Consider the following 182,349-nt stretch of genomic DNA (forward strand, 5'->3'; position numbering starts at 1 on the left):
TCCATCGCCGACGATCCGGCGGGCAACTATATCCATTACGGGGTGCGCGAGTTCGGCATGACCGCCATCGCCAATGGTATTGCCCATCATGGCGGATTTGTGCCTTATACCGCCACCTTCCTGATGTTCGTGGAATACGCCCGCAACGCCGTGCGCATGGCGGCGTTGATGAAAGCCCGGCAAATCATGGTTTATACCCATGATTCCATCGGCCTGGGAGAGGACGGACCGACCCACCAGCCGGTGGAACAGTTGGCCAGTTTGCGCCTGACGCCGAATATGGGCGTGTGGCGGCCTTGCGATCAGGTGGAAACCGCAGTGGCCTGGCGTCAGGCCCTGGAGCGTCACGATGGCCCAACGGCGCTCATCCTTTCCCGCCAGAATCTGGCGCAGCAAGAGCGCACGCCGCAGCAATTGGCGGATATTGCCCGCGGCGGTTATATCCTCAAAGACGCCGACGGCCAGCCGGAGCTGATAATTATCGCCACCGGCTCGGAGGTAGAGCTGGCGGTGGCCGCCTGGGAAAAACTCGGCGCGCGGGGACGGCGGGTCCGGGTGGTGTCGCTGCCCTCCACCGACATATTCGACCAACAGGATGAGGCCTACCGTGAGGCAGTGCTGCCGAAGTCGGTGACCGCGCGCTTGGCTATCGAAGCCGGGATAGCCGATTACTGGTACAAATATGTGGGACTGGACGGCGCGGTGGTCGGTATGACCACTTTCGGCGAATCGGCGCCGGCCGAAACGCTGTTCAAAGAATTTGGCTTTACCGTCGAAAACGTACTGGACAAGGCTCTGGCGCAGTTGTCCTGACGTCCCTGGACTAATGGCGGACGCAGACTGAGGCGGTCCGCCGTTGGCCTTAAGCCACCTCTCCCTTTGGGGCGCGGGTCAGATGTTCCGCCCACAGTTCGGCAACCCATTTCACCCCCTTGGCCGTAAAGCGTGCCTGGGCGAAAGCATGGCGGTTTTGGCTGGTGCCGGTGTGCATTTCGAAACGGCCGGCCTCCAAATGTTGTCTATGGGGAGTCAATGTGCCGGACAGCCGGTACATAATTTGTCGCTCAAGCAAGAACTGCCGAAAATCGGCTTCCTTGACCTTAAGCAGTTTGCAAACCTGGCGGAATCCCAGCGCCTGCTCAACCACCACATACCGATCGAAGAAATCCGCTTTGGGCGTAATGGCCGCCACGCGTTGCTCCAATTGCCGACGCCGTTCATATTCCCCCGCCCAGGCGCGGGCGGCCTCGGCCGGATTGGTGAAATCGGGCAGGTTAAGCCGCCGCTCACGCTCATGCCAACGATCGAGCACCAAGGCGGTGAAAGAAGGGGAAAGGCGCGCCGTGACCAACAGAGAATCCCGTTTGTTCAATGGATATTCCCGGCGGATTTCACCGCCGTGCGGACACTCCACCGGGCGCAGCGGTTGCGACAGGCTGCGGCTGGTTTCCAGACTTTTAATCAGTCGCGCCACCTCGCTGTGGGACACGCCGACCAGCGTGGCCAGCTCACGACTGCTCATCGAAACGGACGGATGAAGGGGTTCAAATTTCTCAGCGGATATCATCATCGCATTCACCTTGCCTGCAAAAAACCGGCGACTTCCGGCACTGGTTAAATATACATCAATACTGTGTTTTTATCCAGCTATTTTGCACAACTTGTCACCGCTGCCCAACCCCGCGACATCCGCTTAAGGCTTCAGCCATCCCCGCAGTTGAGCGTGCTGTAATAGCATGATGGTTTTGCCGTCCTGGATACGGCCGTCGCCTACCATGGCCATGGCCTGTGGAAACGGTAATTCCAGTACGGCGATATCCTCGTCGTCCACGCCGCCGCCGGCGCTTTTGCGAGCGCTGTCATCATAGGCGGCGGCGAAAAAATGGACTTTCTCCGTGACCCCGCCCGGTGACATATAAGCGGAAAACAGCCTTTCCACCTCACCCACCTGATAGCCGGTTTCCTCTGCGGCCTCCCGGCGGATGCACGCTTCCGGCGAATCGTCGTCAAGCAACCCGGCGCAAGTTTCCAGCAGCATGCCGTCAGGATTGCCATTGATATAGGAGGGCATACGGAATTGGCGAATCAAGACCAGGGTATTTTTTTCAGAGTGATAGAGCAAAATCGTCGCGCCATCGCCCCGATCATACACCTCCCGCATCTGACGTACCGTTGAGCCGTCTTTGCGCGTCAGATCAAAAACCACTTTGCGCAGGACGAACCAATGATCGGACAATAACTTATTTTCAATGATCTTGACATTTAATGGCATAGCGCCCTCTATAATCCGACTGAGATAAGGGACCTGTCCCATTAGTGTTGTTTTCCTGCGCCAATTCTGTACCGGATACAGACCGGCCGCAGGAAAATAGCTGTCGGGACAGGCCCCAAAATGTGATCCTGATCATAACGCAAACAGCGCGGAAAACGGGAGGGATCGGCGGCGAAAAAGTGTATATACCCTAAACATGGCATGTTGCAGCGCGCCGGCCAGTGCGCGAAGCGCCTGCGATCAGGTCAACGTGAATATGAAGGGGAGGAACGCTTGCCCACTTAGAGGCAACGCGCGGCATGGCAAGTCTCACGGGGCGTAATTAGGGTTCGGGGAAAGGGAGCGCGGCGTCGAAAGTGATGAAGAATAACTCCATCGGATCACTTTTTTTACACTATCTCCTTTTTTTCTCCACGTTTTCAATCATTCGAACGCGTAAAGTACTACGGCGATGACGCCTCGCTTCTCATCGCTTCACAATAACAGGCCTGCCGCCTTGAGGTTTCGATTGAATGGCTAATTTTTTTATTGATCGCCCCATATTCGCTTGGGTTTTGGCAATCATCGTCTGTTTAACCGGTACGTTATCCATTTTTACGCTGCCAATCGAGCAATACCCCAAATTAACGCCGCCCACTATCCGTATTACGTCTAAATACCCCGGCGCTTCGGCCCAGACGGTGGAAAATACCGTCACGCAGATTATCGAACAGAACATGACCGGTCTGGACGGCTTGCTGTATATGTCCTCACAAAGCCAGAATACCGGTCAGGCCACCACCACCCTGACTTTCGTCGCGGGAACCAATCCCAATGAAGCGATGCAGGAAGTACAGAACCAGCTTCAGGTGGCGATGCATCGTCTACCGCAGGAGGTGCAGACCCAGGGCGTCACCGTGACCAAAACCGGGGATAGCAATTTGATGATGGTGGCGTTTGTCTCCACTGACGGTTCCATGGACCGGGGCGATATCGCCGACTATATGGTCAGCCATTTACAAGAGCCCCTAAGCCGTGTGGACGGCGTCGGTGAGGTGGATGCTTACGGCGCCCAGTATTCGATGCGCATATGGCTCGATCCGAACAAACTAAACAGCTATCAGATGACCACCGAAGACGTCGTGTCGGCTATTGAGGCGCAAAACAGCCAGGTGGCGGTGGGACAGTTGGGCGGGACGCCGGCGGTCGCCGGCCAGGCCCTCAACGCCACTATCAATGCCCAATCGCAACTTAAGACGCCGGCCCAGTTTCGCGCCATTACCCTGCGCGTCAACAGCGACGGATCCGTGGTCACCCTTGGCCAGGTGGCCCGGGTTGAGCTGGGGTCGGAAAACTACGATTATCTTAGCACCTACAACGGCATGAACGCCGCCGGGATGGGGATTAAACTGGCTTCTGGCGCCAACGAACTGCAAACCAACGAAAACGTGAAGAAACGGCTGGCCGAGTTGGCGCCCTATTTCCCCCATGGTTTGGAGGCAAAGGTCGCTTATGAAACAGCGCCGTTCGTCACCGCGTCCATTGAGGATGTGGTGAAAACGCTACTGGAAGCCATCGTCCTGGTCTTTCTGGTTATGTATCTTTTTTTACAGAATTTCCGCGCTACCCTTATTCCCACCATAGCCGTACCGGTCGTATTGATGGGAACGTTCGCCATCCTGGCCGCTTGCGGCTTTACCATCAACACCCTGAGCATGTTCGCCATGGTATTGGCCATTGGGCTTTTGGTGGACGACGCCATCGTGGTGGTGGAAAACGTAGAGCGGGTGATGAGCGAAGAACGGCTATCGCCCCGCGAAGCCACCCGAAAGTCCATGGGACAAATCCAGGGCGCCCTGGTGGGCATCGCGCTGGTGCTGTCGGCGGTTTTCGTGCCCATGGCCTTTTTCGGCGGCACCACCGGCGCCATCTATCGCCAGTTTTCCATCACCATCGTTTCAGCCATGGTGCTTTCGGTGCTGGTGGCGCTGATATTCACGCCGGCCTTGTGCGCCACCATTCTCAAACCGGTCAACGGAAACCACCATGAGAAAAAAGGCTTTTTCGGCTGGTTCAACCGCGGATTCGATCGCGGCGCCAAATGCTACCAGCAGGGAGTGACCCGCGTTTTGCACCGCAGCGCCCGCTGGCTGGCCCTGTATGGCCTGTTGCTCGGCGGCATGGTCTTTCTCTTTATGCATCTGCCCACGTCTTTCTTGCCCAACGAGGACCGCGGGGTGCTAATGGCCCAGGTACAATTGCCGCCCACCTCCACCCAGCAGCAAACAGCGGCGATGGTCGCCCGGGTTGAACACTATTTCCTGACTAAGGAAAAAGACAATGTCGTGTCGGTGTTTTCCACCATTGGCGCCGGCCCGGGAGGTAATGGGCAAAATGTCGCGCGCATGTTTATCCGGTTGCAGCCCTGGGATGAACGTACTGGCGCGGGTCGGTCGGCGAACGCCATTATCGAGCGCGCCACCAAAGTTTTTAATGGCAACCAGTTCAACGGCGCGCGCGTGCTGGCCAATAACCCGCCGCCCATATCCGGTCTGGGCAACGCCGCCGGTTTCGATATGGAGTTGGAAGACCACGCCGGGCTGGGACATGACAAACTGATGCAGGCACGAGACGAGCTACTGGCCAAAGCGGACGCGTCGCCGCTATTGACGCGGGTCCGACACAATGGTCTGGACGATAGCCCGCAGTTGCAGATTGATATCGACCAGCGCAAGGCCCAGACCTTGGGCGTGTCCGTCGCTGATATCAACGATACGCTGCAAACCGCCTGGGGCTCTACTTACGTTAACGATTTCATCGATCGGGGCCGTATCAAGCGGGTCTACGTGCAGGCCGACGCCCAATATCGCATGCTGCCGGACGATGTGTACCGCTGGTATGTCCGCAACAGCAGCGGCACTATGGTGCCCTTCTCGGCGTTCGCCACGTCCCATTGGCAATACGGCTCGCCCCGACTGGAGCGATATAACGGTATTTCTTCGGTGGAAATTCTTGGCGAAGCGGCGCCCGGCGTCAGTAACGGCACCGCCATGGATTTGATGGAAAAACTGGTTGGCGAACTTCCCACCGGTTTTGGGCTGGAATGGACGGCGATGTCGTATCAGGAACGGTTATCCGGTTCGCAGGCGCCGGCCTTGTATGCCATCTCGCTGCTGGTGGTGTTCCTGAGCCTGGCGGCGCTGTATGAAAGCTGGTCGATACCTTTCTCGGTGATGCTGGTGGTGCCGCTGGGGGTCATCGGCGCGCTATTGTCCACCTGGCTGCGCGGGCTGGAAAACGATGTGTATTTTCAGGTGGGTCTACTCACTGTTATCGGTCTGTCGGCGAAAAACGCCATATTGATTGTGGAATTCGCCAATGAGCTGAATCTGCGCGGCCAAGGTCTGATAGAGGCGACATTGCATGCCGCGCGTATGCGGCTGAGGCCCATTCTGATGACCTCGCTGGCATTCATCTTCGGCGTGTTGCCCATGGCGCTCAGCACCGGCGCCGGTTCTGCAAGCCAGCATGCGGTGGGCACCGGCGTGATCGGCGGCATGCTGTCGGCCACAATACTCGCTATTCTGTTTATTCCGCTGTTTTTCGTGCTGGTCCGCCGCCGCTTCCCATCGCAGCGCCATCCCGATTCGAACATCAGCATCCTGCCGGAGGGGAATGATCGGCCGCCGCAGGTCTGAGCCCCCGCGCTGGCTTGCCCCGGCAAACACGCCGGTTGCACGCCTGATGACGGCCCCACGGCCCTGGCCAACCTCCGTCGATGCCTAAAAACAAAGGCCGCCCATTTAAGGGCGGCCTCATCATTATTAAGAGATGTTTGCAAGACGAATATAATCCGTCATGATTCACGTTGTCTCTTTATCGGCGGCGCGCGCAATCACCTCGTCCACGATGGGCATAGAACACACTCGGTTTTCGGGACCAACCCACTTACCGCCGCGATGCAACTTAAATTATCCAAGTCAAGAATATAATCGAAACCCTGCTATCGACGAATGCTTACTTGCGCAACATTGCTTCAATAAAATCTTTCCAGTGACCCACTTCTGTATCTATCATACCTGCCTCTCTGTCATTGCGCGCATATTATACAAATGTCCTCAGAAAATAACAGAGGCGACCAAGAAATTTTTTGGCTAATTTTTAGCTGACTCAGGGGAACTAGAAACTTCTAATCGATTGGCAAATGGGCCTTTATTTATATCAGCCGGATTATAAGGCTCAAATAACCATGTATAAATTATGGTTATAATTCCGCACAGGGAGGTTTTTTGCCGAATCACTTCTATTATCGGCTGGCCGCGTTCAGTTCGGCAGTGGTTCGCTAATCCGGCCCGGTCTGGATTCACAACGGATTTTCACGCATTATGGGGCGACACGGACTGCGCTAAGAAACCGGGGCATTCAGCGCGCGGGAATGACGAGGACCGCCCAGGTTCAACATAGCCAGTGATATTATCCTAACGGGATAGGCTCGGCTTTTCGTATTGAGGTAGCGTTAGATGCATGACCAGGAAGCTTCATTAACACTCTATGGCATTAAGAATTGCGATACCATAAAAAAAGCCCGTCGCTGGCTTGATGATCGCCAGTTGGCCTATCGTTTCCATGATTACCGCGTCGACGGCGTCGACGCGGGCCTGTTGCGCCGGTTTATGGCGCAAGCCGGCTGGCAGACGCTGCTTAATACCCGGGGCGTTACCTGGCGCCGGCTTGATGAGCAGCGGCGGGCGCAAGTCAATGATGTCGAGAGCGCGTTGCAATTGATGCTCGAACAGCCGGCCGTCATCAAGCGTCCGGTATTGCTGCGCGATGACGGCGAACTCCGGGTAGGCTTCGATCCGGAGCAATACCGGTCATTCACCGTGCAGGAGGTTTGATATGTCCTGTCCCGTGCTGGAGTTGACCCAACAATTGATAAAACGCCCCTCGCTCAGCCCGGACGATGCGGGCTGTCAAGCGTTGCTCACCGCCCGACTGGAGGCCGCCGGCTTTACCGTCGAACCCATGCCCTTCGGAGATACCCTGAATTTTTGGGCCTGGCGCGGCCGTGGCCGCACCTTGGCCTTCGCCGGCCATACCGATGTCGTTCCCGGCGGCGACGCCGAACATTGGCGAAACCCGCCGTTCGAACCGACGCTGCGCGATGGCATGCTATACGGCCGCGGCGCGGCCGATATGAAAGGTTCGCTGGCCGCCATGGTGGTGGCGGCCGAACGGTTCGTCGCCCGTTATCCCAATCATGGGGGACGGTTGGCCTTTCTCATTACTTCCGACGAAGAGAGCGCCGCCGTCAATGGTACGGTGAAGGTGGTCGATGCGTTGCTGGCGCGCCGCGAACGTCTGGATTATTGTCTGGTGGGGGAACCCTCCAGCCAAACCCATGTGGGCGATATCGTTAAGAACGGCCGGCGCGGGTCCCTGACCGCCACGCTCACCGTTCAGGGCACCCAGGGGCATGTGGCCTATCCGCATCTGGCGGATAATCCGGTACACCACGCCTTGCCGGCGCTGGCGGAGCTGGCGTCCCGTGTCTGGGATAACGGCAATGCTTTTTTCCCCCCCACCACAATGCAAATTGCCAATATACAAGCCGGTACCGGCAGCAATAATGTCATCCCCGGTGAATTGACCGTACAGTTCAATTTCCGTTTCAGCACCGAGCTCACCGAACAGGCCATTCGCGATGAAGTGGAAGCCCTGCTGCAACGCCACGGCTTGCGCTATCACATCGACTGGTGGCTTTCCGGCCAGCCTTTTCTTACCGCGCGCGGCGAACTGGTGGAGGCGGTGATTGACGCGGTGGAACATTACCAGGAATTCATTCCTTCGCTGGAAACCAGCGGCGGCACCTCGGATGGCCGTTTCATCGCCAAACTGGGCGCGCAGGTCGTTGAACTGGGCCCGGTGAACGCCACCATTCACAAAATCGACGAATGCGTCAGCGCCGCCGACCTGCAATTACTCAGCCGGATGTATCAGCGTGTTATGGAGCACTTGATCGCATGATGGATTCGGCTGTTTTAACCGGGCGCACCGATCGGCATCTGATCGCGCTGGCCGACGGACACCGCTTGCAACCACAGGCCGCCGCCGCTTTCGACGGTCTGCGGCAAGCCGCCGGCCAGCAAGGGTTTAATCTTCGCCCCGCCAGCAGCTTTCGTGACTTCGATCGGCAATTGGCCATCTGGAATGGCAAATTTCACGGCCAGCGGCCATTATTGGATAAGCGCAGTCGACCGCTGGATGTGCGGGAAATGACGACGGCGGCGCGCTGCGAGGCCATACTGTACTGGTCGGCGCTGCCCGGCGCCAGCCGCCATCACTGGGGCTGCGATCTGGATGTTTATGATCCGGATCGGCTGCCCGCCGGCGTCGCGCTGCGTTTAGAGCCACAGGAGTATCTGGACGGAGGGTATTTTGCCGAGCTCACTCAGTGGCTGACCGCGCATATGGGCGAATATGGCTTTTACCGACCCTACGCCCATGATCGCGGCGGTGTCGCCATTGAGCCTTGGCATCTAAGCTATCGCCCGCTGGCCGTTTTGGCGGAGGAGCAACTGACGCCGGGTAAAGTATTGGCATCATGGCGCGATCGCGATGTGGCCGGTTCGGACTGGCTGGCGCCCCGGTTGCCGGCGATTTTCCGCCGTTATGTGGTCAATGTGGATAAGGAGTAACATCATGGCATGGCTTGCCCATTACTGGTGGCTGATACTGCTCGTGCTGGCTGGCATGATTATTTCCGGCATCAAAGAGTTACGCCGGGTGGATGTTAAGCGTTATCTCAACGATCGGCCGGAGCTGCCGCCGCATCGGGACAATAACGCCAAATGGGACGAAGAGGACGACTGGCCGAAGAAAAAATAGCCTTAACGGGGTCTGAGGTGAGTAGACCCCTCAACCGTTGTTTCCCGCCGCTTCCCCCGGGGGATAACCGGGAAATTCCGCCGGACCGATTGCCTTTTCATCCAGGGGACCGCACCCGTCCCGCCAGATGCGCGCGGCGTGGCTATCCAGCGCCGCCAGGGCGCCGGCGGTTTCATCGCGTAACCGCCGTATCAGCGTTTTCCTGCCGCTCATCCCAAAGCGCGCCGCCGTGCCGGCCATATCGTTTTTGTTCGCCTGCCAGTAACGCAATACCGGCAAAGCGGCATCGCTCCAACGCGTCAAACGTTCCAATGCCGTCCGGCAGGCTTCCGGCGGACGATGGGCAAAAGCGAAACCCGCCAGGGTGCGCCAATCATCTTTATTCAGTGTTTGATCCCGCGCGCCGCCGCGCCAGGCCGCGTCACGGCCGAAACACGCCGCCGCATGCCGAACCAGTTCCCGGCCGGCCCCGGTAAGCGGCAGCAACGCCATGGCGCTATAACACCCGCTGCTGGCTTCCAGATGCGATCCGATATGCACTAAGGTAAATCCGGTTGCCCGCCAGAATTGCAGCAAGTCATCGGTCAACCCAAAACTGACCGAGAGATAATCCCGTCCGTCCGCCGCCGCCTGCCGCTCGGCCTGGCGCAATAACCGACATCCAACGCCGCCTCGACGCCACTCGGCCGCAACCGCAATACGACTGACGCGCCGGGACAATAACCGCGGCGCGGACCACAACCCGCCATGCGCCGCCAGCGATTGCGCGGCCAGACTGCCCGGCGGGCGCCGCCGTCCCGCCCATACGTCATGAGCCAACGGCGCCGGCAGGCCGCCTTCGTCCACCGTCCATAACGCGCCGATCAAGGTTTCCGCTACACGCACCGCCATGAAATGCTGCCCCGGCGCATCCAGCAGCCGACGTAAATCCAGCGGCGATGTCCGGTAGTGCGCGCTGCAAAGCAGGAAGTAAAACTCGGCAAGCGCTGACGAGCACGCCCGCCAGCTGTCACGGTCAAGGACGGCCGCAACCAGCGCGGGCGCCGCCTTCGCCGCAGCGACTGTCCGGCAGTTATCGTTTCCCCCGCGCGACGCCAAACCCGGCGCGACCGGATAGGGCGCCTCATCGGCCAAGACGCCGGTCATCTGCGCCGGCTCCAGCAGCAACGCCCGGTCCAGCCAGCGCTCCAACGGATCGGTTTCCGCCCAGCGTAAGGGGGCGGACAACCGCAGGTCATGCCAATGGGGCAGACCGGCGCAAAACTTCAACAAAAAACCGCGACCGGTCCCTTCATACCCTTGCACGGTAGTGGTCAGCAGCACCCGCGGAAAATAGCTGATCATTTCCCGCAACAACGGCATGGGGATGGCGGCCGCCTCATCCACCAGCAGCCAGCCGTCCACCGGCTGATGCCGGCAATAGTCCAGCATGGCGTCCGGGGAAAAAAACGTCGCCCGACCCGCGGCAAAGCGCTCGAATACGTCAGCAACGCTTTTAGCCGGCGCCACCACCCGGCAAGGCCCCTTGGCATGGGCGGCCAACATGCCGGCCACGGCGGACTTGCCGCGACCGCGCGGCGCCGTTAACGCGAAAACGCCCGGCCCGGCAGTCAGCAAATGCGTCAACACCGCCCGTTGCCCGGCTGTGGGTTCACCGCCCGGCGCTCGCCAATCCGGCCGCGCCGCCTGCGCCGGCAGCGACGGGACGCTGAACGGGTTTATCACCACCGCCTCGGGATCGTCTTGCAGGCTTTGCCGGAAATGACGCGCGAAATTCGGCGTAGCGATGGGCGTGGGTTGCCCGCTCCAGCGCAGGGAATCCCGGTCGGTCTGCCACGGCCAGGATTCCCAGTCCGGCGCCAGGATGACCAGCCAACTGCCCGGTTTTAGCGTGCCGGCCAACGCGGCCAATCCGTCTGCCGCCAACCCCCGGCGGGCGTCGAACACCCCGTGATGGAATTCACGTCCTAAAAGGGTGCGGGCAGCGGAAGGCGGGATATGGCCGGCGACACCGTCGTCGGCCATATGGACCCAATCACCGGGCAGCAACGCTTTAAGGCCATCGGCCTGCGCCGCGCTCCAGTCGGGATCGCCGCTAAACACCAGCGGGCGTCTGATACCGGCCCGCCGCATGTGTTCGACGGCCCTCAGAACGTCTTCGGCCAGTACGGGCGCCAGGCCGGTCAAACTAGCCTTTCCCGATAAACAGCGACAGCAGGCCGGCGGCGATAAGCGGCCCCACCGGCACGCCCCGCAACAGCGCCACGCCCAAAACGGTACCCACCAGCAAGCCCGCCACCACCGAAGGCTGGTGTGTCATCAGGGAGACCCCGCGCCCCCCCAGCCAGGAAACCAGCAGGCCGATAATGATGGCGAGCAGCGATTTCCAGTGCAGGAAAGACTGCATCACGGCGCCGGCGGACAGCGTACCGCTGGCAATGGGCGCCAGCACGCCAATGGTCAGCACCACGATGCCCAGCGTCAGTCCCTGTTTTTCCACCCAGGGGAAAAACTGGCTCAGCGGGGTAATGCGAATGATCAGCAAAACCAGTATCGCCACGGTCACTGTGGTGTTATGGCTGATAATGCCCAGCGCCGCCAGCGCCAGCAAGATCAACAAGGTCGGATCTGTAAAACTTATCACTGTTTCCCGACTGCTCCTGAGCGGAAACGATTGCGCGTCAATCCAAATTCACACCGAGTCGGTGCGCGACTTCCTCATACGCTTCGATGACGCCGCCGAGGCTTTGACGGAACCGGTCCTTGTCCATTTTATTGAGGGTCGCTTTATCCCACAAACGGCTGCCGTCCGGCGAAAACTCGTCGCCCAGCACGATGTCGCCGTGGAACAGCCCGAACTCCAGCTTGAAATCCACCAGGATAAGACCCGCATCATCGAAAATACGACACAAAACATCGTTGGCCCGATAGGTCAATTCCTTCATTCTCGCCAATTGCGGCCCGGTCGCCCAACCGAATGTGGCGCAATAGGATTCCGTGATCATCGGATCATGCATCGCGTCGTTTTTTAGAAAGGTATCAAACAGCGGCGGATTAAGGAGTTCCCCTTCCTTGATTCCAAGACGTTTGACCAACGACCCGGCGGCACGGTTGCGCACCACGCACTCCACCGGGATCATGGTTAATTTCTTCACCAGCACTTCAGTGTCCGACAACAGGCGCACCATCTGGGTGGGTATGCCGGCTTCAGCGAGCTTGGTCATGATAAAATAATTGAATTTATTATTGATCATGCCCTTGCGGTCGAACTGCTCTATACGCTGGCCGTCCAATGCTGACGTATCGTTGCGGAATTCCAAAATCAGCAAATCCGGGTCATCGGTGGCATAGACCGTTTTCGCCTTTCCGCGATACAACTCAGCTAGCTTTTGCATCTTGATTTACTCCAGTAGCAGAACATGGACATCGTTAAAAAAAGGGGCATCAGCCCCTTTTTGGATCAGTGGGTGTTGGATTTGCCAAGAGCCGCCTGGAATACCGGCACCAGCGCATCGTTTTGCGATTGCGTAAGCGTATGCCCCTTCGGATTGGTAAACTGCAAAGTGCTTCGATTACCCAAATCGCCGACCTGCAATTTGTAATCACCGTTGGCCAGGCCGGGATCTTTGGCGCCCAATGCATCCCAGGTACTGCCGCTCGGCGAATGATAGGTGACGGAAAGCGTGCCCAACGGCCGGCTGGTATCGGTCACTTTCATGCCGATACTTTCCAGGGCGGAGGGCAAATGCTGCCACACCACCGCGTAGGGCGAACGCACCACCAACAGCGGCAAGCCGGAATCGTCGGCGCCGCTTTCCACGCTGAGATTCGGGGTCTGGCCGGCGGCGCGCTTGTTGGCCTGCGCGTCGTCAAGCTGCGAAATACCCTGCGCCAGCGTGTTGAGCATTGCGACCGCGTAACGCTGGACGAGGGCCGGCGCGGCCACCGGGTTATTTTGCTGTTCAAGGGCCAGGGACTTGACCATGAGCGACGTCTGGTATCCCTGGGTATGCAGACTTATCTGGTAACGTCCGCGATATTGCTGATCCTCGTCGGCACGCGACCACTGCACCCAATCGGTATTCAGCGTGCGTTCGGCGTCCTGGCGCGTGGCGATGGTATAGCCCTTACTCTGCACCACCGCCACGACCTTGGACCACAGATCGCGATTTTGACTGTTGTTTTCCAACTGGATAACGGCGGTGTCGCCGCTGGATTGCGAGCGTGAACCTTCCAGCAAAGCCAGCGGCTGCGCCGGCGGCCGAATGTCAAGCTGTTTGCCGACCTGGCCTTGCAAGGTTGCGGCGGGTATGCCGTAATCGCCATTCTCTACCGGCAACGTCATGCCGGAGGGAACGTTAAGCCTATGCAGTTCCGGCGCCTTCAGGTAATCCTCATTGCCATTTACCTGACGTTTATAACGTTGGTCGCTGGAACAGGCCGCCAGCAGCATGCACAACGACACGCCGGCGACCTTCGCCACCATGGACTTTTGCAATGAATAAGCCATTAATTCTCCCTAACAGTTACAGCAATCCGGCATCCGCCAACGCTTGCTCAACAACACGGCTATCATTCTCGGTCAGCGGCGTCATCGGCAAACGCAAGGTATCGGTTGCCATCAATCCCAACGCTTTACAAGCCCACTTAACGGGAATCGGGTTGGATTCAATAAACAGTTTCTGATGTAACGGCATTAACCGCCGGTTCAAACGGCGCGCCTGGACAAAATCGCCCCGCTCCGCCAGGGCGCAAAGCTGCGCCATCTCGCGGGCGGCGATATTGGCCGTAACGGAAATAACACCTTTACCGCCCAGTTGCATGAAATCCAGCCCCGTCGCATCGTCGCCGCTCAGCAGGGTGAAATCTTCATCAACCAGCTCTTGGATCTGGCTGACACGGCTTAAGTTCCCCGTCGCCTCCTTCACCGCCACGATATTTTTTATTTTCGACAGGCGGGCGACCGTCGGCGGCAGCATATCGCAACCGGTACGCGACGGCACATTATACAGGATTTGCGGTAAATCGGTGTGTTCCGCTATCGCTTTGAAATGCTGGAACAAGCCTTCTTGCGTCGGTTTGTTGTAATAGGGCGTCACAGTCAGGCATCCCACCACGCCGCTGTTATTGAAACGCTGCGTCAGGCTGATGGCTTCCGCGGTGGAATTGGCGCCGGTGCCGGCAATCACCGGGATGCGTCCGTCGCTCAGTTCCACGGTGCGCATGACCACTTCGCCGTGTTCGTCATGGCTCAGCGTGGCGGACTCGCCGGTGGTGCCGACGGAGACGATCGCCGAAGTGCCGCTGGCGACGTGATAATCGATTAATTTTTTCAGACTCACCCAATCGACGGCGCCTTTGTCATCCATGGGTGTAACCAAAGCAACTATGCTTCCCGTAAACATTGACCTTCCCCTCCACAAACAGGTTATTAATGGTACTTTTGACCTCTATCCAAAAGCAAGCGAACATCGGTCATGCAAGCCCTTGGCAGCAGGTTTTTTTTAGGGTTACCATGTAAATCACATCTCGCCGGACAGGAAGCTCAATTTTGCCACAGCCACCACAACATTATCTGGTCATCACCGCTCTGGGTACGGACCGCCCCGGCATCGTCAATACCATCACCCGCCATGTCAGCGGCTGCGGCTGCAATATTGAGGATAGCCGGCTTGCCATGCTGGGGGAGGAATTCACGCTGATCATGTTGTTGTCCGGCAGTTGGAACGCGATCACCCTTATCGAATCCACTTTGCCGCTAAAAGGCGCCGATCTGGATTTGCTGATCGTCATGAAGCGGACCACCGCCAGTGAGCAGAAAGAAACGCCGACCACGGTGTGGGTCAAGGTGGAAGTGGAGGATTCCCCCCATCTGATCGAGCGGTTCACCGATTTGTTCGACAGCCACCGCATGAATATCGCCGAGCTGGTCTCCAAGACGCAACCGGCCCAGGGCGAACAGCCTCCCCGGCTTTACATACAAATCACGGCGCACGGTCCCGCGGATCCCCTGGTGGAACGCCTCGAAGATAGGTTTCATCAACTCTGTACAGAACTCGACGCGCAAGGCAGTATTAGTATTGTGAATCATCCACAGAATCAATGAGAGAGATGGAGTATTGCAATGACGCCACTGAAAGCCGGTGATACCGCACCGAAATTTAGTTTGCCCGATCAGGACGGCGAACAGGTTAGTCTGACCGACTTCCAGGGACAAAAAGTGTTGGTTTACTTTTATCCCAAGGCCATGACCCCGGGTTGTACCGTACAGGCATGCGGGCTGCGCGACAACATGGACGAACTGCAGAAAGCGGGCGTTGAAGTGTTGGGCATCAGTACCGATAAACCGGAAAAGTTGTCCAAGTTTGCCGAAAAGGAGCTTTTGAACTTCACCCTATTGTCCGACGCCGATCACAGTGTGGCCGAGCAGTTCGGCGTCTGGGGCGAGAAATCCTTCATGGGTAAAACCTATGACGGCATTCATCGCATCAGTTTCCTGATAGGGCTTGACGGCAAAATCGAAAAGGTGTTTGACGATTTCAAAACCAGCAATCATCACGAGATCGTGCTGGCTTATCTTAAGAGCGCCTGATCCGATCCGCCGGCAATATCACCCGGCCCACGAGCGGGAAGGGTTGTTCGCCGGCGCAAAAAAAGCGAGAACAGCCGACTGCCGTCGCTGTCAAACAGCGATATCGCTCCGATCCGGAACTGAGGTTGACTGCGTATGTACCCAAGGATGAAAAAAAATATTTTCGCCGGTCTGTTGATCGCCGCGACAGGACTCTATTGTCCCCTCTCTCATGCCGACGACCAATCGGATCAGTTGCCGGATATGGGCACCACCGCCGGCAGTACCCTGAGCATCGCGCAGGAGGTGCAGATGGGGGACTATTATGTCCGGCAACTGCGCGCCGGTTCGCCGATGATCAACGATCCCCTGCTTGAGTACTACATCAACCATTTGGGCAATATCCTGGTGGCCCATGCCCATTCAGTGCATTTCCCGTTTCACTTTTTCCTGATCCGCAATGACGAGCTGAACGCGTTCGCTTTTTTCGGCGGCAATGTGGTCATCCATTCGGGCCTGTTTCGCTACACCGATAATGAAAGTCAACTGGCCTCGGTGTTGGCGCACGAAATCTCCCATGTTACCCAGCGTCACCTGGCCCGCGCCATGGAAGAAAAAAAGCGCGAAGCGCCCCTGACCTGGGCCGGCGTACTGGGCTCGATTCTGCTCACGCTGGCCAATCCGCAAGCCGGCATGGCGGGATTAAGCAGTACGATTGCCGGCACGCAGCAAGGCGTGCTGAGTTTTACCCAGGACAATGAACGGGAGGCGGATCGCATCGGCCTGCAAGTCTTGCAGCGTTCGGGGTTCGATCCTCAGGCCATGCCTGATTTTCTGCAAAAGCTGGCGGATGAATCCCGTTATTCCTCCACGCCGCCGGAAATTCTGCTGACGCACCCGCTACCGCTAAGCCGTCTGGCGGATAGCCGTAACCGGGCCAACCAGATGAAGCACCTGGTGATCGATTCCTCACAGGACTACTATCTCGCCAAAGCGCGTATCATGGGGATGTACAGCGGCAATAGCGACGATGTCAGCGATTCAAGCAAAGCGCGGACCAACCTGGTTCTCGCCAACTGGAAAAAAGGCAATAACCGCCAGCGAATCGCCGCCGAATACGGCGAGGCGGTTTTGCTTTTCGAAGCGAAAAACTACGACGGCGCCCGACAGGCCTTGCAACCCTTGCTCGGCAAACAGCCCGCCAATATCTGGTTTGTCGACCTGATGACTGATATTGATTTGGCCCAAAATCGGGCGCCTCAAGCCATCAGCCGGCTGGAAAGCCTGGTGAAGATACGGGATAACAACGCCAATCCGGTATTGTTGCTCAATTTGGCCAATGCCTATGTGCAAGGCCAGCGCAACCAGGACGCGGTACACCTGCTCAACCGCTATACATTCAATCATCCGGACGACACCAACGGCTGGGATTTACTGGCCCAGGCCTGCGCCGCCCTGGGCTGGCGCGATCAGGAACTGGCGGCCCGCGCGGAAAGTCTGGCCCTTAACGGACAACTCGATCAAGCTATTCGCGCGCTGAGCGATGCCAGTTCCCTGGTCAGACTGGGCAGCCTGCAACAGGCCCGTTACGACGCCCGCATCGATCAATTGCGGGATATGCAAAAACGCTTCAAGCCTTATGCCAAATCCTGATTTAACGCAACCGCCCCCCTACAGTCCGAGTATTTCCTTGACGAAGGGGATGGTTAGCTTGCGTTGCGCGCGTATTGAGGCGTGATCAAGCTGGTCGAGGGTGCGAAAAAGCGTGCGGGTGTCGCGCTCAAGGCGTTTAAGCAGGAAACGGCTGACATCCTCAGGCAATTCAAACCCTCGCAATCGGGCGCGCAATTGCAAGGCGGCGCCCTTTTCCTCATCAGACAGAGGTTGTAACCGGTAGATTTGCCCCCAATCCAGGCGAGAGGCCAAATCAGGCAACTTGAGTTGCAACTGGCGGGGCGGGCAATTACCGCTGATAAGCAGCCGGGACCTGCCCGTCTCCTGGATGCGGTTATAGAGATTGAACACGGCCATTTCCCAGGGTTCATCGCCGGCGATGCATTCAATATTGTCGATAGACACCAACGCCAGTTGCTCCATCCCCTCGAGGACTTCCGGAACGAACCAGGTCCGTTTATCCAGGGGAACATAGCCCACCGCCTGGCCACGCTGCGACAATTCGGCGCAGGCGGCATGCAGAAGGTGGCTGCGCCCGCCCCCCTTCCGCGACCAGAAATACAGGTAACTGCCATGCTCCTGGGACAGCATATTGTGCAGTGTCGCCAGCAATGAGCGATTCTCGCCGGGATAAAAGCTGGCGAACGTCTCGTCATCCGGCAGATGAAGCGGTAAAGAAAGTTGTACCGGCGTAATCAGAAGCACCTCGAACCCTACAGGCGGTAAGACGGTACAAGTTTAACATAAAATCCCTTGCGGCAAAAAAGAAAGGCCAGTTTACAACGGATTATTCCCAATCATGGTGCCGTTTTGTAGCGGGCCGCTGACTTTAGCTATATTATCATTGCATTTTATCGAGATAATAGGCTATATCAGTAATGTCATCCAACGTATCGCATCCAGGGAATGCAGGAAATCGGGGGGAAGGGAGCACGCGGACGATTAATTATATTGGGGTTCATCGCCAGGAGCGAAATATGAAATCTCAACCATTAAAAACCACGGACGCATTAACAAAAATCACCCGGCAAGCATCATCCGCTGGCGCCCCGCCTATATTAACCTCATTAATTATCAGGATTTCCTATGTCAGCGGTCTCAGTAAAGAAGATGTGGCCGGCATTCTGCTCAAACCCTATGCGCAGGGATTTATCACCGCCGGTGATGCGAAAAGGATAACACAGCAATTTCCTTTCCTTGAAAAGGTTGGCCGTAAACTGGATTTGATAAATTATACCATTACCTTAATTGCTGCTTACATGGAAATTGAAGTTTCTTATACTAAAGGGATCATTCTGCCAAGAAATATTATTGAACATATTATGGAAAGTTATCATTGAACTTCGCTGGCCAGCGCACGAGGCGACATCGAAAAGCGTCATAAGCGGCTCGCGGGGCACGTCGCCCGCCCGCCTTTAGAAAATCGCTCGGCATGATGACAATACCGCCGCGATGCGGCCCGAAGTATCTAGAGTATAAATCATTTTTTTGGTCATTCTCCCCCCAACTATTCACTGACGGATGCGCATTGACGCCAAACCGATATGCCCTCCTGTTCAGGACAATCAAAGCTTGGTAACCGCCGAGATATTAGCGGTATTCATTTAACCAAACTCGAGGATGGCTAATCGTTAGGAAATTTAACGTTATTTGTAAGCTATAGGGGATGGATGATGAGAGACATCTTGTCTCTCACCGGCGGCCCGCCGTTGGCGGTTCAACTTTGTTTCCGACGAATTATCGCTGACTTGCCGCCACGATGTGGTGTGAATTATATAGCTTATAGGTCACCGGGCCAAAGCACGAATCGTCGCATGGCTGACGGCATTCACTTCCCGCCGTCAGCGCGTGACGACTTAAAACACAGAGAACACGTCAATATATTTATCCGTAAGATAACATTTTGGTAACAGGAGGCCGGTATAATGCAAATTAAATACTTTCGATACGTCAAGTTGCATCGCAACGGCAAGTACGCAAACTCCAGCGACAAAGAGGAAATTTGAAGTATGACGGGTAAATAATGTCATTTGCTGTCCGGCATAAACAATACTTCGGCCAATATAAGCGACTGTTAAGCATATGCCGGTTATAGTTAACTATCGATTACCTATATTAATAATTGAATTTTATTTAGCCGACAAACGACAATCACCGCCATCCCCGGAGCTGGATAATGCCAGCCGGCGTTATCCCCGTGGTAGTGTGCAAGGGGGGCCATCGGGGTAACGGCGGGCGTCCGGGCCGGTCCTATGGATGCCGCCGGCGAAGAAACGACGTATGATGCGGCGGGTAAACCCGCTTATCCTAGCGGGTTCGCAGGGCCGAGAGGATGCCGCAATCCGCCACCCGGGTTTTCTCACCGCAACAGCGCCGCAGTTCCAACAATTTCAGTTCCAATTCTTTAAGGGCGGCCAATCGTTCCCGCACCGCCGCAATATGCCGCTCCAGCAACCGATCGACGTCGGAACAGGCGAGTTCCGGCTGCGCCTGCAAGCGTTGCAATTGTCTGATTTCATCCAGACTGAGCCCCAATGAGCGGCAGCGCAAGACAAAGCCCAGACCGACGGCGTGATCCTCGCCATAGCGACGATAACCGGAACGGGTGCGGCCCGGTTCGGGAAGTATCCGTTCGCGTTCGTAGTACCGAATAGTGGCCGTATCGCACCCGACCCGTTTCGCCAGCTCGCCAATGCGCATGTTTTTCACCTAAAACCCTGGACCTTAAAGTCCCTTCAAGGTTTAGCATAACATGATGCTCAACGCCATACCGGCGACAACAGCGGAAGGGAGAAAACCATGGCTAATTGCTGTGAGGATAAGCAATGCGAACTCACCGCCCTGCGCGCATCGCACCATAAGGTGTTATGGATAGTATTGGCGATTAACGCCGGTATGTTCCTGGCGGAAAGCGCCGCGGGCATTCTGGCGCATTCCACGTCATTGCTGGCCGACGCGTTGGATATGCTGGGAGATGCGCTGGTTTACGGATTCAGCCTGGCGGTGGTGACGCGTCCCCCCCGCTGGCAAGCGATCGCGGCCATGGGAAAAGGCGTGTTCATGTTGATTTTCGGCCTTGGCGTGCTGGTTGAAGCCGCCGATAAAATACTGTCGCCCGTACAGCCGGATGAACGTTTGATGGCGTTGACAGCCGGCGTCGCGCTGGCGGCCAATTTGTTTTGCTTCGGTTTGCTGCTGCGCTATCGCAACGACAACTTGAATATGCGCTCCACCTGGCTATGTTCGCGTAATGACCTGTTGGCCAATATCGGGGTATTGCTGGCGGCGGCGGCCAGCGCCTTGCTGTCTTCCCGCTGGCCGGATATCCTGGTTGGCGCGGCGATGGCCTGTCTGTTCCTACACTCGGCCATCGCCATCTTGCGTCAATCCGTCACGGCGTTGCGCAGCGCGGCCAGCCCCTTAAGCGCGCTATCGCCGATCATCTCGGACAATCTCCGGCATAACGCGCCGGGATTCGCCGCGCTGAAATCGGTACCGCTGGAGACCGGGCGGCGGGCCCGACACTCCGCTTCCCGCCAGGATCACGGGTAGCCGGCCATCCCGCGTATCTTGCACAGGGAGAAACAATTCCCCCATGATGGCGTTACCGGCCGCTCCGGTCCGGTGCGGATTCCGTCATGACCGGCGTCGTATCGGCATCGATAATCACTTCTTCGCCGCGGATAAGCGAGATAATTTTGAACAATACACTCAAACAAATCCCCACCACGGTGGCCAGGGCCATGCCCTTGAGCTCCGCGGCGCCGATATGGATCTTGGCGCCGCTAACCCCGATTATCAGGATAACCGCCGTCAAAATCAGATTTTGCGGCCGATTATAATCCACCTTGGATTCAAGCAGCACGCGTATTCCCGATGCGGCGATGACACCGTAAAGCAACAGCGAGACGCCGCCCATCACCGGTACCGGTACCGCCTGGATTGCCGCGGCGAGTTTGCCGATACAAGACAGCAAGATGGCCAGAATGGCCGCGCCGCCGATAACCCAGGTGCTGTAGACCTTGGTAATGGCCATCACACCGATATTCTCGCCGTAAGTGGTATTGGGGGTAGAGCCGAAAAATCCGGACAAAATGGTCGACAGCCCGTTGGCCAGCATGGAACGGTGCAGGCCGGGATTACGCAGCAAATCGCGTTTGACGATATTGGCCGTTACCACCAAATGGCCGACATGCTCGGCGATAACCACCAGCGCCGCCGGCAGGATGGTCAGAATGGCCATCCATTCGAAACGGGGCTTATAGAACGTAGGCAGCGCGAACCAATGGGCGGCCGCAACCTGGGTAAAATCCACCGCGCCCATCAGCCAAGCCAGGGCATACCCCGCCAGGACGCCGATCAGAATGGGAATAATGGCCAAAAACCCCCGGAACAACACCGAACCCAGCACGGTCACCGCCAAGGTCGTCATGGAAATGATAACGGTGGAATGATCGACGCTTGCCCCCTCGGCCGGCAGCAATCCGGCCATATTGGCCGCCACGCCCGCCAATTCCAGACCGATAACCGCGACAATGGCCCCCATGGCCGCCGGCGGAAACACCACATTGATCCACCCCGTCCCGGCGACCCTGACAATCAGCGCCACCACGCAAAACAGTACGCCGCAGGCGATAAATCCACCCAGCGCCGCTTCATACCCCATCGGCAATATCAGCAGCACCGGCGAAATGAATGCAAAACTCGAACCCAGGTAGGCCGGGATCTTGCCTTTACAAATCAGCAGATAAAGCAACGTGCCGATACCGTTGAACAGCAGTACCGTCGCCGGGTTGACCTTGAAAAGAATCGGAACCAGAACGGTCGCGCCGAACATGGCGAACAAATGCTGAAAACTTAACGGGATGGTCTGCATTAACGGCGGGCGTTCTTCAACGGCAATGGCACGACGTGTCATTCTTCATTCCTCGATTGATAATCAAAAAAAACCGACCCTTCCGGCCGGTTTGATTGTTACTTGGTACCAAATATTTTATCGCCCGCATCGCCAAGGCCTGGCATGATATAACCGTGCTCGTTAAGCCCCTCGTCAATGGCCGCGGTATACAGCTCAATGTCGGGGTGGGTCTTCTCCAGCGCCGCGATTCCCTCGGGAGCCGCCACCAGCACCAGAACCTTGATGCTTTTGCAGCCGGCTTTCTTGAGCAAATCAATAGTGGCTATCATCGAACCGCCGGTGGCCAGCATGGGATCGACAACCAGGGCCATACGCTCATCAATGTTGGAGACCAGTTTTTGAAAATAAGGCACCGGTTTTAACGTGGTCTCGTCGCGGTAAATGCCGACCACGCTGATGCGCGCGCTGGGGATGTTTTCCAGCACCCCATCCATCATGCCGATCCCGGCGCGTAAAATCGGCACGACGGTGATCTTCTTGCCTTTGATCTGTTCGATTTCAACCGGACCGCACCACCCTTCTATGGTCACCTTCTCCGTTTCCAAATCGGCGGTCGCCACATAGGTCAGTAAACTACCCACTTCCGAAGCCAGCTCGCGAAAACGCTTGGTACTGATATCGCTCTCACGCATCAGACCCAACTTATGCTTTACCAGCGGGTGTTTTACCTCAACGATCTTCATCATTCTTCTCCCCAAGATGCATTGAACGGTCAAAAAAATCGCGAGATTATAACCTCTTTTTTTTTCCGCGCCCTATGAAATTAGCTGATCATGATCAATAGATTAGCGAAATTCGCCGCGCACTCGCCATCTTTTTGCCACTGCCCCTTCAATAGGGCCGGCTCTAAGCCCGCTGATGACGACTTCGCTCGCAAACGTTTGCTTACACTGTTAGAATTGCGGCGCCTTTTTTATTCGCAACCATCCATCTCCATGGGAGATCTCGCAGTGACCGAAAAAACCTCTCTCAGCTACAAAGACGCCGGCGTGGACATTGACGCCGGTAATGCACTGGTCGATCGCATTAAAGGTGTGGTGAAACAAACCACCCGCCCGGAGGTCATGGGAGGACTGGGGGGATTCGGCGCCCTTTGCGCATTGCCGCAGAAATACCGTGAGCCGGTGCTGGTTTCGGGCACCGACGGGGTGGGCACCAAACTGCGTCTGGCCATGGACCTGCAAAGCCACGATACCATTGGTATCGACTTGGTGGCGATGTGCGTCAATGATCTGGTGGTGCAAGGAGCGGAACCGTTGTTTTTCCTGGATTATTTCGCCACCGGCAAGTTGGATGTGGATACCGCCGCCCAGGTCATCACCGGTATCGCCGAGGGCTGCAAAATCGCCGGCTGCGCGCTGGTCGGCGGCGAAACCGCGGAGATGCCCGGCATGTACCACGGCGAGGATTACGATGTGGCGGGTTTCTGCGTCGGCGTGGTGGAAAAAACCGAAATCATCGACGGCAGCCGTGTTGGCGCCGGCGATACCTTGCTGGCGCTGGCTTCCAGCGGCCCGCATTCCAACGGTTATTCACTGATTCGTAAAATCCTCGACGTCAGCCGGACCGATGCGCGACGCACTTTACTGGCAGGCAAGCCCCTGGCGGAGCATCTGTTGATGCCGACCCGGATTTATGTCAAGCCGCTATTGCAATTGATTGCTCAAACGGAAGTCCACGCCGTGGCGCATCTCACCGGCGGGGGGTTCTGGGAAAATATTCCGCGGGTTTTGCCGGCCGGCACCAAGGCGGTCATCGACGAGAACAGCTGGCGCTGGCCGGCGGTATTCGACTGGTTGCGGCAGGCCGGTAATGTCAGCCGCCACGAAATGTACCGTACCTTCAATTGCGGTGTTGGCATGGTGGTGGTGGTTCCGAGCGCCACTGCCGACCAAGCGTTGTCTTTGCTTGGGCAATGGGGGGAAACCGCCTGGAAACTGGGCGAAATCGAGGCCGCGGCGCCGCAGGACGATCGCGTCGTCATCCGCTGATGAAAACAATTGTCGTCTTGATTTCCGGCGATGGCAGCAATTTGCAGGCCATGATCGACGCTTGCCGACAGGGCCGGATCGCGGCCCGGATTGCCGCCGTCTACAGCAACCGCGCCGATGCTTACGGTTTGCAGCGCGCCGCCACAGCCGGTTTACCGTGCAAAACGGTCAATCCCGCTGATTACGCCGACCGCGCCGAGTTTGACCGGGCGTTGATGGCCCTTATTGATGGCCACTGTCCGGATGCGGTGATTTTGGCCGGCTATATGCGTATTCTGTCGGCGGAGTTCGTCGGCCATTATGCCGGCCGGCTCCTCAATATCCACCCATCGCTGCTGCCCCTTTATCCGGGATTGCATACCCATCGCCGGGCGTTGGCCAACGGCGACAGGGTTCACGGCGCCTCGGTGCATTTTGTTACCGAACAACTTGACGGTGGCCCGGTGATACTGCAAGCGAAAGTGCCGGTGTTCCCGGGCGACGGCGAGGAAGATCTGGCCGCGCGGGTCAAAAGCCAGGAACATGCCATTTATCCTTTGGCCGTCAGTTGGCTGCTGACCGGACGCCTGTTTTTACGGGACAATGTTGCCTGGCTGGACGGTCAACCTTTGCCGCCGGCCGGCCATGCCGCCGATTGATGCCTTCATCCCGCCGCCAAGGCCGGTTTACCCCTTTAGTTCAGGCTACAGGGCTATCCCAGCGACGCCAAATACCCGCCCGGCGGCAACGCCAAGAATTTAACCGGCTTTTCGCGGTGCGAAAAGCCGTTTTACTGTCATATAATCCTGTTATATAGGAATAACTTCCCGTAACGGGTTGATGAAGGCAGACGATGTTGCCTGTAAGATGTAACCTGGTCATATGGCCGCATAGTCCACTAGGTGACTGGGGTGAATAAGCGCCGCCGACAAAGAGGCGGCGCGAAGGCTGACGGGCATGCCCTAAATCCTTCGCGTTGCGTCGCGAAGGCAAGCGAGAGAATCCCAGGAGCATAGCCGACTATGTGACTGGGGTGAGCGAGCGCCGCCGACAAAGAGGCGGCGCGAAGGCTGACGGGCATGTGGACTTTAACTAAGCGGAGGCGATAATACTTACAGCACGGAATCTCCTTCCTGAACAATTTAACGGAGTGCAGATGGGTCAGGAAATACTGTATCAAGAAAAAGAGCTGAGCTGGTTATGCTTTAATGAGCGGGTATTGCAGGAGGCGGCGGATAAAACCAATCCTTTAATTGAGCGCATGCGTTTCCTGGGCATTTATTCGAGCAATCTTGATGAATTTTACAAGGTGAGGTTTGCCGATTTGAAACGGCGGATTCTTATCAGTGAAGCGCAGGGGTCGGCGCTGGCATTACGCCAGTTGCTTAACAAAATACAATCCAAAGTGCTGGATACTGAACAAGAATTCGATAACCTTTACAACGATTTGCTTTTGGAAATGGCCCGCAACCAGATATTTCTGGTTAACGAGCGGCAGCTTTCCCCTAATCAGCAGGAATGGCTGCGCTATCATTTCAAGCAACATCTTCGTCAGCATATCACGCCTATTCTGATACAACATGATACTGATCTGGTGGAGTTCTTGAAGGACGATTACACCTATTTGGCGGTGGAAATCATTCACGGACAGCAAACCGATTATGCGTTGCTTGAAATACCCGCCGACAAGGTTCCACGTTTTATCAATCTGCCGGCTGAACCGCCGCGTCGCCGTAAGCCCATGATCATCTTGGATAATATTTTACGGTATTGCCTGGACGATATCTTTACCGGCTTTTTTGATTATGATTCTCTGAATGCCTATTCGATGAAGATGACCCGGGACGCCGAGTATGACCTGGTGATGGAAATGGAATCCAGTCTGCTGGAGTTGATGTCGTCCAGTCTGAAACAGCGCCTTACCGCCGAACCGGTGCGTTTCGTTTATCAGCGCGATATGCCCAACAGCATGGTGGCGATGCTCAAAGACAAGCTTGGCATATCTTCCTATGATTCAATCATTCCCGGCGGCCGTTATCACAATTTTAAAGACTTCATCAACTTTCCCAATGTGGGCAAAGCGAATCTGGTCAACAAACCGTTGCCCCGCTTGCGGCATACCGGGTTTGAGTGTTTTCGCAACGGCTTCGACGCCATACGCGAACGCGATATCCTGCTTTATTATCCTTATCACACCTTTGAGCACGTGCTGGAAATCCTGCGTCAGTCCTCCTTCGATCCCAGCGTTATCTCCATAAAAATCAATATATACCGGGTTGCCAAGGATTCCCGGATTATCGATTCGATGATCCATGCCGCCAATAACGGTAAGAAAGTTACGGTTGTCGTGGAATTGCAGGCGCGTTTTGATGAAGAAGCCAATATTCACTGGGCCAAGCGATTGACAGAGGCGGGCGTGCATGTGATTTTCTCGGTGCCCGGTTTGAAAATTCATGCCAAACTGTTTTTGATTTCCCGTCATGAAGGTGACGAAATCGTGCGCTACGCCCATGTCGGCACGGGTAATTTCAATGAAAAAACCGCCCGGCTTTATACCGATTATTCATTACTGACCGCCGATCCGCGCATCACCAATGAAGTGCGCAAGGTTTTTAATTTTATCGAGAATCCTTATCGTCCGGTCAACTTCGATTATTTGCTGGTCTCGCCGCAAAACTCACGGTACAAGCTGTATGAAATGATCGATCAGGAAATCGCCCATGCGCAGGCCGGCCAAACCGCGGGTATTACATTGAAGGTCAATAACCTGGTGGATCAGGGACTGATCGATCGCTTGTATACCGCATCCGGCGTCGGCGTCCCCATCCGTCTGCTGGTGCGCGGCATGTGTTCATTGATTCCCGATATACCCGGCATCAGCGATAATATTAAAGCTATCAGTATCGTCGATCGCTTTCTAGAGCACGATCGGGTTTATGTTTTCGAAAACGGCGGTGATAAAAAGGTCTTCTTGTCTTCCGCCGACTGGATGACGCGTAACATCGATTACCGTATCGAAGTGGCGGTGGCGCTGCTGGATTCCCGGCTAAAACAGCGGGTGCTGGATATTCTCGAGATCCTGTTTAGCGATACGGTGAAAGCGCGCCATATCGACAGCGACCTGAGCAACCGTTATGTGGCCCGCGGCAACAAGCGCAAGGTGCGTGCGCAAACCGCCATCTACGATTATATTGAACGAATGGAACAAGCCGGAGATCAAGCCTGACGTATGCCTCTCAATTCTGCTACTTCCTCCAGGCCCGAAGAATTCGCGGCCATTGATTTAGGGTCCAACAGCTTCCATATGGTGATAGCCAGGGTGGTCAATGGCGCGCTTCAGATTCTCGGCCGCTTGAAACAGCGCGTTCATCTGGCCGACGGTCTGGATGCCAATCATATCCTGAGCGAAGAAGCCATCAATCGCGGGCTGAGCTGTCTGGCGCTGTTCGCCGAACGTCTCCAGGGATTTCCGCAGCAACGGGTTACCATCGTCGGCACTCACGCCTTGAGGGAGGCGGTGAACGCCGAAGCGTTTCTAAGCCGGGCGGCCAAAGTCATTCCCTATCCTATTGAGATCATCTCCGGCCATGAAGAAGCCCGACTGATCTTTATGGGTGTGGAGCATACCCAATCGGAAAAGGGCCGCAAACTGGTTATCGATATCGGCGGCGGCTCCACCGAGTTGGTCATCGGCGAGAATTTCGAACCCGTGCTGGTGGAAAGCCGCCGCATGGGTTGCGTAAGCTTCGCCAACCAGTTTTTTCCGGGGGGCGTAATCAGCCCGGTCCACTTCCGTCGGGCCAGACTGGCCGCGGCGCAAAAACTGGAAACCCTCGCCTGGCAGTATCGCCTGTTGGGCTGGCGGGTGGCATTGGGCGCCTCGGGCTCCATCAAGGCCGCCTGCGAGGTGCTGGTGGGCCTGGGTGAAAAAGACGGCGCCATTACGCCGGAACGGTTGCAGTTGATTTACGATAAGGTCATGAAATTTAAGAATTTCAGTACGTTGTCCCTGCCCAATCTGTCCGAGGAACGTAAAAGCGTGTTCGTGCCGGGGCTGGCGATTTTATGCGGCATCATGGATACGCTGGCCATCAGCGAGCTGCAATATTCCGACTGCGCGTTGCGCGAAGGCGTCTTGTACGAGATGGAAGGCCGTTTCCGTCATCAGGACATCCGCAGCAGGACGGCGCGTAGCCTGGCCGAACACTACAATATTGATACGGATCAGGCCAGGCGCGTTAGCGACACCACCAATGACCTCTACCGGCAATGGGCCGCCCAGAACGACGATCTGCGCGATGAACAGGTGGAGGCCCTGCTGAAATGGGCGGCACTGCTGCACGAAGTCGGTCTGGGGATTAATCACAGCGGATTACAGCGCCATTCCGCCTATATACTGCAACAAACCAACATGCCCGGCTTCAACCAGGAACAGCAACTGTTGGTGGCCACATTGGTGCGTTTCCATCGCAAAGCCATCAGGCTTGATGAAATGCCGCGGCTCAACCTGTTTCGGAAAAAGAATTATTTGCCTTGTCTGCAATTGCTCCGCCTGGCGGTTTTGCTTAATAATCAACGCCAGGCGACCACGCCAACCGCAATGCGCCTGACGACCGATCAGAATCATTGGACGTTGACCTTCCCCGGCGGTTTTTTTGCGCAGAATAATCTGGTACAACTTGATCTGGAAAAAGAACAGAGTTATTGGTCGGATGTCCCCGGCTGGCGGCTCGATATCGCTGAAGACACCGCAATGGCGGAGGTAGAAACACCCTAATGAGATTGGCGTATGCTATGCGTAGACGACGAACCTCGTTCCGAATAACCCGTTGGATACTGTTTATCAGTTTCATCATTTTATTCGGACGTTTTATTTATGCCACCATCGGCGCCTGGCAACACCAGCAACACAAATCCGCCGAACCGGCCGGACAAATGCTCAACAGCGACAATCGGCCTGAACTTTAAATTTACCCACGCATTTCGCCGGCCCCCTCGTCCTGTCGTTACGCGGCGACTCTCCAGGCTTTCGATCACCCGGGACGCCAAATTTCGTTTGGTCAGCGGGCGCCCTTTCCGCCGTGGTCAGGATGCGTGTCCGCCGAGCTCCCTTACCGTCGTCATATTCATTTCATAAGGAAATAACAGGCTATGCCCGTCGTGACACACGATGCGCCGCAATTGGCGCAATTACGACATCAGGTTCTTGCGCTGTTGCTGAACAATCGTCCGCTGGTGGACAGCATACTTTCCCTGCCCGGGCGCGACGCCGCCGAACCCGACGCGGTTTTGCTTGACCAAACCGCTAGGCTTGCGGGGATACAACGGCAGTTGCATGCGGCGGACCTGGCTGATCTGCTGGAGAGCCTGCCGCCAGAGGCGCGTTTGGCGCTATGGCGGCTCATAGATAACGATAAACGCGGTAAAACCCTGGTGGAAGCCTCGGAAAATGTCTGGGACAGTTTGCTGGCCGAGATGGCCCCCGGCGAAATTCTTCGGGCGATGCGACCGCTGGATGTGGATGAACAGGCTTATCTGGCCCGCTATCTGCCGCGGGATATCGTCGGCCGGATGCTAACCGCCATGGAGCCGCCGCGCCGGGCGCAAGTGCGCGCAATGATGAACTTTGCGCCGGATTGCGTCGGTCGGTATATGGATTTCGAGCTGGCCACCCTGCGTCCCGATGTCAGTCTGGCGACGGCGCAGCGCTACCTGCGCTGGCGGAAAACATTGCCGCCCAATAGCGACAAGCTGTTTGTCGTGGACAGGCGCGGTAAATTGGTAGGGGAATTGCCGCTGTCCGCCCTGCTGCTTAATCCGCTGGATAAACAGGTCGCCGAGGTCATGGAAACCGATCCGCAACGTTTCCTGCCGGAAGATTCGGCGCGGGCCGCCGCCGGCGCATTCGAGCGTTATGATCTGATCAGCGCGGCGGTGGTGGACGTCAAGGGTAAACTGATGGGCCGGCTGTGCATTGAGCATGTCGTCGATGTGTTTTTCACTGAAAGCGACTCGACGCTACGTCGTTTGGGGGGGATCAGTCCGGCGGAAGATATCTTCGCGCCGGTGCGTAAAGCGGTGCGCGCCCGTTGGACCTGGTTGGCGGTCAACCTCTGTACCGCCTTCGCCGCCTCAAGGGTGATAGGGCTATTTGAAGGCACCATTTCCGCCCTGGTCTCCCTGGCGGCGCTGATGCCCATCGTCGCCGGCATTGGCGGCAATACCGGTAATCAGACCATCACCATGATTGTACGGGCGCAGGCATTGCGCCAACTTGAAACAGGCAACACCTTATTTTTGCTGCTGCGGGAGATGGGGGTGGCCATCATCAACGGCCTTATTTGGGGCGGGATCATGGGCCTGGTGACCTGGCTGCTCTACCATAACGCCGGATTGGGAGCCGTCATGATGCTGGCCATGCTGCTCAATCTGATGCTGGCGGCGTTGATGGGAGTGGCGATTCCACTCACCATGGCCCGGGCGGGGCGTGATCCGGCGGTAGGCTCGAGCGTGATCATTACCGCCATTACCGATACCGGCGGCTTTTTTATTTTCCTGGGTCTGGCAACATTATTCCTGTTGCGCTAGCGCCGGCCGTTAGACTTTCCCTTTCAGCATAATCAGCTATGATTTATTGAAAAACATCAGGAAATACCCATGAACGCCGACAAAGACACTTCAACGGATGACAGCTGGCTGCTCGTCGCGGCGATGACGTTTCTGATGTTTATTCTGGCCGTGGCATGCCTTGCTTTCGCCGGCCGCAGCGAACCTTACGCGGCGCTCTGGTTTTGCGCCGCGGCGATGTTGACCTGCCTGTTCAATCTGTCGCCGAGTTATTGGCTCGCCCAGGTAATGGGCGGCTTCTTGGCCCTGATGGCCGCCCATTACCTCTCGGCGCGCGACCTGGTGGACAGCCTGCCGCTCACCTGCGCCGTTCTGGCCGAAGCCGTCTTGATCGCCTGGCTGATGAAATGCCTGCTGAACACCGACGATCCGCTGGACGGTATTCCCGCCTGGCTGTATTTCTGCCTGCTCGGCGTATTGCTGTTTCCGTTGCTCGGTGCCCTGACCGCCGCGTACTGGCTGCCAATGGCGCCAAATTCCTCACCCGTTTTCATCCTGCACTGGTATTCAGCCCAGGGCGTGGCCGTTATGGCGCTGATGCCGGCGGGCATAGTCTGGAAACGCCCGGTCCGGGACCAAAAGGCCGGCCGCAAAACCCGGATGGAAATGACGTTGCTGATCATCGCCACCTTGCTGATAGGCTACCTGGCGATGCGTTATTCCGCTTTTCCATTCGCTTTTATTCTCTTGCCGCTATTGGCGGCCGCCCTGCGTCTGCCCCGGTTGGAGTCGTTCGGCGTCTATATGATAGTTACGCCGTTGCTGTTTTTTTTGTTCGCCTCCGGCGTGGTCCAACTCCATTTGGCGCAGATGACTTCGCCGCTTTTGCTCCCCCTTACGCGGCTGATGATCGTGCTGATTCCCGCCCACGCCATGACGGTCATGATGTACGCCATCCGCGTGGAACGAAACAACATCCGGCAAAGCGAAACCCGTTTTCGCAACGCCATGGAATATTCCGCCATCGGCATGGCCCTGGTCTCTCTGGAAGGCGCCTGGCTGCAAGTCAACCAGTCCCTATGCCGTTTTCTGCAATACAGCCCCGACCAACTGGCGCGGCTCAGTTTCCAGGAAATTACCCATCCGGATGATTTGACCACCGATCTCAGGCAATTGAACGATCTGGTCAAGGGCGTTATCGACAGCTATACCCTGGAGAAACGCTATATCCGCGGCGATGGCGATACCGTCTGGGCGCTGCTGGCGGTTTCACTGGTCAGGGATCAGGGCGGTAAGCCGCTGTATTTCATTTCCCAGATAGAGGACATCGACGAGTTTAAACAAAGCGAATTACTCAACCGGCGGCTAATGGAACGGATCACGCTGGCCAACGAAGCCCTTCACGAAGAAAAAGAACGTTTGCATATCACCCTGGCTTCCATCGGCGACGCCGTTATCTCGGTGGATAATGAAATGTGCGTGACGTTCATGAATCCCGTGGCGGAGAAGATGACCGGCTGGCGACGAGAAGACGCCCAAGGATACCCTATCGACGCCATAACCCGACTGACGCTGGGTTACGACGGTCCCATCCTGCCCACGTTACTGCAAACGACCATCCCGGCCCTGTATAAAAACGCCGCATTACAGCCTTCGCTGGTATTACATAGCCAGAGCGGACAATTTTTCGATATTCAACACTGTTGCACGCCGTTGAACAATCGCCTGGGCGCTATCATCGGCGCGGTGGTGGTTATCAAGGATGTCAGCGAATCCCGGCATTTATTGCAACAACTTAGTTATAACGCTCTGCACGACGACCTGACCGGCCTGCCCAATCGCGCCAATTTCGCCCAGCAGCTCAATCAGGCGCTACAAACGGCCCTTAGCCAGAAACGTTGCCATGCCCTGGTTTTTCTGGATCTCGACCGCTTCAAGGAGATTAACGACCGCGCCGGTCACGCCGCCGGCGATGCGCTATTGCTGGAACTGGGATTGCTGATGCAAAACAATATCCGTCGCCAAGACTGTCTGGCACGGCTCGGCGGCGATGAATTCGGCCTACTGTTGCCCGACTGCCCGCTGGAGGATGCCCGAAAACAGGTTCAACGGGTTATCGACGCCATTGACCATTATGCATTCCAATGGGAAGAAAAGCGTTATTCCATCGGCGGCAGCGCCGGCATTACCCTGATAAGCCAAGACAACGCCCATGACAAAGAGGTCATGGCCCAGGCCGATATTGCCTGTTATACCGCTAAAAACAGCGGTCGGGGCCAGGTGGTCGTGTATGATCCGCAACTCAGGCATCCGGAGCGGTTTTCTTCATCGGGCAGTCGCGCCGTCCACCACGGCCGTATCCTGAAAATGCTGGAAAATGACCAATTGGCGATTATGGCCTATCCTGTCTCGCCGCCGCTCACGCCGCTGGTCGCCGAGTTTTACCAAATTTCCCTCGCCGCCAGCCATGGCGATATCCGCCAGCTCGGGGAGGAAACACTTTTCCCCGCCGAGCGGCAATACGAACTGCCGCTCTCACTGGATTACTGGCTTATCAATCAGGTGTTGGGCAATTATGGCGCCGCACTGGCGCAAAGGGGCATAACCCTGGCCGTTCCGCTGTCGCTGACGGCACTCGACGATACGACACTGATCTCTGAGTTGCTGACGTTACTGGCATTGCCCGGCCATTTGTCCGCGCATTCGGTTATCATTACCCTTAATGGCACGACCTTCATGGATCATTATCCCGCCGTCGCCGCCCCGCTTGCCAGGCTTCGTCAGGAAGGTTGCCGAATACTGCTCGATCAGTTCAGCGACAATTTCAGCGCCTTCAACACACTGCCGGTGGGGATCGCCGATTATATCCGCTTGCCCAATCGCTTTGTCCATAAACTGCAGGGCAGCCAAATGGATGAAATGATGGTGTCGGTGATCAACGGCCATATTCATCGCCTCAATGCCCGATCCATCGCCGGGCCGGTCAATCAGCCGGCGCTGTTGGACACACTCCGTCATCTCAGGATTGATTTGACGGACGGCGATCCCCTAAGCCGAGCCACGCCGCTTGCCGCGATACTCAACGATGGCGACTCCGCTTGCGGTTAACGGCCGCGGGGACATCGACGGCAAAGCGTCGCTGATACGGCGTCAACCATTGCCTGCCCTTGGACATTACGGTAAAGTTTCGGGCCTCATTGGCATGGGGAGAGAATAATGTTTATCGGTTTCGACTATGGCACCGCCAACTGTTCGGTGGCGATCATGGAAGGCGAACGGCCGCGACTGCTGCCGCTGGAAGGGACTTCCCCCTATATGGCTTCAATGCTGTGCGCGCCGACACGGGAGGCCATCAGCGAATATTTGCATCGTTTCTGGCAGATACCGCCCGGCAGTAACGAGAATCAGCAACTGTTGCGCCGGGCCATCCGCGCCAACCACGACGATGACATCATTGTTACCGAACAAAGCCTGCAATTCGGTCAATCGGCCCTGGCTAACTATATTGCCGATCCGGAGGATGTCTACTTCGTTAAATCGCCTAAATCATTTCTGGGCGCCAACGGGCTTAAGCCGCAGCAAATCGCCCTGTTCGAGGATCTGGTTTGCGCCATGATGAGCCATATCAAGCGGCGGGCGGAAGCCGAGCTTAACACGCCAATCACGCACGCCATGGTCGGTCGGCCGATCAACTTCCAGGGCACCGGCGGCGAAGAATCCAACCGACAGGCGCAGGGCATCTTGCAACGCGCCGCGACGCGCGCCGGTTTCGCCGATGTTGCCTTTCAGTTCGAACCGGTGGCGGCGGGTCTGGATTTCGAGGCCACCCTTAGCGAGGAAAAAATTGTGCTGGTGGTGGATATCGGCGGCGGCACCACCGATTGCTCATTGTTGCTGATGGGACCGCGTTGGCTCGAACAACGGGATCGCAGCCACAGCCTATTAGGCCACAGCGGCGTGCGGGTCGGCGGCAACGATCTGGATATTATGCTGGCGTTCAAGCATCTGACGCCAAGTCTGGGCATGGGCGGTATCTCCGCCAAGGGGTTGGCGCTGCCCGCGCTACCTTTCTGGCAGGCGGTGGCCATTAACGATATCCCGGCGCAAAGCGATTTTTATGCCGCCGCCAACGCGCGGTTTCTCCAGCAACTGGTTAATGACGCCGCCTCGCCCGACCAGGTGAGATGCCTGCTGCAAGTGTACCAGCAACGGTTGAGCCACCGTCTGGTCCGCTGCGCCGAAGAATGCAAAATCACCTTGTCGGAGGCGGCGAACGCGGTGGCTTCCCTGAATTTCATTCATCAAGGCATGGCGGTCGCCATCAGCCAAACGGAACTGGAGGAGGCCATTGCGCAGCCGCTGACACGCATCCGCCAGCAGGTGGACGACGTACTGGCGCAAAGCGGCGCGGTACGCCCCGATGTGGTGTATCTGACAGGCGGCAGCGCCCGTTCCCCCCTTCTGCGCGCGGCCATCAGACAGAGCCTGCCCGGCATTCCACTTACCGGCGGCGACGATTTCGGCTCGGTCACCGCCGGACTGGCCCGCTGGGCCCGCCGGCAATTTTCCTGACCACACTGAATGCGTCAGACAGGGCTGTCGGCGCGTCAGACGGTGACTGACGGCGCCTCCATAAGCAGACCCTGTTTCAGTATATGATCAATCAACCGTTCCAGTCCCTGGCCGGTTTTCAGATTAGTGAATGCCCATGGCCTTTGCGGCCGCATCCTCTCCGTGTCCGCGGCCATGACCTCAAGGGATGCGCCGACATAAGGCGCCAGATCGATTTTGTTTATGACCAAGAAATCCGATTTGGTGATGCCCGGCCCCCCCTTGCGGGGAATTTTCTCCCCTTCGGCCACGTCGATGACATAGACCGTCAAATCGGCCAGCTCCGGGCTAAAGGTGGCGCTAAGATTATCACCGCCGCTTTCCACAAAAATGATGTCCAGATTACCGAATTTTTGCGCCAGGGCGTCCACCGCGGCCAGATTCATGGAGGCATCCTCGCGAATGGCGGTATGGGGACACCCCCCCGTTTCCACGCCGACGATACGATCCGCCTCTAACGCGCCGGCCTCCGTTAGAATCCGCTGATCCTCACGGGTGTAAATATCATTGGTGACCACCGCCAGTTGAAACCGGTCGCGCAGGGATTTACACAGCGCTTCCAGCAACGCGGTTTTACCGGAACCCACCGGACCGCCGACACCGACACGTAACGGTTGTTTGTACTGTTGCATAATATCTTTCCTGTGGTACCTCGAATTGATCGCCCCACGCCGCCAATTGCCGGGGACGGGCCCGAACGACGCTATGACCGGAACAACCGCGAATATTGATGCTCATGCAAAGACGAGGCGATACTTTGCAACGGGAAACCGCCGCCCAACTCGTCATCACCCAACCTGGCGGCCACGTCAAACGCGCTTGGCAGCAGCGCCGCCAGTTCGCGCAAAATATCCTGAGCCCGCTGCTGACCAAAAGGCACCAGTTTCAGCCCTGCCATCACACTGCTTTCCAGCCAGGAATAGCCATACCCCAACGCCAGTGACTGCGCGGGTATGCCCCAACGGTAACCCAGCCAGGCCATGGACGCCAATTGGCATCGCGCCAGCGACGGCTGCCAATCCGGCGGCGGCGCCACATCCGGCCATGGAGCCATCAATCGCAACAACGCCTGGCCCCGCTGCTTTTCCTCCAGACGCGATTCCCGCGTTTCACGGTTCGCCAGCAGAAAATCACTCCACCGCCGGAATGCGGCGTCATTGTCGTCGCCGCAAGCGCAATACAGGCGCAGCAGAACCGGCCAGTCCAGCCGGGTCAGTTGATCGTCGATAATCTGTCGCTGCCAATGAACGAAATCGCCCTCATGACCGACCCAACCCGCGTCCACCGCATATTCCAGTCCTTGTGAATAGCTATAGCCGCCCACCGGCAGACTGGGACTAACCAGTTGCATCAGGCGCAGCAGCGCCAAATCCGCGGGCATATCAGTGGTGATGGCCGTGGCTGTGCGGCGCGCTCTGATAGGCGCCGGACTCAGGCTCGAACGGCGCCTGCTCCACCGCCACCGTTGCCCCCAGCCCCCGCACCATCTCGTCAAGGACATGATCATGTTGGTAGCGCACCCACCCCTGGTCTATCTGCAACGGCACATGCCGGTTGCCCAGGTGGTAACAGATGCGCGCCAGTAGCAACGGCGCCGAGGCATAAACCGTGGAGACGGTTTCAACCGCGGCCACAACCAGCACCACTTCCCCGCCGTCATCGGTGGACAAGAGTTCGCCGCCGCGCAGGATATGTCCGCGCGGCAACATCAGACCCGCCTCGCGCCCATCGTCAAGTATGACCTTGGCCCGACTTTTAAGACGGGTATCCAGGTCGATGGTCAGGGTCGCCGTGTTGTCATGGGCATGATCCAGGCGTTTGGTTAACACTATCATTCTGGTTCCCCGACCTGTTAAAAAAGGAAATAACGCTGCGCCATTGGCAAGACGGCGGCAGGCTCGCAGACCAGCAATTGTCCATCGGCGCGGACCTGGTAGGTTTGCGCATCCACATCGATAACCGGCTGCCAGTGATTATGAATCATATCGGCTTTTTTGACGCGGCGGCAATGGCGCGCCTCGCCAATCAAACTCTCCAGGCCCAGGCGCTGAGCCAATCCCCCGGCACAGGCCGCCCCGGAAAGAAACGTCATACGGGTGGCATGGCGGGCATGCCCCAGCACGCCGAACATCGGGCGATAATGTACCGGTTGCGGCGTGGGGATAGACGCATTGGCATCACCCATGGGGGCCATGGCGATCATGCCGCCCTTGATAACCAGCGCCGGCTTGACGCCGAAAAACGCCGGCGACCAGAGCACCAGGTCCGCCAGCTTACCCGGCTCCACCGAACCGACCTCATGGGCAATGCCATGGGTGATGGCTGGATTGATGGTGTACTTGGCGATATAGCGCTTGACGCGAAAGTTATCGTTGCGATCGGTATCCGGCGCCAGGGGGCCGCGCTGCGTTTTCATTTTGTGGGCCGTCTGCCAGGTGCGCAGGATAACCTCCCCCACCCGGCCCATGGCCTGGGAATCGGAGGACAGCATCGAGAAAGCGCCCAAATCATGCAGGATATCCTCGGCGGCGATGGTCTCGCGCCGAATGCGCGATTCGGCGAACGCCACGTCCTCGGCGATCCCGGCATCCAGGTGATGGCAGACCATCAGCATATCCAGATGCTCATCGATGGTATTGACCGTATAAGGCATGGTGGGATTGGTGGATGACGGCAGGATATTGCCGTATCCGCAGACCTTGATGATATCGGGGGCATGGCCGCCGCCGGCGCCTTCGGTATGATAGGTATGAATGGTCCGATCATCAATAGCGGCCAGCGTATCCTCCACAAAACCCGCTTCATTGAGGGTATCGGTGTGAATGGCCACCTGGACATCATATTGATCGGCCACGCCGAGACACGTTCGAATGGCCGCCGGCGTGGATCCCCAGTCCTCATGCAGTTTCAGCCCGATGGCGCCGGCTTCCACCTGTTCAGCCAACGCGTCCGGTCGGGATGCGTTGCCCTTACCGGTAAAACCGATATTCACGGGCAAGCTGTCGGCCGCTTGCAGCATCCGCGCCAGATACCAGGGACCCGGCGTACAGGTAGTGGCATTGGTCCCGGCGGCCGGACCGGTGCCCCCGCCTATCATGGTGGTCACCCCCGAGCAAATGGCCTCTTCCACCTGTTGTGGGCAAATAAAGTGAATATGGCTATCGATGCCGCCGGCGGTCGCAATCTTGCCTTCCGCCGCCACGATTTCGGTGCCGGGACCGATGGGGATGGTTACGCCAGGCTGGACGTCGGGATTGCCGGCTTTACCCACCGCCATGATCCGCCCATCCTTTACGCCGATATCCGCTTTCACTATCCCCCAATGATCAATTAGCACCGCATTGGTCAACACCAGATCGGCGCAATCCGCCGACACCATTTGCCCTTGCCCCATACCGTCGCGGATCACTTTGCCGCCGCCGAATTTCACCTCTTCGCCATAAATCGTGAAATCCCGCTCAATCTCGATCCACAGTTCGGTATCGGCCAGCCTGACCCGATCCCCTTGCGTGGGGCCGAACATTTCCGCATACGCCTGCCGCGATATTTTGCTCATGAGGATGGCTCCAGTTTACCCATCACCTCGCCCCGGAAACCGTACACCTCCCGCCCGCCGGCATAGGCGACCAGGGTGACGTCCCGGCGTTGCCCCGGCTCAAAACGCACCGCGGTGCCCGCGGGAATATCCAGCCGGAACCCCCTGGTCGCGGCGCGATCGAAGTTCAGCGCCGGATTGACTTCATAAAAATGATAGTGCGAACCCACCTGTACCGGCCGATCGCCCTGATTGGCGACCGTCACCGAGATTCGTTCGCGGCCGGCATTGAGCTCGATTTCGCCGGCGACAATACGCATTTCTCCTGGGATCATGGCGGTTATCCTGTCAGATTATCGGGTCATGTACGGTCACCAATTTGGTGCCGTCGGGAAACGTGGCTTCAACCTGCACGTCGGCAATCATTTCCGGTACCCCTTCCATCACATCGTCGCGGGTCAGCACCTCGCGGCCGGCGCTCATGAGCTCGGCCACCGTTTTGCCGTCGCGGGCGCCTTCAAGAATGGCCGCGCTGATAAGCGCCACCGCCTCGGGGTAGTTCAGTTTCAGGCCGCGCGCGCGACGGCGTTCCGCCAGCAGCGCCGCGGTAAACAGCAGCAATTTGTCTTTTTCTCTCGGGGACAATTCCATATATGCTCCTTGGTCGCCCAGGCGCCCTGATAAAAAACCGCAACGCACCCGGCGCGGTGATCACGGGCCGTTGCCGGATCGACGGAACCGCCGCTTAAGGTCGGCAGCTTTAGTTTGCAATTATCACGCCAGCGGCTAGCCCGCCCTGGCACCCATCCACCGGCATGCCCGCACCCTGATAGAACGCTTGGCGCACCTTTATCAGCCAACCCTGCCCGGCCGCACCATCTTGTAGCAACGCCATGCCGGCGGCGCGCCCATGTATTGCCTGATTTTACCTGTCCAGACGGGAACGGGGAATGCGGAATCCACCGGGTTGGTTCCGGCTCAGGTGGACCAGATCCGCGGCGCGATAGCCGGCCGCCCCAGCAGCGCCGGACGCAATTCCGCCCATAACCCCTGTAAAAGGGATGTCAGCCGCTGGTTGTCATGGTCCAGCGCCCGGACCACCAACAGCGAATCCACCAGCGTCGCGCCAGCCATGGGCGCGGTGCATTCCTGCACCAACGCGCGCGCGCAGTCCAGCATTGCCTCCGTGCAGGGCGCCGCAAAAAAAGTACCGCACAACGGGTTGTCGGCCACCTTGCTCAGCCGGCCGCCCTCTATGCGCAACCGCTCAAACAGGCCGGGGGAGTCGGGCATCTTTATGGATAACACCGAATCAAGCCGGCCTTGGTGAAAATCCAAACCGGACGCCGGCCGACCCAGGCAAAAGGTTTCATACCCTAATACGCGCGCGCCGGGTTGCAAGCAAAACTCATTATGAAGGGAAACATCGGCCGCCGGAAACAGAATATTCCCCTGCGGCAACCATTCGAGCACACTGTCTTGCGCCAGCGAGAACCGTTGCAAGACCTGCGCCCGAGCGCCGCCGCTGCGGTAAAATTTAGTGGCGCCGGGCATGGTCAGCAAGGCATGACTGGCTGGCCCCATCCGCACCGCTAACTCCAGACGATCGCCCCCCACCACCCCGCCCGGCGGATGCAACAAGTAAAGGTGGGGAAAATCGGCTTCTGGATAAAAAGCGCGCTGCACGGTAAAAGGCCCGATGTGACGCCGGTGGGACAGTTCGGTGCGGGTGGCGCGACGAACAAACTCCAGCTCAAGGCGGCCAAGCCAGCCATCGGGATGATAATCATCGGTAGCGAATGGCATCACGTTGATCCTCCGGCCGCTGCGGTAAACCTATCGTTGCGCACTACCATCCATGATATTGTGGACAATTGCAAGGGCGGCGAATGACCGATAACCTTAAACGGGAAATCAAAATTTCGCGGAAAATTGCTGTGTCCATTCGTCCTATCCTTGGTTTATGGTCTCTTTTACGCTAATGTAAGACAAGACCTGATAATTCATGAAAACATCCGATTCCCTGCAAAAACCCTTTTATACTCTAAATACGTCGAGTCCCATCGCGGCGGCAAGGGAGCGACAAATTCGTCGGGAACGCAAATTCCCCGCCTCCATAAAATACAAGCGCTAAACCACAAATATAATTATTCTTTCGAATAATATTCGTCAAACAATTTGAGTTGTATCACAACCATGAGCGGAAACACATCCGGCAGAATTCCCTTTCACCGCTAACGGTGGCTTGCACAAGAAATAACATGTCCTTCATGCAGTCATTCCCGCCCCTTAACCGAATCCGTATATGAAGAGGACCAGGGCGGGCAAATTAACACAGACACCGGTTTCCCATCTCACCCGGCCGTATGGCCGAAATGACCCCGCAACCAGAAAAAATGCAGTTTATGGATGGCGGATTTACCGAGGACCTATTCCATGCCCATGCCCATAAATCAAACACCTTCCATGGCCGGGACAACGGTTGTCGCCGCGCCTGATAATTGTCCGGCGCAGCTTGCGCTGGTTGTTGCCAAACTCAGCAAAGCGTCGCCGTGGCAGGCATTCACCCCAACCAGGTACACTCAACCAGACGGACATCGTTCACCGGCTTCACGCCGGCCCAAGCGCTCTCTTTGCGGCCAGGAACGACGCCTTTTTCGAGCGGTGACGGAATACCGGAGGAATCCGCAATGGCGTCCAACGGCAAGCGGGCGGGAATACCGCCCGATTGAAACAGGTGGCCGCCGCTATCTGATCGCGGTTCAACGGGTTGTTTTACCCAGCAAAACGGAAATCCATGTGGGATACCTTGAAGATCGGCAAGTGATTTTCCTGGGCCCGTTATATCATATGGAATTGACGCCCCATCCCCGCAAACTGTCACCGCTGTTCTCCACGCTGCTGTTATTTATTTTCGCCGGTATTTTGCCTGTCGGACAATCCCCCGCGGCCATGCTCCCAGCCCTTCGTCAAACCAGCGGCTCGACTTATAGCCTATGGCATGGCGCCGAAACGGTATACTCCCTCACCGGTATCTATGACCGGATAAAAATTTTTTCGAGAAAAAGCTTCTCTTCTCTGGTTACGTTGATAAAAGGTCTGAGCCCCCCCCATGGACTACCCGTCGCCCACGCGCAAAATATGATTCCGTCCTCCGCGAAGGGATTCCCGTATACCGCCGTACCAGGTTCTCCCTTATCATGGGAGACATTGTCACAAAGCGCCAAGATGATACCAGGTAACCTCCATTCATCCATCCCCTCCCGCAGACTGCGTCAGACCGAAACCTCGTCGGGTGATAGGCTTGTGACCGTGATGGAAATTTATTTTACGGAATGGGATTATAGCGAGCATTTTGATCTACCCCATGAAGACGCGCGTTTGCTCATTCAAACTTTCATGCAAGAATGTATAGGTATCAAGAATGAAAATAATTACGCCTTGCAGGATTTACTCGAGCTGGATATTTATCTTGGTGAGAAAGTAGAACTCATTGTGGATAGAGGTCTCTTTTATAAAAATGAAACAGAATATTTCCATACATTAATGATCAAAGAAAAAGCCGAGCAACTAATAGCCCGTTTTTATCTTTCTGAGCAAAAGGATCCGTCGATAAAGACCCCATTACGAAATCATTTAGAAAGTGAAATAAAAGTCGAGGATCTTCTGGGACAGTGGCGTGAAAGTACAACATTATCCGCCGGAGATTTTAACAACGTTTTATTGAAGAATGTGCTTGAGATCTTAAAAAATAATGACTTTAAACATGCGATCCAGCAAATCAGAGAACAGCGGAAAAATGACCTTGGCGACAATGAACACTACTTTCAAAGTGTATTAACCCTCTTAAAAGCCATGGAAAACGCTTATCAGACCTATTGCCGGGAGCTTTACGTGGATAACTATACACCATTGGAGAGAACGCTTTACAAAAACAATTTAGCATTGTTGGAGGCTTTTACTGAGAATGATCATGAAAAATATAATGAATTAGCCATTCAGAAAGTGTTTTTTCAGATATTTGAGTATACCCGAAGCAACGGCATAAGCATATACAGTACCCATTACCTTTTGCCACCACAATATGATGATAATATCGAAATCTTTTCAGAAGACGAAGAAATAATCAGTACATCTTTTGTTGAAAAGATATTTACCGATGAACTTTATTATTTTATCGAGGATAAGGTAAACTATTATCCCCATATTTTAAGATTAAATAACCTTATCGAATTGTTTCGTAGCCGGGGGGGTAAAGATGACCAGAACCTGCCGTGGCATGAGGTTAATCTGTTGCCGCATAATAACATCAAAGCCATTTACAACAAGATTATAGTGCAATACCTACGAGAAAATATAAATACCCACAAGGACGAAAGCTGGATCCATGAAATTAGAAATATCATCCATAATGATAGCATCACCTTTTCTATTTTGAATTACTTAATAAAATTGCAAGAATGGGGAAACACTATCACTAACCAGATATTTTCTTCACTCAGACGCCGCGCAATCAAGAATGAAGCACAACGTGTTGCGTTTGCTAAAATCGCCGCAATCAAAGATACTCTGTTGCCTGACACCTTGATGGGAAAAGAAGATGAGATTCTTATCTACGAAAAAAACAGACGTGACGGTAATATAGAGATTTTGCTAAAGGCATCGTTGTTTTGGTATTTTTCTCATGAAAACCACAGAAGTATCAATACGTTGGAAAATCTCAACATTCTTGATATAATAAAAAAATTTCGACAGCAAGAGCACATTGATCTCCTTGAATTCAGCTTACGGTCAAGTATGCTGTATACCAGTCTATACGAATTAAAACCCTCCACGAAGATGGAAACATTGGATGACTATTATAATCAATTTAGTGAATATCTTCTGCATGATTGTTATCATCAAGCCAGGAACATGACGCTACAAGTCATTCGTACCAGTTCTCTGACTTTCCTTGACTTGGTTTCCCCCCCACGAGAGATATTTACCTTTAAAGTTTTTTCACGAAGTTATCTACAGAACACCATGGCATCCCAGGTATGGGTGCTTTCGCCGCGCATCAATCCGGGTTATCTTTCTCTGCTAAAAACTGAGAGCGGGAAATATATGTTTATTTCATCCTTGGCAGGAGTACCTTTAATCAAGCCATTTTCACAGCGTCGTTGTTGGGATTTTTATCAAGATTTAAAAAAAGCCTGGATTAACGAAACAACGGCGCTGAATATTCATCGCCGCCCCAAAATTCCGGTTTCAATGCATGAGATAAGGAATTTATTTATTAATAAATTGTATCGAGATAATGATATTGAGGATCTTATAAACTTTATTTTTATCAAACCCATGGATTACATGTCGCAACAACCCGCCGCTGAATTTATGTTCGTTCCGATAAAACAGACTGATATCCAGCATGATCTCCTACGATCTTTTTACCTAAATGAAAACAATTTCACTGCTCTCAATAATAAAACCTCCCTTACATATAACTTCGATTACCTGAATCAATTAGCGTTAACTGATATTGCCCTACAGCTTAAGGAAAGCTTGCGAGAATATACTTTCATTGAGCAAGTGCTTTCATTTATCCCTTTTTTTACTATTTTATACCGTAATTGGCATGATCAGGAATATCAAATTCGTTTCGATGATGTCTTTTTTGACATGATTGATGTAACGGTTTCACTTTTTTCGTTAGGGATAAAATTTAACCACATCGTCATTGGCACTTTGCTAAATACATTGCGAAAAGCGTTTGTCAATAAGATACCCCGCCGAATTTTGTTCAATTATGTGTTCGGCGAACTCATCTCTTCGCTCCCCGAACTGACGCTAAAAACGGTGAGGGCCACTTTCGGTGAGTTGCTTTCCCTGGTCGTACCCGTACCGATGAACGAACACATTTTTCAAAAAATGAAAGAGACATTTTCCACCCCTATCCTTGAAAATGTCCAAAACTTGAATAATGTCATCATTAAAATGAAGGAAGAAAAAAGAAAAATGCGAGCCTCATGGCGTTCTAAGGTGGATGAGAAAACATTAATCGTCGATAAAAACGGGATTTATTCATACAAGGACGAGATAAATACCGACAATTACATTATGATTCATGATGAGTTTTATAAAGTGAAATGGAATGAAAAAGAACGCCATTGGATTATCGTTCCGCCAGATGGAAGCCCGCTGGGCGCGCCCACTGTGGCCATAATCAAAAACAGTCGGGGAAAATGGGTTGCCGACAAAAAACAGCTTCCCGATTATCCCTTTGGTTCAATGGACATTATGCATGATAATCATGCCTATCCCAAGCTCGGCGCGATTCATTTCGAACCCGTCAGGGATTTTGACGAGGCGTTTAAAGGTTATACGTCAGAAAATACACAATTGAAAAAATCCTTGCGTTCCTTTACGGAAAAATACCTGTCCGAGGGGGAAATGACTCTCTTGCCCAATTCCAACGAGAAATTCCTGCGTCAATTAGCCGGCGCCCTGCTTAGTGAACAGCCCTTACCCAAGTTCATGAGACCTCATTCCCCCTTCCCTGCCGACAAAATGTACTTTGATACGCTACATTTCCTTAAATCGCAGAACATTATAGCGATACGGTACCGGGCCTTGGCGTTATGGGATACGCTGGAAGAACAAAATTTAACGAAACATATTGTCTTAATGATATTGATAAATGACGATAGTTTTGTCTTTGATATCGAAAAATACCGTCCCGATAAAGAGCTTAATAGCCGTGAACAGATTTTCATTGAACACGAATGGCTCAGGCTATACCGCTTATATACTCCAGAACACTTCGGTCTTATCAAATATAAAGATTTTAACGAATTCGATGATGCTCGTTTTTTTTACAATCGTGAAGCCTTCTATGCCGACGAATATGTTAAACACGGTCTGTTACTGCGCGAACCACCAGGATATAAAGCCGCGGTGATAAAACGGATGCAGCAGCAGGCCAATAAGATCTATCCACTATCAAGAAATAAACCGGTAAAAATGACTTTATTGGTCAGGCATGTCAGGAATCACGCACCCAACCGCTCAGATCGCAATTTCTTCCCTATTAGGATACTCAAAAAATCCGGATTACTTGACCAATCAGGGAAAAAACACCTGTTGCGGATTATCGGCAATGCCAGACACAATGAGCTTCTCGCCTTGTCATTTTTGGCAAATCACAAAGATGTAAAATCATTGGAAGAACTGATCAAAATCAACGAAGGCAAATTGGTCGCTTTTTTTCATCCCAAAGGCCATCTGGAATATCTGATTATCGCCTTGGGCAAAGGGTGTTTTGCCGGCGCCGCCAATCAGTTTTTCGATCCCAACATACCGTCGCGGGTATCACTGGTCATCGCCGAGCAGATTGGCGTGTTTGACAATGGCGTATTTCGCTTACGCCACAGTCAACACATTCTGCGAGTAGTGGCGGGGGAGGCCTACGGGTCATTAAGTAACACGCCGTTATTCGCCGATTCGTTGCCCTCCGTGAAAATTCCCCACCATGACAGTCAGGGCCAAGTGGCCTATTATATCACCGAACAACAAGGCCGCGAACGGGTGCTGCTTGGCGAGGACAGCACCGTCGAATTCATTAACGGCGTGAACACGCGATTACGCATTAAAATGCACGGTTTACCCTTTAATATCAATCATATGGATGCGCTTGATCTCGCCGATATCATCCGTGGCCTGCCCTATGTCAGCAAAGAACCCTTTTCTCTTGCCCAGTTGCAAAGCATTGAACTCTTTTCATGCTATAGCGGCTTCGGCCAACGATTCTCTACCGGACAAATTCTGGCCGATGCATTAAATATCCCGGTCAAGGCTTATCCGCATCGCATTAGCGAGGAAATACGCGCGCGGCGACCGGAATGGTTTCGGGTTTATCAGCCGCGTTCCCCGGCGATGGCGGACCCCGCCGCCACCGAAATAACTTGGCCGGCAAAGACCCACCAGCGCTTGCACGATCTGATGGCTTATCTTCATGATACCCGGCGACCCAGTCGGAAAAAGCGGCTTGAGGCCCCACCACGCTTTTATCCGCCAATTTATGTCGAACTCGATTTGGTCATTATGCGGCAACTGACTATCGATGAGTTTATCCGCCGGCATGACTTGAACCAGGACACCCGGGCCCATCTGCAAAGGATCATGATTTCCTACAGCATCGGGGGTGACGAAACGGACGACATCATTGACCAGGCTTATCTGGATATCCTGTTTTCCACGCCGGAGCTTAATTACCTGGCAAGCTGGATATTCCCCCTGCCAGGTTAGCGCCGCATGGGCAAGCCAGGCCGCGTCAATCGCTGGACTGCTCCAGCAACAAGTAATCATCCTGTTGCAAATCGAGCGCCATGGCCACGGAAAACTCCTGCAATTGCGCGATGGATGTCGCGCTGACGATAGGGGCGGTAATACTTGGCCGTTTCATCTGCCAGGCCAGGGCGATCTGCGTCGGGGTCGCGTGATAGCGTTCGCTCACCTCATCCAAAGCATGCAGGATACGCAGGCCACGCGTATTTAAGTACTGGCTTACCACGGTTTCGCCCCGTTGACTTTTCACGGCGTCCTCTTTGGCGCGGTATTTACCCGACAGGAAACCGCTGGCCAATGCATAATAATTGATAACGCCCAGGCCATGAGCGGTCACGACCGGTTCCAAATCCTGTTCATACGACCGCCTGTCGTAAAGATTATACTCCGGCTGCAATGTTTCATAGCGGGCCAAACCATTCCGCTCGCTGACGCGCAGCGCTTCAGCCAGACGGGCGCCGCTGTAATTGGACGCGCCGATAACCCGAACCTTGCCCTCTTTAATCAATGCATCAAAAGCGCCCAGGGTTTCTTCCAGCGCAACGGAAGTATCATCTTCATGGGACTGATATAAATCAATATAATCCGTTTGCAGACGCCGTAGAGAACTTTCCACCGCCCGGCGGATATAGTCGGCGGATAATCCCTTTTTATCGCCCCCCATGGGTTTGCCCACTTTGGTGGCAAGAATGACGTGATCGCGTTTGCCGCTTTTCTTCAACCAGTTGCCAAGGATAGTCTCGGATTCGCCCCCGCTATTGCCCGGCACCCAAGCCGAGTAGACGTCGGCGGTATCGATAAAATTCAGCTTTCTCTCCAGCAGCGCGTCAAGAATGCTAAATGAGGTTCGCTCATCCACAGTCCAACCGAAAACGTTGCCGCCGAAACACAATTTAGGTACGGCGATGCCGGACCGGCCGAGAATTCGGGTTTCCATATTGCCTCCTTAGTCAGTAAACCATCAGCGCGCCGCCGCGATTCTTCGCCATTTGAACAACAGGCGCTGTCGCCCGCGCCGCGCTTTTTGACATCCCCCGGCAACGCCCGCGAACAGGAATGCCGGCTTGAAAAACCGGGAGCCTGATTTTACTCAGCATACCATTTCACAGGCAAGGACACCCATCATTTCTGAACCCGTCGCCTGGCCAAGACAGTGCCAGCATGTCCCCCCAGACCGCGCCATTGCATCTTTCTACGGCTAAGCGCCTATCCCATTGGGCTATTTCACTTGCCATTTTGGCCCTGGGCAGGGCTCAACATCCTCACACACTCCGTGTACGCTCCGATTTCCGCCCGCGCCCATGTTGAAACCGGCTGCGCCAACGGCGCCCACTGGGATAGGCGCTAACCTCCACTTTGATTAAACATTCCACTGAAAAGGCTTGTCCAACACCGGAAAAGCATTTATATAACCTAAATAAGTCGTGACGACGCGAGCAAGCGCAGCCAACAAAGAGGCAGCTTGAAGTATGACGAGTGTCGACTCTAAATAATTCAAGTTGCGTCGCGGCGGCAAGCGAGTAAGTCCCCAGGAGCATAGATCACTATGTGACTGGGGCGAGCAAGCGCAGCCAACAAAGAGGCAGCTTGAAGTATGACGAGTAGAGGTCATTCCCTCGACTTCATTCTTAATACATGCACCATCGCCAATTACCTAAAGGCCGGAACCCATGTCTCCCTAATGGTCGTACTCTGCGGTTATCGCCAATATTTAATTCAAAAAGCCTAGATACCAACTTCATTATATCCTCTGAATAATTCAAGTTATATCGTGGCGGCAGACAAGCGGCGACATCGTCAGGCAATCGTGGCTAATAAAAGGCAACGTGAGGTATGGCGGGGGGATAGGCAATATAAGCCGTAGCAGCATATTCTCAGAAATTTCTCTATCACAAGCGAAATATTAATCCAGCAATCAACTTTATAATGTTCTTTCCCAGAAAGGAATAATCCGCCATGGATTCGATATCATCTTTAGCGTCAGGGAAAATGACGCTACCCGTGGGTATTGCGCAACGGCGCGATACCCGCGACAGGTTACCGCTTTCCGGCACAAGCCGCCGGCCCATATCGGAACATCCCCCCGCGCCGGCCAATGACACCGTCCATTACCATCAGCGCATTATTGTCAATGAAAAGGAAAAAGCGGACAAATTATTTGCTTGCCTGGACGAATACCAGCGACACCCGCAAAGCTCGGCCACCGCTTGTGGCCAACGCTACCTTGAGATCTACCTTGATGATCACGCTTACTGGGTTTCCAGCAGCAAAATCACCCTCCCCAGCGGTGAAACGTTTTGGCGGGGCCATTGCCAAGGCCGGCAAGTCGCGGCCTATGAGGATGTCATTTATATCAGCGATACGCTTCCCGTCACTGGATTATCCGCCAAGGCCGGTTTGTGGCTGCTCATGGCGCATTTAACGGCCACCGGTAACCTCCCTGCCGCGCGGCGACCGGCTGGTCATCAATCAGCATCCTGTTTTATAGCCGCGAAATCGGCGGCGCCACTGTATGGCCTCGCCGTCAATACCCCCTATCCAGTCGGGCTAGTCCACCGCCCCCACCCATCCGACACGCTATCCCGTTCGCTCGGTGAATTTCGCCCCGGCCCGCAAAGGGACCCGGCGGTGAGTCTATTGACGCGCCGGGTTACCGCAATGTTCAGTCAGGTTCACCACTGGATAGGCCGGTTGACCACGCCGTTAATGAAGTTACTGGATGCGTTAACACTTCCCGCAGTTCATGCCGCAAGCGCTAGCGAAACGGAGCACCAGCATGAATTGCCGTTGTTACAACCACGTTGGCCCGATACGTTGGACAACAGGTTTGTTGCAAGTTGGAACATTAATCTTACCGCTTTGTTCTCACTGCCAAAGCACAGAACGGACGCCATGGCCCAATCTCTCGGATTGCATACATTGGCCAATTTCGGCATCTGCACGCATGCGTTCGACTTGCATAACCGGAAGGCTAGACAACTTTTTTTTAAACTTTATGTTGATTTTAAAAATCAGTATTCGTCAAGCGATGGGATGATGAACTTGATTCTCTTTGATCAATACATAGGCGAATGGATAACAAAAATATTCAATAACGGATTATTCTTAAAAAAAGAAGATGAATCCCTTAATATTATAGTTATAAAAGCTAAACTGGAAAATATTATTCATTTTCATTTGAACTGTAAGCATTACTCAGACGAAACCCTTCATCTACTACATGCTTATCTTAATCACCAAATACGATTACAAAATTATCTTTCCAGGATAAATATTCAGATAAACGATGCGTTAGCCTGGATAAATACCACTGACATTGCCACCGTCATTGAAATGACAAACGGCATGGATTACGATGATGGCTTTGCTTATTTTTCGGCTCATATCAATGCACAAAATGAAACAAAAACATATGAAAACTACATGATCATACTTGCCAAGATGCGCGAAGTTAACTTAGAGCTTCTCGATGCTTCGGAATATAAAGAAAATGAATCCGTTTATGAAAGGATCATATTCAACAGCGAAAAGGAATTATTAAAAGCGTTGATTTACGAAAATCAGGACGCGATCATAGCAACGCTTTATCGAAAAATATTCTATTATATTTTTGATTATAACAGGATAAACGGCTTTAGTTTGCAGGGAAAAACCTTTTACATGCCAGGGGAGCTTTCCCCGGTGAGATTTATTTTTGATCAGGAAGAAGAGTCTTTCGATGTAAAAGATGTAGAAAAGATCATTACCGATGACATCAATAATTTCATATCTAACACAGGGAAAGCCACCTATTATATAAACCGTGCCATGAAAATACTGGAATTGGCCGCAAGAATGGAGCACGAAGACCCCCTCGATATTATGGAAGACACCAGTGATATGCTTATAAAACATGAGTCCATCCATAAAAAAGCACAGAATATTGTTAAAGGATTTATTGATAGAAACACTGACGAACGTAAAAAAATGTACATGAACCATAATTGGATACAAGATATATCTCTGCAGATAAGGGAAGATAAAACTATGCTTTTCCTTCTCGAGTATCTAGAAGAAATGCAAAATAGCTTTTATGAAAGATACTTTCTGTGTAAACGAAATCTTCTTCAACTTGAAAATTATGATATAAAACAACAACTGACCATGGCAAAAATTCTTAGTATCAAGAAAGAGTATAGTAATCTGACATTAAGTGAGGATGATGAGATATATTTGCAAGAATTCAATTCGGTTATACACGAAGACAGATCCGATTTATTGATTGAGGTCGCGGCGAATTGGCGCTGTTTAGCCAATAAAAATGATCATATTGGAGATCATACCGCCATAATGGGACTGCTGGCTTTACGAAAATTCCAACAAGAAGAAAATATGATAAGCCAGGCCTTTGCCGCACGCTCATATGCTGTTTATAGCAGCATATTGGAATTAAGGCCATCCGAAGAAATTGACAACCTCGAAGCATATTATAATCAATTTATCGAATACAAATACCATGACGCCATTCATGAAGCAAAACACATCACGTTTAGGGCCGTGTCAAAAGCATCTTTCGGGTATATTGATCTCATTTTTCCACCACAGAGAATACTTATATTCAAATTATTCTCACGTCATTATGTCAAGAATCCCGCCATGCCGAATGTATGGGTATCGTCACCCAAAAAAAACCTGGGGTTTCTGGCTATCGTTGTCCTACCTACCGGAAAAACAGTGATATTATCAACACTGGGTTTGATTTGTGTCTTGCGGGAAAGACAAGATTTGGCCGGCTCCAATATATTACGGTCTTTGAGACATTTTTGGGAGACGGCGAGCGAGGAGCTGACGCTCAGCGCAAGGAAAAAACATGTTCTAACATCAGAAGAACTTTCATTGCTTTTACATGGGCCGGGTCCCGTTGTTGCCCCTGGAGTACAGGACCGTGTCGACTTAGAGAAAATGTCCATCATACCGGCGGAAAAAGAGCAGGTGGATTATCCCGCGGCGGTCTATTCCTTAGCGGCGGTGAAAGAGTTGCCGGTGACTCGACCCTTACTCGACTTGATTGATGAATTAAATGAAAAAACCTTAATTGAAACCTCCGAGGAACTGAAGAATTCACTTAGGCGCATTGGATGGGGTGAATTTATAGCTTATTTTATCCCTTTTTCTGAGATGCTATGGCGGCATTGGCATGACCAGGCGCATGAGATTGCCTTTCATGAAATTTACTTTGATCTCGTTGATAGCTTCGTCACTGTTGGGTTGGCCGCCAAGGGCGTAGGCAAGATCGCTTCCTCAACCATCAAAACCATACTCAACGACGCCATCGTTAAAAAAATCCCCAAAGAAATGATTAAAAATTATGTAATACATAGGTTAATTGAACATGCTCCTGGTCTGGGTTACCAGGCAGCACAACTTACCGCATCAACACTTTTTTCCTTAATAAATCCTCTGCCATTACCCTATCCTTTCATTTTAAAAATGAGTGAAAAGTACTGGCTTCGATTAAGCAATAGCATATCAGATGTTAATTTATCAATTCTCAAATCGAGCGGCCAGAAAAAGAAAAATCGGCAATTTTGGAAATCGGTAATTGATAAGAATCAGCTTATCAGACTGCAAGATGATATCTACACCAACAACGAGAATACCCTTGAGAAAAAATATTATATTCATCTCTTCGATGAGTTTTATAGGGTGCATCGAGATCATAATTTTGCCAGTTGGCGCGTCATATCCCCACATTATCTTAATGATATCAACTTTGCCGTACCCATTATAAAATCCAAAGAAAATAAATGGGTGTCTTATTATCCATTGCAAGCGGATTTCATGTTGCCGAGTCCTGACACAACAATGTTTTCAATGGAGAAATCAACGGATGATCACATCCGCTTTGAGCCAACTTATTCGCCACGTGTTTCGCTGTCATCAGGGACCCATGAAGTATCTAAACATCTCAGAGCACTCTATATAGCCCTCAATAGAAAGATTCTGAACCATAACCTGTCGATACACTCCAGCAACTCCGGAAGAAAATTCCTTTTTAATCTGGCCAAGGAATTCCATAGTGATAGTTTTTACCGTGATCTGCTTGCTGAAAAAAATTCGCTTTCCGGCAGTGAAAAACTCATTGAGAGCTTACGGTCTTCACTGAGTGGCCGCGCGGATAGCGTGAGTATTCGGACACTACTGGCGTGGCGTACTGAGCATGATTTACGGCCCAGAATACATAACGTCATAAAAATAGATCTACCACCGGGTGTTTTTATCATTGACCCGTCCGCCCTTGTTCCGGAATGGCTAACCCATGTGGTTACACGGGAAGTTTTATTGGAGCAAGAGTGGCTAGCACAGTATGCCCGATATTTTCCTAAAAAGTATCCGTTGGTAAAATATGCGGACATCAGCGATATTGACAAGGCGCGTGAACTGCAAGGCCGCACTCCGCCACACCCGGGTGAGTTCCTGGCTGGCGCGGTATTGCTACGGGAACCGGTCTGGTTTAAAACGATGGTTACCCGCCTGCAATTACCCCTGCGGCTCCCCCTGCCTAATAAACGGAGTCATGAACACACGTTAAGAAAAATAGTGCGATCGGATGCTTCCTGGTCGTTACACAAAGATATCCCCGAATCTTATGCGCTTAATATATTAAAAAAAGCCAAGGTCATCGATCAACGGGACTATGAACTTCTGCTTAGCCAAACCCGGCGGGCGCTAATGGAACCCGTATCCCCCGCGTCACTTATGCAACAATTCATTGAATTGAAGAATTTCTCTGATGTGCTTAAGATCAATGAAGGTAAATTATTGGCGGTATTCGAAAACAACATATTGAAATCCCTGGCGGTTTCCATGGGTAACGGAAGGTTCGCCATAGCGGGTGGCGGTTATTTCGATTTATTATTGCCGGACAAACCCGCCATCATTACCGCCGAGGAGATGTTCTTTCCTGGAAACCAGGAATTTTTCTTACGAGGCAATCACCGCCGGCAGTTATCCATTTTCGCCGGCGCCCCCAGAGGCGCAAAAGACTTGGGCCCCTTGTTGTCCGCGGATTTGCCGCAACGGGAGGCAATGCAGCATGATGATTTACCCCACGCCACGCGCTCAGCGCCCTACAAGACCCGCGCGGAAGTCTTGCTGGGCAAGGATTGGGGAATCGAATATGTCAATGGGCTTCCTTCCTTCATCCGATTGCGGGGGCATGGCGCGCCTTTCAATTTCAATCATATCGATGCGGTCGAACTTGCCCATGTCATCAGAGGACTGGCATTCAACGAAGTCCCTTTGTTTGATTTGAATTCCGTCGATAGAATTGAGCTGTATTCCTGTTTTAGTGGTTATGGCGGGCGCTATTCCCTGGCGCAAATTCTTGCCGATGAATTGAGGGTAAAGGTTAAGGCCTATCCCTCCATCATTACTCATGCGATTTCTTTGCGGCGCCCGGATTGGTTTCTGACCTTTGAACCCGATACCCGATATCCTGAGCGTATGAGTGATCTGGTGCTAAATTACATCGAACAAAGAATAGGATTAACCAAAAACAGAATCCATATGCGCTTACATGATCTCTTTTCCCTGTTGATACGGTTGCGGCGCGCCAACCTGGAATCCGGGCCGTCCAGACGGAAACGGCACTCTTATTATATTCCTTCCATATTTATTGATATCGCTCGAGTGATCATAAAGGATCTTCCCATTGAAGAATTTATGGCCCATTATGAATTTACCGAAAAAACCTTGAATACATTCTCGACTTTGCTTAATAGTTATTCAATTTATGAGATCTCATCCGATGATATCTTTTTACAAGCCTATTATGATATTTTACTGTCCGTCAAGGAGTTCAATTATTTGTTTACCTGGGTGGAGCAGTCCTGACGTCCCACATACCCGCCCGACTTCACGTTGCCTGTTTGCCGGCCGCGTCCAGTCACATAGTCAGCTATGCGTATGGGATTGATGAGAGATAGCCCGCCTCTCACCAGAGGCCCAACGTTGGCGGCTCACATTCATTCGCGACGAATTTGCCGTTCCCTCGCCGCCACGGAGCCTTTGACGTTCTCGCGTAGGGTTTGAGTGAAATACTCGGCAAGATGCGGCCGAAATTTTCAGAAAAGTCCGCATTTATCACGCCAGTTTGCGCCAATCAAATCCATTTGTATAACCTTGTTGGCGATTTTTAATACCGGCCTTAGTATTCAATACAAGGGCGGGAGGGGACAGTGCCGTTGGAATTACCCGGCTACGCTACGGTTGAAAGGATTTCCGAAAGCCGGCTCCATCGTCCAATTATGGCGCGGATGATCATATTTATCCCAAAATATATTTTTAGATGAAGGGCGCATCAATGTACGCATTCAATCGTTATCAAGCTAAAGAGTTGGCCTTGGCCTATATGAGCAGCAAACAACACATGCTGTCACCGGCGGAATTCCTTTCGCAAATCAAAAAAGTGGAACGCACGTTCGACGATTTGATTAAACATGTTCCGGAAAGCCTGAAGGCTTGACCGGCCACTTATGCCGTTCAGGCGGCCGACGTCCGTGCCCGGCTGATGGGTGGGCCATCGGCCGGGCGCAAATAGCTTGCCGAAAAAAACGTGGGCGGCGCTAATCAGCGCCCGCCGGCATGTCGACACAGCGTCCCAGGCTTCTTAACGTCCTCTTACTGGCACGACCTCCACACTTCCTCCATCTTTACCGGTCCATTTCTGACTAAAATAGTGATAGGAATTTCTCTTTTTGCGGGGACATGCGATTCTTATACCCTGCTCGCGTCATTGAAAGGTAACGATATTCATGAAGGGTAAACGCATTGGACGCTTACTTGGCTTCGCTTTTGTTATATTGGTAATCGCTCTGGGAACCACGGCTATCTGGCGCCATTTTCACGCTCAATCCGGCGTCGCGGACAACGCCGGCCCGCGGCATGGCGGCGCGCATAACTCCGCCGCACGATTCGGCGGCCGGGGCGGGGGAAGAAATGGGCAGCGCAGCCTGCCGCCGGTTCAGGCGGCGACGGCGCAGGAAAAATCGGTTCCCCAGTATCTTACCGGCCTGGGTACCGTTACCGCGGCCGAAACCGTCACCGTGCGCAGTCGCGTGGACGGGCAGCTTATGGCGCTGCATTTCCAGGAGGGGCAATGGGTTAAGGCCGGCACGCTGTTGGCGGAAATCGATCCGCGGCCCTTCGCCGTGACGCTAGAGCAGGCCAAGGGCCAATTGGCGAAGGACCAGGCCACGTTGGTCAATGCCCGCCAGGATCTGAAGCGTTATCTGGATCTGGTCAAAACCAATATGGTTTCCCGTCAGCAACTGGATACCCAGCAATCCACCGTCAACGAACTGGCGGGCCAGATTCAGGTGGATCAGGCCGAGGTGGCCAGCGCCGAATTACAGCTTTCCTACAGCCGCATCACCGCCCCTGTCGACGGCCGGGTCGGATTGCGGCAGGTGGATGTCGGCAATTACATCACCAGCGGCGATACCACCGGGCTGGTCGTTCTGACGCAGACCCGACCCATCGATGTGATATTTACCCTGCCGGAAGGTGAGATTCCCCTGGTGCAAAAAGCCCGGAAATCCGGCGCGCCGCCGGTGGAGGCCTGGGATCGCACCAACAGGCAGAAGCTGGCCGATGGACGCTTGCTTAGCCTGGATAACCAGATTGATGTCGCCACCGGCACGATCCGGCTCAAAGCGCGATTCGCCAATGACGATGACAGCCTGTTTCCAAACCAGTTCGTTAATATCCGCATGAAAGTGGCGACGCTGCAAAATGCGGTGGTGGTGCCCTCCGCCGCGGTACAGATGAATAACGACGGCCGTTTCGTCTGGGTATTGAACGATGACGACCACGTCAGCCAGCATCACGTCACCACCGGCATGGAAGATAGCAGTCAGACCGTCATTACCGCCGGACTGGAAGCCGGCCAGCGGGTAGTGACCGACGGCATCGATCGGCTGACCGAAGGCGTGAAAGTGGAAGTGGTCGCGCCGGCCAGCACCCCCTCCGACTCGTCGACGCCCCGCGGCCCGGCACGGCGGGGAGAGAAGTCCTGATGGAAGTGCTGACCACCCGTCAAAACGGCGGTCCGTCAAGGCTGTTTATTCTGCGTCCGGTCGCGACCACGCTGTTGATGCTGGCTATCTTATTGTCCGGGATCATGGGTTACCAGGCGCTGCCCGTGTCGGCGTTGCCTCAAGTGGACTATCCCACCATACAGGTCGTTACCCTTTACCCCGGCGCCAGTCCGGATGTGGTGACCTCGGCCATTACCGCGCCGCTGGAGAGGCAATTCGGCCAAATGTCCGGCTTGAAGCAGATGTCGTCGCAAAGCTCCGGCGGCGCGTCGGTTATCGTATTGCAATTTCAATTATCGCTGCCGTTGGACGTGGCCGAGCAGGAAGTCCAGGCCGCCATTAATAACGCCACCAACCTGTTGCCGAGCGACCTGCCCAATCCGCCGGTATACAGCAAGGTTAACCCCGCCGATCCGCCTATTATGACGTTGGCGGTCACCTCCACGTCGATGCCCATGATCCAGGTGGAGGATATGGTGGAAACCCGGGTGGCGCAAAAGATTTCCCAGGTGAACGGCGTCGGCCTGGTGTCCATTTCCGGCGGCCAGCGGCCGGCGGTGCGGGTAAAGTTAAACGCCCAGGCGCTGGCCGCTTATGGGTTGGACAGTGAGACCGTCCGGACCGCCATCACCGCCGCCAATGTCAATAGCCCCAAGGGCAGCCTCGACGGACCGGAACGATCGGTCACCCTGTCGGCCAACGATCAGATGAAATCGGCCGACGATTACCGGCGGCTGATTATCAGTTGGCAAAACGGCGCGCCGGTCCGACTTGGCGACGTGGCGACCATTCAACAGGGCGCGGAAAACACCCTGTTGGGTGCCTGGGCCAACCGCCAGCCGGCCATCGTCATGAATATTCAACGGCAACCGGGCGCCAATGTCATCACCACCGCCGATAGCATACGCGCGCTTCTCCCGTCGTTGACCGCCAGTTTGCCGAAATCGGTAACGGTTTCCCTGTTGGCCGACCGGACCGTGAATATCCGCGCCTCGGTGAGCGACGTGCAGTTTGAATTGCTGTTATCCATCGCACTGGTGGTGATGGTGATCTATCTGTTTCTGCGCAATGCCGCGGCTACCGTGATACCGGCGGTGGCCGTGCCGCTATCCCTGGTGGGCACCTTCGCGGTGATGTATATGCTTGGGTTCTCCGTCAATAATCTGACCCTGATGGCGTTGACCATCGCCACCGGCTTTGTGGTGGATGACGCCATCGTGGTCATCGAAAACATCTCGCGCTATATCGAACAGGGCGAAAAGCCGTTGCCGGCGGCGCTGAAGGGCGCCGGCGAAATCGGCTTTACCATCATCTCCCTGACGGTTTCACTGATAGCCGTGTTGATCCCGTTGCTGTTTATGGGCGATATTGTCGGCCGGCTGTTTCGCGAATTCGCCGTTACCCTGGCTATCGCCATCTTTATTTCCGCCGTGGTATCCCTGACCCTGACGCCGATGATGTGCGCGCGCATGCTAAGCGTCGATTCCCTGCGCCGGCAAAACCGCTTTACCCGCGCCAGCGAACGTCTGTTCGAACGGGTCGTGGCCGAATATGGCCGCTGGCTGCAAATCGTACTCCGGCATCCCTGGCAAACGCTGGCGGTGGCGGTCGGCATGCTGGTTTTGACCATCTTACTGTATTTGTTCATCCCGAAGGGGTTCTTTCCGCGCCAGGACAATGGCGTTATCCAGGGCACGGTACAGGCCGCGCAGAGCGTTTCATTCAGCAGTATGGCCCAGCGGCAGCAACAGATCGTGTCGGAAATCATGCGCGATCCGGCGGTGAAAAGCGTTTCGTCCCTTATCGGCGTGGACGGAACCAACGCCACCTTAAACAGCGGTCGGTTGCAAATCAATCTCAAGCCGCTGGGGGAACGCGCCGATCGGGTGGATGCGGTAATCGACCGCCTGCAACACGCCACCGCGGGCATTCCAGGCGTCAGGCTTTATTTGCAGCCGGTGCAGGACCTGACCATTGATACCCAACTTAGCTATACCCAGTATCAGTTCACCCTGCAATCGCTGTCTCTGCCCGACCTGAACACATGGACGCCCCGGTTGCTGGAACGCCTGCGGGCGCTGCCGCAACTGCGCGATGTCGGCAGCAATTTGCAAGACAGCGGGCTGGAAGCCTATATCCAAGTCGATCGCGACAGCGCCAGCCGCCTTGGCGTAACCCTGCAGGACGTGGACAACGCCCTTTACAACGCCTTCGGCCAGCGGCTGATTTCCACTATCTACACTCAGGCCAACCAGTACCGGGTGGTACTGGAGCAAAATACCGAGGGCAGTCCGGGACTGGCGGCGCTAAACGATATCCGCCTGCTGGGCGATAACGGCAACATCGTGCCGCTCAGCGCCATCGCCAGCGTGCAGCAGCGGCTGGGCCCCCTTTCCATTGATCATCTCGAGCAATTTCCATCCGCCACCCTTTCCTTTAATCTGGCGCCTGGCTATTCCCTTGGCGAAGCGGTATCCGCCATCAACCGGGCCGAGGAATCCCTGGCGATGCCGGCAACCATCACCACCCATTTCCAGGGCAGCACCTTAGCGTTCCAGGCGGCGCTCAACAGCACCGTCTGGCTTATCGTGGCGGCCATCGTGGCCGTGTATATCGTGCTCGGCATACTGTATGAAAGCTTCATTCATCCCATAACCATCCTGTCCACCTTGCCGACCGCCGGCGTGGGCGCGCTGCTGGCGTTAATCGTCTCCGGCCATGAACTGGATGTTATCGCCATCATTGGCATTATCTTGCTGATTGGTATCGTCAAGAAAAACGCCATCATGATGATTGACTTCGCGCTGGCGGCGGAACGCGAAAAAGGCATGGTACCCTATGACGCCATCTACCAGGCCTGTTTATTGCGTTTTCGACCCATTTTGATGACGACGCTGGCCGCCCTGTTTGGCGCCCTGCCGCTGATGTTCAGTACCGGCGTCGGCGCCGAACTGCGCCGGCCGCTGGGAATTTGCATGGTGGGCGGGCTTATCGTCAGCCAACTGCTGACACTGTTTACCACGCCGGTTATCTATCTTTTGTTCGATCGTCTGTCGCGCAGTCGCCGCCGGGCGGCGAATGAAATGGAGGGGGTATGAGTTTTTTCGCCCTCTTCATCTACCGACCCGTGGCAACGTTGCTGCTGATGCTGGCCATTGCGCTGTGCGGCGTTATCGGTTTCCGGTTATTGCCGGTGGCGCCATTGCCGCAGGTGGATTTCCCGGTGATAGTGGTGACCGCCTCGCTGCCGGGCGCCGATCCGGATACCATGGCCTCGTCGGTGGCGACGCCGTTGGAGCGGGCGCTGGGCCATGTCGCGGGGGTAAACGAAATGACCTCCACCAGCAGCCTCGGCAGTACCCACATCATTTTGCAATTCGATTTGGACCGCGATATCAATGGCGCCGCCCGCGACGTGCAGGCGGCCATCAACGCCACTCAAAGCCTGCTGCCAAGCGGCATGCCCAATCGTCCCCAATACCGTAAGGTCAATCCGTCCGATGCGCCCATCATGATCCTGACCCTGACATCGGATGTCTACAGCCAGGGGCAGTTGTACGATATCGCCTCCACCGAGCTGGCGCAAAATATCTCGCAACTGGAAGGGGTGGGCGATGTTACGGTGGGCGGCGGCTCGCTGCCGGCGGTCAGGGTGGAACTGAATCCCCTGGCGTTGTTCAATCAGGGGGTTTCCCTTGACGAAGTGCGGCAGGCCATTAATCGGACTAACGTCCGCCTGCCGCAAGGCTCGCTGGAAGACCATGATTCCCGCTGGCAAATCCGAACCAATGACGCCTTGCATACCGCCAAAGAATACCAGCCGCTCATCATCCATTACCGCGATAACGGCGTGGTCAGACTGCGGGACGTGGCCACAGTGGTCGATTCGGTGCAGGACGTGCGCAATGCCGGGATGTCCGACGCCAAGCCTGCCATTATCATGGCCATCCAGCGTTCCCCGGACGCCAACATCATTGCCACCGTCGACCGCATCCGCAAGGCCATTCCCGCCCTGACCGCGACCATTCCCGCCGGCATCCATCTGACCGTCGCCCAGGATCGTTCCCCCACCATTCGCGCGTCATTGAAGGAAGTGGAGCAATCCCTGGTCATTGCGGTGGCGCTGGTAATCCTGGTGGTCAGGCTGTTCCTGCGTTCCTGGCGGGCGACGCTGATACCGGCGATGGCCGTGCCGGTTTCGCTTATCGGCACCTTCGCCGTTATGTATCTGTGCGGTTTCAGTTTGAACAACATCTCACTGATGGCGCTGACCATCGCCACGGGATTTGTGGTGGATGACGCCATCGTGGTGGTGGAGAATATCGCCCGGCACGTGGAAAGCGGGATCACGCCGTTGAGGGCGGCTTTGCTCGGCGTGCGGGAGGTAGGCTTTACCGTCGTGTCCATGAGTCTGTCGCTGGTGGCAGTATTCATCCCGCTCCTGCTAATGGGCGGCCTGCCCGGCCGCTTGTTCCGGGAGTTCGCCGTTACCCTGACCGTGGCCATCGCCATCTCGCTGGTGGTATCGCTGACTCTGACGCCGATGCTCAGCGCCCGCCTGTTGACGAGGCGGCCGCAAGGCCATGACAAACCTTACGGGTTTATCCCTTTGCTGGCGCAATGCCAGCTCGGCTACGCCCGTTCGCTGCAATGGGTTCTGACCCATGCTCGCTGGATCCTGCTGTTGTTTATCGCCACGCTGGCGCTGAACTGCTGGTTGTATGTCGCCATTCCCAAAACCTTTATGCCCGAACAGGATACCGGACGGCTGCTGGGTTTTATCCAGGCCGATCAAAGTATTTCCTTTCAGGCGATGCGCAACAAACTGCGGGATTTCATGCTGATTGTCCGCGACGATCCGGCGGTAGACAATGTCACCGGCTATACCGGCGGATCACGCACCAACAGCGGTTCAATGTTTATCTCGCTGAAACCGCTTGGCGAGCGCAAGGATTCAGCGCAGCAGGTTATTGACCGATTACGGCTCAAATTGGCCAAAGAACCGGGCGCCAGCTTGTATTTGATGGCGGTACAGGACATTCGGGTCGGCGGCCGGCAAGCCAACGCCAGCTACCAATACACGTTGCTGGCCGATGATCTGGATAGTCTGCGCGAGTGGGAGCCGAAAGTCCGGCGGGCGCTGATGGCTCTGCCGCAATTGGCGGACGTGAGCTCCGATCAGCAGGATAAGGGGTCCGAGCTGGATTTGGTTTACGATCGGGACGTTCTCGCCCGGCTGGGGCTGAATGTTTCCGATGTTAATAATCTGCTCAACAATGCCTTCGGCCAGCGGCAGATTTCCACCCTCTATACGCCGCTGAATCAGTATAAAGTGGTGATGGAAGTAGCGCCGCCCTACACCCAGGATCCCAGCACCCTGCAACGGATGTTTTTAATCAACGACCAGGGACAACCGGTTCCTCTGTCCTCCTTCGCCCATTGGCAACCGGCCAATGCCCCCTTGGCGGTTAACCATCAGGGTCTGTCCGCCGCATCCACCATTGCCTTCAACCTGCCTGACGGCGTGGCGTTGTCGGACGCGACGGCGGCTATCGAACGCGCCATGACGCAATTGGGCGTTCCCGCGCAGGTGCGCGGCAGTTTTGCCGGCACCGCCCAAGCCTACCAGCAAAGCCAACAATCCCAGGTGTGGCTGTTGCTGGCCGCGGTGGGCGCCGTCTATATCGTGCTGGGCATTCTGTATGAGAGCTATATTCATCCGCTGACCATTCTTTCCACGCTGCCTTCGGCGGGCATCGGCGCATTGCTGGCGCTGGAGTTGTTTAACGCGCCATTCAGCCTGATTGCCCTTATCGGCATATTGCTCTTGATCGGGATCGTGAAAAAAAATGCGATCATGATGGTGGATTTCGCCCTGACCGCCCAGCGCCAAAGCGGTATTAGCGCGCGCGACGCGATTTTCCAGGCCTGTCAGCTCCGGTTTCGGCCGATCATCATGACCACGCTGGCCGCGCTGTTCGGCGCCCTGCCCCTGGTGCTGAGCCGGGGCGACGGCGCCGAACTGCGCCAGCCCCTGGGCATTACCATTGTCGGCGGTCTTATCGTCAGTCAATTGATGACGCTTTATACCACCCCGGTGATTTATCTGTGTTTCGATAAACTCCGGAGGAAACGTCATCGCGCCTCACCGCCTTTTTATCCCACGACAGAAGAGTAATAGCGCATGCGTTGGCCTCTTTTTCATCATCACGCCGCTCGCGGCGAACCACGCGCCCCCGCGTCGGTACATTGGCAATTATGGACGGTCGCCTTCGGGTTTTTCATGCAGACGCTGGATACCACCATTGTCAATACCGCCTTGCCGTCCATGGCCAGGAGCCTGAAAGAAAGCCCCTTGCATATGCATTCGGTTATCGTTTCCTATGTACTGACCGTGGCGGTGATGCTGCCGGCCAGCGGCTGGCTGGCCGACCGTTTCGGCGTCAAAAAAGTGTTCTTCAGCGCCATTGTGCTATTTACCCTGGGATCGCTGTTATGCGCTCGGTCCTCCACCCTGCATGAGCTGGAGATATCCCGCGTCATCCAGGGCGTGGGGGGCGCCATGATGGTGCCGGTCGGCCGTCTGACGGTGATGAAAATCGTGCCAAGAGCGCAATATATGGCGGCCATGGCGTTTGTCACCATGCCGGGACAGGTCGGCCCGTTGCTTGGCCCGGCGCTGGGCGGTTTTTTGGTGCAATACGCCAGTTGGCACTGGATTTTTCTTATCAATTTACCGGTTGGCATGATAGGCGCCTTGATTACCTGGCTATTGATGCCCAATTACACCATGCAAACCCGCGGGTTCGACATCCCCGGATTTTTTCTGCTGGCGGTGGGCATGGCCACCTTGACCCTGGCACTGGACGGACATCGCGGCCTGGATGTCAGCTCCACGACCCTCGCCCTGCTAACGCTGGGCGGCGGCGGTTCGCTGGTGGGGTATCTACTGCATGCCAGGGGCAACGAAAACGCGCTGTTTAGCCTCAATCTGTTCGATACAAAGACTTTTTCCATCGGTTTGCTCGGCAGTCTGCTGGGACGGATAGGCAGTGGGATGCTGCCATTCATGACGCCATTGTTTTTGCAGTTGGGGCTTGGATTTTCGCCATTTCACGCCGGCTTGATGATGATCCCGATGGTGATTGGCAGTATGGGCACCAAGCGACTGATTGTCCGCATCGTCAACCGGTTTGGTTACCGTGCGGTGTTGGTCGCCGGCACCCTGATGCTATCGGGCGTGAATTTGCTGTTGCCCCTGGTGGCGTTGACGGGTTGGTTCTATGTGGTCCCGGGGGTGCTTTTCTTGCAAGGCGTGGTCAACGGTATGCGTTTTACCTCAATGAATACCCTGACGGTCAAGGATCTGCCGGATGCGCTGGCCAGCAGCGGCAACAGTCTGCTGTCGATGATTATGCAACTGTCCATGAGCCTGGGAGTCACCATCGCCAGCATCCTGTTGGGGCTATTTGCCGGCGCGCACACGCCGGCGGCGGCTTCCATGGCAATGCATGAAATATTTATCGCCACCTACCTCTGTATGGCGGTGATCATCGCCCTGCCGGCGCTGGTTTTCCTCCGTGTGCCGCCCGATACGATGAAAAACGCCATCCTTGAAGAAAAAAAGCGCTAGCGAGGCCATCATGAAATTCGGCATTACCGCCAAACTTTTTCTGGCTCTATTCGCCACCAGCATGCTGGTGGTCATCACCATGAATTGGGGAGTCAGGTTAAGTTTCGAGCGGGGTTTTATCGATTATATCAAGCGTACCAATCATCAGCGGATGGTGCTGCTGGATAATGCCCTGACCGAGCAATACCAGGTGCACGGTGACTGGGGCTTTTTGCGTAATAACGAACGTTTCGTTTTTCAATTGCTGCGGTCGTTCGAACAAAATCCCGACGAAGGACGAAATTATCCCCCGCACGGACTGCGTACCCAAATCTGGGTGGTGGATGCCGATATGACCAAATTAGTGGGTCCTGCCGGGCCGTTGCCGAACGAGGGTCCCCGCTTGCCGATTACCGCTAATCACCAGGTGGTGGGCTGGATTATGTCAACGCCGGTGGAACGACTGACCCGGGCGGCGGATATCAGTTTTGATGCCCAGCAACGGCGGACAAGCTGGTTAATTGTGGCGCTGGCCGGCCTGCTGGCGGCGGCGGTGGCCTGGCTGACCGCCCGTGGCCTGCTGGCGCCGGTGCAGCGCCTGGTGAAAGGCACGCATCAATTGGCGGCCGGTAATTTTTCCGTTCGCGTCGTGGTCGATACACAGGATGAGCTGGCCCGGCTGGCCCGCGATTTCAATCAGCTCGCCATGTCTCTGGAGAAAAACGATGCCATGCGGCGGGAGTTCATGGCCGACATTTCCCATGAATTGCGCACACCGCTGGCTATCCTGCGCGGCGAACTGGAGGCATTGCAGGACGGCGTCAGAAAACCCACCGGCGAGTCGCTGGCGTCATTGCAGGGCGAGGTCGCCATCCTGACCAAGCTGGTGGATGATTTATATCAACTGTCCCTGTCGGATTCCGGCGCGCTGGCTTATCGCAAAAGCCGGGTTGACGTCATACATTTGCTGAAAATCGCGGTGGCCGCCTTTCACGAACGTTATATTCACAAAGGCATAGACATCTGCCTGGAGATGCCCGATCAGGCGCCGGTGTTCGGCGATCCGGATCGGTTGACCCAACTGTTCAACAACCTGTTGGAAAACAGCCTGCGTTATACCGACCCGCCGGGTCGCCTGGTTATAACTGGTCAGATCCGGGATGAAATGCTGTCATTGTGCTGGCAGGACAGCGCGCCGGGGGTTGATGACGGGCAATTGTTGCAGATTTTCGATAGGTTTTACCGCACCGAGGGATCGCGCAATCGCGCCAGCGGCGGTTCCGGCCTGGGCCTGTCCATCTGCCAGAATATCGTCGAAGCCCATGCCGGCAGTCTCAAAGCCGCACATTCGACTTTGGGCGGACTGCGAATAGCGCTACTATTACCCATTGACACGCGACCCGTCAGGAGCCTATGAACGCACAAGATCCCATACCGGCCACCATACTGATTGTGGAAGACGAACCCAAGCTGGGCCAGCTACTGGTGGATTATTTGCAGGCGGCCGATTTTCAGACGCATTGGTTGGATCGGGGCGATCAGGTGGTCGATTATGTGCGGCAATTACCACCGTCGCTGATATTGCTGGATCTCATGCTACCCGGCCGGGACGGGCTGTCGGTTTGCCGCGATATCCGGCGCTTTTCCGATGTGCCTATCGTGATGGTGACCGCCAAAACCGAGGAGATCGACCGGTTATTGGGGCTTGAGATCGGCGCGGATGATTATATCTGCAAACCCTACAGTCCGCGGGAAGTGGTGGCCAGGGTTAAAGTCATTATCCGCCGCAGCTACCGCCCCCTGAGCACCCTGCCCGCACCCCGTCCGCTTGTCATCGATGAAAACCGGTTCCAGGCCAGCTATCGCGCTATGCCGCTGGATCTTACCCCTGCGGAATTCCGTTTGCTAAAAATTCTGGCGAGCGAACCCGGCAAGGTCTTCTCCCGTGAAGCGCTCCTGAATCAGCTTTACGACGATTATCGCGTGGTCACGGATCGCACCATCGACAGCCATATCAAAAACCTGCGCCGCAAGCTGGAAAATCTGGTGGACGACGTTCCCTTCATTCGCGCGGTGTACGGCATGGGATATCGCTGGGAAGCGGAGGCTTGTGAATTAATTTAACCGATTCAGCCACGGTGTACATTTCGGGCTTATCCTATACTTATTTTAGCGCGAAGGCGCTAACAGGCGGTTATGAAGGAGGCCCTTTATGGCAACCGTACATTACGAACTGCAGAAAGAGCGCAACGGACACTACCATTTTGAACTGAAAGGAAGCCACGGTGAAATCATTCTGTGCAGCGAGACGTTTTGCAGCAAAGCGTCGGCGGAGAATGCCATCACTTTCGCCCGTTATAACGCCCCGGATGAACATAACTACGAGCTTAAGCGTACTACCGGCGATGAACATCGCTATTTCGTATTGCGCGGCAGAGATCATCAAATCCTCGGCTCCGGCGGACCTTATAGTAGCGACTCCGATGCCCGCCGGGGCATCAAAGCGGCCATGGAATACGCCATCACTCGGGAAATCAGGGACCTGACCCGCTAGAGGATGCTTTCGCCGGCGCCAAGAGGGCGTCGTTGACGGTCCCGCCTACCGCGCGCATTCGCCTGCCTTGCCAATGCCGGGTTCGTCCCGGCGGCGGCTCGATCGCTTTTTTTACTGCTATTTTTTCCGCCAGGATCTAAAATCGCGTCCTTCATTACCCGGCGACGGGTAAACTGACCTGACATCAGACGAGATTTATCATGTGTAAACCCGAACTGCTCTCCCCCGCCGGTTCATTGAAAAACATGCGCTATGCCTTCGCCTATGGCGCCGATGCGATTTACGCCGGGCAGCCCCGCTATAGCCTGAGGGTACGCAACAATGAATTCAATCATGCCAACCTGGCGGTCGGCATCGGCGAGGCCCACGCCTTGGGCAAAAAATTCTACGTTGTGGTAAACATCGCGCCCCACAACGCCAAATTGAAAACCTTTATTCGCGATTTGCAGCCAGTCATTGATATGGGGCCCGATGCGCTGATTATGTCCGATCCCGGGCTCATTATGATGGTTCGCCAGGCATTCCCAACCATGCCGGTGCATTTATCGGTACAGGCCAACGCGGTCAACTGGGCCACGGTACGCTTCTGGCGACAGGCCGGCCTGAGCCGGGTGATTCTTTCCCGGGAACTGTCACTGGAGGAAATCGCCGAAATTCGCCGGGAAGTACCGGATATCGAGTTGGAAGTTTTTATCCATGGCGCGCTGTGTATGGCATATTCGGGCCGTTGCCTGTTGTCCGGCTACATCAATAAACGCGACCCTAACCAAGGCACCTGCACCAATGCCTGCCGCTGGGAATACAAGGTACAAGAGGGCAAGGAAGACGAAATCGGCAATATCGTCCAGCGTTATGAACCCATCCCGGTAGCCACCGTCGAACCGACCCTGGGCATCGGCGCCCCCACCGATAAGGTCTTCCTTATCGAGGAAAATCAACGCCCCGGCGAATATATGACCGCCTTCGAAGACGAGCACGGCAGCTATATCATGAACTCCAAAGATCTGCGGGCGGTGGCCCATGTGGAGCGGCTGGCGGCCATGGGGGTACATTCCCTGAAAATCGAGGGCCGGACGAAATCCTTTTACTACTGCGCCCGCACCGCCCAGGTTTACCGCCGGGCGATAGACGATGCAGCGGCCGGCAAGCCTTTCGACCCCACGTTGTTGAGGACGCTTGAGGGACTGGCGCACCGCGGCTATACCGAGGGATTCCTTCGTCGTCACGCCCATGAGGATATGCAGAATTACGAGTACGGTTATTCCGTTTCCGACACCCAGCAATTCGTCGGCGAATTCACCGGCGTCCGACGCGACGGCCTGGCGGAAGTGGCGGTGAAGAACCGATTCTCCCTCGGCGATTCCGTGGAGCTCATGACACCGCAGGGCAACATTTTGTTCACCCTCGATCGCATGTTCGACGGCAAAGGTCATACCACCACAATGGCGCCCGGCAATGGTCATATTGTTTACCTGCCGGTACCGGAAACCCTTGATATCCGGTTCGCCCTGCTGCTGAGGAATCTCAACGGCACCACCACGCGCGATCCGCTGGGCAAGGCCGCCGCCCATGCGATGAGCAAAGCCGGATGATCGGAAGTTAGAATTGGGTCACATATCATCTTATCAGTGAAGCGTATCATTCCTTCGCTGAAACCAAATGTAAAAAAACGACCCAGCTACACCAGGAACCACCTCTTTCGCCAGCTCATCCTCCCTTGAGCTGGCTTTTTATTTTGCAAGGCCCCTTTGCCGGCGCGAAACATCCCTATGCGTCGCGCCCGGCATTTTTTTCAGACTTCACGATGCCGACATACGTCCCAGTACTACCTATACTTATTTCAGCCCTGCCGTTTCGCGACGGCAAACCCGGGCCGCTTTTGGACGCGGCGTTCGGGACAAGCGACCGCCGCCAACCATAAGACCATGAGAAACATGACGGTCAGGCGCCGAGCCTGCGTCACTATTGGAAAATAGCGCCAATGGAATCAGCCATCCCAGCGTTGCCCATATCATTAATTATTCTTAACGGTAAATGCGCCGGCGACGAATCCGTCCGAAGCGTTATCCGCAAGTACCGCCAGGCCGGCTACCCACTGCATGTCCGCGTTACCTGGGAGCATGGCGACGCCCATCGCTACGTGGCGGAAGCGGCCGAATTACACGCGACGACAGTGATTGCCGGCGGCGGCGACGGCACCATTAACGAGGTGGCCTGCGCGCTGGCCATGCTGCCCGCCGGACAGCGGCCTTGCCTGGGCATATTACCCCTGGGCACCGCCAATGATTTCGCGCAGAGCTGCGCTATCCCGTCGGAAACGGAACAGGCGCTGTTGCTGGCGATGTGCGGGGATGCCGCCGCCATGGATTTGGTCCGCGTCAATGACGATCGTTTTTTCATCAATATGGCCACAGGCGGCTTCGGCACCCGCATCACCACTGAAACCCCGGCCAAACTGAAATCCGTGCTAGGCGGCGCCTCCTATTTCATTCACGGGTTGCTGCGCGTGGACAGCCTGAAGGCCGATAGTTGCGAAATACGCGGGCCGGATTTTCACTGGCGCGGCGATGCGTTGGTGATAGGTATCGGTAACGGCCGGCAGGCCGGGGGCGGTCAGTTGCTTTGCCCGGACGCCCTTATTAACGATGGCAAATTGCAATTACGTATTTTCGCCTCGGAAGAATGGCTGCCCATGCTGTTGAAAAGTTTGACGCCGGGAGAAGAAAATCCTCACATCGTCTCTGCGACGCTACCCTGGCTTGAAATCACCGCGCCCCATGAAATTATGTTTAACCTTGATGGTGAGCCGTTGCGTGGCACGCATTTCCTGATCAAAGTCCTGCCGGCGGCGTTATCTTGTCGTTTGCCGCCGCAATGCCCGTTGCTGGCATAACGCCTCGGCAAGACATTCGGCTTTTGATCTTACGCACAGTATCGGCAGAGAGTGACACGAGGCGCGAGGACTTGTATAACAACTTCAGGTAAGATCTCCGCCATATTGCCGATGCAGGAAAATCACGATGCAACTTTTCTCCCCCGACCTTCCCAAACCCCCGACGCTGTATTACAGCGCCGGCGAGACGCATTCGCTAGCGACCCTGGAGTATGGGCGCTTGCTGGCCATGGTGGACGATCTCAAGCTTTCCGACAGTGAACGGGAACATTACACCGCCGGCTGGCTGGGCGAGGATAGCCTGGTGATCATTCACAACTATCGGGAAAAACGCGGCACGTCCAATGGGTTCGTGCTAACCCGGGAGCAACGATACCGTCTAAGCGTGCAATCCATCGCCTTTCGCGTGCCGAAGATCTTTTTATGGCTGTCGCTGCGCCGTAAGCCGCGGGATACCACCTTGATCACCTACAACACGCTGGGGGAATTACGCGGTCCGTTGTACCAATACCGCCACCTCGTCGATAAGGCCGTTAAACGCCAGTTGGAGGAAGACTGGCGGGCCATGAACGATTATATCGGCATGGCTTGCTGGCAATTGGAGAATGACCGCCCGCTGTGGCGGGAGCTTATGACTCTCCTCACGCCGTCCGCGGTGGCCGAGTGGGTGGATGCGCCCATTTTTGCTGAAAAACGCCTGCAAAAAGAGGGGCAGTTCGAAGGGTTCTGGTCCGGCAATATCTTTATCGCCCGTTGCCGCGCGCCGCACCCGGCCCTGCAACTCCTTTGGCGCGACGATGAGAACCGGATACAACCCGGTTACGTCTACACCGCGCTGCCGGATAAAAGCGGCGATAACCCCCTTCCCTCGCTACGTATCCGTCCGCACCGCGGCGAGACCCATTACCAGCTCAATGCCTTCGACGCCCGCCATTTACAATATGCCCGCGCCCTGCTCAGCCTGGCCGAAGGGGTATTGAACGGCATGTCACCACCATTGGTGGAAATGATGAACCGGCCCGATCCCTTGCCCGACCTCTAGCTCATCGGCATGGGCCAGGGCCTGTTGCAACCACGCCTTGGCCGCTCGCAACGTTTGCGCCCAGTCGTCGTAGCGCGGACGCAAGGCCGCCAACGCCGCGGACAGCGTGCAACCCGTACCGTGGGTATGGCGGGTGGCCACCCGCGGCGCGTCAAATCGCTGTTCATCATTGACGGTGATTAACCAATCCGGGCTGTGCGCGCCGGGCAAATGACCGCCCTTGATGATCACCGCTCGGCACCCCAGCGCCAGCAGCGCGCGCCCCTGTTCGCGCATCTGCCGTTCATCCCCGGCCGGCTCGCATCCCAGTAATGCCGCCGCTTCCGGCAGGTTGGGCGTTATGACCGACGCCTGCGGCAGCAAGCGTTCGCGCAAGACCGATAGCGCATCCGGCGCCAGCAGGAAATCCCCGCTTTTGGCCACCATGACCGTGTCCAGCACCACATGCGGTACCGGGTATTGCGCAAGCTTCTCCGCCACGACCCGTATGGTCTCCGCTTGCCCCAGCATACCGATTTTGATCGCGTCGATACGGACATCGCTCAGCACCGAATCCAGTTGCCGACCGACAAACTCCGGCGTCACCGGAAAAATGTCCTGCACCCCCTGGGTGTTTTGCGCCACCAGCGCGGTAATGACCGTGGCGCCGTAGCCCCCCAATGCCGAGAAGGTTTTCAGATCCGCCTGGATACCCGCGCCGCCACTGGGATCGGTACCGGCGATACTCAATAAATTGATCTGCCGGTTCACCGCAAATCCTCCTCGGAAAGACGGTATAACCTGTCGAGGAAACCGACGGCGAAACTGCCGGGACCGGAGGAGTCGCCCGCCGCCAGCCGCCCGGCCCGCGCCATGACTTTGCATGCCGCCGCCGCATGCTGCAAACGATCCCCTGGCAGAGCGCAAAACGCGGCCACCACCGCCGAAAGGGCGCAACCGGTCCCGGTAACGCGCGTCATCATAATATGGCCGTCATTCACCGCCCAGACCTGTTCGCCATCCGTGATAAAATCCACCGGACCGGTCACCGCCACCAGCGTTTGCCGCTCCGTGGCCAACCTCTTGGCGGCGGGTAGGGCGCTTTGGGAATCGTCGGCGCTGTCCACGCCGCGCCCCCGCGCGGCGATGCCCGCCAACGCCAGGATTTCGGATGCATTGCCGCGGATGGCGGCAGGTCGCAACCCCAGCAGTTCACGGGCGAAACCCGTGCGGTAAGCCAGCGGACCGACGGCCACCGGATCCAAAACCCAAGGCGTGCCGGCCTGATTGGCGGAACGGACCGCCGCCAGCATGGCGTCAGCCCGTTCACGGCATAGTGTGCCGATATTCACCAGCAAAGCGTCGGCCATGGCGCTGAACTGCGCGGCCTCTTCGGGTTCGATAACCATGGCCGGCGCGGCGCCCAGCGCCAGCAAGGTATTGGCGGTAACCGCCTGGACCACGTCGTTGGTCAGACAATGCACCAGCGGTGCGCGCTGGCGAAGCATGGCAAGGGATGCGGCGGCGGTCTCGCCGGAAAATTCGTGTTGATAGGTCATAATACTCCCCACCGGCGGTCGGAAAAGCAGGGTCCGGTACGAAAGATGACCTTGACTTCCCTACGCTGGCACAATCCAGATCAGGTAATACGGGTATTTCTCAGCCTCGTAAGGCACCCCGAGTCATTTAGCAATAACGACAGCAAGCTAGATTACGGTAAAGGGTCTGCCGGCACAAGCGGAGTTGCTGCCGGATGGACACAATATGTCCCGGCCGGCAGATGACATCCCGACGCAGGACGGCCAGTGGCGCCTGCCCCCGAACAAACGCCATTCCTTTTCAAGGATTGATTACGGAAAATAATGTCCTTTTGTTTTCAATTGAAAATCAGGTGACTTGTTGTTTGCAACGGATGCGTGGTTCATTTGCCGCCGCCGGCGATGGGGATTTATCCCGCGTTCGATTCAACCGAACAATTTAAGTTTCATAGCCCGGCTGATAGCATGTTTGGCATTGGCCACACCCATTTTTTCAATTACATTCCTAATATGGAACTTTACCGTTCCTTCCCTAATTGTCAGTATGGTGGCGACCTCTCCATAAGTTTTACCCGCGCTGGCCCAATATAACACCTCTTTTTCACGGGGAGATAAGTGCGGCTCGAACGGCGGCACGCCATTCGTCTGCGGGTATGCCGTGTTGCTTCGGAGGAAATTGATGACCTTTTCATGGGTGGTAATCAACAACATCTGGAATTTCTCTTTATTCTGCTCGATAGTATCAAAAAATTGCGGGCTTTCGGCGAGATTGATCAAACTGAGCGTGGCTAAATTATCATCACCGTCATGCAGGGTGAAGGTATAACCGCTATTCAGCCGATAGTAGTTCGATAACCGGTAAAAGCTGTGCCGCCGGCTAAGCGTTAAGTCGTCAGGCCAGATAAACGGTGATACAGTTCGGCTGGCGACCAGCATTACCGGGTCGATTTTCTGGTAACCATAGTTTTGATATTGTTCAATCCAGCCAGCCGGATAATCGGAAATAATCGCTTCGGAAGAATAGTGTGATTTGTTCATCATTAAATAGGCGAAACAAAAAACATGCGCATGCTTGAATATCTGGATAAGGTAGAATCTGAGCTCCTTTCTCATGGTTTTGATAAAATCGTCCTGATTGCTGTCTGAGAATTATTCCATAAGATATGCCTGCCATATTAACTAATACGCATTATTTATTATCCGAGACAGGTAATAAATAGCTTCCTGAAACTTAAATTTCATGGGATTTTTCGATAATATAAGAGGCCTGCTGGCGATGCAACCTTTAATAAATCCGCTGATATATTTTCCGCCGCATCGAATTGCCGCCATGGGCTCCTATCAATCAACAATTATTTAAAATGATATATACTCTTATCAGGTCAAGCGGCATCGTGGCGGCAAGTAAGCGGCGCCTTTGCCGGCAACCCCGGTGAACCGTCAACGGCAAGCCGTGGGCGGGGGGCAAACTCTCTGCCATCGCCCCCGGCGTAAAGCCGACTCCGCGACGTCGCGACCCACCCGCTTATCTTTCATCGGGATCCACCTTAAGGAGATGTTGTGTTCGTCAGGAATTACCAAGAATCAGACAGGCCCTTTTTACGGACGCTTTACCTGGCCTCCCGCCGCGACGGCTGGCCCTGGTTGAACGGCGCGCAATGGCGGCTGGAAGATTTCGATAGCGCCACCTATCATGAAAAAATTTTGGTGGCCGTTGAACAACGACACCTTGTCGGCTTTGCCTCGTTGTGGCTACCGGATAATTTCCTGCACAACCTGTTTGTCGATCCTCACTGGCAGCAACAAGGGATCGCTTCCGCGCTACTGGCGGCGTGCTATCCACTGTGCGGCGAGCGGATGGCGCTGAAATGCCTGACGCGCAACCGCCGCGCGCTGGCATTTTACCAGCGCCGCGGTTGGGAAATCATTTCGTCGGGGACTGCCGAAAATGGCGAGTATTACCTGATGCATCGTCGCAACGGCGAAACGATCGCCGCCGCGCGGCGCTGACACGCTGGCCGGCATCCAACGCGGCCTGAAAACTCAGCCGGCGTCCGTCGCGACTTTCTTCATGCCCAGTCGTCCGACAAAGGGCAATCGCAGCGCTGGCGTCATGATATCCACGCCCATGTTAAACCCCAGCACGTTAAATTCAATCCCCTCGTCAACCCCTAGCGTGACGCCCACTAACCCCAGCAGCGATGCCTGAACGCCTTCGCCCGAAGCGGAACGGCCCACCGGATCCGTCAACGGTCGGTAATCCTTGCCGATGGCGTTGGCCGGCAGATCCAGCCTCAAGGCCGGCACCTCACGGCCAATATGGGCCATAAAAGTATTGCTGTTGGGACCGGGCCAGGCATGATAGGTGTGGGCATAGGGGTAGCTGGCGATAGCGGCCTCGATTTGCGGTATCATGGCCTGCGCGCGCGGACCGCGGTGATCCGCCAATAATTTCGGTCTGGCGCCGAACCAATACCCATCGGGGGGCCCAAAATCGCGCCGAACGACGTCGCCGCCGCCCCAACTGATGACATCATAGCGCCGATAGTGCGTCTCGCCCGCTTTTTTGAAGATGATCCAGGGATGAACCGCCGCCAGTCCCCGCCAGCCAAAAGTCCGCGCGGCGTAGACCTGCACGATGGCCGTATTGACAAATCGCGCCGGATCCGGCGCGATATCGGCGGAATCGCGTCGCGCGGTCCACCAGGTCCGTCCGCTGAAAATCCCGCCGTCATACGCCGCTTTGGCCAGGCTTTGCCCAAACGAAATCAACAGCACGCAGCAAAAACCCAGGGCCAGAATTTTGACAGTATGCATGAGCCTTTTCCGGTAAAATAGCGGGATATGCCGGTTAACCCTCCTATTGCCTTGCCGCCGGCGGCATCCTGTGAGCCCGCCGGCGCGGCCGCGGTACATTGCCCGGCTGGCGTGCGCTAGGCAAACAGGGCGCTGCCGATATAGGTTCCCTCCTGAGGTGCCGGAGGCACGAAGAAGATCCCGGACCCGATATGCGAAATGTATTCGTTCAGGGCATCCGCCGCACCAAGTTTGGCTTGCAGCGTCTCAAAATGGGCCGGGTCGTTTTGGTAGCTGATAAACAGCAAACCCGCGTCCAAGAGCCCCTCGTCGTTAATTCCGTCGGTATAATTATAGGACCGGCGCAAGATCCGCAATCCATGGTTATTCTCATGGGCGGCCAGCGCAATATGCGCCGTGGCCGGAATGACCAGTTGCCCGTCGGCGTCTTTCCTGTTGAAGTCCGGGGTGTCGAATTCCTCGATACCGGTGAGCGGCGCCCCGGAAACTTTATGGCGGCCGAACACGGCGTTCTGATCACTGACGCGATCGGTGTCCCAGTTTTCAATGTGCATCTCGATTTTACGCACCACCTGGTAGCTGCCATGGCGTTGCCAGGCCGGTCCGTCCTTGATCCAGACAAACTTCTCAAAGTCGGCGTCTTCAACGATATTGCGCGTGCCATCCTTGAATCCCAGCAAATTGCGCGGCGTCGACTGGCCTTTGCCGGCCGAGGCGCGGCCGAAACCCATCACTGTCCAGCGAGTGGACGCGGCGCCGGTATCCTTGGCGATGCGGGCCAAATCCCGGACGGCATGATAAGCGACCTGGGGGTCGTCCGCGCAGGCTTGCAGGGAAAGATCGCCGCCGGTCAATTCCGGTCGCATCGCGTCGCTGGGCAATTGCCGCAGTTGGCGCAACAGCGGCGGTTTATGATCTTGCAGGCCGTATGTCTCGGTAAAGACCTTTGGGCCTAGCCCGACGGTCACCGTTAAAGAAGCGGGACCGAGATCCAGCGCCTCGCCGGTATCAAAACCGACGCCATACTCCCGGGCCGGCTCCACCTGTCCGATACTCTTGCCCTTCATCAATTGGGCGATGGCGCCGGACCAACGCGCCAAGAGCACTTGCAGACCGGCGCGTTGCGTGGTGGTCAAGTCGAATGTCATATAGAAGATATAACGCTGCGGCGGCGTGCGAATGCCCGCCTGCCCACCGTCGCCATAGAAATCATAGAATGTCGACAAGTCGACAATATCGTCGGGATGGGGCGTGGCGGCGGATTTGGCCGTCAAGGACGGTTCGGCCGCGCCGGCGTAAGCCGACAGCCCGAGCGCGCCGGCCATGGCGCCGCGAATCAGATCGCGGCGGGAAAAACTCCCGGCCGGATGTCCGGCAGGGTTTTCTTTATGACTCATGGCTGCGCTCCTACCTCGCTGTAGCAACTTTTTCGGCAATTGTCGACAGGGGTTCCTGTAACGCCTGGATGCTACGGCTAAGCTTGGCCGCATCGGATGCCTTCAATTCGGCGGTATACAGTTTGTAGCCGCCGGGAACACTGGAGTCGCGGTAAGTTTCCAGCAATTGATGCACGGCGGCGAACCTGGCTTGTACTTGCTCGGTCAGATCGGCATCAATCTTTTGCATGCCCGGTTCCAGGAAAGCGAAGGCCTGTTGCGCTCCCTCGACATTGCCGGCGAAATCCACCAGGTCATAATGGCTAAAGGCCTCTTCCTCGCCGCTGATTTTGGTTGATTGGACTTCTTCCAGCAAATCAGCCGCGCCGTTGGCCAAATCTTCGGGTTTGTAGCTTAGCGATTTTACCAACTTATCTAATTTATCGACATTGGTCTGCAACTCAGCGGCCAATTGCTTGGTTTGATCGGTGATCTTACCGTTTTGGAAAAGATCCCGCTCAATGGCGTGGAAACCATGCCAGCCCACTTTCGGATCCAAATTGGATCCGCGCATATCAATGAGGTAATCCAGGTTTCCCGAGTTATCGGTGGCCTTAAAGCCCGGCAAAACGAACCCGTCCACATCGGATTCGATGCGTTCGTAAAACGGCCGTGCCAACGGATAGTCGGCGCGGGCTTTGGCGAGATCGCCGGCGTCGATATCCGTTTTCAAGCGATTGACCGCCGTAACCATGTCATCAACCACCCCGTTGACATAATTGGCATAGCCCTTGGTACCGGCAGCCAGAATCGACGCCGTGCTGCCGGTGGGCTGCGCCGCGCTCTTGCCCGTCACCTTGAAATTCACCATCTCCTTCGCCGCACCGGGACAATAAAGCTGATACGTGCCCCCATCCAACGTCAGGGTGAAACTGACCGTTGGCAAACCGGGCGCCAGATTTTCCTTCTCGCCGAGAATGCGGTTATGGCTTTGCAACTCGATTTCGGTAATGGCCGTCGCCGTCTTGTTGGTGACGGAAAATGTGATGGGGCCGGCCTTGGCGGTATCGTGATCGACAATACAGGTGCCACCGTTATCGCCGGTCAGGGTGACGGCGACCTGGGAAACGCCATTTTTCATCGGTGCGGGCGTACCGCCAGCCGCCACGGCTTCACCGGAAAATCCGCCGGCGGAAAATATCAGCAGGGTCGACAGACCGGCGGAAGCGACGAAAGGACGTTTCGAACGGCTAATGTTCGGCATGTGTTGCTCCTTTATTGTTCAGTTGATGAGTGTTATGGCCGCGAGGTGACATGACATCGGCGGCGGCGACCGATCCGGCGCGCCGCCGCCGAATAAGAATTCGGATAGCGGAAAAAAAGAAAAATGCCGCGGCGATGACCAGCATGACGGGCAGCGCGCCGGCCCAAAAATGCCGTTCTTCGTCTGCCGCCGTCACGCGATCCCATTCGGCCTCGGCGCGGGCACGGTAGGCGTCGCTGACGCGCCAGCGGCACAAGGCGGCCTCATTGCCGTCCTGCTTGACGGTGAGCGTGCGGGGGGTTTGCAGACCGCTGCCGGATAGCGTGAGCAACGTGTTCGAGCGGCTGCTCGCATCCACCAGTAACCCTTGAGCGATCCCTACCCGCGTCGAGCAATGTATTGACCAATCGGCGTTATAAGGTCCGGGATGCTGTTGCGGACTCAGGCCGATGGGGATACGTCCGCCATTTAGCGCTACCACGTCATCCAAAGTCACGGTGCCCGGCGCGGCGTCCGCCGATACGCGATGGGCAATCGTCCAGACCATCAGATCGCGGCCGTTGTCGCGCTCGCGCCGGCCTTGCTCTTTTGGCAATGGCAATTGCAGTTCCCGCGCGCCGACAACCGATACTTTCAACATCGCCGACGCCTTGCCCGACGCCGCGGTTAAGTCAAGAGAACCTATCGGCGGCGAAGCGTCCCCCGTTATGCCGACGATTGTCGCCCGTTCGGCAAGATGCGCGCGGGGTGTCGGATAAAAGCTAAACAATCCCCATGCCACGACGAGCAGCGCGGCGCCGGCTGCTATCTGCCACCGTGCCGCCTTGCGCGGTCCCGGCCGCAAGGAGTGGGGCCAATAGAGATAGAACGCCACGCAGATGAGATAGGCCAGCCAGCCCGCCAATTCCACTCGCCGCGGATCGGCGGGGATGCCGAGCACGCCGGTTATCAGCGCCGAATGTATGCTGCCGGGCGCCACCAGCCATGACAAATTGAACAGGGTTCGCTGGCCGATATTCAGCCAACCGGCTTCGTGGGCGGTGCGTAGCGAGGAAATCACCAGCCCGGCGGCAACTAAAATCAAAAAGGCGCCGGTAAACCGGAAAAATCGCGACAGATTGATTTTGACACCGCCGATATAGATGCCCCAGCCTATCGCCACCGCCAGCAGCAAACCGATAATGGCGCCGGCAGCGGCCAACGCGGCCGATTGCGATGCCGAAAAGGTCGCCAATAAGAAGACGCTGGTTTCGAACCCCTCCTTCAACACCGCCAGAAACGCCATACTGGCCAAGGCATAGGCGCTGGCCTGGCTGAGCGCGGCGGCGGCTTCGGCCTCCAACTGCCGGCGCATGTTTTGCGCATGATTGTTCATCCAGACTATCATGCCGGTTACGAAAAAGACCGCGACGCCGCCGATGATGGATTCCATCCCTTCTTGACGTGCCTGGGGCAACGCCTGCTCGGCCAGGTCGAGACCGACACCGACGATAACAGACAGCAGCACGGCCAGAATCACGCCCCACCACATGGCGGTAAGACGCTTGCCGTTTTTGCGCAAAAACGCGGCGATGATGCCGACGATCAAAGCCGCTTCAAGGCCTTCACGCAGACCGATGACGAATGTGGCTAACGTTTTGGCCTCCCCTGAACAATTATTTTTTGATAATAATGAGAATCAGTATTAATACCATTAACACTAATGAGGGGGAAGCCGACACGAACGAAACCGCGCAAAAAATCCTTTGACCAGGACAAAAAAACTGTATCTGTTTATGTCCGTCGCTGGCGATGGCCGATAAAGTGGACTACGCGTTGAGCCGTTTCGCTCGGCTAGGCATCCGTGGGCCGATAGAAAAGGTGTTGTCGCGCCGAATGCCCCTGTCTTCGCCAAGGCGCACGCAAGATGGCACGGCAGACCATGGGGGAACATCGTACCCGATACCCTGGATTGCCCCTGTTTTGGCGGCGCAATCCGGTGTTTTCGGCATCGATTAGAAACGGATAGTGATGACGCCGCCTGTCGGTGGATTTGTTTTTACGATTGGGCGTCCGGCCGGTAACAGAAACAATCAGGCGCATGATCGTTGACGATGCCGACCGCCTGCATCCAGGCATACACGATGGTCGGCCCGACAAACTTGAAGCCACGCCGCTTCAATTCCCGCGAGATCCGGGCGGACAGCGCCGTCTCGGTGTCATGTCCCGTGCCGCGCAAGGGGAGGCCTTCAGTAAACGACCAACAGAAATCGGCGAAGTCTTCTCCGCCCGCCTGCATATCGTTATAAATCTGCGCGCCGCGGATAGTCGCTTCGATTTTCGCCCGCGCGCGAACAATCCCCGGATTGGCCATCAGGCGTTCAATATCCTCCTGAACATATGCCGCCACCGCCTTTGGCTCAAACCCGGAAAAAGCCTGGCGAAACGCATCCCGCTTGCGCAGAATGATGTCCCAGGAGAGCCCGGCCTGAAAGCCCTCAAGCATCAGCGTCTCCCATAACCGGCGCGGATCGCGCACCGGTACGCCCCATTCCGTGTCATGGTAAAGCTGCATCAGGGCATTGGCATTGGCCCAGGTACAGCGGGAGTGATTATCCGTCATGCGCGACCTCCCGGCCGGCGAAAGGAGAGAAGTGGTCGGATTGTAGCAAAAAACATAGCCGGGAAAAGACATTATCCACGGCGTATCGCTTAGAAAACCTTATCCCTTCTTTACGGTAATGCGCCACTGGGCATCGCCCACCTGGCGATAATCGGACACGGTATGCCCCTCTTCGGCCGCCCATTGGGGAATGGCCTCGGTCGCCTGGGTACAGTCGAAATCGATCACCAGTTCATCGCCGGCGTGCAATGCCGCCATCGCCGTCTTGGCTTCAATCAGCGGGAAAGGGCATACCTGGCTTATGACATCGAGTTTTTTAAGCATGAGGACTCCAAAATGCAAAAATTAAACGGACGCGGTTCGCAGGCGCGCCGGCCCATTGGGGCGAACGTACAGATACCATGAGGCCGACCATACGCCCAGTATCATAAACGCCAAGCCTATCCAGCCTTGCCAGGTGAGCATGGCGGTCATCACCAAACCGTTGCCGATAGAGCAACCGCCGGCAATGCTGGCCCCGAATCCCATAAAGATCCCCCCCATAAAGCTGCGTATCGACGTGGCGGCATCCGCGGACCGGAAACGGAATTCCCGGCTGCCTTTCGCCGCAATAAACGACCCGAGTAAAATCCCCAACACCAGAAAAACGCCCCAATTGAGATACTTATCGTTACCGACCACCAGGTATTGCAGGATATTGGCGCTGGGCGTCGTGATGCCCAGCCCGAAGTTGCGGCCGGTCGCCGCGCTGAGCGGCCAGGCGAGCATGGCGACAACCCCAATGAAAATCGCCGTCGCGAACGGATGCCAGCGTTTTTCAAACAACAGGTGGGCCAGGCCGGACTTGTTCGGCGGCAAGGAAGCGATGTTCAGCCGGGGCCTTTTCAGTTCTTTGCGCGCCAGCCATAGCGTTACCGACACCAGTAGCGCGATAAACAGCCACGGCGACTGGCCAAAGGTTTCGGCGATGGAATTATGCGCCGTGCTCAAGGATTTTATTTGCCGGTTAAAGCCCGCCAATTGTTCCGAACGCATCACGGCGCTGGCCAGCATATAGGCAAACAGCGCAATCCAACTGCCGATAAGGCCTTCGCCGGCGCGATACCAGGTGCCGGTGGCGCAACCGCCGGCCATGACAATACCGATCCCGAAAACATAACCGCCGAGTGTTGCGCCCAGCCAGGGGAATGTTCCCGCGTCATAGTGCAGCCGTCCGGCGGCGATAAGGGCATAAACCCCAACGCTTTGAATGGAAATCGCAATCAATAAAGCATAAAAGATACGGTTGTTTTTGGCGATATACATATCGCGGAAACCGCCGGTCAAACAGAACCTTCCGCGTTGCATGACAAAACCCAGCAAGGCGCCGCAAAACAGCCCTGTGAAAATCATTTGCAGCATAGTGATTTGTGAATTCTTGAATCAAACGGGAAAACAATTATCCACCAGCACGTCCGCACGACAAATAACGAAACGCTATAGGTTATAGAAAAACGTCATTATACCCGTCATACTTCACGTTGTTTCTTTCCTGACCGCCTTCGCTTACCCCAATCACAGCATAGGCCACACGCCCCTGGGGCTGATGAGAGACATTCCGTCTCTCGCCCAAGGCCCGCCATGGACGGTTTACATTCGTTCCCGACGAATTTGTCGCTCGCTTGCCGCCACGATGCAACCTGACTTATTTAAAGCCTATTCACCCTACTTCTTGTTCACATGGCCACGTTATTGGCGGCTGGAATCTCGAATTATTCAGCGTATAAAAATTTAGAGTGAAATTTCTTCCGGCAGTTCTTTCTTTATGTATTTGTGCGCCGAACCGTCTAACGCGAAAATGGAAATAATAGTAAAACAAAGCGTAATGGCGCCCAATACCATATAGGCCTGATGAAAACCCACACTATCGTACATTCGTCCCGCCCAGGCCGACAGAACAACGCCGGAAAGTTGCTTTGAAAGATTAAAGCCTATAAGAAACAACGTGGCGGACAAGCGGGGATCGAATACCGATGAAATGTATTTGAACGCCCCAACCAACAGGAAAGGCAGTTCAAACATATGCAGACATTTAAGTACGATCACTTCCCAACCGGTCGTGGCAAACGACGAGCCGAGAATGCGCGCCGACATAATGGCGCCGGCCACCAGCAACGCTTTTTTTGCACCGATACGGTTGATGATGGCCGGTGTGAAAAACATGATAAAACCATTGAGCAATTCACCCCCGGTGGTAACGAAACCGAAGATTTCGGTGCCACGCTGCGGGCTGGAAAAGAAGCCTTTAAAGAAATTGGCGAACTGCTGGTCGAACACGTCATAGATGCTGGCCACGCCCACCACATAAACTATAAAGGCCCAGAACTTGGGCATGGACAGCAATTCCAGCGCCAGGCGTAAGGAGAAGGCCGGCCGGTCGGCGCCAATGCTTTCCATGACATCCGCGCTCATGCTGCCCCCGGGCCGGGATAACAACAGTAAAGCCGCCAGCACAACCGCGAAACCCGAGGCGATCCAGAAGGTAATATCCGGATCGACGCCAAACAGGATACCGGTCAGCGAAGCGCATATGGCCCAGCCGACACAGCCGGACACCCTTACTCGGCCGTATTCGAAACGATTAGCCCGGCTGACACGTTCTATGTAGGCTTCCACCGCTCCGGAACCACTGGAGAACACAAACCCGAGATAAAGCCCGCCCGCCAGCGCGCCCGCGACAATGTTCATTTGCAATAACGGCGATAACACAAAAATGAAAAACGGCGCGAACAAAATCAGCAGCACGGTAATACACCATAGCAAGTGCTTGCGCAGCCCGAGCTTATCGGATATCAGACCGAACAGCGGCTGGAAAACGATGGCGAAAAACGACACGGCGGAAAAAACAATGCCGGTTTCCGTTTTGGTCAGATGATTAACATCAGCCAGCCAGATGGGGAAAAACGGGAAATAGGCGGACATGATGAAATAATAAAAAAAGAAAAACAGCATGAAATAGATAAAATTATGGCGTTCTCTGGGCGTCAATTCTGTCAGTTTCATTGCGATAACCACCCTGTTCGACGTGTTGGGAAACCCGCGACGGCGCGCGGCCGGCGTTGGTGTTGTCGCCGCCCGACGCTGCGCCGGACGGCGGATAGGCCTGTGTCTGGCTGCGCCCCGGCTAATCCGTCAGACCAGCGCGCCAGGTTAACTGGTACTGAAATGTCTCCTGGTCAAGGAGGAATTGCGGGTGCACGCTGGGACTCCAGGAGTCGTCGCCGCCGACGCCCATATGAAAACCATCGGCATGCAGCCACAGCCCCGGTTCGGGGCGCATCTCATGCCAGTGGCGCGCCTGGGCCAGTTGCGCGTCGCCATAGGCGCTGACTGAAAAATGGAATTGTCCCGCAAGCGTCAGTCCGCCAAGGGCCAAGCGCCGGGTATCGCAGCGCAACCCGTTCTCGCTCGGGAAAATGTAGGGCGTATGCATTTGATCGGCCGGCAGATGCCAGCGGGACACGCAGGCCGAGGTGAGCCGGTCGGGATAATTTTCATGGGGACCGCGGCCCAGCCAGTCAACAGTCTGGGTATGCGGCAAATCGAGCCGGCACACCAGGCCGACCCTGGGTAAGGGCGGCAATAAGCCGGAACGTTTCACCTGCACGCGGGTCTCCATCGCGCCGTCGGCGGTGAAGGTCAGTAGCCATTCGCTGAGCAGTTGCAGGTTTCCGGCGACAAAAAAACCCTGCCGGCTACGTACCATGACCCGATCGGATAACTGTTCCGCTTCCAACGCCAGACACCGGGTTTCCAGTTCGAACAGCCCAGCGGCGCGCCAGCGCTCCACCCAGGCATTAGGATCGATGCGATCCACTTCGCTGACGCCGATATCGTTATCCAGCGGAGCGCGGATAAAACAATCCTCCAAGGGCGAAAGCAAGAGCGGATGTTCATCCTGGAACCATTGGCTGAGACGACCATGCCGTTTATCAACTATCCAGCGTTGCGCGCCATGGCAGATAACATATTCGTCGGCATTTTCATGCAGTTTGGCCGTCGCGCCGCTTTGAGACGGTACGGAGGGCGGCAGCGCCAGTCCGCGCGGCAGCGGCCATTGCTGCCAGGCGCTGCGATGGCCGGCCGGCGACCAAGATGTCGCCCGCGGCTGGCTGACCGACACCAGCAAATACAGCACCCCATCGCCCTGCGGCCGGGGCGGATCCGCCAGCAAAAGATAGTCCGCGGTTTGCTGTGGTTGCAGCGTCAACGGCAAACTGCCCGACGCCAGGGGTTCGCCATTGAATTCCAGCGACCAGTCGAGTACTTCGTTATCACTGGCGCGAAACAGGTATTCACTGGTCACCGACAATCGCAGTGGGCGCGAACTGAGCAATTGAAACTGGAAGAATTGCTGCTGATGTTTGACTTCTTCTATTCCCGGATGCGGTGTGCGGTCGGGAAACACCAGACCGTTTAGGCAAAACTGGCGGTCATTGGGAGTATCGCCGAAATCGCCGCCATAGGCCCAGTAAGCATCGCCCCGCGCATCGTGCTTGACCAACGCCTGATCGGCCCAGTCCCAGATAAATCCGCCTTGCAAGCGGGGGGTCGCGCGAAACGCCCGCCAATACTCGGCGAAGCCGCCCAGGCTGTTGCCCATGGCATGGGCGTATTCGCACAGGATAAGCGGCCGCTGCTCATCCGGCAGCCCTATCCATTTTTTCAAACCCCATTTGGGGACGGCGGGAATAGCCAGATCACTGTCCACCCTGGCGTACATCGGACAAAGAATATCGGTCGCCGCCGTGTTGGCGCCGCCACCTTCATATTGCACCGGCCGGCCGGGATCGCGGCTTTTAACCCAGCGGTACAATGCATCATGCGTGGCGCCATGGCCGGATTCGTTGCCCAGCGACCAGATGATGATCGACGGATGATTGCGGTTGCACTGCACCATCCGCGTTACCCGCTCGCTAAAGGCGTTGAACCAAACCGGATCGTCCGCCAGTCGGCTCATCGGTTCCATGCCATGGGTCTCGATATTGGCCTCATCCACCACATACAGTCCGTAACGGTCGCACAGTTCGTACCAGCGTGGGTGGTTGGGATAATGGGAGCAGCGCACGGCATTGAAATTGTGTTGCTTCATCAAACGGATGTCCTGCAACAAGCTGGCCTCATCCATGACCTGTCCGTGCTCGGGATGATGCTCGTGCCGATTGACGCCGCGAATCAGCACCGCCTTGCCATTAACCTGTAATTGTCCGTGACGGACGGCCACGTCGCGAAAACCCACATCGTAGGCCTCCGCTTCCACCAATACGCCGTCAGGCCGGCGCAACGCGATGACCGCGCGATACAGATGGGGCGACTCGGCGCTCCATTGCAACGGCGCGCTCACCGGCAGGGCCATGCGCACGCGGTCGGCGTAGGCGCCGCGCTCATCAATAATGGCGCTGCCGAACGGCTGGCACTGTTCGGCCGCCCGCTCATCATCCCGCCATAGGGTAACTTGCAACTGAAAATCGCGATAATCACCGCCGCTGGGCGCCAGGGCCGCTTCGACGGTCAAAACCGCATCGCGATAAAGGGCATCCAGGCGAGGGGTCAGTTCGATCTGCGCCAGACTGATGGCCGGCTTGTGTAATAGCGAGACCGAACGGAAAATGCCGCTCATACGCCACATATCCTGATCTTCCAGGTAACTGCCGTCGCTCCAGCGTAATACCAGCACGCATAACCGATTGGCGCCCTGACGCAAATGCGGCGACAGGTCGAACTCGGCCGGTAGCCGGCTATCCTGTGAATAGCCAATCCATTGGCCATTGAGCCAGAGATGGAACGCGGAATTGACCCCCTTGAAGATGATGCGGGTCAAGCCGCCGTCTTCCCGCCAGTTCTGGGGTAAATGAAAATTGCGCGAATAGCAGCCGGTCGGGTTTTCAGCGGGCACGAACGGGGGATTCGGCGTAAAGGGATATTTCACATTGGTGTAAATGGGCGCATCAAACCCGGCCATCTGCCAGCAAGAAGGCACGGCGAGTTCACAGCCATCGTCAAGATCCCGGCCCAGCCAATGTTCAGGCACCGCCTCCGGACGCGGGAAATAGGCAAAACGCCATAGCCCGTCCAGGGACATCACGGCGGGAGATGGCGCGCCGAGTTTTGCGCTGGCTTCATCCGGCCAGCTGTGCAGTGGGACGTGGGCGGGCAAGCGGCGGCGCTGGTTAACCGCCGGGTCTTCCCAATCGCGCCGGGAAAGCACCGTGGCCAAACTGGACGAGGCGCTATCGGCAATAAACTCAGACATGGTTTCCCCCGGGATAAGACTTTGCTAAGGCGAATCACTTTTCGCGAAAATGTTATTCGTTCACACTCAAGATTTACTAATGCGCTGTAAGGCAGAACTTATCAAGCCTATTGATATTTAAAATGTGATATATATCGTATTTTTATCGGTATATAGACCATAAATGTGATCTTAATTGCAAAAAAGTGAAATGTGAGCGTATAACCAACATCAACAATCCCCTCATGACCCACCCTACCGCGGCAAGGGTTGACTAAATGTTCAAACCGGCCAATGATCAGCCTTTGAGAAAGACCTGCCCAACAGGAGTAGCGGGTGAAGCCTAAAAACGCGACGTTGGAAGATGTGGCGCGCCATGCCGGCGTTTCTTACCAAACCGTATCCCGGGTGCTGAATCAATCGTCCCGCGTGGCCGACGCCACGCGGTCCCGTGTCGAACAAGCCATGCGGGAGCTTAATTACGTGCCTAACCGTCTGGCGCAACAATTAGCGGGCAAACCGACTTATACGCTAGGTTTGGTGACGGCGTCGCTCAGTTGGCATGCGCCGTCGCAAATTGCCTCGGCGGTGCGCCAGTCCGCCCGCGCATGCGGCTACAATGTGCTGATCGCCATGCCGGACGAAGCGGAAGAGGATGCCTTGCAGGCGGCGCTCAATGAGCTCAAAGGGCAGCGGGTCGACGGCATTATCATCAACCTGCCGCTGGAGGGCGAGCGGGCGGAAGCGGTTAGCCGCTTTAATGACGATATCCCCTGTTTGTTTCTTGATGTGCCGCCTCAGGCGCGGGTGCCCCATGTCATGTTCGACCCCAATGACGGCACGCGCGCCAGCGTCGAGTATCTGCTGTCTCTCGGCCATCGCCGTTTCGGGTTGCTCAGCGGTCCGGACAGTTCGATTTCCGCCCGGTTGCGGCGGCAAAGCTGGCTTACGACACTGGCGGCGCACGGCCTCACGCCGGTTTGCAGCGCCCAGGGGGACTGGAGCCCGGAAAGCGGCTACCGCTGCGCGTTGAATATGCTGCGCGCGTCCGAGGCCGCGACCGCACTGCTGGTGGGCAACGATCAGATGGCGCTGGGCGTACTGAGCGCCTCGGCGCAGTTGGGTATCGGCGTGCCGGATCAGATGTCGGTGATCGGTTATGATGATACCCGCGACAGCGCTTTTTACCTGCCGCCCCTTAGCACCGTGTCGCAGGATTTCACTGTGTTGGGGCAACAGGCGGTTGACAGCATCATCGGCACGCTACGTTCCGGCGACCCCATGGCATCGGTAATGTTGCCCACCCGATTAATAGCGCGGCGTTCCACCGCGCTCTTGTCGAAGCCCGGCGATATCAGTCTGGCGGGGCTGGCGGAAGAATTGTCGCGTATCGCGACACGGTTGCGGGGGTAATTGGGCAGCGGTTCGCTTTCTTTAACGACAAAAAGTGAACCGACAACAACAATTTCCCTCTAAGAGACAGGATGCCTTTCATTCCTCCCCAGGCGCCCCACCGACTCTATGCTTGGCGTGAGCGAACATAACCCATAAAGCGACGGCGTGATATAAGACCCCCATGGTAGGTTAATTGGCATTTTTCATCGCACGGTTTGAAAACATACCCTCTCTAATCAGTGTTAGGTTGTGATCCAGCACTCAATAATCAGGCAGTGGTGCCAAACATAAATTAATAATAAGTTCTCTGGAGAAGAGGGTAACAATATGAAACTAGGATATGTGGCCATTATGGTGCCGGCAATATTGATTGCTGGGACAGCCCATAGCGCCGAAGTGTATAATAAAGATGGAAATAAACTGGATTTATATGGCAAAGTCGATGGTCTGCATTATTTTTTCGATGACAAGAGTCAGGATGGCGATCAAAGTTATATTCGTTTTGGGTTGAAAGGGCTCACGCAGATCAATGATCAACTCACTGGGTATGGTCGATGGGAATATAACGTACAGGCAAACAATACCGAAGGCAGCAGCAATCAGGCATGGACCCGACTTGCTTTTGCCGGATTGAAATTTGGTGATTATGGCTCCTTCGATTATGGCCGTAATTATGGCATCATGTATGACATTTACTCTTGGACAGATATGTTGCCGGAATTCGGTGGCGATACTTACGGCTCCGATAACTTTATGTTCAAGCGCACCAATGGCGTCGCCACTTATCGCAACAATGATTTCTTCGGTCTTGTAGAAGGTCTTAATTTTGCCGTGGAATATCAAGGAAAGAACGGCGGAAGTGGTGAAAGCAATAACAGCCGCAGTGTATTGAAGCAAAATGGGGACGGTTTCGGACTATCCTTAAGTTATGATCTGGGCGATGGCTTGAGCATCGGCTCCGCCATGATGCATGCCAAAAGGACGTCGGACCAAAACGCCTCTGATGTTCTCGGGAAAGGGGATAACGCCGAGGCCTATACCGGCGGTATAAAGTATGATGCCCATAATATCTATTTAGCCGCGGAATATTCTCAAACCTACAATGCCACGCGTTTCGGTAGCTCCGATTCAACACTGTACGGATTCGCCAACAAAGCACAAAATGTTGAAGTCGTCGCTCAATATCAGTTCGACTTTGGTTTAAGGCCATCCGTGGCTTATCTGCAATCACGAGGAAAAGATATTGAGGGATATGGTGATCAGGACCTGCTTAAATATGTTGATGTGGGCGCAACCTACTACTTCAACAAAAACATGTCAGCGTATGTAGATTATAAAATTAATTTACTGGATAGTAACACTTTTACCGATCAAGCCGGTATCAATACTGACGACATCGTTGCCCTTGGTTTAGTATATCAGTTCTGATCGAGAAATATCTTGATGGTTTACCCCAGGTATAATGAGAATCTTGGCTGGCAAAAGCAGAGTAGTAGATTAGCCAACTGAGCGCGTAACCGCGCCTGTTTAACCGAATAGTAACTTTAGGGTAGCATGCACGGGTGATGGACTCGCTTCCATAGCCCGTGCTGAACAGATAATGACTTCATTCAATAAATAAAGATGCGCGGCCGGCCCAACGTCATCTTATTATTAATAATAACTCACGGTTTTCATTGGGATATCATGCACTTTATTCTCGATATTTCGGGTGGCATCGCGACGGCAAGAGCGACAAATTCGTCGGGAACGCATACAAACAGCCAACGGCGAGCCCCGGGCGAGAAACAGATTGCTTCTCATGCCTTCCCAGGAGCAGAGCTAACGATGTGACCGGGGTCAGCGAGCGCGGCCAATAAAGAAGCGACATGTAGTAGGATGATGATAACTTACTCTTAGCAACATGAGAGCATCATTTCGGACAAGTTTTCGGCATTCATATTTTTGGTGGAGAACCTTATGAATTATTTAATTACCGGATGCCATAGTCTGTTAGGTGCACGAGTGGCCGAGATAATGTTAACCCAGGTGAATCCGCAGAATCTCATTCTTGCCTATCCTTCATCTTATCCCTTTACCAATGAAAACATCGTGCGCTGGACTAAAGCAGGGCTGAATGTCCGGCTTGCGGATTATCATGATTTTGAACAACTGTTCCATTGTTTCGGTAAAACCGATCGTCTTTTTATCTCATCAGAGATATTTGACAACTGGCATCTCGATAGCCAATATAAAATAATTATCGATGCTGCAATATATGCAGGAATAGAATATATTCTTTATGCCAGTCCATTACACTATAATTTTCATAAATTAAATTATCAACCTGTTCACCATTCTTATCTTGAGATTGAAATTTATATAAGAGATGTATGCCACAAGGCCGGAGTGGTTTTTAATATTATGAGTAATAATCTCGGCACCCTCGGTTCCAACGATATGTTTCCTTCACCGTCGGGGTGGGGATACCATTTTGTATTACCGACAGGAAAGTCAATATCTCATTTACGGGAAGAATGTGCGTTGGCTATTGTCTCATTGCTTCTTGGGGATGGGGTAAAAAATACCCATTATTCCCTCATAAAAAAAGAAACGTTTTGTGAATATCACGTCAGTAATTTGAGCGAGGGTGTACTTCCCAGTAAATCTCTTTATCGCACCGAGGAAGAAAGCCGCTCGATAAATTCAACGGGTCACGAACATCCCCTGTGCGATTTTAGGGAGAAGACGTTCCCTTACATCGTCAAAACCCGTTCTGCGGACAACGATTTATTCTATGCATCTTGCGGAGGAACAGAGGGCTATACGCCATTATCCGATGATATGCCACCTTTATTAGAGTAGCCGACCCTATATGCCCGCTGTGACGGGATACCCCACAATGTTCAGGCGCATAGACGGCACACTGAATGGGACGCCGAGGATGGCCTAATATTAGGGTGGCGTGAAGCATAATGAGCATATTGTGCTAAAACCGGGTTAAATGCAAGGACGCGCTGATAGTTTATGCTTACGCATAGTGAATTATTTTCCCGGTACGGTGAAAATAACTCATTTGATTTATTCTCGCCAAATGTGCCATTTTCGCCAGTTCAGTGCGTTGGCTCTCTATGTGGGAGTTTATGATGAATCAAGTAATTAAGGACATGGTTGTTTGGATCGAGGATAACCTTGATAAGAATATCCGATTGAAAGATCTTGAAAAACGCTCAGGATATACAATTTGGCATTTTCAAAGAATGTTTAAAAGATCGACTGGCATCACTGTAGCCGAATACATCAGAAGAAGAAGATTAACCTTGGCCGCCAGTGAAATAAAAATAAGCCGTCGTTCCATTACCAATATCGCTTTGAATTATAACTTCAGCTCAGTACAAAATTTTTGCCGACTGTTCAAAACGGTATTCAATTTATCACCAACACAATTCAGGAAAGAGCCTTGCATTGACTTCAGTAAACAGCTGGCGCCTATCATCAGCGAACAAAAGGTGATATTTATTTCCTGCAGTAAGGGGTTTTATACCATTACCTATTCTCAGTTTGATTCCAAGACGGAAATCGCCATGACCGACGCAAATGGCAGATATATTCTTTCCAGGGTAAAAAACTTCAAACAAACTCTCAACAACAATAATGGCGAAACGCAATTCTTTCTGGTAGATGTCAGTACGTTTCTTAATGATAACAAGGGCAATTTCCGTCTTCGCATGGTAAAAAAAATCGCCATATCTGAATATCATTCAGATATTCGGAAAAATTTTTCCTACTCAAAAGAAGAAACTTACGGTAAATATGCCGTCTTTAAATTTATCATGTATAAAAGCGACATCCACTTAGCGAGTAAGTTTGTTTATACAGCTAAATTACCTGAGTATGCTTACATAAAAAGAGCCGGGTTTGATATTCAAATTGTTTCGCATTATATGGCCGGGCTTGATTTTTTTGTAGTGGAATATATGATCCCTATTCATCAAAACATCTGTCCTTTTAATGACCCTATTGGAAAGGCCGGGAAATCATCATGCCCAGCAAGACTGCCCTGAGGCACTGTATCAAGACCCTCAGGGTATCGCCGTCGTTATCGTTAACCGTGGCCAGCCCAGGCGCGTGGACTGTTGGGGCCGCGCTTGCGGCATGTTTATTTCGCCGACCTGACTCAGGTCTTGAGAAGCCGTCCGACAAGCCGTTCAGCATCGCTTTCGCTAAGAGGCATACCTAACACCGACCGCATATACAATGGCGCCAGTAAGTGGTCTATCACATCTGCGACCTCCGGGACGGCTTCGCCGCGCGCCTCGGCGCGTTCAAGCAATATCTGCAGTTGCGCCAACCTTGGCGCCAGCGCGTCCTTGCGCTTGCCGGACGCCATTCCCGTTGTGGCGAGCAAGACATGAAAGAAGTTGACGGCCGCATCAGCGTTTAAACCGACGACAATACGCCGGGCCCAGTGACCCAGATCCAACGCGATGGACCCTTCGTCCGGCAAAGGCGATGTGTCGTTGAGACGATCCACCGCCATCTCCATCAACAACGCCCCGACATCGCCCCATCTTCGATACAGGCTGGTCGGCGCGATACCTGACACCCTGGCGATTTCCGGCAGGGTGACATGATGAAGCCCATGCTGGAGCGCAAGCGTCCGCGCCGCTTCAAAGGCCCTTTTTTTCACGGCGGCGCTGCGACCGCCAGGACGGGAAATTGACATGTCACTCTTAAAGTCATTATATTTGCTTTAAAGCATAACCGATTTTACTTCGCTTGTCACAACAGGGGAGCTTTATGTCAACGAGAAATGCCCGCCCCGGTGGGGAAGATTACTCCACCCAGCGACTAAGCCAGCGTTATCGTTTCGCCGATCCGAACATGGATTTGTTCTTTCTGGGCGCCCTTGGATGGGCGCCCGCGGGCGGTATTTCGGCGGGAGAGGCATTTGCCATCGCCGCAAAAATCGAAGATGGCGATGCGGCCTCGTGGACCCGGGCCTTCGAAGCGCAAGGCGAATACCTTGTAAACCAGGCCGAGCATTGGCGGGCGCAGGGTGAAATAGTGTCCGCCGGCGAGACGCGCCTGCGCGCTTTCACCTGCTACCGGCTCGCCTGGCAATTCGTCTCGCCGGGAGAACGGTTCATCGCGCTTTGCAAAAAGGGCCAGGGACTTTTCGATCAGGCGATGGAAGAGCTGGCGTTGTCCGTGGAGCGCTTTGCCGTACCGTATGGCGATACCGCCCTTCCCGGCCATTTCTTCCGCGCGGTTGAACCTGATGCGCCGACCCTTATTGTGATTGGCGGCGCCGATACCTGTCACGAAGATCGTTTCCTCTCGCAAGGACGATATTATTTCGCCAGGGGATATAACGTGGTCTTGGTTGATTTGCCCGGACAAGGCGCGACGCCGGTTGATGGGTTGTCTTGGGAGCCGGAAACGGAAAAGCCCATAGGCGCCGTCATCGATTTGCTTATCGCGCGCTTTGGCGTGGACACTTCCCGCTTGGCTTTACTGGGCATGAGCCTGGGCGGTTATTTCGCGGCCCGGGCGGCGGCCGAAGAACCCCGATTAAGCGCGGTTATCGCCACGCCGGTCTTATCGCAGCCTTCAACGTTGTTCATCGCCGCCGGCAAAACGCATTTCGACGTATCCAAGGCGGCCGAAAAAAATAGGGAAACCCTCATATGGAAAGCCGGCGTAAAGGACTTTCAACATCTTGGCCAAAAATGGGCGGGCGTGAGTGCTGATCCCGCTAGGGTGAGAATGCCGTTTTTGTCCGTGCTTGGCGCTCAGGAAGGTGAAGTCTGGCAACAACAGACCCGCGCCTGGCATGAAGCGATCGGCTCACCGCAAAAGCGTCTGATCGTTCTGGGGCCGGAAACCGGAGCCGATGCGCATTGCCAGGGGAATAATCCCCTCCGTTTAGCCCAGGAGGTTCATGCCTGGCTGGGTGGCGTGTTGACACCGAGACCGTCATGAAACCCTAAAACACCGCCACCAGACCGTGCGCGCCCATAAGCGAGAAGTCGAAGCCCTTTTGCATAAGCGCTTTCCCGAGCCGCTGCCCGGCGATAGGGCGCGCGCCGCACAGCTTGCCCGGCATCTGGCGTTTCCGCTGGAAGGCAACAGCGATGGCGTTATCGGCTTCTCAACAGGTTTTAGCGACCGGTTAGTTAAGCCTGCCCACGCCAAGCCATCGGATATTGCCCGTAATCATTTTGCCGTCCCTTCGGCCAAGGCGACAACCTCAGCCCAAACGCCCTCATCGACGGGAATGCCCTGGCTGAGATTGTCATTTCGGGTTTTGACTTCCATTTCGCCGGGATAGTAAACCGTCGTTTTTCGGGGGGATTACCGAGAAAAAAGACGTTATTTCCAACGATATAACCAACAACGCTTTCATATACGAATCGAGAGTATGGATACAGCAAAGTGTTTATTATCAGTGCGAGAACAAGACCAGCATGCCAAGGTGTTTGCGCTTGACTATGAACGGTGATCGCGATTGCAGGCCATATGAGACCGAATAAGAACTGCCGTATGAAATACTGTCGCGACAACCCGCCAAAAGTTTTTTGCAATACCGGATGCACAAATTTCTCCTTATTTTACACCAGTGAAGTAGCAGTGCCGGTTACTGAAAACTCGAACCAGAAGTTCGTGGCTTCACCCACCCGGCACGGAGATTCGTGGTTTCACCCACCGATCATCAAGTCTATGATTTTTCAGGTTGAAATCCTTGTCTTGGCGAGAATATCCGCCTTTGAGGCGGTGGGTGAAATCCCGCAGCTTCATTCAAAGATCGTGGCAACCTTGGCTAAGACCTCATCCATGATCGCCACAGACAGGCTTTCCACCTTGCGCCCATTGCGGGCGTTGAGATCGAGCACGCGGGGCTGATCGCAGCGTACAACGCCGGTTGTCTTGCCCCCGACCAGAGGCACAGCAAAGCCAAGGCGTCGCGCGAAATCGCCGCCATTCGTAATCGGCAAAACCACCGGCAGGCAAGTCGCTTGATTGAACTCATCCGGCGAGATGACGACGACCGGTCGGTGTCCACGCTGTTCACGGCCATGCGTTGGCTCCAGATCGACCATGTAGACCTCGCCGCGCTTCATAGAAGTTCGCGGCCCACCGCAGGGGTATCAACCCATTCGCGCTCTTCGGGCAGCTGAGGCTGCGTATAGTCCGATGCTGCCAGAAGCTCGGCCATCGTGTATCGCGGCCGCGCCGTCGGCTCGACAACGAGGCGACCGTTATCGACGGCAAGACCGACCTTGGCCCCGGCCGACAGGTGCAGAACGTCGAGCAGCGCCGGAGGAACGGCGAGCATGATGGAACCGCCGACCTTGCGCAGATTTGTGGTGTGCATAGGCACCTCCTTTAGTTATACTAAAATATAACACAGTGCCACCCTTCTCTTCAAGGCCACTTTTGGATTGTGCAATCCCAACCACTTCGATTCTGATGCAGAAAAAGATGGAGCGATAATTATGGAATGGCTGTTACCGCTATTGGGCGGCTTGGGAGTGGGGTCAATCCTTTCATCAGCACTGACTCAGTTAATGTCACGAAGATCAGCGAAAACTGACCGCCTATATCAAGAAAAAAAGGAGGCATATTTTGGCCTCCTTGGAGCTTTGCACGCGGCGGCTGTTACCCCATCCGAAGAGAACTCCAAGCATTTTGCTCTTTGGCAAACCAAGTGCGAGATTTTTGGTGATCCTGATGTTGCGAAACATGTACAAGAACTCGTGGATACGAACGAGGGGCCAAGGGAAGCCAGGAATAAGGCGTTTAGCTCGCTTATTCAGGCAATGAGGGCTGACCTTCGAAGGGTATGAAACGTCGCCTATCGATAGGCGAGGACAGTCACACCGCGACAGACGCCGCTATATTGGTGCATCAAGCGGCTCTCTATGGGGCTTCGCGAAAGAAGGGAGGCACCAAATGAACAGCGATGACGAGAACACGCTCACGAAACTGCCCGCAGGCGAACTCGCTGACGTACTGGACATGATGCTGTGGAACATGAGCAATCCACCGGGGCAGAACGAGGGACAAAAATGGTTGGCCGAATTGCTAACTCGGCCAGACGCTGAGACGCCTGAAATTCAAATAGCCATCAAGGTTATGCTCGACTACTTGTCGCCGGAGAAGAACCGCAAGGTCAGCTTCCTGCCGCCAACGCCGTATCGCCCAAAGGTCAGCGTCTCCTGCCTGCCATGGATCGCATAGTTGTATCGGAACGAGATGCTGCCCGCAGGCGTGACCGCGACGTACAACCCATCCCGGTCGTTCACCTTGTAGAGTTTATCCGTGGGCTTCAAGTTGCGCAGTTTGGTATCGGTCAGCATCGGTTCGTGGCACTCCACTTGGCGATACCATGACCGGAAACCACAAGAATATCCGGATAAAATTCTTTTTATTCATATGTTTACCAATTTTCAATACCATGAATAGCTCTTGGCGGCCCGCATGGTATCAACCGAAATCATGGCATCAGACTCAATCAGTGCCATGCACTATGCCATAAAAAATTCCTGCTTGGCGATACTCTTTGGTGCCCGACAATGCTGGACAAAAATGCAAAAAAACCCGCATTTCTGCGGGCTTATGAGCACTTTCATGCTGGGTGATGCCACCCTATGCCAGACGCGGGATCATTCCCACTCAATCGTTGCCGGCGGCTTTCCGGAAATATCGTAAACCACTCTGGATATTCCATTGATCTCGTTGATAATGCGGTTGGATACCCGGCCTAGGAAATCATAGGGCAAGTGCGCCCAGTGGGCGGTCATAAAATCGATGGTTTCCACCGCCCGTAACGAAACCACCCAGTCGTATTTACGGCCGTCGCCCATCACGCCCACCGAACGCACGGGCAGAAACACAGCGAACGCCTGGCTGACCTTATGGTACAGCTCGGCCTTGCGCAGTTCCTCGATAAAGATGGCATCGGCGCGACGCAACAGATCGCAGTACTCCTTCTTCACCTCGCCCAGCACGCGCACGCCCAGGCCGGGGCCGGGAAAGGGATGACGGTAAAGCATATCGTAAGGCAGGCCCAGCTCCAGGCCGATTTTGCGCACCTCGTCCTTAAACAGTTCTTTTAAGGGTTCCACCAGGCCGAGCTTCATCTCTTTGGGCAAACCGCCGACATTATGATGCGACTTGATCACATGAGCCTTGCCGGTTGCGGAAGCCGCGGATTCAATCACGTCGGGGTAAATGGTGCCCTGGGCCAGCCACTTCACATCCCGTTGCCTTGACGCCTCTTCATCAAATACCTCGACAAACACCCGACCAATGGTCTTACGCTTGGCCTCCGGGTCGCTAATGCCGGCCAAGGCGCTCAAAAAACGGGATTCGGCCGGTACATGCACGATATTCAGTCCATATTTCTCACCGAACATCTCCAGCACCTGGTCGGCCTCATTAAGCCGCAACAGGCCGTTATCCACGAATACGCAGGTTAGACGGGAACCAATGGCGCGGTGCAACAGCATGGCGGTGACCGACGAATCCACTCCGCCGGACAGGCCGAGTATCACCTGATCATCCCCGACCTTTTTGCGCAGGCGCTCCACCGCGTCGTCAATGATCCGGGCCGGCGTCCACAACGCCTCGCATTGGCAAATGTCCCGCACGAAACGTTCCAGAATACGCTGTCCCTGGCGGGTATGGGTAACCTCGGGATGAAATTGCACGCCGTAAAAACGTTTCTCATCATTGGCCATAATGGCGAAGGGGCAAGTGTCGGTACTGGCGACGGTCACAAACCCGGCCGGAATACCGGTAACCTTATCGCCATGGCTCATCCACACATCCAGCAGTGGATTGTTATCGGCGCTGAGGGCATCCCGGATATCCCGAATCAGCGCGCTGTCATGCACGACTTCCACCTGCGCGTAGCCGAATTCGCGCTGATGAGAACCTTCCACCTTGCCGCCGAGCTGCATGGCCATGGTCTGCATGCCATAACAAACCCCCAGCACCGGCACGCCGGCCTGAAACACATAATCCGGCGCCACCGGACTGTTATGTTCGGTCGTACTTTCCGGACCGCCGGAGAGGATGATGCCGCTGGGGGCGAAGGCGCGGATCTGCGACTCCGTCACATCCCAGGCCCAGAGTTCGCAATATACCCCCAGCTCGCGCACCCGGCGGGCGATAAGCTGGGTGTACTGCGATCCGAAGTCCAGAATCAGAATGCGGTGTTGATGAATATTGTCGGTCATAGCGGGCGTATTCCCCAAACGGCTGGCTAAAAAACAGACAGCCCGGCACGAACCGGGCATCTCATTTCCGGCGAGGCTGTTTTGCCGCGCCGGCAAAGCACGGACAATCGATCAGCCCATGCGGTAATTTGGCGATTCCTTGGTGATGGCTACGTCATGCACATGGCTTTCCTGGATGCCGGCGCCGCTGATGCGCACAAATTCCGCCTTGGTGCGCAGTTCGTCAATGGTGGCGCAGCCGGTCAAGCCCATACAGGAGCGCAATCCGCCCATTTGCTGGTGAACAATTTCCTTCAGACGGCCCTTATAGGCCACCCGGCCTTCGATGCCCTCAGGCACCAGCTTGTCGGCGGCGTTGTCCGTCTGGAAGTAGCGATCGGACGATCCTTTGGACATGGCGCCAAGCGATCCCATGCCGCGATAGGATTTAAAAGAACGTCCCTGGAAAAGTTCGATTTCGCCGGGGGATTCCTCGGTACCGGCCAGAAGCGACCCCACCATAACGCAAGAGGCGCCGGCGGCGATAGCTTTGGCGATGTCGCCGGAGAAACGGATGCCGCCATCGGCGATAACCGGGATCCCGGTGCCTTCCAGGGCTTCCACCGCATCGGAAATGGCGGTGATCTGCGGTACGCCCACACCGGTAACGATACGGGTGGTGCAAATGGATCCAGGACCGATGCCGACCTTGACGGCACTGACGCCGGCTTCCACCAGCGCAACGGCGCCGGCGCCGGTGGCCACGTTGCCGCCGATGATCTGGAGATCGGGGTATTTGGCGCGGGTTTCGCGGATCCGTTGCAAAACGCCTTCGGAATGGCCATGGGACGAATCAATAAGCAGCACGTCGATACCGGCCGCCACCAGGGCGTCGATGCGTTCTTCATTACCGGCGCCGGCGCCCACCGCCGCGCCGACCCGCAACCGGCCATGCTGATCTTTGCAGGCGTTGGGCTTACGTTCCGCTTTTTGGAAATCCTTTACGGTAATCATACCCAACAGATGAAAATGATTGTCCACCACCAACGCTTTTTCCACGCGTTTTTCATGCATCTTCTGCAGCACCACCTCGCGGGCCTCGCCTTCCTTGACCGTGACCAGGCGCTCTTTAGGCGTCATTACGGCGGTAACCGGTTGGGAGAGGTCGGTCACGAACCGCACATCGCGGCCGGTAATGATACCCACCAGCTCATTATCGCCGGTGACGACCGGATAGCCGGCGAAACCGTTGCGAGCCGTCATTTCCTTCACTTCGGAAAGCAGCGTATCGGGCGTGACGGTTTTCGGATTGGTCACCACGCCGCTTTCATGCTTTTTCACCCGGCTGACTTCCTCGGCCTGGCGCTCGATGGACATGTTTTTGTGAATAAACCCGATGCCGCCCTCCTGGGCCAGCGCGATGGCCAGGGGCGCTTCGGTTACCGTATCCATGGCGGCGGACAGCAACGGAATATTGAGACGGATGGTCTTGGTCAATTGTGTTGTCAGGTCGGCCGTATTGGGCAATACCGTGGAGTGGGCGGGCAGCAGCAGGAGATCGTCGAAAGTCAGGGCTTCTTTTGCGATACGTAGCATAGCAATATCTCACCAGGGTGAATGTATAAAATATTGCCGTGGCATTATACAGAACGTAAACGGTTGCCTCCAGCACTTTTTTGAAAAAACACTTGCCAACCGGTGCGCAATAAGTAATATCAATCGATTAAGTCCCGCTTAATGAAGTTGATCCCGCTCACATGTCTGATGCCGCCGCCCCCCTGATTTTCACCGTTTCCCGCCTCAACCAACAGGTGCGTGAGCTGTTGGAAAACGAAATGGGCCGCCTTTGGCTGACCGGCGAGATCTCCAATTTTTCGCAGCCAGCCTCCGGCCATTGGTATTTCACGCTCAAAGACGATCGCGCCCAGGTGCGATGCGCGATGTTTCGCAATAGCAACCGGCGGGTGGCCTTCGCGCCGCGCAACGGTCAGCAGGTGCTGGTGCACGCGTCGTTAACGCTGTATGAGCCGCGCGGGGATTACCAGTTGATTGCCGAGAGTATGCAGCAAGCCGGCGCCGGTCTGTTGCAACAACAGTTTGAACAACTCAAGCAGCGCCTGGCGGCGGAGGGTCTGTTCGACCAGGACCATAAACGGCCGCTGCCGAGCCCCGCCCGCAAGGTCGGCGTGATCACCTCCGCCAGCGGTGCGGCGCTGCACGATATCCTCACGGTATTGCAACGTCGCGACCCCTCGCTGCCGGTGATCATTTATCCCGCCCTGGTGCAGGGGCAGGATGCGCCGCCGGCCATTGTTCGGGCCCTTGCCCTCGCCAACGCGCGCCAGGAATGCGATGTGCTGATTGTCGGTCGCGGCGGCGGTTCGCTGGAAGATTTGTGGTGTTTCAACGATGAACGTGTGGCGCGGGCCATTCATGCCAGCGCAATACCGGTGGTCAGCGCGGTCGGTCATGAAGTGGACGTCACCATCGCCGATTTCGTCGCCGATCTGCGAGCGCCTACGCCGTCGGCCGCGGCCGAGCTGGTCAGCCGCAATCAGTTGGAGTTGGCGCGCCAGTTGCAGGCGCAACAGCAACGGCTGGAAATGGCGATGGATTACTATCTCGCCCAGCGGCAGCAAACGCTGGCGCGGATTCAGCACCGTCTGCAACAACAGCACCCCCAATTGCGGCTGGCGCGGCAGTTGACCGCGTTGCTTCGGCTGCGCCGACGGTTGGACGACGGTATTCAGCGGCAGCTGCGTCTGGCCCAGCGGCGGTATGAGCATCTTAAGCTCCAATTGACGCAGCAATCGCCCTTGCCGCGCATCGGTCGCAGGCAACAGCAGGCGCAGGCGCTGCGCTATCGTCTCGATCAGGGCATCGCGCGGCTTTTGCACCGCCATCAACAGCGTTTTGGCATGCTGTGTTCGCAACTGGAGGCGGTAAGCCCGCTGAAAACCCTGGCGCGCGGTTTTAGCGTCACGACGGATAAAGAAGGCACGCTGATCAAAAGCATCGGCCAGGTCGGCCCCGGAGATACGCTGAGCACCCGTCTGGTCGATGGACGGGTGGATAGCCGGGTGGTGCGTAGCGTATCGGAACCGGCTTTATCGGCACCCCGCCGCCGGTAATCGCGCCCGTTATCAACGCTCTGGCCTCGCGCCGTTAAGGCGGCCTGTCATTAACGCCGCCATTAACGTTGCGTCCACGCCGCGCGTCGGGACGTACCCGCCGACGGGGACGACGCCACGGTGTGCTTTTCCCCGTAACCCCGCGGCGTTAACGTATTCTGGCACGCACGGCCAGATTATAGGCCGCGCCGATAAACAACAACAAACAGGTGCCGAGAAAGACCGGCCGCATCCCCAAATGGCCGCCCACCGCGCCACCCAGCACTGGTCCCGCCACTTGCCCCACATACTGGGCCGAAGTGGAATACCCCAGCATTTTACCGGCGATACTGTCCGGCACATTGTGCCGAATCACGCTGGCGATGCAAGGCAGCAGACCGCCCAGGGCCAGTCCCATGAAAAAGCGCAGCACCACCAATTGCCAGCCCTGCGTCACGAAAGCCTGCGGGATAAGCAGTACCGCCGCAGCCAGCAGGCACGCGATGATCACAGTCCAGTGCCCAATGAGATCCGCCAACCTGCCCAGCCAGGACGCTGAAAGAATACTGCCCAGCGCGGCCGCCGACATGGCCAGGCCGGCCACCAGCGTCACCCGCTCGGGCGTGACCAGTTGGGCGACATACAGCGTGATGATCGGTTCCACCGACATATTGGCGATAAGCAGCAGTGCGCCGGTGATCAACATGGCCACCACCGGTTTGTTGAACGCGGCCTCGCCGGGAACCGGCGGCTGGCTCGATCGTTTTTTCGCCGCGCCGGGTTCCTCTTTCAATAAGAACGTTGTACCGAGAAATGCGATAAAGATAGCCGAGCCGGCGGCGATGAAGGTCATACGGATGCCGATAAGCGGCGGTAGCGTGCCGCCAATCAACGGTCCGACGAAATTGCCGGCCATGATGCCCGACGACATGACGCCGAGCGCCCAGCCGGTCTTGGCCTTGGGGGTTTGGGTTGCCACCAGGATCATGGATCCGGAGGCGTATCCCCCAAGCAACCCGGCCAGCAGCCGCAACGCCACCAGTTGCCAGACGCTGTGCGCCATGCCGATCAGGGTCATGGCGATGGCCATGCCGAGGCTGGCCCGGATCATCATGAGCTTACGGCCGTAGCGGTCGCCAAGCCGTCCCCATAATGGCGCGGTCAGGGCGGCGCTGAAAAAGGTGGCGCCATAAGCCACGCCCGACCATTCACTGATGGCGGCATGTCCCGTTGCGCCCAGTTGTTCCACGTATAACGGCAGAAACGGCAACAGTAATGTCATGGCGATAATGGTGGTAAACGAACCGAAAACACAAACAAACAGATTGCGCCGCCAGTATCGGCTGCCGTCAGCCGTTTCCGCCGGGATATTCATTGCCATGGTTGTTCCTTGCATCGCCAAGGGCTGGGAAAAAACGCTTAGCCGGCCAAAGCCGGCGCGGATAATAACGGGAAACGGTTATAGCGATTTACTGAAGAAAAGGGAATCCACCGCCATGATGGGAAATCCGGCAGGCAAGGCGGTTTTCGGCAACTCGGCGAAACCGTGTTTGCGGTAAAACCGGTGCGCCGCCAGAAATTTATCCGTCGTACCCAGGAAAATGCCGCGGATGCGCCGCCGGCTTGCGTGAAGCAGCAATGCGTCAAGCAGTTGGGCCGCTACTTGATACTGGCTACCGCGATAAGCCGCGCTAACGAACATTTTACGCAATGCCCCCTGATCGTCGCCTATATCTTTCAGACCAAGAGTGCCCACCACGGTATTTTGATATAACGCCACCCAGAACCCGCCCTTACCGTTTTGATAAAAGCCGGGAATGTCGCGCAGGTCGGGTTGATCCTCAGCGGTAATGGCAATACCGAACTCACGTTGCTGAATAGGTAGGATCACATCAATTACCCCGTTTTGATCCGCGGGGTTAAACTGCCTGATTTCAATCATCACAAAGGACCTTATGTCTATACGCCAAATACGTCGAGCTGCCTCTGTGTTGGCGGCGTTCGCTCACCCCAGTCAGAGAGCCGGCTATGCTCTTGGAGGCGATGAGAGACATCCTGTCTCACGCCGAAGGCCCGCCGTTGGCGGTTCGAATTCGTTCCTGACGAATTTGTCGCTCACTTGCCGCCGCGATGCAACTCGACGTATTTAGAGCATAGAAGCAAAAATAATACCAACGAAAAAGCCATGAAAACAACTTCTGATCAGCGGGGAAATAGTAGAAATGACGAGCTGCTATTAATTTGCTCATAGAAGACGATCCGTTGGTTCAAACAGTGTTCTAACGCAGAATAAACCTGAAAAAGCGTTTTTATCATAATAAAAACTAAAAATCAAAATGTAGATTTCATGTTAATATTTACAATATTTGACAAATATGACGATATAAATCATATGGTTATATGTCATAAGCGTTTTTTATGTTAACCAGCCGATAACATCACTTTTTGGTTTACATTGCGCCTTGCGGCTAATAGAATCGGGCAGGAATTGCAGACTGTATTGGGCTAAAAGCAATCATTAATAATAGCGCCCTGCGGTATACACACTTTCAAATATAGAGACACTGCGCATGAATCAGCATTTCGTCGCTGGCCTCGGCATGAGTCTGTTGGCGTCTGCCCAACAATCCGAGACCGCGCAAAACGCCACCGTCGATGTGGTCTTGATCGGCGGAGGTATCATGAGCGCCACGCTGGGAACATTTATCAAGGAACTCGAACCCGGCTGGACCGTTAATTTATATGAACGTCTGGACGACATTGCGCAGGAAAGCTCAAATGGCTGGAATAATGCCGGTACGGGCCATGCCGCTTATTGCGAGCTGAATTACACACCGCAGGGACCGGATGGCGACATTGACATTGCCAAGGCGGTCGCCGTCAACGAATCTTTCGAGATCTCCCGGCAATTCTGGGCTTACCTGGTGAAGAACCACCACGTGGCGGCGCCGGAAACGTTCATTACCAATGTCCCGCATATGAGTTTTGTTTGGGGTGAGGAAGATGTGGACTTTCTGCGTAAACGCGTTACCGCTTTACGGCGCAGTCCATTGTTCAGGGATATGGAATATACCGAAGACAGTCTCCTTATCAAAAAATGGGCGCCTAGGGTGATGGCGGGACGCAAACCATTCCAGAAAATGGCCGCCACCCGCGTGAATGCCGGCACCGACGTCAATTTCGGCGAACTGACCCGGCAGATGTTGGCGTCGCTGGCGCAACGGGAAGGATTCCGCCAGCATAACCACCATGAGGTAACCGACCTGGCGCGCAATGAAGACCAGAGCTGGACAGTGCGTGTCAGGGATTGCCATACCGGCCGGCTCACCTCGGCGCGCGCCCGGCATGTCTTTATCGGCGCCGGCGGCGCGGCGCTGACGCTGTTGCAAAAATCCGGTATTCCGGAAGCCCGCGGCTACGCCGGCTTCCCCGTGGGCGGCAAGTTTCTGGTGACGACCAAGCCCGGGATCGTCAACGGCCATCGGGCCAAAGTCTATGGTAAAGCGCCTGTGGGCGCGCCGCCAATGTCGGTACCACATATTGATGCCCGGCTACTCGACGGGCAGCCATCGCTGTTGTTTGGTCCTTTCGCCACATTCAGCAGCAAATTTCTCAAGCAGGGCTCCTGGCGGGATCTGTTTTACTCGCTGAATCGTCATAATCTGCTGCCGATGATTCACGTCGGCTGGGATAACCTGAATCTGCTCACCTATCTGATTGGCCAGGCGTTGATGTCGGATAAAAAACGGCTGTCGGCGTTGCAAGCCTACTACCCGGAAGCGGATCTGGCGGACTGGCGGATGATCGATGCCGGACAGCGGGTGCAAATCATCAAAAAGGATCCGGTCAAAGGCGGGGTATTGCAGTTCGGCACCGAGCTGGTCAGCGCCGCTGACGGTAGCTTGTCGGCATTGCTCGGCGCATCGCCGGGGGCGTCCACCGCCGCGCCCATCATGTTGCAGTTGCTGACGCGGATGTTTCCGGCGCGGTCGGCGTCGGCCGACTGGGTTGGTAAACTGCGTGACATCATCCCCTCCCATGGCCAAACGCTGAATGACAACCCCGAACTGGCGCTGGAAATCCACGCCTATACCAGTCGATGGCTGAATTTGAAGCCGCCAGCGGCCACTTCGGCGGCTTCGGGTTGGAACCCGTTACCCGAAGCCATTTAGTCGCGGCACCGCCCGTTTTTATTGCGCGAGGCGGGCGGGAGCCGGGGACGCGTCATCAATGGCATGCAGGGCATTGGGCAGCGACGGATTCAGATTGGCGCCGGTCAATATCGCGGCCACCCGGCTGTCGGAGGCAATTTTGCCGGCATACGCCAATATGCCGGCCAAGGCCGCGGCACCGGAAGGCTCCAGAATGAGGCCGGCATATTTCAGGGCGTAATGCGCAGCCAGGGCGATCTGTTCCTCGTTCGCCAAAACGATATCGTCCACCACGCCGCGCATATCCTCCAAGGCTTCCGGTACCGGGACCCGCACCGCCAGACCGTCGGCTTTGGTATGCGCCTCAAGGCTGCTGACCACTCGACGGGTCAGCCAACTGCGGTACATGGCGTCCGCGTTGCGGGGACATACGCCGATGACCCGGATATCCGGCGCCGAGGCCTTAAGCCAGCGGGCCATGCCGCTTATCAGCGCGCCATTACCCACCGGCACAAATACCGCATCGTAATGATCGCCGCCGGCCAGCAGTTCCACGGCGATAGTGCCGGCGCCTTCGCTGACGTTAGGCTCGAAACCGTCTTCCACGAACCAGGCGCCGGTTTGCGCGCTATAATCCCTGGCTTGAGCCTTGGCGCTGTCAAAGTCATGGCCCGTCTGACGGATATCGGCGCCATAATAGCGTATGGCGTCCAGTTTGGCGGGATTGGCGTTCAGCGCGGTAAACACTGTCAACGGCCGCCCTTGCAGGGCGCAGTGGTAGGCCAGCGCCAAGCCCCAATTGCCGGCGCTGGCCGTCACCAGGGGCCGCGATTCGCCGCGCGCCGCCGCCTGGGCCAGCAGAAAGCCGGCGCCCCGCCCCTTAAAGCAGCGCAGCGGGTTAAGCGTTTCGACTTTCAGTACCGTCCGGCAGCCCAGTCTGGCCGACAACGACGGACATTCGTATTGCGGCGTTTGGCGGAATACCGGGTCCAATATTCGGGCGGCCTGGCCGATGCGCTCCAGGCTCAGGCGATGGACGGGACGCTGGCCGTCAATCAGCCGCCGGCCTTCCCCGGCGGACCGGATTGCCCGGTCATCCATGGCCCGCGCGGTCATCAGTATGCCATCAAGGTGATCAATCTCGTGCTGGAATAGCTCCGCCATGTCCGGCGGCAAATGCTGCCAATGCCGTTCGCGGCCGCGTTCATCCAGCCAGGCGAGGCTGATGCTCATGTGTCGCAGCACTTTCACCGCTATCGACGGCAGGCTAAGACAGTCATCCCAAACCTCTTGCATCTCTCCGCTGCGCCAGGTGATATGCGGGTTGATCATGGCGATGGGCCGCCCGCCCAACTGCGCGACGATAATTCTAAGGCCGATCCCGGCTTGCGGCGCGGCCATGGCCCGGCCGTGGCCATGCCGCTCCCGGAAAGCGCAAAGCGTCGCCTGTAAGCCGTCAATATGCCGGAGCACGTCCGCGTTTATGGCCGCCACCGGCTGCGCCGGTCTGGTTAATATCGGTGCTTCCCCCGTCACAATCGTCAACACATCCGCCATACCACTCTCCTCTGTTCAATGATATGTTAGTTTAACCGCGCGAATAGCGTGGCTAACGGCATATTGAAGCCATTTTCCGCGGGGAAACCTCACAATGAGCGATAAAAACGCGGCCAAGCCGCAAAAGAACCACGCCACTGCGGCGATCGATGCGCTGGATCGCCGTATTCTGGCGCACTGGCAGCACGATACCCGGCAGATTGCCGAGCGGATTGGCGAAGAGGTGGGATTGTCCGCCGCCGCCGTGCAGCGGCGATTGAAACGACTGCGCGCCGCCGGGGTAATCGAGGCCGAAACCGCCACGCTCAACGCACGGGCGCTGGGATTTCCGGTCACCTGCCTGGTGGGTATCGATTTACTGCATGAGCGCAACGAACACATCAGGTCATTCAAACAAGCCATGTTGAAACAACCGATGGTTCAGCAGTGTTTTTATGTCACTGGCGAATACGATTTCATCTTGCTGGTGGTCTGCCGCGATTTGGAAGACTATGAGCAATTTACCCAAACCGCGATTATGTCAGACGATAATGTCCGCAGTTTTACCACCTGGGTAGTGATGGATAGGGTTAAATCCGGCAATCTGCTGCCGATGGCCACGGAGCCGGAATGACTTCCTGGAGGTAAAATGGCGTTAAGGTGTTTGCCGGTGACGTGGAACCGCTCTTTGGCGGCGGCATGGCGGGGGAAATTTGCCGTCGGGAACAATTGACAGGCCAGCCGGTTTGCCGCTAACGTCTCCATTGCACCACCGGCAGTGACGGGCGGCGGCGCAGGGAACACGGTGACGGGCTTTAACCAAAGAGACGCATATGCCGGCCAACAGCGAAATTATAATCCGACCCATCGCGCCAAACGATAAGGATGCGTGGAAGCAACTGTGGCGTCGCTACCTCCGCTTTTATTCCACCATTCGCGACGATGCGCTGTACGAGGCCACCTTCCAACGGCTGGCGGACGACAGCTATCCGGATATGTTCGCCTTTGTGGCGGAATATCGCGGGCAGCTCGTCGGTTTGGTGAATTGCATCATTCATGATCATGGCTGGTATCAGGATCGGGTGGTTTATCTGCAAGATCTGTTTGTGGAAGAGTCCGCGCGCGGACGCGGTATCGGCCGGCAACTGATCGAAAAGGTTTACGAACGGGCCGATCGAACCGGCAAGGCCAGCGTTTACTGGATGACCCAAACCAGCAATAAAACCGCCATGGCCCTTTACGATAAAGTCGCCATCAAAACCGATTTCATTATTTATCAACGTTGATCCGCCGCCGGGCTGCCGTTAAGACCGGTCATGATCGCCGGTCAATGGGCAGGTCGAGGGGGATGGGGATCGCCGTTTCGGCGGTTCATTGCGCAACGAAATTAAAGGATACCCGTTTTTTGGAAATCAAACCGTCGCCGTGCGGACAAAAATAATCTACCGCGCCGCAGGCGATCAGTTTTTCCAGCGGTCTGCCGCAATCAGGACACAGGGCTTGTCGTAGAAATCGGCGGTGGCAAAACGCGCAATGAAATGTCTCCCCATGACGGGACAACACGTGCTGGCATACCGGACAGCGCTCTTCCATTACCCCTCCTCATCCAAGCTTTAATTCAACCTGGTACCTTGCATCCAGGGCGGTTCAATTTCGTTCTGACCTTCGTGACGACCCATGTGCCGCGGGGTGACCCAGGCAAGCACTCACTTGCTCTTTTTGATATGGCTTAGCAGCCGCTTGCGCTTACGCATTTGATTGGGGGTGAGCGTATTGCGGCGTCCGGCAAAGGGGTTTCCCCCTTCATTAAACTGAATGCGAATCGGTGTGCCCATGATCTGCAATGAACGCCGAAAATAATTCATCAAATAGCGCTTATAAGAATCCGGCAAATCCTTTACCTGGCCGCCGTGAATGACCACAATCGGCGGATTATAACCGCCGGCATGGGCATACTTGGGTTTAACCCGTCGCCCGCGAACCAACGGCGGCTGATGCTCGCTGACCGCCATTTGCAGGATTTTGGTCAGCATGGCGGTGCTCACCCGTCGAGTGGAACACTGATAAGCCTCATTGATGGATTCAAACAGATTACCGACGCCGCTGCCATGCAGCGCCGAAATGAAATGCACCCGGGCGAAATCAATAAACCCCAGGCGCATATCCAGGGTTTCCTTGACCTCGTCGCGGATTTCCTGGCTAAGGCCATCCCATTTGTTGACCGCAATCACCAGCGAGCGCCCGCTATTAAGGATAAAGCCCAACAGCGACAGATCCTGATCCGAGATGCCCTGACGGGCATCAATTACCAGCAGCACGACATTGGCGTCCTCAATGGCCTGCAGCGTTTTGATGACCGAGAATTTTTCCACGGTTTCGGTAATCTTGCCGCGCTTGCGCACTCCCGCGGTATCAATGAGCACATATTCCCGCTCGTCGCGCAACATGGGGATATAAATGCTGTCGCGCGTCGTGCCGGGCATATCGTATACCACCACCCGCTCCTCGCCGAGGATCCGGTTGGTGAGCGTGGACTTGCCCACATTGGGCCGGCCGACAATCGCCAGTTTAATCGGCAACGTTTGCGGATCGAAATCCTCTTCCTCGGCAAGCGCCGGATCTTCGCCGCCCTCCTCCGGCCAGGCCTCCCCGGCGTTTGCGGCATCGTCGGCGGGATTAGCCGGCAACAGCGGCATCAGGGCGTATTCCAACAGACTGCCGACGCCGCGACCGTGCGAGGCGGCGATGGCGTACACCTCCCCCAGACCAAGAGAGTAAAAATCCCCGACCGCGCTGTCGGCATCGATACCGTCGGTTTTATTGACCACGACCAGCGTGGTTTTCTCGCGGCTGCGCAGATGCTTGGCAATACCAGTGTCGGCCGGCATCAAACCCGCGCGGCCGTCCACCATAAACAAGACGACATCCGCCTCTTCGATGGCCAGCAGGGATTGTCCGGCCATCCGAGTCTCCACGCCCTCCTCGTTACCGTCGATGCCGCCGGTATCGATAACAATGAATTCATGCCCTTCCCACTCGGCGCGACCGTACTTGCGATCGCGCGTCAGCCCGGGGAAATCCGCCACCAACGCATCGCGGGTATGCGTCAAACGATTAAACAAAGTGGATTTTCCCACGTTCGGGCGCCCGACCAGCGCGACGACAGGTACCATTGTGACAACCTCATTCAATAAAAAACGTGTTCAGCGTGAATTGACGCCGATTATATATTTAAATACGTCGAGTTGCATTGCGGCGGGCCTCCGGCGAGAGACCGGATATCCCCCACCGTACCCCAGTCCCATGGCTAACGCGGTGACTGGGGAGGGCGAACGCCGCCCGCAAAGAGGCAACGTGAAGTATGACGATGACATTAAGACACAACGGCCCCTGAACATGTCAGGAGCCGTTGTGATCCCGCCGTCCGGGCAGATCGGCGGGCAATAGCGCGACTTAACGGGTAAAGGCGTAAACCTCGCCACCCCTGGCCTGGATCAGGAGTTTGGTGCCGGCAACCACCGGTTTGCTGAGTAAACCGGAACTGTCGACTTTATTCTGCGCCACAAAGCGCCCATCATCCGTATCCATCCAGTGCAGATACCCCTCGGCATCGCCAGCGACCAGATAGCCGTCGAACAACACCGGCGAGGTCAGGTTGCGGTGCAGCAGCGCGCTTTGCCGCCACAAAATCACCCCGCCCTGGGTATCCAATGCGATGACTCGATCGTCCTGATCCACCACATAAATGCGGTTGCCATCCACAACCAGATCGTTGACCGAACCGATCTCGCGTCGCCAGATGATCTGGCCGGAACGCAGATTCAGCGCGGCGAGATTACCGTTGTAAGCCTGCGCGTAAACCACATTGTTGACCACTACCGGGGTCATGTTCACGTCATTGAGCCGGGCGATTTCCGTCGCGCCGGCGGCGGCGGAAATCCGCTGCTGCCAGATCATCTGCCCCTGGGCCAGCAATACGGCGCTGACGCGCCCGTTGTCGCCGCCGACAATGGCGGCGCCGAAAGCCGTGGCCGGCGACGATTCGCCCCGGAGGGTCAATGGCGGCATATCGAGATTGGCGGTCCATTTGATAGTGCCGTCGGACTGGTCAAGGGCCTGCAACATACCGTTGCCGGTATGAATCAAGACCAGACCGTCACTGACCACCGGCATCGACACCGCTTCCCCAGCCACTTTCGTTTGCCAGGCAACGGTGCCGTCCGCGGCGTTCAGGGCATAAACCGTCGCTTTCTCGCTGCCGATATAGATTTTATCGCCCGCCGCGGCGATGCCGCCGGACAATAACGCGGACAGATTACGGGAAAAGAACCCGGTTTTTTCCGAGAGGTTTACCGACCAGATTTCTTTACCCGAATCGATATCCAGCGCCTTCACGACGCCAAAGCGATCCGCGGCGAAAACCCGGTTATCCTGCCAGGCCGGACGCAGGTTGGCATAGTATTCGCCGGAGCCGTCGCCCACCGACTTGCTCCAGATGACGGTGGGTTGGAACTGATTTTCCACTTTCGGCAAGGGCGACATGGTGACCACATCTTCTTCGCCGCTGAACCACGAACAACCGCCGAGCAGAGTCAAGGAAACCAGCCCGACAAATAATGATTTACGCAATTGCATGGGGTCCCTCTCAGCTGGACAGATTATTCAGTTTCATACGCAACAAGGCTTGCAACGCCTGTGGCGGGTTGGCCTTCAACGCCTTATCATAAGCGTCGCGCGCCGCCTGGCCGTTGCCTTTCTGCAATTGTGCGTCGCCGCGGATATCATCCGCCAGCGCCGACCAGGCCGCCTGCTTAACCCCGTTTAGGGTCTGCAGCGCGCCATCGGCGTTTTTCGCCTGAAGCTGAACACGAGCCAGCCGGAGTTTGATAAGCGTTTGCAGATTTTCCTCGCCGGTTTGTCCCAACGCCTTCTCAAGCTGCCGCTGCGCTGCGGGGAAATCGCCTTTATCGGCGTAATAACGGGCCAAATCCATTGAGGTAAGGGCGCCGTAGTTATTGTTGTTATCATCGGCAAACTTCTGCGCCGCCTCGACATGGCGCGAATCCGCATTGTCGCTCAACGCCGTAGTGACCTGTTGCCAGGCCGCCGACGAACTCATCATACTGTCGCTTTGATGGCTGCGCCAATAATGCCAGCCCAGCAACGCCGCGACGCCGATGACCACCCCGATGGCCAGCGCTTTGCCGTTATCCCTGAAAAAACGCATCAACGCATCGCGCTGTTCGTTTTCCGTACTATAGATTTCCACGCTGCCCTTCTCCTTAACCCAATAACGATGCCAGACGCGCCGCGATTTCGCTTTGGGCCACCGTTTCCTGGTCGCCGGTGGCCAGATTTTTCACCACGACCTTGTGCGAGGCGACTTCATCTTCTCCCAACAGCAAGGCCAGCTTCGCGCCCCATTTGTCGGCGCGGCCGAGCTGCTTTTTGAAATTTCCGCCGCCTTGGTTGGTCATCAACCGCAAGGCAGGCATGGCATCGCGCAATTGCTCCGCCAGCCCCATGGCCGCCCCCTGCGCGCCCTGGCCGGAAGCAACCAGATACACATCCACGGTCGCGCAAGGTTTAAGATCCGGATTAACAGACTGCACCAGCAGCACCAGCCTCTCCAGACCCATGGCGAACCCCACCGCCGGCGTGGCGCGCCCGCCCAGTTGTTCCACCAAGCCATCATAACGGCCGCCGGCGCACACCGTACCCTGCGCGCCCAGGCTGGTGGTGACCCATTCGAATACCGTCCGGTTATAATAGTCGAGACCGCGCACCAAACGCGGATTAACCGTATATGGGATGCCGGCTTGCCGCAAAAGTTCACACAATCCGGTAAAGTGCTCGCGAGATTCGTCGTCCAGGTAATCGGTCAGCACCGGCGCATTGTCCAGCAGTCGTTGGACATCGGGGTTTTTGCTATCCAGGACCCGCAAGGGGTTGGCGTACATGCGCCGACGGCTGTCTTCATCGAGCACGTCGCGATGTTTTTCCAAAAAGGCCACCAGGGCCTCGCGATACTTGACACGCGCCTGGAGGGAACCGATGGAATTGAGTTCGAGGGACACATGCTCGGCGATGCCCAGCGCCCGCCACCAGCGGGCGCAAAGCAAAATCAACTCCGCATCGATATCCGGCCCCTGCAAGCCGAAGACCTCGGCGCCAAGCTGATGAAACTGACGATAGCGGCCCTTTTGCGGTCTTTCGTGACGGAACATCGGGCCGATATACCACAAGCGTTGCTCCTGATTATAAAGCAAGCCGTGTTCGATGCCGGCGCGAACGCAACCGGCCGTTCCTTCCGGACGCAACGTCAGGCTGTCGCCATTGCGGTCCTCGAAGGTGTACATTTCCTTTTCCACAACATCGGTCACTTCGCCGATAGCACGTTTAAACAGGGGAGTCAGCTCGACGATGGGCAACCGGATTTCACTGTAGCAGTAACCTGCCAGCACATCCTTGAGTATACCTTCGATACGCTGCCAGATTGCCGTTTCTTCCGGCAAATAGTCGTTCATGCCGCGAATGGCCTGGATGTTGTTCGCCATGTGATTCTCTTAGGTTATAGACCCTTTATGATTCAAGCCGGCGCTAACCGCCCGCCTTGGCATCGCCCCGGCCGGAATCCGGAGAATCCGCCCGATCGCCGCCGCGCCGCGACTTGGAACCCGTCGGGTAATGTGTTACTTGTCTATCAAATTGACGACAATGCGTTTATTTTCGTCCAGCATGGCCGCCTTGGCGCGGATTTTCGCTTCCAACTGATCGATCATCGCGTCGTTATCGAACCGTTCCCGCTGACGCACGCCGTCTTCATAAAAACCGCTTTTGTTATGGCCGCCGGTCACGCCGAGGGTGGAAACCAGCGCCTCGCCGGGACCATTGACCACACAGCCGATGATGGAAACATCCATGGGCGTGACAATATCTTCCAGCCGCTGTTCCAGCGCGTTCACCGTGCCTATCACATCAAACTCCTGGCGCGAACAGGTCGGGCAGGCGATAAAATTGATGCCGCGCGAACGGATGCGCAGGGATTTGAGTATATCGAACCCGACTTTAACTTCCTCCACCGGATCCGCCGCCAGAGAGACCCGCAAGGTATCGCCGATGCCCTCGCTCAACAGCAGGCCAAGGCCGATGGCGGATTTGACCGCGCCGCTGCGGGCGCCACCCGCCTCGGTGATGCCCAGATGCAGGGGCTGGTCGATGCGCGACGCCAACAGACGATAGGATTCCACCGCCAGGAAAACATCCGAGGCCTTAACGCTGACTTTGAACTGATGAAAATTGAGGCGATCGAGGATATCCACATGCCGCATGGCGGATTCCAGCAAGGCCTGCGGCGTGGGTTCGCCGTATTTTTCCTGGAGATCCCGTTCCAGTGAACCGGCATTGACCCCGATCCGGATGGGTATATTCCTGTCGCGGGCGCTATCGACCACCGCGCGGATGCGCTCTTCATTACCGATATTGCCCGGGTTGATGCGCAGGCAGTCCGCGCCGTATTCCGCCACTTTCAGCGCGATGCGGTAATCGAAATGGATATCGGCCACCAGCGGCACGTTAATTTGCTGCTTAATGAGACGGAACGCCTCCGCCGCCTCCATGGTGGGCACCGAAACGCGAACGATATCAACGCCGACACGTTCCAACGCATGGATTTGCCGTACCGTCGCCTCGACGTCGGTGGTGCGGGTATTGGTCATCGATTGTACGGCAATGGGCGCGCCATCCCCTACCGGCACGTTGCCGACATAAATTCGGGTCGATTTCCGGCGTTTGATGGGTGCGTTAGTCTGCATTACCTCTCTCCATAAATGCCCATGCTGCTTAATTAGCGGCTATGGTGAGTCGTGCAACCTGATTGGTCTTGACAAAACGGCTCAAATCCACCGGTTTGCCCTGATACTGAATTTGTACCGCCGCCGGCGCGCCGATGCGAAGTTTGAAAGGCGCCTGGCCGGTCAGCGTGAGCTTGCCGCCGTTGCGTTGCGTGCCGCTAAACAACTTCTTGCCGGTGGCGTCGAAGACTTCCAGCCAGCAATCGGCGCTGAAATTCATCACCAGACCGTTGGCGTCCGCTGCGTCGGTGGCCGCCGTAGCCGAGCCGGCGCCTGTGTCGGCCGTTGAGGCCGGGGCGGCGGAAGTTGACGCGGGCGACGGCGCGGAAGGCGATACCACCGGCGAGGTGGTATTTTGCGCCGTGCCCGTGGGCGAAGACGCGTCGGCGTTATCCTGCGCCGGGGCGGAAGCGCTCGGCGCGGTGGAGGCGGCGGCGGACCCGGTATCGGCCGGATTTTGATCGGCCGGCGGCTGCCCGGTCTCGTTGGCGGCGCCTTCATCGCCGGGTTCAGAGGCGGCGGCACTGGCATTGTCCGCATCGCCCGCGCCATTCTGGCCGGCTTTGGAGGCTTGGTCCGCCATATTGGAAATATCCTGCTGTTGCGCCTGGTGGTTCTGCCACCACCACGCCCCCGTCAGGCCCACCACGACAAACAGGATGAGCCAGGTAAATCCCATTAACCAGCCGTCCCGTTTCTTGCGGGTTTTACCGAGAGCGAAGGTCTGCATCGGCGCGACCTTGGAGGCCCGGACCGGCGCCTGTTTCGCCATCATCGGCAGGATCTCTTCTTCGGAAACGTGAACCAACCGGGCATAAGAGCGGATATAACCCCGTAAAAAAGTGGAGGCCAGATTCGGATTGGCCTTGTCCTCTTCTATCTCTTTTACCGTGGATAATTTGAGGCATAGCCGCTCGGCCACAGCCTGCTGGCTGAGTCCCATTTGTTCACGGGCCTGACGCAGGCGCGCGCCTGTCGTTGTTACTGCTGCTTGATCTTGGAGGGCTTCAGTATTCATTAGCTAGAAACTGCTGGTACTGTTTAGATTGTGGAAAACTTCGCGCAAGCCGTGCGCCATAACGTTTAACGTCATTGTGGTGCCCCGCTAACGCAGCGAAACGAATCTGTAACCATAAACTGTCGGCGCTCGCCGGCAGGATATGCTGGTATACACTCAATAATAGTTGTGCTTTGTCGCTATTCCCTTCACCGAACTGCCGGTCTGCTTCCGCCAGCAACGCCGCGCCTTTTTCCGGGTCATATTTTAGCGCCCGTCCGAGTAACAGTCGCGCCTCGTCATTCTGGCCGGCCTTGAAAAAGCAATAACCAGCCTGTTCCAGACTGTCGGCGACCTGGCCGTAATCCGTCGCCCGCGCCGCCGCGGCAAACTGTTGTTGCGCCGCTACATACTGCCCTAAACCACATAAAAACGCACCGTAATTATTCAGAACAGTGGCGTTTTGCGGCGCCAGCTTCATCGCCAGGTTATAACGTTCCCGCGCGGCGGCGTTTTCGCCGATCCGCTGCTCATAGAGGGCCATGCCCAGTTGGGCGCGGTAGTCCGCAGGGGCGCTTTTCACGGCCTTCTCCAGATTTTGCCGGGCCGCATCAAGGTTGTTCGCCGCCAGGTATTCCATTCCCAGTTGCAAACGCGTTTGAGCGGACGAGGAGGAAACATCGGTATCCTGCCGGTCCCCGGCGCATCCATTGAGTAACCCGAAAAGTAATAATACTCCAGTTAACCGTCTAAGCGTCATGCCTGTCTCCAATTTCCTGTGAAGATTCGGTTAATCCGCCACGCCGGCCGGTTCCCTCGGCCAGCGGCCACTCATACTATTTTTACCTCGATAGGCCGTGTCGCCATACCCTGGCGCAAGGTCCGCTTGGTCCTATCAATAACGTCGCCGGCCAACTGGCCACAGGCGGCGTCAATATCATCGCCGCGCGTCTTGCGCACAATGGTGGTAAAACCATATTCCATCAAGACTTTGGCGAACCGATCCACCCGGCTATTGGAACTGCGGCCATAAGGCGCGCCAGGGAACGGATTCCAGGGAATCAGATTGATTTTGCATGGCGTGTCCTTGAGGCACGCCGCCAACTGATGCGCGTGCTCAGTGCCGTCGTTGACATGATCCAGCATGACATATTCCACCGTCACCCGCCCCTGGTTGGCGTTGGATTTGTTCAGATAGCGGCGCACGGCGGACAGGAATGTCTCGATATTGTATTTTTTGTTGAGCGGAACGATCTCGTCGCGGATGGCGTCAGTGGGCGCATGCAGCGATATCGCCAGCGCCACGTCGATAAGATCGCCCAGTTTGTCCAGCGCCGGCACCACGCCGGAGGTCGACAGCGTCACCCGCCGCTTCGACAGGCCGAAACCAAAATCGTCCAGCATGATTTCCATGGCCGGCACCACATTGCTCATATTGAGCAAGGGTTCGCCCATGCCCATCATCACCACATTGGTAATGGGCCGCTGGCCGGTCACTTTGGCCGCGCCGATGATTTTGGCCGCGCGCCATACCTGGCCAATAATTTCCGACACCCGCAAATTACGGTTGAAGCCCTGTTGGCCGGTGGAGCAGAACGTACACTGTAAGGCGCACCCCACCTGGGACGAAACACAGAGGGTGGCGCGATCGTCTTCCGGAATGTATACGGTTTCCACCTGCTGGCCGCCGACCGCGATGGCCCATTTGATGGTGCCGTCGGCGGAACGTTGTTCACTGACCACTTCCGGCGCGCGAATTTCAGCCAATGCCTTGAGTTTGGCCCGCAAAGGTTTGTTGATATCGGTCATCTGATCAAAATCGTCACAGCAATAGTGATAAATCCATTTCATCACCTGATCGGCGCGAAAGGGCTTTTCGCCGAGATCGGCAAAAAAATCCCGCATCTGCCGGCGATTCATATCCAGCAGGTTCAGTTTCTGATCGGAAGATTCGGGGCTGGCGTTATCCGCCGCCGCAGCGGGTATTTCGGGTACAAATTGCTCTGACATTGTCTTGAAGGCCTCGTTATTACACGTTATGGCGCAGGAAAGATAAAGAAATGCCCCGGCCGAGTGCGTATTACCGCCTCATCCGGGGCGCATAGGGGGTAGATTTTAGCGCAGAGCGCCGCTGCTTGAAAGCATCGCCGACGCTTTTTTACAAGGTTTGCGAGGGTTATTGGCGCGGGCGCGAATGCACTTCATCATCGCTGAAGAAATAGGCGATTTCCCGCGCGGCGGACTCCGGCGAATCCGAGCCGTGTACGGCGTTGGCGGTCAGGCTGTCGGCGTAATCGCAGCGCAAAGTCCCCGCCAAGGCATTGGCCGGATTGGTGGCGCCCATGATTTCCCGATTGCGGCGCACGGCGTCTTCCCCTTCCAGCACCTGGACCATAATCGGGCCGGAAGTCATGAATTCCACCAGTCCGTCAAAAAAGGGTTTACCGCGGTGTTCGGCATAAAAGCCCTCGGCTTGCTCGCGGGTGAGTTGCAGCATTTTCACGGCAACCAGGGTGAAACCGGCGCTTTCAAAACGCGCATAGATCGACCCGATAACATTTTTGGCCACCGCGTTGGGTTTTACCATGGAAAAAGTACGTTCTATCGCCATAACAACCTCTAATATCAAATTTAACGGACGGCCGGGCTACCCCCGTCATACCTCGCGATGCCGCGTAACATATTGAGGGTATGTCATTTTCATGTCGGCCTGTTGGAGTGGCGCAAATTATAGGGATTGAAGAAGCATTTGCCTATCACAATTGCAACATAACGTTAAAAAAAGCCGATCTTACTCCCTATTTTTCAACGGGCTGTTACATTCTCACTAAAAAAACGGCCGTTGTCAGCATAAAAACGCGACAACGCGCTGAATTTACAACCAGCATCGGCGAACGCCTGCATCGGCCCTCCGCTTGTCGCCGCCCGCCGGATCGCCGACAATGACGTTGACGCGTTCCGCAATGCTTCCAGGGCAGTGAAACGCGGCCCTATTTTCCGGACAGGGCGGCATTCTTCTGCCGGCCGGCCCATAAGCGGAGTAATGTCATGACAACGTCTTTGTTTGTTTCACCCGAGTGGCTGCGGGCACGGATCGAGGATCCGGGAGTCCGCGTGCTGGCCGCGCCGATGTTGCCGCCCGGCTATCAGGGTCCCCGTGATCTGCATAGCGAATACCTGGCCGGTCATGTGCCGGGAGCGGTGCTGTTTGATATCGAAGCCTTGTCCGATCGCGCCAGCCCGTTCCCGCATATGCTGACCTCGCCCGCCACTTTCGCCCACGCCATGGAAGCGCTGGGGGTCGGCGACGAACAGCATCTGGTGGTCTATGATGACGGTTCGTTGTTTTCAGCGCCGCGCGCCTGGTGGATGCTGCATGTGGCCGCCGGGGCGCCGCGTGTTTCCCTGCTGCGCGGCGGCCTGGCCGGCTGGCAGCGGGCCGGTCTGGCGCTGGCGCAAGGGCCGGTCTCGGTCGGTCGGGGCGTATTCCGCGTCCGGCCGGCTTCAGATCGCGTGAAAACCGCGCAGGATATCCTCGGGATCCTCGCCGATCACTCGGCGCAAATCATCGATGCCCGCGCCGCCGATCGTTTCAGCGGTCAAACGCCCGAACCCCGCCCCGGCCTGCGCGGCGGCCATATCCCCGGCAGCCTGAATATGCCCTGGAATGCCCTGGTGCGCGATGGGGCGTTAAAGGAAAACAGCGAGTTGCGAAGGTTATTCGCCGAGGCGGGGCTGGTTTGGGACAAGCCCGTCGTGGCCAGTTGCGGCTCGGGGGTCACGGCGGCGGTGGTCGTGCTGGCGCTAACCGCGCTGGGTCGCCAGGATGTGGCGTTGTACGACGGCTCCTGGAGCGAATGGGGCGCCGGAAAAGATTTGCCCGTCGCCCTGGGCGACAAGGGATAAATCGCGAAAAAAACGCCTGCGCGGCCCAGCGCCGTTGGCGCCGGGCAAGGGTTCAGGCGGGGTCGCTTTGGCGCAGATCCTCCAGCCAGCTTCCCCACTTGCGCTCATAGAAAGGCGCGGCGTGGTGCAGGAAATAATGGCTGATGCCCGGTTCGTTCTGGGCCACCAGGCAGAGATCCACGGGCTTTCCATCGGCGGCGGTGTCGGTGGCGACCTGCCCCACGGCGTCGATTATCGCCTCGGCATTGTCATCGCACTCCAGGCCGATAAGCCAATGGGGCGGGTCCTCGGGCTCATCGCGAATCTGGACCATAAACGCCCGGCGAACTTCTTTGTGGCCGGCCAGCAACCGGCTGAGCGAGTTAACCATCTGCGCCGGTTTTTCCCCCGAGTCGCTTAGCGTGAAACGGGCTTCTCCCTCAAGGATTTCCTGCTCGGTCAACGCATTGCCGCCGTTCATCAGCAACGCGGCGATTTCATCGGGACTAAAAGCCTTACCGTAGGGCAGCCGTGGGTTAAGAAACAGTTCCACTCCGGCGGTCATGGCAAACAGATTGCGGGCCGGTAGCGCCAAATACGGCTGCGGTGTGGTTATCGCCTGCTGTAATGCCTCCGGCGAAGTGAAAAACGGTATGGCCGTCGTTCCGTCCGTTTTTTCCCAATGTTGCAGATCCACCGGTTGTTCACCGCTCTGGCGGGCCGCGCCGGCTATCCAACCGTCATCGCTTTCGCCTGGAACGAACACGGTCGATTCCAGCAGCAACGCGAAAAAAGCCGGCCGATATGCCGGTTCATCGGCCGCCCGCTTCAGTGCCTGCTCCAGCGCATTGTCCTGTGATGCCATGTTATTCTCCGCACAGTTTTCGTCGCCCGCGCGCGTTTGCCTTGCGGCAGCGGCCCGCATTCGCCCTTCATCGTCACTCGGCTTCGTCCGCCTTGGCCAACAGCAGATTGGCAAGGGTTCGCACACCCAACCCGGTGGCGCCGGCGGACCAGAGATCGACGGCGCTTTTACGGTAGGTGGCGGAACAATCCATATGCAGCCATCCCTGATGGTAGTTCTCGACGAAATGCGATAAGAAGGCCGCGGCGGTGCTGGCGCCGGCGGTATAAGCCGCACCCGCCACATTACTCAGGTCGGCGAAACTGGACGGCAGTTGGCCGCGATGAAATTCCGCCAGCGGCAAGCGCCAGAAGGGCTCGTTTTCCTGCGCGGCGCTCTCGAGCAGCGATTGCGCCAGGGTGTCGTCGAAACTGAACAACGCATGGTAATCATTACCCAGCGCGGTTTTTGCCGCGCCGGTCAGGGTGGCCGCGTCGATAATCATACGGGGATGTTTGGCCGAGGCGTCGATCAGGCCGTCGGCCAACACCAGCCGCCCCTCGGCGTCAGTATTCATGACTTCCACGCTCTTGCCGTTGCGGTAGCGGATGACATCGCCCAGTTTGAAAGCGGTGCCGCTGACCAAATTGTCGGCGCAGCACAAATACAGGCGCACGCGCTGTTTAAGTCCACGGGCGACGGCCAGCGCCAGGGCGCCGGTTACGGTGGCCGCGCCGCCCATGTCGGATTTCATCGAATCCATGAAGTTGCTGGGTTTCAGGCTATAGCCGCCGCTGTCGAACGTGATGCCTTTGCCCACCAGGCATGCCAATACCGGCTCGTCCGGGTTGCCGCTCGGATTGTAATCAAGGGACAACAGCACCGGTTGCCGATCCGACCCGCGACCGACGGTATACAGTCCCATATAGCCGTTGTCGCGCAGATCGTCGGCTTTGGTGATGCGATATTTAACGGCGTCCTGGGCCACCAGGCTCAGTATATCCACCGCCCGTTGCGCCAGTTGTTCCGGCCCCAATTCTTCCGCCGGGGTATTGATGGTGTGCCTGACCCAGTCGATGACTTGCAGACGGTTGTCCAATTCGCGCCGGGCCGCTTCCGCCAGTTCCGGCCAGACCACGCTCCGCTGCCCCTTCGGCCCGCGATAGCCCTGCCAGAATGCCCAGCAGCGCTCAAGATCCCAGCCGTCCCCCTCCAATTGGACATGTTTGATGCCCTGACCATCGATTTTACGCGCCGCGCGCTGGATATCCGTCAGCGCGTTTTCCTCGGCGAGGTGGATGGTCATTCCCCGATCGCCGACACTCAGCGACGCCTTTTCCCCCCAACGGGGATCGGCCGGCAGGGTTGTTAGCATAACCGGCATTGTTTCGGTTGTCATAAACTGGCTCCGGTAGTTGTTATTGGTACACTCTTATCCGGCAAACTGCCCCGGGTCCACTGCCCGCCGCCCAAGCCTGATCCGCCAGGCCCCCTGGACAACGCGGGCGGTCTTGCCGCTGTTTGAGCGATGTTGTGTTGATAAAGCCAACGCTGTACTTGCCCGCACAGCGATGAAAAAACGGTCCGCGCGGACGGATTGTCGATACCTAGTCCGCTTCATCCAGCCAAACCAGCAGAATGGCTTCAAGAATTTTTTCACTGGACGCCTGCGGATCATCGTCGAAATCATCGAGTTCGCAAATCCAGCGATGCAAATCGGTAAAGCGCACGCTTTGCGGATGGATATCCGGAAAGCGGTCATACAGGGCCTCGCCGATGGCCCGGCTGTCCGTCCATTTCAGACTCATAAGCGGTTACTCGCGCGCATGGTTTATTGTATAGCGGGGAATTTCCACCACCAGATCATCGCCGGCCACCCGCGCCTGGCAGCCAAGCCGGCTTTCCGGCTCCAGTCCCCAGGCCTTGTCGAGCATATCGTCTTCCTCCTCGCTACTGGGGGATAACGAGCCGAAACCTTCCCGAATCAGACAATGGCAAGTCGTGCAGGCACAGGACTTCTCGCAGGCATGTTCGATTTCGATGCCATTGCGCAAGGCGACATTAAGGATAGTCTCGCCGGACTCCGCTTCCAAAACCGCACCCGCCGGACAGAGTTCCTGATGCGGTAAAAAAACTATTTTCGGCATTGATATTTATACCTCATCCACCGAATGCCCCGATAGCGCGCCCCGGATGGAAACATCCATGCGCCGCGCGGCAAAATCACGGGTCCGCTGGTCAAGTTGTTTGAGGGCGGCGTCAATGACGGCATCATCGTCGCCCGCGATAGCGCAATGCAAGGCCTGCGCCGCCTCGTCTATCCCCCGGCGTTCCTCGGGCGAAAGCAAGCGGGCGTCCCCGGCCAGGGCGCCTTGCAGACTTTCCAGCATGCGTGCGCCGTCCACCTTGAGCTCTGCCGTGCGACGCAGGCGAATATCATCCTGAACATGCGCGAGGGAATCGGTGATCATGTTGGCGATTTCGTTTTCCGTCAAGCCGTAGGAGGGTTTCACCTGGATAGATGCGGCCACGCCGGTGGCTTTCTCCATCGCCGACACGCTGAGCAGACCATCGGCGTCCACCTGGAATGTGACCCGGATATGGGCGCCGCCGGCGGGCAGCGGCGGGATACCCCGCAGGCTGAAGCGGGCCAGCGAACGGCAATCGGCCGCCAGTTCACGCTCCCCTTGCAGTACCTGAATCGACATGGCTGTCTGTCCGTCTTTGAATGTAGTGAATTCCTGGGCCCGCGCCACCGGAATGGTGGTATTGCGCGGGATGATTTTTTCCACCAGCCCCCCCATGGTCTCCAATCCTAATGACAACGGGATGACATCCAGCAGCAGCATGTCGTTGTCCGGCTTGTTGCCGGCCAGAATGTCGGCCTGGATGGCGGCGCCGATTGCCACCACCCGATCGGGATCGAGGCTGACCAGCGGCGGACGGGCGAAAAATGCCGCCACGCCGTCACGCACCGCGGGTACCCTGGTCGAGCCGCCGACCATCACCACCTGGGCGATGTCTTCACGGGCGATGCCGGCGTCTTTCAACGCCCGGCGGCATGCGGTCAGCGTCCGCTTGATGAGCGGCGCTATCAGGGCGTCGAATTGTTCCCGCGTGATTTCCCCGCGCCAGCCGTCCAAAGACACCGAAGTCCGTTCAGCGCCGCTCAAAGCGATTTTCGCATCGATGGCGGCCTCGAGCAGCCGGCGCCGCGCCATAGGATCGCCATCGTCGGGCAGGCCGGACCGCTCGCGCAGCCAGTCCGCCAACAGCGCATCGAAGTCATCGCCGCCCAGCGCCGTGTCGCCGCCGGTGGCCAAAACCTCGAAAACGCCGCGGCTTAACCGGAGTAGGGAAATATCGAAGGTGCCGCCGCCCAAATCATAGACCGCGATAAGCCCTTCCTGACCGGAATCCAGCCCGTAGGCGATGGCGGCGGCGGTCGGTTCGTTAAGCAGGCGCAAGACGTTCAGGCCCGCCAGACGCGCGGCGTCTTTGGTCCCTTGCCGCTGCGCATCGTCGAAATACGCCGGGACGGTGATCACCACGCCGGTGAGTTCGCCATCAAGCGCCCGGGTGGCCCGCCCGGCGAGTTCGCGCAAAATGTCCGCCGATACCTGAACGGGGTTTATCGGGCCGGCGGCGGTGGCTATTATCGGCAGGCCATTTTCGCTGGCCATCAGGCGGTAGGGCAGCGAGTGAAACGATCGCTGGATATCGGCCAAGGACCGACCCATGAGGCGTTTGACCGAGATAATGGTATCGGTGGGATATAAAGCGGCTTCGGCTCGCGCCTGCCAGCCCACCCGCGCACCGCCTGGGCCATAGCGCACCGCCGAGGGCAGCAAATGCCGCCCCTGGTCATCCGGCAGGGTTTCGGCGATGCCGCTGCGTACCGTCGCCACTAAAGAATGGGTGGTGCCTAAATCGATACCCGCCGCCAGACGGCGCTGGTGTGGCGCGGCGGTCCGGCCGGGTTCGCTTATCTGTAGTAATGCCATAAGTTGCTTCCAAAAACCGCCGACCGCCGTAACCCGCCGAAACGGGGTATCACCGGTCCGGTAAAGCGTCTTCCAATTGTTCCATCTGCTGGCGTGCTTTATCGAGAAAGCGCAGCTTGCGAACGCTGTCCGCCGCCGTCTGCCAGTCGCCCTGCGCTAATTGCGCGGCGGCTTCCCGTTCGCGCGCGGCGAACAAGCCGGCCAGCCGTTCACCGAAAGCCTCCAGCGCCGCCTCGGCGCCCGGGCCGGCGGCGAGGGCTTCCAATTCCTCCCGTAGCGCCCATTGCTCCATCAGGAAATCGGTATCACGCAGCGTATACTGCTCGCTGGCGACATCAATGCCATGGAGGGACAACAGGTATTCAGCCCGCCGCAACGGCTGGCGCAATATCTGATAAGCCTCGTTGATCATGGCGGCCTGCCGGGACGCCTGTAGGCGCTCCTGCTCGGCGCCGGCGGCGAAGCGATCGGGATGCCATTGCCGCTGCAGCGTCTGAAAACGCTCGGTCAATGTCGCGCCGTCCAACGCGTAACGGACGGGCAACCCGAAAAGCGTAAAAAAATCCATCGCCGGTATCGTCACACGTTAAAACTTTCGCCACATCCGCATTGGCTGGCAATGTTGGGATTGTTGAACTGGAAGCCCTCGTTTAGCCCCTCGCGCACGAAGTCAAGCTGGGTGCCGTCGAGATAGACCAGGCTTTTACCGTCGATGATAACTTTGATACCTTTATCTTCAAAGATAACATCATCGTCGTTAAGCTCATCGACAAACTCCAGCACATACGCCATGCCGGAACAGCCGGAGGTTTTCACTCCCAGGCGCAGCCCCAGCCCCTTGCCGCGGTGCGTCATAAAATCCGCCACGCGACGCGCGGCGCTGTCACTTAAGGATATCGACATTCACTTACCCTCCCGCAACACGTCAGGCTTTCGCTTCGCGTTTGCTTTTATAATCGGCGATGGCGGCTTTGATGGCATCCTCCGCCAGAATGGAACAATGAATTTTTACCGGCGGCAGTTCCAGTTCCTCGGCAATCTGGGTGTTTCTGATCGCCTCCGCCTCCAGCAGGGATTTGCCCTTCACCCATTCGGTCACCAGCGAACTGGACGCGATGGCGGAACCGCAGCCATAGGTTTTGAAACGGGCGTCTTCGATAATGCCCTGTTCATTGACTTTAATCTGGAGCTTCATGACATCACCGCAGGCCGGTGCGCCGACCATGCCGCTGCCGATGGACGGATCCGCATTATCGAACGAGCCGACATTGCGGGGATTTTCGTAATGATCAATGACTTTTTCGCTGTATGCCATGATAGACCCGACCCTGTGTGCAAAAGAGGAATTAATGCTGCGCCCATTCGATGCTGTTGATGTCCACACCCTGCTTGTACATTTCCCACAAGGGGGAGAGTTCGCGCAAGCGGCCGATAGACTTATGCACCAGCGCGATGGCGTAGTCGATTTCTTCAGTGGTGGTGAATCGGCCGAGGGAGAAGCGGATGGAGCTGTGCGCCAGCTCATCACTCAACCCCAGCGCGCGCAGCACATAGGAAGGCTCCAGGCTGGCGGACGTGCAGGCCGAGCCGGACGAAACCGCAAGGTCTTTTAAGGACATGATTAACGATTCGCCTTCCACATAGTTGAAGCTGACATTGAGGATGTTGGGCGCGCCTTGCTCCAGGCTGCCGTTGAGATAGACTTCCTCGATATTTTTGATGCCGTTCCAGAGCCGGTCCCGCAACGCGCGCAGGCGCGCCGCTTCCTCGGCCATTTCCTCTCTGGCGATACGGTAGGCTTCGCCCATGCCGACAATCTGGTGCACCGGCAGGGTTCCCGAACGCATGCCCCGTTCATGGCCGCCGCCATGCATTTGCGCCTCGATGCGCACCCGCGGTTTGCGCCGGACATACAGGGCGCCGATGCCCTTCGGGCCATAAAGCTTATGACCGCTGAAAGACATCAGATCCACTTTCAATTCGTTGAGATCGATGGGCAGTTTGCCCACGCTCTGGGTCGCGTCCACATGGAAAATGACCCCGCGGGCGCGGCACATCTCGCCGATGGCCGCAATGTCCTGCACCACGCCGATTTCATTGTTGACATGCATGACGGAGACCAGGATGGTGTCGTCGCGCAATACGTTTTCCAGCGCTTGCAAATCCAGCAGGCCGTTGCGGCGGGGCGAGAGATAAGTGACCTCGAATCCCTCCCGTTCCAATTGACGACAGGTATCCAGCACGGCTTTATGTTCGGTTTTGCAAGTGATAATGTGCCGGCCTTTTTTCTGATAAAAACCGGCCGCGCCCTTGATAGCCAAATTGTCGGATTCCGTGGCGCCGGAAGTGAAGACAATTTCACGGGGATCGGCGCCCACCAGTTCGGCTATCTGATTGCGGGCGATATCCACCGCTTCCTCCGCCTGCCACCCGAAACGGTGTGAGCGGGAAGCGGGATTGCCGAACGTGCCGTCCAGCGTCAGGCACTGCATCATCTTTTCGGCCACGCGCGGGTCGACCGGCGTGGTGGCCGAATAGTCCAGATAAATTGGTAATTTCATTGCTCAAAAGCTCCCTAAATCAACTGCCGAAATTCAGGCGCCGCGTTTCTGCTTATGCGCGCAGGTTCACGTTGATGGTCTCCTGAATACGCTGATCGCCGCCAGCGCGCCGCAGCGTGTTGTTCTGCCGGTCGGCGACATCCAGAATTTCCTCATTGCGCACCAGCTCGGCTAACGTAATATTGTTGAGGAACTCGCTGATGCGCACACTGAGATCGCGCCACAGCGTGTGGGTTAGACAGCGATCGCCGTTCTGACAACCTTCTTTGCCCTGGCAACGGGTGGCGTCCACCGATTCGTCCACAGCGGTGATGATGGCGCCCACCGCTATCTGATCCGCGCCTTTGCCCAGCAGATAACCGCCGCCGGGACCGCGAACGCTGGCCACCAGATCATTTTTACGCAAACGGGAAAACAGCTGTTCGAGGTAAGACAGGGAGATACCCTGACGTTCGGAGATTTCCGCCAACGGCACCGGCCCCTCATGGGAATGCAGAGCGACGTCAAGCATGGCGGTTACCGCATAACGGCCTTTGGATGTGAGTCTCATGGTAATGGTTCCCGTTTGGTGAGATATGACGAAAGTCTGCCATTCCCGAGTAAACGAGTCAACTATTTAACCAAGTAATTTGCTCAGGTATTGGCGCCATCTATTCCCGCTTTTCCAGCGGTTGCTGTTCAACGGAGGTGAGGATACCGCGCAGAATATGCAATTCCTGGCTTTCCGGACGGGCCCGCGTGAACAAGCGGCGCAACCGGCTCATCACCTGCCCCGGGTGCGCCTGACGAATAAATCCGGTGCCGATCAGGACTTTTTCCAGGTGGCCGTAAAAGCGTTCCAGGTCCTCGGCCAGCGGATAAGGGGAGGTTTCGCCGGCCGGCGCAGCCGCATTCTGGCGATTAAGCCAGGCGACGCGGATATCGTAGGCCAGGATCTGGACCGCCATGGCCAGATTAAGGGAACTGTATTCCGGATTGGCGGGAATCATGACATGGTAATGGCATTTTTGCAGTTCCTCGTTGGTCAGCCCCACCCGTTCGCGGCCGAACAGCAGCGCCACCGGGCCCATTTGCGCCTCGGCGACGCTTTTCACGCCGCATTCGCGGGGGTCGAGCATCGGCCAGGACAAGGTGCGGGAACGGGCGCTGGTGCCTACCACCAATCGGCATCCCGCCAGCGCGTCGTCCAGATTGTCGACGATGGTGGCGCCGCCGATGATATCGCTGGCGCCAGCCGAAAGCGCGATAGCCTGGGAATCGGGCCGGGTAAGGGGGTTAACCAGATAGAGGTTGCTTAGGCCCATGGTCTTCATGGCCCGCGCGGTCGAACCGATATTGCCGGTATGGGAGGTTTCGACCAGAACAACGCGAATATTGTGCAGCATAATCTTATAAAACCAATTGAAAGTGGCCAATATATTATCACAACCATAGGTTTTTTGCCGACGGCCTGCTATAATCCGCGCCGTTTTCGTTCTTTAACATTCCAGTGGACATTATCCATGCATCCGATGCTCAACATCGCTATCCGCGCCGCGCGGAAAGCGGGCAATTTGATTGCCAAACATTACGAAACCCCTGACGCCGTCGAGGCCAGCAGCAAAGGCGACAATGATTTCGTCACCAATGTCGATCGCGAGGCGGAACGGTTGATCATCGAGGTCATCCGCAAATCCTATCCGCAGCACACTATTCTTACTGAGGAAAGCGGTGAATTGGCCGGCGAAGATCAAGACGTGCAATGGATAATCGACCCTCTGGATGGCACCACCAATTTTATCAAGCACCTGCCTCATTTCGCCGTTTCCATCGCCGTGCGTCTTAAAGGCCGCACCGAAGTGGCGGTGGTTTATGACCCGATGCGCAACGAACTGTTCACCGCCGCCCGCGGCCAGGGCGCCCAGTTAAACGGCTACCGCCTGCGCGGCAGCAACGCCCGCGATCTGGACGGCACCGTGCTTGCCACCGGTTTTCCCTTTAAGGTCAAACAGCACGCCACCACCTATATCGGCTTGGTGGGCAAGCTTTTCACCCAATGCGCCGATTTTCGCCGCAGCGGTTCCGCCGCGCTGGATTTGGCCTACGTGGCGGCCGGCCGGGTGGACGGTTTTTTTGAAATCGGTCTTAAGCCCTGGGATTACGCCGGCGGCGAACTGCTGGTGCGCGAGGCGGGCGGACTGGTCACCGATTTCGTCGGCAACCACAATTATTGGCTTTCCGGCAATTTAGTGGCGGGAAATCCACGTGTGGTCAAGGCCATGCTGTCTGCGATGCGCGACGAATTAAGCGACGCGCTGCGCCGTTGAATCGCCGCCGTCGGCCGGCGCCGCTCAATGGCTGAAGGGGTGAATCACCCCTGTCGTGGCGGGCTGCGCGCCAAGATAAAGCAAAGCGCCCGTGGCCATCAAGACCAGGCCGCCGGCCAACGCCAGCGTCGCCCAAGCCGTCCCCGCGGCATGGCCGGCGTTGCGGCGGCGGGTAAGATTTTCAGCCAGCCGCCTCGCCCAAAAGGACAAAAGCGCCAGCGCCAGGAGCGTCAGCGACGTACCGACGGACATGGCCATCGCCGACAGCATCCCCCAGCCATACACCCCAATCACTTTGGCGAACAACAAGACCAGCACCGCGCCGGAACAAGGACGGAATCCCATGGCCAGCACCACCGCCGCCCGGGTCCGCCAGCCGGTCTTGTCCCTGAGATCCTCCGGCGCGGGCATATGGCGATGGCCGCAGCCGCAATGGGCGCCATGGTCGGTAGCTTCCCCGCCGTCAGACCGTACTGGCCTGTAGCCATTATCCGCCGCCGGCGCCAGCCCCACCCTGGCCAAGCGCCCATCCGCCTGGCGCGGCAACAAACTGACAGCGCCGATCCGCGGCCTTCGGCCGGTTTGCCGCGCGAGGCTGCGAAAAACCGCCCGCAGTCTTGCCGCCGCCCGCAGGCAGAGTAATGCGCCAAGCAAAGCCATCAACAGATAACTGCCCTTCTCCAGCCAAAATTCCCCCAAATGCAGCCTGTGCGAGGAAAGGTGCAACACAAACAGAAATAACGTCACCAACAGCACTGCCATGAGGCCTTGCAGCAACGATGCCGCCAGGGTCATCCCCAGGCTGAGCCGCAAACGGGAGGAATGCGTGGAAAGGTAGGTGGCGAGCACCAGCTTGCCGTGCCCCGGACCGACGGCATGCAGTATGCCGTAGGTCAAGCTGAACAACGCCAGGGACATGCCGGCCTGGACGGGATGCTGGCCGGCCGCGGAAAGTAATTGCGCCAGGTGGCGGTGCAATTGCGCCTGCCACAACACGCTTTGCAATAAAAGATAAGGCCCGTATTCGAGCAGATAACGGGCCGCCGCCAGTAACAGAATAAAGAACAGCCAGAATGGCCAAAGCCCAAGCAGCCAAAAGCGCAGGTTGCCGTGGCGGGGCCGTGTCGCGGTTATCAATGACATTGGAGTTGAACCTGTTGTGCGAATTGTTTGCCCAAGGACGTGTCGACGCCCACCGAGCCGGGGTTGTCAAGCGAAAGCGCATAGGCTTGCAGCGAAGGATTGGCTTTGGGCGTAAGGAGCGTCAGCTTGCAGGCGGTCGCCAATTCGCCGGGCAGACTGATGGCTTTCTCATCGCGATAGGTCATATCGACGAAGTAAGTGGGATCGTAGGTAGAGAAAGTGAAATCGCCGCCGGCCAGCAAGGGGGGATGCGCCACGGGCAGGACAAACATTAGCACCGCCTTGCGGCCATTACGGTACAACCGGTATTGCGCCGGCCGATCATCGAACTTGAGCGGCCGTCCGTTGCAATACGCCTGCGTGAAGTAATGCTGTCCCAGGACGTTGGCCATAACCTGCGCCGCCAGCTTTTTCCAGGCCACCGAATCCGGTTTGGCGTCGGGCGCGTCATAGAACACATCGGCGGATGTGATTTCATCCATGGTCCAGGTCATTTTAAAACCGCTTAAGCGATTGTCCCGACTGATGATTTCCGTTTGCATATCGATAAAACTGTGCGGATGGGCCTGGGCATGCCGGGGATCGCCCCAGCCAAGCGCCAGTACGGCGCATCCGGCCAGCCAGTTCAATCTGATGATGTGAATCCTGTTCGCCATCGTCGCGAAAGCTCCTCCCCCGGCGGTTCGCCAAGGGCGATGCTAGCGGATTGCCATTAACGGCCGCAAGTAAATAACTGTTGCAAACCCTTGCCGGAATTGATCTATTCGCAACGGGACCGTAGCAAAAATGTGACCGTGATTAAAACCCGGAAACAAAAACTCGCCTACGCTGCCAGAATACGCATCATTAACTATCATTAGCAGAAGTGAAACTCAAGGGTATGATACGTTTATGGGCTTGCACTTTTCCCCAGTGCCAGCGCTATCCGGTCCGCAACGCCGCAGCCATTTGCTTTTAATGCTTTTCGCACCTTTGCCGTCTTTGTCACTGGTCTCGCTTTCCCGCTATAACGGCGAGGATTTGCCGACGACACGGCGAGATCTTGTTCATATCGAGCGCGAGATCCGGCATATCCACCATCTCGCCTTGATTGGGCAGCATAATGGCAGTTACCGGATCGAGGGCATCGTTCTCAATAAACGCCTTTGTCTTATCGAGGGGTTGCGCCGCGCCCTGCGTTTATGCCCCGAGAGGGTAAGCCGGTATTTCGAACCGTTGCAAAAACACCAGTGGCGCCATCTGCCCATTGCCTTGCGCATCGGCCCCGATAGGCTCAATAGCGTGATCGACGCCTTTATCGCCTTGCTCGGCCGGCCAGCGCTCGCCGGCGATCGTTATTTTTTGCAATTGTATTTCCGTCATATCCTGTTGCAGTGCGCGGCGTGCGAGCATCCCGAATTCAATCAGCATCAATGGCATTGGCTGGAGCAAAAAACCGAGCATCGGGGCGTGCTGGACATCTTTCGCGACTGGCCATTGCCGGACAACGAAAAAGCGGGTTTGACGCTGCTGGCCCGGTTGATGAAGACACCCAGCTATAGCGGTACGATAACGGAGGACGATCGGCTGTTGACCCATAGCGTCGCGCAATTGATCGCGCGCTTCGAACAGGTTTCGGGCATGGCGTTTCATCAACGGGATTCGCTGGCGCGCCAGCTGTTTTCGCATTTGAGCGCCGCACTGGAACGCTGCCACTTCCATATGGGCATTGATAACAGCCTACAGCAGGAATTGGATGAGAAATACCCCCGTCTGATTCGCACCACCCGTCTGGCGGTGATGGCGTTTGAAGCGCATTACCGCATCAAATTCGCCCGGGAGGAAATCGGTCTTATCGCCGTGATTTTCGGCGCCTGGCTGATGCAGGATAATGAATTGCAGGAAAAGCAGGTTTTGATATTAACCCATGGCGAAAACCCCACGGAGAAAACGCTGGAACTGCAAATCCGTGAATTGACCCTCTTGCCGCTGAATATCAAATGCCAGTCTCTGGCGGAATTTCAATGCCGCGGGGCGCCAAAAAACACCGACCTGATCATTTCGCCGTTTTCTTTGCCCTTGCCGCTGTATTCACCGCCGCTGATTCTGGTGCAAATGCCGCTGGCCCTCTCTCAGCAGGAGCGAATCCGGCACTTTCTGGAATCCTGAGCCTGAATCGGCCATAGCGCAACTGTCCCGGCCGACCCGACGGCGCCGGATTTCAGGCGGGGCAGCGTCTATACTCCAGAGACTTCTCGTTGCATCGCGGCGGCAAAGTGACAAAATCGTCGGGAACGCATTTGAGCCGCCAGCGGCGGCCCTTCAATGAGAGACAGGATGTCTTTCAAGATGCCCAGTCACAGAGATAACACAGTGACTGGAGCGAGCGCGGCCAACAAAGCGGCAACGCGAAGTATGACGAGTCTATCAGGCGTAGACCGGATAGCGGGCGCAGATATCCAGTACTTTCTGCTTGGTGCGTTCAATCACCGCTTCGTTGTGGATATCGTCCAGCACATCGCACATCCAGCCGGCCAGTTCGCGCACGTCCTGCTCGTTGAAGCCGCGGCGGGTGACCGCCGGCGTACCGACACGCACGCCGGATGTCACGAACGGGCTTTTAGGATCGTTGGGTACGCTGTTCTTGTTAACGGTGATATTGGCGCGCCCGAGTGCGGCGTCCGCCTCCTTGCCGGTCAAATTTTTATCCACCAGATCCAACAGAAACAGGTGGTTTTCCGTCCCGCCGGAAACAATCTTATAGCCGCGCCGCAAGAAGACGCCCACCATTGCCTTGGCGTTCTTGACCACTTGCCGCTGATAGGTTTTAAACGCCGGCTCCATGGCTTCCTTGAGCGCCACCGCCTTGCCGGCGATGACATGCATCAGCGGGCCGCCCTGCGCGCCGGGGAATACCGCTGAATTGAGTTTCTTATACAGTTCTTCGCTGCCGCCTTTTGCCAGGATCAGGCCGCCACGGGGACCCGCCAGGGTTTTGTGGGTCGTGGTGGTCACCACATGGGCGTGGGGAATCGGGTCGGAATAAACGCCGGCGGCGACCAGTCCGGCCACATGGGCCATATCCACAAACAGGTAGGCGTCGATGCTGTCGGCGATTTCACGCATACGCGCCCAATCCACGACGCCGGAATAAGCGGAAAAACCCCCGATAATCATTTTCGGTTGGTGGGCCTGCGCCAGTCGCGCCAGTTCCTCGTAATCGATATGCCCGCTGGCGTCGATGCCGTAGGGAATGATTTTGTACAGCTTGCCGGAGAAGTTGACCGGCGCGCCGTGGGTCAGGTGGCCGCCGTGGGCCAGGTTCATACCCAGTACGGTATCGCCGGGCTGCAACAAGGCGGTGTAGACGGCAAAATTGGCCTGGGAGCCGGAATGCGGCTGAACGTTGGCGTAATCGGCGCCAAACAGCGCCTTGGCCCGATCTATGGCCAACTGCTCGACGACATCGACGTATTCGCAACCGCCATAGTAGCGTTTGCCCGGATAGCCTTCGGCGTATTTGTTGGTGAGCTGAGATCCCTGAGCCTGCATCACGCGGGGGCTGGTATAGTTTTCAGAGGCAATCAGCTCGATGTGCTCTTCCTGACGCACCGCCTCTTGCTCCATGGCCCGCCACAATTCGGCATCGTAATCCGCAATGTTCATTTCACGCTTTAACATCCGCTTCTCCTGACTCGACCGGCTTCACTACCGCGCTGTTCTCTGGCGGTAATCCTGGACGATAATAAATGACGACAAAAATTCGCTGGGTTGGCCATAGTGTAAACTTTTTTATCCCCCTTCCGATAGGTGGCGGCCGGCTTTTTCCGCAAACGGTTTCGTCAGAACCGTTCGCAATGCCGGCCGGCGGCGGCTCCGCCTGGGTTCGGGATATTTTTTCACGGGAGGGGAATAATTTTCAAGGTGGAATAGCGCCCCGCCCAGGCGGAAACCCGCTTTGGGCGAGGGCGTGCGTGAGGGGTCAAATCGCCTCTTCGTCTTGTTCGCCGGTGCGGATGCGGATAACGCGCGCCACGTCGAACACAAAAATCTTACCGTCGCCGATTTTACCGGTCTGGGCAGTGTGCATGATGGTTTCAACACAGTTGTCGACGATGTCGTCCGCCACCACCAATTCGATTTTGACCTTGGGCAAAAAGTCCACCATATATTCCGCCCCGCGGTACAGTTCGGTGTGACCTTTCTGGCGGCCGAAACCTTTAACTTCCGTAACGGTCATACCGGTGATACCGACTTCCGCCAACGCTTCGCGGACATCGTCCAATTTGAACGGCTTGATAATCGCATCGATTTTTTTCATCATAAAACCTTTCTCAAGCAGATTAACGGCCTGCGCCGCTTATCATCGGTTAAAAGAGAGCCAACTTAATCTTTAAACGCATTGGCGTCCAGCCCGTGGCGCGATAAAAGCTTATAAAATTCCGTCCGGTTGCGCCCGGCCATCCGTGCCGCCTGCGTCACATTTCCCTTGGCAATCTGCAACAATTTGCGCAGATAATGCAATTCAAACTGCAACCGGGCCTCAACGAAGGTCGGCAGGACCGTGTTTTCGCCTTCCAGGGCCTGTTCCACCAGCGCCTCGCTTATCACCGGCGCCGATGTCAGGGCCACACACTGTTCTATCACATTGACCAATTGCCGTACATTGCCGGGCCAGCCCGCCGCCATCAAGCGCTTCATGGCGTCGGCGGAAAAACTGCGCACGAAGGGCTTATGCCGTTTGGCCGCATCCCGCAGCAAATGGTTGGCCAGCAAGGGAATATCCTCGGCGCGTTCGTGCAACGCCGGCAGCTTAAGGCTGACGACGTTAAGGCGGTAAAACAGATCCTCGCGGAATTCGCCCTGCGCCATAACCTTGGGCAAGTCCCGATGAGTGGCGGAAATGATCCGCACGTCAATATCCAAATCACGATTACTGCCCAGCGGCCTGACCTTGCGCTCTTGCAAAACCCGCAGCAGTTTCACTTGCAAGGACAGCGGCATGTCGCCGATTTCGTCAAGAAACAGCGTGCCGCCCGCCGCGGATTGAAACAACCCCTCCCGGCTGCTGACCGCGCCGGTAAACGCGCCCTTGGCGTGGCCGAACAGCTCCGACTCCAGCAGTTGTTCCGGCAACGCGCCGCAATTGATGGCCACAAAGGGCTTGCTCCCCCGCGGGCTGGCCGCGTGAATGGCCTGGGCCAGCACTTCCTTGCCGGTACCGCTTTGACCGGTGATAAGCACGCTGACATCCGACTGGGCCACCATCTTGGCCTGCTCCAGCAACCGCAGCATGACCGGACTGCGCGTCACGATGGATTCCCGCCAGCGGTCATCGCCGGCGGGCATTGACAGCGCCAGGGCGTCGTCGATGGCCTTGTATAAGGCATCGCGGTCCACCGGTTTGGTCAAAAAGCTGAACACGCCCTGCTGCGTGGCGGCCACCGCGTCAGGTATCGAACCGTGGGCCGTCAGGATGATTACCGGCATGCCGGGCTGATGGCGCTGAATCTCGCCGAACAACGTTAATCCGTCCATCTCGTCCATACGCAGATCGCTAATGACCAGATCGATTTTATCCCGCGCCAACAGGCGCAACGCGTCCTGCCCGCTCTCGGCGGTGGCGACGTTGAATCCCTCGCTGGTCAGGCGCATCCCCAGCAATTTCAGCAGACTGGCGTCGTCGTCGACCAGTAACAGATTGGCGTTCTTACGCTGCCCCATGAACTGTTTGTTCCCTTATCACATTACGGCTTGACGGTCGGTACCGTTTTATCGCCGGCGGCGCCCGATGCCGATGGGTAGCCGCCCTCGTTGTCGCTATCCGTCATACCTTGCTTGCGGGCCGACAGCCGCCGCTCGATTTCCGTCAGTGTTGCCAATTTACGGGTGGTTATATCCAGTTTATGCTGTAAATCCTGTTGCTGCTGGCGCATCTGTTCTATTTGCGCGGCGGCGGCGTCCAGTTGCCGCTGGCTCTTACCACGCTCATCCGCCAGGATAAGCCGCAACGCCTCTTGCTGACGCCATAATCTGAATACCGGATAAACCGCCGGCGGGATGCGCGAGCGGAACCCCAACAGACGCTGATAGGCCCGACGCCGCTCGGTAACGGTGATATCGGCGGCATCAAGTAAAATGCTTTCCCGGAAGGCGTCATCCCAGCGCTCCCCGCCGTTACCGGCGGCTTCAAGGCGGGCCTGGGACGGCGTCAGACTTTCGGCGCACTGCATGGCGCGCAGCCAGTAGCCGGCGTCGGCGAGGCTGGGCTCGTCCCGCGTTTGCCAGAGTTTATCGCATTCGGCGGCAAACCGGCCGGCCGGCAAGGTCTGGCTGGCCGACGATAAGGTCATCGAAGCGCCGCCGCCGGCATAATCGCCTGAGCAACCGGCCATCAGCCAGGGCAATAGCAAAAACAGCCCGCGCAACCGGCCGGCCACCCTGGCCGAACGTCCCGGACGGGAGGGATCGCATGCGGTATAGTTCGCCGGTGAACAGCGTGGATTCATTGTGATGCGTTCTCGACGGTTAAAGGTAGTTCGATACGAAAGCATACGGCGGCGTAATCCACCGTGGCCAGTCTGAGTTCGCCGTTCATCCGGCGGATACAGTCCCGCGCGATGCTAAGCCCAAGCCCGCTGCCTTTCACCGCGCCCTTGCGCTGGACGCGGCCCTGATAGAAGGGCTCGAATATCATGTTCTGTTCCGCTGCCGGTATGGGCTCGCCGCTGTTGGCCAATTCCAGGATAAGACGCTGTCCCGCCCGCCGGCTGCGGATCCAGATGTTACCGGATTCCTGCCCATAGTGCACCGCATTGGAATAGAGATTATCCAGCACCCGCATCAGCAATACCGGCTGCGCCCGGCAATGGGCGCTTTCCAGCTCGATAAGGGTGTGCATGCCCTTGGCTCTGGCCGGTAGGCTGTGGGCGGCTATCACTGAATCGATCATTTCCGGCAGATTGATATCGGCGAATTCCGCGGGGCTGTCTGCCAGCTTGCGGTTGTAATCCAGCAGTTGTTCGATCAGTTGTTGCAAATGCCGGCCGCTGCTGTCAAGGATTGCGACCACTTCCCGCTGGTCGGCGCTTAGCGGCCCGGCTATCTCATCGGCCAGCAAGGCGGTGCCTTCCCTAAGACTCGCCAGGGGGGTTTTCAGTTCGTGGGAAATGTGCCGCAAAAACTCGTGCCGTTGCGATTCCAGCCAAGAGAGCCGTTCATTCAGCCAAAGGATCCGCTGAACCAGTGAGTGAATCTCCCGCGGACCGGTAAAGGAAATCCGGCTGTCAAGGGGCCGTCCCTCGCCTATCCGGTTGATCATTTTTTCCACTGTTTTCACCGGCCCGATGATCATGCGGGTAAAGAGCAGCACCAGTATCAGACTGACCAGAAATAATATCAGCGCCTGCCAGCCAAAAAAACGGCCGCGTTCAGCCAGCGCGGCCTGTAATTGCTGACCGCGGCTATAGATGCTGTTGCGGGTGGCCTGCACCAGATCGCCGTTGGCGCGCGAAAACGCCTTAAGGGACTCGGAAGCCGCGTCGTTTGGACTGTTATTGGCGCATTCGAGGCGGTCAAGCCGCTCTAACAAATCCTGTAATCGCAGGATATAACGTTGCTCGGATGGCGGATTACCGTGCGCGGACAGGAGTTGGGCGTATTGGCGGCGCTGGTTTTGATACAGCGTCGCCAGGGTCTGGTCGTCCAAAACACAATACTGGCGGTAGCTGCGCTCCATCTCTAGCGCCACGCTGCTCATGGATTCGGTGCGGCGGGCGTCCGAGAGGGTGCTGCGATTGATATCCGCCGCCCGTTCGCTGAGGCGATCCAGGCTTTGCCAGGCCTGATAGGCCAGCAGTAACAAGGGCAACAGCACCAGCGTGAAGGCCAGCATCACCAATTGCCGCAATGAGCGGGGGAAAAGGCGCCATTTTTTCAAACGATGCATCCTGTGAAAACCGCCGAATCCTGCCGATGCTATCCCCTTAGCCGGCCTTAAGAAAGCAAAAAAGCACTTGCCCGCCGGCAAGTGCTTTTCATGAAATAGGAGGTGCCTCACTCAACGTGTCGCCCGATGCTTGATAACGCCGCGAGGCGGTTATCGGTTATGGTGGACGATAGGCACCGTACTTTGGCGTCATTCGAGGGTTATATCGTCTTGGCTGTTTTGATGAACAGTGCGTATATAACAAGGTGAATGAGCAACTGACGAGTATTATGCATCATCCATGCCAATTTTTCCAATTGGCCATGATGCCGCATTATCCGCGGCCTACGGCAAAAAAACCGTGATGGAAAGCGGGAAAGAGCGCGTTTCACGAGAGGATTCCGTCGCTTTATGGAGACAAAAAATTCAATAAGATTAAAAACCATTTCATAACATATAATTAGATGTCGCTAATCAGCGACAGGGCATACCGCAAAATTTGCGAAAAAACGACACTATCAGAATGCCCGCACATCGCGTTGTCTCCCCCGCCCGTCTCAGGCGAGGCATCAGGACGGTTTCGCTAAAAATAACGGCCCGACCGGTAGCGGACGGGCCGTTATGGACGAAAGGACAGTCCCATGAGAGGGGGGTGAAAAATCAGCCAAGCGCCTTTCTGGCATTGCGGAAAATCCGCAGCCAGGGGCCATCTTCACCCCATTCCTGCGGATGCCAGGAGTGGGATACCGTACGAAATACCCGTTCCGGATGCGGCATGGTAATGGTGACCCGGCCATTAGTGCTGCTCACCGCCGTAATACCGTTTGGCGAGCCATTGGGGTTGGCCGGATAGTTTTCAGTAATCCGACCGTAATTGTCCACATAGCGCAACGCCACCACGCCGGCGTTCTCCAGGGCCGCCAGATGCGCCGGGTCGCGGACTTCCGCCAGCCCTTCCCCATGGGATACGGCAATAGGCAGGCGGGAACCTTCCATACCCTGTAGGAACAGCGATGGACTGCGGGTGACTTCCACCAGGCTGAAACGCGCCTCGAAACGTTCGGACTTGTTGCGCACAAAACGCGGCCAAAGCTCGGCGCCGGGAATCAGTTCACGCAGATTGGACATCATTTGGCAACCATTGCATACCCCCAGCGCCAGGGTGTGCGGGCGGCCGAAAAAGGCGGCGAACGCATCGCGCGCGCGTTCATTGAAAAGAATGGATTTAGCCCAGCCTTCGCCAGCGCCCAGCACGTCGCCGTAGGAAAAACCGCCGCAAGCCACCAGCACGTGAAAGTCCCGCAAATCGCTGCGGCCCGACAGCACATCGCTCATGTGAATATCCACGGCGTCAAACCCGGCGCGATAAAACGCCGCGGCCATTTCCACATGGGAATTGACGCCCTGTTCACGCAAGACCGCCACTTTGGGGCGCGCCTGTTTGGCGATATAGGGAGCGGCGATATCTTCGGCCGGATCGAAAGTCAGTATCGGGCTCAACCCGGGGTCTCCGTCATCCTGCTTGGCGGCATGCTCCTCATCGGCGCAGTCGGGATTATCACGCAGGCGTTGCATTTGCCAGGTGGTTTCCGCCCACCAGGTCCGCAACCGGCTGCGGCTTTCCGCATAGGCCACATGTTCGCCGCAGGCGATGCGCACGCGATCGCCCTCCACCGCCCGGCCAAGATCGAACAGGCATGTTTCCAGCCCATGTTCGGCCAGCACCTGATTGACATGGGCGCGATCCGCGGCGGCTATCTGGATGACCGCCCCCAGCTCTTCATTGAATAACGCCGCCAGACGATCCCGGCCGTAAGCGGCGATGTCGATATCCAACCCGCAATGACCGGCGAAGGCCATTTCCAGTAACGTCACCAGCAAACCGCCGTCGGAACGGTCGTGATAAGCCAGCAGGACGCCATCGGCCGCCAATTGCTGTATGGCGCGATAAAATCCGGCCAATTGCGCCGGGTCCCTGACATCGGCGGTAGCATCGCCCAACTGGCGATACACCTGGGCCAGGGCCGTGGCGCCAAGGGCCTGATTGCCGGCGCCCAGATCAATCAGCAACAGGGCATTATCCCTGTCGGCGCGTAATTGCGGGGTTACCGTGCCGCGCACATCCTCCACCCGGGCGAAGGCGGTAATCACCAGCGACAACGGCGCGGTGATCTCCCGTTGTTCGCTGCCCTGCCGCCAACGGGTCTTCATGGACATGGAATCCTTGCCCACCGGAATGGTCAGGCCCAGCGCCGGACAAAGCGCTTCGCCCACGGCCTTCACCGCGTCGTATAAACCGGCGTCTTCGCCCGGATGGCCGGCGGCGGCCATCCAGTTGGCCGACAATTTGATGCGTTTGATATCGCCGATGCGGGTGGCCGCCAAATTGGTGATGGCTTCCCCCACGGCCAATCGCGCCGAGGCGGCGAAGTTCAGTAGCGCCACCGGCGCTCTTTCCCCCACCGACATGGCCTCGCCGTAATAGCTGTCCAGGCTGGCGGTGGTAACCGCACAGTCGGCCACCGGCACCTGCCAGGGGCCGACCATTTGATCGCGGGCCACCATGCCGGTCACGGTACGATCGCCAATGGTAATCAAAAAGGTCTTTTCGGCCACCACCGGCAAATGCAGCACGCGTCGGACCGCCTCTTCCAGCCGGATGGCGCCGTGATCTAGCGGCGTGCCGGACACCGCCAGGCGCGCCACATCGCGCAACATCTTCGGCGTTTTGCCCAACAGTACGTCCAGCGGCAAATCAATGGGCCGGTTGTGGAAATGCCTGTCGTCCAGCGTCAGATGGCGTTGTTCGGTCGCCTCGCCGATGACCGCATAAGGCGTGCGTTCGCGTTGGCATATCGCGTCGAACCGCGCTAACTGATCCGGCGCCACCGCCAGCACATACCGTTCCTGAGACTCGTTGCACCAGACTTCCAGCGGACTCATGCCCGGTTCGTCGTTGGGAATATCACGCAGTTGGAAACGGCCGCCTCGGCAACCGTCGCTCACCAGTTCCGGCATGGCGTTGGACAGGCCGCCGGCGCCCACGTCGTGGATAAACAAGATGGGATTGCTTTCGCCTAATTGCCAGCAGCGGTCGATCACCTCCTGGCAACGGCGCTCCATTTCCGGGTTATCCCGCTGTACCGAAGCGAAATCCAGATCCGCGTCGGACTGGCCGGAGGCCATGGATGAGGCCGCCCCGCCGCCAAGTCCGATATTCATCGCCGGCCCGCCCAGAACGATTAGCTTGGCTCCCGCGGCGAATTCCCCCTTGTCGACATGGTCGGCGCGGATATTGCCGATGCCGCCCGCCAGCATGATGGGTTTATGGTAACCGCGCAGCTCGACCCCGTTATGGCTGTTGACCCGTTCTTCATAGGTACGAAAGTAGCCGGCCAGCGCCGGACGGCCGAATTCATTATTGAACGCCGCGCCGCCCAAGGGGCCGTCGGTCATGATATCCAGGGCGCTGGCGATCCGATCCGGCTTGCCGAAGTCCTGCTCCCAGGGCTGCTCGAAACCGGGAATGCGCAGATTGGATACCGAAAAGCCGGTCAGCCCGGCTTTGGGCTTGGCGCCCCGACCGGTCGCGCCTTCATCGCGTATCTCGCCGCCCGAACCGGTGGCGGCGCCGGGCCAGGGCGAGATCGCCGTGGGATGATTGTGTGTTTCCACCTTCATCAGAATAGCAATGGGCTCCTGATGATAGTCGTAGCGTCCGTTAATCGGATCGGCAAAAAAACGCCCCGCCGACGCCCCCTCCATAACGGCGGCGTTGTCTTTATAGGCCGACAGGACGAAATCCGGGGTCTGTTCAAAGGTGTTCTTGATCATTTTGAACAGCGATTTCCGCTGCGGCTGGCCGTCGATAATCCAGTCGGCATTGAATATCTTATGACGGCAATGCTCTGAATTGGCCTGGGCGAACATGTAAAGCTCGACATCCGTGGGATTGCGGCCCAGACGGCCGAAAGCATCGAGCAGATAATCGATCTCATCGTCCGCCAGCGCCAGCCCCAACGCGGTATTGGCCTGCTCCAACGCGCCGCGGCCCTTAGCCAGCATCGGCACCTGGCCCACCGGCGCCGGCGTTTGCCGCGTGAATAACGCGGCCGCCTGCTCCAGTTCGTCGTAGACGGTTTCCATCATCCGGTCATGAAGCAACGCCCCCAACCGCCGCCACTGGGACTCATCCAGGGTGGACGCCTGAAGATAATAGGCCAGGCCGCGCTCAAGGCGTTTGATTTTCGCCAGTCCGCAATTGCGGGCGATATCCGTGGCCTTGGACGACCAGGGAGATAGGGTGCCCGGCCTGGGCGTCACAAGCAGCAGGCGCCCCTGCGGGGAATGTTCAGCGAGAGAAGGGCCGTATTTGAGCAATTTCTGCAACCTGGCGTGCTCGTCGTCATTGAGCGGAGCGCTCAAATCGGCAAAATGAACGTATTCGGCATAGATATCATTCACGGGTAAACGGGCTTCCCGGCAACGAACCAATAGCTTATTGATGCGAAATGCCGACAGGGCGGGAGAACCGCGCAAAATTTCCATAATCAAAATCTCTCGTCTTTGAACCGCCGCTGCCGCAAACGACGGCGGGGCTTGCCATGAGGCGCAACTTCAAGGGGGGACGCGCGCCATTATAGTGAATCCCGGCGCAGGACGAAACCGTTTGCGCGGTTATTATTGACCCCATCGAGCCCATTCAGCGAGTTAGGACTGAGTGCTTTTCCGGTTGCGCCCTGCCGTTTTGTTGCGCAAAATGCCCCGACGCCAGGGAAGGCCTGATAACCCTTTTACCTCCCGAGACCCGCAAGGATCGCGCTCCGGGAAGAGATAACTATTTGAAGAGATTCAAGATAAATTATGTCGTGATTGGCGTTATCGCGGCATTGCTGACCTGGGCGCTGTGGTTTAATGTGCCCTGGCACACGATGCGCGACGATAAGCTTAGCGAGATTAAAAGCCGGGGAACGCTACGCGTCAGCACGCTAGCGGCGCCTTTGAGTTTTGACAACACCAACGGCAAGCCAACCGGTTTGGACTATGAACTGGTGAAGCGTTTCGCCGATTACCTGGGTGTAAAGCTGGTTATCCACCAACGCGCCAATCTTGACGAACTGTTCGATGATCTGGCCGGCGATCGCGCCGATTTGCTGGCCGCCGGCCTGATTTATAATAACGATCGCCTGCGCCGGTTCACCACCGGTCCGGCGTACTATTATGTTTCCCAACAATTGGTCTATCGCCTGGGGCGGGCCAGACCGAAAAGCCTCGGCGCGCTGCAGGGCCGTTTGGTCGTGGCCTCCGGCTCGGCCCATGATGCCCTGCTACAGGACTTGCGGAAAACGAAGTACCCCGATCTACATTGGGAGGTGTCGTCCGATCTCGGCAGCAAAGCATTGTTGCAACAAGTGGCGGAGGGCAAGCTGGACTATACCCTGGCGGATTCTTCCACCATCGGTTTGATGCAACGGGTCCATCCGCAACTGGCGGTAGCGTTCGATGTCAGCGAGGACGAACCGGTTACCTGGTATCTGCGTCGGCGGGATAGCGATAATCTTTCGGCCGCCTTGCTGGATTTTTACAGCAAGATGAATGACGAGGGGACCATCGCCCGGCTGGAGGAAAAATATCTCGGCCATGTGGGCAGCTTTGATTACGTGGATACCAAAACGTTTCTGGCCTCCATCGATGCCACGTTGCCGGCGCTGCAATCCTTGTTCAAACGCTATTCCACTGAAATCGACTGGAAACTGCTGGCCGCGATTTCTTATCAGGAGTCCCATTGGGATCCGCAGGCGGTGTCGCCTACCGGGGTGCGGGGCTTAATGATGCTCACGCGCGCCACGGCCGCCAGCCTGGGGATTACCGATCGCCAGGATGCGGAGCAAAGTATCCGGGGCGGCGCGCTCTATCTGGCGCGCATGATAAAGAAAGTGCCCGACAGCATTCCGGATGACGAAAAAATCTGGTTTGCGCTGGCCGCCTACAATATGGGTTACGCACATATGCTGGATGCCCGCGCGCTGACCGCCAAGCAGAAAGGCAACCCCGATAGCTGGGTGGACGTCAAATTACGGCTGCCCATGCTGAGCCAGCCCCGCTATTATCAGCAGACCACCTACGGTTACGCCCGCGGCCAGCAAGCCTATAATTATGTTGAGAATATCCGGCGCTATGAAATGAGTCTGACGGGATATTTGCAGGAGAAAGAAAAGAAAGCGGCGCTGCAATTGGCGGCAGGAGGCAGCAAACCGTCGGCGGATTCCCCGACTGCCCCCGCGCCGGCGAAAGCAACGGGCGATACCGCCAAACAAAACCCGTTGGCCCCGCCCGCGCCGGCGAAAGCAATGGGCGATATCGCCAAACAAAACCCGCCGGCCCTGCCGGCGAAAGCAACGGGCGATATCGCCAAACAAAACCCGTTGGCCCCGCCCGCGCCGGCGAAAGCAACAAGCGATATCGCCAAACAAAACCCGTTGGCCCCGCCCGCGCCGGCGAAAGCAATGGGCGATATCGCCAAACAAAACCCGCCGGCCCTGCCGGCGTCCGCCGCAATCTTGTCTTCCGACACTGCGCCCGCTCTTGCCAAAGCCAGCCGCTAGTTGAGCCGTTAAGATTCCCGTCCGGGGTGATTCAGCGGGACTTGCAACCCGGCGCCCGGCGCTATTTTCAATTCCTGGCGGCGCGCTTTATGCTGCTCGCGCCTGGCGCGAAAAAACGCGCTTAGCCGGCCGGCGCATTCCTGCGCCAGAACGCCGGCGGTAATGTCGATACGGTGATTCATACCCGGATGCCCCAGTACATCGCATAACGACCCCGCCGCGCCGGTTTTTTCATCCCAGGCGCCAAACACCAGCCTACCGATGCGGCTGTGGATCATCGCGCCGGCGCACATGACGCACGGCTCCAGGGTGACATACAGCGTGGCGGCGACCAGCCGATAGTTACCGATGGCCCTGCCGCCCCGCCGCAATGCCATGATCTCGGCGTGGGCGGTGGGGTCGTGTCGGCCGATGGAGCGGTTCCAGCCTTCGCCGATAACCCGGCCGTCCAACACCAGAACGGCGCCCACCGGCACTTCGCCCTCGGCCTCGGCCATGCCGGCCAGGACCAAAGCCCGGCGCATCCAGAATTCGTCATGTTGTGTACAGATGTCCATCGACGATCCCGCCTAAAAAAGGGGTCTATGATATCAGCCGGGTCTTCCCCCGGCAAAACATTGCCGCGGCCGCACCGCGCGGCCCGCTTTTCAGTCCAGTTGACGCAACTGACCTTGCCGCGTCACACGCCAGCGATGCTCGCAAAAATACAACAAGGGACTGTCGTGGCGGCTATCGCTATAGCCACTGAAGAGTTTCAGCGGCGTCCCCAGCTCGCGCTCCAGTTGCGCCACCTTTTCATGCCCCAGGCAGCGTAAAGTCAGCACCCAGCCGCCACGCCTACGCGCCATCCGGCTGCCTATCAAACGCACCCGGGGCAAAAACAGCGCATCCTGATAGACGCCCCGCACCAGGGGTTCCGGCGAACCGGTGATAAGCCAGACTTGCGCGTCCTGGCTATCGAGATAGTCATCCAGCCGTCTTAGCACTACGGGGAAACCGATGACCCGTGCGCGAAACCAGGTCACAAAAGCCTCTTGCAGCGTTTGCAACCGCTGTTCACTGTGGCCGAATGTGATAGCCCATAACAGCAGGCTCATGGGCCAGCGGGTCGAGGGGCCTTTGGACAGGAGGCCGATGCCGATGACGGGCAGAACCGGCGCCACCAACAGGATATTGAACGGCAGATGGCGCAACATATAGCGTAAAAAACAGCCGAACATATCCTGCTGATGCAAGGTGCCGTCCAAATCGAAAAAAACGACGCGCTGGGCTGCCCTGCGACTTAAATTACCTTCTCCCATTGCCATTAATCCTTAGCGAATCTATTAGCGGCCGGCGGCCGGAAATTATGCGGGTTGCCTGAACGGCCGTTCTTCCGGTCGCGGCGCGTCCCTGCCGTCGGGATCGACAGGCGGCGCATGTTAACTGTAGCCTAAGGCGCGCGGCTTAAAAAAAGTGCTTCTCCCTGTCGGCGAAAATGCCTTATCCCCGCACCGCTTCATCCAGCGCGCGGCGCAGAAAACCTTGATGGCGCGTCAGCAACCCTCTGGCCGAGGGCGCGTCCAAACCGGAAAGGAGCATAAGAATAGCCGGCTTGACCTCATATTCCGTTTGCTCCAGGGCGGCTTGCGCCGCGGCGAATTCAACGCCGGTGGCGTCCACGACGATACGGCAGGCCCGATTAATGAGTTTCAGGTTGGTGGCCTTCACATCCACCATCAAGTTTTGATACACCTTGCCCAATTTCACCATCGCCCCGGTAGAGATCATGTTCAGGATCAGTTTTTGCGCGGTGCCGGATTTCATCCGGGTGGAACCGGTGAGCGCCTCCGGCCCGACGACCGGTGAAATGGCGATATCCGCCTCGCGGGCAATGGGCGAGCCGGGATTGCAGGAGATTGCCGCGGTGGCGCATCCCGTCCGGCGGGCGTAACGCAGGCCGCCGATAACATAAGGCGTGCGTCCCGAGGCTGCCAGGCCTATCACCATATCCGCCGCCGTCACGCCGAGCGCCCTTAGCTCCGTCTCGGCCAGGGTCGGGCTGTCCTCCGCGCCTTCGACCGCCCTGAGCAGGGCGCCCGGCCCCCCGGCGATCAATCCGATGACCCGTTCCGACGATACGCCGAAAGTCGGCGGACATTCCGCGGCATCAAGCACGCCCAGCCGCCCGCTGGTGCCCGCCCCCAGATAGATTAGCCGGCCGCCGGCCCGCAGCGCTGATGCGGCTTTATCCACCGCGGCGGCGATGGCGGGCAACTCCCGACCGACCGCCTCAGGCACTTTGCAATCCTCCCTATTGAACAATCGCATCATTTCCAGCGTCGATAGCTCATCCAACGCCATAGAGGCGGGATTACGCGTTTCCGAAACCAGTTCGCCTAAGTCCATGACATCACCATTGAATTTTTTATTCAGATAATAAAAACTATTATTGAATATTTGATTCAGGCAAGCGAGGGGATTTTCTTTGGCGTCGGCGTAGTGCCAAGCGTGTAGGCGTTGCGGTAAAGCGGCCATCGAGTCCTGCCTCGTCAGCCCGCCATCCGGCGGCCGGATGGACAAAAGATGCCGATAAAGCGGCAACACGGAAGGCCATGGATACCGATGGGAATACACAAATGAGCAGTCTGTTACGAATTCGCCAGTTATACCCCGCCTTGTCGGCAAATCATCGAAAACTGGCGGATTACCTGTTAACCCATACCGAGGCGGCCCGGCATATGGGCTCACAGCAACTTGCCACCGAGGCGGGCATCAGCCAGTCCAGCGTGGTGAAATTCGCGCAGAAGTTGGGCTACCGCGGCTTTACCGCCTTACGGATGGCTTTGAGCGAAGCGCTGGCCGCCGGTCTTGTCATAGAGTCCATACCGGTACACAACCAGATCCTCAGCGATGACCCGCTGAAAACCGTGGGTGAAAAGTTGTTGCTCGAAAAACAGGCCGCATTGCGGGCGACCCTGGATATCAATAGCGAGGATACGCTCAGACAGGCGGCCGATATGTTTAAAAACGCCGGCCGGGTGGTCGTGGCGGGCGTCGGCGCCTCGGGCCTGGCGGCCAGGGACTTTTCCCGCAAGTTAATGAAAATCGGCTATGCGGCGGTGGCCGAGACCGATATGCATGTCCTGCTGGCCACCGTACAAGCCTTTAGCGCCGGAGATGTGCTGATGGCGATTTCCTATAGCGGCGCCCGCCGCGAGATCAACCTGGCGGCACAGGAGGCGCACCGGGTCGGCGGCCGCGTGGTGACCGCCACCCATTTCTCGCCCAATCCCCTGCAACAGTCCGCCGACATCGCCTTGTATACCGTGGCCGGCGAAAAAGCCCAATATAGCGGCGCCATGTCTTCCACTGTTGCCCAGCTTTCTTTGACCGACCTACTGTTTGTGGCCCTGGTGCAGCGCGACTTGGAACACGCGCCGGAACGAATCCGCCATAGCGAAGAACTGGTGAGAAAGCTGGTGTAGCAAGGCATGCCTTCACCAAGCGTGCTGTTTTATCGGGTAAAGCGCCAACTGTGGGCGTTGCCGATATCGACCACCTCTTTTAACGCGCAGACGCCGCGGTCGATAAAACTCAGTAGCCGATGATAGGTTTCCCGCTCCATCACAATCGGCAAATGGTAGAGTTTAAGGGCCTCCCTGGTCTGTTTCTCACAAGGCAGGAAACGGTCGATGATGAAATTAAGCAGATCCGGGCCGCCAACATAGGAAACCCTGGCGGCATAACGGCTGAAAGCCTCCATGTCGCTTTCCGGCGGACGGTAAAGATAGATATCCTTGTTTTGCGAATAGCGCTGATAGCTTTCTTCCATCATCTTCCAAAGCGTCGGATTGCCGGCGTGCGTTCCCCAGTTGCTATTCGGGTATTTGCCGCTAACGCGCATAACGGAATGGAAAACCGGCGTGCTCAGCACCAGGCCTTCGGACGTGGTTTTAAGTTCAGTGGCGGCCGGCGGACTGATAAGCATGTCGTCCGCATCGAGATACAATCCTCCCCGGCGATTGACCAGGTCGATGCGCAAAATATCGCAGGCGGAAGCGAAATTGGTCGCGACGCCCTTATTGCCTCTGATGGCCGATAGGTACTGCTCATAATATTTCGTTTTGCGAAAAGCGATAAAATAATCGCTATGCTCCAAGTTGCGCACCACCACATCTTTGGCCTTGGTGATCAAGGCCTCCAAGTTCCGTTCAAACGCTTTCTGGCTCTGGCTGGAAAGATACAGCTTGAACCGATAAGGCTTATTTCCTTCCCTGGCGCGCACGGCATTGTTTTGCAGACTGCGCAGAATCTCTTCGGGAATATCTTTGTCCCCCAGCCAAATCGAGGTGATTTTCCTGGGTATATCACGCTTTTTTTCCTCATCGATCGATAGCGGCGACCGCGCCCAGTCCAGCTCGATACCCAGAAGGCGAATCCCCTCGGCCTGCGCCGCAAGAGACGCGGGAATCAGGTTGGGTTGCCGCCATTTTTCCAACAGGCCGGCGCTATTGAGAATCAGGGGATTATGGTAGGGCTCATCTATCATAAAATGAATCATGGTCTTACCGATGCGCGGATAATAAACGTTATGGGAGAGGTCAAAAATCAGCGACACCGTTTGCCCGTCCAAATCGCCGGTGATCACGTTTTTGTCCACCGACAAACCATAACCTGTATCGCCTTGCGCCGCCCGGTGGGTAATAACGCTTTCAGCGACGCGGGAGGTACCTGCCCGTTCCCCTTGACCACCCGCGCCGGCATTCCAACGGGCGGCGGCCCGAGGCGCTCCCCGGCCGCCCAAACCTTGCTGACGGAGATTTTTCAACCGCTGGCGAAATGCCAGCGGGATCATTTTCAGCTTACCGGTTTTGGACAAATACAACTTAGGACCGAAAACCATGCCGCTATCAAGATTCTTTATGGCAAAGATTTCCCGGCCCCGATGGCGCTGGCCGGGAATTCTGACGATGCCGACGCGCTTATCGCCGCCGGCATATCGGGCTAAAAAGGCCCAGGAGCGCGGAGTTGACGGAAAAGACGATGAAACATGCCGCAAGCGCCGTAACATTGCGCCGATACCGGGCAGGCCGGTGCCCATGGCGTCGTTCAGGGAGATGATGCGCTGAATGGCGTTTTTTCCCGCGAAACCGAGCAGTTCGAATCCCGGATCGATAAACCTGACGATTTCCCCGGCCAACGCCATCGTTTGTTCCAGCGTCAGGCTCCGCGATGCCGGCATAAGCGAATGGGCGGCAATATTTTTTACCGACGTTGCCGCAATATTTCCCAACGATTTCCTGGCGGCCATCATCATCAGCGCTTCCCGCCCGGTCTTTTGCAATCCCCGGATAAACACCGTGCCGGTTTGACCGGTCATTTTGCTTAAGGGTCCGAGCACCGGCAGCAGTGATACAATATCCATCCCGCAATCGAAGAGCGTCTCGCCGAGCGGATCGGTCTTCACGCCATCGACACAGCTATAAAAAGGCAGCAAGGACAGTAAAAAGTCCCTGGCCGCATGCAGGACATGTTTATGGTAGCCTTGCGCGCGCAGACCCTCGACAAAAACCTGGGTATGGGCGGCCGCCAGGGTATCGACAAAGTCCGGCGCCGTTTGCCGCCGTTCTTTCAGCACTTTGCCGGTCCGAAGGCAGTGGGAATACGGCTGCTGCGCCGAATGGCGCAACCGGGCGCTATCCAACTCGGCGATAGCCTTAACGGCATAGCCGATATCATCCATCGTCAGCGCATACAAACTCACGGTATCCTGCCAATGTATGGTGAATAATTCGACATTGGGCGCCGATATCAACGTGTGCTGCCGCTCGTCAAAGAAATAACGGCTGATACTGCCTTTATGAAATAATTTTGAGCAATATTTTAAGCCGAATCTGGGTTGGTTTCGCACCGGCTCAACAAGGATGCTGTCTACCTGACGGGTGTTCCAATAATTGTCGTCCAGACTAAAAATGCCGTTTAACGCGGAAACCAGCAAGAGACGATCCACAATGGCGTATTTTTTACCGATGGCGTCGTTTTGCGCGCTGAAAAGCGCGTCGATGTTCGGTAAGGGATATTCCTGCTTTTGCCAACGTAAATTAAACAAAAAAAATCCGCCGTCGCCGTTGTTGTCCCCTTCCGCGCCGCCCAAGCCAAATGATGAGGGATACTCCGGCATAATATGCGGCGCCATATCGCGGCAAAAGGCGGTGATATCCAGTAAATATTGTCCGACAGACAGGGACGGGCATGTGGCGTTAATGATCGCCTCCGCCAATTGCGGCCGGGTCCGGTAGCCTTTGATGGCTGCGGATAACGCATTGAAAGGATTGCTCTCTTCCAGGTACCGCCCTTTGGCCAGAAAATACCGCCGCAACAGCGCGACGATATCCCGCCGAGCGGCCGGGGCCGGAATATGCCAGCCGTCGGATTGCCGGGAAAACCACATCACGGCGGGGATCTGAAAAAACAGCATCCACTGCGGCGGCGCTTCACCAGCCTCGATTTGCAGATAAATCAGGTTGCCCAATTCGGCCGCTTCCGTCCGGGAAAGCGTTTGCTCATCCAGACCGTTGTAGCGGGCGAAAAGCCAGCCGGCCTGGGCGTCGCCCAGGGTGAAATCATCCGGCTCGTCGGTGAGACCGCCGTTCTCGCGCCAGCCGTTTAGAATCGGCAGTTCCTGCAAAATAAGCACTCGCCAAAGCCGTTCTGCCAGCAACGCGTTATCCGCCGGCGCATGGGCGGCAAAATGCCGTCGAACGTAATCCGTCGTGGTATTGTGCAGCCATTCGCCCATTTGCGCCCATGTTGTCGTCCGTCGGTCCAACAAGCCGGCCGTCTCGCCGATAAAATAATCCAGGAAGGTCTCCCCCAGCACATTCACATGCAGCCAACGCCTGAGAACGTCCCAAGCCAAGGCCGGCGGTATAGGCGTTTTATCGTCACCGGCATAATAAGCCATGGCATCGAGTAATACTCTGGCCGGCTCGGCGGGATTGTTATCCCACGCATTCAGGTAGCGAAATGCGGCGTCAACCAGCCGGGCGGAGGAAACATTGGCGGCCGGCGCGTTCAGGTATTGCCGCAGAAATTCCGCCATGGCGACATTCTGGTCGTGCCTTATTGCGATAGCGCGGGCCTGGGAGTGAAATTCCGCCCCGCCGATATCAATAATCCTTTCCTTCTCTTCGGCCGACACATCGGGGAATTGTGTCGCCGCAACTGTCGGGAATGTGGTGAGTTTATCCAGACGGCCGCCCAGCCTGGCGATAAATTGGCTAAGCGACGCGCCCATGCGCAGCAGCCCGCCGCCGCCCGGCGATAAGTCAAACGCGCCGGCCTCGTGGCGCCGGTTGACGACCTTAACCGACCTTGCCACTTGGGGAGGCGCGCCGGTCGGCGGTTTTGGCCGGCGGGGTTTCCCGTCAACCACACTCCCCTGCGCTGGACGCACATGGCCGCGAACGTCGCCATCATGGCGCCCTGGGGTATTCGGGCCGCCGGAGAAGGCCGAAGCGATAGGGCGGGCCTTAGCGGATAAAGGCAAACAACCGTCATTTCCGGCCCTCTCGCCCGAGGCGCCGTCGGACGATGGACGGTGGGGAAGCCAACAGGATTGTGTCGAGTTGGTCGCCATGACCACTAACTGCAAAATAAGGTGCGCGCGACAACGGGCAAATGAATCTCCAGGGCAATCGGCCATGGCGGCCAGGGTTTTAACCGCTTGCCGGTCGGACCGGTAACTGTGCGTTCTATTATAATGTCGCCCTATATTCCGCCGATAAATTGCAGTTGCATCTGATTTCATCATGACTCCGCAAGAAAGTAATAAACGTTTGAGTAAGATTTGCGTGGATGTTGGATGGATAAGGGCTTGCCGCACCTCCCCCCGTGGGGACCCGGCATTATCGCGCTACAAACGGCGCACTACTGCGATGGCGGAGCGCGATTGGTCTTTGACGGGCTTTGTGGTATGGTGCGAGGCGCAATGCCCCATTCACTGTATTTACTTTAAATAATTCGAGTTGCATCGCGGCCAACAAAGAGGCAACTGGAAGAATGACGAGTGTAAATGGCCTGAGAATCAGCGATGGCTCTAGTAATTACCCAAAAATGCATTAATTGCGATATGTGCGAACCGGAATGCCCAAATCAGGCGATAAGCCTGGGTCCGGACGTGTATCAGATCGACCCGTCCCGCTGCACCGAATGCGTCGGCCATTACGATACGCCGACCTGCCAGAAAGTGTGCCCTATCGATAACACCATCATCGCCGACCCGGCCCACCACGAAACCCAAGATCAACTGTGGGAAAAATTTGTCATTATGCATCACAGCGACAAACTGTAACCCGTGCGGCGCCGGTTATGCCGAGCCGGCCCCACAGAACGATTTTGCCAGTTTATCAATAACCTATGAAGAGAAACAAGCTGGAATGCGTGAGGAAGTTCTTGCCGTCGGTCCATGACGGCTGCGGGACGGCGGCATGGCTTAACCCATGGGATGATGACTTTCGCGCCGGGACGGCGGCAGGGATTTCAGCGTTCAATGATAACTGTCGCACAGGCATAATGGCGTTCGTCGGCCAGGGTCACATGGATATGGGCGACACCCAGTTCGGCCGCCAGTTCGGCGGCGCGCCGATACAACCGTAGACCGGGTTTGCCCAGCGCGTCGTTGACCACTTCAAATTGCGCGAACGCCAGTCCGTCGCGGATTCCGGTACCCAAAGCTTTTGAGGCCGCTTCTTTCACCGCGAAACGCTTGGCCAGAAACCGGATGGGTTGTTGTTGGGCCAGATATTGGCCCCATTCCGCCTCGCTGAGGATACGGCGGGCGAAGCGATCGCCGGCGCGGGAAACCACCGACGCTATACGTTCGATTTCCACGATATCGGTACCGATACCCAGGATCGGCATCAGCGGCGCGCCTCTAGCATCAGCCGCTTCATTTCGGCCACCGCTTCGGCTAAACCGCTCATTACCGCGCGACCAATGATGGCGTGGCCGATATTGAGTTCATGCATCTGCGGCAGTGCCGCAATAGCCTGAACATTATGGTAGGTCAAGCCGTGGCCGGCATTAACGCTTAAGCCGTGCCGCTCCGCCAGTAACGCCCCTTGCCGTATGCGGTCGAATTCCGCCTGCCGGGCCGTTTCATTGCCAGCGTCGGCATAAGCCCCGGTGTGAATTTCGATATAGGGGGCGCCCACGGCGGCGGCGGCGGCTATTTGGGCCTCATCCGGGTCAATAAACAGGGAAACCTGGATCCCGGCGTCAGACAGACGCGTCACGGCGTCGCGCATCTTATCCTGCTGTCCCGCGACATCCAAACCGCCCTCGGTGGTCACTTCCCGGCGGTTTTCCGGAACCAGACAACAAAAATGCGGCCGCAATTCACAGGCTGTGGCGATCATCGCGTCGGTGACCGCCATTTCCAGATTCATGCGTGTCTGGATGGTCTGACGCAGCAGGCGGACATCCCGATCGGTAATATGGCGGCGATCCTCGCGCAGATGCACGGTAATGCCGTCCGCGCCCGCCTGTTCGGCGATAAAAGCCGCCTGCACCGGATCGGGGTAAACCGTCCCGCGCGCGTTGCGCAGCGTGGCGATGTGATCGATGTTCACGCCTAATAGCAAACCAGACATAACGTACCTCGTGATAGGCAAAAGATAACGGGCGACGGCCAAACCACCGCGCGATAACCCGGATTTCGGCCAGTTTACCCGGCTGAGCCGTCCTCGGGCAACGGCTTGCCGGGGATTTTCTTAATCACAAACCGGCTGAAAAGCTCGCGACTTTTTAGCGGCTTACCGCCCAGGTAGGGTTTAAGCGCCATACGGGTAAAACGTTTGGCGGCGCGCAAGGTATCGGCGTCGGGAAACTCGCCGCGGGCCAGCGCCTGCAATTCACGGCCGGTAAAACTGTAATGATCGATAACCACGCTGGCGATAAAACCTTTCTCTTCCCGAAACCGGTAAGTCATGTCGTCATCCACCGGGAGGCCGGTAGCGGCGCAATGTAAAAAATCCACGCCATAACCCAGGTGTCGGAGCAACGCCAGTTCGAAACGCCGCAAGGCCGGCTCCGGCGAATCATTGCCCGCCGCCAGCATTTGCAGGCAGTGGAGATAATCAAAAAACAAGGAGGAATCATCGGTTTCGTGAGCCAGCACGCGTGAAAGCAGTTCATTGGCGTATAAACCGCTGTACAGCATCACGCCGCTTAACGGCAAACCGAGCGAGACCGGTTCGGCGTTACGCAGGGTTTTGACTTCGCCTCTTCCGCTCCAGCGGATAAGCAGGGGCGTAAAGGGTTGCAAAACGCCTTTGAGGGCGGAGCGGCGGGATCGCGCCCCTTTGGCGAGGATCCGCACCCGGCCGCTGTTTTCCGTGAAAAAATCCAGAAGCAGGCTGGTTTCGCTATATGGCCTGCCATGCAAGACAAACGCGCGCTGCCAGCCCTCCATCATAAGGCCTCTCAGAGATCATCAATATAGCCCAGGCTGCGCAACGCCCGTTCGTCATCGGCCCAACCGGACTTCACCTTGACCCACAGCTCAAGGTGGACTTTGGTCTCGAACATTTGCTCCATATCATGACGGGCTTCGATGCCGATGGTTTTGATCTTGGCGCCTTTGTTGCCGATGACCATTTTTTTCTGGCCATCCCGTTCTACCAGGATCAACCCATGGATATCAAAGCCGCCGCGCTCGTTGGCGGCGAACCGTTCGATTTCCACCGTCACGGAATACGGCAATTCCTCGCCCAGGTAACGCATCAGTTTTTCCCGGATAATTTCCGACGCCATAAAACGCTGGGAACGGTCGGTGATATAATCCTCGGGAAAGTGGTGCTCGGCCTCGGGCAGACATTTACGCACGATAGTGGCGAGAGTATCCACATTCATGCCGTTTTCGGCGCAAATCGGCACGACATCCAGAAAATTCAGCTTCTGGCTTAGGGCGTTGATATGCGGCAGCAAGCGGCTTTTATCAACCACATTGTCGACTTTATTGATGGCCAGCACCACCGGACAGCGGACGTCACGCAGTTTATTCACCACCATCTCGTCATCGTTGGTCCAGTGCGTTCCCTCCACCACAAAGATCACCAGCTCGACATCGCCGATGGAACTGCTGGCGGCGCGGTTCATCAAGCGATTGATGGCCCGTTTTTCTTCGATGTGTAAACCGGGCGTATCCACATAAACCGCCTGATAAGGCCCTTCGGTATGGATGCCCATGATACGGTGTCGGGTGGTTTGCGGTTTACGGGAGGTAATAGAGACTTTCTGCCCCAGAAACTGGTTAAGCAGCGTGGATTTGCCGACGTTAGGCCGGCCGACTATCGCCACGAACCCGCAATAGGTTTTCTCTTCGCTCATTCAAGCTCCAGCTCTTTTAGCGCCTGCTCGGCGGCCGATTGTTCGGCTTTGCGTCGACTGGATCCGTTGCCCACCACCGGTTCAGACAAACCGCTGACATGGCAATGGATTGTGAATTCCTGATCGTGCGCCTCGCCGCGGACTTGCACCACCAGGTAGGTGGGCAGCGGCAGATGGCGCCCTTGCAGGTATTCCTGCAAACGTGTCTTCGGATCCTTTTGCTTGTCGCCGGGACTGATTTCCTCCAGCCGGGTACGATACCAACTCAGAATCAGGCGCTCGACATTCTGGATGTCGCTATCAAGAAAAATAGCCCCGATCAATGCCTCCACGGTATCGGCCAGGATTGATTCACGGCGGAATCCACCGCTCTTCAACTCTCCCGGCCCCAGCCGCAGGCATTCCCCCAATTCGAACTCGCGCGCGATTTCGGCCAGGGTATTGCCGCGGACCAAGGTTGCCCGCATGCGACTCATGTCACCTTCGTCAACCCGGGGGAAACGAAGATACAGGGCATTGGCAATGACGAAACTCAATATGGAATCACCAAGAAATTCCAGCCGTTCATTATGTTTACTGCTGGCGCTTCGATGTGTCAGGGCCTGTAGCAGAAGTTCATGCTGTTGAAAAGTATAGCCCAGCTTCTTCTGTAGCCGATTAATCAAGATGGGGTTCATGTGTTACCGATAATTCAACCGTGCGACTAAATACTACAACAGACGTAACAAATCTGCCTGGGCAATGCCAGAGCAGAACTGTTTCGTTTGCAGTGGCCCCCGGAATGGAGGCCCTTCTTTTTTTCTTGCCGTTAGATATTCTACAACGGGTAACGAGATATTGCTTCGCTAAAAAAAGGTTTTGTTCTCTAAGAGACCCATGCGCGATGACGGCATTTCCCCTTAATGAATCCCGCCTATCCGGCTCAGGCGAACGCCGGTCGGCCATTTGCCTTCCTGTTTTTCAAAACTCATCCAGATGGCGACCGCTTTGCCCACCAGATTTTTCTCCGGCACGAACCCCCAATAACGGCTGTCGGCGCTGTCGTCGCGGTTATCGCCCATCATGAAATATTCGCCCTTGGGCACCACCCATTCCATGCGCTGCTGGTAATAGAGATTCAACTGATCTTCTTGCCCCGGCACGGTCAGAATACGGTACGAGACATTACCCAGGGTTTCGATGCGCTGCGCCAGACGGATACCGTCATCCACCGATTGATCCGGCGGCAATTCCAGAAAACCGGAAGAGGCCTCGCCGTTACCGGTGGCGGTGAACGTCTGAACGAAATCGCTGGGGGACATTTCACTATAGGTAATCGGCAACGCGGTGGGACAAATCGGTTGGTTGCCGCAACCAGGATGCACCGTTACCGTTTTGCTCATCGGATCGTAACTGACCCGATCCCCCGGCAAGCCGATAACACGTTTAATGTAATCCAGGGACGGATCGAGCGGGTATTTGAACACCACCACATCGCCGCGTTTCGGATGGCCGGTGGGTATCAGCGTAGTCTGGGTGATGGGATCCTTGATACCGTAGGCGAATTTCTCCACCAGAATAAAATCCCCCACCAATAAGGTCGGCATCATGGAACCCGAGGGAATCTGGAACGGTTCGTAAAGAAAAGAACGCACCACAAAAACCACCAGCAACACCGGGAAAATGGACGCGCAGGTTTCAATCCAGCCCGCTTGGGCCGGTTTTTTCCCCGTCGCCTGACCTGTGGCGCCGCCCCCCTCAAGGGTCACCTGCGCCTGCCTCGCCCGGCGCGCCGGTGCCAGCTTGAATCGGTCCACGCACCAGATAATGCCGGTCACCAGGGTCGCTATCGCCAGGATCAAGGCAAACATATTCGCCATGCTAACTCCTCAGACTTATTTACTATCTTTGCCGACATGCAGAATAGCCAGGAATGCTTCCTGCGGCAGCTCCACGTTACCTACCTGTTTCATACGCTTTTTGCCTTCCTTTTGCTTTTGCAGCAGTTTCTTTTTACGGCTGACATCGCCGCCATAGCACTTGGCCAGGACGTTCTTACGCAATTGCTTGATGGTGGAACGGGCGATAATGTGATTGCCGATGGCGGCTTGAATAGCGATATCGAATTGCTGGCGGGGGATCAGTTCCTGCATTTTTTCCACGATTTCCCGCCCGCGACGCTGGGCATTTTCCCGGTGGGTTATTAATGCCAGGGCATCGACCCGTTCTCCGTTGACCAGAATATCCACCCGCACCATATCAGAGGCCTGGAAACGCTTAAAGCCATAATCCAGGGAAGCATAGCCCTTCGAGGTGGACTTCAGCCGATCAAAAAAGTCCAGCACCACTTCCGACATGGGAATGTCATAGGTTAACGCCACCTGGGCGCCGTGATAAACCATGTTGGTCTGCACACCGCGTTTCTCGACGCACAGAGTGATAACGTTGCCCAGATACTCCTGGGGCAACAACATATGGCATTCGGCGATCGGTTCGCGTAATTCCTGAATATTGTTCACCGGCGGCAATTTGGCCGGACTATCGACATATTGGGTCTGGTTATCAGTGGTCACCACTTCGTAAATTACCGTCGGCGCCGTGGTGATAAGCTCCAGGGCGTATTCCCGCTCGAGGCGCTCCTGGACAATTTCCATATGCAGCAACCCCAGGAAGCCGCAGCGGAAACCAAAGCCCAGGGCCGTCGAGCTTTCCGGTTCATAAAACAGCGAGGCGTCGTTGAGGCTTAATTTGCCCAACGCGTCCCGGAAAGCCTCATAATCATCGGAACTGATCGTGAACATGCCGGCGTAAACCTGCGGCTTGACTTTTTTGAATCCCGGCAGGGCTTTTTGCGCCGGCTGCCGCGCCAACGTCAGCGTATCGCCCACCGGCGCGCCCAGAATATCCTTGATGGCGCACACCAGCCAGCCCACCTCGCCGCATTCGAGCACATCGCGATCGATACGCTTGGGGGTGAAAATACCCAGTCGTTCGGCACTGTAGGTCTGCCCGGTACTCATGACCTTGATCTTGTCGCCCTTGCGCAGCGTGCCGTTCTTAACGCGCACCAGCGAAACCACCCCCAGGTAGTTATCGAACCACGAATCGATAATCAGCGCCTGCAACGGCGCTTCAGGGTCGCCGTCCGGCGGGGGTATTTCGCGCACCAGCCGTTCCAGTACATCGTGGATGCCCTCCCCGGTCTTGGCGGAGCAGCGCACCGCATCGGTGGCGTCAATGCCGACGATATCCTCGATTTCCTGCGCGACGCGATCCGGTTCGGCCGCCGGGAGATCGATCTTATTGAGAATCGGCACCACTTCCAGGTTCATGTCCATGGCGGTATAGCAGTTGGCCAGCGTCTGCGCTTCAACCCCCTGCCCCGCATCCACCACCAGCAAGGCGCCTTCGCAGGCCGCCAGAGAACGGGAAACCTCGTAGGAAAAATCCACATGCCCCGGCGTGTCGATGAAGTTGAGCTGATAAGTCAGTCCGTCGTCGGCTTGATAATCCAGCGTCACGCTCTGGGCCTTGATGGTGATGCCGCGCTCGCGTTCCAGGTCCATGGAATCCAGCACCTGGGCTTCCATTTCACGCTCGGTCAGGCCGCCGCAGGTCTGGATCAGCCGATCGGAGAGCGTCGATTTGCCGTGATCGATATGGGCGATGATTGAAAAGTTTCTTATATGTTTCATTATAAAGCTTTTTCTACCTTGATGTTCTGGACTTTTACTCGCCTAGGGGCACGCGCCGCCGCAATCGATACCAACACGCTCACGGGCGGTATTTCTCGATAATCGCAGCATTCTACATGCCGGGAGGAGGAAAACCTAGCCATCGCATCAGTATTAACAGGAGACCGGCCGTCGAAAATGGCCCCGTGAGAGAAGAAGATCGCCTGAGATGGCGATGATACCGCCTGGATTCGCCCGGAATGATAACCAAAAGTCCTGCGACGGACGGCAATGGACAAATTCAGTCTTTATCTTTCCATGCAAACGACAGAGACGACGGCGGCAAGGCGGTTTGCACTATCACCGGTTGATATTCCCGCCGGACGGCGATACGCCGCGCGAGAACGCGGGCCAGCCACATGCCGCCGCCGACGCCGGCCGCGCCGCCGCACGCCGCGGCGAGATCAGTGTGAAACAGTCCTTGCGCGAACGCCGCGCAACCAAGAAGCCCAACAAGCGGCAGCAGGTAAACCAGCATGGCCGAACGCAGCAGGCTGCCTTCGGAGATGCCGACTTCCACCCGCTGGCCGGGCACCAGCGGCTGATTGCTGCGCACAAGGATATGACGGTCGGTACCCTGCCTATCCAAGACCCCGGCGCCGCAAAGATCCTTGGATCCGCACCCCTGGCAACCGGCGCGCTGATCGCAACGCAATTGCGCGATACCCCGCTGCCAGCAAACCACCGTCGTCCACGCCTTTATCATGGCTGCGCCTTGAATACGATACTGTCGGCAATCCGTTTGGCGGTCGCCGGCGGCAACTCACCAACCACGGTTATCTCTTTATTATCGCGGACATCGGTATAGACCGTGCGCCGGCCGGATCGCACATACCTTTCTGCGTTGTTCTCGCCGGTGGGGGTGTTGACGTCGACGGCGAAACCGAACAATCCGTCCGAATACAATCGGACTTCGATTGGCACATTAACGCCGGGCAGCGTGCGGCGATTACGTGAAACTTCATCCACCCCCGCCGGAAGCCAATTGACCCGCCAGTCAAACTGGGCGGTTTCCGAACTCGGCATGGCCAAGAGCGGCGGCAGGCTGACTTTTTGCAACCCCCTCATGGCGGTCATGATTTGCGAATCCACCACAAACGATACCACTCGGAATTGCTCCAGCGCCTCGCCGTCGCGATCAAGCAGATCCGCCCGCAGCGGAAGCTTGGTTTCAGTATCCACCCAGATGATGTAACTGAATCGGGTGCCGTCCCGCGGCACGATGCGGATGGCTTCGCACAAGCGATCGGAGACGCGTGCGCGCCCCACGGAGATAAAATCGTAGTACCGCGCCAGACGCGTGAAATCGGCGTAGACGATAGAAGGAAGGGAATCAACGATGTGATCGCCGGCAAGGGTGAAGGGTTCGAAACCCGGTTCAAAATAGCTGATTTCGTTGCCGCGCTGGAGGATCTCCAGGCGGGGACCGTCCATTTGCAGTAATTGCGCGAACTGTTGTTTATCAATCAGCGCATGGCGAAAACGCAATGAATCGACGCCCTGCTTGCTGACACTGACATAGGCGAATTCGTAATCCAGGGTGTTGCTGGCCTGGCTCATTTGCTGCAACAGTACGCTGGGCGCCGTGGCCGGCATGGATGTTGACGGCGCATCGGTCGACGGCGCGGCGCTCGTCGTCGCGAGCGCCGGCGTCTCGGCCGGCGACTGCGTTGCATAAAGCAGACTGCCCGCCAGCAGACAGGCAGCGCACCAAAGTGACTTCATTACTGCGGTTGCATTCCTAATGACTGGGTGCCTGGAACCTGAACCGCGGCTTGCTGCGTTTCATGCTGATCAAACTGCATCTGCGTGGAATGCACCCGCCGCTGCAATTCATAATCCTGCAGGATGGCGTTTATGCGCTTGCGCTGCTCCTGCACCAATTGTTGCTGGGTGGTGGCGTCCGCCACCATGCCGCCGGACGGCACGCCCAGGCTGACCGGCGAGGCCTGCCCCATCATGGGCAAGGTATTGAACACCGGCGACTCCGGTTGGCTGTCGGCGGGGTTGCCCATGGGACGATTGTAATATTGAACGCCGAAAATCACCGCCAGAGAGACGCAGGCCGCCAGCCCCATTTGACCGGCATGAGATACCCAGGGGCTTGCCCGGCGCCAGAACGGCAGCTTGTGCCAGGTTTCCGGCCGCGGTTGGGATTCCTTGACGGCATCGGGGACCAGGCGGACCGGTTCGTCGGCGATGGCCGCGGCGACGCGGTCGGCAATGTCGAGGTGGAGCGTCTCGCCGATATCGCCACGCAGGGTATCGCGGATTAAGTGGTAGTTTCGCCAGCTTTGTTGCAACTTGTCATCTTTGGATAAGCTGTTGATCAACTCGTTATCGAGAATCTCACCATCCATAAGAGCGGAAAGTTTTTCATTACGCATGCCTGGGCACCTTCTCCTGCCGCCGCCATTATCGCTGTATCAGCGGTTGAATTTTATTATCTATAGCTTCGCGTGCGCGGAAAATCCGCGATCTTACCGTTCCCACCGGGCAATCCATGATGGCGGCTATTTCTTCGTAGCTTAACCCATCCAGTTCCCGAAGCGTGATGGCCATACGCAAATCCTCGGGAAGGCCCTCTATAGTGCGAAACACTATCTTTCGCAATTCATCTGACAACATTAAATTCTCAGGGTTCGAAATTTCTTTCAACGCGCCGGCGCTTTCGTAGTTTTCCGCATCATTGGCATCCACATCGTTTGCCGGCGGACGGCGCCCCTGAGCCACCAGATAATTTTTTGCCGTATTGACGGCTATCCGATAAAGCCAAGTATAAAAGGCGCTGTCCCCGCGAAACGAATCCAGCGCGCGATAAGCCTTGATAAACGACTCCTGGGCCACATCCGGCACATCCCCCTGGGGAACATAACGGGAGACCAGGCTCGCCACTTTATGCTGGTAACGAACGACCAGTAAATTGAACGCCTTTTGATCTCCTTTCTGGACCCGTTCAACCAGCACCTGATCCGTTAACTGCTCGCTCATCCGAGGTAAATTCTCCCCAAATTTATCTCCACGCGAAAAATAGTACCGCCAGCCACTAAACCAATAACACGAGCAAGCTCCCGCTTGGAGTTTATGCTAATCATAAAGTTCCGTCCCGCCTGAATTTTTTTAATGAATGGGAGACGTTTATCACTAATCCGGATCCCGGCCGCAACGAGAGCCAGACTATCACGAAAACGGGCGAACAGCGTCAGATTCCTGTGAAATCCGGTGAATCCCCTACGCTGTCGGCCGCCAGCGCAGGTTACCCGGTATTCGCCCGGCTGTCAGCAGACAACGACAAAATATATCTGGGTAAAATAGCAGCAATTAACGATTCAGCGACATGGCTTTGAGTGATACCATGAGAAAACTGTCATTTCTCTTATGGTAACCACCGTTTAAATGCAACCTTCAACCGAACATGTCACCGATGTGCTGGTCATTGGCAGCGGCGCCGCGGGCCTCTCCCTGGCGCTGCGTCTGGCGGAGCATTGCCGGGTATTGGTGTTAAGCAAAGGGCCTGTCAGCGAAGGGTCGACCTATTACGCCCAAGGGGGGATAGCCGCGGCGTTCGATGAAACCGACAGCGTCGCCTCCCATGTCGAGGACACGCTTATCGCCGGCGCGGGCCTGTGCGATCGCGACGCAGTGGAATTCATCGCCGGCAACGCGCGCCATTGCGTCCAATGGCTTATCGATCAGGGCATGCTGTTTGATACCGAAAGCAGTCAGCCCACCCCCGATCGCTATCACCTGACGCGCGAGGGCGGCCACAGCCACCGGCGCATTTTGCACGCCGCGGACGCCACGGGCCGGGAAGTGGAAACCACGCTGGTCGCCAAGGCCGTCAATCATGCCAACATCCATATCATGGAGCGTTGCAACGCGGTGGATCTGATCAGCTCCAACAAGATTGGGCTGCCGGGGACCCGACGGGTGGTGGGCGCTTACATCTGGAACCGTGAAAAGGAACGGGTGGAAACCTGCCGGGCCAAAGCGGTGGTGCTGGCCACCGGCGGCGCGGCCAAGGTCTACCAATACACCACCAATCCCGATATCTCCTCCGGCGACGGTATCGCCATGGCCTGGCGGGCCGGGTGCCGGGTGGCCAACCTGGAATTCAACCAGTTTCATCCCACCTGCCTGTACCATCCCCAGGCGCGCAATTTCCTGCTGACCGAGGCGTTGCGCGGCGAGGGGGCATTGCTCAAGCGCCCCGACGGTACCCGGTTTATGCCGGATTTCGACGAACGGGGCGAGCTGGCGCCGCGCGATATCGTGGCCCGCGCCATCGATCACGAGATGAAACGTCTCGGCGTCGACTGCATGTACCTGGATATCAGCCATAAACCGGCGGATTTCATCGAGCACCATTTCCCGATGATTTATCAGAAGCTGCTGACGCTGGATATCGACCTGACCAAACAGGCAATACCCATTGTTCCGGCCGCCCATTACACCTGCGGCGGCGTCATGGTGGATCAGCACGGGCGCACCGATCTCGACGGCCTGTACGCCATCGGCGAGGTCAGCTATACCGGGTTGCACGGCGCCAACCGCCTTGCCTCTAATTCGCTGCTCGAATGCCTGGTCTACGGCTGGTCGGCCGCCGAGGATATACTCAAGCGCATGCCGGCCATCAAACTGGCTAAATCCCTGCCGCCCTGGGACGAAAGCCGGGTCAGCAATTCCGACGAAGAAGTGGTGTTACAGCATAACTGGCATGAGCTAAGGCTGTTTATGTGGGACTATGTCGGCATTGTCCGCACCACCAAGCGGCTGGAACGGGCGATGCACCGGATCAACCTGTTGCAAAGGGAGATAGATGAATACTATTCCAACTTCCGTATCTCCAATAACCTGCTGGAAGTCCGAAACCTGATCCAGGTCGCCGAGCTGATTGTCCGCAGCGCCTTGTCCCGCAAGGAAAGCCGCGGCTTGCACTACACCTTGGATTATCCAGACATGCTCAGCGATCCGCAGCCCACCATTCTTCAGCCCTGACGGTCCGGTGCCGGGTGGCGCGGCCCACACGCCGCGCCGTTGCGCCAGCCGGTCAGGATCCCAGATAAAACTCCCGGGTCAGCGCGCGATATTCCGGCGTATACGCCCGATCATTTCCACGCAGGCTTAAGGTGGAATATGCGCACGTCCCCGCCGCGCAAGAAAATTCCAGCAGGCTGCGGTGGGGCGGTTTGCCAGGCGAATCGGCCACGTCGCACCGGCGGCGCAAAAACCACCCGCCCGCCGGCGCGGCGGCGGCCAGTCGTCCGGCGAGATGGTACGGCAGTACCAGGGCGAGCCGGCCCCGCGGCGTCGCTACCCGCCTGGCGGCCGCCAGCAAGGGTTCGTGGCCCAGCGTCACGGTATAGCGGGCCCGATCGCGGCCGGTATCGCGGCATGGCACTCCGGACGGGAAATACGGCGGGTTGCTGACAATAAGATCATAGCGGGTGGCCGCGGCGACGGCGTAGTCCAGAATATCGGCGCCGATGACCCGCAATCGATCGCGCCAGGGGCTGGCGCCGCAGTTCTCCGCCGCCTGGGCGGCGGCATCGCCGTCCAGCTCCAGCGCGTCGATCATGACGTCGGACGGCGTCCGCTGGGCCAGCATCAGGGCGATGAGACCGCAACCGGCGCCGATATCCAGAATGCGCCCGGAGGCGATAAGCGGCGCCCAGGCGCCCAGCAACACCCCGTCGGTGCCCACCTTCATGGCGCAGCGATCATGGGCGACAAAAAATTGTCGAAAGGTAAATCCGTCCCGGCGTAAATCCGCTTTGCGGCTCTGCGTGGCCATCGTCGTTCGCTCCGTCCGATCCGGAGACATACTTTATGTCAAAAACCGTTGCGGGTAAAAGCGGCTTTCAGACGGAAACAGATGAACAATGGGCGGGATCCGTCTATAATCTGCGCCCCAACCAGAGGTAGACCATGACTGTGACCCAATTTTCCGATCTCGACTTACACGAAAGCCTGCTTGCCGCCCTGGCCGACAAAGGCTACGAACGCCCCACCGCCATCCAGATCGAGGCGATTCCGCCCGCCATGGAAGGCCGGGACGTTTTGGGTTCGGCGCCTACCGGGACGGGGAAAACCGCCGCTTATCTGCTGCCGGCGCTGCAACATCTGCTCGATTTCCCCCGCCGCAAGCCGGGGCCGCCGCGAATCCTGATTATCACGCCTACCCGTGAGCTGGCCATGCAGGTAGCCATACAGGCCAAGGCGCTGGCGGCCCATACCCGCCTGGATGTCGCCACGATAACCGGCGGCGTCGCGTACATGAATCATGCCGAGGTCTTTAGCGAAAACCAGGATATCGTGGTCGCCACCACCGGCCGGCTGCTGCAATACATCCGGGAAGAAAATTTCGACTGCCGCGCGGTGGAAACCCTGATTCTGGATGAAGCGGACCGCATGCTGGATATGGGTTTCGCCCAGGATGTGGAATGTATCGCCGCCGAAACCCGCTGGCGTAAACAGACTTCGTTGTTTTCCGCCACGCTTGAGGGCAACGCGGTCAAGGATTTCGCCGAGCGCCTGCTCAACGACCCGGTGGAAATCGACGCCACGCCGTCCCGGCGGGAGCGCAAAAAAATTCTTCAATGGTATTACCGCGCGGATAATCTGGAGCACAAAACCGCTTTACTGCGCCATATTCTGCAACAACCCGACGTCACCAAAAGCATCGTGTTCGTCCGTAAACGGGAACGGGTGCATGAGGTGGCCGGCTGGTTGCATGAGGCCGGCATTGCGTCCTGCCATCTGGAAGGCGAAATGGTGCAGGCCAAGCGCAACGAGGCCATTAAGCGCTTGTCGGACGGCCGGGTCCGGGTGCTGATCGCCACCGATGTGGCCGCGCGCGGCCTGGATATCGACGATATCAGCCATGTCGTTAATTTCGATTTGCCCGGCACCGCCGACGTTTATCTGCATCGTATTGGCCGCACTGCCCGCGCCGGGCGTAAAGGGTCGGCCATTTCCCTGGTTGAAGCCCACGATCATTTACTTTTGGGGAAAATCAGCCGCTATCTGAATGAGCCGCTGAAAGCCCGGATCATCGACGGGCTGCGCCCGACGACCCACGCGCCGTCCGCCAAAGCCACGGGGAAGCCGTCAAAAAAAGTGCTGGCGAAACGGCAAGCGCAGAAAAAGCAGCAAAAAGCCAAGGAAAAGACCAAAGTACGGTTACGGGATAAGCGGAATATCGGCAAGCGCCGGACCCCCAGCCATAATGACGGCCCGACGGCGGGCGTTCCCCCGACCAGTGATGAATAATTCAGCGCCGTAGAGGAAAAGCCGCCGTTTCCGACGGCTTTCCGTAATGAGAACCTCTCTCTTTTAGCCGTTTTGTGCCGTTGCCCTTCGCTTTGCTTTTTTTCCAGGAATTTAGCCGGGCCCGCCCGTTAAGTCAGCCGGATAACCGCTTTTTTTTTGCTGAAAATCAATATATTAACTGTAAAATGATCTCAACGGGGTTTTGTGCAAAATAACATCGCCCAGGAACATTCGCCGCGCCGCCGGCAAGCCGGCGGCCTCAAAATAAAATATAATTACCTGATTAATAGATTATTTGTTAATTGATGGTTAATTAGACGATCGCAAAAAAAGGGGCCTAGGCCCCTTTTACATACCGCACCGACAATTATAGAGAGGATGTGAACGTCCGGCTGATCACGTCGCGTTGCTGTTCGGGCGTAAGGGAATTGAAACGCACGGCATAGCCCGACACGCGGATGGTCAATTGCGGATACTTATCCGGATTGGCGATAGCGTCTTCCAAGGTTTCGCGGGTCAGAACATTGACGTTCAAATGCTGGCCGCCTTCCACTTGCACGATCTCCTTGTTTTCCAGGGGGATCTGGCGATATTCGATATTGCCAAGTTCACTCAGCGCCACAACCTGGTCATCGGCATAGCCGGCCACGGCGCACAGGCAGCGAGCCTGTTCAATATTGTTGTCCAGCAACCAGAATGAATTGATCAATGCCTTGTTATCAGCCTGGGTAATTTGGGTTCCGATAATCATGAAATTCCTCCTCGGTGTGGCCTAAACGCTGCCAAATCATGTCCGTCACTTGTTAGGGGTCTGTGGACATTTGGTAAAACCAATTTGTCATGGGGATTATATACCACCCAGTCCGTCGCCAAACCTTGATTTAAATCAATTTTAACCAAAATAACTCATTTCTCAAAAAGACATGTTTTTGTTTTATATCAATTTTCCAAATTATTCTCGCATCATTTATTTAAAATTTATTTTAAAAATTATCAAAAATTTTGCCTATCGCCTTCCGACGGAAAACGTTCCCCCCCGGACCGATACCCGGTAAGCTATCGCGCAAGGCAAGTTCAACATGGAGTGTAAAATGACCGCAAGTCCGACCTGGCGAGATACCCTCGCCGAAGAAAAAACCAAATCCTACTTTCAGCAAACGCTGGCGTTCGTGGCCAGAGAAAGAGCGGCGGGGAAAACCGTGTATCCCCCGCAGCATGACGTTTTCAATGCGTTTCGCTATACTGAACTCTCGGCGGTCAAAGTCGTTATCCTTGGCCAGGATCCCTATCATGGTCCCAATCAGGCCCACGGACTGTCTTTTTCAGTCCGGCCGGGCGTGCCCGCCCCGCCCTCGCTGGTGAACATCTTTAAGGAATTGGCTGATGACATACCCGGCTTTAGACCGCCGGAGCACGGTTGCCTGCAAAGCTGGGCCGAACAGGGCGTGCTCCTGCTCAACACCGTGCTGACCGTGGAAGCGGGTCACGCCCATTCCCACGCCAGCCTGGGTTGGGAGACGTTCACTGATAAGGTGATCGAAGTGCTTAATCAATGCCGGGAAGGGATTGTATTTCTCTTGTGGGGATCTCATGCGCAAAAAAAGGGCGGGATCATCGATCCGCGTCGGCACCATGTGCTCAAAGCGCCGCATCCCTCGCCGCTATCGGCGCATCGCGGCTTTCTGGGCTGCCGGCATTTTTCCAAAACCAACGCTTTTCTGACGCAGCAGGGCCTGGCGCCCATCGACTGGCAACCCCGGCTGCCGGCCGCGCAAACCGACAGACCCCGCGCCCCCATGCAATAACAACCTTGCCGGACGGGCGCTTAGGGCGCAAAACCGCATTCACGCCGGAAAGCCGCGAAAATCAACCGCGCGCTTTGGATACCGCAACCATGGCGGGGCGCAGCAGACGGCCGTTTAAGGTATAGCCTTTTTGCATCACCATCATGACCTGGTTGGGTTCGAACTCCTCGGTTTCCAGCAACGTCATGGCTTGATGCACGGCAGGATCGAACGGCACATGGGTCTCGCCGACGACGTCGATGCCGAATTTGCGCACCACGTCCAGCAACGATTTCAGCGTCAGTTCCACACCTTCGATAAGCGGAGCCAGCGCTTCATTGGCACGGTCGACGTTATCCAACCCGCGCTCCAGATTATCGATCACCGGCAATAATTCACCGGAAAACTTCTCCAGGGCGAATTTATGCGCTTTCTCCACATCCATCTCGGCGCGGCGCCGCACATTTTCCAGTTCCGCTTTGGCGCGCAGCAGACTGTCACGTTCCCGTTGTTGCAGTTCATCCAGTTTGGCTTGCAGAACAGCGATCTGCTCATCGCGCGGATCCACGACTTCTGCCGTCTCGGGTAACGCTTCCTCTTCTTCCCGCCCAGGTTCCATATCGATTTCCGGTGAGACTTGCTCGTCAGGGGTCTTCTGTTCTTTACTACTCATCATGAGTTTCTCCGCGTTTTAGCCTTGGTAACTTGCCACTTCGCATATTATGGGGATGAATAGCGGGGATTCAAGGGATGACGCATAATGTAGTCAGCGCAACATGGCGAGGAAAAGCAATAACATGAATACACCCTTTCAAAGCATTGGTATCGTCGGCCACCCGCGCCATCCTAACGCGCTCGCCACGCATGAAATGCTTTATCATTGGTTACTGGCGAAGGGACACAATGTCATTATCGAACATCAAATCGCCCGGGATTTGAATTTACGCGACGCCGATACCGGCAGCCTGGCGGATATCGGCCGGCTGGCCGATCTGGCGGTGGTGGTGGGCGGCGACGGCAATATGCTGGGCGCGGCCCGGATTCTGGCGCGCTACGACACCAAGGTGATCGGCATTAACCGAGGCAATCTGGGGTTTCTCACCGACCTCGATCCGGATTCGGCTTTGCAACAATTGTCCGACGTACTGGCCGGCGCTTACCGCTGCGAAACGCGTTTTCTGCTGGAGGCGCAGGTCTGCCGCGACAATCAGTGCGGGCGGCTGAGCACCGCCATTAACGAAGTGGTGCTGCATCCGGGCAAAGTCGCGCACATGATTGAATTCGAGGTTTATATCGATGACAGTTTCGCTTTCTCGCAGCGATCCGATGGATTGATCATCGCCACGCCCACGGGCTCCACCGCCTATTCCCTCTCGGCCGGCGGACCAATCCTGACCCCGCCGCTGGATGCCATCGTGCTGGTGCCGATGTTTCCCCATACCCTTTCCTCGCGGCCTTTGGTCATCAACGGCAGCAGTACCATCCGGCTCAAGTTCTCGCAGATCAGCAGCGAACTGGAAATCAGCTGCGACAGCCAGATAGCCCTGCCCATCCAGGAAGGCGAGGAGATTTTTATCCGCCGCAGCGATTACCATCTTGATCTGGTGCATCCGCACGATTACAACTATTTCAATACATTAAGCTCGAAATTGGGCTGGTCGAAAAAATTGTTCTAAAAAAAGCCGCGCGGCTCTTTACTGTATAAAAAACCAGTTTATACTGGATTTTATTCCAGCCATGTCGATTTATACAGGTAACCTCCCATGCTGTCTCAATTGACCATTGCTAATTTCGCCATCGTGCGTGAGTTGTCCATCGATTTTCATGCGGGCATGAGTGTGATAACCGGCGAGACCGGCGCGGGCAAATCCATCGCCATCGATGCGTTGGGTCTCTGTCTGGGCAACCGTTCCGAGGCCGCCATGGTACGGCCCGGCGCGGCGCGGGCCGATATCTGCGCCACTTTTTCCCTGGCGGATACCCCGCGGGCGGCCCGCTGGCTAACGGAAAACGAATTGGATAACGGCGGCGAATGCCTGTTGCGCCGGGTCATCGGCCACGATGGCCGGTCCCGCGGGTTTATCAATGGCGTCGCGGTACCGGTATCGCAATTGCGCGAGCTGGGGCAGCATTTAATTCAAATTCACGGGCAGCATGCCCACCAGATGCTGTTGCGTCCGGAGCATCAGAAATTTTTGCTCGATGCCTATGCCGACGACGCAACCCTATACCGCGCCATGGATGACGCCTATCGGCAATGGCACGAGAGCTGCCTGGCGCTGGCCGCGTTCCGGCAAAATGCCGCCGACCGCCAGGCACGGGGCGAGCTATTACAGTATCAATTAAAAGAACTTAACGATTTACAGCCGGTCGCCGACGAATATCAGCAAATGGAGCAGGAATACCAGCGGCTCGCCAATAGCGGACAGTTGATCGCCACTACCCGCGAGGCGCTGGAAATCCTTAGCGAGGGCGAAGAACAAAACCTGCTCGGCATGTTGTATAGCGTCAAGCAGCGCGTCGGCGAGCTGGCCGGTATGGATGCCGCCCTGTCCCCTATCCTGAATCTGCTGGAGGAGGCGTCCATCCAGTTGACCGAGGCCGGCGACGAATTGCGCCATTACGGTGAGAATATCGATTTGGATCCGGGACGGCTGTTCGAGCTGGAACAGCGATTGTCCCGGTATATGAACCTGGCGCGCAAGCATCATGTGCCGCCGGAAGAGTTGCCCTTACTGCATCAACGCCTGCTACAGGAACAGCGGCAGACCGAACGGCAGGATGAGGACGCCCAGGCCCTGGCCGACACCGTGGAGCGCCAGCATCGCCAGGCACTGCATATCGCCGGCGAGCTGCACGATAAGCGACAGGCGCATGCCGACGAGCTGGCCGAACTCATTACCCGCGGCATTCGGGATTTATCGCTGCCGCATGGCAAACTGGTCATCGACGTGCATTTCGATGCGCAACAACTTAGCGCGGAAGGGGCTGATCGCATCGAGTTTCTGGTCACCACCAACCCCGGGCAACCGCTTCAACCTCTGGCGAAGGTGGCGTCCGGCGGCGAATTGTCACGCATTGCCCTTGTCATACAGCTTATCGCCGCCCGCAAGATGGAAACCCCCGCGTTGATTTTTGATGAAGTCGATGTCGGCATTAGTGGCCCTACCGCCGCGATTGTGGGTAAAATGCTGCGTCAATTGGGCGAGTCCACCCAAGTGATGTGCGTCACCCATTTGCCACAGGTCGCCGGCTCGGGCCACCATCACTTTTTCGTCACAAAATACACTGACGGCAACGAGACGGAAACCCAGATGCGCGCTTTGGATAAAAAATCGCGGTTGCAGGAACTGGCGCGGTTGCTGGGCGGCAGCGAGGTGACGAAAAATACGCTGGCGAATGCGAAAGAATTGCTCGCGGCATAGAAAAGCCCAACTTTTTTACGTTCCCGCGGTCATAGATGAGCCCTCAAGAGGTTCCCAATGCCGGCAAGGTCTATTATCATCGGCATCCTATGCCCAAAAGGAATGAGATTATTATGAGCTGTAAGACGTTGACTGCCGCTGCCGTCGTTCTTCTGATGTCAACCACCGGTTGCTCTACGCTGGAAAGACTGGTCTACCGCCCGGATATCAACCAGGGAAATTACCTGAGCGCGGCAGACGTGGCGAAGCTCCATACCGGCATGACCAAGCAGCAGGTGGCTTATACGTTAGGCACGCCGATGCTGCATGACCCGTTCGGCAGCAATACCTGGTTCTATGTCTTCCGTCGCCAACCCGGCCATGAGCCGGTTACACAGCAGACCCTGACTCTGACCTTTGATAACAGTGGTGTTCTGACGCATATTGATAATCGCCCGACGCTGGAAAGCGCCAGTTGACTTGACCGCCGGGCAGCGCGGCGGGCGGACGCTTAAAATGGGAATCGGTCAAGGAAGCCGTCAGATGGCGCCGAACCCGGCGGGCGCAGGAGGATTACTTTCTGACACGTTCAGCGCGACGGCGGCGCAGTTCTTTAGGATCCACCAGCAAAGGCCGGTAAATCTCCACCCGATCGCCATCGTGCAAGGTCGTCTCCAGCGAGACGACCTTGCTGAAAATGCCCACCTGATTTTGGTCAAGATGGATATCGCCGCGCAGCTCAAGAATACCGGAAGCATCAATGGCCTGCCGTACCGTGCTGCCTTCCGGCAGGGTGATATTCCGAAGATATTGGCGTTCGGGCAGGGCGTAAGCCACCGCCACCCGGATCTCAGGCACTGTAGACCTCTTTAGCCCGCTGAGTGAACGCCTGCACCATGCCGTTGGTCATTTCCTTGAAGATACGGCCGAAGGCCAATTCAATTAATTTGCTTTTGAACTCAAAACTCAGTTCGAACTCGACCTTGCAGGCATCGGGACTCAGGGTGGTAAAACGCCAACCGCCCGAGAAGGTGCGAAACGGCCCTTCCACCAGACGCATGACGATGCTCTGGTTATCGGTTATCACATTGCGGGTGACAAGCGTCTTGCTGATACCCGCCTTGGACACATCCATCTCGGCCGTTAGCTCGTTGCCTTCTTTGCCCAGAACACGGCTACCGGTGCATCCAGGAATGAACTCCGGGTAGCGGCGAATGTCATTGACCAGCGCGAACATTTTTTCCACGCTGTAGGGCACTAAGGCGGATCGACTAATGTGTGGCATAGTATTTCCTGTCAAGTCACTAACACATTAATATTAACATTTATTTGCTCCGAAACAAAAAATCCGTTACCGGCCAAGCCGCACAAATCCGTGCGATTTACCGCCGGTCAGTAGGGAAGGCATTTATCTCCCCCACGAAAAACAGTATAATATTTAGTATTATGACGAAGAAAAAAGCTTATAAACCCGGTTCCGCCACCATTGCGCTGAATAAACGCGCCCGACATGAATATTTCATCGAGGATGAGTTTGAGGCCGGACTCGCGTTACAGGGATGGGAAGTCAAATCGCTCCGTGCCGGCAAAGCCAACATCAGCGACAGCTATGTACTGCTTAAAGACGGCGAGGCCTTCCTGTTCGGCGCCACGTTCACACCGTTGTCCGGTGCGTCCACCCATGTGGTGTGCGATCCGATGCGAACCCGCAAACTGCTGCTCAATCAGCGGGAACTCGGCACGCTGTTTGGCCGGGTCAACCGCGAGGGTTATACGGTTGTGGCCTTGTCGCTTTACTGGAAGAACGCCTGGTGCAAGGTCAAGATTGGCGTGGCCAAAGGTAAAAAGGAATACGACAAACGCTCCGACATCAAGGAGCGCGAATGGCAGATGGATAAGTCGCGCATCATGAAGCACGCCAGCCGTTAGGGTTTGCGCGCAGATGAGGGTTTTGTTATAATTACATGAATTACCTGGGGCTGATTCTGGATTCGACGGGATTCACGAAACCCAAGGTGCATGCCGAGGTGAGGTAGGCCTCGTAAAACAGCCTCAAAAAAATAATTGCAAACGACTCGCAATACGAACCTGCTGCTCTCGCAGCTTAATATCAGCCTAAAAAACTGAAGGTTCCCTCTCTCCCTAGCCTCCGCTCTTAGGACGGGGATCAAGAGAGGTCAAACCCAATAGAGCTCGCGTGGATGCCTTGCCTGAGGTTGAAGCGTTAAACTCTCATCAGGCTAGTTTGTCAGTAGCGTGTCCGTCCGCAGCTGGCCGGCGAATGTAATGGCGAGACTAAGCATGTAGTGCCGAAGGCGTAGGTATTTCGGACGCGGGTTCAACTCCCGCCAGCTCCACCACATAAGCATTCGATAGCATTCTCTTACTATCGAATTTTAAATAAAAATCCCTAAATTATAATGATTTAGGGATTTTTTAATACCTTTAGCGTTCGTTTAGTATCATTTTAACTCGCAAACTTTGGTAGTATGTTTGGTAGTGATTAACCTGTACTGCAAAAATGCTTTACTACATAAAAAAAGCATGTTTTCTATTTCCTGTATGCTTTTTTGGTGCGTCCAGCCCGTCCCGCTGTCCATAATTACGTAAACAAATGATTTTGCTTACTAAAAAGGGCAAAAAGACCCTGTCCACAGACAGAAAAATCGGGGACAGGCCGTGTCCATTACCGGACGACCAGGGGCTGGTAGTATGCAGTTCTGGTTTTTGGCAGTACGCCCGGAGACTGCACCATGCCTAAGATCATTACCCCACTGACCCCAACCGAAGTTGCAAACGCCAAAGCCCAAACAGACCCGGTCACGGGTAAAAAGCAGGACACCCCCTATCGTGATGGTGACGGGCTGGAACTTATGGCGAAAGCGTCAGGTAGCCGGGTGTGGTATTTCCGCTACCGTAAGCCGGTAAGCGGTAAACGTACTATGTTGAGCCTGGGCGAGTTTCCTGCTGTGAGTCTGGCGCATGCCCGAAAGGTTAAGAACGAGGCCAAAGCGCTACTTTCTCAGGGCATCGATCCGGTAGAACAGCGCAAAGCCGATGCAAACGCCCTGAGAGAGAAGCACGGCAATACGTTACAGGCTATCGCCATGCGCTGGATCGAGCACAAGCGTAAAAACGTCACGGAAGACTACGCCGGGGATGTGTGGCGCTCCCTTGAAAAAGATATTTTCCCCGCCATAGGCCATATCCCTGTAACGCAGCTAAAAGCACCTGCGCTGCTGGATGTGCTCAATGTGATCGTTGCCCGTGGTAATCTGGAAACAGCACGCCGCCTTGCACAACGTACTAAAGAGATCCTGGATTACGCTATGAATATCGGCGTGGCCGAAGCCAACCCTTTTACCACAGTCAAAAAAGCATTGCCTGTGCCGCGAAAAGAGAAGAATCCGACAATTCGCCCTGAAGCCCTCCCCGGCCTTATGCAGTCGCTGGCAATCGCTCAAATAGAACGCGCTACGCGCCTCCTGATCGAATGGCAGCTACTTACCGCCGTTCGGCCAGGCGAAGCCGTTATGGTGCGCTGGAGCGAAATAGACTGGAAGAAAAAGCAATGGGACGTTCCCGCCGATACAATGAAAATGAAACGCCCTCATTCGGTGCCGCTTTGTTCACAGGCAATGGATATTCTGGAAGCGATGAAGCCTGTAAGCGGCCATCGGGAATTTGTCTTTCCCGGACGAAAAAATCCCAAAAAACACATGCACAGCCAGAGCGCAAACGCTGCATTAAAGCGCATGGGTTATCAGGACATACTCACCGCTCACGGTATGCGTTCTATCGTCAGTACAGCTATGAATGAGCATGGCTTTCGCGCGGATGCTATTGAATCAGTACTGGCGCATGGAGATAAAAATCAGGATCGAGCAACATATAACCGCGCTACTTATCTTGAAGAACGCCGAGGAATGATGGACTGGTGGGGGGAGTTCGTCAACAACGCCGCCAGCGGCCATCAAATGGCAGGGGCGGCATTGCGCCATTTACGTGTAGTGGGTGGCGACGATGTGCAGTGACGATATTTTCACGCTGGAAAACGTTCACATGGCGCTGTCGGCTTATAGTTACGAACAACAGCACGACGAGCCTATCGGTTGGTGTATTGAGCATGTCCAGACATTAACCGATGTGCAAATCTGCGTAGCGCTAAGTGCGGTAGATGCGCTGGACTTAATCTACCCCTCCCCGGAAATCATACGAGAGCTTGGCACCCCCACCAGCGAAACATGGCAATTTATAACGACTGTGGCGGCCTCTCCAACGGATCTTGCTGTAGCCGCCGTTGCGCTGTCTGGTGCATTCAGAACGCCCGACAATGGCATTCTGGCGGCGCTGGCGCACCTTTCCGGCAAAGCGCTGTTAAGGTCCTACAGGGAAGCCGAGATTATGTCTGGTTTTGATAATCTCGAAGAGGCCAGAAAGCGCAGGCAATTAGGCGGGAAAAATCGTAGCAGAAAATATAACGGTGCTCTAAAACTCCAGTGCATGGAATGGGCGAAGGACATCATCCAGCGCCATAAAAGTGAAGGACGCAGCGAACCAACAAAGGCTGCTTTATCCGGGCTGGTGGACGATAAATATCGTGCTTTTATTACCAAATACCCAAAAGAAACGCCTGAATTCCAGAAACTACACCCGCCGGGGAGAGAAATTTTACCCGCAGCTGCCGGGCTTGCGCCGGGCGGCTCTATCTATAAGTGGGTGAGGGATATGGTAAGCGGCCAGCAGAGGAAAAACCGAAACGCCCCGGCATAGTTCCGGGGATGAAGGTCACGAAAATAGCGCGTTTGCGACTATACGGTAATAGCGCCGCCGATGGTTAAAAACCGGATCGTTCTTGCGCGGGTTATGGTCAATTTTTCCATGTTTATCCTTTTCGCTTAAAAGCGCCCCCATGTCCTCCAGCGCATTCAGGGTGGCTTCACGGTTATGATTCGCCAGTATACGTTGCATGGCCTCTGGGATGATCCAGTAGCATTCGGCTACGCCTTCGTTTTCCTGCTCAGAAGCGCTGATATCGAGGTTGTCAAAGTGTGGGCTGGCACTTCCACCATCCAGCAAAGCGATATAGCCATCATGAACACGGACCCTGTCAGAACTGCACCGCATAAAGTTCACCGGGCCGTTGGTGCTTAAATACTGGCGAAGGTGATCCACGCCGTTCAGACCCTCCATATCGCGCAGCGTCCCTCGCTCTGCGACATAGGCCAGAAAACAACTACCGACACCGTTAAACGCCTCGCCCTCCTGCCAGCCTGTAATACCCGCCGCTGTTGCCACTTCCCCGGCAACCGCACAGAGAGTAAAACGCTCCATAACCCTGTCCAGTTGTGCGCCGGTATCCTGTGGGCGGTATTGCTGCCGGAAAGTTTCACGGAGTTCATCCATGCAAGCAATCAGCTTTGAACGTATCGAACGGGTGATATACTCCAGCCAGGCGATACCCGCTGTACCGTAGTATGCCGCCGCCGAACGGTTAAGCCCATCGGCAAACTGCTTTGAGTATTCTTCTGTAAGCTCAAAACCGTGGAGGGTATCAAACAGCCCGGTTGATTCACTGACAATAGCGGGAACATCGACAAAACGCGCCTGCTGTCCTGCCTCCACCGTTTCACCTGCCGCTTTAAGATAACTGTCGAACGGCCTTTCACTGGAGGCCAGCACCAGAGTACGCCACTGCAACACCTCGCGCAGAGTAATATCTTTTGTCCCGCGCTCCTTACCACGCCCCATCGCCAGCATATAAGCGGTACTGCCAACAATTTTTGGCGATACGGCTTTCAGTTCGTCCAGTATCAGGGGCAGATCGTTATGGGTTGTCGCCATCACCTCCAGCCCCACCAGCGAAGTGTTCCACGTTCTGACATAACCGCCGGACGTTGTACCTTTTCCCCATACCGAAGCCGCTACGTGCTGCGCAGTGCTCTTACCTTTGGTCGATGCGCCGAGGAGGGAGAATACGCCACCATCCATGCCCGTTATGCCCATCAGCGGAGCTGCCAGCGCCACGCAAACAGAGAACACCAGACGGCTGTTACCCGCGCATTTAGCCGCGATTTGTTGCTGCCATTCGGTCAGGGTTCCGGCCTGTGCCAGTTGGCATTTATCCCGCCCCCTGTGCTGATACATCACCGAATCAGCATCTTTACCAACGGATCGGTCAGGCAGTACAAAAACTTTACTCTCGTGCCAGCCCGTTATTGCTGTACAGGTAATACGCCTGGTCGCGGAAGTAATGTTAAGATAAGTCAGTAGAGACTTTGCCATACCACTGTTGATCCACAGCCCCATCGCGGCCAGGCGCTGGGGAACATCGCTACCCTGTTTATGCAAATGTTCATCCGGGACGACATAGTGCTTGGTTTCGCCGTCAAAATCGCGGAATTCCACCAGCCGCCCCCAATTATCACCGTAAGCATCACGGGTACGACCACGGACGGCAAACGCAGCGGAGACTTTACGGGCCGCAATTTCTTTTGAATTCCCGCTACCGGACATATAGTTTTCCATCAGCCCTTCCCCGGTCATGTAAAAACCTGTTTTTTCCTTTTCAAGATAGGGACGGAGCACTTGAGGATTTTCCCAGCCCTTACGCTGCGCATCGGCAAAGATCGCTTTGTAGCTGGTCAGGTCTGCACGGGAGGTTTCCCACGTTTGAGTAAAAACCACCAAATCAAACGCTGCACCGCCAGCCTCTGACCATTCCAGCGCCAGTTGGTAAGCAGCATCTTCGAAAGGCGTATCTTTGAGATAACAAAGGCTGGCGATAACTGCCTGCCACGGTTTACGTGGCCCTTCTGATATTTTTATCATGCCCGGCGAAAACAACGCGCTACGCAAATCATCCATAGTATGCTGGTCAATACCTTCCCATAACGCCCAATACTCGCTGGTGGTAGGATCGGCTTCTGGTGTTTCGGTTTGGTCTGCGGGGGTATCAATTTTGCGCCGCTGGCGCTTTGGTTCTTCCGGTACAATTGCCAGATAATGAGCCACGTTAGCAAGTTCACCGTCAAAGCGCAGCGCAATAGCGTCTGTCACCTTTTCCCCGGTTTTCGTTTTCAGGTTCCCGGTTGGATCAACGACTGGCATATAACATTGCTGCTCGGCCAGATACACCGATTCATCCCATGGGATAACGGGTTGCCAGTCACCGATAAAATCGGCGCTGTCCTGCAAATAACTGTCAATCTCTGCGGCTATGCCCTGGCATACGCGCTTTCCTTCGTCGCGGTTAACTTCCTTATCAAGCAAAATAACGAACCTACACCGGGGAGTGGTCGGCGTGTAATTGGTGGTGGTATACAGAAAACCTTTAAACTTTTGCAGGTAAGCTTTCAGGGCTTCGAAAGTCTGTAGGCTGTCGAAGCCATCACAATCGAATCGCGCTACCCGCCACGGTTCAACGTGAGCCGACAAGCGCCAGTATTTTTCACCCTGATAGCCCGTTTCTTTAGCACCTTTCGGATGTACACCTTTCCGTACCGGCGCACAAAAGAACTGCTGGTATTTGGCGCTTGCCACATCAGCCAGAATTTTATTAATAAACTCGTCTTCGCTGGTGGCGCTGCGCTGCTCTACGGTTTTTGCGGTGCGTTTAACACCACGGGAATAGCGTATTGATGCCATTATCGTTTACCCCGCTCCAGCGCTTTAATTCGACGTCTTACTGAGCGGTTAGCCCATACCTCATCAATAAAGCGCATATCGCCTACAACAACTTCACGGGATAAATCACAGGAAAAAGTATCTCCTTTTGCTGCATAGCATTTTTGCATCGTGCCAATGCGTGAAGGGTCAACACGACCAGAACGTCTTTTAGTCATGATCCCCCTCCACGGCATTACGCTCATTCATTCTTTTTTCGATATAAGCATCAATTTCCCGTTTAACCCACCCCACACGGCGCAACCCTAAAGGGAAGCTTTTAGGGAAATCGGGTGTGCGCTTACAGAAAGTGTAAAAACCGCTCACAGATTTATATTTCAATGCGGCCATGACTTCGTATTTAGTTAATACCTGCTCGTCCATCGCGTGCTCCTCGTGCGTGAAATAAGTGTCTACGCGAGTGATAAAACAACTATTCGAACGCTAAACAAATCAGCCTGCTTTAAGCAGGCTGTATAGTTATTTGGAACTGGTAATTTTTTGCGGGTTACCGGGGAGGGGCTATCTACGTCTTTTACTTCCGGTTTTACTATGCTTACCCGTTTTGCCAAAAGCCCGACGAAAGCGGCGATTAGCCGCGTCTGTCACCTGTATTCGTCCATCCTCCAGCCGTTCACAACCGTAAAGCGCTACTATCGCCTGTTCTGCCTCAGGATCACCGCTGGCCTTATCAAGCAGGCGCACTTCGCTTTTATGGGTGAAAATGTCCATTCCAATAACGGCGAGGCTTTCCGGCCTGCCGGAACGCAGAGATTTAAGCTTTACCATTGTCGGCCTCCCCTGATTTGTTCCGTGTGTTGGTTGAACGTACTGCGGTTTCCTGCGCCCAGGCGATCAGATCATGCGCAAGGTCTTTGCCGTACTCGTCGTTAAACAGGTACTGCGCCGCCTCCAGTGCTGCGGCAATTGGCTTGATGGCATCAGCCGGGGTTGCATAGTAGTTACGCATGGCTGGCATCGGGATACTGAATGTAAGAAAACTCCACGCGCCGATCAGCGCTTCGGTTTCGGTGTTCGCCAGATTGCTCGGATACTGCGACATAAGGCGAAGAATAATCTCTGCCTGGTGCGCTTTGCTGGCGGCTGTATCCAGCGCGGGGTTATCAAGCGGTAAATCACGCATGGCGCACCTCCACCACTTCGCAGGTAACATTTCCGGTATGGCCGAGGAAGGAGAAATTAAACGCTGCGGCACTGGCGAGGTGAACCGCCCCGGGAATCCTGGAGACTAAACTCTTTGAGAGAGAGGTAACAGGATGACTAAAAATACGCGCTTTTC

The 182,349-nt window shown here is 56.2% G+C and carries 154 protein-coding genes, 1 other RNA gene, 1 pseudogene and 1 riboswitch; of the genes and pseudogenes, 61 read left to right on the forward strand and 95 right to left on the reverse strand.

Annotated elements, in window-relative coordinates:
• Positions 1-813 (forward strand): transketolase-like TK C-terminal-containing protein (locus FCN80_RS08640; RefSeq protein ID WP_306767861.1); only part of this gene is annotated, 813 nt, incomplete at its 5' end.
• Between the two features lie 49 nt (positions 814-862).
• Here FCN80_RS08640 and FCN80_RS08645 read toward each other — a convergent pair.
• Both FCN80_RS08645 and nudK read right to left on the reverse strand, forming a co-directional pair.
• Positions 863-1,570: a phage antirepressor KilAC domain-containing protein gene (locus tag FCN80_RS08645; RefSeq protein ID WP_136989764.1), complete on the reverse strand. Its 708-nt coding sequence runs from the start codon at positions 1,568-1,570 to the stop codon at positions 863-865.
• A 123-nt stretch (positions 1,571-1,693) separates the two neighbouring features.
• Positions 1,694-2,272, reverse strand: a complete 579-nt coding sequence (gene nudK / locus FCN80_RS08650) for a GDP-mannose pyrophosphatase NudK (RefSeq protein WP_136989765.1) — start codon at positions 2,270-2,272, stop codon at positions 1,694-1,696.
• Positions 2,273-2,784: 512 nt separating this feature from the next.
• Here nudK and acrD point away from each other — a divergent pair.
• Positions 2,785-5,949 (forward strand): multidrug efflux RND transporter permease AcrD, encoded by a 3,165-nt coding sequence (gene acrD, locus FCN80_RS08655; protein ID WP_136989766.1) that lies wholly within the window; start codon positions 2,785-2,787, stop codon positions 5,947-5,949.
• Positions 5,950-6,268: 319 nt separating this feature from the next.
• Here acrD and ypfM read toward each other — a convergent pair whose 3' ends face one another.
• Positions 6,269-6,328: a protein YpfM gene (gene ypfM, locus FCN80_RS27410; RefSeq protein ID WP_136989906.1), complete on the reverse strand. Its 60-nt coding sequence runs from the start codon at positions 6,326-6,328 to the stop codon at positions 6,269-6,271.
• A gap of 443 nt (positions 6,329-6,771) precedes the next feature.
• Between ypfM and FCN80_RS08665 the strand changes: the two genes are divergently transcribed.
• The 4 genes from FCN80_RS08665 to FCN80_RS08680 are packed head-to-tail and all read left to right on the forward strand — an operon-like array spanning position 6,772 to position 9,139.
• Positions 6,772-7,149, forward strand: a complete 378-nt coding sequence (locus tag FCN80_RS08665; protein WP_136989767.1) for an ArsC family reductase — start codon at positions 6,772-6,774, stop codon at positions 7,147-7,149.
• 1 nt (position 7,150) lies between these two features.
• Entirely contained in the window at positions 7,151-8,278 is a 1,128-nt protein-coding gene (gene dapE / locus FCN80_RS08670) for a succinyl-diaminopimelate desuccinylase (protein WP_136989768.1), read from the forward strand.
• On the forward strand, positions 8,275-8,949 hold the full coding sequence (locus tag FCN80_RS08675) for a M15 family metallopeptidase (RefSeq protein WP_136989769.1): 675 nt from the start codon (positions 8,275-8,277) through the stop codon (positions 8,947-8,949). The genes dapE and FCN80_RS08675 overlap by 4 nt, the downstream gene beginning before the upstream one ends.
• A gap of 4 nt (positions 8,950-8,953) precedes the next feature.
• Entirely contained in the window at positions 8,954-9,139 is a 186-nt protein-coding gene (locus tag FCN80_RS08680) for a YpfN family protein (protein ID WP_136989770.1), read from the forward strand.
• Between the two features lie 30 nt (positions 9,140-9,169).
• Here FCN80_RS08680 and FCN80_RS08685 read toward each other — a convergent pair whose 3' ends face one another.
• The 5 genes from FCN80_RS08685 to dapA form a co-directional block, all read right to left on the reverse strand.
• Entirely contained in the window at positions 9,170-11,326 is a 2,157-nt protein-coding gene (locus tag FCN80_RS08685; protein WP_230492569.1) for a tRNA(Met) cytidine acetyltransferase TmcA, read from the reverse strand.
• Position 11,327: 1 nt separating this feature from the next.
• Entirely contained in the window at positions 11,328-11,783 is a 456-nt protein-coding gene (locus tag FCN80_RS08690) for a DUF441 domain-containing protein (RefSeq protein ID WP_230492570.1), read from the reverse strand.
• Positions 11,784-11,820: 37 nt separating this feature from the next.
• Positions 11,821-12,534 carry a phosphoribosylaminoimidazolesuccinocarboxamide synthase gene (gene purC, locus FCN80_RS08695; protein WP_136989771.1) on the reverse strand — a complete coding sequence of 238 codons (714 nt, stop codon included), beginning with the start codon at positions 12,532-12,534 and terminating at the stop codon, positions 11,821-11,823.
• A gap of 65 nt (positions 12,535-12,599) precedes the next feature.
• Positions 12,600-13,649 carry an outer membrane protein assembly factor BamC gene (gene bamC, locus FCN80_RS08700; protein ID WP_136989772.1) on the reverse strand — a complete coding sequence of 350 codons (1,050 nt, stop codon included), beginning with the start codon at positions 13,647-13,649 and terminating at the stop codon, positions 12,600-12,602.
• 16 nt (positions 13,650-13,665) lie between these two features.
• On the reverse strand, positions 13,666-14,544 hold the full coding sequence (dapA, locus tag FCN80_RS08705; RefSeq protein WP_136989773.1) for a 4-hydroxy-tetrahydrodipicolinate synthase: 879 nt from the start codon (positions 14,542-14,544) through the stop codon (positions 13,666-13,668).
• Between the two features lie 146 nt (positions 14,545-14,690).
• Here dapA and FCN80_RS08710 point away from each other — a divergent pair, with 146 nt between their 5' ends.
• From FCN80_RS08710 to bepA, 3 genes are all read left to right on the forward strand, one after another.
• A complete protein-coding gene (locus tag FCN80_RS08710; RefSeq protein WP_136989774.1) occupies positions 14,691-15,245 on the forward strand; it encodes a glycine cleavage system transcriptional repressor in 555 nt (184 codons plus the stop codon).
• A gap of 18 nt (positions 15,246-15,263) precedes the next feature.
• Positions 15,264-15,731, forward strand: coding sequence for a thioredoxin-dependent thiol peroxidase (gene bcp / locus FCN80_RS08715; RefSeq protein ID WP_136989775.1), 468 nt, complete (start codon positions 15,264-15,266; stop codon positions 15,729-15,731).
• Positions 15,732-15,878: 147 nt separating this feature from the next.
• Complete coding sequence (gene bepA, locus FCN80_RS08720; protein ID WP_306767862.1) at positions 15,879-17,363, forward strand: beta-barrel assembly-enhancing protease; 1,485 nt, start codon at positions 15,879-15,881, stop codon at positions 17,361-17,363.
• An 18-nt stretch (positions 17,364-17,381) separates the two neighbouring features.
• On the opposite strand, the gene hda is transcribed toward bepA, so the two are convergent.
• Entirely contained in the window at positions 17,382-18,089 is a 708-nt protein-coding gene (hda, locus tag FCN80_RS08725) for a DnaA inactivator Hda (RefSeq protein WP_136989777.1), read from the reverse strand.
• A 272-nt stretch (positions 18,090-18,361) separates the two neighbouring features.
• Between hda and FCN80_RS08730 the strand changes: the two genes are divergently transcribed.
• The gene (locus FCN80_RS08730; RefSeq protein WP_136989778.1) at positions 18,362-18,724 is read left to right on the forward strand and encodes a hypothetical protein; all 363 of its coding nucleotides are present in this window, start codon (positions 18,362-18,364) and stop codon (positions 18,722-18,724) included.
• A 967-nt stretch (positions 18,725-19,691) separates the two neighbouring features.
• On the opposite strand, the gene cadR is transcribed toward FCN80_RS08730, so the two are convergent.
• Positions 19,692-20,084: a Cd(II)/Pb(II)-responsive transcriptional regulator gene (cadR, locus tag FCN80_RS08735; RefSeq protein ID WP_136989909.1), complete on the reverse strand. Its 393-nt coding sequence runs from the start codon at positions 20,082-20,084 to the stop codon at positions 19,692-19,694.
• A 99-nt stretch (positions 20,085-20,183) separates the two neighbouring features.
• Here cadR and FCN80_RS08740 point away from each other — a divergent pair, with 99 nt between their 5' ends.
• Complete coding sequence (locus tag FCN80_RS08740) at positions 20,184-20,936, forward strand: cation diffusion facilitator family transporter (RefSeq protein ID WP_136989779.1); 753 nt, start codon at positions 20,184-20,186, stop codon at positions 20,934-20,936.
• Between the two features lie 52 nt (positions 20,937-20,988).
• Here FCN80_RS08740 and uraA read toward each other — a convergent pair whose 3' ends face one another.
• Both uraA and upp read right to left on the reverse strand, forming a co-directional pair.
• Positions 20,989-22,302: a uracil permease gene (uraA, locus tag FCN80_RS08745; RefSeq protein WP_136989780.1), complete on the reverse strand. Its 1,314-nt coding sequence runs from the start codon at positions 22,300-22,302 to the stop codon at positions 20,989-20,991.
• A gap of 56 nt (positions 22,303-22,358) precedes the next feature.
• Positions 22,359-22,988: a uracil phosphoribosyltransferase gene (gene upp / locus FCN80_RS08750; protein WP_230492572.1), complete on the reverse strand. Its 630-nt coding sequence runs from the start codon at positions 22,986-22,988 to the stop codon at positions 22,359-22,361.
• Positions 22,989-23,252: 264 nt separating this feature from the next.
• Between upp and purM the strand changes: the two genes are divergently transcribed.
• The 8 genes from purM to yegD all read left to right on the forward strand — a co-directional run bounded on the left by purM (position 23,253) and on the right by yegD (position 35,411).
• Positions 23,253-24,293, forward strand: coding sequence for a phosphoribosylformylglycinamidine cyclo-ligase (gene purM / locus FCN80_RS08755; protein ID WP_136989781.1), 1,041 nt, complete (start codon positions 23,253-23,255; stop codon positions 24,291-24,293).
• Entirely contained in the window at positions 24,293-24,931 is a 639-nt protein-coding gene (gene purN, locus FCN80_RS08760) for a phosphoribosylglycinamide formyltransferase (RefSeq protein WP_136989782.1), read from the forward strand. Before purM ends, purN begins: the two co-directional genes overlap by 1 nt.
• A gap of 497 nt (positions 24,932-25,428) precedes the next feature.
• Positions 25,429-27,498: a polyphosphate kinase 1 gene (gene ppk1, locus FCN80_RS08765; RefSeq protein ID WP_136989783.1), complete on the forward strand. Its 2,070-nt coding sequence runs from the start codon at positions 25,429-25,431 to the stop codon at positions 27,496-27,498.
• A 3-nt stretch (positions 27,499-27,501) separates the two neighbouring features.
• The gene (ppx, locus tag FCN80_RS08770; protein WP_136989784.1) at positions 27,502-29,049 is read left to right on the forward strand and encodes an exopolyphosphatase; all 1,548 of its coding nucleotides are present in this window, start codon (positions 27,502-27,504) and stop codon (positions 29,047-29,049) included.
• A gap of 17 nt (positions 29,050-29,066) precedes the next feature.
• Complete coding sequence (locus FCN80_RS08775; RefSeq protein WP_136989785.1) at positions 29,067-29,240, forward strand: YfgG family protein; 174 nt, start codon at positions 29,067-29,069, stop codon at positions 29,238-29,240.
• Positions 29,241-29,423: 183 nt separating this feature from the next.
• Positions 29,424-30,860, forward strand: coding sequence for a magnesium transporter (locus FCN80_RS08780; protein ID WP_136989786.1), 1,437 nt, complete (start codon positions 29,424-29,426; stop codon positions 30,858-30,860).
• A gap of 69 nt (positions 30,861-30,929) precedes the next feature.
• A complete protein-coding gene (locus tag FCN80_RS08785; protein ID WP_136989787.1) occupies positions 30,930-33,947 on the forward strand; it encodes a diguanylate cyclase domain-containing protein in 3,018 nt (1,005 codons plus the stop codon).
• 108 nt (positions 33,948-34,055) lie between these two features.
• Positions 34,056-35,411 carry a molecular chaperone gene (gene yegD, locus FCN80_RS08790; protein ID WP_136989788.1) on the forward strand — a complete coding sequence of 452 codons (1,356 nt, stop codon included), beginning with the start codon at positions 34,056-34,058 and terminating at the stop codon, positions 35,409-35,411.
• A gap of 35 nt (positions 35,412-35,446) precedes the next feature.
• Here the strand turns inward: yegD and ureG are convergent, their stop codons facing one another.
• From ureG to FCN80_RS08825, 7 genes are all read right to left on the reverse strand, one after another.
• On the reverse strand, positions 35,447-36,082 hold the full coding sequence (gene ureG / locus FCN80_RS08795) for an urease accessory protein UreG (protein ID WP_136989789.1): 636 nt from the start codon (positions 36,080-36,082) through the stop codon (positions 35,447-35,449).
• A gap of 71 nt (positions 36,083-36,153) precedes the next feature.
• Positions 36,154-36,831 (reverse strand): urease accessory protein UreF, encoded by a 678-nt coding sequence (locus FCN80_RS08800; RefSeq protein ID WP_136989790.1) that lies wholly within the window; start codon positions 36,829-36,831, stop codon positions 36,154-36,156.
• 1 nt (position 36,832) lies between these two features.
• Entirely contained in the window at positions 36,833-37,285 is a 453-nt protein-coding gene (ureE, locus tag FCN80_RS08805) for an urease accessory protein UreE (RefSeq protein ID WP_136989791.1), read from the reverse strand.
• 17 nt (positions 37,286-37,302) lie between these two features.
• Positions 37,303-39,006, reverse strand: coding sequence for an urease subunit alpha (gene ureC / locus FCN80_RS08810; RefSeq protein WP_136989792.1), 1,704 nt, complete (start codon positions 39,004-39,006; stop codon positions 37,303-37,305).
• On the reverse strand, positions 39,003-39,320 hold the full coding sequence (locus tag FCN80_RS08815) for an urease subunit beta (protein ID WP_136989793.1): 318 nt from the start codon (positions 39,318-39,320) through the stop codon (positions 39,003-39,005). Before FCN80_RS08815 ends, ureC begins: the two co-directional genes overlap by 4 nt.
• 13 nt (positions 39,321-39,333) lie before the next feature.
• Complete coding sequence (locus FCN80_RS08820; RefSeq protein WP_136989794.1) at positions 39,334-39,636, reverse strand: urease subunit gamma; 303 nt, start codon at positions 39,634-39,636, stop codon at positions 39,334-39,336.
• A 327-nt stretch (positions 39,637-39,963) separates the two neighbouring features.
• On the reverse strand, positions 39,964-40,791 hold the full coding sequence (locus tag FCN80_RS08825) for an urease accessory protein UreD (RefSeq protein WP_136989795.1): 828 nt from the start codon (positions 40,789-40,791) through the stop codon (positions 39,964-39,966).
• 630 nt (positions 40,792-41,421) lie between these two features.
• Here FCN80_RS08825 and FCN80_RS08830 point away from each other — a divergent pair.
• A complete protein-coding gene (locus FCN80_RS08830; protein ID WP_136989796.1) occupies positions 41,422-47,271 on the forward strand; it encodes a hypothetical protein in 5,850 nt (1,949 codons plus the stop codon).
• Positions 47,272-47,296: 25 nt separating this feature from the next.
• Here the strand turns inward: FCN80_RS08830 and FCN80_RS08835 are convergent, their stop codons facing one another.
• A complete protein-coding gene (locus FCN80_RS08835) occupies positions 47,297-48,247 on the reverse strand; it encodes an aldo/keto reductase (RefSeq protein ID WP_136989797.1) in 951 nt (316 codons plus the stop codon).
• A 1,019-nt stretch (positions 48,248-49,266) separates the two neighbouring features.
• Here FCN80_RS08835 and FCN80_RS08840 point away from each other — a divergent pair.
• The 12 genes from FCN80_RS08840 (at position 49,267) to FCN80_RS08890 (ending at position 71,490) form a co-directional block, all read left to right on the forward strand.
• Positions 49,267-55,185: a hypothetical protein gene (locus FCN80_RS08840; RefSeq protein ID WP_136989798.1), complete on the forward strand. Its 5,919-nt coding sequence runs from the start codon at positions 49,267-49,269 to the stop codon at positions 55,183-55,185.
• A gap of 469 nt (positions 55,186-55,654) precedes the next feature.
• Positions 55,655-55,816 carry a hypothetical protein gene (locus tag FCN80_RS26410; RefSeq protein ID WP_170975349.1) on the forward strand — a complete coding sequence of 54 codons (162 nt, stop codon included), beginning with the start codon at positions 55,655-55,657 and terminating at the stop codon, positions 55,814-55,816.
• Between the two features lie 289 nt (positions 55,817-56,105).
• Positions 56,106-57,368 carry an MdtA/MuxA family multidrug efflux RND transporter periplasmic adaptor subunit gene (locus FCN80_RS08845; RefSeq protein ID WP_136989799.1) on the forward strand — a complete coding sequence of 421 codons (1,263 nt, stop codon included), beginning with the start codon at positions 56,106-56,108 and terminating at the stop codon, positions 57,366-57,368.
• Positions 57,368-60,487, forward strand: coding sequence for an MdtB/MuxB family multidrug efflux RND transporter permease subunit (locus tag FCN80_RS08850; protein ID WP_136989800.1), 3,120 nt, complete (start codon positions 57,368-57,370; stop codon positions 60,485-60,487). The genes FCN80_RS08845 and FCN80_RS08850 overlap by 1 nt, the downstream gene beginning before the upstream one ends.
• Entirely contained in the window at positions 60,484-63,567 is a 3,084-nt protein-coding gene (gene mdtC, locus FCN80_RS08855; RefSeq protein WP_136989801.1) for a multidrug efflux RND transporter permease subunit MdtC, read from the forward strand. Before FCN80_RS08850 ends, mdtC begins: the two co-directional genes overlap by 4 nt.
• A 6-nt stretch (positions 63,568-63,573) precedes the next feature.
• On the forward strand, positions 63,574-65,022 hold the full coding sequence (gene mdtD / locus FCN80_RS08860; RefSeq protein ID WP_136989802.1) for a multidrug transporter subunit MdtD: 1,449 nt from the start codon (positions 63,574-63,576) through the stop codon (positions 65,020-65,022).
• A gap of 10 nt (positions 65,023-65,032) precedes the next feature.
• Positions 65,033-66,418: an envelope stress sensor histidine kinase BaeS gene (gene baeS, locus FCN80_RS08865; RefSeq protein WP_136989803.1), complete on the forward strand. Its 1,386-nt coding sequence runs from the start codon at positions 65,033-65,035 to the stop codon at positions 66,416-66,418.
• Entirely contained in the window at positions 66,415-67,125 is a 711-nt protein-coding gene (baeR, locus tag FCN80_RS08870; RefSeq protein ID WP_136989804.1) for an envelope stress response regulator BaeR, read from the forward strand. The genes baeS and baeR overlap by 4 nt, the downstream gene beginning before the upstream one ends.
• 88 nt (positions 67,126-67,213) lie before the next feature.
• Entirely contained in the window at positions 67,214-67,555 is a 342-nt protein-coding gene (locus FCN80_RS08875) for a YegP family protein (RefSeq protein WP_136989805.1), read from the forward strand.
• A gap of 200 nt (positions 67,556-67,755) precedes the next feature.
• On the forward strand, positions 67,756-69,147 hold the full coding sequence (gene trhP, locus FCN80_RS08880; RefSeq protein WP_136989806.1) for a prephenate-dependent tRNA uridine(34) hydroxylase TrhP: 1,392 nt from the start codon (positions 67,756-67,758) through the stop codon (positions 69,145-69,147).
• 389 nt (positions 69,148-69,536) lie between these two features.
• The gene (gene yegS / locus FCN80_RS08885; protein WP_136989807.1) at positions 69,537-70,448 is read left to right on the forward strand and encodes a lipid kinase YegS; all 912 of its coding nucleotides are present in this window, start codon (positions 69,537-69,539) and stop codon (positions 70,446-70,448) included.
• Between the two features lie 127 nt (positions 70,449-70,575).
• The gene (locus FCN80_RS08890; RefSeq protein ID WP_136989808.1) at positions 70,576-71,490 is read left to right on the forward strand and encodes a hypothetical protein; all 915 of its coding nucleotides are present in this window, start codon (positions 70,576-70,578) and stop codon (positions 71,488-71,490) included.
• Here the strand turns inward: FCN80_RS08890 and thiD are convergent.
• The 3 genes from thiD to FCN80_RS08905 form a co-directional block, all read right to left on the reverse strand.
• Positions 71,437-72,240, reverse strand: coding sequence for a bifunctional hydroxymethylpyrimidine kinase/phosphomethylpyrimidine kinase (gene thiD, locus FCN80_RS08895; RefSeq protein ID WP_230492574.1), 804 nt, complete (start codon positions 72,238-72,240; stop codon positions 71,437-71,439). The genes FCN80_RS08890 and thiD overlap by 54 nt on opposite strands.
• On the reverse strand, positions 72,237-73,028 hold the full coding sequence (thiM, locus tag FCN80_RS08900) for a hydroxyethylthiazole kinase (RefSeq protein ID WP_136989810.1): 792 nt from the start codon (positions 73,026-73,028) through the stop codon (positions 72,237-72,239). The genes thiD and thiM overlap by 4 nt, the downstream gene beginning before the upstream one ends.
• 40 nt (positions 73,029-73,068) lie before the next feature.
• A riboswitch (TPP riboswitch) is annotated at positions 73,069-73,159 on the reverse strand.
• 274 nt (positions 73,160-73,433) lie between these two features.
• Positions 73,434-74,120 carry a helix-turn-helix transcriptional regulator gene (locus FCN80_RS08905; protein ID WP_136989811.1) on the reverse strand — a complete coding sequence of 229 codons (687 nt, stop codon included), beginning with the start codon at positions 74,118-74,120 and terminating at the stop codon, positions 73,434-73,436.
• 447 nt (positions 74,121-74,567) lie between these two features.
• On the opposite strand from FCN80_RS08905, the gene FCN80_RS08910 reads away from it, so the two are divergent.
• Positions 74,568-75,017 (forward strand): GNAT family N-acetyltransferase, encoded by a 450-nt coding sequence (locus FCN80_RS08910; RefSeq protein WP_136989812.1) that lies wholly within the window; start codon positions 74,568-74,570, stop codon positions 75,015-75,017.
• A gap of 33 nt (positions 75,018-75,050) precedes the next feature.
• On the opposite strand, the gene FCN80_RS08915 is transcribed toward FCN80_RS08910, so the two are convergent.
• The 9 genes and pseudogenes from FCN80_RS08915 to FCN80_RS08955 all read right to left on the reverse strand — a co-directional run bounded on the left by FCN80_RS08915 (position 75,051) and on the right by FCN80_RS08955 (position 87,358).
• Positions 75,051-75,824: a DUF3750 domain-containing protein gene (locus FCN80_RS08915; protein WP_136989813.1), complete on the reverse strand. Its 774-nt coding sequence runs from the start codon at positions 75,822-75,824 to the stop codon at positions 75,051-75,053.
• Positions 75,825-75,940: 116 nt separating this feature from the next.
• Positions 75,941-77,221 carry a Dyp-type peroxidase gene (locus FCN80_RS08920; protein ID WP_136989814.1) on the reverse strand — a complete coding sequence of 427 codons (1,281 nt, stop codon included), beginning with the start codon at positions 77,219-77,221 and terminating at the stop codon, positions 75,941-75,943.
• A 10-nt stretch (positions 77,222-77,231) separates the two neighbouring features.
• The gene (gene efeO, locus FCN80_RS08925; protein WP_136989815.1) at positions 77,232-78,464 is read right to left on the reverse strand and encodes an iron uptake system protein EfeO; all 1,233 of its coding nucleotides are present in this window, start codon (positions 78,462-78,464) and stop codon (positions 77,232-77,234) included.
• Positions 78,451-80,085 (reverse strand): annotated as a pseudogene (efeU, locus tag FCN80_RS08930) (iron uptake transporter permease EfeU); the annotation flags it as partial. The pseudogene efeU and the gene efeO, both read right to left, overlap by 14 nt.
• Before the next feature lie 417 nt (positions 80,086-80,502).
• The gene (locus tag FCN80_RS08935) at positions 80,503-81,066 is read right to left on the reverse strand and encodes a DNA-3-methyladenine glycosylase I (protein WP_136989817.1); all 564 of its coding nucleotides are present in this window, start codon (positions 81,064-81,066) and stop codon (positions 80,503-80,505) included.
• Positions 81,067-81,165: 99 nt separating this feature from the next.
• Positions 81,166-81,390, reverse strand: coding sequence for a thiosulfate utilization sulfurtransferase TsuB/YeeD (gene tsuB / locus FCN80_RS08940; RefSeq protein WP_136989818.1), 225 nt, complete (start codon positions 81,388-81,390; stop codon positions 81,166-81,168).
• Positions 81,391-81,411: 21 nt separating this feature from the next.
• Complete coding sequence (gene tsuA, locus FCN80_RS08945; protein WP_136989819.1) at positions 81,412-82,467, reverse strand: thiosulfate utilization transporter TsuA/YeeE; 1,056 nt, start codon at positions 82,465-82,467, stop codon at positions 81,412-81,414.
• Between the two features lie 369 nt (positions 82,468-82,836).
• A complete protein-coding gene (locus tag FCN80_RS08950; RefSeq protein ID WP_136989820.1) occupies positions 82,837-84,108 on the reverse strand; it encodes an oligosaccharide MFS transporter in 1,272 nt (423 codons plus the stop codon).
• 121 nt (positions 84,109-84,229) lie between these two features.
• Complete coding sequence (locus FCN80_RS08955) at positions 84,230-87,358, reverse strand: beta-galactosidase (RefSeq protein WP_136989821.1); 3,129 nt, start codon at positions 87,356-87,358, stop codon at positions 84,230-84,232.
• A 315-nt stretch (positions 87,359-87,673) separates the two neighbouring features.
• Between FCN80_RS08955 and FCN80_RS08960 the strand changes: the two genes are divergently transcribed.
• The 4 genes from FCN80_RS08960 (at position 87,674) to FCN80_RS08975 (ending at position 92,775) form a co-directional block, all read left to right on the forward strand.
• Positions 87,674-88,750 (forward strand): LacI family DNA-binding transcriptional regulator, encoded by a 1,077-nt coding sequence (locus FCN80_RS08960; RefSeq protein ID WP_136989822.1) that lies wholly within the window; start codon positions 87,674-87,676, stop codon positions 88,748-88,750.
• A gap of 309 nt (positions 88,751-89,059) precedes the next feature.
• On the forward strand, positions 89,060-90,160 hold the full coding sequence (gene ompC, locus FCN80_RS08965) for a porin OmpC (protein WP_136989823.1): 1,101 nt from the start codon (positions 89,060-89,062) through the stop codon (positions 90,158-90,160).
• Positions 90,161-90,691: 531 nt separating this feature from the next.
• On the forward strand, positions 90,692-91,576 hold the full coding sequence (locus tag FCN80_RS08970) for a Rossmann-fold NAD(P)-binding domain-containing protein (protein WP_136989824.1): 885 nt from the start codon (positions 90,692-90,694) through the stop codon (positions 91,574-91,576).
• 278 nt (positions 91,577-91,854) lie between these two features.
• On the forward strand, positions 91,855-92,775 hold the full coding sequence (locus FCN80_RS08975; RefSeq protein WP_170975350.1) for a helix-turn-helix domain-containing protein: 921 nt from the start codon (positions 91,855-91,857) through the stop codon (positions 92,773-92,775).
• A 113-nt stretch (positions 92,776-92,888) separates the two neighbouring features.
• On the opposite strand, the gene FCN80_RS08980 is transcribed toward FCN80_RS08975, so the two are convergent.
• Complete coding sequence (locus FCN80_RS08980; RefSeq protein WP_136989826.1) at positions 92,889-93,437, reverse strand: TetR/AcrR family transcriptional regulator; 549 nt, start codon at positions 93,435-93,437, stop codon at positions 92,889-92,891.
• Between the two features lie 74 nt (positions 93,438-93,511).
• Here FCN80_RS08980 and FCN80_RS08985 point away from each other — a divergent pair, with 74 nt between their 5' ends.
• Both FCN80_RS08985 and FCN80_RS26415 read left to right on the forward strand, forming a co-directional pair.
• On the forward strand, positions 93,512-94,696 hold the full coding sequence (locus tag FCN80_RS08985) for an alpha/beta hydrolase family protein (RefSeq protein ID WP_136989827.1): 1,185 nt from the start codon (positions 93,512-93,514) through the stop codon (positions 94,694-94,696).
• 58 nt (positions 94,697-94,754) lie between these two features.
• Positions 94,755-95,045: a hypothetical protein gene (locus FCN80_RS26415; RefSeq protein WP_170975351.1), complete on the forward strand. Its 291-nt coding sequence runs from the start codon at positions 94,755-94,757 to the stop codon at positions 95,043-95,045.
• A 463-nt stretch (positions 95,046-95,508) separates the two neighbouring features.
• On the opposite strand, the gene FCN80_RS08995 is transcribed toward FCN80_RS26415, so the two are convergent.
• Complete coding sequence (locus FCN80_RS08995; protein WP_136989828.1) at positions 95,509-95,835, reverse strand: type II toxin-antitoxin system PemK/MazF family toxin; 327 nt, start codon at positions 95,833-95,835, stop codon at positions 95,509-95,511.
• Positions 95,832-96,089: an AbrB/MazE/SpoVT family DNA-binding domain-containing protein gene (locus FCN80_RS09000; RefSeq protein ID WP_136989829.1), complete on the reverse strand. Its 258-nt coding sequence runs from the start codon at positions 96,087-96,089 to the stop codon at positions 95,832-95,834. The genes FCN80_RS08995 and FCN80_RS09000 overlap by 4 nt, the downstream gene beginning before the upstream one ends.
• A 121-nt stretch (positions 96,090-96,210) precedes the next feature.
• Here FCN80_RS09000 and FCN80_RS09005 point away from each other — a divergent pair, with 121 nt between their 5' ends.
• Entirely contained in the window at positions 96,211-96,561 is a 351-nt protein-coding gene (locus tag FCN80_RS09005) for a hypothetical protein (RefSeq protein WP_136989830.1), read from the forward strand.
• A gap of 106 nt (positions 96,562-96,667) precedes the next feature.
• Positions 96,668-96,955, forward strand: coding sequence for a hypothetical protein (locus FCN80_RS09010; protein ID WP_196239154.1), 288 nt, complete (start codon positions 96,668-96,670; stop codon positions 96,953-96,955).
• Here the strand turns inward: FCN80_RS09010 and FCN80_RS09015 are convergent.
• The 3 genes from FCN80_RS09015 to guaB form a co-directional block, all read right to left on the reverse strand.
• On the reverse strand, positions 96,859-97,074 hold the full coding sequence (locus FCN80_RS09015; RefSeq protein WP_445081505.1) for an Arm DNA-binding domain-containing protein: 216 nt from the start codon (positions 97,072-97,074) through the stop codon (positions 96,859-96,861). The two genes, FCN80_RS09010 and FCN80_RS09015, sit on opposite strands and share 97 nt — an antisense overlap.
• 306 nt (positions 97,075-97,380) lie before the next feature.
• On the reverse strand, positions 97,381-98,958 hold the full coding sequence (gene guaA / locus FCN80_RS09020; RefSeq protein WP_136989831.1) for a glutamine-hydrolyzing GMP synthase: 1,578 nt from the start codon (positions 98,956-98,958) through the stop codon (positions 97,381-97,383).
• Between the two features lie 111 nt (positions 98,959-99,069).
• A complete protein-coding gene (guaB, locus tag FCN80_RS09025) occupies positions 99,070-100,533 on the reverse strand; it encodes an IMP dehydrogenase (RefSeq protein ID WP_136989832.1) in 1,464 nt (487 codons plus the stop codon).
• Between the two features lie 161 nt (positions 100,534-100,694).
• On the opposite strand from guaB, the gene xseA reads away from it, so the two are divergent.
• Entirely contained in the window at positions 100,695-102,068 is a 1,374-nt protein-coding gene (xseA, locus tag FCN80_RS09035; protein WP_136989833.1) for an exodeoxyribonuclease VII large subunit, read from the forward strand.
• Positions 102,069-102,216: 148 nt separating this feature from the next.
• Here xseA and FCN80_RS09040 read toward each other — a convergent pair whose 3' ends face one another.
• Positions 102,217-103,428, reverse strand: a complete 1,212-nt coding sequence (locus tag FCN80_RS09040; protein WP_230492576.1) for an MFS transporter — start codon at positions 103,426-103,428, stop codon at positions 102,217-102,219.
• 78 nt (positions 103,429-103,506) lie between these two features.
• Positions 103,507-103,989 carry a GNAT family N-acetyltransferase gene (locus tag FCN80_RS09045; protein ID WP_136989835.1) on the reverse strand — a complete coding sequence of 161 codons (483 nt, stop codon included), beginning with the start codon at positions 103,987-103,989 and terminating at the stop codon, positions 103,507-103,509.
• A gap of 628 nt (positions 103,990-104,617) precedes the next feature.
• Between FCN80_RS09045 and mqo the strand changes: the two genes are divergently transcribed.
• On the forward strand, positions 104,618-106,219 hold the full coding sequence (gene mqo, locus FCN80_RS09050) for a malate dehydrogenase (quinone) (protein WP_136989836.1): 1,602 nt from the start codon (positions 104,618-104,620) through the stop codon (positions 106,217-106,219).
• A gap of 18 nt (positions 106,220-106,237) precedes the next feature.
• Here the strand turns inward: mqo and FCN80_RS09055 are convergent, their stop codons facing one another.
• A complete protein-coding gene (locus tag FCN80_RS09055; protein WP_136989837.1) occupies positions 106,238-107,755 on the reverse strand; it encodes a pyridoxal-phosphate dependent enzyme in 1,518 nt (505 codons plus the stop codon).
• Between the two features lie 94 nt (positions 107,756-107,849).
• Here FCN80_RS09055 and FCN80_RS09060 point away from each other — a divergent pair, with 94 nt between their 5' ends.
• Both FCN80_RS09060 and FCN80_RS09065 read left to right on the forward strand, forming a co-directional pair.
• The gene (locus FCN80_RS09060; RefSeq protein ID WP_136989838.1) at positions 107,850-108,368 is read left to right on the forward strand and encodes an Lrp/AsnC family transcriptional regulator; all 519 of its coding nucleotides are present in this window, start codon (positions 107,850-107,852) and stop codon (positions 108,366-108,368) included.
• Between the two features lie 199 nt (positions 108,369-108,567).
• On the forward strand, positions 108,568-109,020 hold the full coding sequence (locus FCN80_RS09065; protein ID WP_136989839.1) for a GNAT family N-acetyltransferase: 453 nt from the start codon (positions 108,568-108,570) through the stop codon (positions 109,018-109,020).
• Positions 109,021-109,105: 85 nt separating this feature from the next.
• On the opposite strand, the gene FCN80_RS09070 is transcribed toward FCN80_RS09065, so the two are convergent.
• The 10 genes from FCN80_RS09070 to ndk form a co-directional block, all read right to left on the reverse strand.
• Complete coding sequence (locus FCN80_RS09070; protein WP_136989840.1) at positions 109,106-109,327, reverse strand: zinc ribbon domain-containing protein; 222 nt, start codon at positions 109,325-109,327, stop codon at positions 109,106-109,108.
• Positions 109,328-109,440: 113 nt separating this feature from the next.
• Entirely contained in the window at positions 109,441-110,907 is a 1,467-nt protein-coding gene (gene der, locus FCN80_RS09075) for a ribosome biogenesis GTPase Der (RefSeq protein WP_136989841.1), read from the reverse strand.
• Between the two features lie 280 nt (positions 110,908-111,187).
• A complete protein-coding gene (gene bamB, locus FCN80_RS09080; protein WP_136989842.1) occupies positions 111,188-112,369 on the reverse strand; it encodes an outer membrane protein assembly factor BamB in 1,182 nt (393 codons plus the stop codon).
• A 10-nt stretch (positions 112,370-112,379) separates the two neighbouring features.
• On the reverse strand, positions 112,380-113,003 hold the full coding sequence (locus FCN80_RS09085) for a YfgM family protein (protein WP_136989843.1): 624 nt from the start codon (positions 113,001-113,003) through the stop codon (positions 112,380-112,382).
• Between the two features lie 13 nt (positions 113,004-113,016).
• Entirely contained in the window at positions 113,017-114,291 is a 1,275-nt protein-coding gene (gene hisS, locus FCN80_RS09090; protein ID WP_136989844.1) for a histidine--tRNA ligase, read from the reverse strand.
• Positions 114,292-114,426: 135 nt separating this feature from the next.
• Positions 114,427-115,548, reverse strand: a complete 1,122-nt coding sequence (gene ispG, locus FCN80_RS09095) for a flavodoxin-dependent (E)-4-hydroxy-3-methylbut-2-enyl-diphosphate synthase (protein ID WP_136989845.1) — start codon at positions 115,546-115,548, stop codon at positions 114,427-114,429.
• 28 nt (positions 115,549-115,576) lie between these two features.
• Positions 115,577-116,605, reverse strand: a complete 1,029-nt coding sequence (gene rodZ, locus FCN80_RS09100; protein WP_136989846.1) for a cytoskeleton protein RodZ — start codon at positions 116,603-116,605, stop codon at positions 115,577-115,579.
• Complete coding sequence (gene pilW / locus FCN80_RS09105) at positions 116,595-117,344, reverse strand: type IV pilus biogenesis/stability protein PilW (protein ID WP_136989847.1); 750 nt, start codon at positions 117,342-117,344, stop codon at positions 116,595-116,597. Before pilW ends, rodZ begins: the two co-directional genes overlap by 11 nt.
• Positions 117,345-117,415: 71 nt before the next feature.
• Positions 117,416-118,594 carry a dual-specificity RNA methyltransferase RlmN gene (gene rlmN / locus FCN80_RS09110; protein ID WP_136989848.1) on the reverse strand — a complete coding sequence of 393 codons (1,179 nt, stop codon included), beginning with the start codon at positions 118,592-118,594 and terminating at the stop codon, positions 117,416-117,418.
• Between the two features lie 166 nt (positions 118,595-118,760).
• Positions 118,761-119,195, reverse strand: coding sequence for a nucleoside-diphosphate kinase (ndk, locus tag FCN80_RS09115; RefSeq protein WP_136989849.1), 435 nt, complete (start codon positions 119,193-119,195; stop codon positions 118,761-118,763).
• Between the two features lie 437 nt (positions 119,196-119,632).
• On the opposite strand from ndk, the gene sseA reads away from it, so the two are divergent.
• Positions 119,633-120,490, forward strand: a complete 858-nt coding sequence (gene sseA, locus FCN80_RS09120; protein ID WP_136989850.1) for a 3-mercaptopyruvate sulfurtransferase — start codon at positions 119,633-119,635, stop codon at positions 120,488-120,490.
• A 52-nt stretch (positions 120,491-120,542) separates the two neighbouring features.
• Here the strand turns inward: sseA and sseB are convergent, their stop codons facing one another.
• The 11 genes from sseB to trmJ form a co-directional block, all read right to left on the reverse strand.
• On the reverse strand, positions 120,543-121,334 hold the full coding sequence (sseB, locus tag FCN80_RS09125; RefSeq protein ID WP_136989851.1) for an enhanced serine sensitivity protein SseB: 792 nt from the start codon (positions 121,332-121,334) through the stop codon (positions 120,543-120,545).
• Positions 121,335-121,407: 73 nt separating this feature from the next.
• Positions 121,408-122,712, reverse strand: a complete 1,305-nt coding sequence (pepB, locus tag FCN80_RS09130) for an aminopeptidase PepB (RefSeq protein WP_136989852.1) — start codon at positions 122,710-122,712, stop codon at positions 121,408-121,410.
• Between the two features lie 208 nt (positions 122,713-122,920).
• Entirely contained in the window at positions 122,921-123,121 is a 201-nt protein-coding gene (gene iscX / locus FCN80_RS09135) for a Fe-S cluster assembly protein IscX (protein WP_136989853.1), read from the reverse strand.
• Between the two features lie 6 nt (positions 123,122-123,127).
• Positions 123,128-123,460, reverse strand: coding sequence for an ISC system 2Fe-2S type ferredoxin (gene fdx, locus FCN80_RS09140; RefSeq protein WP_136989854.1), 333 nt, complete (start codon positions 123,458-123,460; stop codon positions 123,128-123,130).
• 6 nt (positions 123,461-123,466) lie between these two features.
• Entirely contained in the window at positions 123,467-125,317 is a 1,851-nt protein-coding gene (hscA, locus tag FCN80_RS09145; protein ID WP_136989855.1) for a Fe-S protein assembly chaperone HscA, read from the reverse strand.
• Between the two features lie 49 nt (positions 125,318-125,366).
• On the reverse strand, positions 125,367-125,885 hold the full coding sequence (gene hscB / locus FCN80_RS09150; RefSeq protein WP_136989856.1) for a co-chaperone HscB: 519 nt from the start codon (positions 125,883-125,885) through the stop codon (positions 125,367-125,369).
• Positions 125,886-125,896: 11 nt separating this feature from the next.
• A complete protein-coding gene (iscA, locus tag FCN80_RS09155; RefSeq protein ID WP_136989857.1) occupies positions 125,897-126,220 on the reverse strand; it encodes an iron-sulfur cluster assembly protein IscA in 324 nt (107 codons plus the stop codon).
• A 22-nt stretch (positions 126,221-126,242) separates the two neighbouring features.
• The gene (gene iscU / locus FCN80_RS09160) at positions 126,243-126,632 is read right to left on the reverse strand and encodes a Fe-S cluster assembly scaffold IscU (RefSeq protein WP_136989858.1); all 390 of its coding nucleotides are present in this window, start codon (positions 126,630-126,632) and stop codon (positions 126,243-126,245) included.
• A gap of 31 nt (positions 126,633-126,663) precedes the next feature.
• The gene (locus FCN80_RS09165) at positions 126,664-127,878 is read right to left on the reverse strand and encodes an IscS subfamily cysteine desulfurase (protein WP_136989859.1); all 1,215 of its coding nucleotides are present in this window, start codon (positions 127,876-127,878) and stop codon (positions 126,664-126,666) included.
• A gap of 52 nt (positions 127,879-127,930) precedes the next feature.
• Positions 127,931-128,428, reverse strand: a complete 498-nt coding sequence (iscR, locus tag FCN80_RS09170) for a Fe-S cluster assembly transcriptional regulator IscR (RefSeq protein ID WP_136989860.1) — start codon at positions 128,426-128,428, stop codon at positions 127,931-127,933.
• A 100-nt stretch (positions 128,429-128,528) separates the two neighbouring features.
• A complete protein-coding gene (gene trmJ / locus FCN80_RS09175) occupies positions 128,529-129,263 on the reverse strand; it encodes a tRNA (cytosine(32)/uridine(32)-2'-O)-methyltransferase TrmJ (RefSeq protein ID WP_136989861.1) in 735 nt (244 codons plus the stop codon).
• 117 nt (positions 129,264-129,380) lie between these two features.
• Between trmJ and suhB the strand changes: the two genes are divergently transcribed.
• On the forward strand, positions 129,381-130,184 hold the full coding sequence (gene suhB / locus FCN80_RS09180; protein WP_136989862.1) for an inositol-1-monophosphatase: 804 nt from the start codon (positions 129,381-129,383) through the stop codon (positions 130,182-130,184).
• Between the two features lie 24 nt (positions 130,185-130,208).
• On the opposite strand, the gene FCN80_RS09185 is transcribed toward suhB, so the two are convergent.
• Positions 130,209-131,327 (reverse strand): nickel/cobalt transporter, encoded by a 1,119-nt coding sequence (locus FCN80_RS09185; RefSeq protein WP_136989863.1) that lies wholly within the window; start codon positions 131,325-131,327, stop codon positions 130,209-130,211.
• Positions 131,318-131,983 (reverse strand): DUF1007 family protein, encoded by a 666-nt coding sequence (locus FCN80_RS09190; RefSeq protein WP_136989864.1) that lies wholly within the window; start codon positions 131,981-131,983, stop codon positions 131,318-131,320. Before FCN80_RS09190 ends, FCN80_RS09185 begins: the two co-directional genes overlap by 10 nt.
• A gap of 235 nt (positions 131,984-132,218) precedes the next feature.
• Between FCN80_RS09190 and csiE the strand changes: the two genes are divergently transcribed.
• Positions 132,219-133,475 (forward strand): stationary phase inducible protein CsiE, encoded by a 1,257-nt coding sequence (gene csiE / locus FCN80_RS09195; RefSeq protein WP_136989865.1) that lies wholly within the window; start codon positions 132,219-132,221, stop codon positions 133,473-133,475.
• 258 nt (positions 133,476-133,733) lie between these two features.
• Here csiE and glyA read toward each other — a convergent pair whose 3' ends face one another.
• The 6 genes from glyA to purL all read right to left on the reverse strand — a co-directional run bounded on the left by glyA (position 133,734) and on the right by purL (position 143,781).
• Positions 133,734-134,987, reverse strand: coding sequence for a serine hydroxymethyltransferase (gene glyA, locus FCN80_RS09200; protein WP_136989866.1), 1,254 nt, complete (start codon positions 134,985-134,987; stop codon positions 133,734-133,736).
• A gap of 301 nt (positions 134,988-135,288) precedes the next feature.
• The gene (glnB, locus tag FCN80_RS09205; protein ID WP_136989867.1) at positions 135,289-135,627 is read right to left on the reverse strand and encodes a nitrogen regulatory protein P-II; all 339 of its coding nucleotides are present in this window, start codon (positions 135,625-135,627) and stop codon (positions 135,289-135,291) included.
• A gap of 65 nt (positions 135,628-135,692) precedes the next feature.
• The gene (glrR, locus tag FCN80_RS09210; protein WP_136989868.1) at positions 135,693-137,030 is read right to left on the reverse strand and encodes a two-component system response regulator GlrR; all 1,338 of its coding nucleotides are present in this window, start codon (positions 137,028-137,030) and stop codon (positions 135,693-135,695) included.
• A 23-nt stretch (positions 137,031-137,053) separates the two neighbouring features.
• Complete coding sequence (locus tag FCN80_RS09215; protein ID WP_170975352.1) at positions 137,054-137,815, reverse strand: two-component system QseEF-associated lipoprotein QseG; 762 nt, start codon at positions 137,813-137,815, stop codon at positions 137,054-137,056.
• Complete coding sequence (locus FCN80_RS09220) at positions 137,812-139,245, reverse strand: sensor histidine kinase (RefSeq protein WP_136989870.1); 1,434 nt, start codon at positions 139,243-139,245, stop codon at positions 137,812-137,814. Before FCN80_RS09220 ends, FCN80_RS09215 begins: the two co-directional genes overlap by 4 nt.
• A 648-nt stretch (positions 139,246-139,893) precedes the next feature.
• Positions 139,894-143,781, reverse strand: a complete 3,888-nt coding sequence (gene purL, locus FCN80_RS09225; RefSeq protein ID WP_136989871.1) for a phosphoribosylformylglycinamidine synthase — start codon at positions 143,779-143,781, stop codon at positions 139,894-139,896.
• A 293-nt stretch (positions 143,782-144,074) separates the two neighbouring features.
• On the opposite strand from purL, the gene mltF reads away from it, so the two are divergent.
• Entirely contained in the window at positions 144,075-145,838 is a 1,764-nt protein-coding gene (gene mltF / locus FCN80_RS09230; protein ID WP_136989872.1) for a membrane-bound lytic murein transglycosylase MltF, read from the forward strand.
• Positions 145,839-145,846: 8 nt separating this feature from the next.
• Here the strand turns inward: mltF and tadA are convergent, their stop codons facing one another.
• The 3 genes from tadA to murQ all read right to left on the reverse strand — a co-directional run bounded on the left by tadA (position 145,847) and on the right by murQ (position 148,226).
• Entirely contained in the window at positions 145,847-146,395 is a 549-nt protein-coding gene (gene tadA / locus FCN80_RS09235) for a tRNA adenosine(34) deaminase TadA (RefSeq protein WP_136989873.1), read from the reverse strand.
• A gap of 90 nt (positions 146,396-146,485) precedes the next feature.
• Positions 146,486-147,139: a phosphatidylglycerophosphatase C gene (gene yfhb, locus FCN80_RS09240; RefSeq protein WP_136989874.1), complete on the reverse strand. Its 654-nt coding sequence runs from the start codon at positions 147,137-147,139 to the stop codon at positions 146,486-146,488.
• 181 nt (positions 147,140-147,320) lie between these two features.
• Complete coding sequence (gene murQ / locus FCN80_RS09245; protein ID WP_136989875.1) at positions 147,321-148,226, reverse strand: N-acetylmuramic acid 6-phosphate etherase; 906 nt, start codon at positions 148,224-148,226, stop codon at positions 147,321-147,323.
• Between the two features lie 230 nt (positions 148,227-148,456).
• On the opposite strand from murQ, the gene FCN80_RS09250 reads away from it, so the two are divergent.
• Positions 148,457-149,305: a MurR/RpiR family transcriptional regulator gene (locus FCN80_RS09250; RefSeq protein ID WP_136989876.1), complete on the forward strand. Its 849-nt coding sequence runs from the start codon at positions 148,457-148,459 to the stop codon at positions 149,303-149,305.
• A 29-nt stretch (positions 149,306-149,334) separates the two neighbouring features.
• On the opposite strand, the gene FCN80_RS09255 is transcribed toward FCN80_RS09250, so the two are convergent.
• Positions 149,335-153,369, reverse strand: coding sequence for a glycosyltransferase family 32 protein (locus tag FCN80_RS09255; protein ID WP_170975354.1), 4,035 nt, complete (start codon positions 153,367-153,369; stop codon positions 149,335-149,337).
• Positions 153,370-153,912: 543 nt separating this feature from the next.
• On the opposite strand from FCN80_RS09255, the gene FCN80_RS09260 reads away from it, so the two are divergent.
• Positions 153,913-154,173, forward strand: coding sequence for a YfhL family 4Fe-4S dicluster ferredoxin (locus FCN80_RS09260; protein ID WP_136989878.1), 261 nt, complete (start codon positions 153,913-153,915; stop codon positions 154,171-154,173).
• Positions 154,174-154,361: 188 nt separating this feature from the next.
• On the opposite strand, the gene acpS is transcribed toward FCN80_RS09260, so the two are convergent.
• From acpS to rpoE, 11 genes are all read right to left on the reverse strand, one after another.
• Positions 154,362-154,742, reverse strand: a complete 381-nt coding sequence (gene acpS / locus FCN80_RS09265) for a holo-ACP synthase (RefSeq protein ID WP_136989879.1) — start codon at positions 154,740-154,742, stop codon at positions 154,362-154,364.
• Entirely contained in the window at positions 154,742-155,473 is a 732-nt protein-coding gene (pdxJ, locus tag FCN80_RS09270; protein ID WP_136989880.1) for a pyridoxine 5'-phosphate synthase, read from the reverse strand. Before pdxJ ends, acpS begins: the two co-directional genes overlap by 1 nt.
• A 74-nt stretch (positions 155,474-155,547) precedes the next feature.
• Positions 155,548-156,297, reverse strand: a complete 750-nt coding sequence (recO, locus tag FCN80_RS09275) for a DNA repair protein RecO (RefSeq protein WP_230492578.1) — start codon at positions 156,295-156,297, stop codon at positions 155,548-155,550.
• An 8-nt stretch (positions 156,298-156,305) separates the two neighbouring features.
• Positions 156,306-157,211 (reverse strand): GTPase Era, encoded by a 906-nt coding sequence (gene era / locus FCN80_RS09280; RefSeq protein ID WP_136989881.1) that lies wholly within the window; start codon positions 157,209-157,211, stop codon positions 156,306-156,308.
• Positions 157,208-157,888, reverse strand: coding sequence for a ribonuclease III (rnc, locus tag FCN80_RS09285; RefSeq protein ID WP_136989882.1), 681 nt, complete (start codon positions 157,886-157,888; stop codon positions 157,208-157,210). Before rnc ends, era begins: the two co-directional genes overlap by 4 nt.
• 222 nt (positions 157,889-158,110) lie before the next feature.
• Positions 158,111-159,070, reverse strand: coding sequence for a signal peptidase I (gene lepB, locus FCN80_RS09290; RefSeq protein WP_136989883.1), 960 nt, complete (start codon positions 159,068-159,070; stop codon positions 158,111-158,113).
• A gap of 15 nt (positions 159,071-159,085) precedes the next feature.
• A complete protein-coding gene (gene lepA, locus FCN80_RS09295) occupies positions 159,086-160,885 on the reverse strand; it encodes a translation elongation factor 4 (RefSeq protein WP_136989884.1) in 1,800 nt (599 codons plus the stop codon).
• A 280-nt stretch (positions 160,886-161,165) separates the two neighbouring features.
• Positions 161,166-161,630 (reverse strand): SoxR-reducing system protein RseC, encoded by a 465-nt coding sequence (gene rseC, locus FCN80_RS09300; protein WP_136989885.1) that lies wholly within the window; start codon positions 161,628-161,630, stop codon positions 161,166-161,168.
• Positions 161,627-162,649, reverse strand: coding sequence for a sigma-E factor regulatory protein RseB (gene rseB / locus FCN80_RS09305; RefSeq protein WP_136989886.1), 1,023 nt, complete (start codon positions 162,647-162,649; stop codon positions 161,627-161,629). The genes rseC and rseB overlap by 4 nt, the downstream gene beginning before the upstream one ends.
• The gene (rseA, locus tag FCN80_RS09310) at positions 162,649-163,311 is read right to left on the reverse strand and encodes an anti-sigma-E factor RseA (RefSeq protein ID WP_136989887.1); all 663 of its coding nucleotides are present in this window, start codon (positions 163,309-163,311) and stop codon (positions 162,649-162,651) included. The genes rseB and rseA overlap by 1 nt, the downstream gene beginning before the upstream one ends.
• 28 nt (positions 163,312-163,339) lie before the next feature.
• On the reverse strand, positions 163,340-163,915 hold the full coding sequence (gene rpoE / locus FCN80_RS09315) for an RNA polymerase sigma factor RpoE (protein ID WP_136989888.1): 576 nt from the start codon (positions 163,913-163,915) through the stop codon (positions 163,340-163,342).
• Positions 163,916-164,320: 405 nt separating this feature from the next.
• Between rpoE and nadB the strand changes: the two genes are divergently transcribed.
• Positions 164,321-165,922 carry an L-aspartate oxidase gene (gene nadB / locus FCN80_RS09320; RefSeq protein WP_136989889.1) on the forward strand — a complete coding sequence of 534 codons (1,602 nt, stop codon included), beginning with the start codon at positions 164,321-164,323 and terminating at the stop codon, positions 165,920-165,922.
• 52 nt (positions 165,923-165,974) lie between these two features.
• Here the strand turns inward: nadB and FCN80_RS09325 are convergent, their stop codons facing one another.
• A complete protein-coding gene (locus FCN80_RS09325) occupies positions 165,975-166,718 on the reverse strand; it encodes a tRNA1(Val) (adenine(37)-N6)-methyltransferase (protein ID WP_136989890.1) in 744 nt (247 codons plus the stop codon).
• Between the two features lie 134 nt (positions 166,719-166,852).
• Here FCN80_RS09325 and srmB point away from each other — a divergent pair, with 134 nt between their 5' ends.
• Positions 166,853-168,196 carry an ATP-dependent RNA helicase SrmB gene (gene srmB, locus FCN80_RS09330; RefSeq protein WP_136989891.1) on the forward strand — a complete coding sequence of 448 codons (1,344 nt, stop codon included), beginning with the start codon at positions 166,853-166,855 and terminating at the stop codon, positions 168,194-168,196.
• 367 nt (positions 168,197-168,563) lie between these two features.
• Here the strand turns inward: srmB and grcA are convergent, their stop codons facing one another.
• Complete coding sequence (grcA, locus tag FCN80_RS09335) at positions 168,564-168,947, reverse strand: autonomous glycyl radical cofactor GrcA (RefSeq protein WP_136989892.1); 384 nt, start codon at positions 168,945-168,947, stop codon at positions 168,564-168,566.
• Positions 168,948-169,275: 328 nt separating this feature from the next.
• Between grcA and ung the strand changes: the two genes are divergently transcribed.
• Positions 169,276-170,001 (forward strand): uracil-DNA glycosylase, encoded by a 726-nt coding sequence (gene ung / locus FCN80_RS09340; RefSeq protein WP_373880324.1) that lies wholly within the window; start codon positions 169,276-169,278, stop codon positions 169,999-170,001.
• A 61-nt stretch (positions 170,002-170,062) separates the two neighbouring features.
• Here the strand turns inward: ung and grpE are convergent, their stop codons facing one another.
• The gene (gene grpE, locus FCN80_RS09345; protein WP_230492579.1) at positions 170,063-170,656 is read right to left on the reverse strand and encodes a nucleotide exchange factor GrpE; all 594 of its coding nucleotides are present in this window, start codon (positions 170,654-170,656) and stop codon (positions 170,063-170,065) included.
• 121 nt (positions 170,657-170,777) lie between these two features.
• Between grpE and nadK the strand changes: the two genes are divergently transcribed.
• The 3 genes from nadK to bamE all read left to right on the forward strand — a co-directional run bounded on the left by nadK (position 170,778) and on the right by bamE (position 173,863).
• A complete protein-coding gene (gene nadK, locus FCN80_RS09350; protein ID WP_136989894.1) occupies positions 170,778-171,656 on the forward strand; it encodes an NAD(+) kinase in 879 nt (292 codons plus the stop codon).
• 87 nt (positions 171,657-171,743) lie between these two features.
• A complete protein-coding gene (gene recN / locus FCN80_RS09355; protein WP_136989895.1) occupies positions 171,744-173,405 on the forward strand; it encodes a DNA repair protein RecN in 1,662 nt (553 codons plus the stop codon).
• A gap of 113 nt (positions 173,406-173,518) precedes the next feature.
• Positions 173,519-173,863 carry an outer membrane protein assembly factor BamE gene (gene bamE, locus FCN80_RS09360; protein WP_136989896.1) on the forward strand — a complete coding sequence of 115 codons (345 nt, stop codon included), beginning with the start codon at positions 173,519-173,521 and terminating at the stop codon, positions 173,861-173,863.
• A gap of 94 nt (positions 173,864-173,957) precedes the next feature.
• Here the strand turns inward: bamE and FCN80_RS09365 are convergent, their stop codons facing one another.
• Both FCN80_RS09365 and FCN80_RS09370 read right to left on the reverse strand, forming a co-directional pair.
• Positions 173,958-174,242 (reverse strand): RnfH family protein, encoded by a 285-nt coding sequence (locus FCN80_RS09365; protein ID WP_136989897.1) that lies wholly within the window; start codon positions 174,240-174,242, stop codon positions 173,958-173,960.
• The gene (locus FCN80_RS09370) at positions 174,235-174,669 is read right to left on the reverse strand and encodes an SRPBCC family protein (RefSeq protein ID WP_136989898.1); all 435 of its coding nucleotides are present in this window, start codon (positions 174,667-174,669) and stop codon (positions 174,235-174,237) included. The genes FCN80_RS09365 and FCN80_RS09370 overlap by 8 nt, the downstream gene beginning before the upstream one ends.
• A 161-nt stretch (positions 174,670-174,830) precedes the next feature.
• Here FCN80_RS09370 and smpB point away from each other — a divergent pair, with 161 nt between their 5' ends.
• The 4 genes from smpB (at position 174,831) to FCN80_RS09390 (ending at position 178,157) form a co-directional block, all read left to right on the forward strand.
• Positions 174,831-175,313 carry an SsrA-binding protein SmpB gene (gene smpB, locus FCN80_RS09375; RefSeq protein WP_136989899.1) on the forward strand — a complete coding sequence of 161 codons (483 nt, stop codon included), beginning with the start codon at positions 174,831-174,833 and terminating at the stop codon, positions 175,311-175,313.
• A 46-nt stretch (positions 175,314-175,359) separates the two neighbouring features.
• Positions 175,360-175,744: a transfer-messenger RNA gene (gene ssrA, locus FCN80_RS09380) on the forward strand.
• Positions 175,745-176,137: 393 nt separating this feature from the next.
• On the forward strand, positions 176,138-177,418 hold the full coding sequence (locus FCN80_RS09385; protein WP_136989900.1) for an integrase domain-containing protein: 1,281 nt from the start codon (positions 176,138-176,140) through the stop codon (positions 177,416-177,418).
• A complete protein-coding gene (locus FCN80_RS09390; RefSeq protein ID WP_136989901.1) occupies positions 177,408-178,157 on the forward strand; it encodes a hypothetical protein in 750 nt (249 codons plus the stop codon). The genes FCN80_RS09385 and FCN80_RS09390 overlap by 11 nt, the downstream gene beginning before the upstream one ends.
• Before the next feature lie 15 nt (positions 178,158-178,172).
• Here FCN80_RS09390 and FCN80_RS09395 read toward each other — a convergent pair whose 3' ends face one another.
• The 5 genes from FCN80_RS09395 to FCN80_RS26750 all read right to left on the reverse strand — a co-directional run bounded on the left by FCN80_RS09395 (position 178,173) and on the right by FCN80_RS26750 (position 182,193).
• Positions 178,173-181,031, reverse strand: a complete 2,859-nt coding sequence (locus FCN80_RS09395; protein ID WP_136989902.1) for a DUF927 domain-containing protein — start codon at positions 181,029-181,031, stop codon at positions 178,173-178,175.
• Positions 181,031-181,228, reverse strand: a complete 198-nt coding sequence (locus FCN80_RS09400; RefSeq protein ID WP_136989903.1) for a hypothetical protein — start codon at positions 181,226-181,228, stop codon at positions 181,031-181,033. Before FCN80_RS09400 ends, FCN80_RS09395 begins: the two co-directional genes overlap by 1 nt.
• Entirely contained in the window at positions 181,221-181,433 is a 213-nt protein-coding gene (locus FCN80_RS09405; protein ID WP_136989904.1) for a helix-turn-helix transcriptional regulator, read from the reverse strand. Before FCN80_RS09405 ends, FCN80_RS09400 begins: the two co-directional genes overlap by 8 nt.
• Before the next feature lie 138 nt (positions 181,434-181,571).
• Positions 181,572-181,838, reverse strand: a complete 267-nt coding sequence (locus FCN80_RS09410) for a hypothetical protein (RefSeq protein WP_136989905.1) — start codon at positions 181,836-181,838, stop codon at positions 181,572-181,574.
• Positions 181,825-182,193, reverse strand: a complete 369-nt coding sequence (locus FCN80_RS26750) for a hypothetical protein (protein WP_230492580.1) — start codon at positions 182,191-182,193, stop codon at positions 181,825-181,827. The genes FCN80_RS09410 and FCN80_RS26750 overlap by 14 nt, the downstream gene beginning before the upstream one ends.
• Positions 182,194-182,349: the final 156 nt, after the last annotated feature.

This window comes from Martelella alba (genome assembly GCF_005217455.1).
Lineage (GTDB): Bacteria > Pseudomonadota > Gammaproteobacteria > Enterobacterales > Enterobacteriaceae > Acerihabitans.

Coding starts and splice junctions, on each gene's coding strand:
- FCN80_RS08645 (WP_136989764.1), bottom strand. CDS start 1,570: ATGATGATATCCGCTGAGAAATTTGAACCCCTTCATCCGTCCGTTTCG.
- nudK (WP_136989765.1), bottom strand. CDS start 2,272: ATGCCATTAAATGTCAAGATCATTGAAAATAAGTTATTGTCCGATCAT.
- acrD (WP_136989766.1), top strand. CDS start 2,785: ATGGCTAATTTTTTTATTGATCGCCCCATATTCGCTTGGGTTTTGGCA.
- FCN80_RS08665 (WP_136989767.1), top strand. CDS start 6,772: ATGCATGACCAGGAAGCTTCATTAACACTCTATGGCATTAAGAATTGC.
- dapE (WP_136989768.1), top strand. CDS start 7,151: ATGTCCTGTCCCGTGCTGGAGTTGACCCAACAATTGATAAAACGCCCC.
- FCN80_RS08675 (WP_136989769.1), top strand. CDS start 8,275: ATGATGGATTCGGCTGTTTTAACCGGGCGCACCGATCGGCATCTGATC.
- FCN80_RS08680 (WP_136989770.1), top strand. CDS start 8,954: ATGGCATGGCTTGCCCATTACTGGTGGCTGATACTGCTCGTGCTGGCT.
- purC (WP_136989771.1), bottom strand. CDS start 12,534: ATGCAAAAGCTAGCTGAGTTGTATCGCGGAAAGGCGAAAACGGTCTAT.
- bamC (WP_136989772.1), bottom strand. CDS start 13,649: ATGGCTTATTCATTGCAAAAGTCCATGGTGGCGAAGGTCGCCGGCGTG.
- dapA (WP_136989773.1), bottom strand. CDS start 14,544: ATGTTTACGGGAAGCATAGTTGCTTTGGTTACACCCATGGATGACAAA.
- bcp (WP_136989775.1), top strand. CDS start 15,264: ATGACGCCACTGAAAGCCGGTGATACCGCACCGAAATTTAGTTTGCCC.
- bepA (WP_306767862.1), top strand. CDS start 15,879: ATGAAAAAAAATATTTTCGCCGGTCTGTTGATCGCCGCGACAGGACTC.
- FCN80_RS08730 (WP_136989778.1), top strand. CDS start 18,362: ATGAAATCTCAACCATTAAAAACCACGGACGCATTAACAAAAATCACC.
- cadR (WP_136989909.1), bottom strand. CDS start 20,084: ATGCGCATTGGCGAGCTGGCGAAACGGGTCGGGTGCGATACGGCCACT.
- FCN80_RS08740 (WP_136989779.1), top strand. CDS start 20,184: ATGGCTAATTGCTGTGAGGATAAGCAATGCGAACTCACCGCCCTGCGC.
- uraA (WP_136989780.1), bottom strand. CDS start 22,302: ATGACACGTCGTGCCATTGCCGTTGAAGAACGCCCGCCGTTAATGCAG.
- upp (WP_230492572.1), bottom strand. CDS start 22,988: ATGATGAAGATCGTTGAGGTAAAACACCCGCTGGTAAAGCATAAGTTG.
- purN (WP_136989782.1), top strand. CDS start 24,293: ATGAAAACAATTGTCGTCTTGATTTCCGGCGATGGCAGCAATTTGCAG.
- ppk1 (WP_136989783.1), top strand. CDS start 25,429: ATGGGTCAGGAAATACTGTATCAAGAAAAAGAGCTGAGCTGGTTATGC.
- ppx (WP_136989784.1), top strand. CDS start 27,502: ATGCCTCTCAATTCTGCTACTTCCTCCAGGCCCGAAGAATTCGCGGCC.
- FCN80_RS08775 (WP_136989785.1), top strand. CDS start 29,067: ATGCGTAGACGACGAACCTCGTTCCGAATAACCCGTTGGATACTGTTT.
- FCN80_RS08780 (WP_136989786.1), top strand. CDS start 29,424: ATGCCCGTCGTGACACACGATGCGCCGCAATTGGCGCAATTACGACAT.
- FCN80_RS08785 (WP_136989787.1), top strand. CDS start 30,930: ATGAACGCCGACAAAGACACTTCAACGGATGACAGCTGGCTGCTCGTC.
- yegD (WP_136989788.1), top strand. CDS start 34,056: ATGTTTATCGGTTTCGACTATGGCACCGCCAACTGTTCGGTGGCGATC.
- ureG (WP_136989789.1), bottom strand. CDS start 36,082: ATGCAACAGTACAAACAACCGTTACGTGTCGGTGTCGGCGGTCCGGTG.
- FCN80_RS08800 (WP_136989790.1), bottom strand. CDS start 36,831: ATGCCCGCGGATTTGGCGCTGCTGCGCCTGATGCAACTGGTTAGTCCC.
- ureE (WP_136989791.1), bottom strand. CDS start 37,285: ATGATAGTGTTAACCAAACGCCTGGATCATGCCCATGACAACACGGCG.
- ureC (WP_136989792.1), bottom strand. CDS start 39,006: ATGAGCAAAATATCGCGGCAGGCGTATGCGGAAATGTTCGGCCCCACG.
- FCN80_RS08815 (WP_136989793.1), bottom strand. CDS start 39,320: ATGATCCCAGGAGAAATGCGTATTGTCGCCGGCGAAATCGAGCTCAAT.
- FCN80_RS08820 (WP_136989794.1), bottom strand. CDS start 39,636: ATGGAATTGTCCCCGAGAGAAAAAGACAAATTGCTGCTGTTTACCGCG.
- FCN80_RS08825 (WP_136989795.1), bottom strand. CDS start 40,791: ATGCCATTCGCTACCGATGATTATCATCCCGATGGCTGGCTTGGCCGC.
- FCN80_RS08830 (WP_136989796.1), top strand. CDS start 41,422: ATGCCCATGCCCATAAATCAAACACCTTCCATGGCCGGGACAACGGTT.
- FCN80_RS08835 (WP_136989797.1), bottom strand. CDS start 48,247: ATGGAAACCCGAATTCTCGGCCGGTCCGGCATCGCCGTACCTAAATTG.
- FCN80_RS08840 (WP_136989798.1), top strand. CDS start 49,267: ATGGATTCGATATCATCTTTAGCGTCAGGGAAAATGACGCTACCCGTG.
- FCN80_RS26410 (WP_170975349.1), top strand. CDS start 55,655: ATGTACGCATTCAATCGTTATCAAGCTAAAGAGTTGGCCTTGGCCTAT.
- FCN80_RS08845 (WP_136989799.1), top strand. CDS start 56,106: ATGAAGGGTAAACGCATTGGACGCTTACTTGGCTTCGCTTTTGTTATA.
- FCN80_RS08850 (WP_136989800.1), top strand. CDS start 57,368: ATGGAAGTGCTGACCACCCGTCAAAACGGCGGTCCGTCAAGGCTGTTT.
- mdtC (WP_136989801.1), top strand. CDS start 60,484: ATGAGTTTTTTCGCCCTCTTCATCTACCGACCCGTGGCAACGTTGCTG.
- mdtD (WP_136989802.1), top strand. CDS start 63,574: ATGCGTTGGCCTCTTTTTCATCATCACGCCGCTCGCGGCGAACCACGC.
- baeS (WP_136989803.1), top strand. CDS start 65,033: ATGAAATTCGGCATTACCGCCAAACTTTTTCTGGCTCTATTCGCCACC.
- baeR (WP_136989804.1), top strand. CDS start 66,415: ATGAACGCACAAGATCCCATACCGGCCACCATACTGATTGTGGAAGAC.
- FCN80_RS08875 (WP_136989805.1), top strand. CDS start 67,214: ATGGCAACCGTACATTACGAACTGCAGAAAGAGCGCAACGGACACTAC.
- trhP (WP_136989806.1), top strand. CDS start 67,756: ATGTGTAAACCCGAACTGCTCTCCCCCGCCGGTTCATTGAAAAACATG.
- yegS (WP_136989807.1), top strand. CDS start 69,537: ATGGAATCAGCCATCCCAGCGTTGCCCATATCATTAATTATTCTTAAC.
- FCN80_RS08890 (WP_136989808.1), top strand. CDS start 70,576: ATGCAACTTTTCTCCCCCGACCTTCCCAAACCCCCGACGCTGTATTAC.
- thiM (WP_136989810.1), bottom strand. CDS start 73,028: ATGACCTATCAACACGAATTTTCCGGCGAGACCGCCGCCGCATCCCTT.
- FCN80_RS08905 (WP_136989811.1), bottom strand. CDS start 74,120: ATGAGAAAGGAGCTCAGATTCTACCTTATCCAGATATTCAAGCATGCG.
- FCN80_RS08915 (WP_136989813.1), bottom strand. CDS start 75,824: ATGCATACTGTCAAAATTCTGGCCCTGGGTTTTTGCTGCGTGCTGTTG.
- FCN80_RS08920 (WP_136989814.1), bottom strand. CDS start 77,221: ATGAGTCATAAAGAAAACCCTGCCGGACATCCGGCCGGGAGTTTTTCC.
- efeO (WP_136989815.1), bottom strand. CDS start 78,464: ATGCCGAACATTAGCCGTTCGAAACGTCCTTTCGTCGCTTCCGCCGGT.
- FCN80_RS08935 (WP_136989817.1), bottom strand. CDS start 81,066: ATGACGGATAATCACTCCCGCTGTACCTGGGCCAATGCCAATGCCCTG.
- tsuB (WP_136989818.1), bottom strand. CDS start 81,390: ATGCTTAAAAAACTCGATGTCATAAGCCAGGTATGCCCTTTCCCGCTG.
- tsuA (WP_136989819.1), bottom strand. CDS start 82,467: ATGCTGCAAATGATTTTCACAGGGCTGTTTTGCGGCGCCTTGCTGGGT.
- FCN80_RS08950 (WP_136989820.1), bottom strand. CDS start 84,108: ATGAAACTGACAGAATTGACGCCCAGAGAACGCCATAATTTTATCTAT.
- FCN80_RS08955 (WP_136989821.1), bottom strand. CDS start 87,358: ATGTCTGAGTTTATTGCCGATAGCGCCTCGTCCAGTTTGGCCACGGTG.
- ompC (WP_136989823.1), top strand. CDS start 89,060: ATGAAACTAGGATATGTGGCCATTATGGTGCCGGCAATATTGATTGCT.
- FCN80_RS08970 (WP_136989824.1), top strand. CDS start 90,692: ATGAATTATTTAATTACCGGATGCCATAGTCTGTTAGGTGCACGAGTG.
- FCN80_RS08975 (WP_170975350.1), top strand. CDS start 91,855: ATGATGAATCAAGTAATTAAGGACATGGTTGTTTGGATCGAGGATAAC.
- FCN80_RS08980 (WP_136989826.1), bottom strand. CDS start 93,437: ATGTCAATTTCCCGTCCTGGCGGTCGCAGCGCCGCCGTGAAAAAAAGG.
- FCN80_RS08985 (WP_136989827.1), top strand. CDS start 93,512: ATGTCAACGAGAAATGCCCGCCCCGGTGGGGAAGATTACTCCACCCAG.
- FCN80_RS08995 (WP_136989828.1), bottom strand. CDS start 95,835: ATGAAGCGCGGCGAGGTCTACATGGTCGATCTGGAGCCAACGCATGGC.
- FCN80_RS09000 (WP_136989829.1), bottom strand. CDS start 96,089: ATGCACACCACAAATCTGCGCAAGGTCGGCGGTTCCATCATGCTCGCC.
- FCN80_RS09005 (WP_136989830.1), top strand. CDS start 96,211: ATGGAATGGCTGTTACCGCTATTGGGCGGCTTGGGAGTGGGGTCAATC.
- FCN80_RS09010 (WP_196239154.1), top strand. CDS start 96,668: ATGAACAGCGATGACGAGAACACGCTCACGAAACTGCCCGCAGGCGAA.
- FCN80_RS09015 (WP_445081505.1), bottom strand. CDS start 97,074: ATGCTGACCGATACCAAACTGCGCAACTTGAAGCCCACGGATAAACTC.
- guaA (WP_136989831.1), bottom strand. CDS start 98,958: ATGACCGACAATATTCATCAACACCGCATTCTGATTCTGGACTTCGGA.
- guaB (WP_136989832.1), bottom strand. CDS start 100,533: ATGCTACGTATCGCAAAAGAAGCCCTGACTTTCGACGATCTCCTGCTG.
- xseA (WP_136989833.1), top strand. CDS start 100,695: ATGTCTGATGCCGCCGCCCCCCTGATTTTCACCGTTTCCCGCCTCAAC.
- FCN80_RS09040 (WP_230492576.1), bottom strand. CDS start 103,428: ATGGCAATGAATATCCCGGCGGAAACGGCTGACGGCAGCCGATACTGG.
- FCN80_RS09045 (WP_136989835.1), bottom strand. CDS start 103,989: ATGATTGAAATCAGGCAGTTTAACCCCGCGGATCAAAACGGGGTAATT.
- mqo (WP_136989836.1), top strand. CDS start 104,618: ATGAATCAGCATTTCGTCGCTGGCCTCGGCATGAGTCTGTTGGCGTCT.
- FCN80_RS09055 (WP_136989837.1), bottom strand. CDS start 107,755: ATGGCGGATGTGTTGACGATTGTGACGGGGGAAGCACCGATATTAACC.
- FCN80_RS09060 (WP_136989838.1), top strand. CDS start 107,850: ATGAGCGATAAAAACGCGGCCAAGCCGCAAAAGAACCACGCCACTGCG.
- FCN80_RS09065 (WP_136989839.1), top strand. CDS start 108,568: ATGCCGGCCAACAGCGAAATTATAATCCGACCCATCGCGCCAAACGAT.
- FCN80_RS09070 (WP_136989840.1), bottom strand. CDS start 109,327: ATGGAAGAGCGCTGTCCGGTATGCCAGCACGTGTTGTCCCGTCATGGG.
- der (WP_136989841.1), bottom strand. CDS start 110,907: ATGGTACCTGTCGTCGCGCTGGTCGGGCGCCCGAACGTGGGAAAATCC.
- bamB (WP_136989842.1), bottom strand. CDS start 112,369: ATGCAATTGCGTAAATCATTATTTGTCGGGCTGGTTTCCTTGACTCTG.
- hisS (WP_136989844.1), bottom strand. CDS start 114,291: ATGGCGAACAACATCCAGGCCATTCGCGGCATGAACGACTATTTGCCG.
- ispG (WP_136989845.1), bottom strand. CDS start 115,548: ATGCAGACTAACGCACCCATCAAACGCCGGAAATCGACCCGAATTTAT.
- rodZ (WP_136989846.1), bottom strand. CDS start 116,605: ATGAATACTGAAGCCCTCCAAGATCAAGCAGCAGTAACAACGACAGGC.
- pilW (WP_136989847.1), bottom strand. CDS start 117,344: ATGACGCTTAGACGGTTAACTGGAGTATTATTACTTTTCGGGTTACTC.
- rlmN (WP_136989848.1), bottom strand. CDS start 118,594: ATGTCAGAGCAATTTGTACCCGAAATACCCGCTGCGGCGGCGGATAAC.
- ndk (WP_136989849.1), bottom strand. CDS start 119,195: ATGGCGATAGAACGTACTTTTTCCATGGTAAAACCCAACGCGGTGGCC.
- sseA (WP_136989850.1), top strand. CDS start 119,633: ATGACAACGTCTTTGTTTGTTTCACCCGAGTGGCTGCGGGCACGGATC.
- sseB (WP_136989851.1), bottom strand. CDS start 121,334: ATGGCATCACAGGACAATGCGCTGGAGCAGGCACTGAAGCGGGCGGCC.
- pepB (WP_136989852.1), bottom strand. CDS start 122,712: ATGACAACCGAAACAATGCCGGTTATGCTAACAACCCTGCCGGCCGAT.
- iscX (WP_136989853.1), bottom strand. CDS start 123,121: ATGAGTCTGAAATGGACGGACAGCCGGGCCATCGGCGAGGCCCTGTAT.
- fdx (WP_136989854.1), bottom strand. CDS start 123,460: ATGCCGAAAATAGTTTTTTTACCGCATCAGGAACTCTGTCCGGCGGGT.
- hscA (WP_136989855.1), bottom strand. CDS start 125,317: ATGGCATTACTACAGATAAGCGAACCCGGCCGGACCGCCGCGCCACAC.
- hscB (WP_136989856.1), bottom strand. CDS start 125,885: ATGGATTTTTTTACGCTTTTCGGGTTGCCCGTCCGTTACGCGTTGGAC.
- iscA (WP_136989857.1), bottom strand. CDS start 126,220: ATGTCGATATCCTTAAGTGACAGCGCCGCGCGTCGCGTGGCGGATTTT.
- iscU (WP_136989858.1), bottom strand. CDS start 126,632: ATGGCATACAGCGAAAAAGTCATTGATCATTACGAAAATCCCCGCAAT.
- FCN80_RS09165 (WP_136989859.1), bottom strand. CDS start 127,878: ATGAAATTACCAATTTATCTGGACTATTCGGCCACCACGCCGGTCGAC.
- iscR (WP_136989860.1), bottom strand. CDS start 128,428: ATGAGACTCACATCCAAAGGCCGTTATGCGGTAACCGCCATGCTTGAC.
- trmJ (WP_136989861.1), bottom strand. CDS start 129,263: ATGCTGCACAATATTCGCGTTGTTCTGGTCGAAACCTCCCATACCGGC.
- suhB (WP_136989862.1), top strand. CDS start 129,381: ATGCATCCGATGCTCAACATCGCTATCCGCGCCGCGCGGAAAGCGGGC.
- FCN80_RS09185 (WP_136989863.1), bottom strand. CDS start 131,327: ATGTCATTGATAACCGCGACACGGCCCCGCCACGGCAACCTGCGCTTT.
- FCN80_RS09190 (WP_136989864.1), bottom strand. CDS start 131,983: ATGGCGAACAGGATTCACATCATCAGATTGAACTGGCTGGCCGGATGC.
- csiE (WP_136989865.1), top strand. CDS start 132,219: ATGGGCTTGCACTTTTCCCCAGTGCCAGCGCTATCCGGTCCGCAACGC.
- glyA (WP_136989866.1), bottom strand. CDS start 134,987: ATGTTAAAGCGTGAAATGAACATTGCGGATTACGATGCCGAATTGTGG.
- glnB (WP_136989867.1), bottom strand. CDS start 135,627: ATGAAAAAAATCGATGCGATTATCAAGCCGTTCAAATTGGACGATGTC.
- glrR (WP_136989868.1), bottom strand. CDS start 137,030: ATGGGGCAGCGTAAGAACGCCAATCTGTTACTGGTCGACGACGACGCC.
- FCN80_RS09215 (WP_170975352.1), bottom strand. CDS start 137,815: ATGAATCCACGCTGTTCACCGGCGAACTATACCGCATGCGATCCCTCC.
- purL (WP_136989871.1), bottom strand. CDS start 143,781: ATGGAAATTTTGCGCGGTTCTCCCGCCCTGTCGGCATTTCGCATCAAT.
- tadA (WP_136989873.1), bottom strand. CDS start 146,395: ATGGACATCTGTACACAACATGACGAATTCTGGATGCGCCGGGCTTTG.
- yfhb (WP_136989874.1), bottom strand. CDS start 147,139: ATGGGAGAAGGTAATTTAAGTCGCAGGGCAGCCCAGCGCGTCGTTTTT.
- murQ (WP_136989875.1), bottom strand. CDS start 148,226: ATGGACTTAGGCGAACTGGTTTCGGAAACGCGTAATCCCGCCTCTATG.
- FCN80_RS09250 (WP_136989876.1), top strand. CDS start 148,457: ATGAGCAGTCTGTTACGAATTCGCCAGTTATACCCCGCCTTGTCGGCA.
- FCN80_RS09260 (WP_136989878.1), top strand. CDS start 153,913: ATGGCTCTAGTAATTACCCAAAAATGCATTAATTGCGATATGTGCGAA.
- acpS (WP_136989879.1), bottom strand. CDS start 154,742: ATGCCGATCCTGGGTATCGGTACCGATATCGTGGAAATCGAACGTATA.
- pdxJ (WP_136989880.1), bottom strand. CDS start 155,473: ATGTCTGGTTTGCTATTAGGCGTGAACATCGATCACATCGCCACGCTG.
- recO (WP_230492578.1), bottom strand. CDS start 156,297: ATGATGGAGGGCTGGCAGCGCGCGTTTGTCTTGCATGGCAGGCCATAT.
- era (WP_136989881.1), bottom strand. CDS start 157,211: ATGAGCGAAGAGAAAACCTATTGCGGGTTCGTGGCGATAGTCGGCCGG.
- rnc (WP_136989882.1), bottom strand. CDS start 157,888: ATGAACCCCATCTTGATTAATCGGCTACAGAAGAAGCTGGGCTATACT.
- lepB (WP_136989883.1), bottom strand. CDS start 159,070: ATGGCGAATATGTTTGCCTTGATCCTGGCGATAGCGACCCTGGTGACC.
- lepA (WP_136989884.1), bottom strand. CDS start 160,885: ATGAAACATATAAGAAACTTTTCAATCATCGCCCATATCGATCACGGC.
- rseC (WP_136989885.1), bottom strand. CDS start 161,630: ATGATAAAGGCGTGGACGACGGTGGTTTGCTGGCAGCGGGGTATCGCG.
- rseB (WP_136989886.1), bottom strand. CDS start 162,649: ATGAAGTCACTTTGGTGCGCTGCCTGTCTGCTGGCGGGCAGTCTGCTT.
- rseA (WP_136989887.1), bottom strand. CDS start 163,311: ATGCGTAATGAAAAACTTTCCGCTCTTATGGATGGTGAGATTCTCGAT.
- rpoE (WP_136989888.1), bottom strand. CDS start 163,915: ATGAGCGAGCAGTTAACGGATCAGGTGCTGGTTGAACGGGTCCAGAAA.
- nadB (WP_136989889.1), top strand. CDS start 164,321: ATGCAACCTTCAACCGAACATGTCACCGATGTGCTGGTCATTGGCAGC.
- FCN80_RS09325 (WP_136989890.1), bottom strand. CDS start 166,718: ATGGCCACGCAGAGCCGCAAAGCGGATTTACGCCGGGACGGATTTACC.
- srmB (WP_136989891.1), top strand. CDS start 166,853: ATGACTGTGACCCAATTTTCCGATCTCGACTTACACGAAAGCCTGCTT.
- grcA (WP_136989892.1), bottom strand. CDS start 168,947: ATGATTATCGGAACCCAAATTACCCAGGCTGATAACAAGGCATTGATC.
- ung (WP_373880324.1), top strand. CDS start 169,276: ATGGAGTGTAAAATGACCGCAAGTCCGACCTGGCGAGATACCCTCGCC.
- grpE (WP_230492579.1), bottom strand. CDS start 170,656: ATGATGAGTAGTAAAGAACAGAAGACCCCTGACGAGCAAGTCTCACCG.
- nadK (WP_136989894.1), top strand. CDS start 170,778: ATGAATACACCCTTTCAAAGCATTGGTATCGTCGGCCACCCGCGCCAT.
- recN (WP_136989895.1), top strand. CDS start 171,744: ATGCTGTCTCAATTGACCATTGCTAATTTCGCCATCGTGCGTGAGTTG.
- bamE (WP_136989896.1), top strand. CDS start 173,519: ATGAGCTGTAAGACGTTGACTGCCGCTGCCGTCGTTCTTCTGATGTCA.
- FCN80_RS09370 (WP_136989898.1), bottom strand. CDS start 174,669: ATGCCACACATTAGTCGATCCGCCTTAGTGCCCTACAGCGTGGAAAAA.
- smpB (WP_136989899.1), top strand. CDS start 174,831: ATGACGAAGAAAAAAGCTTATAAACCCGGTTCCGCCACCATTGCGCTG.
- FCN80_RS09385 (WP_136989900.1), top strand. CDS start 176,138: ATGCCTAAGATCATTACCCCACTGACCCCAACCGAAGTTGCAAACGCC.
- FCN80_RS09390 (WP_136989901.1), top strand. CDS start 177,408: ATGTGCAGTGACGATATTTTCACGCTGGAAAACGTTCACATGGCGCTG.
- FCN80_RS09395 (WP_136989902.1), bottom strand. CDS start 181,031: ATGGCATCAATACGCTATTCCCGTGGTGTTAAACGCACCGCAAAAACC.
- FCN80_RS09400 (WP_136989903.1), bottom strand. CDS start 181,228: ATGACTAAAAGACGTTCTGGTCGTGTTGACCCTTCACGCATTGGCACG.
- FCN80_RS09405 (WP_136989904.1), bottom strand. CDS start 181,433: ATGGACGAGCAGGTATTAACTAAATACGAAGTCATGGCCGCATTGAAA.
- FCN80_RS09410 (WP_136989905.1), bottom strand. CDS start 181,838: ATGGTAAAGCTTAAATCTCTGCGTTCCGGCAGGCCGGAAAGCCTCGCC.
- FCN80_RS26750 (WP_230492580.1), bottom strand. CDS start 182,193: ATGCGTGATTTACCGCTTGATAACCCCGCGCTGGATACAGCCGCCAGC.